Below are 230,686 nucleotides of genomic sequence, written 5' to 3' on the forward strand. Positions count from 1 at the left end.
CTTATCAGAAACAATCCCTCACTAGATGTCCCTTTCTTATTGCAGGTATAGCATATTACATCAGCTAGCATTGGCTTAATTGCTTCTCATGCAACAGCAGTGATTGTGGTGGTTGTCTTCTTTTTAAATTTGAAAGCTGACTGCTTTCTCTGCAGCTTTCACTGGTTCTTTCATTCCTTAGTCCTCTCACCAGCCTTAACAAGACCTCTCACAAACTGTTGAGCCTTCTTACAGTAGGCATCAAATGACATGTCCTTGTCAGCAACATAGATTTTCATTTGAACTTACAGTGAGTCATATAGCTTGTTGTGGACCTCTTTCTTTCACTGATCTGCAGGCATCTTTACTGAGTTTGCTAGTTGTAGAAACTCTGACTGAAACACATTGAAGTCTTTAAGATAAGGCATCTTAAACTTCTTCAGCTGCTCCTGTGCCTTTAGGCACTGATTCAGATCCTCAAAGATGTTCTCAAGACACTGAATAACCTTCTCAACATAGATCTCTCTTCCTGACTGAGCCTCCAGCCATAAATAGAGGTATTCAGCAGCCTTGTCATCAACTCACATCTTGATGTAGGCCACTCTGGTGTGTTCAGCTTCATCTAGGTCTGACTGATCAAACCAATCATCATTAATTCACAGCTTGCTTTTCATCTGATCATTCTATACTTGAAATGTAGACTTAACACCATTGTCAAGAATTGGTGAGTCTGAAAACTTCACTGAGCGCTTCTTTGTTGTGTCACTTATGTTTAATTTGAATGTGCCTTCTCTTGACTGCTCTGACTCTGAGTTGTTAAGATGCCTTGTCATCTTCAATACATTCTGTTTCAGTCCCCATTTCTCATCTAGCAACTCCTCTATCTGAGAGTCCTTCTGGTCATTCTGTTCCTCCAGATCCTGCAGCTGCATCTTATAGATATCTCTCTGATCTAGTGCCTTCAACACTAAACAGCAGGTGTTGTCTGAATTGTGTGTCACCCATCACTGTAGGTTTTCAGGGGTCACATCACCTCAAGGGTTCACCTTTATGATGTCTACTGTTTTCAATCTCTCACAATTGTCTGGCTGTTCTCCAGTCAAGAATAGTCTTCCAGATTGAGGAGAAGTTTCTTCCTCTCAGTATGGTCTAATCATAATTCCTGTGGTACTTCAGACACCTACTTCTAGTGCTGAGATTATTCAATTCAGGTTCTAGCTCTTTCAACTGCCTCTACTGCAGTTGTCTGTGCCTACAAATAGGTCTTCAAGAGTGCCTACACATTGCAGAGCTTTTCACATTTGCTGACTTCTTGATCATTTGTTGCCTACTCCTCACAGGACTTAAGAATTGATTGTTAATAGTTAATGAATGAATCTAGAAAGTTCTAAGAACCTTCTGATCACTCATTGAACTGTGAGTTGAGATGTTTAATGATGTAGATGAGAATTAATTCATCAACACACACATTTGTCTCTGCTGGTATTCTGTCACCTCCAGAGGTTGTAAAGTGTGTAGGTACTTTTCTAATGTTACAGCTAACTATTTCACTTTATAAGCAGGCTGAGAACTGTTGCAAGAGGTGAGTTATTTGAACCTAGAAAAGTACAAAGAAGAAAGCAGTCTTGTAGATGCAGTCATGACATAAATGTCAGGATGCCAAGACACACTAGTTTCAATCTAGTCTAACACCAGATAACCCAATATCTGTCAGTGTCAGTTAATCATGTTATAATAAGTATGTTCTTTCTTAAACATTCTGGTTCTGAGTTGTTAAGATGCTGTGTCATCTTCAACACATTCTGTTTCAGTCCTCACTTCTCATCTAGCAACTTCTCAATCTGAGAGTCCTTCTGAGTGATCTGATCTTTCAGGTTCTGTGTGCAGGCCTTATAGAAATTCTGATTATTTAGAGCTTTCAACACTAAAGTACAAGTGTTCTCTGAGTCATGTGTTACTTATTGCTGTAGGTTTTCAGGGGTTACATCACTTCAAGAGTTCACCTTTGTGATGTCTACTGTTTTCAATCTCTCACAATTGTCTGGCTGGCCTCCAGTCAGAGATAGTCTTTCAGTTTGAGGAGAGGTCTCTTCCTTTTGATGTAGTCTAATTATAATTTCTGCAGTGCTTCAGACACCTACTTCTAGTGCTGAGATTATTCAACTCAGGCTCTAGCTCTTTCAACTGCCTCTACTGCAGTTGTCTGTGTCTATAAATAGATCTTTGAGGGTGCCTGCACATTGCAGGGCTTTTTGTTTACTGACTTCTCACAGCTACCTGTCACTGTGACAGGGTACTTCTTAATTGTTCATTACCTACTCCTTGCAGGACTTAAGAATTGGTTGTTGATAGTTAATTGATGAATTTAGGAAGTTCTAAGAACCTTCTAATCACTCATTAAACTGTGAGTTGAGACGTTTAATGATGTAGATGAAAAAGTAATTCATTAACACATATGTTTGTCTCACTGATATTCTGTTACCTTCAGAGGTTGAAAAGAGTGTAGGTACTTTTCTAATGTTACAGCTAGCTATTTCACTTTATAAGCAGGCCTGAAACTGTTGCAAGAGGTGAGCTATTTGAACCTAGAAAAGTACAAGAAGGGAAGTCAGTACAAAGGCTGCAGTCACAACATAAATATCTAGATGCTCAGACACACTAGTTTCAATCTAGCTTAGCAGTCTAACATCTGTCAGAGCTCATGTTGTAACAATAAACAGCTGTAACAGATTAGAAAACAGCTAAATTAGTCTTTTTCAATTTAATAATCTATAAAATAAACAGTTTAACAATTCAGTCTCTTATAATTATAACTGTATAATTTATAAATGTCAGCATTATAAAACACTGCATTAAGCTAATAAAAGAACTGTATAAAATATAAAAACTCTTATTAACTTTATATTCAGTCTTTATTGCAGTAATAATAATAATCTACTGAATCTATTTAATAAATTACTCACTTTTATATACAGTTTGTTAAAGAGTGAAAATGCTGAGATAAGGCATTTTCAGAAGTATATTTAAGTGTATAATAATATATTAACATTTGCTTTTTGCTGATATATCACTAATGATTAATTTTAAAATTATAGCAGTATTAGATTATTTTAAAGTTAAGAAGAGCTTTATTATTTACAGAGTTTATATTTATAGTAAAATTTAAAAAAATTATAATAAACTAATTCAGTCAATTTTAAGTAAGGTAATTAAAGAATTAAGTGTTTTTATAAGTAAAGAGATAAGAATTAAAGGATTTTTTTTAAATAAGAAATTTAAGTGAGATCTGAAGTAAGAGAAGATGCAAATATTTAGTACTTTTTCAGCTCAGTTAATACTGATTATTAATAACTTTAAACTGAAAAAATAAATGCAGCTGCAGAACTATATCTATTATATACTATCACAAAGTGAAAAAGGGTTCAGCAGTGACACCTCTCATTAATCACTGAAAATGCTGTCCTGTGACCAGAATTAGCTGAGGAACATCACTTTTCAGCCTTCAGCCTCACACAGAAGAAACAGCCTTATTAGACAGTGAGAAAACAATTATATTAGAAGATGAGAAACAGCTTTATTAAAATGATTCACTGTGAGAGGGACCTTTTACTAGGGGCATGAGCTTGCATGACTAAGCAGAAAAGGGGGCAGCGGCAATATAATGGAAATCCTTATATAAAACCCTTATATACAAGTGTATAGATGTTTAGATATGCATTAGATACATAAATACTGTAGCTTAGCATTTAAATTAAATTTTTGATGAATTGTTTTCAATTAACACTAAGCTCAAAGTGGCTAGCTGTCTGAACAGAGTGTTCAATATTCAATGTTTGTTTAAATACATAAGAGAGGGTGAAAGCAGCAGCAACAGACTTAAGAGATCTATAGAAGTTAGTAAAGTGAGTGAAGACTAGAGACACTGCAAGCTAGGCTTTTACCCCAGCTCTATAACAGCTGAATGGAACCTCAGCTACAGAATTAGAGGAAAAAGCTGAACTGCTACATGCAGCTTTCTTTTCAACACCTTCAGAGGTCAACCTCAGCAACATTGAGAACTATAAGTACTCAGAACCTCTGCAGATGCCACTAATTACAGAACAGAAACTTAGCAAAGCTATATTATAAGCCTCAGGCAGTAAGGGCCCCTGAGCTGAAACAGCATACTGAACTGCATACTTCATTTCACCCTTTCTTACATCCTTCCACAAATTCTTCTGCTATACAACTAATGTCTAAAGAGTGAAATCCATCTGGAGGCCTTTAAACACTCTACTACAGTAGTTCTCTGGAAACTAAATAAGGGAGACTACAGACTGGTGAAGATGTACAGATCAGTGGCACTCTTGAACACTCTGAGAAAGGCTATAAAGTCAGTAATGATGAGGAAAATAAGCTGAATGGCAGAGACCTATTAACTGCTGCTGAGAACACTTCTAGAAGGACAAAAAGGGGTATTAACAGAGCATGCAGTACATACTCTTATAGAGGTTATTTAAAGGGTATAAAACTTAGACACATCAGTGACATTACTTCTTATGCTGAATGTCTCTGAAGTTTTTAATAATGTCCTCTCATTAGAGACTTCTGTCAGGATCATGCAGAGCAAGTCATGCAGATATGGTGACAAAAGGACATTAATTGTAAGGAGCCATATGGGCGAGCAAGCAGTCTACTATATAGGGGTGTGTACGAGCTGTGCTAGGCCCAACCAGGCGCTAGTGTGCGCCACTGAATAAACCCTGCCTGAACGCTGTCATGCTTCTAACAACTTCTACACAACCTGAAGAAGTAATGCATATCACTAGAGTTAGTTAGCTGAATAGAGAGCTTTCTCAAGGGCTGAACCTCAACACTAAGACTCCTGAAGTATAAGTTAGAGCCATTCAGCATATACACAGGCATCCCTCAGGGCTCACCTCTTTCATTAATCCTCTACCTCTTTTACAATGTGAACTTCTTGAACATGAGGAGCAGGAGTGACCTAGAGTAACGGTCCTGAGGGATTCGGAGCTACCAGGGCAAAAGAAGGAAAAGCGCAAGCCGGACCGACGGATGTAAAAGTAGTAAAGAGAAACAAAGGGATGCGGTTAACAAAAGAGAGAGGATACTGTATAAAGATATATAATACAGATTCTATTAATTAATAATAGGGTCAGAGAATAAACTAGACATTTTACAATGGAGAGTTTGATCCTGGCTCAGGATGAACGCTAGCGGCAGGCCTAATACATGCAAGTCGGACGGGATTCGGGAGCTTGCTTCCGATGAGAGTGGCGCACGGGTGCGTAACACGTATGTAACCTACCCTTATCAGGGGGATAGCCTCTCGAAAGAGAGATTAAGCCCGCATAATATCACGGGATAGCATTGTTTTGTGATCAAATATTTATAGGATAAGGATGGGCATGCGGAACATTAGCTAGTTGGTAAGGTAATGGCTTACCAAGGCTACGATGTTTAGGGGATCTGAGAGGATGACCCCCCACACTGGTACTGAGACACGGACCAGACTCCTACGGGAGGCAGCAGTAAGGAATATTGGTCAATGGGCGGAAGCCTGAACCAGCCATGCCGCGTGCAGGAAGACGGCCCTACGGGTTGTAAACTGCTTTTGTACCGGAATAAACCTTGATTCGTGAATCAAGCTGAATGTACGGTAAGAATAAGGATCGGCTAACTCCGTGCCAGCAGCCGCGGTAATACGGAGGATCCAAGCGTTATCCGGATTTATTGGGTTTAAAGGGTGCGTAGGCGGCCAGTTAAGTCAGGGGTGAAAGACGGTAGCTCAACTATCGCAGTGCCTTTGATACTGACTGGCTTGAATGTACTTGAGGTAGGCGGAATGTGACAAGTAGCGGTGAAATGCATAGATATGTCACAGAACACCAATTGCGAAGGCAGCTTACTAAAGTATGATTGACGCTGAGGCACGAAAGCGTGGGGATCAAACAGGATTAGATACCCTGGTAGTCCACGCCCTAAACGATGAATACTCGATGTTGGCGATATACAGTCAGCGTCAAAGCGAAAGCGTTAAGTATTCCACCTGGGGAGTACGCCCGCAAGGGTGAAACTCAAAGGAATTGACGGGGGCCCGCACAAGCGGAGGAGCATGTGGTTTAATTCGATGATACGCGAGGAACCTTACCCGGGCTTGAAAGTTAGTGAATTGAGCAGAGACGCTCAAGTCCTTCGGGACACGAAACTAGGTGCTGCATGGCTGTCGTCAGCTCGTGCCGTGAGGTGTTGGGTTAAGTCCCGCAACGAGCGCAACCCCTATGTTTAGTTGCCAGCACGTTAAGGTGGGGACTCTAAACAGACTGCCTATGCAAATAGAGAGGAAGGAGGGGACGACGTCAAGTCATCATGGCCCTTACGTCCGGGGCTACACACGTGCTACAATGGTCAGTACAGAGGGCCGCTACCTGGCAACAGGATGCCAATCTCAAAAAGCTGATCACAGTTCGGATCGGGGTCTGCAACTCGACCCCGTGAAGTTGGATTCGCTAGTAATCGCAGATCAGCAATGCTGCGGTGAATACGTTCCCGGGCCTTGTACACACCGCCCGTCAAGCCATGGAAGCTGGAAGTGCCTGAAGTGCGTCACCGCAAGGAGCGTCCTAGGGTAAAGTCGGTAACTGGGGCTAAGTCGTAACAAGGTAGCCGTACCGGAAGGTGTGGCTGGAATACCTCCTTTCTGGAGCAGTATCCAACAACTCTCAAACACATAACAGCAAAGCTGTTACCTGCATGATTATTTCTTATATTAAAAACAAAAAGAAAAACCCAAAAGATGAAGCCATCAATAGTGACTGACATCTGGGAGGCGAGATTGTAAGAGATTACGGTTTACGATTTACGAATGACGATTTAAGCGGAAACAGGAAAATCAAAAATCGCAGGTCTGAAATCCTAAAAATCAACAGTCCTGTAGCTCAGCCTGGTTAGAGCACTACACTGATAATGTAGGGGTCAGCAGTTCAAATCTGCTCGGGACTACTAAGGTAAGTTGGAAGTGAAGGTAAGCGTCAGCGATTGACGGATGACCGGATACGGAAGACGTAAACATCTTAAGGGGGATTAGCTCAGCTGGCTAGAGCACCTGCCTTGCACGCAGGGGGTCAACGGTTCGAATCCGTTATTCTCCACACACCCTCCGTTTCCTGAAAGGGATAGGATATAGAGCAAGATGACGTAATGTTATCGGGGTAACGTTCTTTGACATATTGGAAGAAGTAATAAAAAGAGAAGACAACAGTATAGAGGACTGTTGAGGCTTTGAAGGATTACGGTAAAGAGGGAAAGTGGGACAATCGTCGCAAGATGATTGGAGAACTGGACTGATGCGCATGTAAGCTGGAGAACGCAACAAGAATCAAAAAGCATACATATCGAGCAAAAGGCGATATAGTAGAAGAAAGTAAGAAAGGGTACACGGGGGATGCCTTGGCTCTCAGAGGCGATGAAGGACGTGATAAGCTGCGATAAGCTCCGGGGATTAGCAAATATAAATTAATCCGGAGATTTCCGAATGGGGAAACCTAACTATTTGAAGAATAGTTGCATAAATGCGCAAACCTGCTGAACTGAAACATCTAAGTAAGCAGAGGAAGAGAAAACAACAGTGATTTCCTGAGTAGTGGCGAGCGAAAGGGAAGAAGCCCAAACCCATTATGTTACGGCATAATGGGGGTTATAGGACCACAACATGAATATTAAAGAAAACCGGAACGGGGTGGGAAACCCGGCCATAGAGCATGAGAGCTGCGTACGGGTAATTGATAATAGGATAGTGGTATCCTGAGTACCGCGAGGTCGGAGACGCCTTGTGGGAATTTGCCGGCACCATCCGGTAAGGCTAAATACTCCTGAGAGACCGATAGTGAACCAGTACCGTGAGGGAAAGGTGAAAAGAACCCCGAACAGGGGAGTGAAATAGAACCTGAAACCGTGTACTTACAAGCGGTCGGAGCAGACAAGTTCTGTGACGGCGTGCCTTTTGCATAATGAGCCTACGAGTTACTCTTTCCTGGCAAGGTTAAGTGTTTAAGACACGGATCCGAAGCGAAAGCGAGTCTGAATAGGGCGTATAGTCAGGGGAGGTAGACGCGAAACCTTGTGATCTACCCATGGACAGGTTGAAGGTGCCGTAACAGGTACTGGAGGACCGAACCGATAAACGTTGAAAAGTTTCCGGATGATTTGTGGGTAGGGGTGAAAGGCTAATCAAACTGGGAAATAGCTCGTACTCCCCGAAATGTTTTTAGGAACAGCCTGGCGGTTGAGTTAATAAGAGGTAGAGCTACTAATTGGGTGCGGGGGAGTCAAATCCTACCAAATCCAGATAAACTCCGAATGCTTATTAATATACGCTGGAGTGAGGCTCTGGGTGCTAAGGTCCAGGGCCGAGAGGGAAAGAACCCAGACCATCAGCTAAGGTCCCCAAATTACCACTAAGTTGAACTAACGAGGTCCGATTGCACAGACAGCTAGGATGTTGGCTTGGAAGCAGCCATTCATTTAAAGAGTGCGTAACAGCTCACTAGTCGAGCGATCGGGCATGGATAATAAACGGGCATCAAGTGGTATACCGAAGCTATGGATTTGCAGCAATGCATCTGGTAGGGGAGCATTCTATCGACCGGTGAAGCAGGAATGTAAATGACTGTGGAGGAAATAGAAAAGCAAATGTAGGCATAAGTAACGATAAGGCGGGAGAGAAACCCGCCCACCGAAAGACTAAGGTTTCCTGATCAACGCTAATCGGATCAGGGTTAGTCGGGGCCTAAGGTGAAGCCGAAGGGCGTAGCCGATGGACAACTGGTTAATATTCCAGTACTTTTTATAACTGCGATGCGGTGACGGAGTAGTGACACTGACGCGAACTGACGGAATAGTTCGTTAAAGGCCGTAGGTATAGGGAAGGTAGTAAAGTACGCCATTCCTGCTGAAAGCTGATAGTACACAGAACCTTCGGGGGATGTGATAGTTCAGGTAATCAGACTTCCAAGAAAACCCGCTAAGCTTCAGGTTATAAAAACCCGTACCGTAAACCGACACAGGTAGTCGAGGAGAGAATCCTAAGGTGCTCGAGTGAATCATGGCTAAGGAACTCGGCAAAATGGCCCTGTAACTTCGGGAGAAGGGGCGCTTCAGCAATGAAGCCGCAGTGAAAAGGCCCAGGCGACTGTTTAACAAAAACACATGGCTATGCAAAATCGAAAGATGACGTATATGGCCTGACACCTGCCCGGTGCCGGAAGGTTAAGAGGGGATGTTAGGAGCAATTCGAAGCATTGAATCGAAGCCCCGGTAAACGGCGGCCGTAACTATAACGGTCCTAAGGTAGCGAAATTCCTTGTCGGGTAAGTTCCGACCTGCACGAATGGTGTAACGATCTGGGCGCTGTCTCAGCCATGAGCTCGGTGAAATTGTGGTATCGGTGAAGACGCCGGTTACCCGCAACGGGACGGAAAGACCCCATGCACCTTCACTACAACTTAACATTGAAATCGGCTACAGGATGTGTAGGATAGGTGGGAGACTGTGATCTGGCTTCGCTAGGAGTCAGTTAGTCAACGTTGAAATACCACCCTTTCTGTATCTGGTGTCTAACCCTGGCAACGGGGGACATTGTTTGGCGGGTAGTTTGACTGGGGTGGTCGCCTCCAAAAAGGTAACGGAGGCTTTCAAAGGTAAGCTCAGTACGCTTGGTAACCGTACGTGGAGTGCAATAGCATAAGCTTGCTTGACTGTGAGGCAGACAAGCCGAGCAGGGTCGAAAGACGGATATAGTGATCCGGTGGTTCTGCATGGAAGGGCCATCGCTCAAAGGATAAAAGGTACGCTGGGGATAACAGGCTGATCTCCCCCAAGAGCTCATATCGACGGGGAGGTTTGGCACCTCGATGTCGGCTCGTCACATCCTGGGGCTGGAGAAGGTCCCAAGGGTTGAGCTGTTCGCTCATTAAAGTGGCACGCGAGCTGGGTTCAGAACGTCGCGAGACAGTTCGGTCCCTATCTGTTGTGGGCGCAGGAAGTTTGAGTGGGGCTGACCTTAGTACGAGAGGACCGGGTTGGACTAACCTCTGGTGAATCTGTTATGGCGCCAGCTGTATTGCAGAGTAGCTACGTTGGGAATAGATAAGCGCTGAAAGCATCTAAGTGCGAAACTAGCCACAAGATGAGACTTCCATTGAGGGTCGTAGCAGACTACTACGTTGATAGGTTACAGGTATAAAGGTGGTGACATCATAGCCAAGTAATACTAATCGCCCGAAGCTTTCTCATAGCAGGTAATAATGGGTCATGTGCTCCGGCATATGACCCGACAAAAACTAATACTGTTGTTTTCTCAATTCATTGCTTCTTTCAATAATATGTCATTGTTTAGTTAATCAGAAACAAATCATCAGTCACTGTACTGAAGATAAGCTCTGATCAGCACAAACAAATAAAATACCGGTCAAAGCAGGTAAGTATACCGTTCATCACAGAATAATGAACAAGTAAACTATCAGCCGATGAACCAAAAGAAATTCAGGTGCCTATATCGGCGGTGTCCACCTCTTCCCATTCCGAACAGAGAAGTTAAGCCCGCCAGAGCCGATGGTACTGCAGTAAAATGTGGGAGAGTAGGTCGGTGCCAAATCTTATAGATAAGCCTTGTATCATAACGATACAAGGCTTTCTTGTTTGATATAGGTCTGTAAGGGGAAAGGAATACCCAGATAGTTTAGCTGAAGTATCTTACTTACGATTTTAACTCAGTAGATCCCTTCTTCTCTTTATGTTTTTCTTTTCGCATTTTCTCCCAGGCCACAAACTGCTGCTTTTGCTCATCGTTCAATACCGATAATACTTGCTTTTGGGTTGCTAACCTGATACTGCGTACTGCCAATTGGTTATCCTTTTTATCAGCAGATGGGTTACTTTTTAAACTATCCATCCGGTTGGCCTGATTGAAGAATATAGTATTAACCTGCGTTGCCTGGTCGGCAGTGAGGTTAAGCTTTTTCTGTAATACTTTGGTAAGGTGGCCGGCACGCTGGTCTGGTGATTTTTTAGTGATCTGGGCATGGGCCAGAACACTTAATCCTGTTATAAAGGATACTACTAAAATTAACTTTTTCATAATTGCTTCTTTAATATTTATGGGTATGACTTTAACATCCCCCTAAAGTTTAATTGGCAATAGTTTATGTCGGTTTAGTAAACACTATCGATAATAAAAAAATGTATTCATCCGGCAAAATAGCTTCTGCCCGTGATAGTTAAGGTAACAGATAGGAACCTTAAAGATATTAGCCTAAGGCTTGGTAAATTTCAGCCGTAAGCAGGCCGCTGCCACCACCATAATGCTGTACAATTTTAATAATAGGGTTGATGGATCTAAAGGCTCTGCAAAGTGTTTCTTCACTTTCGGGCTCAATACCTCCGCCTAAAAGCACCAGTTTAAAAGCTGTTGTGTTAAATGTTGCTAATGCTTCTTCATCACTAACGGTTCCGGTTGCATGCCATTCGGGGTTGTTATTTACAAGGCGTACTACGGTTTGCAGTATTTCTGGGTGCCTGCCAATAACTAATATTTCTATTTTGTCCATTTTGTAAGGTGTATTAGCAGAAAGGAAAAAGTTAAATAGCTTTAACCTTTTCCTTTCTGCTTTATATTAAAACTCCATCGGTACTTCCATCAATAAAAATTCGGCATCCGTTTCCGCTGTAATGGTAAACTTGTCCGTGTCCCAAATACCGTAGCCATCGCGGGTGCTCAGCAATTGGTCGTTCACCTTAATATCGCCGCTCAATACAAAAACATAAACGCCGTTGCCTTTTGCTTTTATAGTATAATCAGCATTTACATCTTTGTCAAACTTACCCAAATGAAACCAGGCATTCTGATGGATCCACACACCTGCATCATCAGCATTGGATGATAATACCTGTTGTAATTTGTTATGCCTGTCTTCAAGGTTTAAAGTTACCTGGTCATATCGCGGTTCAACGTTCTTTTTGTTTGGATAGATCCAGATCTGCAAAAACTTAACACGCTGCTCCCTGTCGTTATTATATTCACTATGATAAATCCCTGTACCGGCGCTCATGGCCTGTATATCGCCGTTTTTTATAACGGCAACATTGTTCATGCTGTCCTTATGTTCTAAATCGCCCTCAAGCGGGATGGATATGATCTCCATATTATCATGAGGGTGCTTACCAAAACCCATGCCGGCATCAACGGTATCATCATTTAACACCCTTAATGCGCCAAAATTCATCCGTTGCGGATTGTAATAGCTTGAGAAACTAAAAGAATGATAACTGTTAAGCCAACCATGGCTTGCATGCCCACGGGTTTCGGCTTTATGTAATACTGTTTGTGCCATGATGCTTTTTTATTTATACCTCAAAGGTACGCTGTGATTTACCGGGGAAACATGATGTACATTAAGAAAGTAAAGTATCACATAAATTATTTCACTATTTGATGTCTTTAAAATATTTCTAATTATTTTTTCCTGGTCATTTCGCTGCGCATACGGCTAAAAAACTCTGGGGTTACGCCAACGTACGATGCAATTTGTTTTTGGGGCAGGTGATCAATAAGGGTGGGGTAACGTTTACAGAATATGCTGTAACGCTCTTCGGCTGTAAGGCTCATATTATCAACTATGCGCTGCTGGTTTGCAACCAATGATTTTTCGGTAAGGATGCGGAAAAAGCGCTCAAATTTTGGGATCTCATGATATAGCTTTTCCTGGTTTACTTTTGACAGGATGATGGCTTCCGTATCTTCTAACGCTTCAATATTTAATATGCCCGGTTTTTGGGAGATGAGGCTGTACATATCCGCTATCCACCAATCGGGCGGGGCAAAGCTCAGCACATGTTCAATACCATTCTTATCAACGGTAAATCCGCGTAAACAACCCGAAGTTACAAAGACTGAATGTTTACAGATCTCGCCATCATTAAGCGTAAACTGCTTGCGTTTAATTGTTTTTGGCTGCAGATGAGCAAGGAAGATCTCTTTTTCATCTGCGGTTAGATTGATGTATTTAGATATGTTTGACAGGATAAGCTCAAATGCCATAAAGTAAAGATCACCATTAAGAATGATAAATTGAAGCTTACGGCTATGCAAAATAGCCAATGCAGTTTATAGTAATTATTGCTCCGATCAAGTCTTTAATGTTTTTTGCTCGTTTTGCAGCATAATCAGGGCCTTAGCTGCACGTACGTGGCGGGTATCTTGCTGCTTGGCCGAGCCTACCCAATCACAATAACCCTGTTTGTATGATTTTGATAAGCCTTCAAAAAAAGCCTTGGCCTTTTCATCTGTAGCCAATAATACCGCTAACTCGGCAGGGGTGCCTTCAATATGTTCGCCTTTTTTTAACATGATCCTTATGTTTAACCGGTTATAAAAAAAACCGGGGTTTTTAGCCTCCGGTTTTAACATAAATATAGGTGATAAGGTTTAGATTGAAAATTTTAAATAGAAAAAGCCTTTAAATAGGTTTGCCCCCAGGTACCCCAATCTTTCATGGCGCCATCAAGCGTTTTGCGTAATTCCTTTTTATTGGTAGCCTTACCCTTTTTAGGCGGGACTAATGCTTTGTTATCAACAGGCATTTCGGTTACTTTGGTAGCAAACCAGGTAATGTTTTCATGCGGCAGGGCCACGCCTAATATCATACCCGGCAGGCCGGTAAATGATTCAGGGCCGCCAGATATCGGAATCTTCTCGGTATAAAAAGCTACCACGTAAACAGAATCTAATATAATAGCGTTAGCACGCCGGCAAACATAACCGGCAATCTCGCGGGTTTCGTCGGTAATTTTCCAGCTTATTTTACGGGTGCTATCTTTTACCAAAAAGGTTTCTTCAAATACTTTTTTCTCTGCAATAAAGGTGTTGGTTTGCAAATCGGTAAAGGTGGTGTTGTTTTGGTTTACCATAGCGTTATCGCTCAGATAATTTCTTTCAATATTTTCAGGCTCTATGGGAACAAACTCCGTTTTGTTATCGCTAAAGCTTAAAGTGCTTTTCAGCTTTTTAAACTGCGGCTGGTTTTTTTTGTACGACTCATAAGCGGGCTGTAAAAAAGCTTCGTTATCTTTATTGATTTCCCTTTTTATCAGGGCAAACATGTTTACTGATTTTTCGTACTCAATAACGCCCGATGTGGTGAAATGTGCGTTTTGTGCAAATAGATCGCCGCCTAACAATATAAAGCCTGCGATAAGTGTTATAATGGTTTTCATAGGTTGATTATTTTTTTGGTGCGCCGCCGCCTACTTTGTTAAAATCCCATATAAGTGATAGCATAAAGTACCTTTTTATGGTAGTGTAATTGTTTTGCGAAATGTAGTTACCGCTCACACTCCGGCTAAAGCCTACATTTTGGTTCAGCAGGTCATTACCGGCAATTGATGCTTTTAAGTTATTTGCTTTCAAAAATGTTTTGCTGATGTTGGCATTCCACAGGGTGCGTTTAAAATCCTGGTTAAAGGTTTCTGTTTTTGCGGTGAACTGGTAGCTCACGTCAGACCCAATCTGGAATTTACCCGGTAAATAGATATTAAAGCTATCGTTTGAGGTAAAGCCCCTGCCGTTATTATTGATCTGGCTTTGTAACGATGAACCGCTAACCGTATAGTTTGGCCCGAACGAAGCAGAAAAATCATACTTGTTTTCCTTGTATTTTGATAACCTTAACTGCACCGCATAGTTGTTATATTTTGTTCTGTTAAGGTCATTGTTTGATAAACTGTAGCTGGTGCTTCCGCTTACATCACCGCTCAAACCTACATTAATGCCAAACTTGCTTACCTTTTTTTCAAAATATGCACTCAGGTAATAGTTAATGGGTTTTTTATTGAGGTTGATATAACGGTTGGTTGTTTTACCGGCCGAATCAATGGTTAAACTGCTTACTATCGGGTTTGAGGTAAAGGAATAGTTACCATAAAAGCTGATGAACTGATCGGTTAAAACTTTGTAGGAGTTATAGTTAATATTGAAACGGTTGGCAAATGATGGGCGCAGATCCTGGTTACCTAAAACGGTATTCAGCGGATCGGTGTTTACAATTACCGGCTGGATCTGATCAATGGTAGGTTGCGTGGTGTTACCATAATAACTTATCCGGAATGATTTACGCTGCGAAAACTGATATTGAAAGGTAGCCTGCGGGTTCCAGTTAATAAAGCTTCTTTTAAATGGCATATCAGTAAACTCGTTCATCTGGTCGTAGTGCACGTCAGATACTTTTGTGCCTAAATTGATGGTTGTTTTCTTTTTCTTGTAGTTAAATATGGCACCAACCTGGTTTGATAGTTCGTTCAATTTGTAGCTGTTGCTCAATGAATCTACCTGTATGTTATAGTTACCGGGGGTTGACTGATCAAATGAGCGCCTTACTGATGTACCATTGTTAATGCCTAAACCATAATTAAAAACAACGGTAAGGCTTTTTGCAAGCGGCTCGGTATAAGCAATATTTGTATTGAAGATATTGCTGTTGGTAATACTGGTTTTGTATTGATCAACCTTTTGTGTGCTGTCCTGTTTTCCTTTATCATCAAAAAAGTCGGCTTCTGATTTCAGGTAACCTTTGGCGGTTGTTTTGTTATTTGACTCGCTTACGGTTAATGAAATTGTACGGCCTTTTTTCTTGAATTTTTTGGTATAAAAGGCAGTCATATCAAAAAGCTGCCCGGTAGTATTATTAAGCACGTTACGATCGCTGGTGTTTTGTAAAATGCCATTGCCACGCGTGTTTGACGATGTATAGTTACTGCGTGTTTGCCCGTTTTTTAGCGTTCCGTCAACACTGATCTTTAAGTTTGAGGTAGTATCAAGCTTAATGGTATAGGTAGCATCCATTTTTTGACGGAACAGGTAGTTATGATATACCTGGTCGGTTGCGCCATTTATAGCACCTTCAGCCGTGTTGTTTTGCGTTAATGATGTATTGGTACCATCAACGGTTAATGAACCTATTTTATAGTTACCGTTTATTGATTCCTTATCGCCGTTCCATTTGGTATCATAATGTACACCGCCCGTACGCGCAATAGGGATACCCTGTCCGCTGTACTGCCCGTCGAACGAATCTAATTCATCCCTGCTACCGCTGAACGATATAAAAATGCCGCCATCATCGCCAAACTGCACATTACTGTCTGATCCGTATTTTTGGCTATCCTGCCAGCCCAACCCGGTTTTACCATCGTTACCAACGGTACCATATACCGAAAACTTTTGTTTGGCCTTAAATTTATTGAAAAGCACCTGCCCTTCGTAGTAACCATCGGTGCCTATGCCGGCATCAACCTTACCAAAGTAGCCGTTCTTTTTATCTTCTTTTAGTTTGATGTTGATGGTTTTGGTCTTTTGTCCGTCATCAACCCCGGTAAAGGTAGCCTGGTCACTTTTTTTATCATATAGCTGTACCTTATCAACCATGTCGGCTCTCAGGTTTTTGGTAACAAGGGTGGGGTCGTCCCAAAAAACTCTTCGCCATCAACCAATACTTTACTAATGGTTTGGCCCTGTGCTGTAATTTTACCATCCTTATCAACCTGTATGCCGGGCAGCTGCTTTAACAGATCCTCAACCTTTGCATTAGGTTGTATGCTGTAAGCCCTGGGATCAAACTCCGTGGTATCACCTTTTATTTTTATAGCGGCACGTGTGCCTTTAACTATAACATCGGCCAAAAGCTTGGCTTTCAGAAAAAGATTGATCTTGCCAAAATCGCGGGTTGTTTTTGTAGAGTCGAGGGTGAAATGCTCAACATAATCAGCATAACCGGGGTAAGTAACCAATAATATTAATTTCCCTTTTTTTAAACCTTCAATATTAAAAATACCACCCGGGCCTGTACGGATAAAGGTGCGCATTATTGAATCTTTGGCATTTAATACCAGTACTGATGCATTAACAAGTTTGGCATTGGAAGAGGTATCAACTATGGCGCCTTTGATAGAATAAGTACTTTGCGCCGACGAAGAAAAAGTACATAACACGAGGGAAAGTAAAAGTAAAATTACAAGTTTCATACATAAGGTTTGTTAAGCCTAATGTATAACTAAATTTTTAGTATTCAGATATAATTAACACTAATTAACATTTTTAATCAAAACATTATCATAATTATTAGCTGATGCAGGGCATATCAAGGTACAAGTAACTTCTTAAATTCGGTACTATCGCCGTTAAATACATCAAAATCAGTGACATGGTTAATGCCATCAATTTTTGCTTTATCAGAGTGCTGCCAGAATTTCCAGTTAGTTGCGCTGCTTATTTTTAATTCGGGCTGATAGTAGTGTGCTATCCATAAGGTGTAATTATCAAAATACCCGGCTAAATTGTCCTGGTAAAAAGTTAAACCCGAGTAGATCATCGGTTTAATTTTGGTACGGCTTTGTATGTAAGTTAAAAACTCCTGTAATTCAATACGCATTTTTGCGGGTGGTACGCCATCAAGTTCTTCTACATCAACCACCATCGGCAGGTCGCCTTTTTCGGTACGGGCATTCTGTAAAAAGAACCGGGCCTGCCACTTACCGCTTACCTTCGGCCTGAAATAATGATAGGCCCCGCAAATGATCCCGGCCTTTGGGGCCTCGCGCCAGTTGCGCTTAAAATAGGGGTCAACGGTCAGTATACCCTCGGTAGCTTTAATAAAGGCAAAGCTTACATGCACCTCATCCTCTTCCATTGCTTTTACGCGGTGCCAGTCTATCTTACCCTGGTAATATGATACATCAATACCATGAATGCTATATTTATCAGGGATGCGTATGTTAAAGCTTTTATAAGTGCGGTAATGCGGATCCTGCCCTATGTCCCTTATCCAGCGCCAGGTTGAAGTAATGCTTTTTAAAACATAGCCATAATATAAAGGCGAGAACAGGATTAACAGCAACCCCACTAAAGCTATTTTCCATTGAATGGAAAAGTTGCTTTTGGCTTTTCTTTTTACAAGCGGCTTTTTCCGCGGGGTAATACTTTTACTTACTGGGGTTCTTTTAACCGGGGCAGGTTTTTTAGCAGGACTGGGCACATCGGCAAAAATACAAAAACAGCTTGTCTGTTTTTAAAAGGATGTAATTTAACTTTTTTATAAACCCAACCCAGCCTAATTATGCCAGGTGCATTACCGCATATAATGCAGCGGTTGAAATAACTATCCATAACACTACTCCCTGCAGTAATGGCTTGAACCCAACAGAAGCCAATACTTTGCGGGATAAACCAGCACCTATCAGGAATAAGGTAAGGGTTAAACCTGCTTTGGCTATGCCTGTTAAATACGGACTTACAATTGAGATTGCAGGGATATAAGTATTAGCAATCATGGCCAGTATAAATAAACCGATAAAATAAGGGATGCTCACTTTTTTTGATTGATTTTTAAACAGGTAAGTAGCCATAAAAGTAACCGGGATTATCCATAAGGCACGGGCAAGTTTTACTGTTGTGGCAACCTCTAAAGCATGCGGGCCATATTTACTGGCTGCGCCAATTACCGAGCTGGTATCATGTATGGCAATGGCGCACCATAAACCAAATTGCGTTTGTGACATATTTAAATGATGACCTATTAGCGGGAAAATAAACAACGCAACTGAGTTAAGTACAAACACACAACCCAGGGCAACGGAGATCTGTTTTTCTTCGGCTTTAATAACCGGGGATATTGCGGCTATAGCGCTACCCCCGCAAATGGCTGTGCCTGATGAGATCAGGAAGGAGGTTTTCTTTTCGATATTTAACCACCGGCCCATAAAATAACCAAATATTAAAGTACCGCTGATGGATGCGATGGTAAATAGTATGCTTTCCTTACCGGCCTGCATGGCGCTGTGCACATTCATCCCGAAACCAAGGCCCACAACTGATACCTGTAATAAAAGGTGCGTAGCCTTATGATTTAAATGTAGATAAGGATGCCCCGTAAACTGCGCAATAACCAGACCTAATAGTAATGCAATAGCGGGGCTTGCAAAAGGGCTGATACAAAAGGCGATACAAATTATAAAAATGGCCTTGCGGCCATTGTCATTAATATTGATGAGTAAGCCGTTTGTATTTGTTATAGGTTGCGTTTGCATAACATTAAATTATTTTGTTATGCAAATGTGCAAGCTAAATTTAGTCTTTTTATATCATAAAAGGCAATCCTCCATAACCAAATGTTATGACTTGCTAATTATTTACCACTTGGTAGATTCTATAATATCGCCGCTATCAACCCGGCTTCTTTTAATGTTAACGGTAACATCGCCGCGATATAGTTTATAATCGTTAAAGTAGTTTGGGATACCTTCTGATGCCATTTCCTTGTACGCGCTGATCACGCTGTAATGCAGGTGCGGATAAATAGCTTCGCTACCCGAAAAGCCTACCGTTCCAATTTGCTGCCCTGCCTTTACCCAATCGCCGGGTTTAACGCTGATGCTGCCCATTCCCATATGTAGCAGCTCGCTACATTCACCATTACTGTGTTGTATAATAATGTAATTGCCCATTCCGTAAGGATCGGTATTGGGTGGCAATACAGGAGTTTTTACGGTTTTGCCAATAAATTCATTATCGGGGATATTGGTTTGTACTTTTATCACCTTTCCATCTGATGGTACATAAACGGGGCGGCCAAAACCAAACCAGTTTTGTTTTTTAAATGGTGTACCGCTGTAAAGGCTGCCTGCTGCGTCAACACACATCAGGTCGTAAGCGTATCGGCTGGCATTGGCGTTCAGGTCTTTTACCTTCACGTCAACCACATCTTTAGCCGACCGGCGGTTATGCGAGTAAAAATCATGCCCGTCCCAAACAATTATTTTGCCTTTAAGGGGTAGGTAATATTCATTGCGGGCAATATATACCTGTGGGGTTATTGCCTTTACAACTAACTCATCAAAATCAACCGGAAGCCTTTGCTTGTTATTGTCTTTTTGAGCTTGTGTATCGGCATAATTAAAAAAGAAACCATATTTTAAGGAAGCAATGGTCATGTCCGGCGGGAAAGTATGAAAAGGATTGAATATACTCACCTTTTCGCCGGGTTTAATAATGGTATAAACCAACAGGTCAATCCCCGGGGTTTTGCCATCGCTGTTCATGAATTTTCTTAATACTAACTTTCCCTTGTTATCAACAACAGATGCCTCTACCGAACTGAGTTCAATAGTATGCTTGCTCTTGTTTTCAATGGTAATATCAAAGTTTAAGTAATAACCATAAATATCTTTTTCAATCAATGGTTTTTCTGGCGAGATCTTAATGGATGCTAATTTTGAGGTATCGGCAGATGGAATGCTGTGCGCATTAGCGTTGCTATTTATAAATCCGTTTATTAAAAGCACCGAGCAGGTAAGTACAAGATTTTTCAACATAAATATTTTTATCAAATCAATAGATATTATTTTTCTTTAACAGTTATATAGCGATATAGCTTGTTGCGCTAAAGATGAGCCTCATACGCTAAAGAGCTTTAAGTTGTTACACCTGTAAATGGTAATTGATATTAAATACATATTATTATAACTGAGCGGAAATAGTATGCGTTTGAATTAACTATTGGTTATAAATAAAATTTTGAAAAGTGATAAATAAATCACACTTTTAACTAACCAATTATATCCGCTAAACATTGAAAAAGCTTATTGCTGTATTGATGCTATCAACTTACCTGCTTAATATAGTTGGCCAGCTTGCTGTATATGAGTATATGGTTTATAAATCTGACACGCTTTACAACCAGCAAACCAAGGTGGGCCGCTATAATATTAATGATTTAACAGAGATAAAAATACCTGCCGATATGCATGGCATAAGCGATTGGACGGCCTATGAAAATGTAAGTGGCCAGGTTAAATTTGCTTACGCAAGTTATAACTACGTAAAAATGAAGGTAACGCATGATGCTATTTACCTGATGTGCGTACCCAATTACGAAACCACCCATTTAACAGCGCAAAATATTATCCATGCCGAGCATATTAAGGATATTCCGGTATCAAAAAAGCAGCATGTACCTTATGGTAAAACCATATTGTTTGGTAAATCAGAATTTGCATTTGTGAATTTTGAATTTAATGCCCCATTTAAAAATGTAAAGACAACTGTTGCCAATCCTGTTCAGCAGTTAATCAGCCACAATGTTGGCATCCCCGAGCAGCCCCCGCGGCTTTTAGCTTAACCTCTATCTTTTTTACAGCTTAGTATTTAAAACTATTTGTTATCAGGCATAAAATGCATTGATCAATTATGTTTTATGGTATTGATGGTTTTTAACCTGTCGTTTTATTAGCTGTATCTCTTACCGTTAACCACAGTTTTTATTGGTTAACCGCTTACAAACTTTTTATAAAATTTAACCTCTTTTTAAATAATCAATATGCCACATATTAATTTACCAGCGGAATTTCCGGGGATCAGGAGCCTGTTTATGTTCAGGCCAGAAACTGCTGCCCCGCTTAATGCACTTGTACAAACATTATTACACAATCCGCATCCAACCCTTAGCGCCGGAGAGCGCGAACTGATAGCCACTTATGTATCAGGTTTAAACACCTGCAAGTATTGCTGCAGCATACACGGCGCTATAGCACAACACCAGTTAGGTAATAATGCATTGCTGGTTAAACATGTATTGGCAAACCCCGAAACGGCGCCCATCAGCAATAAGTTGAAGGCTTTATTAAAAATTGCCGCTAAGGTGCAAACGGGTGGTAAAAATGTTACGGATGCCGATATTCAACTGGCAAAAAACGAAGGTGCTACCGATATAGAGATCCACGATACTGTTTTAATAGCGGCAGCATTTTGCATGTATAACCGCTATGTTGATGGCCTTGCAACCTGGCAGCCCGATAATGATGAGCTGTATGATAAAATGGGTGAGCAGCGCGCACGCGAAGGTTATTTTACCGCACCTTTTAAAGTAGACAGAATCGAACAACAATTGCAAAACTCCTGATCCTAAAAAACATGGCACATATAAAATTACCAAATGAAGAATTACCGGGCATAATTGGTTTATTAAATTATCGCCCCGAAACAGCAAAACCATTGCTTGACCTTGCCGAAACCTTGCTAAGGGGCCCTTCGAGTTTAAGCAGCGGCGAAAGGGAGATCATTGCAGCATCCGTATCCTACTGGAACGAATGCCATTTTTGCCATACCTCGCATGCGGCAGCCGCTGCAGCCCATTTAAAAAGCGACATCAGTTTAATTGACGATATTAAAGCCGGCCTACCCAAAACTCCCGTATCAGACAAGTTAAGAGAGCTGCTGCATATTGCCCACCAGGTACAGCGCGGCGGCAAAAATGTTACCGACGAAGATATTGCAGCGGCAAAGGATCAAGGCGCAACCGACAATGAGATCCATGATACTGTACTTATAGCGGCATCCTTTTGCATGTTTAACCGCTATGTTGATGGCTTGGGCACATGGGCGCCCGGCCCTAATGAAGCATATACCGAAATGGGTGAGCGGATGGCTCATGTTGGCTACGGCAAGTTTTAAATAATCAATAACCCAAACCTTATCACAATTTTAAACCATCTACCTGGTAAATAAGCGCAAACAGGCGCTCAAACATAAAAAGTCATGATCAAAAGAATAATTTTTGCAGTAGTTATCTTGTTGCTGGCATTAACGGCAATAAGTTTTTACAGCAGGTCGTCATCATCTCATTTAAAAATGATCGGCATCCTTAGTGAACTCAATAACCGTAATAACAGCACATCAAACCCCTTTAGTCCCGAAGTGAAATATGCACACTGCGATTCGCTGCTTAAAACGGCCACCGGCTATCAGCGCACTTCATTAATGCTTTCTGAAGCTTCACTTGGCCTTAAGGTTGGGCAGGAGCAACGGTCGGTACAGATCTATGAAGACATGTTGAAAAACATGGATTTTATGGATATAAACAATATTATGCCCGATGTGGCCATGGCCTATATGCGTGTTGGGGAGCGTACAAACTGCATGCTTAACCATAATGGCTCGTCGTGCGTGTTCCCGATTAAGGACGAAGGCATCCATCGCATAAAAACCGGCTCGCAAAAGGCAATTGAAACTTATAAGGCTATTTTAACCAATAACCCTGCCGATCTGGAATCAAAATGGTTGCTCAATATAGCGTATATGACATTAGGCGAATATCCTAAGAATGTACCGCCGCAGTTTTTAATCCCCGGCCTTGATGCCGATACTGCCTATAAAGTAAAGCAATTTACAGATATGGCTGCCGACCTGGGCCTTAACATTAATGGCAGGGCGGGCGGTATCATTGTGGATGATTTTAATAATGATGGCTACCTGGATATTGTAACATCCGGCTGGGGCCTTGATGACCCGATGCATTATTTTCAGAACAATAAGGACGGCACTTTCAGTGATCTTACCGCCCAAAGCGGCTTAAAGGGCATTACGGGTGGTTTAAACATTCAACAAACTGATTATAACAACGATGGCAATACCGATATTTTTGTTTTGCGCGGCGCCTGGAACACGCAGGGTTATGGAAACCAACCCAGCTCCCTGCTGCGCAACAATGGCGACGGTACCTTTACAGATGTTACCATACCCAGCGGCTTGCTCTTTTTTCATCCTACGCAGGCTGCTGTATGGGCTGATTTTAATAACGATGGCTGGCTGGATGTATTTATTGGTGCTGAAAACTCAGGTGTGATGGATATGGGCGGAACGCATCCCTGTATGCTGTACATCAATAACCACGATGGTACGTTTACCAATGTGGCGCAAAATGCGCATTGCGCCATTGCATCTTACGTAAAAGGGGTAACATCGGCTGATTTTAATAACGACGGCTGGCCCGATATATTCATATCCACTATGGATGGCAAAAAGTATCTGTTAAAAAATAAATGCAAAAAGGGCAAAGGGGTTGATTTTGAAGATGTAACAGCCAGCTCGGGCATTGATAAAAATAAGGCAAGTACATTTACCACCTGGTTTTATGATTATAATAATGATGGCTGGCCTGATATCATGGTAGCCGATTACCATTTTAATAAAAGCCTTGGCTATTATTCTGCAGCCGAAGCCCTGGGTAAGCCCGTACCCGATGCCGGCAATATCTATCTGTACAAAAATAATCACGACGGTACCTTTACCGATGTTACCCGCCAAACCGGGCTTAACAAGGTGGTTTTTAGCATGGGTGCCAACTTTGGCGATATTGATAACGACGGTTATCCGGATATGTATTTTGGTACTGGTAATCCTGATTTTAAATCGCTTGTGCCAAATAAATTGTTTAAAAATATTGGGGGCGAAAAGTTTGTTGATGTAACCATATCGGCGCGGGTAGGTAACCTGCAAAAGGGGCATGGCGTTGCATTTGCCGATTTCAGGAATGATGGTAACCAGGATATTTTTATTGAAATGGGAGGTGCATTTAAAGGCGACTCCTACACCAGCTCATTATACGTAAACCCGGGCCAGGGAAACAACAACTGGATAGGCCTAAAGCTTGAAGGCGTAAAAGCAAACCGGGCAGCCATTGGCAGCCACATTAAATTAACCTTTACCGAGAATGGTATAAAACGCAGTGTATATAAAGATGTAAACTCGGGCGGTAGCTTTGGCTCATCGCCACTAAGGCAGGAGATGGGCATAGGCCAGGCAAAAGTAATTGATGATATTGAAATAACCTGGGCAGGCACCCAAACCGTGCAGCACTTTAAAAATATTAAACCCAACCAGTTTTTGCACATAACCGAGGGCAATAATACAACCGAAGTTATTAAATTAGCCAAGCTTAATTTTAAGTATAATGCAAAGGTGCCGTATTGCATGCCTATGGTAAGTAGTTTAAAATAAGGGGGCTATAAGCTGTAATTTATTTGCAGGGAAAAAGAATTTCCTGTTTTGGCAATCAAATATTATCTCTTTTTGTTATAAAAAATATAAACTATCTTTATTTAAAATAATATAATAACCAAACCAAATTATGAAAAGAATTTTGTTAATCTGCTGCTTGTTTATTGGGGTAACAACTGCAAGCCGTGCGCAGGCTCCGCATACAGGTACAACAGATCCGGCTGAAAAAGCTAAAGGCTTACAAAAGCAATTAAAGCTTACTAATAAGCAAACAGAAAAAATTACAATGATCTATAAAGAGTCTGCCGAAAAGTTTGATAAAATTAAGGCAGATGAGCATGGCAACACCAATAAAATGCTGAGCTCTGTAAGTACCTTACGTGCAGCTACTATTAAAAAAATTAAAACGGTATTAACCCCAACCCAGGTTGCCAAGTACGATAAACTGGTTAAAGAAACCAGTCAGTCGGGTAATAACGGCTGGAGCGATGGCTGGAGTTCAACCTCCGGAAGTTAAGCTATTGTTTATAAACTAAAAAAGCGGCCTTAATTTAAGGCCGCTTTTTTTATGCTTTTAATGTTTATAGGTTTATTATCAGCTTAGCTGCTTTGCCCCTTAGCTAATATGGATAATTTCAGGTAGCCCAGGTTCATTTTATCTTCCTGCATGCCTGGGGCCGGGAGCAGCTCAATCCGGTATTTTTGTTTTTGTATGGGAGATAAGATCTCCTCAATCTGGTACAGATCATCTACATCAATGCCGTATTTATCATCAATATGCGAGGTTGCCCTTTCAAAGTGATTATGCTGGTAAAATAAGGTTTGCTTGGCTTCTTTATAAGCTGCCAAGCGGGTATCTTTTACGGTAAGTACGGTATAATGCTGCTCCTCAAATTTGTTTTCCTGGTATCCGCCTAAGTTGATGAAGAACAATTTTTTCTGCCCGGCAATGGGTTCATCGGCTTCATCAGTTTTGAGTGATATTTTAAGTTGATAACCATCCACAACATTTACCTCTCGCCAGGCATCAATATGAATGTTATCGGCAGCTTCACGCCAAAAAGCCCTCATTTCGGGAATAAGATCTTTTAATGACGCTGCGATACCAAAAAAAATATCGTGCTGTTCCACATGCCTGCCCTTCGGCCTGCAGCCAATTAATATCATATAAAGTTTAAGCTCCTGCATTAAGGTTGATTTTTAATTATAACAAATATACTTTTAGCCCGGTTGTTTGCAACATTATATGCTGGTTCAACCTGGGGATTTGTCAACCCGGTATCAAATTCCATTAGCTGTTATACCACCGGGCATAGTAACACCGTAGTTACTGGTATAAATAAAAATTATTCCCATAATTGCACACATGAAAAAATTAATTGCCCGGTTTCTGTTTTTAATATTAGTTTCCTCTTCTGCAGCAGTATTGGCCAATGGTAGGCATGCAAGCAATATCAGTGTGTCAAAAAAATTAGATACCGCTACCTTTGCCACCGGTTGTTTTTGGTGTACCGAAGCAAAGTTTCAACAATTAAATGGGGTTAAAAAAGTGGTGTCGGGTTTTAGCGGGGGCCATGTGGCCAATCCATCCTACCGGTTGGTTTGTACCGGTACAACCGGGCACGCTGAAGCTTGTAATATTGTTTACGATCCATCAGTAATTACTTACGATGAGCTGTTGGAGGCATTTTTTGTGGCGCATGATCCTACCCAGCTAAACCGCCAGGGTAACGACGAAGGCACGCAATACCGCTCAGCTATTTTTTATCATAACGCAGCTCAAAAAGAAAAAGCGACCTACTACATTACCAAGCTGAACGAACAAAAGGTTTACAAATCAAAAATTGTAACCGAAGTATCGCCTTATAAAGCTTTTTACAAAGCCGAAGATTATCACCAGAATTTTTATAACCAGAACCCTAACCAGGCTTATTGTAAAAATGTGATACAACCGGAACTGGAGAAGTTTAAAAAGGTTTTTAAGGATAAGCTTAAAAAGTAATCCTTTTTAATTACAGTGCTTTATTCTGAATGGACATCAGGTTAAAAATCAATTTTATCTATCTAAAAATTCTATGAGATCAATATTTGTTTTATGTGGCTTGCTGCTGTTTATGGTAACCGGTTATTCACAAAATATAAAATCAGATAAAGGGCATCAAAATAACCCTTACTATTCTAATACCGATACCCGCCATTTAAATGTGACCAATGCCGAGTGGAAAAAGATTTTGCCGCCAGCCTTGTATGCCGTGGCGCGCGAGCAATCAACCGAACAGCCTTTTACGGGCAAGTATTGGGATAAGAATGCCAAGGGCACATATTACTGCGCCGTATGCGGTAATGTGCTTTTTAAATCGGATGCCAAGTTTTCAAGTACTTGTGGCTGGCCCAGCTTTTTTGAGCCGATAAGAAAAAACAGTGTGATCTACAGGTCCGATAATTCGCACAGCATGGAGCGTACCGAAGTGATCTGTGCCCGTTGCGACTCGCACCTGGGCCATATTTTTAATGACGGGCCGCCGCCAACCTACAAGAGGTTTTGCATGAACTCTGTTTCGTTAGATTTTAAACCCGACGGACTATCCAGGTAATTATTTGCCGGCTAAAGCATCATCAACCAATTTCATGAGCGTTACATAGCGCTCATGCCGCCCGGTTGTTTTGATGTATAAGGTCATCATAAAGCCAGCATATTGTTTATCATTACTCACCCAGGGAAAGCTGCCGAACAGCCCCGGGCTGCTTACCGTATTATTGCCTAAGGTCCACTCGCCGTATCCGTAACCAAAATCTCCGGCTTCTTCGGGGGCGTAAGCAATTTTAACATCTTTGGTTTGGCGGTTCACCTGCATAAGGGCTACACTATTTTCGCTGAGTATGCGGGTATTATTCAGCGTGCCTTTATTAAGTATCATCGCCAAAAATTTCAGATAATCATCGGGCGTGCTGAATGCGCCAGCTGCCGGTTGTGCTATTTTACCTTTACCAAAGTCGGTATTGGTCATGTGCAGTGGTTGGGTTATGCGTTCGGCAAATAGTGTTTCAAAACTTTTACCGCTTATTTTTTCCAATACCGATCCGGCAATTTGCATGCCCACGTTGCTGTAATGAAATGTTTTGCCCGGCTCGCCTTCCATTGGCATTGCGGCAATGTTTTCAATTACCTCATCCATCGTGTTAAACGCTTTCATTTCGCTCAGGTTCTCTTTCAATGGCGGCGCCTTGATCCCCGTTAAGTGCGACAGGCACTGACCAATGGTAATATTACCCTTACCATGCTGGGTAAGTACAGGCAGGTATTTGCCTACAGTATCGGTAAGTTTTAACTGGCCCTGGTCAACAAAGGTCATTACCAATGCTGCGCTGTACCATTTGCTGCAACTGGCAACCGGTTGGCGGGTAGCAGGAGTATAATCATCCAGATCGGCGTTTTTACCCTGCCTGCGGGCAATAAACTTATTTACCATTTTTTGCCGGGCACTCAATTGGTTTACGGCATGCGTATAAACCACCTGCCCGTTTTTATACACCATTAAAATAGTGCGGCCACCCATTTCGCTGGCGTTATCAGCCAGCCAGGTATCCACTTTTTTAAAATCATACTGGGCATTTGCTCTGCCGCAAATTAAAAGCAACAAGGCAATGGTGAATATTTTAGGCATGCTAATTATAGTTTATGGTTTAACCTTAACGTATTTTTCAATTATCACCCGGTCAATATTTTCCTTCTCCACTTTTTCAAGGCCTTTCTGAATCAGGGTATCATTTTTTATGCTCACAGTAAAATCAAATGCTTTGCCTTCCCAGTTTTTATCTACATAATAATCCAGGTGCTCGGTGTATTTATCGCCAACCAGAGTATAACTGCCTCCGCCGGCGTCAAACTTATTTGATGAGTCTTTTTGTGTATGCAGGTTATGTTTTAAAAAGGCAAAGTGGGTACCGTTAATAATCTTTATCATGCTTTGATCTTTGGTATAATCGGTAAACACGCTTACACCCTTGGTAATTGTAGTGCCCGATACCAATTGCCAGGTACCATTAAGGCTGATGCCCGCAGTATCATCTTTTTGTGGTTTGGTATTGCAGGATGCAAAAATTGCCGCTGTTAATAAGGCGGTTAAAATTATAGGTTTCATAAAAGGTTTTTAGTTGTACATCAATGATAACGAAAAATTTTTATTGTGCAGAATATGCCTTCATTATTATATAATGTCACTTTTACATATAATTAAGTAGCTTTGATTACTACAAATACCAATTATGATCCCATCCTCTCTCAAAAAAATGGCGTCAGCGCTTTTTGCTTTAACGGCAGGTTTCAGCAGTTATGCACAAACCGCAATTGCAGTTAAGCAGATAGATAATAGTAAGCATAACCGTTATTATACATCAAACAAAGCGCCCTTACAGGCACAGTATTTTATAAAACTACCGGTTACTGCCATAAAGCCCGGCGGATGGCTCAAAAAACAAATGGAGCTGCAGCGCGACGGCCTTACAGGTAACCTGGGCGAGATCAGTGTTTGGCTTTCAAAAACAGATAATGCCTGGCTCAACAAAAGCGGTAAGGGTAAATACGGCTGGGAAGAACTGCCATACTGGTTAAAGGGCTATGGTGATATTGCCTATATGCTTAAAGACCCCAAAATGCTAAAGGAAACCCGGTTTTGGATAGAAGCTGTATTGAAAAATCAGCGGGCCGATGGTGATTTTGGCCCGGCTAACATAACGGCCCCCGGCCGCAGGGATCTGTGGGGTAACATGCCGATGCTGTGGTGCCTGCAATCGTACTATGAATACTCCAACGATCCGCGTGTGCTTACCCTTATGGATAGATATTTTAAATACGAACTCAGTGTGCCCGACAGCCTGTTTTTAAAAGATTACTGGGAAAACAGCCGTGGTGGCGACAATATGATCAGTGTTTACTGGCTGTATAACCGCACCGGCGAAAAATGGCTGCTTGATTTAGCCACTAAAATAGACCGCAATACCGCCAACTGGAAACAGGACAATAATCTGCCCAACTGGCACAACGTGAATGTGGCCGAGTGTTTCCGTGAGCCTGCAACTTATTATATGCAAAGTAAAAATCCTGCTGATCTGCAGGCTACCTATAATGATTTTAGGCTGATCCGCAACATATACGGGCAGGTGCCGGGCGGAATGTTTGGTGCCGATGAAAATGCCCGTAAGGGGTATGACGACCCGCGGCAGGCGGTAGAAACCTGCGGCATGGTGGAGCAAATGACCAGCGACGAGTTTTTACTGCAATACACCGGCGATACCTTTTGGGCCGATAACTGCGAAGATGTGGCCTTTAATACTTTCCCTGCTGCATTTACTGCCGATTACCGGGCGCTACGCTACCTCACCGCACCCAACATGGTAGTAAGTGATAGCAAGAACCATGCGCCGGGCATCAGCAATGATGGGCCGTTTTTAAATATGAACCCTTTCAGCAGCCGCTGCTGCCAGCATAACCACTCGGCAGGCTGGGTTTATTATGCCGAAAACAGCTGGATGGCAACGCCAGATAATGGTTTGGCCGCCCAATTATATTCAGAAGGTACGGTAACGGCTAAAGCCGGGAATGGTAAAGTAGTAAGCATTACTACCACTACCCAATACCCGTTTAATGATGTGGTGAGCTTTAAAGTAAGTACCGCCGGCCCTAATGCTTTCCCTGTTTATTTACGCATACCCGTATGGTGCAGCAATGCCAGTGTAAAGGTTAACAGTAAGCCAATTATAGTTGATGCCGCAGCGGGCGGCTATGTTAAATTAAGCAACACCTGGAAAAACGGAGATAACATAACCCTTGAACTGCCTATGCAAGTAACTACCCGCCAGTGGGTAAAGAACAAGAACAGCGTGAGCATAAATTATGGCCCGCTAACCTTCTCTTTAAAAATTGATGAGCGATATATTAAAAAGCTAAACAGCAAGGATATTGCCGTAAGAGACGCCAAATGGCAGGCAACCGCCGACCCGGCCAAGTGGCCAACTTTCGAGATCTACCCGGCATCTGCCTGGAACTATGGGTTGCTGCTGAACCAACAGGATCCTGCCCAATCATTCACTGTAGAAAAACTGTCCTGGCCAAAAGATAACAACCCCTTTACCAATGCATCGGCACCCATAAGGCTGATAGCAAAAGGCAAACAAATCCCGGGTTGGACTATTGACCAATACGGCCTTTGCGGTTTATTACCCCAAAGCCCCGTAAAAACCCCTGAACCACAAACAACCCTTACACTGGTACCCATGGGTGGTGCACGCCTGCGCATCTCGGCATTCCCGGTAGCAGAATAAATAAGGGATACAGATCATAGTAAAAGCCCTTTGTCTGATTTATTGGATAGAGGGCTTTTTGGATTTGAGATAAATTTCGTCCACCATCGTAGCTTGATTTTTGCACTACCATTAATGCATTAACGGCAACGCATCATGATCATCAAAGTAAAAGATCCCGATTCAAGTCAAATTTTACAGCTTGACGTAAAACCGGTTGATAATATTCCCGAACCCGGCTGGTCGGTAACCCTTAAAGATAACGAATGTGTGCTTATCAATTTAAAAAATGGCACCTGGGAAGCGCACCCTGCTGATATAATCAGCGTCGAATTTACACAGGCCATAGGTTACCAGATCAACCCATCTACCGTCCCTGGTTCTGAGGCTAAAGCGGTTGCCGACCAGGCGCCGAAGGAACGCAGAACCCGCCTCTGATTTTTTTAGCCCTTAATACAAGGCAAAACGCATCATATACCATACAAAGCGGTTTTAACATAAATAGCTGATTATGTGTATTAAGTAATATATCAACAAATCACATGGAAAACATTTTGCAAAAAACCATCGAAGAGAGGGTTTCTTTTATTAAGCACTTTGATATAATTGTAAGTGACAATGCCCGGATAAAGGATAATTACCTGATATCTTTTGCTGATGTCAGCCTGCGTACCGAATTTTATATCACCGACAGGGATAATGTTAAAATTGACCTCATCGCCTTATTAACAAATACGGAGTTAGCAGCCTATATAAAATTAGTAAAGGCCTGGGAAATTAAAAGCTAATACTTTTCTGGGTCTGATAAACAAGATGTGGCTTTTATTAATTAAACCTATTATAAAAAACACAGTTAAATCTGTATGCTTAAATATATGCTAATAGGCCTTTTGGCTACCACTATTTATACCGCTTCGGCACAAAAGGAAGGTAAGACAGAGGAGATCCCGTTATGGCATGGTAACATGCCCGATGGCCCCGGTCCGCAGGGAATTGAGCAGGTTTCGGCAAAAGGCTCGGTAACTAATGTATCACAACCCCGGTTAATTATACACCTGCCGCAGCACCCAAACGGCACCGCTATTTTAGTAATAAGTGGTGGCGGTTATGCCCATATTGAGCAGGGTAACGAGAGCGGCCCGGCAGCAAACTGGTTACAGGCCGAAGGCGTAACTGCTTTTGAACTTATTTACCGTTTACCCGGCGAAGGCTGGGCAAAAAAGACGGTTCCTTTTCAGGATGCACAAAGGGCTATGCGGCTCATCAGGAGCATGGCTGCGAAATATAATTTAAACCCGGACAGGATAGGTATTTTGGGCTTTTCAGCAGGCGGACATTTAGCAGGGATAACCGAAACCATGCCCGGCTGGCAATTTTACCGGGGTACGGATGCTATAGATAATTTATCGGCTCGGCCAGATTTTGCCGCATTAATTTACCCCGTATTAACCATGATGCCGCCTTATAACCAAACCCATTCGCGCAAAGAAATTATAGGGAACAACCCAAGCGAAGCAAAAGAAAAGGAATATTCTGTCGAGTTGCATGTGAATAGTAATACTCCCAAAACCTTTTTGGCGCAGGCAACAGATGATCCTATCTCGTCAGTTAATAATAGCTTGCTGATGGATAGTGCTTTGCATAAAGCAGGCGTGGCTGATGAGCTGCATATTTTTCCATCAGGTGGTCATGGCTGGGGTATGGGTAAGCCGGGCAGCCCGGTTGCCGCATGGCCAGCCCTGTTCAGAAAATGGGCAAAGCAAAACGGTTTTTGGGAGTGATGATTTAAAATCAATGCCCGTTATTCATACTTCTAAATCCTTTCAAATTTCTCCTTAATCTGTATGCTATCCCAAAGGATAGTACTATCCTTAGGGATAGCCGCAGCTATTTTACAGGGCAAGCGGGTAGTTTTGCTGCATAAAATTTAATTCAAAAAATTATGAAAATATTACGTTTAGTGAGCAGCGCGCGTGGCGAAGCATCATTCAGCAAAAAATTAGGGAATGCCATTGTTGAAAAACTACAGGCAGCTAATGCAGGCAGTACCTTAAAGGTTAATGATTTAACCAGCACGCCGTTTCCGCATCTGGAAGAGGTTCATTTACAATCATTTTTTACCCCGGCCGAGGGCAGATCGCCGGAATTGATTGAAGCGGTAAAAAACTCGGACCGTGCAATTGCCGAATTAAAGGATGCCGATGTGATAGTTATTGATGTACCGATGTACAACTTCAGTATCCCATCAACCCTGAAAACCTGGATTGATCATATAGCACGTGCAGGCCAAACATTTTCGTACGGTGCCGGCGGCCCCGAAGGTTTGGTTAAAAACAAAAAAGTATACCTGGCAATTTCATCAGGTGCGGTATACTCTGAAGGGTTTATGAAACCTTATGATTTTACCGAGCCTTACTTACGCTCCTTATTAGGTTTTTTAGGGATGACAGATATTACCACCACCAGGGTTGAAGGGGTATCCATGCCCGATTTGAAGGATAACGCTTTAGCTACCGCTATTGAAGGGATTGTATTATAAGCCCTGCCTGATAATCAAGCTTTCTATTTATCATAAAGCCACCAACAAGGTGGCTTTATGAATTTAAAGGCTGTTTAAAAATACGCTATTATTTAAGGGGTTAACTCATCACATTCCTGTAAGTTTTAATGGGTGTATAAAACTTTCTAGCTGCTGAGGCGTTATTACTTGATGTTAACTAAATAATAATCAAAATTATAAGTTTATGAAGATCCCATTCCGACTTCTATCGCTGCTGATTGTGGCAGTGTTAGCCCAAAGCTGTGTTAGCTCAAAAAAATATAAAGAACTTGATGCCAACTACACGCAGTTACAAAACAGCACCCGCGATTTAAGCGTAAAATACCAAACCAGCGAGCAAAGCCTTGCAGTAGCCAATGGCCGTGTAAAAAGCCTGGAGGAACAGATAGCATCCGAAAGAGCAAATTCGCAATCGTTACAGGCGGCGCTTAACAAATGTTTAAATTCAAGCAACCAGGGTAATGTGAATATTTCTAAACTGGTTGATGAGATCAATAGCTCAAACAAATACATTCAGCAATTGGTAAATGCCAAAAGTAAAAGCGATTCGCTTAATATGGTGTTAACTAATAACCTAACCCGCTCATTAAGCCAGTCGGAAATGCAGGATGTTGATATAAAAGTATTAAAAGGCGTAGTTTATATTTCACTTGCCGATAATCTGCTTTACAAATCAGGAAGCTATGAAATTTCAGACAAGGCCGGCGAAACACTGAGCAAAATTGCCAAGATAATTAAAGACTACAGTACTTATGATGTGCTGATTGAAGGTAATACAGATAATGTGCCTATCTCGCAGAAAAACATCCGTAATAACTGGGATCTGAGTGCTTTAAGAGCAGCATCAGTAGTGATGTCATTACAAAATACTTACGGTGTTGAACCTAAACGTTTAACCGCCGGCGGCCGTGGTGAGTACAACCCTATTGCCGATAACAGTACCGATGCGGGTAAAGCTAAAAACAGGCGTACCCAAATTATTATTACGCCAAAACTTGATCAGTTTATGGATCTGATAGGTAAAGCACCAGATCAGCAACCTGTAAAATAAAAAGTTTTTCGAGTTGAAAAGCAAATGGAAAGCGGCCCTGTCATTAGTTTGACAGGGCCGCTTTTTTTACTCCAGGTAAATTTCTACAGTGTAAAAAGCAGGTTGATCGCAGCCGTATCTATAGCGCAATTAGTAGCCTGCCTAAATAGTTTAATGTTGTTTTAATATTAAATCAGGGTATCATTAATATTGTGAAATATTTTAACAGATAATTGAATTTGAGTAATGTTATGCATTTACGTCCTTATATACAATTGATTATCTATTTTTAAAGTGTGTAAATTTCTTATGCAGATTATTACTATATTGTTACCTTGCAGTAATAAAAATTTAATAAGCAATTTTTGAAAAACCATAAAGCCGATATAACGTCCCTGTGGTCAGGCATCTGTATAGATGATGACCTGAAGGCATTTGAGGTGCTTTTTCATTTACTGCACGTAAAGCTTATTAAGTTTTGTGTTTTTTATATTCACCAGAAAGAACCTGCCGAAGAGATCGTATCTGACGTGTTTGTAAAATGCTGGGAGAGCCGTAAAATCCTGCATCATATTGTAAACCCCGAAACTTACATGTTTGTTGCGGTAAAAAACCAATCGCTCAATTACCTTAAAAAATATTCAAACATTCACATTGTACAGATCGAAAACTCAAACGAGGTTGAGTTTATCAATATCTATGATCCTCAAAAGGAGCTGGAAAAAAAAGAGCTGAATTTTTTAATGGATAAGGCCATTGCTTCACTATCGCCACAGTCGTCTATTATTTTCCGTTTGATAAAAGAGGATGGCATGAAGTACAAAGAGGTGGCCGAAATTTTAAATATCTCGCCCCGTACGGTGCAAACGCAATTATTCAGGGCCATGAAAAAGCTGGCAGTAATACTTATTGCCCATCGTAACTCATCAAAACCCGCCGATAAAAAGGTAGCGGCCGGCCAGCATATTACCGATTTAGGTTTGCTGCTTATTCTTTTAAAAATATTTTTTTAAAGCTTGTAGGCAATTTCAGTAAAACAGCTGTCCTTATGTTATTACTGATCTTGTACCGCTGCAATGTTGAACCAGAGATTTATAGAGTTACTTACAAAGCAACTGTCTTCAGAGATAAATGGAGATGAGTTTGATGAGTTTCAGCAATTATTGGCTGAAAGCGAATCAAACAGGCAGCAGTATGAGCTTTTTAAAAATTACTGGGAACAAAAAGATCAGCCCTATGCAAATAGCGACCTGATGTTTAAAAAAATAAAGAGCAGGCTCACTATTGATCAGCAGGAAGAGAATATAGTTGAACTGCCTGAGCGTAAAAAGCGTTACCTATTTTGGCGCTATGCAGCGGCGGTAATAATTTTAGCCTTTGGCTGCCTGGCTTTGTACAAATGGCAGGTAAATGCTTATGATCGCGTTGCCGAAAATGTAAGCGGCCTTGATAGTACCAGCACTAAACCGCAGTCACGCTCTTATATTACACTTACCGATGGTACAAAAATCACCCTCAATTCAGAAAGTACTTTAAAATATCCGGCTACTTTTACCGGTAAAACCCGCGAGGTATACCTTGTGGGCGAAGCTTTTTTTGATGTACACAAAGATCATCAGCACCCGTTTATTATTCATACCAGTAAAATGAATATCAGGGTATTGGGCACCGCATTTAATGTAAAAGCCTACCCAATGGATATTACCACCGAAACCACATTGATAAGGGGCCGTATAGAAGTAACCATTAATGACAGGCCCGCCGACCGTATTATATTAAAACCCAAAGAAAAACTTATCCTCAAAAATAATGCTGCCTATCAAAGCAAATCTCCGCAGCATACTACAGAAAGTGTTGATACCAATATTGAACCTCAATATACCTTAACCACCCTTACTTATTTCAAAACCCAGGATACTTCGGTTATAGAAACAGCATGGCTTAAAAACAAGCTGTTATTCAGAAACGAAGATTTTGGGACCCTTGCCGAGCGTATGCAACGCTGGTATGGTGTAAACATCATTTTTAACAATGATGATGTTAAACATTATCGCTTTAACGGCATATTTGAAAAAGAAACCATAAGCCAGGCGCTGGATGCACTTCGTATAACAGAAAAATTCCACTATAAAATTGACAAACAAAATGTATTTATCTATTAACTAAAACAAGCCTATGATAAGAAATTAACTTAAAAAGAAACGGGAATTACCAGGAGGCAACTCCCGCCAAAAGATGACTATCGCAAATGTTTTAAAGCAGATTCCCTGGTACGGAGCTCTGCTAATTAATCACCTTTAATTCAGTAAATATATGAAAATTTTTAAACACCCATTTTTGGGTGTAAGAGAGAAGTATTGGTTATTAAAGTCCTTATTAGTAATGAAATTAACATTTATATTAATATTGTTCTTCAATCTCCAGGCAACCGCAACTGTATACTCCCAAACTAAAGTCACTCTAAATTTTAAGTCGGCTGATTTTAAAAGAGTATTGTCGGCAATTGAGCGGCAAAGCAGTTACCATTTTGTTTACAGCGAACGCATACCTAATGGCAAAAAAATAAGTATTAATGCCGATAACGAAGAGGTTACAGCAGTGCTTGATCAAATGCTGTCAAATTCGGGCTTAAAATACAGCGAGTTACAAAACCATTTAGTGGTTATTGTGCCTGTAAATGAAGATTTAAATGCCATAAGTGTAAAAGGTAAAGTTGTTGACGAAACCGGCCAGGTTTTGCCCGGAGCATCAGTAAAGGTAAAAGGATCAAATGCAGGTACAGTAACAGATGTTAACGGTGCTTTCAGCATTGATGTGCCCGATGGCGGTATCCTGGTGGTAAGCTATATCGGTTACAAAACACAGGAGGTAAAGGTAAGCGGTAATGCTCCGCTTGTTATTTCAATGGCACCTTCGGGCGTTTTGAACGAAGTGGTAGTAACCGCACTGGGTATTAAAAAAGAAGAAAAACGTTTAGGCTATTCTATTACACAAGTTAGCGGCGATGAGGTAGCAACAACCCGCGAACCTACATTTGTTAATGCACTTGCAGGTAAGGTGGCAGGTTTGGTAGTACAATCGCCTCCAAACGGGCCGGGTGGCTCATCGCGTGTAATATTGCGCGGTAACTCATCATTTTCGGGCTCAAACCAGCCTTTATATGTAGTTGACGGTATCCCGATCAACAGCACCACCCGCGAAAACACGGATGATGGCGGCAAAGTATACGGAGGATCAGACCCGGGCGATGGTTTATCATCAATAAACCCCGATGATATTGAATCAATCAGTGTGTTAAAAGGCGCATCAGCTGCCGCACTTTATGGTGGTGGCGCACAGGCTGGTGTTATTTTGATCACTACAAAAAAAGGTAAAAAAGGACAAGGCCTGGGTGTTACAGTTAACAGCAATACCGTATTTGAAAAAATGGTGCCTTATGATAACCTGCAATACCAATATGGCCGTGGTTTTTATGGCAGGGCTTACACGCCTGCTGATTATAGCAACCCTATATTTTACGGACAACTGGAAGATAACTCAGGTGATCCGCCGGGATGGTCATGGGGTGCAAAGATACAGGGACAGCCTTTTATTGATATAGATGGTAAAACTAAACCTTATGTAGCACAAACAGCTGCTCAAAATTTCGACAGGTTTTTTAAAACCGGCTTAACCTCAACCAACAGTGTGGCCTTAACAAAGGGTACTGATGATGGTTCGTACCGTATTTCCCTGTCAGATACAAGGGATAATTCACCTACTCCAAACGAGGGTTATGAGCGTTACAATGGCGTGTTTAGGTTAAACCAGGATTTTGGCAAAAGATTACATACCGACTTTAAGGTTGATCTATCCAGAACATTACGCTTAAATGCACCACTTTTACGTGGCGACGGACGTGGCTCTTTTGGCTTAAGCTACCCGCGTATTGCCAATACTACCGATATAAGGCTATTGGATGCAAAGGATGCCGATGGTAATTTCCTGTCAACCTATAATGCAAACCCTTATGTACAGATTGAAAAGGTAAAGAACGATCAAACGCAGGATAGGGTACTGTCATCAGGCAATATTACCTATGATATTACCAGCCACCTGCATGCAAATGTTATTGGTGGTATTGATTATTTAAACACCAATGCACTATTTGTAGTTTATCCTAATAACGTGATCAATACCGGTGGGGTATACAGAACAACCAACATCCAGCAGCAAAAAACCGACTTACGCGGAATGCTGAGCTACGATAATAAATTTAAAAAGTTTACCGTGAGCGCTTTTGCAGGCGCCGAGCTGCAGGATGCTACACAATACTCGCTTGATCTTTATTCTTATAACTTTATCGATCCTACGCTACTTAACTTTAATAACAGTAAAAACATAAACCCGCCAACAGAGGCACATACCCCACGCAGCAAAACCAATGCAGTATTTGCTTCGGCACAGTTTGGGTATGATAACTACTTGTTTTTAGAAGTAACCGGCCGTAATGACTGGTACTCTGCTTTGGCATCAACAGTTCCGGGTTTCAAAATCAACCTGTTTTATCCATCAGCTAACTTAAGCTATGTGTTTACAGATGCTTTGCATATTGATTCAAAAGTATTGTCGTTTGGTAAAATAAGGGCATCAATAGGGCAAACCGGTAGTAACCCTATCCCTAACTTAACCAACCTTACGTTTACCTTGCAGCCAACATTAAATGGCATAACCAATGCCGAGCTAACTGGTTCAACCGTGCCGCCGGCAAGTTTAAAGCCTGAGACAACTACAGAAACAGAGATTGGTACCGAGCTAAGGTTTTTTAACGACCGCATATCGCTAGATGTGGCTTACTACTACAAAAAATCTGATAACTTTTTGTTGCAATCAACCATTAGTAATGCATCTACCTTTAATTCGCTGTATTTTAATGCCGGCTCAATGTATAACAAAGGGCTCGAGCTGCTAATATCAGGCAGCCCTGTAAAAACCAAGGCCTTTACCTGGAATGTAAGCTTAAATGCGGCTAAAAATAAAAATATGGTAACCGCGCTGGCACCATCAATAGGTGCTAACGGGATTGATTTTTATTACAATATAAAAGCAAAAGTGGGCTACCCGCTTGGTTCAATCTTCGGCTCATCGTACCAAAGAGCGCCTGACGGGCAGATAGTTTACCAAACAGAGAACTCACAGTTAGGCGATAGCGGTACACCAAACTCGGTTATCATTGCCAAAAACTCAAACGAAACCTATTTAGGCAGTGCAAATCCTGATTGGTCTGGCGGTATAACCAACACGTTCACCTATAAAAACTTTTCTTTCAGCTTCCTGATAGACGGGCAATTTGGCGGACAGGTTTATGAAGCAGGTGCCACCTGGACTAATTACTTTGGTAACTCAAAAGCGTCGTTATTGGGGCGCGATGGTAATTATATTCCTAACGGGGTAGTTAATACAGGTACAGCAACCGCACCGGTGTATGTTAAAAATACCCTTCCTTACAGCCCTTATATCCAGTATAATGATAATGGAAATGCCGATAAGATCATTGATCAGTCAAACATCTTCAGTCGTACATTTATTAAGTTCCGCCAGATTTCTTTAGCTTATAGCTTACCGAAAAACCTGTTGGTTAAAACCCCTGTCAGAAGCGCAACCTTCTCACTAATTGCCCGTAACCTTTTCTTTATCAGGAAAGATCTGCCAACTTTTGATCCGGAAGCATCAGACAGTATTGGCCAGGGCTTTGGTTATGACAGCGGCGGCCTGCCAACCAGCAGAACCTATGGCTTTAATTTGAATGTTAGCTTTTAATCTTATCTGAAAGGGAAAAAATCATGAAAAAATTAGCATACAACATATTGGCCTTACTTTTTACGGCAACCACTATAACCAGCTGTACCAAAGATTTTGCCAAATACAACCTTAACCCGGATGCAGTAACATCAATAGACCCGGGCGCACTACTCTCTGATGCCCTGGTAAAAACATCCGACCAGGATATGGAGCCCCGTACCAATTATTGCCATGCATTTATGCAATACGGCTATACTTCGTTTTGGTCGGGTACCACTTATGTCGAGTCTGATGGTATTGGTTCACGGTACTGGAACAATTTTTACAGGCCGGTGCTCAACAACCTTGAGTACGTAATACCGGTATTAAAAACGCAGCCTAACCTGGCCAGCACCTATGCCGCAGCACGGATATGGCGTGTTTATGTATACCAAAAGCTTACCGATTTTTATGGTGATATTCCGTATAGCCAGGCAGGTAAAGCATTAACAGAGCATATTTATACGCCAGCTTATGATCCGCAACAGCAGATCTATACCGATCTGATCAAGGAGCTGCGCGAATCCATCACCCTGTTAGGTGCAAACAGTACCCAAACTGTAAAAGGTGATCAGTTTTATGCGGGCAATGCCTTGCAATGGAAAAAACTGGCGGCTTCGCTTTTGTTGCGTGTGGGTATGCGTTTAATAAAAGTAGACCCAACCCAAGCGGCTACCCTGGCTAAAGAAGCTGTTGCCGATGGCTTAATGACCAGCAATAGCGATATGCCGGTATTAAAACACAGCATAGCCCTACCAAACGGGTTTAACTTTTTGCTGAACGATGGGGTTGAACACTTCTTTCTGCATAAAACATTGGTTACTCACATGCAAAACAGCGGCGATCCGCGGTTACAATATTACGGGGCTATTTACGATAAGCAGATTTCGAGCGGCGGAACTATTACATCAAATACAACCAGCGACTATATAGGCTATAGCTTTACCGCTACAGACCCTGCACCCAATGTAAGGATCAGGTATGATGTTTTTGGTACCGAGGCTACCCCGTTTTTTGATTTCCCGTATGCCGAAGTGGAGTTTTTACAAGCTGAGGCCGTATTACGCGGCTACATTACCGGCGATGCAAACGCACTTTACCAGGCTGGTATTACTGCGCACATGCAATCCTTAAGCCTGTTGCCAACCAGCCCTACCATTACATCGGCACAAATATCGGCTTACCTGCTTCAAAACCCGCTTAGTGGTACCACCGAGCAGCAAATAGCACAGGTAAATACAGAGTTTTGGGTTGCCGGTTTCGCGTTTGATGGGGATGAGGTATGGGCCAACTGGCGCCGTACAGGTTACCCGGCACTGGTACCTAATCCAACCAGTATCTCTCAAACTATTCCGCGCAAAATGCCATATCCGCAAAGCGAGTTTACTTTAAATGGTGCAAATGTTAATGCTGCGGTTGCTAATTATGGCGGCCAAAACACATTTAACCCTAAAGCCCGCGTTTGGTGGGACAAATAATTTATTGAGGTTGATTTATTTAAGAGCCGTTCCGGATTTTCCGGAGCGGTTTTTTTTAACGGATTACGTTTTAAAAGGATAGGTTTGTAAGGTATGAAATCACTGTTAAAAGTTATTTTATGGATTTTATTATTAACTGTTGCCTGCAGTTTTGGGTACGCCCAGCAAAGCGGCATCCGTAATAATTATACAATCCAAAACGGCCTTACGCATTTAAAAATTGAGCGGAGCATAATTTATTCGCCGGTAAAAGGTTGGCTTTATAACCACCATGCGGCTATTGCTGTATTTAAAGGGAAGCTGATAGCTATATGGTCAAACGGCTTGATTGATGAGGATTCGCCAGGGCAGCGGGTGGTGTTCTCTGTTTCAAAAGATTTTAAACAATGGCCGGCACCACAAGTATTGGCCCAGCCATCAAAAGCTGTAAATGGTATCCAAAATATACTCACAGCAGCAGGCTTTTACCAGTTTAAAGATACCCTGGTTGCTTATTACGGCGAATATGAAAAAGACCGTACACATACCCATCTTTGGGCCAAAACTACTACTGATGGGCTGCATTGGAGCAAGCCAATAGATCTGCATCTCCCGCTCATTCCAAATCATGGACCCGAGGCTATTAAAAACGGAAGGCTCATTATCAGTGGTAATTTTAGTTTTCCTTATACCGATGACCGGTCGGGTTTAGCAGGCTGGAAAATGAGCAGCTTTTACCCCGATTCTTTATATACCCAGGATAATTCAGCAACTTTTTATAAACCGGCAGAAAAGCTTGGCCTGCCACCGCTTTGTGAAGGTTCATTCTTTCAAACAGATGATGCGGTGCTCCACATGCTTTTAAGGGTTACCGGCAAGGGCTGGAAAGGGAAGCTTTGGCTTACCGAAAGCAGGGATAATGGCAGCATATGGTCAAAACCAAACGAAACCAATTTTAGCGATAACGACAGTAAGTTTCACTTTGGCAGGCTGCCAGATAAACGGTATTATTATGTAGGCATACCTGACACACTGCATCATTATGACCGCAATCCATTGGTTTTAGCTATAGCTGCCGATGGTAAGTATTTTAACAAGCAATACATTATAGCTGATGAGCTTTATCAGCTTAAACAAAAAGGCTTATGGAAAGGCGGCCAGTACGGTTATCCGCATACAACTATCAGTAATGGATATATGTATGTGATCATCTCCCGGCAAAAGGAATCAATAGAGGTGATTCGTTTTAAACTTAATCAATTACCTTAAATCTACTTTAAAAAACAACTAAGAAGTATAGCTATGGTGAACTACAGAATTACAGCGCTCATTTTTTTGTTTACAGCGCTGCTAAATGTTAATGGTATCGCGCAGCGAAAAAATGTACGGTACCCCATCATCCCATACCCGGCCTCGCTTACTGCAATGGATGGCAATTTTATAATTACCCCGGCCACTGCTATAGTTTTGCCCGATAAAGGTTTGTTTAAAAATGAGGCAGATATACTTGGTCAGTATTTTGCAAACAGCCTGGGAAAACCACTTAAACAAGTTACTGGTGACCTAACGAAGCATAACATCAGTTTAATATACGATGCCACTATAGCAGCCCCCGAGGGTTATAGTATCCGCATTACGCCCGGTCAAATTATCCTTTCGGCTAAAACCAAACAGGGTATGTTTATGGCGGTGCAAAGCATAAGGCAATTATTGCCGCCAGCTGTTGAGCAGGCTGGTATTATTACGCTTAAAAGTTTGGCGCTGCCAGCCGTGCGTATTGATGATTGGCCCGCTTATGAGTGGCGAGGTATGCATCTGGATGTATCGCGGCACTTTTTTTCAATAGCTTATATAAAAAAGTTTATTAATGTAATGGCGCTTTACAAAATGAATAAGCTGCACCTGCATTTAACCGACGACCAGGGCTGGCGCATAGAAATAAAAAAATATCCGAAGCTAACCGAACAGGGTGCATGGCGCACTTTCAATAATCAGGATTCGGCCTGTATGAAACGTGCTGTTGATAACCCTGATTTTAATATAGACCCTGAACATATTATCCATAAGGATGGTAAAACCCTTTACGGTGGTTTTTACACGCAGGTGCAAATGAAGGCATTGGTATCTTATGCACTAAGCAGGCATATTGATATCATACCCGAAATTGATATGCCCGGACACATGATGGCTGCTATAAACGCCTATCCGTTTTTAACCTGCAATGGCGAAAACAAATGGGGCACGTTATTTACCAAACCTATTTGCCCCTGTAACGAAAGCACCTTTGAGTTTGCCGAAAACGTGTTTACAGAGATCATGGATATTTTCCCATCCCAATACATTCATATTGGCGGTGATGAGGTTGACCGCAGCGACTGGGCTAAATCTGACGCTTGCAAAGAGTTGATGAAGCGTGAGGGGATCAAAGACCTGCCTGCCTTGCAAAGCTATTTCATTAACCGGATGGAAAAGTTCTTTAACTCAAAGGGCCGTAAAATGATTGGCTGGGACGAGATTATTGAGGGTGGTGTAAGCCCTTCGGCTATTGTAATGTACTGGCGCACCTGGGTGCCCAAAGCCCCTGTTGAAGCTGCAAAAAATGGCAATAAAGTAATTATGACGCCGGGCAGCCCTTTATATTTTGATGCCGCTCCGGATAAAAATTCAATTGCTGCGGTTTACAATTTTGCAGTCGTCCCAAAAGGATTAACAGATATAGAAGCAAAGAATATTATTGGCGCACAGGCAAACATATGGACAGAAGGGATCCCGTCTGAAAAACGGGCCGATTATATGTATATGCCAAGGATGACTGCCCTTGCCGAAGTACTGTGGACCAATCACCCTGATTATAAATTTTACCTGCAACGCCTTAATGAGCAATACACCCGGCTTGATAAGCTGAATGTACATTACAGGCTGCCGGATTTGTCAGGTTTTTTAGAATCAAATGTATTTACTGATAAGGATACTTTGGCCATTGAAAAGCCATTACCGGGTTTAACTATCAGGTACACGCTGAATGGTACTTTACCACAAAGTAATTCGGCTGTTTTAAGTAAGCCACTGGTAATTGAGCAATCGCAGCAGATCAAAGTGGCCGCATTTAAATCTGACGGTAGTCATGGCGATATTTATGATGTTAAATATCAAAAGCAAAGTTATGCATTGCCAGAAACGGCAGCCCATATCAGTAATGGCTTGATTTGTAAAGCATATCAGCAGTTTTATAAACTGGCTTCGCTGATACCTGATACCAAGCCCGACGGTGTTTTTACAGTTTACAGCATTGTTGTACCCAAGGCAGCCGAAGCGCCAAGTTTCGGACTAAAATACAGGGGCTATCTTGAAATACCGCAGGATGGTGTTTACAGTTTTTACCTTACCTGCGATGATGGGGGGGCCTTGAAAATTGCAGGCCGCGAAGTGGTTAACAATGATGGCCTGCATTCGGCTATTGAAAAAAGCGGGCAGGTAGCATTAAAAAAAGGTTTACACAATATCGCCCTTGATTTTATTGAAGGCGGCGGTGGTTACACATTAAAATTAAAGTACAGTTTAAACGGATCAGAGCCGCAGGATATTCCATCGGCCTGGTTAAAAAATTAAGCGAATAAATGAAAAAATTAATATTGCTCGGCCTCTTATCGGCAAGCCTGCTAACAGCTTTTGCACAGGCGCCACCAAAACCTTATGGTGTGTTGCCGGCACCACGCCAGCTAAACTGGCAGGAAACGGATATGTATTGTATTATCCATTTCAGCGTGGCTACCTATACCGATAAAGAGTGGGGTTATGGCGATGAAGATCCGCAGATTTTTAACCCTAAGCATTTCAGCGCCATGCAAATAGTAGGTGCTGCCAAAAGCGGCGGCTTTAAAGGAATAGTGGTTGTAGCCAAGCACCATGATGGCTTTTGCCTTTGGCCCACAAAAACTACAGAACATAACATCAGCAAAAGCCCCTGGAAAAATGGTAAGGGTGATGTGCTGAAGGAGTATCAGCTGGCCTGCCAAAAGTTAGGAATGAAAATGGGTGTTTACTGCTCGCCCTGGGACAGGAATAATCCCTTATACGGAAAGCCGGAATACGTAACCGATATATACCGGAAACAACTAAAAGAATTATATGCTAATTATGGAAAGCTGTTTATGTCGTGGCATGATGGAGCAAACGGGGGCGACGGCTATTATGGCGGTGCCAGGGCAGTGCGCACAATTAACCGCTCAGATTATTATGGCTGGGATACCACCTGGGCTATAACCCGTAAAATGCAACCCGGTGCCAGTATTTTTGGTGACGTTGGTCCGGATGTTAGATGGGTGGGTAACGAGGAGGGCCATGCCGGCGAAACATATTGGGCTACCTATACACCCAAAGCCCCTGATAAAGGCAAAAAGCCAGCCAACGGCTATTCGCTTTATGAAGAGGCTACAGAAGGTACCCGTAATGGTGATTACTGGATCCCTGCAGAATGTGATGTGCCTTTACGAAATGGCTGGTTCTATCACCAGTCGCAGGATGGGCAAACAAAATCTGCGTACAATTTATTTGATCTTTATTATAAAAGTGTGGGTCGTGGTGCCTGCCTTGATCTTGGCCTATCACCTAATAAAGATGGAGTACTGAGCAATGAAGATGTAGCTGTATTAAAACAATTTGGCCAACTTATTAAACAAACCTTTGCCAATAACCTGGCTAAGGGTGCTGCTTTAAAAGCCAGCAATATACGCGGGGGCAATGCCGCTAAATACGGGCCTGCATTTTTGCTGGATAATAACCGATATTCGTACTGGGCTACCGATGATAGGATCACCAAACCGGAGCTGGTAATTGATCTTCATCAGCCAAAAACATTTAACGTTATCCGCCTGCGCGAAAACATTAAGTTAGGGCAGCGTATTGAAGGTGCTGCTTTTGATGCCTTGCTAAACGGTAACTGGCAGCAGATAGCAACGGTTACCAGTATTGGTGCAAACAGGCTGATCCGCCTGCCAAACAATATTACTGCAAGCAAAGTAAGGCTGCGCATTACGGCATCGCCGGTTTGTATTGCATTGAGCGATTTTGGTCTTTTTAAAGAGCCTGTACATTTATCGGCACCAATAATTAAGCGCGATTTAAATGGTTCGGTTAGTATTATAAGCGATGCACCTGTAAGCAGTATTCATTACACTACGAACGGGATGGAGCCAACCCTGAAATCACCATTATATAAAGCACCTTTTCAATTAACTAACGGCGGTATTGTTAAGGCACGAAGTTTTTATGCTGATAATACAACAGGAGTGCTGGGTACACAAAAATTTGACCTTTCAAAATCGGGTTGGAAAGTAATGGGCAAAATATCCCGAGGCGATAACAATGTATCATCCAGCATTGATGAGAATGCGGCTACTTTCTGGAGTACGCTTAGTAATGATTCGACTAAAAGTATTCAGTATCCGCAGGAGATCAGTATTGATATGGGAAGTGTACAAAACATAAAGGCATTTACTTATTTGCCACGGCAGGATAAAGAAAAAGCAGGCATAGCAGATAAATATGCTTTTTATACCAGTAATGATGGTGTAAAATGGGAGGAGGCAGCTACAGGCGAATTCTCGAACATTAAATCAAATCCTGTTGAGCAGGTTGTACAGCTGGTTAAGCCGGTTAGCCGCCGCTATTTTAAATTTGCTGTATTACATGTGGTTAGCGGTAACGGCATTGCTGTTGCAGAATTAGGCGTTAAAATAAATCAGAGCAATAAGCAGCATTAAGGCAGCTGCTTAAAAATTAATTATCCAATAATTATGAACGATAACAGAAGAGATTTCCTGAAAAAAATATCGCTGGCTGGCGCAGCCGCTATCACTTTGCCGGGCATATTGCCTGCTATGGCTGGGGATAGGCCATTGGATTCCCCAGTGTCAAAAACGTTTTTGTTTCAGGGGGATTCTATTACTGATGGCGGGCGTAGCAATAACATGGACTGGAACCATCTGTTCGGGCAGGATTATGCTTATCTGATTGCCAGCCGACTTAATTATGAATACCCGGACCGGGATTATAAATTTTTTAACAGGGGTATTAGTGGTAACACCGTAAATAACCTTGCCGAACGCTGGCAGCAGGATGCGCTGGATATTAAGCCCGACCTGTTAAGTATTTTGGTTGGTATTAATGATGTATTTGCCGTAGTGGTAAAAGGCGAAAAAATAACTGCCGATGATTTTGGCCATACCTACGATGCTTTACTGGCAAAAACTATTAGTGCTTTACCGGGCGTTGAATTAGTTATATGCGAGCCATTTATTTTACCGGTTGGCATGGTGAAAAAAAACCTTACCAACTGGACTACCGAGGTACAAAAGCGGCAGCCCATTGTAAAAGCAATAGCTGTGAAATATAATGCAGTTTATGTGCCTTTACAGGCCGCTTTTGATAAGGCAACCCTAAAAGCACCTGCCGAGCACTGGATATGGGATGGCGTACACCCTATGCCTGCCGGGCATGAACTGATTGCACGCGAATGGCTTAAAACAGTTAATAAACGCTATAAAATACTTTAAGCTATAAGCCGTTTGCCCTAACAGTTATCTCGGCAATATCCAAAACCTGTATCTCTTGTTCTTTATTGCCGTGTTTAATGCCATCGCTCAGCATTGTCATACAAAACGGACAGGCGGCTGCAACTACCTGTGCCTTTGATTCTGTAATATCGTTCATACGTTCAAGGTTAATGTCTTTTATACCTTTTTCAGGCTCTTTAAACATTTGTCCGCCACCGGCACCACAGCATAAACCGTTTGATTTGCATCGTTTTAATTCAACAAGTTCGGCATCCAAAATCTCTAAGGCTTTGCGCGGGGCTTCGTAAACGTTATTACCACGGCCCAGGTAACAAGGGTCGTGGTAGGTAATGCGTTTGCCTTTAAAGCTTTCTCCGCCTTCAGCCTTAAGCTTACCCTCGTCAATTAATTGCTGGATAAGCTGGGAGTGATGGATTACTTCGTAATTACCACCCAAACCGGGGTACTCGTTTTTAATGGTATTAAAGCAGTGCGGGCAGCCGGTTACTATCTTTTTAATTTGATAGGCATCCAGCACCTGTATATTGGCAATGGCTTGCATCTGGAACAAAAACTCGTTCCCCGCCCGTTTAGCCGGATCACCGGTACAGCTTTCCTCTGTGCCTAAAACAGCAAAGCTGATCCCAACATGGTTCAGGATCTTACAAATATCGCGGGTTATTTTCTGTGCACGTTCGTCAAAGCTACCTGCGCACCCTACCCAAAACAATATTTCGGGTTGTTTTCCATTTGCAGCCATTTCGGCCATAGTGGGTACCGCCTCACCCCGGCTCTCTCCGGAGGAAATGGGGCTATTAGTATTTTGTATATTATCGTCCATTATAACCTATTCATTTTATGGGAAATTTTTATAAGTCCTCTCCTTTGGGGGAGGATTTAGGTAGGGCTATTCCAGTTAAACCTGTCTGCATTACTATATTTCCAGGGTGCGCCGTTGTTCTCCATATTACCAAACATATTGTTTAGGCTTGCCGGGGCCTGTGATTCTTCCATTACAATATACCTTCGCATTTCGGTAATGATCTCCAGCGGGTTAATATTAACCGGGCAGGCATCGGTACAGGCATTGCAGCTGGTACAGGCCCATAACTCTTCGCGGGTGATATAATCATCAAGCAAGGTTTTATTATCTGTATGGTCCTTACCATGTTTATCTATGTTGTTGCCCACTTCGGTTATCCTGTCGCGCGTATCCATCATTATTTTACGGGGCGATAGTAGTTTGCCCGTAATATTTGCCGGGCAAACGCTGGTGCACCGGCCGCACTCGGTACAGGTATAGGCTTCCATCAGGTTTTTCCAGGTAAGGTCGGTTACATCCTTTGCGCCGAATCTTGCCACGTCGCCAGTACTATCGGGTACAAAGGATGGATCGAGCATAGCCTTTACCTCGTTGGTAACCGATGCCATATTGGTAAACTGCCCCTTAGGGTGCAGGTTTGAATAATAGGTGTTTGGAAAAGCCAGCAGGATATGAAAATGCTTTGAATAAGGCAGGTAATTTAAAAATGCCAGTATGCCTACAATGTGGAACCACCAGCAGCCACGTTCTATTAATTCGAGCGAATGCGTATTGTTTGGCAAAATGCCATTTAAAAGACCGCTTACCGGGAAACTGCCTGCCTTAAGGTAATGGCCGAAATTAAGCAGCTGTAATTTATGGTCTGCAGCGTTCATGGTTAAAAATGCGCTCATCAGCAAGATCTCGATGATGAGGATATAGTTCGCATCAGATTTTGGCCATTCGGTCATCTCCACGCCGCTAAAGCGCTTTAAGCGGGCAATATTGCGCCTTGCCAGGAAAACTACGCAGGCTGCTAATACCAAAAGGGCCAGGACCTCAAAGCTGCCGATCAGCAGGTCGTATAATCCGCCTAAGGGTTTTGAAAAGATGCGATGCGAGCCAAATACGCCATCGATCATGATCTCTAACACCTCTAAGTTGATGATCACAAAACCCACATAGATGAAAAAGTGCATTACAGCGGCCAGCGGCCTTTTTACCATTTTACTTTGCCCGAGGGCTACTTTTGCCATCGTTTTCCAGCGGAGTGCCGGGTTGTCTGACCGGTCGGTATCTTTTCCTAATAATATATTACGCCTTATTTTACCTGCGTTTTTTGTAAACAGGTAAACTGCCGCTGCCAGTATGATGATGAATAAAATTTGTGCAATCATTATCAATATGTTTTTTACCGGTTACTTGCCCCCTGCAGACCGGGTTAATTGTTCAATACCATCCCACATATCATTGGTTATCATCTCCAGGCCGTTAAACTGGCCTGCACCCTGCAGCCATTCGCCGCCATCAATGGTAATCACATCGCCATTAATATATCCCGAATAATCGGAGATAAGATAAGCGGCCAGGTTCGCAATTTCCTGGTGTTTGCCTACCCTTTTTAATGGTACCCTGTTTTTAAAATCAAACTTTTCGGCCATTTCTCCAGGTAGCAGGCGTTCCCATGCACCTTTGGTAGGGAATGGCCCCGGGGCAATAGCATTTGTGCGGATCTGGTGCCTGCCCCATTCGGCTGCTAATGAACGCGTCATGGCCAGCACACCACCCTTTGCACATGCCGAAGGTACTACATAAGCCGAACCTGTGAAGGCATAAGTGGTAATAATATTTAAAATATTGCCCGGCATATTCTCCCTGATCCAGTATTTACCAATTGCAAGCGAGCAATTTACCGAGCCCTTAAGCACAATATCAATAATGGTTGAAAACGCATTGGCCGAAAGCCTTTCGGTAGGTGATATAAAATTACCTGCCGCATTGTTTACTATGGCATTTACACTGCCAAAGGTTTCAATAGCTTTATTAAGCACGTTTTCAACTTCGGGATAATTGCGTACGTCGCAGGACAGGGCCAATACCTTGCCGCCTGTTTCGGCTTCCATTTCGGCAGCAGTTTTTTGCAGCACATCCAACTTGCGGCTGGTAATTATCAGGTTGGCACCTAACTTTAAAAAGTAAGTACCCATAGCTTTTCCAAGCCCTGTGCCACCGCCTGTTACAATAATGGTTTTACCCTTAAAAGCATCGGGCCTGAGCATTCCATTATCGGCATCGTTATTTATATCAGGTATTTGCATGGGTTTATCTGGTAACTGGTTTGGTCAATTTTTCAATCACTTTTTGCAGGGATAGGCGTGTTTCGGGCGCCCACCATTGCTGCAGCATTTTATCTAATAAGGCACTGTTATCTGCCTGCATTTTGGCCGACAGCTCTTTTCGCAAATTAACTTTGCTCTGGCTCCAGGTTGCGGCGTTCAGTTTCATGTAAGAGCGGATCTTTTTCTCTGCTGAAGCCAATACATCCCCTGCTTCGCAAACCTCGTCAATCAACCCATCTTTAAGGGCCTCATCAACAGTAAGCAATTTACCCTCTAACAGGTATTGATAAGCCTTGCGGCTGCCTAACCAAAACGAATACAAGCTAAATACACTGTCAGGCACTATAATCCCAACAGGAATTTCATTAAGCCCGATGATATACTGCCCGGCAGCCATAACCCGGTAATCGCTGCAAATGGGTATAATGCAGCCACCCGCCGGGCTGTGCCCGGTTATTGCGGTAACAAAGGGCTTTTTAAAGCTGGCCAATACTGTTTGCATTAACAGAAAATTAGTCCAAAAGTTCTTGCTTTCGGCTTCGTTATAGTTATAAACCTCTATGAGGTCTATCCCTGCCGAAAAAAATCCTTCCTTCCCGGTGATGATCAGCCCGCCGATAGTGTCATCGGCCTCTATATCTTTTACCGTACTTATCAGCTCGGCAAGCATCTCCATATTAATAGGGTTTGAGCGCCCCCTGTTTAAGGTAATAATAGCAAGCTTATCCTCAACGTTTATCTGGATGGTATTCATAGGTATTATTATTGGGATAGGAAGTGAAATTAATGGGTTAGCGCAGCGTTGCCAATATCGCTGGTATACATTTTTTCTATTTCGTTTTTATATTTTTCTAAAATAGTACGGCGTTTCATTTTACCGGTAGGGGTTAGTTCGCCTCCGTCAATGGTCCACTCATGCTCAAGCAGCCTGAACTTTTTAACCTGTTCAACATGGTTAAATTCAATGTTTAAGGTTTCTATAATGGATTGAAACAATGCAATTACTGCTGCATCGTTTACAATCTCCTTATTTGAATTAAAGCTGAGTTTATTTTGTGTGCACCATAGTTTAAGGTTAGGGTACGATGGTACGATCAGGGCCGATGTGAATTTTCTTTCGGCGCCAACAACCATCATCTGCTCAATAAAAGGATTTTCTTTCATCCGGTTTTCAATAGGGCCGGGAGCCACATATTTACCGCCCGATGTTTTAAAGATCTCTTTCTTCCGGTCTGTTATTTTCAGGAATCCATCTGTATCAAGCTCGCCAATGTCCCCGGTATGGAACCAGCCATCTTCCAACACTTCAGCTGTAAGCTCTGGGTTTTTATAATAGCCCACCATAACGCTTGGGCCTTTGGTTAATATCTCGCCATCGGCAGCAATTTTAACCTGTACATCTTTTATTAAATGGCCAACGGTGCCGAACTTTCTGTAATTAGGATCAAACTGGTTAACTGATATTACCGGGGATGTTTCTGTAAGGCCATAGCCTTCCAGCACAACCATTTTGGCTGCGGTAAAAATCCGGGCTAATCTAACCGGGCATGCCGAACTGCCTACCACAATGGCCTTAACATTACCGCCTATGGCATTGCGCCACTTGCTGTAAACAAGTTTATCGGCCAGGGCCAATTTTAAATTGAACCAAGGGCTGTTGCCGGTATTTTCAAACTGCTCGGCAACTTCAATCGACCATAAAAAGATCTTTCTTTTTACCCCGGTAAGTTTTTGCCCCTCTATCATTATTTTTTCAAACACCTTCTCCAATAAACGCGGAACGGCGGTGAAAATATAAGGCTTAACCTCTTTCATATTTAAGCCGATGGTATCCATGCTTTCGGCGTAATAAATGGAGAAACCATAAAAGAGATAGATGTACGTACACATTTTTTCAAAAATGTGGTTAAGCGGTAAAAAGCTTAAGGCGCGTTTATCGGCAATCGGGATCTGCTTCAATACCTCGCCCGACCCTATTACGTTGCTAACAATATTTTTGTGGGTAAGCATTACGCCCTTTGGCCTGCCGGTAGTGCCCGATGTGAAAATAATGGTAGTTACATCATCTTCGCTAATTTTAGCAATACTTGTTTTTATTTTATCACGATCAGCATCTGTAATGGGCTTAAATAACTGTTTCCAATTTTTGCAGCTCTCAATCTCATCAAACGAGAAAATAGATTTAAGCGAAGGCACGTGTACACTAACTGCATTGATCTTACCGCACAGATCGGCATCGCTTACAAAAATGCATTTAACCTCGGCCTCCACTAATATTTGCTCAATTTCTTTTAAGCTGGTATTGGGATAAAGTGGCACCAATATGGCCCCGGTTAGCTGAACTGCCAAATCAACTATCAGCCACTCGGGCCTGCCATTGCTGATCAGCCCCACTTTATCCCGGCCAATGGTTGTGCCATCACCCCCCGAGATCCCCATTTCAAGAAGTGCAGCAGCCAACTGGTAAATTTTTTCATGTACCTCAACTGTACTGAATGACTTCCATACGCCGTTCACTTTGGCATTCAGCAGATCAGCCCTTGGATTAAGGGCCTGATCGCTGATACAATCAAATAATCTTGTTGCATTTATCATGTGAACAATAGTTTATAGGTCTGTAAATGAAGATCGGTTTGGTTTAGAAGCAGTATTTATTTTGTTCAATCAGTTTTGCTGCAATGCGCCTGCGTGCTGCGGTAGTGTTGAAGTCTTCGGTTTTGGTATAACGTTTTAAGCCGGTCATCATCATTCTGCGTTCGTCCCCTTCGGCAAAAGAGTTTAAGGCTTCTTTACCTGCTTTAAAAATTTTATCGGCGGCATCCCTTATGTAAACCTGCATTATATCAATCTGATCTTTTACGGCTTCGTCGCCACGCTGCCCGGCTAATTTTTCAACCCTTAATTGTAGTGATTCGCTTACGTAGGTTTCAATCAGCATATCGGCCAGGTACATCAATACTTCCTGCTCTTTGGCCAGGTTAGCCATTAGCTTTTGCACGGCTGCACCGGCGACTAATAAAACGGCCTTTTTAAAGTTGGATATGTATTTTTTCTCTTTGGTGAAGAGATCTTCTTCGGCTGTATTGAAATCAGGAATGCTCATTAATTCGGCTGCCACGCTTTGAGCAGGGCCCATCAGGTCAAGCTCGCCCTTCATCGCACGTTTCAGGATCATATCCACCGTTAGTATACGGTTAATCTCGTTAGTGCCTTCAAATATGCGGTTAATACGGCTATCACGATAAGCACGGTCCATCGGTGCCTCGGCACTGTAACCCATTCCTCCATAAATCTGTACACCTTCATCAACAATATAATCCAACGCCTCTGATGCATGCACCTTTATAATGGCAGCTTCAATAGCAAACAGCTCGGTACCTTTAAGCTTTGCCTTTGATGCTTCCATGCCACCTTCAATCAGGTTGTGAATAGCATCCTCAATGTTTTGGCTGGCGCGGTACATGGCAGCTTCGGCAGCATAAGCACGGATCACCTGCTCGCCTAATTTATAACGGATGGCACCATATTTTGCAATAGGGCGGCCAAACTGCTCCCGCTCATTAGCGTAACGTACCGCATTGGTAATTACCGATTTTGAAGCACCTAATGCAGCGCCGCCTAATTTTATACGACCTAAATTCAGGATGTTAACGGCTATTTTAAAGCCATTGCCACGTTCCGAAAGCAGGTTTTCAACAGGAACCTTACAATCATTAAAGAACACCTGGCGGGTAGAGCTCCCTTTTATACCCATCTTGTGTTCTTCCGGGTTGAGTGACAGGCCTTCGTAACCTTTTTCAACAATAAAGGCACTCAGGTTTTCGTCGTTATCTATTTTGGCAAAAACGGTGAACACATCAGCAAAACCTGCATTGGTGATCCACATTTTTTGACCGTTGATGATATAATGCTTGCCATCCGCTGATAGCGTTGCACGGGTTTTGCCCGAGTTTGCATCTGAGCCTGCTCCCGGCTCGGTAAGGCAATAAGCACCTTTCCACTCACCGCTGCCCAGCTTGGGGATGTATTTGTTTTTTTGCTCATCATTACCATAATAAAGTATCGGCAGTGTGCCAATACCGGTATGTGCCATTACAGCCACAGAGAATGATGCACCCGGCCCGGTTTTTTCACTGATCAGCATGGCAGTGGTAAAATCCTTACCAAAACCACCATATTCCTCGGGGATTGATACGCTCAGGATCCCTAACTCACCCGCCTCATTAATTAAACTAACCATCAGGCCTTCTTCCGCGGCATCAATACGGTCTAAAACCGGAACCACCTTTTGTTCAACAAAGTCCTGGCAGGTTTGGGCTATCATCAGCTGTTCTTCGTCCCAGTTTTCAGGGATAAAAACATCTCCGGCTAAAGTTTCTTTTATGAGGAACTCGCCTCCCTTTAAATGCTTGTTTTCTATTGCGGTACTCATGATATATCGTTTTAATATGTTGATGTTTAATTTAATAGTTCGAATATGCCTGCTGCACCTTGCCCGGCACCTACGCACATGGTAACCATGCCGTATTTCTGTTTCCGCTGTTTAAGCTCGTCAAACAGCTGTACCGATAGTTTGGCACCGCTGCAACCCAGCGGATGGCCCAATGCAATGGCACCGCCATTTACATTGATCAGATCGGGGTTAAGGCCCAGGCCTTTTATTACCGCTAATGATTGTGATGCAAAGGCCTCATTCAATTCAAACAGTTCAATATCGTCCTGTTTCAGGCCTGCTCTTTTTAATACTTCGGGAATGGCGTAAAGCGGACCTATACCCATAATACGCGGCGGCACACCTACTACCGAATAGTTAACCAAACGGGCAATAGGCGTAAGGTTATTGGCTTTCATAAAGCGCTCGCTAACTACCATTACAAAAGCTGCACCATCGCTTGTTTGTGAGGAGTTGCCTGCAGTTACCAATCCGCGGGCATCAAACACAGGTTTTAGTTTTGCTAAAGCCTCCATTGAGGTATCTGCACGCGGACCTTCGTCTGTATCTACAATAAATTCTCTTGTTTTTCTTTTGCCGCTTTCGTCAACATAAGTTTCTTTCACGTTAACGGGTACAATCTGGTCCTTAAACCTGCCTGCTGCTATTGCGCTAATTGCTTTTTGGTGCGATTGATAGGCAAACTGGTCCTGCTCTTCGCGGCCAATTTTATATTCGCGGGCAACGGCTTCAGCTGTTAAGCCCATTCCCCAATAATAATCAGGATGAGTTAAAGCTACATCAGCATTGGGTACTATACGCCAGCCACCCATTGGCAGCAGGCTCATGCTTTCAACACCACCGGCAATAATGCAGTCGGCAATACCGCTGTGTATTTTGGCTGATGCAATGGCAATGGTTTCAAGTCCCGAAGCGCAATAACGGTTCACGGTCATTCCGGGTACTTTATCCGTATCCAGCGCCATTAGCGAGATCAGGCGGCCAACGTTCAGCCCCTGCTCGGCCTCGGGGGTGGCGTTGCCAACAATCACATCTTCAATCCGCTCTTTATCCACATTGGGTACGCTTACCATCAGGTGTTTGATCACATCGGCGGCAAGGGTATCGGGCCTTGTAAACCTAAAACCGCCCCGGTTTGCTTTTCCAACAGCACTGCGGCAGGCTGCAACTATATATGCGTTCATGTCTTTTCTTTCTTTAATTAGTTTCTTAATACTTTTCCGCCCTTTAAAATAGATTGGATGCGTTCAAGGGTTTTGCGTTCAGCACAAAGCGAAACAAATGCTTCGCGCTCCAGGTTCAGTAAATATTCTTCGCTTACCTGGGTAGGCTGCGACAGGTCGGCCCCGGCAAGCACATAGGCCAGCTTTTGGGAGATCTTAACATCGTGCTCGCTGATATAATTACCGCTGAACATGGTATTGGCACCAATATAACCCAGGCCAAGTGCCTGTTTACCCAGCACCCTGATGTCAGTACGCTGAACAGGTTGTACATAACCCTCTTCTGCCAATTGCAGGCATTGCTGTTTTGCTTCGGATAGTAACCTGTTGCGTGATAAAACAACCTGGTCGCGGCCTTTTTTAAGGTAGCCTAATTCAAACGCCTCATAGGCAGAGGTTGATACCTTAGCCTGGCCAATGGTCAAAAACCTGTCGCGGAAGTTATTCAGCTCTACATCGCCATCCTGCAATTCATCGCTTAAGCGGAGTGCAAACTCCTTGGTGCCGCCACCGCCGGGAATAAGCCCCACGCCAAACTCAACCAAACCCATATATAATTCTGCATGGGCAACCACTTTATCAGCATGCAGGCACAGTTCACAGCCGCCGCCCAACGCCATCTGGTGTGGTGCCGCAACAACAGGTATTGATGAGTAACGGATACGCATCATGGTATTTTGAAATGCCTTGATCACCATGTTCAGCTCGTCAAACTCCTGCTCAACGGCCATCATAAATATCATACCTACGTTAGCGCCGGCACTAAAATTAGCACCCTCGTTACTGATCACTAAACCTTTGTAGCTGGTTTCGGCAAGAGTGATGGCTTTATTAATACCTTCAATCACTTCGCCGCCAATGGTGTTCATTTTGGTGTGAAACTCCAGGTTGATAATACCATCGCCAATATCGGTAATGGTAGTGCCGCTGTTTTTCCATAAAGTATGGGTAGTACGGATATTATCCAGCAGGATAAAGTTTTCTGTACCCGGTATCAGCTTATAGCTTTTTGATGCAATATCATAAAACAGGCGTTTGCCATCTTCGATCTTGTAAAAGCTTGCAGCGCCTGCGGCTATCATATCGTAAACCCAGGCAGCGGGTTTATTACCTGCTGCTTCCATTTCTTTAACCGTATTGGCTACGCCTAAGGCGTCCCATTTTTCAAAGGGGCCCATTTCCCAGCCGAAGCCGGCATTCATGGCATCATCTATTTTATAAAACTCTTCGGTGATTTCGGGGATACGGTTACTGGCGTAAGCAAAAAGCTGGTAAAAGGTCGACCGGTAAAAATCTCCGGCTTTATCTTTCGCCGCAAACAGAATTTTAAGCCTGTCTTTCAAGCTGTCAACCGTTTTAGTAGTTTCTAAAGACGGGAACTTAACTTTTTGCGATGGTTTGTATTCCAGTGTTTTCAGGTCGAGGGCAAAAAACTGGTTAGTGCCTCCTGTTTTTTCCTTTTTATAAAAGCCCTGGTTGGTTTTGCTGCCCAGCCAGTTGTTTTTAACCATCCCGTTAACAAATTCAGGCAGCTGAAATAAATCGCGGGCCTCATCACCGGGTACGTTTGCATATAAGCCATTGGCAACATGTACCATGGTATCCAAACCCACCACATCGGTAGTACGGAAAGTGGCCGATTTTGGATGACCGATCACCGGGCCGGTAAGCTTGTCAACCTCTTCAACCGTCATGCCTGTTTTTTCAACATAGTGCAGTACACTCATAATGCTGAAAACGCCAATCCTGTTGCCTATAAACGCAGGGGTATCTTTTGCAAGCACCGTAGTTTTGCCTAAATACTTTTCGCCGTAGGCCATTAAAAAATCTACAACGGCAGGTAAAGTATCTTTTGTGGGAATGATCTCCAGTAGTTTTAAATACCTCGGCGGGTTAAAAAAGTGGGTGCCGCAAAAATGCTGCTTAAAATCATCGCTCCGGCCTTCAGTCATTAAATGGATGGGGATACCAGAAGTGTTCGAGGTAATAAGCGTACCCGGTTTCCTGTATTTTTCTACCGATTCAAATACTTTTTGTTTAATATCCAAACGCTCAACAACTACTTCGATCACCCAATCGCAATCGGCAATTTTTGACAGATCATCATCAAAGTTCCCGGTGGTAATGCGTTTGGCAAATGCTTTAAAATAAATAGGCGATGGGTTTGATTTTAGTGCAAAATCAAGCGCATCGTTCACAATTTTATTTCTTGCCTTTTTATCACCGGCAGGGGCATCTTTTGGTACAATATCAAGCAGCAGCACTTGCAGGCCGATGTTTGCAAAATGACAGGCAATGCGGCTGCCCATCACACCAGACCCAAGCACGGCAACCTTTCTTATAATTCGTTTAGCATCCATTAGTATGAGCTTATATTAAATTTTTAGATTTTATAAATTATTCAACCCTGCTCCAGGTTGTTGTTCGCCCAAAAAGCGAAATACCTACATAGCCCCGGATAGCAAGGGTTTTACCTTTATAGGTTATATGGCAATCATAAGTTTTTCCATTGTTAGGATCGTAAATAGTGCCGTCGGTATATTTCTCATCGCTATCTTTAACAAAACCTGCTAATACTAACAGGCCCAGGCGAGGTCTGCTGCGTAGTTTTGGGTCGGTATTTAATTCATCGACCTTAGGCTTACCGTTTTTTAAAGGTTCCTTTAGCCATACTACCTTGCCGTAAAATTTACCATCGGTATACCGGGTTATTTGTATTTTGGCACTCTTTATATCGTTATACCACAGGCCCTCTATTTTATCAGTTTGGGCGCGGGCAATGGAGCTTACAAATACCATTGCGAGCATTACGAATACTAACCTGATGAATTGTGATTTACTTACAGACATGGCTTTACAGTTTTGGTTATTGGTTAATTATTTTAAAAACAGTTGCGCGTTAAAAGCATTGCATGCATTTGAACACAACAATTTAAGGCTTTAAAAAAAATAAATAACCGTTTTACCGGTAAATAATTAGGTATTGGTTTACTATAACAAATATCCTATAAAACAAGGCAATATATAGGGCTGTAAGGCGGAAACATTTGTCAAAATTTCGGTATTAGCAGGTTAACTGGGCTATTTTGGCTGATAGCCCTGAATATTACCCCGCCAGCTTATTAACCAGGTCAATATATTGCTGCATAGCGTCGGCTGTTGAAACGCCTTTTAGCTTTAACCATGCATCATATTTTGCCTGTGCCACAAAATCAAACATAGCCGGTTTGGGCGAAGTTATATCGCCCTCGGTAGCCTGTTTGTATAAGCTATACAGGTTTAACAATACCTCATTATTAGGGCGAACGGGTAGTTCCTTACTATCTGTAACTGCCTTTTCAAATACTTCTTTCAGATCCATATCAATTGTTGATTTTAAAACTTATGCCTTATTGGCTTCTTCTACATAATCAGCGCTGCGGGGTGTGGTCAGGAACAAGCGGCTCAATTCTTCGGGTAATACGGTTAACCTGCGTTTGGTCATATCAATCCAGGCGCCATCTACGTTAATTATGGCTGCTTTAATACCATCACCACGAAACAGCTCATGCCTTATTGACCAGCGGGAACCATCCTTACGCGATTTTGTTAACTCGCAGCTCACTTTAATATGATCATTAATGCCCACCTCGCGCAGGTAAAACAATTCTTCCCTGAATAGTACCGGGCCTATATTTAATTCAAAAAGATCAGCAGGTTTTAAACCAAGGCTCTCTAACAAGGTGAGCCTGGCCTGTGCTGCAAAATCAGCATAGGCAGAATGCCGCATGTGCTGGTTAGCATCAATATGCGCCCACAATACCTGTCCCTCATAAAAAATATTCATGGTGCAATTATTTATGTAGCTTAAATTTCTTAACCGCTTCGGTAAGCATTGGCAAAACCTTCATGGCATCGCCCACAACGCCGTAGTTTGCGGCCTTAAAAAACGGTGCCTCGGGGTCGGTATTAATTACGACGATTGTTTTTGAGCCATTAACCCCGGCCAGGTGCTGTATGGCACCTGATATGCCCACGGCAATATAAAGATCGGGGCGGATAGAGCCGCCCGTTTGGCCCACATGCTCGTGGTGCGGGCGCCAGTGCGCATCGGCAACCGGGCGCGAACATGCGGTTGCAGCACCCAGCTCTTTGGCCAGGTCTTCAATCAGTCCCCAGTTTTCCGGGCCTTTCATACCCCTGCCACCCGATACTACAAGGGTAGCATCGGCCAGGGAAATCTCGCCGGTTACTTTATTTACGGATGTTACTTTTATCCCGAAATCTTTTTCGGTAAAACTTACTTCCTGCGTTTCAATAGTTGCCTTTCCATCGGTTTTAGTCAACGGGAAGGTATTAGGCATCAGCATAATTACTTTAATATCGCTCAGCAGGTTAACCCAGGCAAATGCCTTGCCCGAAAACACCGCTTTTTTAATAGCGAAACCTTTAGCGGTATCAGGATAAGATAGTGCGCCTGCAAGTAAACCTGCCTTTAACTGTACGGCAACCCTGGGCGCAACGGCCCGGCCATTAATATCATAAAGGGTTATAATAATTTTACTGCCTTCGGCCTTTGCAATATTTACCAGCGCGGTAGCGTAGGCCCTTGCATGTAGCTCATCCAAGCGTTTATCGGCAATATGGATCACCTTGTTTGCGCCATAGTTGCCCAAAGCTTCCATTTCGGCATCGGCTATAGTACCCAATACAACAGCGGTGGCGGTTGTTCCGGTGTTTTTAGCTATCTGGGCAGCATATTGAACTGCTTCAAAACTTTTCTTTTTTATATTTCCTTCGGTATGTTCTACCAATACTAATACTGACATTTTTTTATTGATTAGATGTAACGTTATCCCGCTTTGGCAGAATTATATAACCTTTGCCTCGCTGTGCAGCAAAGCAACTAATGCGTCCATATCATCGGCGCTTACTAATTTTACACCCGCTTTAGCCGGCGGTAATTCATAGGACAGGATTGCCGTTAAAGGTTCAGCCGCCGCTGGTGCAACCACTTTTAACAGCTTGGTACGCGCTGCCATAATACCACGCATGTTTGGGATGCGCGCTTCGGCAACACCTTTTTGGCAGGATATAACCAAAGGCAGGTTACTGCTATCGGTTTCTTCGCCGCCTTCAATCTCGCGATTCACTATGGCCGTGCTGCCCTCAATTTTAATGCTGGTTGCAAAGCCTATATAATCAACAGCCAATAATTCGGCAAGCATAACGCCTGTGGTACCGTTGTTATAGTCAATGGTTTCTTTACCGCAAAGCACCAGGTCGTAACCAACGGTTTGGGCGTAATCGGCTATATAAACGGCGGTTTGATAAGGGTCATTGCTATCGGCATCAATGCGGATGGCCTCATCTCCACCCAGGGCAAGTGCCTTGCGGATAATAGGCTCAGCATCGGCCCGGCCAACAGTTATCAGGTGAACTTCGGTAGCGGTCCCGCTTTCTTTTAATTCAATAGCGCGGATCAGGGCATACCATTCATCGTAAGGGTTAACGATATAAGTAGTACCCTGGCTATTGATAGTGGTATCGTTATCCTTTAAAATTATTTTAGTGGTGGTATCCGGCACCTGGCTAATGCACACTAATATTTTCATATAATTTGGTTCTATTTTACCCGGTTAGAAGCCCGGACGGTATTGGTTGTATAATCAATTGTAAAATTATACGGGATGCCTGCCCCCTAAAAGGGCAGCAATGCGGAGATATTAGTCAAAAAGTCGGAAAGGGGAAAAACGGGCCAAATTGCGAAACTTTTAACGCGGGATGGCCATCCGGTAATCGGAGGGTGACAGGCCTGTTTGCTTTTTAAAGTATTTACCGAAGGAGGACTGATCAGGAAAATGAATGGCGAGCGCTACGTTTGAGATGCTGATCTCCTGGTTGCGCAACAACACCTTAGCCTCTAATATTACGGCATCATCAATCCATTCGCCGGCTGTACGGCCGGTTACATCCTTTATAGTTTCAGTAAGGTGCTTGGGTGATACAAATAACAGGTCGGCATAATATTGTACGTTGCGGTGTTCTTTATAATGGTGAAAAACAAGTTCCTGGAAAAGTATGTTCAGTTCCTGCTTGCGGTTTAATTTACCTTTAATTATAACATGCTGCTTTTCGTAAATGGAGCCTACCTCATACAATAAGGTAATGAGCATACTGCGCGAGATCTCCATGCGGTAGGGGTGAGCCTGCCTGTCGAGCTTTTGCTGCAGCAGCGCATAAATTTCAAGCAGCATTTTAGCATCTTCATGGTCGGTATAAATGACCGGCAGGGAGGCGCTTTTAAAATAGCTGAATGATTCTAAAAAATGGCTGTTCACATTGTTTTCGGTTAAAAAGGCCTTTGAAAAAACAATGAATCGGCATAAAAAATCAGGACTGCTGTTATAGATCCGCAATACATGGAAGGGGGTAGCTAACAGCATGGCATCGGGCCGGGCCTCGTAAACCTGCAGGTTTACCTCAACCTGTGCGGTGCCGCGGGTGCAGATCCCTATTATATAGCCATCAGAGCGATAAGGGTATTCGCTTAAGGTGAGCAGTTGCTTTTCGTTGGTGATAAAAAAATCCGGACCGATCAGCTTGTCAGCATAAAGGTCAGCAAATTTTGATAAGCTAAGTTGTGCTATTTTCTTCATTTACAGCTTGAAAAGGCTTAAGTATACCATAACCGACTTTTTGACTAATATCTCCGCATTATAGCCCTTTTTTTCATTGTTTTACGCAGTAATTTTATTTTTTATAAACAAAAGGTACAATCCCAACTGTTACCTTGTTAATTATACCAATTATATTATGAGAAAATTATTACTCTTAGCGTTCGCGTTATTGCCTGTACTCGGATTTTCGCAAGGATTTCAGGTTAATCTTGAGGGCGAAAAACAAATCGGCATGGGGCATACCGGTACAGGTGTGCTATTGGATGGTGCATCCGTATTCTTTAATCCCGGCGCGGTTGTTATGCTGCCACAAAATTACATCCAGGCGGGTATAAGTCCGCTGGTATTTCAATCCGTATTTAATCCAAGCGGAAACAATGCACAATATCACACTGCCAACAAGGTTGCCACACCGTTTAGTTTTTATGCAGCGGTAGGGCCAAAATCATCATGGTGGAAATTGGGGCTGGCCGTTTATACGCCATTTGGCGGGTTAACCGACTGGGGAAACAGCTGGGCCGGAAAGTACTCGTTAGAGAGCCTTGACCTTAAAGCCTTTTATTTTCAGCCAACGCTGAGTGTAAAGCTGGCCAGTAATTTAAGTATAGGCGCAGGCTTTGTTTATAACCGCGGTACGGTTGATCTGAAACAGGCTATCCCTATTTCGGGTGCAAACGGGCAGGACGGGCAGGCCGACCTTAAAGGTGCAGGCAATGGTTACGGCTATAATGCCGGTATCTATTACAAGCCATCGCCAATGTTTAGTGCGGGTTTAACTTACCGCTCAAAGGTTAACACCACCATTAATAACGGTAATGCAATTTTTGATGTACCCTCATCGCTGCAAAGCAGTTTTCCGCAGCCAAATACTTTTAATGCATCCATCCCTTTGCCGGCAACTACCTCATTGGGTTTAGGGTTTTATCCAACAAACAAGCTAACACTTGCACTTGATGTTAACCTGGTTAACTGGAGCGTTTACAAGCAGCTTGCTTTTGATTATAAGTACAATACCCCTGCATTGCAGGATACCTACTCGCAGCGCGACTATAAAAATGCATTTACCCTGCGTGCCGGCGGCCAGTATAAAGCCACTAACAAGTTAGATGTGCGTGCAGGTGGTGGTTATGCCAGCACGGCAGTACGTGATGGCTATGTTACCCCCGAAGCACCAGATGCCAACAGGGTATATTTAACAGGAGGTTTGGGTTACCATGCCGACCGCCATTTGGATATTGACTTTAGCTTTGAGTACGAGCACCTGATGTCGCGCACGCAAACCAATATCCAAACGCAGCTATCAGGCACGTTTAAAACCAATGTATACATCCCGGGCATTTCTCTTGCTTATCACTGGTAAACCCTAAACACAAAAACAGATGAAGACTTTTAAACAACATAGTTACCGTTACCTATTTTTCCTGGGCCTTTTGGCTATTGCAGCCTGTAAGCCGGAAGTAAGCACATTCAAGGCATCCAAAGGCACCGCAAATTTTTCGCGCTATATTGCCGTTGGTAATTCATTAACCGCGGGATATGCCGATGGCGGTTTGTACCGCGACGGGCAGCTAAACTCCTACCCAAGCATTATTGCCAAACAAATGGAATCAGTAGGCGGGGGCACATTTACTCAGCCGCTTTTCACTACCGACCAGGCAAACGGCTCGGGCTATTTAAAGCTAAGCGGTTTTAATGCCGATGGCACGCCAATTACAACTACTGTTACCAATAACCTGGCTATCCGCGGTATTTTACCTGTACCAGGTTTTGGTAATGTTACCTTATATACCAAATACACCGGCGATATTAACAACTATGGTGTACCGGGTATTAAATTACTAAATATCACTTACGCCCCTTATGGTAACCTGAATGGTTATTTTGAACGCCTTTTGCCGGGTGATGCGCCAACAAACAGTACCGATTATTTGGATTTTGTTACTGCAAAGCCTTTTACATTTTTCTCTAACTGGCTGGGTAATAATGATGCGCTGGCCTACGCAACATCAGGCGGTGCAGGCGATGTACTTACTGATAAAAGTACCTTTGCAGCATTATACAATGTGCTGATCACCAGGCTTACCGCATCAGGCGCAAAAGGAGTAGTTGCAACCATACCCGATGTAACCGCTATACCTTATTTTAATACGGTAACAGTAAATGCAATTGTGGCGGCTGTGCAAAAGGCAAATCCAACAGTTAAGGGTATTTATATCAATGCACTGGTTTCAGGTACTACTTATGCCCCAAGGGTTGCCACCTCGGCAGATCTGATTGTGCTTACCTTCCCAACCAGCAAAATCGGGCAAATGGTGTCTACGCCTTATGGTAACCTGCCTTATGGTTTAACGCCTTACACACCTGTTGATAATCAATATGTGCTGGATCAAAACGAAGTTACCATGACTTTGGATTATATCAACTCTTACAATACCACCATCAAATCAATGGCCGCTGCAAAAGGTTTGGCTGTTTTTGATGCCTATACTTTTTTAGATAATGTAAAAACACAGGGCTTATTAATTAATGGGGTAAGCCTTAATTCAAATTATATAAGTGGCGGTATATTTTCGTTAGACGGCGTGCATTTAACCCCGCGTGGTTATGCCGTTGTAGCTAATGAGTTTATTAAAGCCATTAACAAGCAATACAATGCATCTATACCAACTACAGATGTAAGCGCTTACAGTGGGGTTAAATTTCCGTAATTGTATACTCAAGTCATACAACAGAAAAGCCACCTTTCAGGTGGCTTTTCTGTTGTATGATAATATTTATAATAACTGATTATTTAGAGTTTGCCTTAAGCATTACCCTGCCCTTTTTTGTTAACACACAGGCCGGCGATCTTTCATTTTCTTCGCCTTTTGCAATTTCAATCAGGTTATATGTTTTCAGGTCTTGCAAATCATCCTTGCTTATATTAATTGCCAGTCCTTTTTCGGCAATTACTTTTATGGCCGCAACCACATCGTCGTGTTTCATGATATTCTATTTATCGTTTGCAGGTAACAGGCTATTAACCTTTATTGGCAAATATCGGACTATTTATGGACGACTAAGTTAAAAATCAAATATTTCTATACTCATCAATATAAGGGTTTGATTTGATATGTCTTTATGTGCAGTTATTAAACTATCACCATGCACAACCACGAGTTTCAAACTCGCGGGAGCCAGTAGCCCCCTGATAGCCTGCTAATAGTCAAATTCATCTTTATGCTTTTCAATAAAATCGGGCCACCTTACAGGTTGTCTCCCGGTAATTTCAGGAAAGTTATCAAACGTGTCATCAGCCCCGGGAATTGTGCCTGCTGCATAGCGTTTCCAATGGTCGTAAACGCAGCCCATATAGGCCATTTCTGCACCTGCATTGATCATCGACTGTAAAAACATATCGGGCGATAGCGGCTCATAACGGAATGGTTTACCAATAATCCGGCTCATCATAGCGGCCATTTCATCAAAAGTAATGGCATCATAGCCTAATCTGTAGGTTTTTCCGCCATGTATTTCGGGATGTGCCAAAGCTAAGGCGGCTACCTGTGCCACATCATCCACATCAACCCAGCTAAGGCGCGCACCGGCTACATAAGCATGAATGATCCCGTTCTCAATTGCTTTTTTACCGCCGTAACTCAATACGTTTTGCATAAAAGTTTCGGGCCTTAAATGCGTGTACGAAAAACCCGACCATTCAATATATCTTTCGATTAACTGGTGCCATGCCCAATGTGCAACGGTGGTGTCATCACGTCCGCAAGCGCCTAAATGAACCACATGCTTTACCCCGGCTTTTTTGGCGCTGTCTAAAAGTGCCTTGCTTTGCCTTAGCATATCAACAGTATAACCTGTAACTATTAAAATACGGTCGATGCCTTTAAGTGCAGGCAGGTACGTGCTTTCATCATCAAAATCTAGCAAAACGGTTGCTATGCCTTTAGCTGTAAAGGGAGCTGCTTTATCGGGAGCCCGTACGGCAGCCACCAATTCTATATCTTTATTTGAAAGTAAAAAGTCGATGGTTTTGCCGCCTACCTGCCCGGTTGCACCGGTGATAAGTATTTTGGGATGTGTTGTATTTGCCATATAACAAAGGTACCCACGCTAAAAACAAAGGCTCTTGATCTAAATCAAAAAAGAGGCTTGATGCAAATCAATCAAATCATTTACGGAGCGCAATGTTTTTTCTGATACGGCTTAGTGTTTCGGGCGCAAGCCCCAGGTAGGATGCAATGAGATTTTGAGGCACCCGCTGAATTAGTTTTGGGTTGCTTTCGGCAAGTTTGGTATATTTTTCTTCGGCAGAATGGGTAACAGCGCTGATCAACCTTCGCTCTTTGGTCACCAGGCTGTTCTGAAAAAGAATGCGGAAGTAACGATCCATTTTGGGGACTTTGAGCGTCATCTCTTCAAAAGCTGCCGCATTGATCGTTAAAAATTCAGTATCCTCTATCGCATCTATATTGATAACTGCCTTTTCGCCCGAAAAAAAGCTGTACATGTCTGATGTCCACCAGCCTTCCCATGCAAACATATTCATGTGTTCTTCACCCTTTTCGTCTACGTTATAAGACCGGAGCAGCCCCTTTTCAACAAAGCATAAGTATTTGCAAACATTGCCTTCCTGCAACAGGTATTGTTTTTTACGAAGTTTTTTTGGGCTGAAGAAAGTTTTGATCATATCCTTTTCCTCATCGGTAAGCGAAACCTTTTCTGTTACGTGGGTAAACAGCACTTCAAACATTTTTTAATTATTTAGATGGAAAATGACCCGGCTCTCAAATATAAAAGCTTTTAATTATACTAATGTTTCAGCGGCTTAAAACTAAAAGACCTCCCGGTAAATTCCGAAAGATCTTTTAATGATGACAGGAGAGCTGTTTTTAACTTTCAAAGTAGTGGCCCTGATCCAGATCTTCCATTAAACCGGGATGCGTTGGCCGCCATCCCAGGCGTTCAAAGGTTAATTTAGCAGATGCCGGAATATCAGAACCAAAGAAACCGGCAAACCAGCCAAAATGAGCGGCTGCTTCTTCGGGCGAAATACTTACAGCACGAATATTTAAATGTTTGCCAATCATTTCTGCAATTTGGCGGGTAGGGATGCCTGCATCGCCAACGGCATGGTAAGTGCCTGCAACACCATTCTCTAAAATCAGCCTGTAAAGCAGAGCCGCATCCAGGCGGTGCACTGCTGGCCAGCGGTTAGCGCCATCGCCTATGTAGGCCGAAATTCCTTTTTGGCGGGCAATGCCAATAAGAATCGGGACAAAGCCGTGATCGCCTTTGTCATGTACCGAAGGCGGCAGGCGCATAATGGATACATTTACGCCTTTTGCTGCAATAGTGGCAGCAGCTTCTTCCGAGGCTACACGAGGGTGGTGGGTAGTTTTGGATGTTGCTACATTCCCTTCAACGGCTATTTCGCCGTTAGCATAGCTGCCTAAACCGGTACCTGAGGTAACTACCAGCGGGCGGTTTGAGCCTGCAAGAATATCCCCGATGGCCCCGATAACCTGTCTGTCAGTTTCACAATTTTGCTGAAACTTTGAAAAATCGTGGATAAAGGCAGTATGGATAACACCATCGCATTCGGCAGCACCGCTGCGCAGGCTATCCAAATCTTCCAGAGTGCCACGGTGTACTTCGGCACCTGCGGCTATCAGGGCATTTGCGCCCTCATCAGAGCGCGTTAGGCCGAGCACCTGGTGGCCTGCTCCAATTAATTCTTTTACAATGGCCGAGCCTATAAAGCCCGTAGCGCCGGTAACAAATACACGCATGTTTTAAATTTTTTAGTAAATGGATTGATCGGTTATTGACCTTGTTTAACAATACAAAGTTGGATAATACTTTAGCCCTAAACGAGGACATAGGTCACCATTTTACTTATTGTTTAACCTGTGCATGCCGGATACGGCTCAATGTTTCGCGCGATAGGCCAAGAAAAGAAGCCACCATGTGCAGGGGCACGCGTGCTAAAATGTCGGGGTAGGTTTTAATAAAATCGTCGTATTTTTCTTCGGCAGTTGAGCTGAGGGCGTTAAAAACCCGTTGCCGGGTTCGGTAAAGATTCCTGGAGATCAGCGCTTCGGAATAAGTTTTTAATGCCGGGATATTTTCAAACAAAGCGTTAAAATCTTTTTTGGTCCACATCAATACCTCGCTCTGCTCAAGCGCATCAATGTTATAACACGATGGGGTAAGGTTATCATAGCTCTCCGGGTCGGTGGTCCAGGAATTTTCGGGCGAAAACTGCATAATATGTTCGCTGCCATTATCGGTAGTGCGGTAGGTGCGTAAAAGCCCTTTAGAAACAAATATTTTATAACGGCAGATCTCGCCCTGCTGTAACAGGAAATCTTTACGGCGCAGGGTTTTCTCAACGGCTGTATCACGAAAAAGCTTGATGTTCACATCCGACAGCCCCGCTTGCGCTTTTATATACCTTTCAAATTCGGTAAACATATATCTCAAAAATAGGGAAAATATATCAGCGCCTGCAAATGTGGGTTGTTGATTTAGGGGTGATTTATAATTGAAATGGAGATCTTTTACGTTGTTGTTGCAAACTGAAGGCGTGTAAAAGCATGATTGTAAACAAAGGGGATGGTTGAACTTTTTTTGTTATTAACCTTTTGATACTGTTGGGCTGATATTCAGTAATTTATTTTTTATAGCTATGTCATATTGCTTTTTAGTTAGGTAAATGACCATATCTTCATGTAGAAGCATATAGAAATTACCCGGTAAATTATTTTCCTTACCTAAGCGTTTCATAAATACCGGAAAATTAACATCCAGCCATACGTTTGCTGTTTTGAACATAAATGAATGAAATTTACCGTTGGAGAAATATTGCAGTTTTACATTTCCATTTGCTTTTTTTTGGGTGATTTTTGTTGGATTAAATACGCCGCGCGAAATTTTGGCAAGATGATTTAAAAGATTAGCATAAGTATAGTTAGAAATTAATGCAGAATCTAAAGAATAAATTACTCTTGGAAAATTGACCAGCAATTGTCCGGTTGAAAACCGATCGCTCGCTTCAGTATCATCTATGGCTTTGCTTATTTCTGTATTTGAAAGATGTGCAAATAGACCAATATTTCTCCATTCAGCAATGGTGCTATCTATCTTTGCTGATGTTAGAGTCTTATTATACCGATCCAAGCTTACAGTCATATAATGAAAGGTGGGCTGATTCATGAATGCTTCGGCTTGTCTTTCTTTTAAAGCGATAAGGGCAAAGTGGCGTAAATAGTTTTCAGTGGCGCTTTCAGCACTAAACATTGTACTATGCAACTGGTATGTTGAGTGTTGATCGATTAAAATCTTATTAAAAATACGATAAAAGTCTTCAACATAAATATCCTTAGCGCTTATCTTTTTCCGTGTGCTTCTATAATTATTGAATGTGAGGCTGGTATGTGTATAAGTACGACCACTGCAAACTAAGCTTACCTTGAACCGTATTCCGGGTATGGAAAATGAAGTGTCCGGAATCGTAGTATAGCTAAAATTAGTAAAGGTTAAACCGGGTAGCATTGATGCTATATCACGATGTATCTGCTCCAGCCAAATATCAGGGTCGTCCGGATATTTGGCTAAATCAAATACCCTGTCCAATTGGCAATAGTCGTTCAACTGGAATGAAGACTCTATTTTGTTGTTCTTGGTATCGTTTTCCAACTGTAAAAATGAAGAATCATTAATGATCTCATTTTTATGAAGCTGTTCTGCAACCGGCAATAATTTATTTGGCGCCAGCCGCTCCAGTCGAGAGCTCATCTCGGCCATGCTAATTATTAATTGTAGTTCAGCTACGTAACGTCCAGTATCTATGCCTTTTTGAGTATAGGTGTAAACCCTGTCTGTTAGTAATCCAGCCTTCTTAATCTTCTCCAACAAAATACATAGTGATATATTAATGCTATCCTGACTTTTTTTATTAAGGTGACCAGGACCATAAGAAAGCATAACGCCAGTTCTATGTGGATCTAAATGGAATGTTTTTTTTAGCATGAGGTATTCAAGCCCTCCAAGGATCTTAACTTTATAAGAAGTATGCTCCTTATCTTTAATTTCCTTTTCCAGCACCGGCTTTTCATTGGGTGTTATGATTCGATATTTAACCAGACTATCAATAGCTGCAGATTGTGACTGCCCCAAAGCCCTGCAAAAAAAACTTGAAAAAAAGGTAAGGAGAATAAGGCCACGTTTCATAGTAACCATGAAGATAGACATTGCTTTGTACTTTATCAATTAGTAGGCGACTTAGAAATTGAATTTGAAAACTAATATCTATAAAACATGAGTTGAAAACTTGCAGGAGCTTGAATACATAAAATTCAATAGTCATTATTAAAAGCTACTTACAATATGTTTTTTTCTTAAAAAGATTTAAATTTTCATCTAAGTAAACAAATTGATTTTGTTGCCTGTTTAAAATACAAACAAAATCTATTCTATCTATGAAATTTATTAAGTCAAAAAATCAGGATGGTTCAGAAGTGAACCTGTATTATGAAGATCTTGGAACGGGAACTCCTGTTGTATTGGTGCATGGCTGGCCCCTTGACCATCAGATGTGGGATTACCAGACTGCTGCTTTAACCGATGCCGGCTATCGTGTAATTGCCTACGACAGGAGAGGTTTCGGAAAATCAGACAAGCCATTAACAGGTTATGATTACGATACACTTGCCGGCGATCTTAAGGCTCTGTTTGATCAGTTACAATTGGAAAATGCCGTATTGGTAGGCTTTTCAATGGCTAGCGGCGAAGTGGTTAAATATTTTAGCAACTACGGTGGTAAAGGCGTTTCAAAAGTGGTTTTGATCAGCTCGATTGCGCCTTACATGCTTCAAACTGAAGATAACCCGGATGGGGTACCACAGGAAGTGATTGATGATATAGGGGCAAATATCCAAAAGGAAAGAGCTGCTTTTTTAGGTGAATTTGGTAAACAATTTTATGGTGTTGGTTTATTGAGCAACCCGGTAAGTGAGCAGCAGTTAACCTGGGATTTGACCGTTGCGATGCAGGCTACATTAAAGTCTACCCTGGCCTGCGCTGTTTCATTTTCCAGCACTGATTTGCGTGGCGATATATCAGCTATTAACGTACCTGCTTTGGTTATTCATGGCGATAATGACCAAACCGTACCAATCAAAGCAACTGGCGAGCAGGCTGCACAAATGATTGCCGGTGCTGAGTACATTGTTTATGAAGGTGAGCCGCATGGTTTATTCCTTACCTCAAAAGACAGGTTGAATGAAGACCTGATCAACTTTATTGGTAAATAAAGAAGTTTAAGGATCTGTCACAAAAAATTGATAAGGCCAAATCAACAGCCTTCATAAATATTTGCTTAAAAAAAAACAGGCAGATGGTTATGCCATCTGCCTGTTTAAATTGGCTTTATATCAATTAGTTAATGTCGAAACGATCAAGGTTCATTACTTTGTTCCATGCGGCAACAAAGTCTTTCACAAATTTACCCTGACTGCTTGATGTGCCATAGATCTCGGCAATGGCCCTTAGCTCTGCATGCGAACCAAATACAAGGTCGGCACGGGTTGCTTTCCATTTTAATTCGCCGGTTTTGCGGTCACGGCCCTCAAATAGCTCTTTATTTTCACCAGATGATTTCCAGGCGGTGCCCATATCAAGCAGGTTAACAAAGAAATCGTTTGTAAGCTGCCCTACATGTTTGGTTAAAATACCATTTGCAGATCCATCGTAATTAGCATTCAATGCACGCAGGCCTCCAATTAATACGGTTAATTCTGGTGCGGTAAGCGTTAACAATTGTGCCTTATCAATCAAATATTCTTCTGTAGATACTTTACCTGTTGATTTGCGGTAATTGCGGAAACCATCAACCACGGGCTCTAAATATTTAAATGACTCCACATCGGTTTGATCCTGCGAAGCATCGGTACGGCCGGGCGTAAACGGAACAGTGATATTTTGGCCTGCATCATAAGCGGCTTTTTCTACTGCGGCGCAGCCGGCAAGTACAATCAGGTCGGCAATGGAAACTTTTTTACCATCGGCTTGAGCACCATTAAATTCCTGCTGAATGCCTTCAAGTGTAGATAGCACTTTATCTAATTGTGCTGGGTTATTAACTGCCCATTGCCTTTGCGGCGCTAAACGGATGCGCGCGCCATTGGCACCGCCACGTTTATCGCCACCACGGAAGGTAGAAGCAGAAGCCCATGCGGTTGATACTAATTGCGAAACTGTTAAACCAGAGCTTAGTATTTTTGCTTTCAACGCTGCGCTGTCGTTCTCGTCGATCAGCGGATGATCTACGGTAGGCACAGGGTCTTGCCAAATTAATACTTCGGCGGGTACGTCAGCACCTAAGTAGCGTTCGCGCGGGCCCATATCACGGTGGGTAAGTTTGTACCATGCGCGTGCAAAAGCATCTGCAAACTGATCAGGGTTTTCATGAAAACGCCTTGATACTTTTTCATATTCCGGATCAAACCTTAACGAAAGATCGGTAGTAAGCATGGTTGGCAAATGTTTCTTTGTACTGTCAAAGGCATCGGGTATAATGCTCTCTGCATTTTTGGCAACCCATTGGTGTGCGCCTGCAGGGCTTTTGGTCAGTTCCCACTCAAAACCAAAGAGGTGATCAAAATAATCGTTACTCCATTGGGTAGGGGTTGTGGTCCAGGTTACTTCCAGTCCGCTGGTTATGGCATCAGCGCCTTTGCCGCTTCCATAGCTGTTTATCCAGCCTAAGCCCTGTTCTTCCAAATCAACGGCTTCGGGTTCTTTACCAACATTATCTGAAGAGGCGGCACCATGTGTTTTACCAAAGGTATGCCCGCCTGCAATTAGTGCCACGGTTTCTTCATCGTTCATGGCCATGCGTTCAAAAGTATCCCTAATGTCTTTAGCTGCAGCAACCGGATCAGGGTTTCCGTCAGGCCCTTCAGGATTTACGTATATTAAACCCATCTGTACAGCGGCAAGCGGCTTTTCAAGGTTACGGGAGTGGATGTCGCCATCGGCATCATCATCTGTTACCAATACCCCATTACTCTCTGATACACCCGGCGAACCATGCGCATAACGCAGATCGCCACCCAGCCAGGTAGTTTCAGATCCCCAGTAAACGGCCTCGTCAGCTTCCCACACATCCTCGCGGCCCCCAGCAAAACCAAATGTTTTAAAGCCCATTGATTCAAGGGCGATATTACCGGTAAGAATGATCAGATCGGCCCATGAAATACTGTTGCCGTATTTTTGTTTGATAGGCCATAGCAAACGCCGTGCTTTATCTAAACTCACGTTATCTGGCCAGCTATTAAGCGGGGCAAAACGCTGTAAGCCCTGCCCGGCGCCGCCGCGGCCATCGGTAATGCGGTAAGTACCGGCACTGTGCCAGGCCATACGGATAAAAAGACCACCATAATGACCAAAATCAGCCGGCCACCAGTCTTGCGAATCGGTCATTAGCGCATGCAGATCACTCTTTACAGCCTCTAAATCAAGGCTCTTAAATGCTTCGGCATAATTAAAGTCTTTATCCATTGGGTTTGATAAAGAGGAGTACTGTCGTAATATATTTAACTTAAGCTGCTTAGGCCACCAATCGTTGTTTTTAGTGCCGCCTTGCCCGGCATTATTTTTCATACTGCCGTTATGAAACGGGCATTTGCTGATGTCGTTTGAATTGTTTTCCATTATGTTTATTATTTGAAGTAGGTCGTTGATTACTTTAACGCTTACAGATTTATAACATTGCTAAATATATTCAATTTTGTAATTTACCAGATAGCAAATTGTTAAAATTATTATGCTGTTAATGGTAATTATACATTTAGATTATAATTAAAGTATAGTTATATAGCTGGCAGGAATATAGTAACGAAGAGCGAAAACTTAGCGAAGTAAACCAAACATCTACAACAAAAAATATAATATAATTTGTTTCACAACAGGTGGGGCGCCTGAATTTCCCCGTTGTTAAACTCTACCACCATATCCGGAATTATTTACCCTCAGGTTTATCATTTACATAGTTCCATTTTCCTGTTTTAACATCAATTGTCCAAGCCTTAGGTTCGGGTAGCCAAAGCTTACCGTCGCCAATCTGCACAGGGATCCAGATGTAGCGCGAATCCGATAGTTGCGATGGTTTCCAGCGGTCGCCCATAAAAATCACCGTGGTGTCTTTTGATCCGGCAACCTTAATAAACATGGTTGATTGTGAACTGTACGTTTTTGTTTCTGGCGGTGCTATGTTCTCGAAGCTGCTCCAGGGGCCATATATAGAGGCCGACGTTGCCACCTTATTGGGGTTGGGCGACCAGCCAGATAATGCCGAGCCAACCACATAATACAAACCTTTGTAATGCACAATTGCCCCGCCCTCTAACGGGGCATGAATAAATGAAACCTCTTTATCCACGGTCAAATAATCGGCTGATAGCTTTGCAATGTAAAAACCATCTGTTGGCCGGCATTCAAAAATCAGGTAGGCGGTTCCATCATCATCAATAAACTGGCCTATATCCCGGCTCTCCTTATCCAGCGGCCTGAATGCTTTAAGGTATTTGAACGGGCCGGTAGCTTTATCGCTTATGGCAACGCCAACCCGCGCGTAATCATAAGCCCATTTTGATTTCGAAATGCCTTTTATGCCGCCATCAATATGCATATACATCACATATTTTTTGGTTGCGTTATTATAATATACCTTGGGCCGTTCCAGTACCCAGTTATTGGTTAATATGGAATCGGGCCTTTTCAGCTTAATAGCATAACCCCTGAATTTCCAGTTCATCAAATCGTTCGATGAATAGCAGCTCACGTAACGGTAGCCTGTATCAAGCCCCGGCCTGCGCTCCTCGCCGTACCAGTAATATACTTTACCTATTTTAACAATGCCTCCGCCGTGTGCCTGTATATGGTCGCCATTGTTATCCGGCCAAACTTCGCCTGGCTTTATGGCATTTTGCTTTTGTGCAAATGCAGTTGAAAGTATTGTTAAAAAGAATAAAGTAAGTAGTTGCCTTTTCATAGCTTTTTTTGTTGTTTTGATTGCCTTAACTTATTAAAAACCTTACCTTTTGACAGCTGGGCCGTTACTTTATGTGTTTTTAATAAACTGACGTTTGATAAACGCAATCAAATATATTAATTGTTAATTTTACACCAATAAATACTGAAAAATGTCTATCACTACCGAAAACGAAAGAATAGGAATGCAGCAGGCAAGTGATGCTGTTGCCATAACGCTTAAAAAAATGCGTGATTTTGCTAAGCCGGGCATTTCAACCAAAGAGCTTGACGATTACGGCGGCGAATTACTGGCACAAATGGGCGCAAACTCGGCACCCAAGCTAACCTATAATTTCCCGGGATATACCTGTATCAGTATCAATGAGGAAGCTGCGCATGGCATACCATCGGCAGATAAAATTTTAAAAGAGGGCGACCTGGTAAATATCGATGTATCGGCAGAATTAAATGGCTTTTGGGCCGATAATGGCGGTTCGTTTGTATTGGGCGAGGATATTCACGGGCATGGAAAACTGGTAGCAGCATCTAAAGAGATCTTAAGAAAAGCGATCAGTAATATTAAAGGTGGCGTTAAAATATCGGAGATTGGCAGGTTGATTGAAACGGAAGCCAAAAAAGCCGGCTACACGGTAATTAAAAACCTGACCGGGCATGGTGTTGGCCGCAGCCTGCACGAAGAACCGCACGAGATAGCCAACTATTACGATAAGTATAATACCGAACGTTTCAGAAAGAACTCGGTAGTAGCGATAGAAACTTTTATAGCTACCAAATCAACAATTGCAGATACCCAGGCCGATGGCTGGACCTTATTAGGAAATAAAGGTGGTTTTATTGCCCAGCACGAACATACTATTATGGTTACCAACGGCCAGCCGGAAATACTTACCGCGCAGAACGGGATTTGGGATTAGTGAGTATTGGTGAGTGATTAGGTTTACCAATGTTTTTTATTTGCCTAAAACCTGATTTTTTATAGTTTTAGTAACTAAAGGAATTAAATAAAATTAAACATTGTTTACAGCAGCTTTTTTCACAATGTGGTTAAGGCTTCCATCTACAGCACTAAGTGGCACTTGTCTATTTTAAACTTTATATATCGGGAGTGATCTTCCCGATGTTTCCCCGGTTGCCGATGGTTGCCCCGGTACTTGCTATCACCACCAGGATCACTGCGGCATATTCCTGCAAGGAAAGGTATTCGTTTAGGAATATCAGCCCACAGAGCGCCCCAACAGCGGGTTCCATGCTCATCAATATGCTGAACGTTTTGGTAGGCATATACTTTAGCGCATACATCTCTAACGAGAACGGAATGGCGCTGCAAAATAATGCCAGGCCTACGGCGGGTATGATCATGCCGCTTTTAAAGTTTAAATGAATTCCGTTTGTGAAAGCAAAGGGAAGGGCCACAATCAGGGCAAACAGCATCCCTATAGAAACCGCCTGCCCGCCATCTATAACAGCAGAAACCCTTCGGCCTAAAACAATATAACCGGCCCAAAAAGCACCGGCCAGCAACGCCATCCCCGCGCCAAATAGATCAATATTGGTATTGTTCCACGGCGTCATCAAAGCAATGCCAGCTGTGGCCAGCAATACCCACAAAAACTCGATGAGCCGTTTTGAACTGAATACTACGAGTAATAAGGGGCCTATAAATTCAAGCGTAACTGCGATGCCCAGCGGGATACGCGACAGCGCGAGGTAGTAGATTAAATTCATGCCGCCAAGACATAAGCCATAGGGAATCACAGCCTTCCATTGCACGCGGGTTAATGTTTTTAATCCCGGCCTGTTAACGGCCAGCAATATCAGGGCAGATAAACCTATCCTAACCGTAGCAGTAACAACCGCACCCAGCGCAGGGAAAAGTTCTTTAGCAATAGTAGCACCAATTTGAACGCTTAAGATGGAGCCTAAAACAGCTAATAAGGGGCGTAAGGGGATCTTATTTTTTTGCATCAGCGCATACCGGTAGTGGCGCTAAATGTATGAAGATTTTGAATAAGGTTTTAGTTGAAATATTAAGCATTCCCTAACCACCAGTTGCAAACCCGCGGGAGCAAAAAAAGAAGAGAACAAGGTATATTATAAAAAAAAGAAGGATGTATCAAAGGTAAAATCACAAAGGGTAAGCCGAATAATATTTGCAATCGACAATCTCCGTGTTTCTTTGCGCCTTTCTTAGAGCACTCTGTGGTTAATTTCACCACGGAGAGCACTAAGACACAGAGATCTCAAAGACAGTATTATTTGGCGACCTTTTGATTTTACCTTTGATATAGCCCGATCTGAATAAGCAGTTTTACAGAATAATTCCTGCACTAATCATGCAATTCTAATTTGCTTTTACCCAAACATCTTGCCCAAAGGCCAAAACCTGGGTTATGTTGCCGGCATTATCACTTGTAAATTGGAGCGTAAAGCCAGGCTGGTTTTTTGAAAAAAAGTCTAACTTATCTGTAGCTACAAAATCAATTTGATGATCATCCCATAATTGTTTTAAAACTAAGCCGCTATCGGTAGCGCTAATTTGTATAAATTGTCCTTTTTCGTTCTTAAACTCATACTTGCCCTCCAGTTTTTTAAGGTCCGGTGCAGATAATTTTATTTCCACCGGGGCATGATAGTTATCATTTCTTATCCAAACATCTTTACCAAAGGCTAAAACCTGGGTAATATTGCCGGCATTATCAGCGGTAAAGTCAAGGGTAAACTGCGGGTTCTCTTCTGCCAAAAAATTTAAGGCGCTTGTGGCTTTAAAAGCAACTTCCCTGTTGTCCCATAATTGTTTTAAAACTAAACCATTGCCAACAGCGCTAATTTGTAAAAACTGTCCTTTTCTGTCTTTAAACTCATAATAGCCCTCAAATTTTTTAAGATCCTGTATAGCTAATTTTATTCTTACAGGCGGTTGGTAGCTGTCAACTTTATTCCATTCATCCTTATTTAAGGTACTGAATTTTGTAGCAGTACCCTCGTCATTTTTGCTGAAATTAACGATCCTGAGATAGCCGACGTGAACAAGAAACGAAACATCCGATTGGGCCGACATTGTTGTTTCTTTGCCATCCCAAAGTTGTTTAGCAATCAATTTGTTTTGTTTTGCAATAATCTGTACGTAAACCGCCTTATTCGCTGCTTTTTGATAAATCCCCTCCAGGGCCTTAAGCTGCTGTGTATTAAGTGCAGGGTCCTTTAGGTCGCCATCGTTTGCTTTCAGCCAAACGTCATGGTTAAAAGCCAGTAATTGCGTCGCATTTCCATCTTTGTCTTTGGTAAACTTAAACGGTGCGCCGCCATCGGTGATAAAGTTAAGTTCACTTTTTTGTTTTAATGAAAATTTGTCCCCGTCCCATAATTGTTTAACCACTAAAACGTGGTTTACTTCGGATAATTGGAGATAGGCACTTTTATCTGGCATCCGGTATAAACCCTCAATAGCTTTTAAGGGATCGGCATTAGAAGTCGTGCTTTTTCCGCTCACGGTTTTTTGGAGCGCACTTACACTTAATGGGTTAATTAAGAAATAACTGGCTGTAACCAGTAACAATACAAATGCATACTTGTATACATTGGCGCTTGGCGATTTTTTTAAATTCATCATTTTAATACGAAGTTTGATTTTTGAAGAATTATAGAGGTTAATTAATGGGTAGCCTTGCAGTAGTTTAAGTGAACTATGCAGAATGCTGAGTTGGTAGTCCTTTTTATTAAAGCCGCTGTTTATTACTTCGCCATCTGCAATGTATTCGTGGTTAAGCCTGATGTAGCGTTTAAAATATATCATAAGCGGGTTAATCCATAATATAGCATGCACAAGTTCAGCAAAAAGTATATCTATGCTATGCCACTGCCGTATATGTACCTTTTCGTGCGAAATGATTTGCTGCGATTCGCGGTCATTATAAAGCTGTTTGTTGATAAACAGGTAGTTGAAAAATGAAAACGGGGCCGTGCCATCAAAAGTACAATAGTAAATACCGTGTTTAAATTCTTTGTCTGTCCTTTTGATCAGGATGCTGAGCCTCATCAATTTTATAATCAATCTGATCAATAAAACCAGGCTTACCAATAGGTAGGCACCCACCAAGATTTGCATTAACGAGGGCGGTGTAAAGCCTTGTTTATCGGCAATATAAGTAGTGTTAATGTGCGTGTTAACTGCCTGCGAATGGCCAATAGTTGTATATAGGTTATTTAAAGGATTAACCGTTATTAACTGGCGCTGAATGGTAGCTAAATGAGTAAAACTCAATTCGGGCAGAAAGGGTAAAAGCGGGGATAACAATAAACTGAAAAGCAGGTAGAACCTGTTTTGCCAAAATGATTTATCGTTTTTGAGCATCAATAAATAAAACAGGAACAGTATGGAAATAACCACATTGGTTTTTAGCAGGTATATTATTAATGGTTGCATTGCACTAAGTTTATTTGTTCTTATCTTCTATCATTTTGATGATCTCTTTCAGCTCATCCAAGGATACTTCGTCCTCTTCGGCAAAAAATGACACTACATTTTTCATGGAGTTACCAAATAGCCCCGCTAAAAGCGGCCTTACAAATTTGCGGGTGTATTCCATTTTTGATATGGCGGGAGCGTACCTGTAGGTACTGCCAAAATCTTCATACTTTAAAAAGCCCTTGTCTGCCAGGCGGCGCATCATGGTTGCCACGGTATTGATATGGGGTTTAGGGTCGGGCAGTTCATCGCGCACTTCCTTAACAAAGGCTTTCTTTAACCGCCAAATCGCTTGCATCAGGGATTCTTCCTTTTCGCTCAATCGTTTCATATACAATTATAAAACTATTATTGTAATTACACAACTACAATTGTAGTTTTTATGAAACTATTTTATTTCGTGTGAAATGGATTAGGATTTTGCCTGTTTGGTAGTGGTTATCAACAATATGACCTAAAATGTAAAAAGCCTCAAATCTTTCGATTTAAGGCTTTTATTTCACAGGACAAAATTCAAACTTTGATAATGATATTAAGCTGTTGTAAAATCAGGAAGTTCGATTTCGTCTTTTGCTGTATCCTTATTTTTACTGCTAAACAATTTACCAACCTTTTTAATAAATTGGCTTGCCAATATCCCGGCGACGGTGTTAACTACAGCAACGCCGAATTTAGATTTTGGATGCGCAAGCCATGGAACGCCCGGCGGCAGGCGTTGAACATTTTTAACAAAGGGGCGCATACGTTTTTCATAAGCTGTAAATGCGTCTTTATACTTATAATGGCGTGACAGTTCGCCAGCCAGCAGGTACGCGCCTACGATAGCCAACGTGGTGCCCATACCAGTTAGGGGAGTGGGGCAATAAGCTGCGTCGCCAATCATTCCTGTACGGCCATTGAACCATCTGGGTGCATGCACCTGGCTTATGCCATCAAAATATACATCATTATTTTTTTCAATTTCTTTGGCTAAACGATCTTCCTCCCATCCGGCGCCTGATAGTTTTTCTTTTAAGATCTTTTTCTGTTCGCTGTTTGATAGCTTCTGTATGCTTGTGTCATTTGAAAGGAAGCTGAATGATGCCCTAACGGTACCATGATTATCTGGCCTGATCAGCATTACCCTTGATCCGGTTGCCGTGTACCAGCGCGCCCATTGGGTGTCCGTTGCTTTTTTAGGAATGGTGTACCAGGCGTTATATAACCCAACAAATTTAATTTCCGGCTCATCGCCAAAAATCAAATACCTGGTGGTTGACCGTACACCGTCAGCAGCTATCAGTAAATCATATACCTCTTTGTCGCCATCGCTGAAGGTTACTTCAACGTTGTCATCATGCTGATCTATTGCTGTTATATATTTACCAAAAACATACTTTACATCGTCTTTAGTTTTGTTGTATAATATATTAACAAGGTCGCCCCGCAAAATTTCTGCTTCGCTTGTAAAGCTGCCGGCACCATCGCTCGGGAAGGCAGCCTTAACATTATTGTCTTTGTCTACAAACTGAAGGCCTATTTCCCCGGTATTCGCAGCCAGAATCTCTTCTTCTATACCCATCATCTTTGTAATAGCACGACCGGCACCCCTCACATCAAGGTTTTGTCCCCCTAATCTTAATGATTTTGAACGTTCTACAATAGTTACATCAAAACCGTATTTAGCCAGCCAAAATGCCAGCGTTGGGCCTGCAATGCTGGCGCCAGAAACTAATACCCTTTTATCACCCCGCATTATATATTGATGTTTATATATTTTATTAGTTAGGTTATCTATAAATGACTGATAATTATACCTTTTTCAAAACAATCTATTTTAGGAATATTAAAGAAACTTTTAATTCTTTAAGCCGCTTGCTTCAAATTTGTTCCGGTTGCTTCCACGCTCAAGATACGAAGTTCAATTCAGTTATGATCAGATAAAATAAGCAGACTTGAGCAGTATATTAAAGGACTAATAATGGATACTCATAAGACTGAGTACGAATCGGCGACTCTCTTACCCGCAGCCAGAAGTTTGTAAATGGGGCGCTATGCAAAAAGGCCACTCTTTTTGAGTGACCTTCTGCCAAAGTTTTGAGAATGTGCTAATTGTACAAGCTATTGATGATTTAAAATTGATAGATAGTAATTACAACGCCCTAACATAATCAAAAAGGACACTATTAATTATTGCTTTTCAGCTCATCAATATTCACCGTCGGTGCAAGCGCCTTGTGATCTTTCTCTACTATAATGGTTTTAACAAGTTTAAATGATTTGGCCAGCTTAATATTTTCGCTTGAAGCGCCGATTGTAACTTTGTATTCGCCTGCATCTGCAACCCATGCAGATTGGGCTGTATTAAAGGAAGCCAAAGCTTTTGCATCCAGTGTAAAGGTCAGCGTTTGCGACTCACCTGGTTTCAGCAATTTAGTTTTTGCAAATCCTTTCAATTCTTCGGATGGTTTATCCAATTTTCCTTTCGGTGCTGATAAGTATAGTTCAGCAACCTCTTTGCCGGCCTTGCTGCCAATATTGGTTATGGTAACCGAAACTGTTAATTTCTCACTGAAAGCAGGGCTGCTTAAAGTTAATTTTGAATATGAAAAATTAGTGTACGAAAGGCCGTAACCAAATTCGTAAGCTGGTTTTACTTTAAAGGTGTTATAATAACGATAGCCTACGTAAATTCCTTCCTGGTAAGTTACTTCGGCCGGTACTGATCTTCCAATCATGCTCATGGTTGCTTTCTCAGGAAATTCCTTACCCGGGAAGTTTTTAGCCGACGGCACATCGCTGTAGGCTGCCGGGAAAGTTGTTGCCAGTTTGCCCGAAGGGTTCACTTTTCCGCTCAGCACATCGGTAATGGCATTGCCACCTTCTTCGCCCGGTTCCCAGGCCAGCAATATTGCATCAACTTTATCACGGAAGGTGGTAACATCAATCACCCCGCCAATATTCAGCACCGCTATAACCGGTTTGTGTTTAGCGTGGAAAGCTTCGGTAACCTGGTTTATCATGTCTGTTTCCTGGGCCGTTAATTCGTAGTCGCCATCCATTTTACGGTCGTTTCCTTCACCTGCATTTCTGCCTATATACACAATTGCAACATCCGTAGCATCTGCCTTTTGCGCGGCACTTCCACCGTCAACTTTATATTCGGGGGCAAATGGTGTAGGGTTCATTATTTCCTGTAACATCGCTTTTTTTGGATGCTTTGCAGCATAATCTTTCAGGTAATCCCTGTAACTATTTTCAAGTAGCTTATCAACTTTATATCCGGCATGCGCAAGGCCTTCGGCAAGTGATATAGCGTAAGGTTTATTTACGTCGCCGCTGCCTGTGCCGCCAGTAATAAGATCGTAACCATGCGTGCCAAACAAGGCAACCGATACTTCGCTTTGCATAGGTAATGTATTGCCCGCGTTTTTTAATAGAACCATACTCTCTGCTGCTGCAGTTCTTGCTACTTCAGCATGTGCTTTAAGATCGGCTTTGTCAGGATAATCGTAGCCTTTGCCGGTAAGCGTTTTAAGCAGCACATTTAAAATACCTTCTACATTTTTATCAAGTACAGCTTCCGAAAGTTTTCCGCTTTTAACCGCTTCCGTTATTGCTTTGATTTGTGCAGGCGAACCAGGCATAAGCAGGTTGTTACCTGCCTGCAGTTGTGCCACGGCATCTTTGCCGCCAAACCAGTCTGTCATCACAAAACCTTTAAAACCCCAATCATCGCGCAGTATTTTTGTGATCAGATCGTTACTCTCGGAAGTATAAGTTCCGTTGATCAAATTGTACGAACTCATAATTGTCCAGGGCTGCGACCTTTTTACCGCAATCTCAAAGTTGCGCAGGTAAATCTCGCGCAAAGCACGTTCGCTTATTATTTCGTTTACCGAATTACGATTGGTTTCCTGGTTATTGGCTGCAAAGTGCTTTAAGGTAGCACCCACACCCTGTGATTGTATGCCATTGATAATTGCTGCTGCCGATGACCCTGATATTAATGGATCTTCGGAGTAATATTCAAAGTTGCGGCCACCAAGCGGGTTACGGTGTATGTTGGCACCCGGCCCCAATATAAAGTCAATACCATAAGCTTTAATCTCTTCACCGAATGCAACGCCTACTCTTCTGATTAAAGTAGTATCCCAGCTCGAAGCCAGCAATGTGCCCACCGGCCATGCGGTAGAATAAGCATTGTTTGCTGAGTCTTTAGCAGTCATGGCCCATCTGTGAATGCCCGAAGGGCCATCAGCCATACTTACCGACGGAATGCCAAACCTTGCGATAGGAATAGTATGACCCGAAACGGCGAAAATTTTATCAGGAGTTTTATCGTTCGATCCCATGTCGAGGCCGGGTAATGAAAAGCCCTTTCCAACAACTATTTTTACCTTGTCTTCAAGGGTCATGTGCTTTATAATGTCTTTGATAGGGTCCTTACCAAATTGAGGTAAGTTGCCCTGTGCAAAAACAGATTGCCCGATAAAAAGCAATGCCGCCGCTGCAAGCGGTACGAAAACTAATTTTTTCATTTCTTTTATGTAGGTTATTTACTTGGTTTCTTTTATACGCACACCTTTGGCCTCATATGCCCCAATCAGGCTGCCTTTAACATGGTCGTCATCGATGGGGTCTAACGTAAGCGTAACATCGTAGCTTTGAATGTTGAAAGCAGCCGTTATTGATTTGGCGTTCTCGTCAATCTGTGTAATTTTGGCTAATTCCTTACCTGTTGTATCCCTTACTGCGCCTGTCAATTTGCCATCTTTCCGTTCAAAAACAAAAATCATTTTTGAATCGCCATTAGGTGTACCCATAACGGTTACCGCCCATTTACCCGGGAAATAATTAGCTGTTGACTGTGCCCTGGCACCAACACTAATAAACAGGCCCAGCACTAACACTAAAATTAAGTTTAATTTTTTCATAAAATTGGTTTTAAAATTTGGTTTTTAATTGGAATATGGCAAAACCATTTTTAATGGTATCCATTACGTATATTCGACGGAATAAAAATAGCGTTGTTACACTTAACTTCCAAATTTCATTGTGTTTATTTTACGCAATGAAGTTTAAGTAGTTTTGCAGGCAGTAAAAAAGGTAATATTGAACACCAGGAAACGTTTTTAAAAGCAATGATTCAGGAAGAGGTACTTGATTTTTTTAAAAATTCGGATAGTTATTTACATAACGTATCGGTAGATAATGTGATTTTTGGTTATCACGAAAAAGAACTTAAAGTACTGCTTCAGCAGCCTTTTTCGTTAGATAAATGGACGGTAACCGGTGGCTATATCATGAAAACAGAATCGATTGAAGAAGCCGCTGTTAGGATAGCATTTGCCCGGACAGGGTTAAGAGACCTGTTTTTTGAGCAATTCCGTTCTTTCGGCACCCCCCAACGGTCGGTCGACAGCGGTTTTAGTGCCGCGCACTTAACAGCATTAAGCGGAATGGAGGTGCCTGCAAATTCGTGGATATTTGAATACTTTGTTTCTGTAGGTTTTTACACTTTGACAGAGTTTTCGAAGGTAGAAATAAGGAAAGGCGATTTAGAAGCTGCCTGCCAGTGGTGGCCGATAAACGACTTACCACCTATGATGTTTGATCATAAAGACATTATTGCTGCGGCTTTAAAAGCGCTGCGCTTACATATTGCACATTACCCTATTGGTTATGAGCTGCTTTCTGAAAAATTTACCCTGCCCGAAATTCACAGCCTTTATGAAACCATTTTAGGCAAATCGCTCGATGACAGAAACTTTACCAAACGGCTGCTGGCAACAGGGATAATCATCAAACTCAACGAAACAAAAAAAATTGGCGCCCATCGTTCGCCGTTCCTTTATAAGTTTGATAAAGAGAAATATGCCGAAGGTTTAAAAAGCGGCGTGGAGCTGGCTTTTTAATATCAAGCTAATTGATTATAGCTTTTATACTAATTTAATGACCGGTATTCATTCGGTGTATAACCTACCCTTTGCTTAAAAACCCTTGTAAAATGTTGCGGATACTTAAAGCCTAATTCATAAGCGATCTCGCTCACCGATTTATTCTTGTCAAATATTTTTTCTTTAGCTACATCCATCAATTTTAGTTGAATATATTCCTGGGCAGATTTTCCTGTTTCTTTCTTGATAAGGTCACCAAAGTAGTTGGTTGAAAGGTTTAAGTGTTCGGCACAATAGGTAACCGATGGCAACCCTAAATCCTGCGGTTTTTCTGTTTTAAAATATTCGGTCAGTAAATCCTCAAAACGTTGTAAAATACCTTTATGCGCTGTTTCTCGGGTAATGAATTGACGGTCGTAAAACCGGACACAATAGTTAAGAAACAATTCAATATTAGAAACGATCAGGGTTTTGCTGTGTTTATCAATAGCATGTTCCAGCTCAAACTTAATTTTTGCAATGCAGTCAAAAATGATCTTTCGTTCACTCTCAGATAAATGAAGGGCCTCGTGTATATCGTAAGAAAAGAAAGAATAGTCCTGGATATGCTTTGCAAGTGCTGTTCCTTTGATCAGGTCGGGATGAAATATTAGGGCTGTGCCATGAGGCTGAAAGTATTCGCCGTTATTCTCAATTCCTATCACCTGCCCGGGGCCAATAAAAACCAAAGTACCTTCTTCATAATCATAATAGTTACAACCGTATTTTATATTTCCGCATTTAATCTCCTTTAAAAAAACAGTATAAAATCCAAAATTCTGCCGTGCATTATGCCTCCTGCTTGATTTGGAAAGGTCAATCACACTTACCAGCGGGTGCAGCGTCTCATTGTTGTTAAATGCGTTATATTGCCCAACGGTGTCAAATTTTATTACGTCTTCCATCTTTTTATTCTTTAACTCATTCAAAGTTAACGCTTCATTTAATGTTTGCCTTATGCCGGATGGCCAATCAGTGATATTGGTAGGTAATACAGTGATTTGTATAACAATCAGCAAAATAATAGGTCGCACTTTTGTACTATGCCAAAGCAATCATCAATCAATACCTAATAAAGATATAAATGAAAAATGTAAATGTTGTAATCGGAGCCGGATCAATCGGTCAGGCTATAGTTAGGCGGGTTAGCGCCGGAAAGCATGTGTTGCTGGCTGATATACGGCAGGAAAATGCGGATGCTGCAGCAAAAACATTAAGCGACGCAGGTTTTACCGTAACTACAACTACCGTAGATGTAACCTCGCGCGCTTCGGTTCATACGCTTGTTGAACTGGCAATGACACTCGGAGATATTACCGGTGTAATACATGCGGCAGGCGTTTCTCCATCGCAGGCACCGCCGGAGGTTATATTGCATGTTGATCTTTATGGAACTGCATTGGTACTGGAAGAATTTGGCAATGTTATAGCAGCAGGTGGTTCAGCAGTTGTTATTGCTTCACAATCCGGGCACCGTTTGCCGGCACTTTCAGCAGCTCAAAATTCAGCATTAGCATTAACGCCTGTTGATGAGCTGCTTCAACTTCCTTTTCTTCGGCCCGGTCAGGTAACCGATCCGCTGAATGCTTATCAGATCTCCAAACGGGGCAATTCGCTGCGTGTAATGGCAGAAGCTGTTCGCTGGGGAAAACGTGGTGCACGGGTAAATACCATTAGTCCCGGTATCATTATTACCCCGTTGGCGAACGATGAGTTGAAAGGACCCCGTGGCGATGGCTACAGGCGAATGCTGGAAATATCGCCGGCAGGGCGGGCCGGAACGCCTGACGAGGTAGGCACTGTTGGTGCATTATTGATGGGGCCGGATGGCGCATTTATTACCGGCAGCGATTTTTTGATGGATGGCGGGGTAACAGCTGCTTACTGGTACGGCGAGCTTGCTCCAAATAAATAAAAGGTATACATACAGTGATATTGGTAGGTAAACCAGTGATCTGTATAACATCAGGATGGAGATCAAAACAGACCTTTGCATCTATACAATATCAATAAAATTATGAGCACTGAAGCTGAGATCCTGCAATTATCATTAGAAAAGTTTCGCTGGAAAACAGAGGGGGAAATTGACCGGATTGCTGACTTGTTTGATGATGACCTGGTATTTATTCATATTACCGGCCATCAAACCACAAAAACTGAATGGATCAGCCAACTACGGTCAAAGCATTTTGTTTATAACCGAATTAATCAGCGCGAAGCAAAGGTTAAGGCTTATGGCGATACAGCTGTACTTGTAGGAAAAGCCGACTTTAGGGTTAACGGCGGCAGCCTTTATAAACTCATTTATACAGAAGTATATACCAAAAAGAAAAACCAGTGGAAACTGGTGAATTTGCATACCACATCTACTTACTGATAAATATAACAAACATGGAAAAGAGAAAATTAGGAAACAGCGGATTGGAAGTATCTGCATTAGGCTTAGGCTGTATGGGATTAAGTTTTGGTTACGGCCCTGCTGCTAAAACAAAGGATGCCATTAAATTAATACATGCCGCTGTAGAAAAAGGCGTTACCTTTTTTGATACAGCCGAGGCTTATGGCCCGTTTAAAAATGAAGAGCTATTAGGTGAAGCGCTTGCTCCTTATCGTAATCAAATTGTTATTGCTACCAAATTTGGCTTTAAAGAGGGTGATTCATCAAAAGGTGTGGATAGTAATCCAAAACGCATCCGCCAGGTTGCCGAAGAATCTTTAACACGTTTAAAAACAGACCGGATTGATCTTTTCTACCAGCACCGGGTTGACCCGAACGTGCCGATGGAAGATGTGGCAGGTACGGTTAAAGAGCTGATACAGGAAGGTAAAGCAAAACATTTTGGCATGTCTGAAGCTGGCGTAACATCTATCCGTAAAGCGCATGCCGTTCAACCTGTTGCCGCTTTGCAAAGCGAATATTCTTTATGGTGGCGCGAGCCCGAGAACGAAATTTTGCCAACGCTGGAAGAATTAGGGATAGGCTTTGTACCATTTAGCCCCTTGGGTAAAGGCTTTTTAACCGGCGCTATTAATGCAGCTACCACTTTTGATAAAACAGACTTTAGGAACATCGTACCGCGTTTTTCAACAGATGCCAGAGTGGCTAACCAGGCAATGGTGAATCTGCTAACTAAAATAGCACTTGAAAAAGAGGCTACACCGGCGCAAATTGCATTAGCATGGTTGCTGGCGCAAAAGCCATGGATAGTACCTATCCCCGGAACAACCAAAATACACCGCCTCGAAGAAAATTTAGGTGGAGCTGAGATTGAGTTGACTACGGAAGATCTGAAACAAATTGAAGATGCAGCCTCACAAATTAAGATTGAAGGCGCGCGCTACCCCGAACATTTACAAAAAAGGGTAGGTAATTAATAGTAGAAAAATACGGAATGAAATACAGAAAATTGGGAACGGCGGACTTTAAGTATCCGCATTAGGAATGGGTTGTATGAACCTGAGCTTGCTATTGATCTGGAATTAACGACGGAAGATTTGAAAGAGATCGACAGCGAACTTGCTAAAATTAATGTGCAGGGCGACAGGTTAGATGCCGGCCTGCTAAGTATGTGAATAATCATTTAAAAACAATACCATGAATACTGAACAAAACGAAATTTTCCAAAGAGGGGATCAAGGCTCGGCAGATTACTTTAACGGTACTGCCTGGGTTAAAATATTAGTACCAAAAGACCAGACAGGCACTTATGGTGTAGGTAACGTAGTTTTTGAACCGGGCTGCCGCAATAACTGGCATACCCACGCTACCGGGCAGATCTTATTGATTACTGATGGTAAAGGCTGGTACCAGGAAAAAGGGCAAGCCGCAAGGCCATTAACCAAAGGTGATGTAGTTGTAATACCAGTTGATGTGGTCCATTGGCATGGTGCCGCCAAAGACAGCAGCTTTACCCACATCGTTATAACCAATAACTCGCCCGAAGGCCCGGTAAAATGGATGGAACGGGTTTCGGATGAGGAATATAATTCACTTGGATAAGCAATATTATCATAATAAAACTAACTGCAGCTGCCATCAGGCTTTTTTTATCTGCAAATTTCAGTTCTCAATTATGATAATTCCTTAACAGGACGATGACATGTTTTTTGACTATACAAAGCTGCCGGGCGACGATATTTTTACATTATAAAAGGTTATCAGTTAAAATGGAATTTCCCGGCAGCATGATGTTTTTTAAATTATTTGATTTTTTTTGACAGGTTAAGCATCCTGCATTAGATATTCTCTGTTAGTTCGATCACATTACCAAATAAGTCGGCGATAAAGCCACAGCGTTTGCCAATTGCCGCTACAGGAAAAGGTTCTCTTAAAACAGTTACGTTGTTTTCGCGCAGCGCAGCGATTGTTTCATCAAGATTTTCAACTTCAAAACATAGGTGCTGAAAACCCGAAATTATAGGTTGCGACGAATCTTGGCTTGATCCACTGATTCCGCCGTTCAGTATCTCCAGCCAAAAGTTATCATCGTTGGCAGGAGCCAGGAAAGCCATATTAAGTTCTCCTACTGACCATTTTTTGAGTAGCCTGAAACCCAGTTTTTCAATATACCAACTGATAGATCCATCAAAATCTGTAGTCCTTAACCCTATGTGGGCGGCCCGCATTTTACCGTAAACGCCCTCCGTATTTTTGACCGGAATCTCAATCATTTTATTTTCCATTGTAAGCTATTAATAAGTAATTCGATGTTTTGTTTAAACATTCAAAATTAGTATAAAGCGGAATACAAGCAGAAAGTGTTCTATGGTGTTTCCTTATGAATTGATAGGACTATTCGCTGATTTCATTGCGATAATCAAGCGGAGTGACCGAAGTGATCCTTTTAAAGAACCTATTGAAATATGAAGTATCCTTAAATCCCAGATTAAAAGCTATTTCTTTAACGGACATCGAAGTATTATATAGTAGTCTTTTTGCCTCCAGGATCTGCCGGTCATGAACATGCATCATAACGGTTTTCCCGCTTTGTTCTTTGATAAGGGCATTCAAATGACTTACAGAAATATTTAGCATTGTTGCATATGTTTTCACCTCGGAAATACTTTTGTAATGGTTTTCTATTTCAGCCTGAAATCTGCGGTAAAGTTCGTGCCGTTGTAAAGGGCCGGTATTTTTATGTTGTTTGTTGTAAATACGAGCAAGATAAATGAACAATATACGGATATAAGCATACAGCATTTCATCCTGTAAATCTTCCGTATGCTCATATTCGGTAACAATATGCTGCATAAGCTCTGAAATTGATTTTTTTTCATCTTTTTCAAGGATGATTTCATTGCCGAAATTCATATTTTGCATAAATGGGAGCAGCAGCAGATCAGCGTTTTGTTTGAGCTGGAAATAATCGCTGGTGATGCATATAGCTGTACCGGAAGTTCTTACATCATCTTTGGCGTGCACCTGTTCTGGTGTCGAAAAGAAAACGGCCTCAGATTTGAATTCGTAAGGTACCATATCAACCCAGTGACGGCCGCTGCCGGTTTTAATAAACATCAGCAGATAGTAGGCTTTCCGGTGAGGAGATAACCATATTTTTTTCTGCGGCAGCAATTCATCATTATGACGAACGGTAACAAGCCTCATTCTTTCGCCGGGCTCCCGGAAGATATTGTACACAGGTATTGCACGAGCAGGTGTATTAACCATGGCGTTTTAGCGGTGTATTTATGAACACAATAATAAAGATTAATAAAATGTTTGTCTGCTGTCTGAAGTGCCCCACTTCGGACGAATATGCATGTAGATTGCATCAACAGCCCAACAAAAAAGCCGCCTTACTTTCGTAAAGCGGCTTTGTAGCGGGGAGCAGGATCGAACTGCCGACCTTAGGGTTATGAATCCTACGCTCTAACCATCTGAGCTACCCCGCCGTTTGTTTTATTTAATACAGAAAGTGCCTCGCGCTTAAATATTTGGTTATGAAATTTAAACCGCACACCCCGTTTAAAAAGGTTTGCAAATATAGCAGAAATTCGTTTTCTTTAGAAAAAATGTTAACATTTACAGCTAACGCGTTTTCTAAAGTATAAACCCACATGTCCGAAAAGAAAAAATTTAACTTAGAGTATGAAATAAAATCATCTCCGCGCATACTGTATACCTTTCTAAATGAGTCTAATGGGTTATCACAATGGTTTGCCGACGAGGTAAATGTAAGGGACCAGGTTTATACATTTACATGGGATGGCGAGCAGCAAAAAGCAAAGCTGATGGCCATAAAAGAGAACAAATTAGTTCGTTTTAAGTGGGTTGATGATGAGCCGCAGTTCTTTTTTGAGATGGAAATCATCCAGGATGAGCTTACTAATGATGTTGCTTTGAGCATTACCGACTTTGCTACTGATGAAACTTTAAGTGAGCGTAAACTGATTTGGGACAACCAGATTAAGTACCTTATAAGTACGCTTGGCGCCTAAAAAAATTTAATTATACCTATTTTTGTATGTTTAAATCATAATGCACGTTATTAGGTATCAATAATTGCGCGTTATAGCCTTTTGCTGCTGTTTTGCAGGTTAAAGGTGCATGCAACCAGGTTATCCCAGATGAAGAAAATACATCTTTTACTACTTAAATCATTTATACGGCCTTTCCTTGTCACTTTCATGATAGTGATGTTTGTGCTGCTGATGCTGTTTTTATTTAAATACATCGATGATTTGATTGGTAAAGGCTTTGAGTGGTATGTTATACTTCAGTTAATGATGTATGCATCGGCCACCAACGTACAAATGGCACTTCCGCTCTCGGTACTGCTATCCTCCATCATGACTTATGGCAGCCTCGGCGAAAACTATGAATTAGTAGCCATAAAATCGGCTGGGATTTCCCTGCGCCGGGCGCTGTACCCCATGTTAGTGGTGGTAGCTTTATTAAGTGTTGGGGCCTTCCTGTTTTCGGATTATATGCTGCCCAAGGCCAACCTTAAATATTATTCACTGCTGTACGATGCCCGTCAGCAAAAATCTGCCAACTTTTTACCCGAGGGTGTTTTCAGTACCAGTTTTCCGGGATATGTGATCCGTGTAAAAAGAAAAGGTAAGGATGGGCAAACGCTTTACGGGATTATGATCTACGTAAAAAACCTGGCCGAAAATAATACCGACGTTTTACTTGCCCGTGAAGGAAAAATGTACCGTACACCCAACGGCGATTTCCTGATCCTTAAACTTAAGGATGGTGTAAAATATTCAGAAACACATGGCCGGTCAAACTTTAATAACCGCCAGATATTGACCCGCTATCGTTTTAAGGAAACTGAACAAAAGTTTGATATATCGGGCCTTAAAATGCACCGGACCGCCGAAAGTGAGTTTAAGTCGGCCTTTCAAATGATGGACTTGAAGCTGTTAAAAGACAACCAGGAGTTTACCCAGCGCCAGGTTGATAGCGGTATATCTGTAAATTTTAAACTGATTACGGCTTATATTAAATATTTTACAATCCCCAACAAACCCGATTCTGTTAAAAAGCATCCGGATAAAGATAGGGCTACGCTTGGCGGCTTAAAGCTAAACGACCAGATAAACGCCGTTGTTAATGCAACCAGCGAAGCCCGTTCCATACAGGATCTGATCAAAAACAGGGCTGAGCGAAACAGCGAGCTGAACAAAACTATCCGGAGGGCTGTACTTGAGTATCAGAAAAAGTTCACGCTCTCGGCAGCTTGTATTGCCTTGTTTTTAATAGGTGCGCCGCTTGGGGCTATTATACGCAAGGGGGGGCTGGGTTTGCCTGTGGTAGTATCGGTGATTTTTTTCCTGATCTACTACATCATTTCAACCATTGGCGAAAAATCAGTTAAGGATGGTGATCTGTCGCCGGTTATTGGTTCATGGGTGGCCATTTTAATTATAACGCCAATAGGGCTTTTTCTATCCTACAAAGCGGCTACCGACTCAGCATTATTTGATATGGATCTATACAAACGCTTTTTTAACAAGCTGTTTAAGCGCCGTTCAAATGTGCCAGCCGATACCCGTAAATAGCATGTAGAGGCAACCCTGTACCTGATAAACCCCGTACTAATTTACACAGTACCGACCTTAATGATCTTATTATCATTTAAATTTGCGTGAAAGTTCAAAAATAGGTGTGAACCGGCCTAAACTGCTTAATCATACCCAAACACCTGTATAATGTTAAATACAATAGAAGAAGCAATAGAAGCCATAAAAAGTGGCAAAACAATTATAGTAGTTGATGATGAGGACCGTGAAAACGAGGGTGATTTTTTAACCGCAGCCCGCAACGCTACACCCGAAACTATAAACTTTATGGTACGCCACGGCCGTGGCCTGGTTTGTGCCCCAATTACTTTGCAGCGCGCCCAGGAACTTGATCTTGCACCTATGGTTAGCCGCAATACCACCTCGCACGAAACTAATTTTACGGTTTCGATTGATTTGTTAGAGGGCTGTACTACTGGTATCTCGGCTTCTGACCGTTCAAAAACTACCTTAGCTTTGATCGATCCGGCTATTAAGCCGCATGATTTAGGCCGCCCGGGTCATATATTCCCGCTGATAGCAAAAGATGGTGGCGTACTGCGCAGAACAGGCCATACCGAAGCTGCTATTGATTTAGCCGTATTGGCCGGATTTGAGCCTGCAGGGGTAATCTGTGAGATAATGAAGGAAGATGGCGATATGGCCCGCTTACCCGATCTATTGCTGATTGCTAAGGAGTTTGACCTGAAGATAATTTCAATAAAAGACCTGATCGCTTACCGCCTGGCAACCGAGTCATTGGTGCATAAAGATATATCAGTAAAAATGCCTACTAAATGGGGCGATTTTGAGATGGTTGCCTATACACAGGCTGATACTGGCGAAAACCATGTTGCTTTGGTAAAAGGCAGCTGGGAACCTGATGAAGCTATATTGGTGCGTGTACACAGTTCATGCGTAACCGGCGATATTTTTGGCTCATGCCGTTGTGATTGCGGGCCGCAGTTGCACCGTGCTATGGAAATGATAAACAAAGAAGGCAAAGGCGTTATTGTTTACATGAACCAGGAAGGGCGGGGTATAGGCCTTATCAACAAACTTAAGGCTTACCATTTGCAGGAAAACGGTATGGATACTGTTGAGGCAAATATTGCATTAGGTTTTAAAGGCGATGAACGCGACTATGGCGTTGGTGCGCAAATATTGCGCAGCCTGGGCGTATCAAAAATGCGTTTAATGTCAAACAATCCTACCAAACGTGCAGGCTTAATTGGCTACGGACTTGAGGTGGTTGAAAACGTGCCGATTGAGATAGCATCAAACCCGCACAACGAAGTTTACCTACGCACCAAGAGAGATAAAATGGATCATGCAATTATGCGCGATCATTGATCTTCATCGTCGGGTTTAGGGGTTAGCGTACCTGTTGTTGGTGGTATTGGTGCCGGGATTATAGGTTTCTTTTTAGGACTCTGTTTCCTGAAGATGTTCTTGATGAACTCTGCAAAAGTATCAAAGTCCTGCTGGTAAACTAATCCCAATCCATTTACATACTGGTCGCTCAACTGGCCGCTCAATGTATTAAGGGTGGTACTGTTTAAAACCCTGTATGAGTAACGTGCGCTCAGGTTACCATCCTTACGGATCAGGTACTGCGCTTCAAAATCCTTGGTTAACTGGCTAAAGTTTGAATTAAACAAGCTGGTATTGTTTTGAAACAGATCACTTCCTCCGGATACGTTGGAGTTAAATAAGCTCCCGGTAAGCGTTAAACGGTTTTTAAACCTGTAGGATAAGCTTGCATCATTGAACGAGCGGATGTTAAGATCCACATTTTTAATGTTTGACTGCGAAATAAAGCTGTTTAATTTATTAAACGCAAACTCACTTACAGCCTCAGTAGCTGTACCCACCACCTGGTTAGTTAAATTATTATTGGCACCGTTTGAAAAATTGCGCCTTACAATTATACTCAGCGCCTGCTGGCTGCGGTTATTATTATCAGAAAGATAAGTGCTCAGGTCGTCTTTTATTGAGGGATCGAGCGGGAAGTTAAAGTCGAAATCAATAGTTGGCTGTAATAATGTTTTAGTGAGTATCAGTTCGGCCTGTACAAGCGCCAGTGATCTGCCTTTTGGTGAGGATGATCCCGCTGCCTGGTAAAGCGGAGATATGTCTGTACGCACCTCGTAAATAGCATTCAGATTAATGGTGGCATTTGATGGGTTGCCCGTCCAGTGGATGGTACCGCCCTGGTTAACGGTAAAGTTTTTACTGATAAAATTCTTTGCCGTAAATTCAAACTTACCTGATGTGATCAAAAAGTCGCCGAACATATCAAAATCGCCCAGGCTGTTAATATTAAGCTTTAATCCTTTTGCCTGCCCGTTGCCTTCAAGCACACCATAATCGGTAGTGATCTTAATGGTTGTTTTCTCATCAACGGTAAGGTCAAAGTTAAGGGTTACGCCGCCAAATGCCCTATCGTGCGGGGCCAGCTTGGTGGTGTCATTATGGCTAACAAACTTTATAAAATCATAATCGCCAACGGTTGATGAGGTATTAAGGGGTATGTTAAATATAGTACCGGCTTCTGTACTGGCCTTAATATCAATCTTCATGTTATCAACAGGGCCGTTAAAGCTAAACCGCCCTGTTCCGTAAGCCGTACCGTAATAAACGTGATTATCTTTAAACGTGGTATTCAAAGCCATCAGGTTTTTAGCTACAAGCACTGCTTCAATATCAGGGTTCGACAGATCAGTCAAATCAACCGTTCCGTTAACCACGCCGGTGCCCTTTTTAACATCGCGTAGCACCATGTTATTGATCTTGATTAAACTATTGGCAACCTCAAGCGTATCATTAGCAGTTAAGGCCGTTTTTAAATAATTAATAGTTACGCCTGTATTATTTAAAATTACGTTACCGTTTAACTGGGGTTTTGAGGTAGGGCCCGATAACTTTAAATTGGTAGATACTGTTCCCTTGATGTTTGATACCAGGTCTTTTATAAAAGGTTCAAAAATAATGGCCTCGGTATGGTCCATTTTTACATCAAAGTCAAGGTTGTCTTCTGTATCATGGCCCAGGTTATAAACCCCGGCAATATTCATGGTTTCCAGCCCCTGGTTATTGATATTAACCTTTACGTTAGCCTGTTTGCGGTCGTTGCCAAGGTTTGATTCTATTTTTACATTACCCACCAGCGTTTTATTCATCACCAAGGTATCAATGTTTAGTTTGGCATCAACGCCCGGCGATTTAATGATAGATGTAAACTTAACATCGCCATTAAGCGATCCCTTTAAACGGATCCCCGTTGATTTGGTAAGCTGATTTAAAGTAGCCATACTGAATTGCTGGAACGAGAGCTTCAGCTCATCCGCCGGATTGTCAGAAATAAAACCATCAATCTTTACCTTTTGCCTGCCGTTTGAAAGCTCAAAGCCCGATACCTGGGTTTTGCCATTCAAAAATTTGATCCTCACCTTATTCTGGATCTTCCAGTATTCATGCTCCAATATCACATCCGATGGCAGCAGTTGCAGCTTAGCCGTAGTATCGCGCCCAAAATTAACCAGCCCGTAAAGGTCTAACTGGTTCACGGCATCTTTATCTGATAGCTTGATGTTAAAGTTCAGGCTGTCCTTCTTTAAAAAATTGGTTACGGTAATGTTTTTGATAAACAGGCTATCGGTAATATTGATCTTACTTAATGATACGTTGAGCCCTAAAAAGTCATCGTTGGTGCTTTCGTCAATAATAAAATCATGAAAAACTGTTTTACCTAACTGTATGGTTTTAATGTAGGCGTTTAGCGTAGCTGTTTTTGTTTCCGAATTAAACTCTCCAATAAAAGTACCCTGATCCGGCATTTTAAGATCGGGCACAAAAATGGCAATCAGCGGGTCAATATTCTTTAGCGTAAGGTTGAACGAAAAATCCTGTGGCTTGGGCGTTACAATAGTTGTTTTTAATGAGGGGATGTACTTTTTAACTATAGTTTTAAAGTACGACGGCAGGGTTTCCAGGTCATAGCTGCCTTTAATATAACCATCTGCAAAATCTGATTTTAGGTTGATGGCTCTGGCGTTACCTGTTCCGTTGGCTGTTAAAAGTAAAGAGTCGGCGGTGTAGTTGTTTCTTGGGTCAACAATCCGCATTCTTCTCAGTTCCACTTTCCCGGTAATATTGTTCAGGCTGTTGCCGGCAAAGTTTGTTTTTATCTGCGTGGTAAAGGTAATGGTATCAGCAAGTAGGTTTAATGCATGCAGCTGGGCGTTGTCAATATTTGCATTAAAGGTATACGCCGGTAAGGCAGGGTTAAGGTCGGCGCTGCCGCTGCCACTCATTTTTATCTTTTTATCGTTAATAGTTAAATTAACATTGGCTATTTTTTTATTGAATGTACCATTCAAGGTAAGGTTGTGATAATTATAACCCTTAAAATCAAGCGCGCTAATTTTAGCATCAAGGGTTTCATTCAGGTTTTTAAGGGCATCACCGCTGCCTTTTATATTGGCTGATAGCGTGGCGCGGCCCAGGGTTTCTTCATCAAGCAACGCGCCAATATCAAATGCATAAGTATCCAGCTTTCCGCTGTATGATGGAATGCCTTTTTTGTTGATCTTTAAGTTAATGTCTGAATCAAACCGGCCCAATTTGGTTTTAAAAGTACCGTAAGCCACAAAATCATTTTGCAAGCCGGTAAATCGCCCGGCGAAGTTCACATTGCCAAATTTGCCTATAATATCAGGTACCGTAGCATTTTTGGTGCCTGTAAAATTGCTGTACAGGTAATCAAGGTCGGCTTTGTTGGTGGCTATCTGGTCAAATTTCAGCTCTAAAAAAGTATTGTCCCAATCCGGTAATCCGCGCAGGTTAAAGTCGCCTTTTATATAGGTAGCCTTGCCGCCTGTTATCGTCAGGTTTTTGGCTTTCAGGTTATTTACATAGCCTCTTATGCGCCCGTCAACACCTAAATCAAACTTAACATGCTCAAGCCCTGTAGTAAAAAAGGCAATATCTGATGATGCTATTTTTGAGCTCTTGAAATCGCCATCCATATAAACCCGGTCTTCAATATGGCTGCTTACATCGCTGAATGATTTAAACTTCATCCTGAAATAGTTTTTCAGATCTGAGTGATCGGTTACCACTAACAGGTTTTGTGCCAGTATCTGGTTGGTATCGATAGTAGCTAAAGCATGGAATTTTTTGAGATAGAAACCGCTTTTTTCGCGCAGGGTAAGGCTACGTACATCACCTTTAAAAAGGTGGTTAACAATATCCATATTATTGATAACGGCACTAAAACGCGTAACATCCAGGTCATCAAAATTTATTTCTTTTATTACAGTATCTATCAGCTTGTTCTTGTACCTGAAATGGAAGTTATTGATTGTTATTTTTTCAAATATGGTTTTCCAGGGTTTGGATGGCGTTTTGCTGGTATCCGGCGAACTGAAATAATCTGTAATAAATTTAAGGTTTGATGTGCTGTCCTTTTGTGTTTTAAGATAAACAGAGCCATTATCAAGCTTTATCTCCTTAAAATCAATCACCCTTTTTTTAATACTGCTGAAAATTGAGAAGCCATTTAGCTCAACCTCCAGCTTCGGGGTGCTTAGCAAAGTATCCTTTTGCTTATCCAATACATATAAACCCTCCAGCACTACTGATGAAAATGGTTTTATGTACAGGCTTTTAATATCAATTTTTGTTTGAAGTTTTTCTGACAGGTAACCCGCCGCCTTTTTTGCCGCCCAGGTTTGTACTGGTTTATACTGGAACACCAGTAATAGTATGCTAACTACCAATAGGATGACCAATACTATACTTAACGCTATTTTGAGTAGTTTTTTAATAACTTTGCAGCTTAAATTAGTTAGCGATTTATTGGGCTATTTAATAATTGATTGTTAAACACCGTTTGCAAGTTAAAGTTTAGCATCGGGTTATGTAAATCAAAAATTAATTCAGTTAGCAAATTCAATAAATCAATAAATTACAAATTCAAATAGTTGTGCCTGTAATATTAGCAATCGAATCTTCATGTGATGAAACCTCGGCCTCGGTATGTGTTGATGGTGAGATATTAAGCAACGTTATTGCCAATCAAACCATTCACGAAGCTTACGGAGGCGTTGTCCCTGAGCTTGCCTCAAGGGTTCATCAGCAAAATATTGTTCCTGCTGTGCAACAAGCACTATTAAACGCAAAAGTAAGCAAAAATGACATTGATGCGGTAGCTTTTACGCGCGGACCCGGACTTTTAGGCTCCCTGCTTGTTGGCGTATCGTTTGCAAAGGCCTTTGCACTTGCTAAAAATATCCCGCTTATTGATATAAACCACATGCAGGCGCATGTGCTTGCTCACTTTATCGGCGATCATAAACCATCGTTCCCGTTTTTATGCCTTACCGTATCGGGCGGGCATACGCAGATAGTTTTGATAAAAGATTATTTTGATATGGAAGTGATAGGCGAAACGCTGGATGATGCCGCTGGCGAGGCTATGGATAAAACCAGTAAAATATTGGGCTTGCCTTACCCGGGTGGGCCACTGATTGATAAATATGCACGTTTAGGTAACCCTGATGCTTATAAATTCCCGGAGCCGCAGATCCCGGGATTCAATTTCAGCTTTAGTGGTTTAAAAACCTCCATCCTTTATTTTATAAGGGATAATGTGGCCAAAGACCCTGATTTTGTGCAAAAGAACCTGAATGACATTTGTGCCTCGGTTGAAAAACGGATAGCCACCATACTGCTGAACAAGCTAAGCAAAGCAGCTCAAGAATATGGTATTAAAGATATTGCTTTAGCAGGAGGTGTATCGGCGAATACGGGTTTACGGGAAGGTTTACGGGTTTTGTGCGATAAAAACGGCTGGAACTGTTTTATACCCAAACTGGAATATTGCACAGATAATGCCGCCATGATTGCCATAGCCGGTTATCACAAATATTTAAAAGGCGAATTTGTGGGGCAGGAAGTAACGCCACTGGCCCGCATGCCATTGTAATAAACAGGCTCCCGGAAGGACAGTCGTTTAAATTCAGAGATTTTAACAGGCCTTCTTGGCTTTAACATAAAGATAATTATAAACCCATTAAGGGTTTAGGGGGTAAAAATGAACATTCCATCACTTATATTCTGGGCAGTATTTGTATTGCCGCTGGTTGTATTTTTAATTTGGCTAATGCGCCAGGACAAACGCAAAGGTGCAACAGGGCTGGTTGTATTAGCTATAATGGTTATTGGTGGTATTATATACATGTATGTAAAAACCAAAGGGCAGTAATTGCCTTAATGGCAGTGTGTTTATAGCGTAAATCCTGTAACATTGTCGATAAAAACCCGTTGATTAATAGCTTTTTGATAACTTGTGAGTTGTTAGTACAAACCACAATTAATTATCCCGTAAAGCATGATCAAAATTTACAAGCTATTATTTATCCTGCCTTTTATAGCGGTTGCTTTTTCGGCAAGCGCACAGCAAATAAAATTAAGTAAAGAGGTTACCCAAGCCTTAAACGTGGTTGATACCGCGCAGATAAAGGCCGATATTTCCTACCTGGCCGATGATAAACTTAAAGGCCGCGCCCCCGGAACTGAAGGCTATCAAATGGCTGTTGATTATGTGATCAGCCGTTTAAAATCCCTCAATGTAAAACCTGCCGGCGAAAATGGTACCTGGTTGCAGGAGGTAAGGTTCCGCAAGGCGTTTACAAAAACTGCCGAGCTTTCTTTAAAGGCATCGTCGGGCGATGATGTTAAACAAGCAGTTTCCGATTATTCTATTCAGCCTAATCCTGCACTTCCGCAGGTTAGCTTAAGCGCTCCGCTGGTATTTGCCGGTTATGGTGTTAGTGAGCCTACCCTTGGTTATGATGATTATGCCGGGCTTAATGTAAAAGGTAAAATTGTAATAGTAACCCGTGGTGCCCCCGAAAAATTCTCGTCATCGGTATCAGCGCATACCATGAACTCCACACAGATATTAAAAGTTGCAGCCGAACATGGTGCAGTAGGTGTTATAATGGCTACGGTAGATTCTGCCTCCCGTTTTAATGGCGGTAGTGGGCCGGGAAGAGGCGTTTACAGTGTTATGGGTAAAGATGGTGCTGTAGTTATTTCCCGGATCTATTATTCAGATCAGGTAAAGGTGTTCGGTGCTTTTGGATATAAATTAATCAGTTCACTTTTTCAACAGGCTGCAAAGTCGTTGCCTGCAGTCTTAGCATCGCTTAAAGCTGGAACACCAAACTCTTTCCAGATCCAGGCAAGCGCATATATTGCCTATACCTCAACCTACCAGGATATTGTGAGCTATAATGTTGTTGGTAAAATTGAAGGTTCGGACCCTAAATTAAAAAATGAATATATAGTGCATAGCGCCCACCTTGACCATTTAGGAATTGGCAGACCGGTTGAAGGTGATTCGATCTATAACGGCGCACATGATAATGCATCGGGTGTAGCCAGTGTTTTGGGGATAGCCCAGATTTATAACAACATCAAGCTAAAACCTAAGCGCTCTATTTTAACCGTACTGTTAACCGGCGAAGAATTGGGCGACCTCGGTTCTGGATATTTTGCTAAAAATCCACCCGTTCCGGTTAAAAGCATAGTGGCCGATGTTAACACCGATATGCCAACCATTATTGCACCGCTGTTGTCGGTTACCGCTTTAGGAGCCGAACATTCTTCGCTGGCTAAACAGGTAGATGAGGCCGCAGGTTATTTAGGACTAAGCGTTGAACCCGACCCTGAACCCAAGCAGGCACGCTTTACCCGCAGCGATCAGTATAGCTTTGTGTTACAGGGCATCCCGGCCCTGCATATTAAATATGGCAGCAAAACGGCCGATGGCAAAAATAACCTGAACGATTTTGTTGCTAAATGGCGTGCTAAGTATTACCACAAACCGCAGGATGATATTAACGGAATATTTGATTTTGCTGCCGGGAAAAAATATGCGCAGCTCAACTTTTTAATAGGATATTTTGTGGCGCAGGATACCGCAAGGCCAACCTGGAACGTTGGCGATATATTTGCAACTAACTAAAACAGGTACCAGCGCTTTCAATTAGTAATAAAAGATCAATGATTAGTGATATTGAAGTAGTAGGAACAGGTTCTTTATTAACTCATTTGCAATGCCCTGAGTGCGGCACCATTCATAATGCAGCAGCAATTAATACGGTTTGTGTTAATGATAGTTGCCGCTCCTCATTATTAGCGGTATATAATTTATCAGGGGGCTTAAAAAAGTCAATGTTGCAGGGCAAGCCTGCCTCCATGTGGCGGTATAAGAAGTTTTTGCCTGTTATTAATGAGAAGAATATTGTTACCCTGGGCGAAGGTTTTACACCTATCATCCCGGTTGAAAACCTGAAACAGTTTATTAGCGATAACGAAGTTTTTTGGAAGGATGAGGCCGGTAACCCCACCGGATCATTTAAAGCGCGAGGCATAAGTGCCGCCGTATCAAAAGCAAAGGAATTAGGAGTACAAGCAATAGCCACACCAACTGCCGGGAACGCCGGCGGGGCATTAGCCGCCTATGCCGCGCGTGCGGGTATGCAGGCCATTGTATATATGCCGAAACAAACCCCAAAGGTTTTTAAGGATGAATGCCGCCTTTATGGTGCGCAGTTGGTTGAGATTGATGGTAACATCAGTGATTGTGGTAAACTGGTTAATGAGCATGCCCTTATCAATAACTGGTTCCAGGTATCAACCTTAAAAGAACCTTACCGCCTTGAAGGTAAAAAAACAATGGGTTATGAAATTGCCGAGCAGTCTAACTGGACTTTACCCGATGTAATTATATACCCCACCGGTGGCGGAACAGGCTTGATAGGTATGTGGAAAGCCTTTGACGAATTACAGCAATTAGGCTGGATAGGGAGCAAGCGCCCCCGTATGGTAGCCGTACAATCAGAAAGCTGCAACGGTATTGTTAATGCCTTTAATGGTGGCCATGCAGTTTCTGAATTTGCAGATGGCGGCTTCACCATAGCCAATGGATTGCGTGTACCCAAACCTTACGCCGACAGGCTAATATTAAAGGTGCTGCGCGATAGCAATGGCACTGCATTAACCATCAGCGATGATGAAATGAGCAGCGCAATAAAAGAAATTGCCCGCCACGAAGGAATGCTGATAGCACCCGAAGGCGCCGCCCTTTGGCAGGCCTATAAAAAATTAAAAGCATCCAAATGGATAAACCCCGGCGAACAAGTTTTGATGATAAACACCGGCAGTGGCTATAAGTATTTGGAAAATATTGAGATTTAGGGGACTAAGTCTTTTGCATAACGCAGAATAACCCTCTCCTGCCACTTCACAGCCAAGAGCACCCCCTTCAATGAGGAGAACTAAAAAAACAAAAAAGGCTGATCTATATACCAGATCAGCCTTTTTTATTAGCCTATAAATAATTGCTTATTTGCTTCCTGAAGCCTGCATCGGGTTTACGCCTGATGACTGGCCACGTACTGCGGCTGCGTTTGCTTTTTGCTTAAATATGGCAAATTTTGATAGCTCCGGCATTTTACCCCAGTAGTTATTGCTTTCGTCAATATCGGCGGTTTCGCGCATCGGATCTAACTTGATGGAGCTAACTTCTTTGTCTTCTACATAAAATTTAGATACATGTTTCTCGTTAAGCCTCCAGATCTGTGCAGGGATACGGTCAATTGATTTGGTTCCGTCTGCAAAAGTAAACTCAACTATAATAGGCATTACCAAACCGCCTTTATTGCTAAAGTTAAGTTCGTAAAAGTATTTGCCTGCATATTTTGTTCTGTCATCATCAGTAAAGGCCTCGGCTGCTGCGCTGCGTTGTGGCGGCATGGCTGCTTTTGTCATTCCGCTGAATTTTGCAGTATCAACATTGGCTAAGCCCCTGTCGTATTTATAATAAAAATCATGTACAGCGGTATCACGGTCTACATAAAATTTAATTTTCTTGTCTTCGCGGTTCCTTATTTTCGAGATGTCATCAAACCCATTAACCGAAGGGGCATCTACTTTAGGTGTAAACGGTCTTCTGGCTGGCATTAATTTAGACATGTCAGCATTCAGGTCGGCCTTTGCAGCTTTAACCGAATCGAGCGAAATATCGCAAGGCTCTGTTCCATAAAACCATCCTCTCCAAAACCAATCAAGGCTCTCGCCGCTGGCATCTTCCATCGTTCTGAAAAAATCGGCAGGTGTAGGGTGTTTAAACTCCCAACGCCTGGCGTATTCTTTAAAGGCATAGTCAAATAGTTCACGGCCCATAATGGTTTCGCGCAAAATATTTAAGCCTGTTGCAGGTTTGGTATAAGCGTTAGGACCAAATCTTACAATGTTTTCAGAGTTGGTCATGATTGGCTCTAATTCATTTTTAGGTAGCTTCATGTAATCAACAATGGTGTAAGCTGCGCCTTTTTTGCTTGGATATTTGTTATCCCAAAGCTCCTCGGTAAGGTATTCAACAAATGAGTTTAAGCCTTCGTCCATCCAGGTCCACTGGCGCTCATCGCTGTTTACAATCATCGGGAAAAAGTTGTGACCAACCTCGTGTATAATTACACCTATCATCCCATTTTTGGTGCTTTCGCTGTAAGTACCGTCTTTTTCGGTACGGCCATAGTTAAAGCAGATCATCGGGTACTCCATACCGTTTGCTGCCTCAACACTCTGCGCAACCGGATAAGGGAAAGGGAATGTAAAGCTTGAATAGCTTTTTACAGTGTGTGCAACCAATTTGGTTGAGAATTTACGGTATAAAGCGTAAGCCTCTTTACCATAATAGCTCATACACATAACAGTTTTTCCTTCAACATTCTGGCCCATACCATCCCAGATGAATTTTCTGGATGATCCCCATGCAAAATCACGTACGTTATTTGCTTGAAAAACCCATGTTTTGGTAGCTGTGCTTGGAGCAGTTTCTCTTTTCTTGGCTTCGTCCAAAGTAACAATCTCAACAGGCTCGGCTGATGTTTTTGCTTTGTTATAACGGGCCAGCTGTGCAGGTGTTAATACGGCAGCATAGTTAATACATTCGCCGGTAGCACCAATCACGTGATCGGCAGGAACGGTCATCTGTACTTTAAAGTTACCAAAGGTTAAAGCAAATTCACCGCGACCGGTAAACTGGTGGTTTTGCCAGCCTTGGAAATCGCTGTAAACGCAAAGACGCGGGTACCACTGTGTCATGGTGAACAGGTAATTGCCATCGCCCGGGAAGTATTCATAACCACCGCGGCCGCCAAGGCTCATCCTGTCAGATATTTTGTAGTTCCATTTTACGGTAAAAGCCATACGCTGGCCGGGTTTTAAAGCGGCAGGCAGGTCAATACGCATCATGGTTTTATTTATTACGTAAGGCAGGCTTTTGCCCAACGCATCGGTAATGCTTTCTATTTTATCTCCATAGCCGTTATCGCCAGTAACTTTTTCGGCCCTGTCTAACGTGATCGTACCAGCACCGCGTGGCATGGTTGAGCTTTGCTGATAGTTTGCATTATCGTTATTGTTGTGCTGGTTCTCATCTAACTGCAGCCAGATATAATCCAAAGGATCGGGCGAGTTATTGAAGTAGGTAATGGTTTCGGTACCGGTAAGTTTCAGGTTCTTTTCGTCCAGGTTACATTTAATATCGTAATCTGCACGTTGCTGCCAGTACTTTGCACCGGGTGCACCGCTGGCGGTACGCTGCTCATTGGGCGTATTTAAAATAGTGCCCAGTTGCTCAAACTTATTGCCGTGGTTACTGCCCGGGTTATTCTGAATATCCTGTGCAGAAACAACACCCGCAATACTAAAAGTAAGAAGGAGTGAAGTAAAAACTTTTTTCATTGAGTTAATTATTATTTTTTATAAGATCAGTTTCAATTTTCAAGTCCGGATCTGTTGGGGTATTAAGAGTTCCTTATTTGCCCGTTGCCCGGTATTCAATAATTATCGCCAAACTAAATTAAGGCCTCTCCTTTTTAGGAGATTTAGGTATGGCTTAAAACGGCAGCCTTTCCAAAGCCATTTTTAGCGAGAGTGCAAATACACCCGATGAAAGGAAAAAAATCCAGTCGCGCCTTTTTACTTTAAATCCGTTTAAAAACAGCAGCCCCACAATTAATATAATGGCAACTACAAAAATCTGCCCGGCCTCTAAACCAATATTAAAACCGAACAAACCCCAGCCGATGGTTTGATCCTGTGCCAGCATAATTCGGATAGCATTTGCAAAACCCATCCCGTGGATCAATCCAAAACACAACGCAAGATAATAATTTATCCTTGCACTTTTTCCTTTGCTGTCAACCTGGAAAATATTATTCAATGCGGTAATAAAAATAGTGCAGGGGATCAAAAATTCAACCCATTTGCTCGAGAACCTGATCACATCATAAACACTTAGGGCCAGCGTTAACGAGTGGCCCAAAGTAAATGCAGTAACCAATATCAGTACTCTTTTAATATCCTGTAAGCTATACACACAAGCCAGTGCCAAAATAAATAGCTGATGATCCAGGGCATCGGCGCTGATAATGTGCTGCCAGCCCATTTTAAAATAAAAAGCAAAGTCTGACATTGCGAACTAACCGTTTTAAGCACTAAATTTAAGGCGTTTTTTCAACTATAAAAATCCGGGTACCTTATGTGGGCTTTAATTTCCAAACCGCTATTATATTGTTACATTATAGGCAATGCTTTGCTGCCTGCCAAACACGCTGTTAAGGCGTTTCATCCAATCCATGTAAGTACCACTAACATTGAATACAACAAGCAGGATAGCAAACTTGAGGTGATTTGTACAATTTTTACCGATGATTTTGAGGCAGCCTTAGTAAAGCAATATCACTCAAAAACCGATTTGAACAAAGCCGATATGCACGCCGCAATGGATGCATTGGTTAAAAAGTACGTTGCCGAGCATTTACAAATAAAAGCCGGAACAGTAGTAAGCCTTAATTACCTCGGTTTTGAAATAAACCGCGAGGCTACTGATATTTACCTGGAATCGGCCGATAAACTACCAGCGGTTAAAAAGGTTGATGTTGATGTGAGCCTGCTGCATAACCTGTTTGATGATCAGATAAATATTGTGCACATCACAGTTAACGGGGTTAGGAAAAGTGAAAAACTTGATTATCCGGATAAGCGCGTGAGTCAGGTGTTTTAAACAGTTTTGGGATTGCGAGCTTTGGTTAAACTGTGTTAAAAAATGATGGGAAACTATTTGGCTACCTTAATGTTAAGACTTATTGCTGTGCTTAACATAATGATAATATTGAATTAACTGCTTGGTAACGTAACTTCGCGGTAATCCATAAAAAAAATGAAAAACAATAACCTTAAATCACTGGTTAAATCGGCCAGGAAGGCAGCCACTGTAAAAATTGAAGAAAGCCTGATAGCAGCTCTTAAAGATGCAGCCATCAAACTTGGACAGGATTCTAAAAAATTCACAAAAGAAATAGAAAAAAGTTCAAAACGTTTTGCCAAAAAACTTTCAAAAGAACTGGAGTTTGATAAAGAAGCGATATTAAAAGCAGGTGCCCCTAACCCGGTTGAAAAACCAGCAGTGAGCACTAAAAGCAAAACTAAGGAAGCGGTAAAAGAAGAAGCTGCACCTGAAGTTAAAGCCGAAAAACCGGCAAAAGCAAAACCTGTTAAAAAAGCAACAGAAAAACCTGAAGCCAAAAGCTAAAGTTTAAATATGACCTTAACTGGTTGTTTTAATGATATTAGACAGGATCATCTTAAATAGTATTTAAGGTGATTTTGTTTTTTGGGAAAGCCAGTGCTTAGTTGGATTACTTTGCCGTGTTATTTTATTTTAGCCGATGTATGCAAGGTTGCCTGCCCGTCTTTAACGCCAACTTTAAAAAGATCCATAGCTATATGGCCCGCAAACATGGCTATTACTATAATTAATATCCTGCGTTTTAATTGGGATTTGTTTTGCATCCTGTTTGTTTATGAGGTGAATATAAATAAAAATTAATAACTGGCTTAAGCAGCTACCTCATTTATTTTTTTCACATACAGCTCATCAACCAAAATAATAATAATAGCTAATAGGGGCACTGCTAATATAATGCCCAAAGCACCTGATAGTGTACCCATAATTAACTGGCTGATCAAGGTAAGTGCGGGCGGCAGGTTGATCATCTTTTTCTGGATGAGCGGCGTTACTATGTTTGATACAATGGTTTGCGATACTATATAAAGTATGGCAACTATTATTGCGGTATTGGTACTTATGGTAAGCGCCAGCAAAACACCTGGTATCATGGCTATCAGCGAGCCAATGTTAGGGATAATTTTAAGCATACCTGCAATAAGGGCCAGGATCAGTGCAACAGGGATGCCGATGATGCTCAGGCCGGCTGCTAATAAAATTATGATAAGCACTATTGACAGTAGCATACCCTTTAACCAGCCTTTAAGCGAGTGGCTGATACGATCGAGCACATGATGGCCCAGGCGTTTTTTATGTTTTGGTAAAAGTAAAATAATACCGTCCTTATATAAATTAGGGCTTGCCGTTAAAAATATCCCCAAAAATAAAATAATATACATATCGCCCAGTACCCCAAAGCCGGTGCTGAAAAATGATTTGGCGGTAGTCATCATCTGGTCGCTGTTATCGCTCGAAACGCTGTCTAATATCGCCTGGCCTATGGATGTTTCTGATAGTTTTGCTTTGGCATTGCTGATGGTATGCGGCAGGCTGTTACTTAATGCTTTTACCTGGTGCTGTATCTCGTTGCCCATAAACCATAGCAGAGTGCCCAGTAACACAAATGACCCCGCAACAGAAATAGTCATGGCAAGCTTGCGGTTTAGCTTTGTTTTTCGCTGGATAATATCGCCCAGCCCATGGAAGTAGGTTGAAATTAATGTTCCGGCTAAAACCATCAGTACCACATTAAAGGCAACGCGGGCTATAAGTATGGTAACGACGAGTAGCGCAACTATGGCTACCGTTTGCCATACCTTTTCAATATAGGTCAGCTCTTTTTTTGTTGTAGTGGATATAGGTTTTTGATCAGGTGCCATTGTGTAAGAAAGTATCTTACTACCACTATTGTTTTAAAGATTAAATATTAATTGAAGATTATTTAATTATTACTTTTTTATGCCCGTTACATTTAAAAGTACAATGCTGCTATGTGCAATGCCTAAAGTTTTACCAGCCTTTACATTAAGGTAAAGTTTAAGGTAACCGTCAGTAATACCTTTCATGGTACTGGTGATTGATTCTTTAAATTCGGGGAACGTGAATTGGTTAGGTTTGCGGAAAATAAGGTTGCCCTTTTCATCAACATATACCGAAAACAGGTAGTTGAAGTTATCATAAGCCTTATGGATCACAATATTGTAAGTAGGCAAAAGATACTCATCGTATGATTTCCCCCCGTTAACATCATCAACAGGGATGGTTTCTTTAACAATGCTTAACAGCGGGCTTTTAGCAGTAAGCGATGCCGGTTCTGTGCCGGCAAAGGCACTGTCAAGTACCTTGTTGGCCAGGGCTGCTTTTGCTTTTATATACAGGGTATCCTTACGGCTTGGCTTCCAAATATTGCTGGTATCTTTATGCAAAACATTTTTGATGTAGTTGTTGGAGTAAAAAGACATAAACACATGTACTTTTTCGTCGTCAATAACTTTATCAGTAACGTGCAGCACCTGGAATTGCAGGCTGTCTTTAGTCAGGTACTTTAATTTGAGCCAGGCCCAGGCCACATTAAAAATAGAATCGTGGTCAAACACAACCGGGGCATTCAAAAACTTGCCCTTACGCGGGCTGTAAATATTTACCGAATCGCCCGATGGAAAGGAGATGCGCCATTCGGGTACTAACTGGTAACCTACGGGGCTAAATGAAAGGCCGTTGTCAAACTTGCGGCTCACTTCGGTGTATTTGATGCCCTGTATAGTTTTTATCAGGTTCTTTGTTCTTGTTTCCGCAGCTGCTGTTTTTGCTTTTTCATCCTGTATGGCACGTAACCCGCGGTTACACCTGCCGGCAAATAATAAAATGAATGCAAATACAACTATTAAGCTTCTGGATATATATTGGTATGCGGATTTGTTCATGTTAAAAATTTGCGGCAAATGCTTTTAAAGGCGCTAAAATAATAAAATACAGCTATGCTTGTTTAAAAACCGCGGTTATGGCATATTGTTTAATTGGGGCTTAGGCCTTTTAGGCATCGGGTGTTAAAGTGTTATTCTTTTTATAAGTGCCGATGTAATAAATAGCAAGCCCAACTAAGTAAGTAGCCAGGCAAATGAGCGCGGCATAAGGGTTCTCTTTAAAGGTGATAAATATATTAATGGTTACAAACCAGTAAGATATAATAAATATAACCGGCACCAGCGGAAACCATTTAATAGTGTAAATGCCCGTACCATCAAGTTCTTTTGTTTTTTTGCGGAGGATAAAAATGGCCAGGGCCGCCAATGATAAGCCTATCGTTTCAAAAAACATTACATATTTAAGCATATCGCCAAAGCGGGCCACAAAAAACAGGATGATGATAATTGCAGCTACAAAAAAGCTCATGCCAAATTCCTGTACCTGAGTTTTGGGGTTAACCTTTTTAAATATGGGTGGCAAAATACCATCTTCGGCCATGGCATAATAAACCCGGGGATTGGCTAACACATTTACGTTTACATAGGCCATTACCGATAAAAATATCATGATGGAGGTTATTTTGTACCCAGTAGCCCCAAACCAAACACCCACCATTTTTGCTGCTAACGATGGTGTTTGCTGCAAGCCGCCAATGCCCAAAACATGAAAATATGCATAGTTTATAAACAGGTAAAGCACCAGTATAACACTTATGCCTGCACCTATAGCTTTAGGGATATTGCGCTTGGCGTTAATTATATCGCCACCGAAATTGATTGTTTGCTGGTAACCGGTATAAGTAAAAAAAACAGCAACCAAACTTAAGCCAAATGCGGTAATTACGCTGCCTGTATGGGGTATTATGGTTACCGTTACCGGCACTGCATCGCTTTTAAATACGGTTGAGCAAATAAGCAATATCATGCCCACTTTAAATATAATGAGCACGGTTTGTGTGCGGGCGCTCATTTTTATTCCTAAAAAGTTAATAATGTATAATATTAAAACCGAAGTTATGGTGATGATTTTTGTCCCCAGATCGTTTTGTAAGCTGGCGGGTAATAAAAAAGGCCTGATATAATCAGACCCGATCAAAGCCACCGCTGCTACTGATGCCGCATTGCTGATAACCAATACCCAATTGATCATGAAGGCAAATGCCGGGTGGTAACAATAGGAAAATACTTTGTAAAAGCCACCGGTATTAGGGTAGCGCGCACCTATCTCGGCAAAAGTAAGTGCCCCGCAAAGGCTCACCAGTCCGCCGAAGATCCACGCAGCAAAAAATATCCATGCGCTTCCGGCTTTAATGGCAACCTCGCTGGGTGTTGCAAATATCCCCATGCCTATTACCAAGCTTATCACAATCATGGTTAGGTCAAAACGGTTCAATTTAGGTTTAATGCTCATTTATTAATCTAATTGTTTACTTTTTAAATTTATATTTTAATTTTGATAGCAATTAACCCCTGTTAATTGTAAATCAATACTATTGTTTGCGCCATGGTGGAACGTATTTTGAAGCAAAATAAGCAAATATTAGTTGTCATTTTGCTTATGCTTATTATTCAGCCAATAATAGCACAGGTAAAGCCTCCCATTGTTCAAAAACCAGTTCACGCACCCCAGAGCGTGCAGTTAGCTACATTTTTCCGTTTAGCGGCACAAGCTAATGTTAAGTTTAATTATCCAAAGGGTTTCAGGGAAATTAAAGCGGTAAATGACGAAGATTTTTCTTTTGATTATGCGCTTGATCTGCCCGGTAAGGATTTTGAGATCTGGTTCCAGGTAAAATCCGAAAAAGAGAACTGGACAAGCTATGAGCATTCTCAAAACACACCCAACTCACAATTGGCAAATCCTGATTCCTTGTACGCATCAACCGGGGCTGCGCAAGCCAGTGCCTTAACCGGCGATACCAAGTATTATGTACGCAATATACCGCCATCGGTATTAAAGCGTTATAATGCCGATGCTGGTAAATCTTTCCTGTTAACATTGCTTGATATGCCCGCAACCAAGCATTATAAATATGCGCTGCTTATCACACTGCAAAAAAATCATACCGGGCGTATATTAGCCGTATGTTTTACTAATGAAAAGGGCCCCGAGTTTTATAAAAATATCGACAGGGCAAGTAACTGCCTCAAGTTCAAAACTTCTCCTCAATAATGTTAATAAGTTAGGACATTTGAATGCGGAGTTCAGTGTCTAAATATTATTTTTGCCAGCATAGGGCAGCTATGGCTTTATATTGCGGGTTAAACTAAAAAGTTTAATACCAGGTTAAATACAAAAACAGATCACCCTTAATAAAAATACCAGATTAAATGGCAGAAGCTGTAAATTATAGTGATGATAGTATCCGTTCGCTGGATTGGAAAGAGCATATCCGCTTACGGCCAGGGATGTATATTGGTAAGCTGGGCGATGGTTCGGCTTATGACGATGGGGTATATGTTTTACTGAAAGAGATCATTGATAACTCTATTGATGAGTTTGTAATGGGCGCCGGCAGAACCATTGAAGTATCTATGAGCGATCATAAAGTTTCTGTGCGCGATTATGGCCGTGGTATCCCATTGGGTAAGGTTATTGATTGCGTATCCAAAATAAATACAGGCGGTAAATACGATAGCAAGGCCTTTCAAAAATCGGTAGGGTTAAATGGGGTGGGTACAAAGGCGGTAAATGCACTTTCAAACTCATTTATTGTACAATCATACCGAGATGGCCGTACCAAACTGGCCGAGTTTGAAAAGGGCGAGCTGATAAGGGACGAACCTGAAAAAGATACCACGCAGCGTAACGGTACCGCCATCAATTTTATTCCGGATGATACCATTTTCAGGCATTACCGTTTTATCCCGGAGTTTGTTGATAGTATGATCTGGAACTATGTGTTCCTAAACTCTGGCCTTACTTTAAACTTTAACGGACAAAAATATTTTTCGGAACGTGGCCTTTATGACCTGCTTACAAAAAATACCGATGCCGAAAATATCCGCTATCCCATTATCCACCTGAAGGGGGAGGATATTGAAATAGCCATGACGCACGGCCAGCAATATGGCGAAGAATATTATTCGTTTGTAAACGGACAAAATACTACGCAGGGTGGTACGCACCAGGCTGCATTCCGCGAGTCGGTTGTAAAAACCATCCGCGAGTTTTATAAAAAAGAATTTGATGCTTCTGATATCCGGTCGTCAATAGTTGCGGCTATCGCCATAAAAGTACAGGAGCCTGTATTTGAATCGCAAACCAAAACAAAGTTAGGCTCACAAAACATTGGTCCGGATGGGCCGTCCGTACGTGGCTTTATTAATGATTTTATAAAAAAGGAATTAGACAATTACCTGCATAAAAACCCTGCTGTTGCCGATGCTTTGTTAAAGCGGATCTTACAATCGGAGCGTGAACGTAAGGACATTGCGGGTATTAAAAAATTAGCTAACGAGCGTGCCAAAAAAGCATCGCTTCATAACCGTAAACTGCGCGACTGCAAGGTGCATTTTGACGAGAACCACGAACGCAAGCAGGAAACAACCTTGTTTATTACCGAGGGAGATTCGGCCAGCGGATCGATCACCAAATCGCGTGATGTGATGACACAGGCGGTGTTCAGCTTAAAGGGGAAACCGCTTAATTGCTTCGGGCTTACCAAAAAGGTGGTGTACGAGAACGAAGAGTTTAACCTGCTGCAGCACGCTTTAAATATTGAAGATGGGCTGGACGATCTGCGGTATAACAACATAGTGGTGGCTACTGATGCCGATGTGGATGGTATGCACATCAGGTTACTGCTCATGACGTTCTTCCTTCAGTTCTTTCCCGACCTGGTGAAGGCCGGGCATGTGTTTATCCTGCAAACGCCACTGTTCCGTGTCCGCAATAAAAAGGAAACTATTTATTGCTACAGCGACGAAGAACGCCGCAACGCCATAACCAAATTAGGTGTTAAGCCGGAAATAACCCGGTTTAAAGGTTTGGGCGAAATTTCGCCGGATGAATTTGGTTTGTTTATCGGTAAGGACATTCGCCTTGATCCGGTTATTTTAAAGGATGCCAATATCAAAGCCCTGCTTGAATATTTTATGGGCAAAAATACACCGGCCCGCCAAATGCATATTGTAAATAACCTGCGGGTTGAAAAAGATGATGAAACCGTTAACCCGGTTATAGCCGAAGATAAGGACACTATAGCCTTACCTGTGGCTGTATAATTAAACGATGATTCTTATAAGTACAGGATAAGGATCATCGTTTATCAAAAATTCCGTATATTGTATGCCCCTGTTTTTTAAAGGGAAATACAAATGACAGACCACGAATTAAAAATAAACTTTAAAGAGTACGACACTTTAAAAGAACTATCCGCAAAAGACCATTCACTTTGCCAGGAGGCTGTAAAAGCAATGGCAAATTCACATTCGCCTTATTCCAAATTCAGGGTGGGCGCAGCACTGCGTTTACAGAGTGGTAAAATAATACACGGCAGCAATCAGGAAAACGTTGCCTATCCATCAGGCCTTTGTGCCGAGCGGGTTGCGTTATTTTACTGGGGGGCTAATCATCCGGATGACCCGATTGAGGCCATAGCAGTAACCGCCCATACTGATGATTTTGAAATTCTGCAACCGGTAACCCCTTGCGGTTCCTGTTTGCAGGTATTGGCCGAATATGAAAAAAAACAAAACAAGCCGGTTGATATTTTATTGTTTTGTAACAACGGCCCTGTTTGGGTTATGAACAGTGTTGAATCATTTTTACCATTTTTGTTTTTTGAAAACAGGTTAATCTTATGAAAATCAAATTCGTCTTCGTCCTATTTTTAGCAATTGCTTTTGGTAAGCAGGTAAGCGCCCAGCAGGGTTTTCCGTTTGATAACGAAATTCGTGAGTTTAAGCATCAGGATAGCCTGCGCTTTCCGCCAAAAAACGGCATCTTGTTTATTGGCAGTTCATCTATCCGCAAATGGACTGATCTTGAACAGCGCTTTGCCGGTAAACCTATCATCAGGCGCGGGGTTGGCGGCTGCGAGCTTTGGCAGATAGTTGATTACTATACGCCTTATATTTTATTCCCGTATCAGCCACGTAAAATTTTTATTTATGCAGGCGAAAATGACATAGCAGGCGGTAAAAGCGGCAAATTTGTTTTTGCAGAATTTCAAAAGCTGTATGAAATGATCAACAAAAAACTTCCGGAGGCAACCGTTTATTTTATGTCGGTAAAGCAAAGCCCAAGCCGGGCAAAGTATTACGGTGAAGTGATTATAGCTAATAACCTGATAAAAAATTATCTTAATAATAAACCTAACACTGCATTTATTGATGTAAACACGGTGATATTAAAAGCAAACCCGGCAATACCAGATTCATCCCTTTTTGGTCCCGATTACCTGCACCTTAACAATAAAGGTTACGATAAGTGGCAGCAGGTGCTTGAGCCTTATGTAAAATAAAAGAGCCCCGCTTAGCGGGGCTCTCTGCATTCACAAACTATTTAAAAACTAACCCTTTTATTTAAAAGTACTGTACACGTTGGTGATTTTCCAGCCATCGCCGGTGTTGGCAACGGTTACATAATTGCTGCGTACAAAATCACTGTATTTCATATCAACCTTAACAATGGCCACATTGGCATTGCTTTCAATAATTGATGTGCTTGTGGTACAGGTTTGCTCAATGTTTTTGTTGCTTTCAAAATAATCAAGCATTTCTTTTTTACCGCAACTTAATACCGTTTTTCCGCGCAGCAGGCTAAACTCTGCAGTTTTGTCTAAAACACTTTTAAGTCCCTGTAGTTTACCACGGGTCATGGCATCAACATAAGTATTAATTGCATGGTTAGGGCTTAATTTATCATCGTCGTTTTTGTCTTTTGCCTTTGCGGCTCCGCATACTGCTAAAAGAACTAATCCCAGCATAATTGATTTTAAAGTTTTCATATTATTGTAATTAAGTAATAGATTAATTTATAGTAATAAGACACGGGCTTGTTTTAATTAGTTACAGTGTAAAGGCTTAAAATGAACGATTTAACAAACATTTAACACATTAAATAATTACTTAACAGTTTATCATAAATAGGGCTAATTTTGATTGTTATGATTGAGTTTAATGCCATTATATTGCAATTTGATGAACAAGGCGAAAAAACCGGGTGGAGCTATATTGATATTCCTGCCCATTTGGCCGCGCAATTAAAGCCAGGAAATAAAAAAACATTCAGGGTAAGGGGTATGCTGGATGGTTTAGCGGTAAGTGGTATGGCATTAATGCCTATGGGTAATGGCAATTTTATAATGGCGCTCAAAGCAGATGTGCGTAAAGGCATCCATAAAAATAAAGGGGCTATGGTGCAGGTAAAAATTGAGGAGGATACCGACTATAAAGTTGAGATACCCGATGACCTGCTTGAATGTTTTGAATTTGAACCGGAAGCACTTGTGTTTTTTAATGGCCTTACAAAATCACACCGCAGTTATTTTATTAAATGGATTGAAAGCGCTAAAACCAAAGAAACAAGGGCAAAGCGAATCATCAATACCGTAAACGCCATGCTCCGTAAGTGGGATTACGGGCAAATGATAAGGGCAATGAAGAAAGATTAATGTTTAAATTTCCGCTATAGCAATATGCACATTATATTATCTTTACAGTTGAATTAATATTAACCGAAAAGGCCGCTAAGAAATCACAAAGTTCACAGAGTTAAATGCAAGTTGAGAATGAGTTAGCAACGGAGGTTATAGGTGCTTCCATAATTGTTCGTAGAGCTCTTGGTCCGGGATTATTAGAATCTGCATATAAGGAATGCCTTTATTACGAATTGGTAAAGAAAGGATTTTATGTAGAAAAGGAAAAACCTTTACCTTTAGTTTACGAAGAAGTTAAATTGGATTGCGGTTACAGATTAGATTTATTAGTTGAAAATAAACTAATAATAGAAATAAAAGCAGTTGAAGTGTTAAATGATATTCATTTAGCTCAAGTTTTAACATATCTCAAGATCTCGGGTTGCAGACTTGGGTTATTAATAAATTTCAATGTATTAAAAGTAAAAGACGGTATTCGTCGAATAATTAAAACTTAGCGCACTCTGTGCCTTCTTTGCATCTCTGTGGTAAAATGTCAGATATATCAAATAACGAAGAAAAATTACATAATATTATTTCACTCGATGGGTTGTATGAGAACTGGTTCCTTGATTATGCCTCTTATGTAATCCTTGACCGTGCTGTTCCGCATATCAATGATGGTTTAAAGCCTGTACAGCGCCGTATCCTCCACTCGTTAAAGGAAATGGACGACGGGCGTTTTAACAAAGCCGCCAACGTAATTGGTAACACTATGAAGTATCACCCGCATGGTGACGCTTCTATTGGTGATGCTATGGTACAGATAGGACAAAAGAACCTGCTGATTGATTGCCAAGGAAACTGGGGCGATCCGGTTACAGGCGACTCGGCAGCTGCGCCGCGTTATATTGAGGCCCGCCTGTCAAAATTTGCACTCGAAGTAGTTTTTAATCCGGATACTACCGATTGGCAGGCCAGTTATGATGGCCGTAACCGCGAGCCGATCACGCTGCCGGTTAAGTTCCCGCTGTTGCTTGCACAGGGAGCAGAGGGCATTGCCGTTGGTTTGGCTACAAAAATATTACCGCACAATTTTATTGAACTGATAGATGCCTCTATCGAGGTGCTCAAAGGCAATACGCCTAACCTGCTGCCCGATTTTCCTACGGGGGGGATGGCTGATGCATCGGCTTATAATGATGGACAGCGCGGCGGCAAGGTGCGGATCCGTGCTAAGATTGTTGAGCGAGATAAAAAAACACTGGCCATTACCGAAATTCCGTTCAGTACCACAACTGGTGGCCTGATGGAAAGCATTGTGGCAGCCAATGAAAAAGGAAAGATCAAGATCAAAAAGATAGAGGATAATACCTCGAGCAGTGTAGAGATCGTAGTGCACCTGGCACCGGGTATCTCGCCTGATGTTACTATCGATGCACTGTATGCCTTTACCGATTGTGAGGTTTCTATATCACCCAATACCTGCGTGATACAGGATGATAAGCCGCGCTTTATGAGTGTTAATTTAATGCTTACCGAAAGCACGCATTACACCCGCCAGTTGCTTAAAATGGAACTGGAGATCAGGCTACAAGAACTGATGGAGAAGATCTTTTTCAGCTCCCTGCTTAAGATCTTTATCCAGGAAGGGATGTACAAGCATCCTGATTATGAAACTTCCACAAACTTTGAAATGGTGCTGGTGGTTTTAAACCGTTTGTTTGAACCGTTTTTGCCACAGCTTTACCGCACTATTTTAGCCGAAGATTACAGAAAGCTGATTGATAAACCAATGAGCAGCATTACCCGTTTTGATGTTAAAAAAACGGATGAGCAGATAAAAGGCCTGGAGGCCGAAATTAAAGAAGTAAAACAACACCTTAAGCACCTTACCGACTATACCATTGCCTGGTTCCAGAAACTAAAGGATAAATATGGCAAAGGACGCGAACGCAAAACCGAGCTGCGCACGTTTGACAGGGTAGAGGCTGCACAGGTGGCCTTAGCCAACGTTAAGCTGTATGTAAACCGTGTTGATGGTTTTATAGGCACGGGCTTAAAGAAAGACGAGTTTGTTTGCGATTGCTCGGACATTGACGAGATCATCGTTTTCCGTGCGGATGGGCGCTGTATCATTACCAAGGTGCAGGACAAGATATTTGTAGGTAAGGAGATTGAACATGTGGCCGTATTTAAAAAGAACGATGAGCGTACGGTTTATAACATGATCTACAAAGATGGGCAAAGCGGTGTGAGCTATGTTAAACGTTTTTCGGTTGTGGGCGTTACCCGCGATAAGGAATACGATTTAACCAAGGGCACAAAGGGCAGCCGGATGTTGTATTTTTCGGCCAATCCAAATGGCGAGGCCGAAATTGTTACCGTGCAGCTTAAGCCGCATAGCAAGCTTAAAAAACTTACTTTTGATGAGGATTTTGCGGCACTGGCTATTAAGGGCCGTAACTCAATGGGTAATATAATTACCAAGTACCCCGTTAAAAAGATATTGTTAAAAAGTAAGGGCAAATCAACCCTGGCTGGCCGCAAGATCTGGTATGATGATACGCTGAAAAGGCTTAATGCAGACGGCCGTGGTAAATACCTGGGTGAGTTTGATGGCGACGATAAGATCCTGACTGTTTTAAGCAGCGGGATCACTGAACTTACCAGCTTTGACCTGAACAATCATTTTGATGATAAAATGATTGTGATTGAAAAATATGATCCTGCAAAAATTTATTCAGTTGTGCATATCGATGGCAAATCAAAAAACTATATGGTTAAAAGGTTTGTGTTTGAAAATATTGCTACCGGCAAACAAACCAGCATCATCAGCGATGAAAACGGCTCAAAATTAGTGCTCATTTCGGGCGCATCGCAGCCAATTGTAAAGGTTGATCAGCTTAAAGGAAAAGAACAAACGCCTGAGTCTATTGAGGTAGACCTGTCAACTGCAATAGATGTGAAGGGAATGAAAGCAATGGGCAACCGTTTGTCGCAGCAAACCATCAAAGCCGTTGTACTGATAGCTGAAAACAATGCGGAGGAAGAAGAGGTAACGGAAGAAGCTGAAATTGATGAGCCAACGGAAACTGAATCCGACGACACAGAAAACATTACAGCTGAAACAGAAGATGAGCCGGAAGAAATTGAAGCTAAACAAATAACCGAAGAAAAACCCAAAATAAAGGAACCTGTCCCGGTAAAGGAAAAAGCCCCTGAGCCAGTAAACAAGCCCGTTGAAAAACCGGAAATTCCGCAGCCGAAACCAGCAGCACCTCCGGTTAAAAAAATAGATTTAGAGATCACCAACCCTGATGATATAGATATTGACGATAAGGGACAGTTAGGGTTGTTTTAGTAGCGTTAGTATCCGGTAAGGTTAATTACCCGCCGGATGCCTTAATACCGTTGAAACTATTTCCCTACCCGGTATTTGCTGAATTTTTGGTGCAGATAACCCCTGCGTTTACTTGCATCAGCTAAAGAGGTATCCTCCGTTAAATACGCGTCAAATACTTTGGGTACAGCAATCTGCTGCGAACTGTAAATGCCTGAGTGCCCGCTAAAAAAATAAGCGGTAAAACAAGCCACTGCAAAAAACAGGGCATATTCGCCGCCAAATAATTCTATCCCCATAAATGTACATGCTAATGGTGTGTTGGTAGCCCCGGCAAAAACAGCAATAAAGCCCAATGCCGCAAAAAGGCTTACAGGTGCGTTTAACAGGGTCGATAATGTATTGCCCAAAGTAGCGCCAATGTAAAACAACGGGGTCACCTCGCCGCCTTTAAAGCCTGTTCCTAAGGTTATGGTAGTGTATATGGTTTTCCAGAGCCAGCTCCAGGTTTCTGATCCGCCTGCATTAAAAGCTGATGGTATGGTAACCGCCCCCGGGTGCTCGGCATCTATGCCAAGGCTCAGGTAATCCGGCTTGCCAATCATCAGGGTAAGGCCGATAATAACCAATCCGCCAAAAACAGGAATCATCCATTTTGATTTAAAAAGTTTAAGGCAGGCACTTTTTATCTCATGCACCATCCCCGCAAAAAGAAAACTTGCCAGCCCGAATATGGCCGAAGCAAAGATCACTTTACCCAACAGCAAAATATCCAGGTGAAAAAAGTTGAATACAGCATCGGTGCTTACCGGCGCAGGGTCAATATGATAATGGGTGTGGGCTATATGCCATGCGGCTACCGTTAAATCGCCAATAATTGATGCTATTATAGCGGGCAATATGGCACTATATTTTATACTGCCTATAGCCAAAACTTCAACGGCAAAAATTGCCCCGGTAACGGGCGTGCCAAATACAGCACCAAAACCAGCTGCCACGCCTGCGGTAAGCAGCATGCCCATGTCTTGTCCGCTTAGTTTAAACCATTTGCCAAACATGGCTGCAATACTGCCGCCAATTTGTACGGCTGTACCCTCACGACCAGCCGATCCGCCAAATAAATGGGTGATAACGGTAGTGATCAGGATGATAGGTGCCATGCGTTTAGGGATGCCCCCGCCTTCGGTATGAATTTGCTCAATGATCAGGTTGTTCCCCTTTTCTGACGATTTACCCACCCATTGATATATAAAATGGATAAGCAAACCCGCTAAGGGCAGCAGGTATAATAACCAGGTATGGCTAAACCTGAAATGTATTGCAGCAGTTAGGAGCCAAAGAAAAAAGGCTACTACACTACCTATAACTATAGCAACCGGAACCGCTAAGATAGTCCACCGGATAAGGTATTTAATAATCCTGTAATGTTCTTTAAATGCAAAAGGGGTGTTGTTGTTCATCATGTTGTAAAATGGTTAATGGATGATGAGCTATAAGCGCAGGCAATTGTTAAAATGAGTGGTTCTCTTTTTAGCAACTGTTTAATAAATGAGTAATTTAATTTTTTCACCTACAAATAAATAGCCCAACAGATTTTATTACCTGTTGATATTTTTGTAGGCGCCATCAGCGAATGCGGTTTTTTGAAGGAAGACACCATTTCCTACTGCAAGGTAGCATTTATTTTTTATTTTCAAAAATCAAACGTTTGCGTAGTATTTGGCATTTAATGTTTTTGCGACATTTATTAAAAAACACTAATTTGTGAGCCTGCAACAATAAAATTGTCCCTTATGAAAAAAATATTCCTCCTCTTTTTCCTGTTAGCTGTACTTTCAAAAGCAGGTGTCGCTCAAAAAGCTACGCATACTTTTGCCTTTGGCGATTCAACCTTTATGCTTGATAACAAGCCACTGCAATTAATATCGGGCGAGATGCATTGCACCCGTATTCCGCGTGCTTACTGGCGCGACAGGATGAGGATGGCTAAAGCAATGGGCTTAAATACCATTGGCACCTATGTGTTTTGGAATGCGCAGGAGCCCGAAGAAGGGAAATTTGATTTTACCGGAAACAATGACATTGCCGAATTTGTACGCATAGCTAAAGAGGAAGGCCTTTGGGTTGTTTTGCGCCCCAGTCCTTATGCCTGTGCCGAATGGGAGTTTGGCGGCTACCCTTATTGGCTGCTTAAGGATAACGACCTTAAAGTGCGCAGTAAAGACCCTAAGTTTTTAAAATATTACCACGATTATATTATGCAGCTTGGTAAGCAACTGTCGCCATTATTGGTAACCAATGGCGGTAATATTTTAATGGTGCAGATTGAGAACGAATACGGATCATACAGTAATGATAAAGAGTACCTGGACATTAACCGTAAGATCTTCCGCGAAGGTGGTTTCAGTGGTTTGCTGTTTACCTGCGATGGGCCTTCGCAATTACCAGCGGGTTATTTGCCGGGCTATTTACCTGCGGTAAACGGATTAGATAACCCTAAAGAAGTAAAAGCGTTGATCAATAAATATCATGATGGCAAAGGCCCGTATTATATAGCCGAATGGTACCCAGGCTGGTTTGATAGCTGGGGAAGCCCGCACCAGGGCAGCAATGCTGATGAGGATGCTAAAAAGTTAGACGAAGTATTATCGGCTGGCATCTCCATCAACCTGTATATGTTTCATGGTGGTACCACCCGGGGCTTCATGAACGGCGCTAACATGAGCCGTAAAGAACCGTATTCGCCGCAAACATCAAGTTATGATTATGATGCCCCGCTTGATGAATCGGGGAATCCTACAGCAAAGTTCTATAAATTTCGCGAGGTGATCCAGAAACACCTGCCTGCCGGCGAAACATTGCCAGCGGTACCTGCAAAACATAAAACTATTGCCATCAGCAATATTAAACTTTCACAAAAAGCATCTTTGTTTAGCAACTTGGGCAAGCCGGTAATTGCAGCGCATCCTTTATGTTTTGAAGATTTAAACCAGGGTTATGGTTTTGTATTGTACCGAACCACGCTTAAAAAAGCAGTAAATGGTTTATTGAAAATAAAGCAGATGCGTGATTTTGCCACCATTTACCTGAACGGGAAACAAATAAACGTATTAGACAGAAGGTTACGCCAGGATTCGGCACAGATCAGCAGTACAGCACCCAATGCCGTATTGGATATTTTGGTGGAAAATAACGGCCGCATTAACTATGGCCCGTACCTGACCGATAACCGCCAGGGTATTACCGAAAAAGTTACCCTGAACGGCGAAGAACTAACCGGCTGGAAGATGTATAAATTCCCTTTTACAAACATAGCAGGGTTTAAATACGTTGCAAATAAAAACACTACCGATTTAAAGGCCGCTTTATACGCCGGTACATTTAACTTGTCAGCAGTTAGTGATACCTATTTAGATCTGCGCGGCTTTGGTAAAGGCTTTGTTTTTGTTAACGGTATCAATATAGGCAAGTACTGGAAAATTGGTCCGCAGCAAACTTTGTATATCCCGGCATCTTGGCTTAAAAAAGGCGTAAACAAAATTGTAGTGTTTGATGAACTGAAAGGCGGCCATACGCAGATCAGCGCTTTAGATCACCCTGTTTTAAATGAAGTAGTAAAAGATTGAATTAAGTAAAAACTCCGTGTTTCTTTGTGGTTAGTTTTACCACAAAGAGCACGGAGTTAAAACACAGAGCACACAAAAGCGAATATTATTTAGCTGCCCTTTTTTAAACTTTACCAAAATAGATCTCGGTTTCGTAATGGAAGCTCACTTTTCCATCAGTATTGTATTTATCAAAAATAGCTTTTAATAACGTGCGGAAATTTTTGCCGCTCTCGGAATTTTGCGCCGGAACGTATGAGGATGAAAATGCCCTGCCCATTAATCCATCCTCGTCAAATACCTGCGAGTTAGGGTATTTTGCAATTTGGTATTCGCCATTTTTAAAAAAGGCTTTAAAGTTTATCTCGGTAATGTTACGGTGATTTACTTTGTCGTAATCAACCATATCGTGCTTCAACAACTTTTCATAAGCCATTGAGAAAGCATCAGCCGTGGTTGATCTGTTATTCCATATCAGGGCAACATGCCCGTCATCGTGTAATATTCTTTTAAATTCAAAACGAGCCCTGTCGGCATTAAACCAATGGAAGGCCTGTGCACAGGTAACCAGGTCAATGCTTTTGGTAGGCAGGGTTGTGGCTTCGGCAATGGCATCAATGGCGGTGTATTTTTTATTGGCACCGAGCCATTGTTTTGCTTCCTGCTGCATGGCCTGGTTCGGCTCAACTGCAAAAACGGTATAGCCGTGGTTGAGTAACAGGTTTGAAAATATCCCGGTTCCGGCACCTATATCAGCAATGGCGGCATCATCACTAAGCTTGCCTGCCTTTTTAAGAAACTGAATTACTTCATCAGGATAGGTTGGCCGGTACTTTGCATAATTAGCTACCCGGTCGGTAAATCTTTTAGTTGGATCGGTAATCATACAAACAGTTTTAATTTGGGGGTATAATAATTAACCGGTTAATATCATTCACCTAATTTACCTTTAAAAAAAGGCAGTTCCAAAAAAAATGCCTGCTGATAAATATCGGCAGGCATTTTTCTTTATAGTTCTGAAATAACTTACAGAATAAGTATCAATACTAATATAATGATGATAATGGCACCTACTGAAAGATAAATTCCACCGCCACCCATAGCATTAGCTTCGTGTTTTAAGCTTTTAAGCTCTGTACGTAATTCTTTACGGTCAGCCTTAGTAAGCTGTGATTTATCCATTGCCTTGATCTCATTAACCCTTTCTTTAATTTCTTCAATGCGGGCTTGTTTCTGCTCAGTGGTCATGTTGGCAATGGCCTCTTTGTTTACTGTGTTTTTGTTATCAGTAACTGTAGCAGCATGGCTGCTGAAAGCTGCTAACGTAAGCATCATAGTAACAGCAAATAGATAGATTTTCTTTTTCATAGTTTTTAAATTTGTGATGATTTGTTTCTCAATAATAATAATAACCTATGTTTTGTTTTAATAATGTAAAAATTATTTATGGCTAAATACTGATGAAGTATGCGGCCTCAAAAACATGCCCTGGTTTTAAGCTTTGAATGTCTTCTTTTTGGCTGATGTCCACATGCTTGCCTTCGGTGTCTGCGCAACCTAACCAGGGCTCAATACAAACAAAATCGGCCCCGCTTTTAGCCCAGATGCCCAGGTAATTAAAATGCGGAAACTCAACCGAAAGGGAATGTTCGTGCTTATCACTTTTTATGCTTACCGCCCTTGATTTTATATTTTTAAATACCAGTGCATCCGAGTCGAACAAGTCATGCGTTAGGTATAGCCTGTTTTTAGGGGTAGGCACAGGGTGCGTTTCTCCACTAAAAAAACCATCTTTTGATAGCAGGTGTGTTACTAATTTCTCTTCAGTTTCAAATTCAAGGTAATAGTCCTCATAGTTTTCGCCGGGGCCAAAAGGAACATTAAATGCCGGATGGCCGCCAACAGAAAAAGAGATAGTTTTTTTATCGTGATTGATAAGCTTGTAAGTAAGCCTTATTGCGTTATCAATTAAGGTGTACAAAATCTGGAAATCAAATTTATAAGGGTATACCTGTAATGTTTTTTCGCTGTTAGGGAGCGAAAAGGAAGCATGTACCTCGTCATTCTCCAGTAAAACAAATTCCGATTGCCTTGCAAAACCATGCCGCGCCATGTGGTAGCTCTTACCATCAACCAATAAAGTATCATTAATTAAGCCGCCCACAACCGGGAACAGGTTAGGTGCATGCCAGGGCCATACGTTTGCATCGGCCTGCCAAAGTTGCTCGGTTTGGGTTGCTTTATTGTAGATGGAGGTAAGCTGTGCTCCTTTTGCGTTTATTTCAACTTTTAAAAAGTCGTTTTCTAATATGGCCATAGGCTTTAATATATAGGTTGTAAAACTTTCTAAATTATGAATTTGTTTTTAAAATCAGGATTAAGCATTTACTGGATGGCGCTAAAGGAAAAAAGCCTACCCTCTTTTCCGCGGGGATAAAGAAGGTAAGCTTTTTTGTTGTTTGCCTTTCAGGTTGTTATGTTAGGCAGTTGAAAACTGCCGGCATAGTTTACCACGGGTTACGCTGCGCTAAACCCGCGGCAGCAATACAGCAGTATTTTATGCTTCATCAATCATCATCGTCTTTCTTTTTCTTTTCTAATATTACAAAGGCACTGCGTTTGGGGGCAGGCATTACTGCGCTTTCGCCTTTAACATATTTCCATATTACCTCGTTAAGTATGAGGTCGGGTACTGCATCCTCTTTTGCCAGGTTAAATGATTGCGAGCGTTTGCTGCTTTCGTTCACAGCTATATTGCGCTGCTCCAGGTTAACCTGTGCCGCTTTTGCCACGTATGGCGAAAAATCGGGTTTGTTGGTAAAACATTCATATAAAGGAACGGCTGCGGCATCATACTGGCTCATTGGCGGTAAGTCTAATATCAGCTCAATAGTGCGCAGTACGCCCGATGTTGAATACATGTCATGGATCACTGCATTACGTTTAACGTAAGGCCCGGCTATCAGAACAGGCGAACGGTGTGCGTCCACATGGTCGGGGCCGTTTTGGGCATCATCCTCCAAAATAAATACTACCGACTCTTTCCACGCAGCACTTTTTGAAAGATGTTCAATAAACCGGCCTATTGCCAGGTCATTATCACCAACTGCCGCAATAGGCGAAATAGCTCCCTTATGCTGCCCGCTGGTATGATCGTTACAGATCCTAATGGTATTAAATTGCGGTACCGCGTTTACGGCTAATAAGGAGTCAAAATCATGCTCCCATATCTCCTCGCGTTTTAAATCTTTTATATTTAAATCAAACCCTGGCGATGCCGGGCATAAATGGCCCTGTAATGATTTAATGTTGGCTTTGCCATTCTCAGCAAATTCGCCATAAGTGCGGTAGCTTACACCCGCCCGTTTACAATAGTCCCATATGTAGCCATCTTTTGGGTCGCCGGCTTTGCGGGTTCCTTCCGAGTCATAATCGCCGCCGCGGCCGCCATAGCTGGTTGGCCATGTTTTTTCAATAAAGTCAGTAGCATACGCGGCTGTGCTCCAGTTATGCCCGTCGGCGCTCACTTCGGCATCTACATAAAAATTATCCAGCAGTGCAAATTCAGTAGCAATAGCATGGTGGTTTGGCGTAACCTTATGGCCAAATATGCAAAGCGAGCTATCTCCGTTACCTTGCGGTAGATCGCCCAAAACCTGGTCGTAAGTGCGGTTCTCCTTAATAATATAAAACACATGCTTAATAGGTGATTTCTCTCCTCTTTTACGCGGAATAGGGTTACCCTCTTCGCCAGCTGCCAGGGCAGTTACCTTATTGTTAAAAGGTGTGTTGGCATATACCTGTTTGGTATAAACCTTTAGTTGCTCGGGCTTTGGCGCATCAATAAATGAGAGCGTACCTTTAAATAAACCGCCAATATATTGCTCTTTGCTGTTTGTTGCCCCTTTCTGGTAGCCGCTGTTATCGGCTTTTTTTACTGGTTGCGGCCCACGTGGGTTAGCCATTGAAGTAAAGCCCTTGCCATTGGCAATCAATATTTTATTATCTAATGTTTTTACATTGGTAGGATACCAGCCAACAGGGATAAAACCCATACTTTGGCTGCTGCCGGGTTTGGTAACATCAAACACAGCCAGGCAATTGTTATCGGCATTGGCTATATAAAGTGTTTTTTCGTTAGGCGATAGTGCCAGTCCGTTGGTTGTCGACCCGGTTAGTTTGGTAGGGTACAGTGTGGTTGAAAAAACTTCAATTGTTTTGCGGGTAATGGTATTAATAACCGAAACCGAATTATCATTCGCGTTAGCCACAAATAAGTATGTGCCTTTTTTGTTCAGCAATAACTCGTTTGGGTGGCTGCCCGTTTTTATACTGCTTATAGCTCCTGTTGTGGTATTGTAACAGCTTACTTCTTCGCCGCCCCATATAGATATGTATAACGTTTTTTCATCCGGCGACAGAATACAGCTATATGCCTCGGCAGCTAACTTAACCTGTTTTATCACTTTGCGGTTAATTGGGTCAATAATATACAAGGCACTATCTTCCTTGGTAACCGTGTATAAACGCGTATTACTTTTGTTTACCGCAATACCGGTTGGGCAAATTTTATTTTTTGGCCAGGGGCTGCCTAATTTAATAGTATCGGCCTTGCCAATTTTATCATCCTGGATTTGAAAAGACACAATCCAGTTGTCGTTACCGCCCGATGCATAAAGCATTTTTTCATCATGGCTAAAAGCCAAACCATACCAGGCTTTACCTACAATTTTTTCGTCAATCTGCTTTTGGCTCTTGGGGTCAATCAGCTGTATGGATTGCGTGCTTTGCCCGTTGTTGGTAACCGCCAGCAACCTGCCCGAAGTGGAAAGCTGCATGTTTAAAGGCAGATCGCCAAGGGGTAATGCCGTGCCTGCCGGACTAAGCTTCCATCCGTTGGGCAGTAACACCTGCCCGGTATGTTCAATTTTTCCGGGTGTTTGAGCCCATAACTTTACGGTTAAGAATAGCAGGCCGATCAGCAATTTTGTTTTCATGGCTAAATAATAAAGTTCAAAAATACATATTGCCACTGATGGTTTTTAGGGCTTAACATAAACTTAATGTGGGCGTTGCCTGCGGTCCGGGCTGTTCACTCATACACCTGTAAGGCCTTAGGCACAAAGGCCGGTATCCGTTGCCATCCCTAACATAGTGCTTTGGGGTATTAGCTACAGTTGAAAACTGCCGGCATATTTAGTCACGGGTTACGCTGCGCTAAACCCGCGGCAGCATTAGCATCACTAATACATATTTGCATATTCATCCGTCAATCCGCACATTTGCATAGCTGCACCATTGCACGCTTTTTATTATGCTCCAGATCCAGGAAAACGTATCCCTTAAAAATTTTAACACATTTGGCGTTGAAGCCAGCGCCCGGTATTTTGTTGAAATAAACCATAAGGACGATCTGGTTGAACTTTTTATGGATCCGCAATGGATGCAAACCCCCATGCTGGTTTTGGGCGGCGGCAGCAATATGCTTTTGCTAAATGATTTTGCCGGCCTGGTAATCCGTATCAATATTCGTGGTATAGAGCACCGCATCAGCCATAACGAAGTGTTTGTTGAGGCGGGGGCAGGAGAGGTTTGGAACGATCTGGTTAACTTTTGCGTTATCCGTGGTTTTGCAGGTATGGAAAACCTGAGCCTTATTCCCGGCTCGGTTGGTGCATCACCCATTCAAAACATTGGGGCTTACGGCGTAGAGCTGAAAGATGTTTTTTATAGCTGCATTGCTTTTGAACTGGCAACAGGTGCATTTAAAACTTTTACAAAGGATGAATGCCAATTTGATTACCGGGAGAGTATTTTTAAAAGCGAATTAAAGGGACAGTACATTATTGTGTCGGTAAAATTCAGGCTATCATTAATACCCAGCTTTAATTTAAAATACGGCGCCATTGAGCAGGAATTAAATAACCGCGGCATTCATCAGCCCACCATTGCCGATGTATCAAAAGTTGTTGCCAGCATAAGGGTATCTAAACTGCCCGATCCGTCAACCATTGGTAATGCGGGGAGCTTCTTTAAAAATCCCGTGATCAGCATGAATGAGTTTCTGCCTTTACAAACAAAATTCCCGGAGATTGTAAACTACCCCGGTGCTAATAATATGGTAAAGTTAGCTGCCGGCTGGCTGATTGAACAATGCGGCTGGAAAGGAAAAGTGGTTGGAAATACCGGAACATGGAAGAACCAGGCATTGGTATTAGTGAACCACGGAGATGCCACCGGTGCTGAAGTGTATACATTTTCGTCGCAAATCATAGACAGTGTGTACACTAAATTTGGCGTTATGCTACAACGCGAGGTGAATATTATTAGTTAATTTTTTTTATTAGGAATAAAAAAACGATGCTCATTCTGCATTTTCCGGCGTTAATAAATTTCATCTGTTTTTCATTTTACGATCTTTTAAATAATCGTTTTATTGTGTTTAAATAGCTGTTTTTTAGCATCTTGCTAATTTTATGGTGTATTTATTACACTATTGTGATAATGCATGTTTCTTTAAAGTACATACCCTTATTTTAATGCTTTAAAGTTTTTTAATGGTATCATGTTTGCCTAACTGTTAACACAAAACATTAACAGAATGACAAAGATTGAGTTTAACACCCTAGTACTACGTCAGGCAACCTCGCTAAGGTCTTATGCCTTACACTTTACCCACGACGCAGATGATGCTAACGACCTTGTTCAGGACACAATGTTGAAAGCCATAACTTATTACAATAAGTTTAAAGAAGGAACAAATTTAAAAGGGTGGTTATACACTATCATGAAAAATACTTTCATAAATAACTACCGTCGCTTTATAAAGATGAACACTTTTGTTACCAAATCTGATGAGATAAGCTCACCTAACCTGGTATTTAGTTCAACAAAAAATCAAGGCGAAGCCAAATTTGTAATGGACGACCTTAAAAAGGCTTTAGATAGATTACCTGCTGATTATTATGTGCCATTTACTATGTATTTTGAAGGCCATAAATATCACGAAATTGCCGATCACCTTGAGATTCCTATCGGTACAGTGAAAACCCGTATACATGTTGCCCGTAAGCTGTTAAAGAAAAGCTTAAAGGCGTATGATAATGGTGTAGCAAAACCTGTTTACGCAGAAAACTAAACTATACTTTAATATATAATGAAATCTCTCTGCCAAAAGCAGCGGGATTTTTTTTTGCCTGCTAATTGGTAGCATAATTGTTAATTTGCTTTTATATTTAATTAAGCAAATCCAAAAAATATAAATGACTGAACTACCTGTGTACACCCGGTCGCAGCTTGCGTTGCGTAACGGGCAGGATAAACCCGAAGTGTGGGTAGCTTACAAAGGGTTGATATACGACGTTACATGCAGCCGTTTATGGCGTAATGGCAAACATTATGAGCACTGGGCAGGGCAGGATCTTACGGCCGAACTTGCCGATGCCCCGCATGATGATTGGGTGTTCCAGAATTTTGACCCGGTAGGTAAACTGACCACTGTTTGATCTCCCAATTAAAAGGATCGTAAACAGCGGTCAGTTTATATAGGTCTTCTTAAAAGAAGAAAAATGTTAGGCAAACGTTATATCTCAAATTTCGCCAGGTTCACAAACTCTTCTATACGGGCAGTTATTTCGGCCTGACTAAGATTCCTTATTTTTTCAGTGCCGAATTTCTCAACACAGAATGAAGCTAATGCTGATCCGAAGATGATGGCATTTTTCATGTTGTTAAAATTAACCGTGCCAACTTTAGCCATATAGCCAATAAAACCTCCGGCAAAGGTGTCGCCTGCGCCTGTTGGGTCAAATACATCAGCAAGCGGAAGGGCAGGGGCAGCAAATATGTGATCCTCGTTAAATAACAGAGCGCCATGCTCTCCTTTTTTAATGATCAGGTATTTAGGGCCCATTGTTAATATTTTGCGCGCAGCTTTAACCAATGAGTATTCGCCTGATAGTTGACGGGCCTCAGCATCATTAATAGTCAATACATCAACCATTTTAATGGTTTCCAGCAAATCGTCCAGTGCAATATCCATCCAAAAGTTCATGGTATCCATTACAATAAGCTTAGGGCGGTTTTTTAGGCGCTTGATGACTGTTTGCTGTACCTGTGGCGTAAGGTTGCCCAGCATCAGGTAATCACAGTCCTGGTACGATTCTGGGATGATAGGGTCAAAATCAGCCAAAACATTAAGTTCGGTAATTAAAGTATCGCGGCTGTTCATGTCATTATGATACTTGCCGGCCCAAAAAAATGATTTTTCGCCAGCTTTAACCTGTAAGCCTTCGGTGCTTATGTTGTGTTTATTAAGGTCTTCAATTTCGCTTTGCGGGAAGTCGTCACCCACAACGGCAACAATTTTTACCTTATCATAAAAGTAGGCAGCAGCCAAACTTGCGTAAGTTGCGGCCCCACCAACAATTTTATCTGTCTTTCCAAAGGGTGTTTCAATGGCGTCAAATGCCACAGTACCAATCACTAATAAACTCATGAAATTTTATTTGAATTTTATTTTAATTTTTTTTTGACAAATATTGTGAAATTAACCGGGAAATCATACTTTTGCACTCTCCTAAACGGGAAACGATTCCTGAGTAGCTCAGCTGGTTAGAGCATCTGACTGTTAATCAGAGGGTCCCTGGTTCGAGTCCAGGCTCAGGAGCCATAATGGGCAAGCACGAAAAATCGGTCGCTTGCCCTTCTTTTTTTCTCTCTACCCCATCTGTAATCTTTATTACAAGGATATATCCACTCCCAAAAAGCGACTTAATATTGTAATCTTCAAATACCAACTTTTAGGATATATCAAATCAGTTAATTCTCCTTTGTAGTAAGTTGCTGATTAGAAGACTAAGACAGTCAATAAAACTTCCCGTCAGCCTAATTTGGAAAAATAATTTAAAATAAATTTGCGCAACTTAAAAGTTGCATATATATTTGCAACCTTTAGGTTGCTTAATTAGCTATTCAAAATGAATAAAGATATATTCCAGGCTATTGCCGACCCTACGCGCAGGGCTATTTTAACTTTAATTGCTATACAGGCTTTAACGCCAAATGTAATGGCAGAAAAATTTGATATGAGCCGGCAGGCAGTATCGAAACACATTAAAGTATTACAAGAATGCGAATTGATTAAACCCAAGCAGAGCGGCAGGGAAATTTATTATCACTTTAATGCAAAAAAAATGCAGGAATTTGACAACTGGTTGGCCCAATTCAGGCAAAACTGGGAAACTCAATTTAACCAACTTGACCAATTATTAACAACAATTAAAGAACAGAAATAATGAACAACGATTTGCTATTTGATTTTAATGTTGACAAAGCAGCTAAGACGGTTTATATAACCAGGGAATTTAATGCCGCACATACTTTAGTATGGGATGCTTTTACCAAAGCCGAACTGCTGGACCAATGGGGGGCGCCTGCACCTATGCGTGCCAAAACCAAGTATATGAATTTTGAAGTTGGCGGGCGGCGATTTTACGCAATGATAAGCCCCGACGGACTGGAACGTTGGGCGGTGCAGGAATTTACATCGATTACCCCGAAAACCAATTTTAAGATGTACAACGCGTTTGCAGATGAAAACGAAAACCGCGAATTGCCGGGGTCTGACTGGGACTACACCTTCAGCGAGCAAAATGGTATAACCAAAGTGGACATTATCATTTATAATGAATCGTTTGAGCGATTGGAGAAATTATTGGAAGGCTTCAAAATAGGCTTCACAATGACCTTAAAAAATCTGGAAGAACTTTTGGCTACTTTATCATAGACAACCTAAAAGAAAATTTACAATCACTTTAAGAATTAAAAATTATGAGAACAATCAATCCCTGGATCAACTTCAATGGCAATGCCGAAGAAGCGTTTACTTTTTACAAATCAGTTTTTGGCGGAGAATTTACAAAGATCATCCGTTTCAAAGATCTATCAAGCGCCGAGTTTCCGATGGCAGCCGATGCTGAAGAGGCAAACAAAATAATGTACATTGCATTACCTATTGGTAAAAACAATGTTCTAATAGCCAATGACGTTCCGGCATTTTTGGGTCGGGTAAGCGAAAGCGAAAACAGATCTAAAATTGTAGTTAGCGCCGAAAGCCGTGAAGAAGCAGACAAAATATTTAGCGGATTGTCAGCAGGCGGGGATATTGAAGGACCGATCGGCGATAGCCCCTGGGGTACATACGCCGGAATGTTCAGGGATAAATATGGCATTGAATGGATTGTGGAATTTGATCCCAGCTATAACGGATAAATTTTAACCGGACACTCTGAAGAGCACAAGCCCCGCACGTCTGCCGGGCTTTTTTTTATGCTTTTTATTTTTTGGTTGCTTTATAGCTTTTTTGAAGATCCGCAAATGCTACCTTCTGCATATTACATACGGCTAACGGATAAGTATTATTACTTCTGTTTCTGTGCAAAAAGCCAGGGTAATAGATCCGGTGTTTTAATAACATTTTCCCAGATGTTGTGTGCTCCATCAACATATTCTGTATATATGGGGTATCCTCCGGCCTTTTTAATTGCTGCAATCATATCCCGCGTACCGCTGACTGGTACATTTTTGTCTTCGGCGCCATGAAACGCCCATATTGGCATATTAACAATTTTTGATGCAAGGTCAGGGTCGCCTGCTCCACTTACAGGTATGGCTGCAGCAAACATATCAGGATGCGTACAGATAAATTCCCATGTTCCATATCCCCCGCGTGACACTCCTGTTACGTAACGTCTTTTTATATCTATTCCAGGCTCATTTAGTTTATTAATGGTTTCATAAACCATTGTTTCCAGCGAAGCGTTCCCTGCAATACCTCCCCATCCTTCACCCTCGGGGCAAAAGGGTACCAAAATAAATGCGCGGTAGGTGTATCTGTTAAAATCAGTCGACAGGAATTCAGCCCCTCCGGCTTCGTAACCTCCATAAGGCAGGCACACAACTAAAGGGTACTTCTTTTTTTTATCGTAATTCATCGGTTTTATTAAAAGATAATGCAGGCTGTCTCCATCCTTGTCAACATAGGTTTTAGCTCCCCCTGCTAATCCAACCAACTGCTGTGCCTCTACAGCATTGAATTGCCGCCAATCAACATGTGCATCGCGCTCTGTAATTAATGATCCTCCTGTTTTTATTGTTAGTGCTATGGCCACTATTGCAACCAGGCCAAATACTACTGCTAAAAACTGTTGCCTGGTGGCCTTTACAGTTTCAGTTTTTAGCGCCCTCATCTCTCCCAATAAATTCATAATAAACAATACATTAACCAGGTTCCAGGCAAGCGGGCTCCATTGGGTAATTTTTCCTAATAAGGCAACAAATGCGGCATCTTTGGTGTAAACCCGGCCAATAAGTGCCAGCATCACAACCAGGCCTGTTAACAAGCCGCAGACGCCTGCCAGCTTTAGCCAGAACCTTGTTCGTGTGCCTGAAAATATAAGGCCCAAAGCATATACAATATTGGAAAGCAAGCTCAGCAGGATTGCAGGCAGATAATAGCTTTCCAGTTCTCCTGTCGTTAACATAATATAAACAAGAACTATAAAGACGAGATTTATTATTACGCTAATAATTCCTGTATAAAAGGCAAAGCGGTAGTTTTGATCATAATAATATTTCAACAAAATTATGGATGCTGTAAAGGCAATTATATTCCCCAATATAAACCAGGAGATGAACGACCCAAGCTTATAAATTTCGGCTCCCATTTGCAACCCGAATACAAAGCTCCATATACCCGATACGGTGGTTAAACCCAAAAAAACAATTAAAATAATGTAAAGGCTCCTATTCATCTCTATATTGGTTTGATGCTTATTTGTATGCCACAGTAAACGATATATTGCTGGCAATATTATCTGCCCTGATTTTGAGTTTAGCCGTTGATATATAGGCAATTTACAAATCTTAAATAAATTACGGTAATGGTTAAAAGTAGTGGATCACAGGGTATTCTTTTTTATATAACAGCTAATTGAAAAGCGTGGTTTAGGTCATTAAATCTACCTCCATATTTAGAATTTAACTAATTTAGTTGCACTATGACAGCTGAGGAAAAAATGCTAAAAAATCAAGCTTTAATTAAAAGTGCTTATGCTGCTTTTAATGCCCGGGATATTGACGCAATACTAATGGTAATGCACCCCGAAGTTAAATGGTCAAGGGCCTGGGAGGGTGACTATGCCATCGGGCATGATGATGTGAGAGCTTATTGGGAAAGGCAGTGGAAAGAGATTGACCCAAAAGTAACGCCGGTTGGTTTCCGTGAGCGAGAAGACGGAACATTAGAGGTTGAAGTTGACCAACTGGTAAAAGATTTTGATGGCAATATTTTATTTGATGGAAAAGTAAAGCATGTATATATAATTAGTGATGGTTTGTTGCAGCAAATGAATATCGACTTGAGCTAAATTGGGTAACCTGCTATTGTGTTTCTTTGTAATAGTTAACTTATGTTAAAGTTATAGATCTAATTGCTTCATTATTTAACTTGCGGTTGCACTTAAACTTATCAAAGGCTGATGACTAAACTTTTTTTGTTATTGATGCCCATGCTTTTATGCACGGTTGTTAACGGACAGGTAAAATTTAATGGGAATTTTGAAAAGATAGATAGTAAAGGCAACCCGGTAGGTTGGGACCTTACTTTTGATGGCCATAATACTTACGAAATTAAGGTTGATAGCCTGGTGAAAAGACAAGGTAAGTACTCCGTTTCTATTACCCCCGGCAATAGTAAAAACGGGTTTGGCGCAATTAATTTCCCTATAAACAAATCTTTTCACGGCAAGAACCTGATCCTGATTGCAAGTATAAAAACTGAAAATGTAACCGGAGGCTGGGCTGGTATCTGGCTGCGCGTTGATGACAAGGATAAAAAAACGCTTGGCTTTGATAATATGCAGAACAATGGCATTACCGGAACAAACGACTGGAAAGAATATATGATCCAGGTTCCTTATGATGAAACCGAAGGTGTAACTATCAATATGGGGGCTTTGCTGGCCGGTAAGGGAAAAATGTGGGTAGACAGCCTCCGTTTATATTTAGACGAAGTTCCGATTGAAAAGGTAAAGGTAGTTCAGCGGCATGTGTACGGTGCTGTAAAGGATTCAGCCTTCGCAAAAAGATCAGGGATTGATACCGTTTTATTGAAGGGAAAAAATACGGCTTATTTAACATTATTGGGGCAACTATGGGGGCTGTTAAAATACTATCATCCGGCGGTTGCAAGCGGCGAACATAATTGGGATGCTGAGCTTTTTAGGGTGATGCCGGCAGTGCTGAAAAGTAAATCTGATAAGCAGCTTTCAATCGTATTAGAGCATTGGGTTGATAGATTAGGAAAACCTTCGGCTTGCAAAAACTGTACAGATATTAATAAAATTAAAGATCTGTACAACAAGCCTGATTATGGCACCTTATATACCAACCACATATTTAGTAAAACGCTTGTTGCAAAATTGCGCTATATTATTGCCAATAGGAATACCGGGAGCAACTACTATGTAAATTTAGATACTACAGCCGCCAATAACCCGGAGTTTCATCATGAAGAGGGATATGTAAAAATGCTTTATCCCGATGCCGGATACCGGCTTTTAGCCCTTTACCGTTATTGGAGTATGATTAATTATTTCTGCCCAAACCGTAATTCGATAGCGGGCGGATGGAATAATATATTAAGCGAGTATATCCCCAAATTTATTGCTATCAGGAATAAAACCGACTATGCCAAAACAATGGTTGAACTGATAGCCCGTATTAACGATACGCACGCTTTTATACAAAACGATGTGTTTGAAGCCCATAAAGGTACTTATCGTTTGCCGTTTCAGGCCAGGTTTATTGAAAACAAGCTGGTTGTTACCGGTTACTATAAGGATACGCTAAATGTAAAAGATCAGTTTAAGATAGGCGATGTTATTACCGAAATTAACGGAAGTACAATTGCCGGGCTGTTAAAAAAATACCTGCCAATAGTACCTGCCTCAAATTATGAGGGTAAACTCAGAGATGTTACCGGTAATTTTTTGCTGCGGAGTCAAAACCCTGCTTTTATATTTAAACTGATCCGCAATGATCAGCAGGTGCAAGTAAAATGCAGGGCAATAGAAATGGCTAATGTTAATTTTTACGCGCTCGATTTTAATGCTGATCCTTCAAAGCCGGCTTATTATATGTTGAATGAAAAAATCGGGTGCTTTTTTCCGGGTACCTATAAAAGAGCTATGCTTGATGATATTGAAAAGAAGTTTTCATCAACCAAAGGCATCATCATTGATCTGCGTTGTTATCCTTCAGACGATGTGATCAATACATTAGGTAAGTACCTGAAAACTGATTCATCAGTATTTGCCAAGTTTACAGCGGGCTCGGTTGCGTATCCCGGCATGTTTTACACCACTACAGCAAGCTATGGCGGCAATAAAACAGGCGAACATTATAAGGGTAAAATTGTAATTTTAGTAAATGCGATAACCCAAAGTAATGCCGAATTTGTGACGATGGCACTGCAAACCATCCCCAATGTTAAGGTGATTGGCAGCACCAGCGCAGGGGCCGACGGCAATATTTCACAAATTAACCTGCCGGGAAATTTCACTACTTATATATCCGGCCTTGGCGTTTATTATCCCGACGGTACTTGCGCGCAACATACAGGTGTGAAAATTGATTATGTAGTTAAGCCTACCATACAAGGACTAAAAGCCGGTCGCGATGAAGTATTGGAAAAAGCTACCGATTTAATTGATCGGGATTAATTACAATATTGTAAATCAGGCGTAATTGTCCATTAAGTTTATTGTCCTGTAGCTGATGTGCGGAATACCTATTATCAATACCTACACCTTTATATCTTTAACTTCAGTAGCTTGTCTGCATTGCCATGTGCAAGTTGTGCTATTTGCTCGGCAGGGAGTTCAATGGCATTCAAAAATTCAATTCCCATTTCGTTTGTACTAAACGGATAATCAACCGAAAACATAATGTTATCAATACCAAAAGTATCCAGAGCAATTTTTAACGGTGGCTGGGTGAAAAAGCCACTGGTAGTAATATGAAGCTGATCCCTAAAAGTATCGGTAAGCGTGCGCTGGTTGGCGCCACCATTACCCGGTTTTAATGCTTTTTCTGATCGGGCCATCATCATGGGCAGCATTTCTCCCATGTGGCCGATGATGAGTTTCAGTTTAGGATATTGATCAAATATGCCTGAAAACAGCAGGCGCAGCACATGTAGTGCAGTTTCTGAATGCCATCCCCAGCCGTAACAGGCCAAAGCTTCGGCCATGCCCGAATAATTAGGCAGGCCACTATAATAAATATCGGCTACCCCCTTTGGCGGCAAGCCGGGGTGCAGATAAATGGGTACGTCAAGTTTCTCGGCCCGTTCAAATATGGGTGCAAATTCGGGTTGATCTAAAAACTTTTCTTGCGTTAGTCCCCTTATCATTGCACCGCAAAAGTTGTGTTGTTTAACTGCGCGTTCTAACTCGTCGGCAGCGGCAACTGGTGCTGTCATCGGCAGCAGCGCAAAACCTGTAAAGCGGTTCTCAAACCCTTTAATCCTTTCCGCAATCAGGTCGTTATATTGCATGGCAAAGTCAGGGCCATCCTGAGTATTTAACAAATTGGCGCCCGAACTATCTACCGACAGCACTTGCATCGAAATGCCATTATCATCCATTGATTGTAAACGTTCCCCGGTTATATCAGCCAGCTTTGGGGCCATCCTTTGCATAGCTACTGACTGGCCAAAGCCACCTAAAGCCTCTTTAGGTATTTTACTGGTCATTTCCGGAAAAGAAATATGTTCTTCAAGTGTTACTATTCGCATGGTAAATTGATGTTTAAATGTTTTGTACGGATATGATCGTACATAAAATATACAATACAAATAAACGTGCCAGATTTATAAAACGCAATGCATTATCAGTGGTAGTTATAGGATTATTCGCGGTTAATTAAAAAGCTACCGGTGCAGGTTGATTCTTATTGATTTTTATTGCAGTGCTGCCTACAGATGGAAAAAGTGCAATTCAGGATTATCCTAACCAGCAGCCAGCTCATTCCGGCCATGTTTAATGGTCATGTTAAAAAACAACTGCTTTATTAATTTTTAACTTATTAAGCATTAGCCTTTATCAGCGGTATAACTTTTTTACCAATTAATTCTATCGAACTCATTAGTTGCGAATGGGTAAGCCCGGCATTATCCATCTGGAAAGTAAACCGGTCAACGCCGCCCAGGGCCTGGCTGTGGCGTAATAGTTTTTCTGCCACCTGCTCCGGTCCGCCAACAACAAGTACGCCTCTTGGCGCAATTAATGAATCGAACTGGCTTTTGGTAACTGGTGGCCATCCGCGTTCCCTGCCTAATTTTGTCCAAAGCTCTGCATAACCCGGATAATAATCGGCTGTTGCCTGTTCATTGCTTGCCGCCACATAGCCGGGTGAATGCAAACCCACTTTTAATTGCTCCGGCTTAAATCCTGCTCTTTGTCCGGCTTCACGATAAAGATCAATCAGTGGGCGAAAACGGTGTGTTTCGCCGCCAATAACAGCTACCATTAGGGGCAATCCCAATGTGCCTGCTCTTACAAACGACTCAGGTGTGCCGCCAACGCCAAGCCATACGGGCAGTTTTTCCTGCAAGGGTCTTGGGTAAACAGGCAGATTATCCAACGGCGCCCTGAATTTACCCGACCAGCTTACAAACTCATGGTCGCGTATTTTAAGTAACAGATCAAGTTTTTCTTTAAACAAGGCGTCGTAATCGTTCAGGCTAAAGCCAAATAAAGGATACGCCTCTATAGACGAACCACGGCCAACTACTAACTCGGCCCTGCCTTTTGAGATCAGGTCAAGCGTGGCAAAGCTTTGGAATACACGGACAGGGTCGGCAGCACTCAGCACGGTGACCGCACTGGTTAAGCGGATGCGTTTGGTGCGGGCGGCTGCTGCAGCCAGGATCACTGCGGTAGCAGAATCTAAAAACTCTTTTTTATGGTGTTCGCCAATGCCAAAAACATCTAAACCAACCTCATCGGCAAATGCTATCCTGTCAAGCAATTGTTCCATTGCATCCACACTGCTCAATGCATTGCGGCCATACATGGCCGATGCAAAACTATCAACACCTATTTCCATGCTAAAAATCTTTCTAAATTATCCGTTCACAAAAGTAAGGTGATCTGTGCCTTATTTTGTTATAAATCCGTTTAATTTAACAGGGTAAAAAAGTTATTACAGCCATGCTTTAATTGGCGCAAAGCGATAATGCGCCATGTATTTTATTCAGCATAATTTATAGATTAGCTTAAGCTTGTTTTAAAATAATGAAACGGATTTCACAGCAACTCCCGGTTCTATTAAACCAGTGTTTACTTGAAGTAAATGGCCCTAAACAAATCAAAATAATAAAGAAAGGTTAAACTCCTACATCTGTAAACTCAATAATTGTCTTAATTAAATGCCTGTCTGAATGCTAAGGGTGAAAGATTGGTTTTTGCTTTAAATAACTTGCTGAAAGATTGCATATGCTCAAACCCTAATTCGTAAGCAATTTCACTTACCGATAAACCGGTGGTTGATAATTGCTCCTTGGCTTTTTCAATCAGCTTGTTATGGATATGCTGCTGGGTGCTTTGCCCTGTTATTGCTTTAAGTAATTCGCTCAAATAACCGGGCGATAAATTTAATTCGCCTGCAATATAGGCTACGGTAGGCAAACCATGTTTGGTTAAAGCCCCGCTGTTAAAATATTGGGTCACTATATCGTCTACCCGGTTAACTATCTGATGGCTGGAGATTTTACGGGTGATGAACTGGCGCTGATAGAAACGGTCGGCATAGGTCAGTATTACCTCCAGCTGGGCTATAATTACATTCTGGCTAAATTTGTCAATATTGGCGTGATATTCCTGCTCAATATATTGTACTATCCCGGTAATCAGGTTTTCTTCTTTTTCAGAAAGATATAAGGCTTCATTAACCGAATAACCAAAATACTCATATTGTTTGATAGACTTTGCCAACGGGGTGTTCCATAAAAAATCAGGATGGATCAATATCATCCACCCCGATGGTTTTTGTGTAGATTCCTTTTCAAACTCCAGTCCCCAAACCTGTCCCGGCGCCATACAAAACATTACACCTTCATCAAAATCACAAGTTTGCTGTCCGTATTTTATCCGGGCATTTAAATCTCTTTTCAGGGAGATGGTATAAAAATCAAAAATTAAACTAATGGGGCCCTCAATAACCGGGGGTTTAAAGGTTGCAATGTCAATCACCGTGATCAAAGGATGTTCGGGCTTTGGAAGCCCGACTAAACGGTGATATTCAGTGATCGTTTTTATCCGGTATGGTTGATTGCTTGACATATTACAATATATGGTTTACTGGTTATAAACTGCGGCAAATTCTTTAGCAAAATCTTTCATCTTTATTTTGCCCATTACCTTTGGTTTGTTTTTATAATAATCTTCATTTACCAGGCCATTATGCATACCGGCATTCATATCAACAACGCCCTGAGCCCTCGACTCCGGCATTTTAAACATTTTTAAACCACCCAGCATGTCTTTGTCAGACATTAATGCCCATTTTAACCAGGGTTTGCCAATGGCTGTGCCAATAATTTTTGCAATTTCATTGCAGGTTAGCTCTTCGCTGGCAATATACTGAAACATCCTTTCAACAAATGGTGTGGTAAGGAGTTGAGCAATACTCGCTGCAATATCAACCGGCGAAACCCAGGGCATTTTATCATCAGCACCATAGTTTGCGGCTATAACGCCTTTTTTACCGGTTATTAAACTCCATAAGCCATTAAACCTGACTGTTAAAAAGATGCCAAGAAATCCTTTTGCTTCAATAGAGGTTTTAAAATCATACATATTGGTATAAAAACCTACAGGCCGGGCATGCTTTATTATAACATCCGAAGGCAGTTCTTTAAACAAACGCTCGGCAAGGTGATGAAAAGCAAGTAAGCCATTGCCTTTATCTGTATGTGCACCTATGCTGCTTAAATGCACTACGTTTTTAACCCCCGATGCAAGGATGGCTGCACAATAGTTGCCAATCTGCCTGCGGGTAGTTGCCATGATGTCCAGATTAGGATCGAAATAGTCAAACGGTGGCAGCATACAATACACGGCATCGGCACCGGTAAAAGTGTTGGTCAAAAACGTTACGTCTTCAATTGAACCTATAGCGGCTGTTGCACCTAATAACTCAATGGCAGACTGTTTTTCGGACTTGCTGCTGATCACAGTAACTAAATGCCCTTTGTGTACTAACTCTTTGGTTAGCGGCTTACTGATGTTCCCTAACGAACCTGTAATTATAATTTTCATGTTGCTATCTTTTTGTTGATACAAAGGTGCTTAGCAATAACGACGGGGATTTAGCCGAATATAGGTTTATTGTAGCCGAAACAGGGTTTAGTTAAAAAGGAGGGAAATAACCTGTTTTTTATTGATAATTGAGCCTTACTATTAGCGCCTACATAACCTTATCAGGCAGTACAGCATAGCCGTACTGCCATCAAAAGCATTAATAAAAGTTAGGGGTATTAATTATCTTGTTAAAAAACTATAATTCATTAAGTTGTTGTTGTATCTGTTTTTCTGTATGCCCAGCCAAAAATGAGCGGGAACACCCACAGGCTAAACAGCATTGCGCATAGTATACCGCCAATTACTACCCTTGCCAGCGGCCTTGAACTTTCTGAACCGATACCATGTGAAATTGCCGCCGGGAAAAGGCCGATAGCTGCCATTAATGCCGTCATCATTACTGGCCTGATCCGGGAGTTTACGCCAAGCTTAATAGCGGTATAAAGGGTAAGCCTTTCGCCTTGAATAATATCCAGGTTTTGTTTAAATACCGTGATGAGCAATACACCATCCTGTATACATATCCCAAACAGCGCTATAAAACCTATACCTGCTGATATACTGAAGTTTGTACCTGTAATAAGTAATGCAGCTATACCGCCAACTATTGCAAACGGCACGTTGAGGAATACGAGCGAGGCATCCTTAAAATTACCGAACATGATAAACAGTAATAAAAAGATAAGCGCTAAGCTGATAGGTACAACCTGTGTAAGCCGTTTTTCGGCACGCTGCTGGTTTTCAAAATCGCCCTGCCAGGCCATGTGGTAGCCCTTTTTTACCTTTATTTTGGCATTTACTTTTTCCTGTGCCTCTTTAATGGTGCTGCCCATATCGCGACCACGAACCGAGAATTTAAGGGTTGCAAAACGTTCGTTCTCGTCCCTAAAAATTAAACAGGGGCCAGTTTTTTGACTGATAACAGCTATTTCTTTAACAGGGACACGTGAGCCATTTAGCGTGGGGACAAGCAGGTTGCCAATATCTTCGGGTGTTTTACGGAATGCTTCGGGGAAACGTACACGGATGTCAAATGTGCGTACGCCTTCGTATAATGTTGATGCTGCTGTACCGCCTATGGCCATAGCTATAACGGAGTTTGCATCGGCTGCCGATACACCGTACTGCGCCATTTTTTGCTGATCGAGGTTAATATCCAGCTCGGGCAGGCCTATGCTTTTTAATACGCCTAAATCTTCAATACCTCTAACCCCTTTTAGTACCTGGTAAACCTCGTCAGTTTTTTTTTCCATGTAGTTTAATGAGTCGCCGTAAACCTTTACAACAATGGAGCCCTTAACACCTGATACGGCTTCTTCCACGTTATCACTGATCGGCTGCGAAAAATTAAGATCGGCACCGGGCAGCACGCTGAGCTTTTTATTCATTTGTGTAATCAGCTCCTCTTTGGATATTTTAGGTTTCCAATCATCCTCAGGGTACATTACCACATCAAACTCATTATTATAAAAGCCAGCTACATCGGTACCATCATCGGGCCGGCCGGTTTGCGAGGCTACGTATTGCACCTGCGGAAAAGTCATTAATATACTGCGCACCTGTTTGGATGTTTCAACCGATTTTTCGAGGGATACGCTGTAAGGCAATTGTACCCTTAGCCAAATTGAACCTTCATTTAACTCGGGTAAAAATTCGCTTCCCAAAAGTTTGAATGCCAGTAAGCCTATTACCATTACAATAAGCGAAGTGGTAACTACAAGCTTTTTATATTTAAAGGCCTTAGTAAACCCAAACAGCATAAAGCCCGATAGCTTGTGCACAAAGGGGTTGTGTTTTTCGTGCACGTTTTTTGAAAGCAGCAGATTGATAAGTACCGGCACCAGCGTAAGTGTGGTAATAAGTGCCCCGAACAAGGCAAAGCCAAGCGTATATGCCAGCGGCGAAAATAATTTACCCTCGACCTTTTGAAAAGCAAAAATTGGGAGCAGGCCGGTTATGATAATAAGTTTCGCAAAAAATATAGCCTTACCAAGCTCGGCACCCTTATTTTTAATGAGGCCCATTTTAGCTAATTTGTTAAAGCGCTCCATGCCTACCTGTACCGCCTTATGATCGAGTATTACAAACATACCCTCAACCATAACCACAGCGCCATCAATTATGATCCCGAAATCAACTGCACCTAAGGATAGCAGGTTTGCCGACATGCCCATTAAGTGCAGGCATATAAATGCAAACAACAGCGCCATTGGTATAATAATGGAAACTATTAATGTGGTGCGCCAGTTAAACATAAACAACGATACCAGGAAGGTTACCAGCAGTATACCCTCAATAAGGTTATGCAATACCGTATGTGTGGCATACCCGATAAGGTTTGAACGATCGTAATATGGGACTATCTTGGTATCGGCAGGCAGTATATCATCATTTAGCTTTTTTATTTCGGCTTTAACCGCATTGAGCACTAACGATGGGTTTTCCCCTTTACGCATTACTATTATTGCCTCAACAGCATCTTCATCATCAATAACTGTTCGTTTTCCATCCTTATCAATAATAGCATCGCTGCGGCCAACCCAACCCAAACGCGGCAGGTTTGATATGCTTACGGTAGCCACATCATTTACCAGTATGGGCGCCCCGTTATTGTTACTTATTATAATGTTACGAATTTGGCTGATGTCTTTTAGTAAGCCAATCCCGCGGACGGCGAAGGCCTGGTTGTTTTGTACAATCATATCGCCGCCAACATTAATATTTGTTTTTTGGATGGCTGTAAATACATCAAGCGGCGTAATGTTTAACGAGGCCAGTTTTTTAGGGTCGACTGTGATTTCAAAAGTTTTTGTTTTGCCGCCAAAGCTGTTTACATCACCAACACCTGGTATAGCTTTTAAACGGCGGTCAATTACCCAATCCTGCAAGGTTTTAAGCTCGCGAACATCCCTTACCTTGCTGCGCAGCGTGTACCTGAATATCTCGCCGGTGGGGCCGGTGGGTGGTTGTACCGATGGCGTAATACCATTTGGCAGGGTGGCGTTGGTTAGTAAATTAAACACCTGTTGCCTTGCCTCGGGGTCCTTTACATCATCATCAAAAATAACTTTAACATAGCTCAGGCCAAATATGGTGGTTGAGCGCAGACTCACCTTTTTTTGCACCGGGTTTAATGCTATCTCAATAGGGATGGTAACCAGTTTTTCAACCTCTTCGGCACTTTGACCCGGCCATTGGGTTATTATATCAATTTCGGTATTGGTAACATCCGGGAAAGCCTCAATAGGCATCTGCATAAAGGTAAATACCCCGGAAATAACCAATAAAACAGCAGCACTAATAACCAGGTATTTGTTTTTAAGCGAAAACCCAATTATACTTCTAAGTATCTTTATCATTATCTATTTATATGGTGTTGATAATTAGCTGTTTAATGAACCGTAAATAAGCAATGCTTGTGAGCCTATCAGGTGCTCGCCCGTGGCTACTCCGCTTTTTATATAGGCTGTTTTTCCATTTATGCTGATAAGATCAACCGGAGTTATCTGTAGGTTCTTCTTGCCTTTTACAGTAATAACATAGTACTGGCTGTTATCATAAATAAGTGCGCTGCTGGCAATAGCTGTTGCCTGCTGGTGCGTGGTAGTATTTATGGCTACCGTGGTAAACATTTGCGGTTTTAAAACAAAACCGGGGTTATTTAAAACCACGCGCATTTTCATCACCTTGGTTGTAGGGTCAAGCACGTTCATTATTTTATCAACGCGGCCTTTAAAAACCTTATCGGGATATGATATGGTAGTAACATCGGCCTCATCGCCTTCATGTACCTTGTCAATATTTTGTTCGTATACGTTGGCTTGTACCCAAACATCTTTTAAATCAGATATGGTGAACAACCCGGCATTATTATCGGTACGGATGGATGTACCGTTAGTAACATTTTTTTGTACAATGAAACCATCAATAGGCGCTTTTATAAAGTATTCGCCATTTTTATTGTTACCGTTAATACTCAGTATTTTTTCGGCAGCTATTTTGGCAGCTACAGCCTGCTCGTAATTTGATTCGGCATTGGTAATATCAACCTGCGATGCCAGCCCACTTTTAAACAGGTCTTTTTGCTGGCTTAATTGTTTTGCCGTTAAGCGGACATTAGCTTCGGCATTAATAAGGGCGGCGTTATAGTTGGCAACTTCGGCACTTTTTACCACCCCTAATACCTGGCCCGCTTTTACATAGTCGCCGGGCATTACTTTTACATCTTCTAAATTCCCGCTCACTAAGGGGAAAACGTTAACCACCTTATCAGTATTAAAATCAACTATGCCGTTAAATTTTATAGCATCCTGTACGTTTGATGTTTTTACAGTATCAATTACTAATGTGCGCAGCAATGAATCGGGTATAACATACGGTAGCCTGGTATCATCGGCAGTGTTGTTTGAACTGCATGATACAATGCTGAATAACATGCAGCAACCTGTTAAAATACTTATGCCCGGGCTTATTAGTTTATTACTCATGGGTATATTGATATAAGAATATTTGTATGGTTTACTGATTAAAAAAGGAAGTACCGGTAACGTAGTTCAATTGCTCTAACGATGTGATGCGGTTAAGCTGCAGGGTATTTAATTGCAGGGTATTGGTTTTGTACGAATCATAAAAATCCAAAAACTCCAGTAAGTTGATGTTCCGTTTTTCGTAGTTCTTAAAAACTTCCTGTATCAGGTGGTTAAAATCATCTTTAAAATGCGGGTCAAAGCTGTTATACAATTTCTCGAGCCTTAAAGCCCCTTTGTAATTGGTTGCTACATCACTTTCAACCTGGTTTTGCTGGCTTTGAAGCTGTACTTTGCTTTGATCGATAGCAATACGGGCCTGTTTAATACCGCCCTGGTTGCGGTTAAAAAATGGCAGGCTAAATCCTACCCCGGCACTTATAAAATTGTTACCATAGGAGCCCAGTTTATCATAGTTGAGTGACAAAGAAATATCAGGTACTGCATTTGCTTTTTGCAGGGCAAGGTTGGCATTGTTATAGTCTACCGTTATTTTAGCAAGCTTTAAATCATAACGGTTTAAATAGGCCGAATCTAATAAACGCTGGTAAGGCGTGGCGCTTACCACTTCCTTTCCATCCAGGTCATAATTAGCTACAGTCTTAATAATAACATCCGTATTTGTTTTGGTAAGGAGCCTTAATTCGCTTTGTACGGTATCTATCCCAACCTGCAGGTTGTTGTATTCGGCTTGTAAGGAGTAAAGCTGTGATTGGATCCGTAATACTTCTTTTTCGGCAATATTGCCTTTGGTGTATTGCTCTTTAAAAGCAACCAGTATTTTTGAAAGCGAACTGATCTCTTCGTTATAAACCCTGGCAGATTCTTCCTGGAAGTAGATCGTATAAAAATCATTTCTAAGGGTAAACTTCAGCGTCCGCAGTAAATCAAAAAACTGAAATTTTGCCTGGTCAACACCTATTTTAGCTAATTGAATGCCCTTATTACGCTTGCCTGCCGTAGTAAATAGCTGCGAAATATTTACCGATTGTTCGCTGAAAGCATTAGGAACTCCCGATGCATGGATACCATTGGCAAACCCAAAATCAGGATTTGGGAACAGCCTTGCGGTTATGATCTGTGCACTGGCATTATCAATATTATAACGCTGGATGATGAGCTGAAGATTGTTTTTTATAAAAAGATCTTCGGCTTGTTTAACAGTTAGTTTTAAAGTATCGGCTGCTGCATTTGCAGCAAAACCGGTTAAACAAAAAACAGGTATCAGTATAAAAGTACGTGCAAATTTTTGGAACATAAGCTATGTTTACCAATAGTGCACTTAACAAAATTCAAACACTATTGATACTTACAAAAATAAATACACGCTATTAGGGGATACTTAATCTGTTATTAAGGGGAGATTAGTTGTTCATTAAAATTTTCTAATGTCAACTGTGATTTTTGATAGCCTATTATTGATAGGCAGGTAAAACAATAAGGAATTGGGTGCCCTTATTAATTACTGATTTAACTTCAATGGTTCCGTTATGGAGTTTTATGATGTTCTCGGTTAATGATAAACCAATACCATAGCCAACAAAACTCAGGGCATTGCTTGAGCGGAAGAATGGCTGGAATATTTTATTTAAATCCTTTTGTTCAATGCCGATACCATGATCGGTAATAAGGATATTGATACCACGATGATCGCAGAAGATCTCGCACTCAACCGATTGCTCCGAAAATTTCAGGGCATTTTTCATGATGTTGCTGATAGCGATAAAAAGTAATTGCCTGTTACCGGCCAGTGTATATTTTGCAGGGTTATAGGGCAGGTTATATTTTAATTCGATGCGGCTTTCGGCTCCTTTAATCATCAGCTCATCCTTTGTTTCCCACAAAAGCTCATCCATCCTTATCGTTTGGAAATCGTGATTCTCCACATTGGTTTGAATCAGCTCCATCAAGCTGTTAATAATATAATTAAGCCTCTCAGTTTCCTTAATAATATTAGCAAGCGTTAACTGGTACTCGGCAACTGATCGTTGTTGCATTAGGGTGATTTCAGCTTCGCCAAGTATGGTGGTAATGGGGGTGCGCAATTCGTGGGATGCGTGGGCAATAAATGATTTTTGTCCTTCAAACGATTGTTCCAGGTGCTCAAGCAATTGGTTGATGGTGAACGATAGACTGTCAATCTCGTCGGTTCTTCTTTGCCCCATAGGCAGTCGCAAATCTAAACTTGACGCCCTTATGCGGTTTAAATTAGACGTTATTTTAACAATAGGAAGTAAAGCAATGCGCGAAAATGCCCTGCCCATAAAAAAGGTAATGATTAACGAGGCTAGGAAAAAGAAAAACATGATGAGGCCTAAATCATGCATATCATGGAAGCCATTATGATCTACTGCCGATACCATGATGATAAAATTGCCCGAGTTATCAGCATAATAAATACCAAATACCTGGCTTTTTCCTTGCGAAAACTGGACCTGCTTTTGCGCAACCACGGTTTTTAAAATGGCCGTATCCCAGTGTACCAAATCTTCCTTAATAAACTGCGGTTTGTATTGCTGGTTATAGATCCTTATAGTTTCGTCAGACAGTGACTGCGGAAATTTTTTGAGTACGCTTTTAAAGTTTTCTTTTGATAGATTATCTTCTGCCAGGTAAAACTGGGCAACTGTTATAGCCCGGTCATTAAGCTTACCAAAAAAAGTTTTAACACGGTTATGCTCAACAAATAAGTATATACCTGTTAGTACCAGCAGTAATAACACGGCAAACAAAAAAGTAAACTGAAGCGATAAACGGTCTTTAACTTTCAATGTGCTGCTTTATTAATCCCTGATGATATAACCCATACCTATAACGGTATGTATTAACTGTTTTGGGTAGCCTTTATCAACCTTGCTGCGTAAATAATTAATATATACATCAATTAAATTAGTGCCCCGGTTAAAGTTTATACCCCAAACAGATTCGGCAATGTAAACCCTTGATAGCACCCGGTTTTTATTGTACATCAATACCTCAAGCAGGGTAAACTCCTTGACGGTTAATAATATGATATTGCCATTGCGGGTAACGGTTTTGCGGAAACAATCCATTTGTAAATCGCCTACCTGGTAAACCGTACCTGGTAGTACCATTGAGCGGCGACGATCAAGCGCCTTGATGCGGGCCAAAAGCTCTTCAAAGTGAAACGGTTTAGTTAAATAATCGTCGGCGCCGTTTTCAAGACCCTGTACCTTATCGCTCACTGTGCCTAAGGCGCTCAGCATTAAAATAGGGAGCTCTTTTTTAAACTTGCGTATCTGCTTACAAACTTCAAAACCGTTAATATGTGGTAAAACAACATCTAATATAACTAATTCAAAATCCTGTTCTAAGGCAAGCTTGCAACCCATACTGCCATCGTAAACGGGGGTAACATGATGAAATTGTTCTTCCAGTCCTTTTTTTATAAAGGCAGCAACCTTTGGTTCATCTTCGATCAGTAAAATATTCATTTGGCTGCGTAAAAAATTTCACAAAGATAAACAGGCCCAAACGCATTGTATTGGATATTAGAACATTCTAATACAGATTAAAAAAATCTAATGTCAAAAAAAGACTTTAGTTTTTGTATAAGCGCTAATTTTTATTGCTGATTATAATATCGCAGAATGCTGATTTTGGAACGTTATTTATTGATAAACTGCCATTTATATCACTTTTTAAAGCTTTAACAATTTTGCCGTTAACCGTTAACGAATAAGTAGTATTTGGCGTTAATTGGTGCAAAGTATAAGTAACCTCTTTTGCTGCTTTTTGCTGCCATTCCATTTTATTAGCGGCCCAGTTTTTTATAGCGATAATTAGCTCACTTGCGGCTGTTGCCTGCAAAGATACCGACGTGCTGTTTCCATTAAAATAGAATAGCTGGTTGTTAGTTGTATAAAAGCCAAAGCTTTTGCTATCCGTTAATCTAAACATTTTATCAGCTACCGAATAACTGTTATTATTAAGGGATATGGTCAGCTTTTTATTCCTGAATTTGTATTTTAATTCGGTGCCCGTAAGCTCAGGCGTAATATGTGGGTTAAGGTACAAGCGGTTATACATTGGGTTTATGCCATAAATTGCCTGGTAAAGCCCAACAATAGCAAGGCTGTTGCCCGATAATATATCATCGCCAAGGCCATCTTGCTTTACCCTGCCGTAGCGCTGAAATGCAAGCCCGTCTTTACTGTATTGGTCTAATACATTTTTTACATATTTAACAGCAAGCGCCGGGTTATATTCGGCATAAGCTTTTACTGCTATTGATCCCCATGATAAAAACAGGTCGCCGTTCTCATAAGATGGAAAAGGGTATTGAGATCTTTTAGCTTCGCCGGGTGCGTAAGGATACATGGCTAATGGCCAGAAAAACAAATTTTCCTTCTGCATTTGCGCCTCAATATTATCCAGTATGATTTTTTTACGCGCATCATTATCACAAATACCATAGGCAATTGCCATAAAGTTTACCGGGGTAACCATGTTGCGTCCATGTACGGTTTTGTCTTTATCAATCCAGTAATCATAGCAACCTTTTTCCTCGTCCCAAAAACCACCGTCTTTAGTTGGTTTATTAAAGCTTGCTTTTAGTTTGGCTGCAAAGGCCGCATAATAATTTGCTTTGCTGTTATTATTTAGCTGCTGCTCAATTGCTGCCCATTTTACAAGGGCGTGGTATAGCTTAGCGTTTACAAAAGCGTTTTCGTACGATGCCCATACAATGTCAATCCAGTCGCTGCTATGTTTTTCACTTTCATTGTTGGTCATCATTTCAACAAGCCCGTTTCCGTTACTATCTCTTTTAAGAATCCAATCAAGCACCTTCTCGCACGATAGCTGGTGTGTTTTTACCCAGGTTTTATCACCATTCATATCATACAGCTCAGCAATATTGGTCACCAGGTCAGGGTTTGAATCCATCAATATGCCCCATTGGGCTTCATAAAAACCATCTTTATTAAATTGTCCGGGTGCAGCATCTTCATTGGTATAGGCCCAACGTGGATAAACCCTGCCGTCGGCTTTTATGGCATGGTCGCGGTAATAATCAAGGCAGCTTTGGTCGCCTTTTAAATAATCAGGATCATTTATGGCCAGGCCAAGCTGGGCAATATACTGTTCGTGCAAGCAGATGGGGCCATAAGGCGTATGCCAGCTGTTGCCGCCAAAATGCAGTGAATCAATAACACCAATGCGTGCAATGGTATTTAATACCGCGCTTACCTTAGTGCCGTCAATGCCTTTAAATTTTCCACGGCCATATTGTTCATTAAAGTCAAAATAACTTAGGGTAATGCTTTGCTTGCTGCTTGCAGCAGGTAAAGCAAATGGTGCCCAAACATCAGTTGCACCCCTTATAAACCTGCGCCTGTTGGTGCCGCTGTCGGCTTTTGGCAATAGTTCCTTACCTGATACGCTGATGGTATAGGCCAGCTTATCATCATTGGTGCGGGTATATTTCATGGCAACATTTTTACCCGGGGCGCTTACGGTTATATTTAGCCCGTTACCGGTTTTGCTGTTCCAGAAATTTGACGACCGGGTATGCACGCCATAAGTACACAGTTTTTCGTTAAAAAGATAAAACCAGGCAAGGCCACCATATCCCTGATATGCACCTTCCCAGGTATTGATACTATCAAAATTAAATACCGGCATAGCCGCTTCATCGGCCTTTATGGGTTTGGTCGAACTTCTTTCAATGGTCCATTTTATTGATTTATTGCTGATGGCAAACACCCAGTTTTCTTTAATAGTAAGGTTGTTATCGCCATAATCAATACCGCTTATCCTGATTATGTTCCCTGTCTTTATTAAAACAGGAGATTGTTTTAAATGCAGGGAAGAGTAAGTTTTACCATCCACACTTACCGATGTAAAAATGCCATCGGCACTGCCAATAACTTTTTGTCCGTTAATTATAAGCGAAGTAATGCTTGCTTTTTCGCCATAGTTAAGCACCAGGGTTATCTTCGGGTTGCTGATCATAATTTCTTTAGAAACAGCTATAGCCGGTACAAATAGAATTACTAAGTAAACTAAACAGGTATAAATTTTTTTGGCCAACATAAGATGCTTTATGAATTAGTAATTGCAGACAAGCCGAAGCTAATGGCTATTAATTCCTCAAAAAAACACAAAAATCATTTATAACTATCAATCTATTTTAAAGCGCGTTATAAATGTTACCGTTTAGATTAGCAAGACGGGACGGTACAGGATGCCTAAACTTAACAGTTACTTATATTTGTCTGCGGCATATCAGCCCGCTTTTATACGCCATTTATAAAACTTAATGAAAAGTAAAATCAGCCTGAAGCTTTTAGTGTGTATTATAGGTAGCATTATCAGTCTTACAACACTTAGTTCATTCTATATTTTAAAAAAGGATCGTGCGGCTTCAAAAAATAGTACTGCTCATCCGCGGATAGTAAACATTGTAAACTTTATCCGTTTGCTGGAGCCAAGAGATTCGAGCATTACCGAGGATGTGCTTTATCAAACCGTAGTAAAACAGGTTGCCATAATGAAAAAGTACAAATTGGGCGGTACTTTTTTATTACAGTATGATGCCCTGATTGATCCCCGTTATCAGAAGCTGTTGAAAACCCTGCCTCGCGATTCGTTTGAAATTGGCGCATGGTGGGAGATCCCCCAACCGCTTGTTGAAAAGGCCGGACTGAAATGGCGTGGTAAATACCCCTGGGACTGGCGCGCAAACATTGGCTTCTCAACAGGTTACACACCTGCCGAACGTGAAAAACTGGCCGATGTTTACATGATAGATTTTAAAAAGATCTTTGGCTATTACCCAAAATCGGTTGCATCATGGTTTATTGATGCGCATACGCTCAATTATCTGTATCAAAAATATAAAATAGTGGCCTCGGCTAACTGCAAAGATCAATATGGTACCGATGGTTATACCCTTTGGGGCGGATACTGGAACCAGGCCTATTATCCGAGTAAAATAAATTCCTACATGCCGGCGCAACATGCAGCCAATCAAATCCCTGTGCCAATTTTCAGGATGTTGGGGAGCGATCCTGTGCGGCAATATGACAACGGTTTGGGAACAAGCAGGCAGGGCGTAGTTACACTTGAGCCTGTTTATAAATTTGGTGGCGGCGATTCTACCTGGGTAAGCTGGTTTTTTAAAGAGTTTGTTAAGGGCGAGCCGATGGAATTTGCCTATACACAGGCAGGGCAGGAAAATTCATTTACCTGGGATGCTATGGCAAAGGGTTTTGAGCTGCAAATGCCTTTAATTGCTTCCCTGCGGGATGCGCATAAAATCAAAGTAGAAACTTTAGCAGCATCCGGCGAATGGTTTAAGGCGCATTATAAAGTAACCCCGGCAACATCCGTCACCATCAATAATGATATACCCGGCAGCGATAGAAAAACCATGTGGTTTAACAGCCGTTTTTACCGCACAAATTTACTGTGGGAAAAAGGGACGTTAAGATTCAGGGATATTCATCTGTTTAATGAAAAGTTCCCGTCGGTTTATGAAACAAAAAAAGCGACCAGTAACGAGTGTTCGTTTTTTACGCTTCCGGTTGTGGATGGCTATATATGGAGCAATGCCCGGCAAATGGCAGGGCTTAGGTTTAAGGCCAATATAAATGGGAGCGAGGTTGATTTAGAGGGTGGCAACCCGGTGATTACAAGCCCCGTACCCGGTAAGCTGCAAATTGTATGGCCATTAAAATCAGGCTATGGAACATTGGTTGTTGATATGGATGAGCGCGAAATTAAAATGAAGGTAACAGGTGCAAAACAGGTTGACTGGTTTTTAGATCTGGCGGTGGCCGATAAAGCGAAACTTCCTTTTACCAAAATAAATCGCAAACAGGTAATTTGTAGTTTTGAGGGGATGAACTATTTCCTGAAAGCATCAACAGGCTATTTTGAAAAACAAGGTGCTGGCAGTGTTTTCAAAATCTATCCTGAAAAGGGTACGCTTACTTTAAACTTAGCAGATACTAATAGCCTGAAATAGAATCTCATCATTACAAAGATTTTGTGATTGGTACATTAATTTAACCACATAAGCCGCTAAGGAATCGCAAAGTTCACAGAGGACTTATACAGGTGTATTTGATAAAAGAGGTTTATGTTTCTTTGTGAATTTTCTCCATGCACTTTGCGGTTAAATCAACTACAGAGGCACGGAGAAAAGCACAGCTCTTCAGGTTTAAAAAACATTAACGACCAATTGCAGTGCCCCGGTTTTATGCTCGGGACTAAACATAGCCGTTGCTGCAATAGGCATGTGGTAGTTGAAAAGTACCAGATCCTTATTTAGTGTTAAGCCCGTATTTACAATATTGGGTTTGGAGCCATAAAAGTTTTGATCGCGGCCAAATGCAAAACCACCGCCTGTAAAAACGTGGAGGTTTGACGTGCCCTGTTTCCACAAACGATAATCAAGTACTACGTAGTTTGAGTAGGCATTTGCCAGGTCGCCATTGCTTTTTACATAAGTATCGCGCCCCTGCACAATAGTGCTCCAGTTAATACTTAACGGAAACGAATTGCCAAACTGGTAGCCGGCTGTTACATCAATAAAGTGCGATGTGCTGGCCGGGTTATAGTTAAACAGGTTGGCGTTTGGATAGTCGGTGAAATTGTTAATATCCCAAACCGAAAAATTAAAACCCTTTTTGGTATAACTTACATAGTAATCAAACTCCTTGTACTCACCGTTAAAGCCTTCGCCTCCCCATACGCCAATGGCAAGGCTTCCATCGCGGGTGGAATAATGCATATCCACATCGGCAATCGGGCTGTTTGATACCCTGAACCCGCGCCATATATAAAGGTTGCGCAACTGCAGGTTTATATCAAACGGCTTATATTTTTTGATGGAGGTAGTATCTTTTTTTCGTGCGGTAGTATCCTGGGCATGGCCATAAAGACAAAGGCATAGCCCAAGTATAGCCATAAGGCTACCTTTATAAATGGTTTTCATATAAAGATGGGGTTAAATAATAATTGGTTTATTTATCCATGTAACTGGTTGTATAAAAGTGCTGCTATTACCGAGCCTATTATGGGCCCGGCCACCGGGATCCAGGAGTAAGCCCAGTCACTGCCGCCTTTGCCCTTAATAGGCAATAGGGCATGTACTATACGCGGGCCCAGATCACGTACCGGATTAATGGCATAGCCTGTTGTACCACCTAACGAAAGTCCAATTACCCAAACCAAAAATGCCACGGGCAAAGCGCCGACAGAACCAAGCCCTATTGGTGTTTTTGAGGGCGTTATTTCGGCTCCGCTGATGTAAAATATCACAAATATGAGCACAAAGGCACCAATAATTTCACTTGCAATATTTGATTTATAGTTACGTAAAGCCGGGCCTGTACAAAAAACTGCTAATATAGAGGCTGGCTCATTAACACGGTTAAAATGATCGTAATACATTAACCAAACCAAAAATGCGCCTAAAAATGCGCCTAAAAACTGAGCAATTATATAAGGTATAACCTGTGCCCATGCAAATTTACCGGCAATGGCAAGGCCAATGGTAACTGCGGGGTTTAAATGCGCGCCGCTGTATGGCCCCGCAACAATAACGGCTACAAAAACAGCCAGACCCCATGCGGTGGTAATAACCATCCAGCCGCTGTTGTTTCCTTTGGTATCTTTTAAAAGTACGTTGGCAACCACGCCATCGCCTAAGAGTATCATCAGCATTGTGCCAATTAGCTCAGCTATAAATGGAGACATCTTTTTTGAGTTTTAAGGTTGATAACTAAACCAGTTCATCTTCGGTAACTTCTTCAACAGAGCATTGCGCAGTATGGATAGCTTTTTTCCACCCGTGGATTCCTTTTTTAATAATTGCAGAATCGCCATTGGCTGTAAACTCTTTCTCTGATTTCCAAAGCTGTTGTATCTCTTCAACGTTTTTCCAGTAACCAACTGCTAAGCCTGCCAGGTATGCTGCACCTAATGCTGTTGTTTCGACTATGGTAGGCCTTATTACTTTACAGTTCAGCAAATCAGACTGAAACTGCATCAGCAGATCATTTGCTGTTGCGCCGCCATCAACCCTTAACTCTTTTATCTCCATGCCCGAATCTGCCTCCATCGCTTTCAATACATCCATAGTTTGGTAGGCAATTGATTCAATAGCCGCACGGGCAATGTGCCCGGCATTGGTACCACGGCTAAGGCCAACAATAGTTCCCCTAACATCGGGTTTCCAGTAAGGTGCCCCAAGTCCGGCAAAGGCAGGCACAAAAAATACCCCTTGCGTATCGGGTACGCTTAAGGCCAGTTTTTCAACATCTGCAGATTTTTGAATAATCCCCAGGCCATCGCGCAGCCATTGTACCACTGCGCCGCCAATAAATATACTGCCCTCAAAGGCATATTGAATTTGGCCGTTAATTTTCCAGGCTACGGTTGTAAGCAGGTTGTTTTTTGATTCAATAAACTCGTTGCCAATGTTCATCAGCATAAAGCAGCCTGTTCCATACGTGTTTTTAACCATTGCTTTTTCAATACACATCTGGCCAAACAGTGCGGCATGCTGATCGCCGGCTATACCGGCTATAGGTATTTTTGAAGCAAATATGGTGGTCGCGGTTTCACCATAGATCTCGCTTGATTGTTTTACCTCGGGCAGCATGCTTTTGGGGATATCTAAAAGGGCCAGTAACTCATCATCCCATTGCTGGGTGCGGATGTTGAAAAGCATGGTACGGCTGGCGTTGGTAATATCGGTAACGTGTACATGCCCCCGGGTAAACTTCCATACCAGCCAGCTATCTACAGTACCAAAAGCAAGTTCGCCGGCATTTGCTTTTTCACGTGCGCCTGCTACGTTATCTAATATCCATTTTATTTTAGTGCCTGAAAAGTAGGAGTCTATCACCAACCCGGTTTTTGAGCGGATCATATCTGTTTTTCCTTCTTTTTTTAGCTGATCGCAAAACTCAGCGGTACGCCTGTCCTGCCAAACTATGGCATTGTAAACAGGTTCGCCGGTATTGCGGTTCCACACTATGGTTGTTTCGCGCTGATTGGTAATGCCTATAGCTTTTATATTGGTTCCGTTAATGCCCATCTTAACGGTAGCCTCTGCTGCTACACCTGCCTGCGTTGACCAGATCTCATTGGGATCGTGCTCTACCCATCCCGACTGTGGAAAGATCTGTTTAAATTCTTTTTGTGCAACAGATCTGATCTTCCCATCATGATCAAAAATAATGGCCCTTGAACTGGTAGTTCCCTGGTCTAATGCTAAAATGTACTCTTCCATAACAATATAGTTTATCTTCGGTATATATGTAAAAAACTGGTTTATTGGTTTATGCTTTTGGCAGGTATGGCTCAAGCAAATAGCTCTGCGCCAGTTTGGTAAATGCTGCTACCTGCTCTTTTTCCCATAAGGTGTCTTTATTAAGCTCGGCCGCTAATAGTTTTGCTACAGCAGGGGCCATATCAATAGCTGCGCGGGCATCTAAAAACAAAGCCCTTACACGGCGTGCCAGCACATCTTCAATATTGCGGGCCATTTCGTTTCGTACGGCCCAAATAACTTCGGCTTTAATGTAGGGCAGGCGTGTGTGCAGCTTTTCTTTCCATTCGGCATTTTCATTGCTTAGAGCCAGTAAGGCGGCCTGGTCGCTCCCGTAAACGTATAAATGATCGTTGCGGTCAACATCGGTTTTGCTGCCGTGTATAGTCAATGTTTTGGTTTTGTTGGCTTTGGGTACTAAGCCCCCCACGGTAATGGCCTTATCAATGGTGTCTTCGCCCATGCGGCGGTAGGTGGTCCATTTACCTCCGATTATAGTGATCAACCCCGAGTCTGAAACGATCAGTTTATGGCTGCGCGATATTTCTTTTGTTTTTGATGAACCGCTTTCGGGGGCGGCTAAGGGGCGCAAGCCTGCAAATACACTCAATACATCTTTAGCGGTAGGCGCTTTTGTTAAATATTTAGTGGCTGTGCGCATAATAAAATCAATCTCCTCCTGTAAAGCCACAGGTTCAAGGCTATGCTCATTTATTGGGGTATCGGTAGTGCCTACTACCAGCTTATCATGCCATGGCACCGCAAAAAGCACACGCCCGTCATCTGTTTTAGGAATCATCAGCGCATCCTCGCCAGGCATAAACGAACGGCTGAGTACAAGGTGTACACCCTGGCTTGGCCTTACCATCGGCTTCCTTTCGGGCTTATCCATATTTAAAATATCATCAACAAATACGCCAGTAGCATTGATTACTGTTTTGCCTTTCAGCGTATAGGTTATGCCTGTTTCAATATCGGTGGCTATAACCCCGGTTATTTTAGCTGCTGTGTTTTTGTTTAGGTTAACCACCTTAAAGTAGTTAAGTATGGTAGCGCCTTGTTCCAAACCTGTTTGTACAAGGTTTATGGCAAGCCTTGCATCATCAAACTGGCCATCGTGATAAACAACACCACCATATAAGCCTTTTTGCTGGATAGTGCTTAATTTACTGATCACTTGTTTTTTTGAAATATGCTTAGCCCTGCCGAAACCTAATTTGCCAGCCAGCAGATCGTAAATTGATAAACCAATAGTATAATAAGCACCGCCCCACCATTCGTAATTGGGAATAATGAACGATTCGTTTTTTACCAGGTGTGCTGCATTTTTTAGCAGCAGGCCCCTTTCATACAGCGCCTCCCTTACCAGTGCAATATCTCCCTGGGCAAGGTAGCGCACGCCGCCATGTACCAGCTTGGTACTGCGGCTTGATGTGCCCTTGGCAAAATCGGCTTGTTCCAATAAAAGAGTTTGATAACCGCGCGATGCAGCATCAACCGCTGCACCCAATCCGGTAGCGCCGCCACCTATTATAATTACATCCCATATTTTTTCGGGGTTGTTAATGGCTGCTGCAATTTTATTTCTTTCGGTGCTGATCATGATTCTATCCAATTTAATAATAAAGCTATTTGCTTCGTTTAATAATTCAAAATTACAAATCGAAACATATCGAAACAATTATTTAACATTTAGAAAGCAATTTTTATAAAAAATGCAGTTTTTTAGCCTTTCTGTTAACCTGAAGTAGGTTTGGACACGCTTAAATTGATGGATAAAGAAATAAAACGAAAGCTTTATTGCGCTGCTGATAAGGCTTTTTTAACAGATGTGTGCAATTTTGTTACGCTTATTGTTACTTTTGGGTAAACACGGGGCATGAAAAGTATAACCGAAAGGCATCAGTACATTTTAAAGAAGCTTAATGATGCGGGTTATGTAAACGTGCAGGACCTGAGTATTGAAATGAAGGTTTCGCATGTAACTATCCGTAAAGATCTGCGTTTGCTGGAGGATAAGAACCTGCTTTTCCGTACCCACGGCGGCGGCTCAAAAAATAACCCCTACACCAGCGACAGGCCCGTTGAGGAAAAAGAGCAGCTTTACGCCAATGAAAAACAACTGATTGCCAAAGCCGCAGCAAAAATGATAGGGCATAATGATTCTATTATTATAGCATCGGGTACAACCATGCTGGCACTTGCCCGGTCAATTAATCCGGAAACACATTTAACCGTTATAACTTCTGCTTTAAACGTTGCATTGGCTTTATCCCATCATCCGCAGGTGGATGTATTGCAGCTTGGGGGCCAGTTAAGGCCCAACTCATCATCCGTTATGGGCCCTTATGCCGATCAGATATTGGATGATGTTGCCTGTAGTATCCTTTTTTTAGGGGTTGATGGGATAGATATAGAAATGGGCCTAACCACTACCAGCTTAATGGAAGCCCACCTGAATCAGCGGATGATAGAGGCTGCCCAGATCACCATTGTATTGGCTGACAGTTCAAAGATGGGCAGGCGGGGATTGGGCAGGATATGCCCGCTTGACCAGGTGCAGCATATTATTACCGATGATGGTGTTAATCCATCAACCATAAGGCTGTTAGAAGACAAGGGTATTAAAGTTACCGTTGTGCCAACCGGCAAAAAATAAGAGCCCCCGTCTGTTTTATCAGCCTTGTGTTTTGTGACTGTTGCGGGTGCCAAGTATTTAATAATATAGCTATATTACCAACAGAAACCATTACATGGATCACTGGATAAAAAACTACAAGGGAATTATTTGGCTGTTAACCGGTATTATTATTGGCAGCATTGCCGGGATACTATTTGGTAAGCAGGCCGAAATACTTAAACCTATTGGTGATATATTTTTAAACCTGCTGTTTGTTGCGGTCATTCCATTGGTGTTTTTTGCCATCTCATCGGCCATTGCCAACCTGCATGGCGAGCAAAAGCTAAGCCGCATAATGACTATTATGACCGGCGTCTTTTTATTCACCGTAATTATTGCTGCCCTGGTAACCATTGCAGCAGTATGGCTTTTCCCGCTGCATCAGCAGTCAGTAGTTTTAGCAGGTGCAGCTAACCAGCAAACGGGTAAAAATCTATCCGGCGACGAAATCACCCAATTATTTACCACCAGCGAATTTTATAAGTTGCTATCCAGGCAAAACATGCTGGCCATGATCATTTTTGCCCTTTTAACCGGGTTTGGTACTTTACGGGCAGGCGAAAAGGGAATGGCTTTCAGCCATTTTTTAAACGCAGGTAACGAAGTGTTTAAAAATGTGTTTGTCATCATCATGAAACTTGGCCCAGTAGGCTTAGGGGCATACTTTGCTTACCAGGTTTCTGTGTTTGGGCCATCGCTGTTTGGTACTTACGCGCATACATTGGGGATAGGATATGGGGTAAGCATTTTTTACTATGCTGTATTTTATAGTATTTATGCCTTTATAGCCGGCGGCGTTAGGGGGGTAAAAAAATACTGGAAAAACAACATCATCCCATCGGTAACGGCTGTGGGTACCTGCAGCAGTATAGCTACTATACCTGCCAATCTTGAGGCTGCAAAAAAAATGGGTGTTTCGGCAACTATAGCCGGTATAACCATCCCGCTTGGTGGCACGCTGCATAAGGATGGGTCGAGCGTTTCGTCTATTTTAAAAATGGCGGTGGTGTTTGCCATGTTTGGGAAGAGTTTTAACAGCCCCGAAGTTATTTTGCTGGCCTTAGGGATGACGGTATTGGTAAGTATAGTTGAGGGCGGCATACCCAACGGTGGCTATGTTGGCGAATTACTTTTTATATCCGCTTATGGTTTCCCTCCGGAGGCCCTGCCGCCGGCCATAATTATAGGTACCCTGATTGATCCCGTTGCAACACTGCTGAACGCCACAGGCGATACCGTTGCGGCCATGTTGATTAACCGCTTTGTTGATAAAGAACAATGGGCTATCCAAAATAATTAAGCAGATTAATTATGGGCCTGATACTCAAATTGCTAATGCTGTGCGATGAATGCTTTTAAAGTATTTAAGATGAGCCGGGCTTTTACCAATACTTATTTAGTTAAAAAGATTTCTAAATTTAGCTTTTTATAGACCAACACATCAACAGCCAGGGGACGTATGACTAAGCTAATTAAATTATCAGTTTTAATTAACCTGTGCTTATGCTTTGATTTTACTACCCGGGCGCAGTCAACCACCGATAGTTTACTGAACGAGCTGAATATCGCCCTTGCCAATAAGGATGTTTACGTAAAAAAGAAGCTGGATCAGATCCGCTTATTAGACCATCAGTTAGCATCCGTTAAATCGCCCCAGGAAAAATATACTGTATATGAGTCGCTTTATGAGCAGTATAAATCATTCAGTTATGATTCATCCTACTATTATGCTAAAAAACTCCAGCTAACCTCCCTTACTCTGAAAAACCCGGTGCTGATTGCATCGGCTAAAATGAAACTGGCCTTTACACTGCTTTCGTCGGGTTTGTTTAAGGAAACGCTGGAGGTGTTGAACAGTACAGATCTGAGCCCGCTATCGGCACAGGATAAAGTAGATTATTATTTTTTAAAAGCAAGAAGCTATTTTGACCTGTCGGACTATAACCGCAGCCCTGATTACAATGCAATATATGACCCGAAAGGGATAGCTTGTATTGATTCGGCCCTTGTGTTATCAAAACCGGGAACATTCAGCTACTTAGAATTAAAAGGCCTTAAAGACCTGCGGAATGCAAATAATGTAGACGGGCTGAAAACGTATGTAGCATTGTTAAACTTCCACGATTTAACCCCGCATCAGTTTGCAGTTAACGCCTGCTGCCTGAGTTATATTTACGAGGTAAAGGGTATGCAGGAACAATCGGTCAATTTACTGATCAGGGCTGCAATATCAGACATCCAATCGGCCACCAAAGAAACCGTTGCCAGTTATAAGCTGGCAGATATCCTTTATAAAAAGGGCGATATTAAAAATGCTTATGTATTTATAAAGCAAGCTATGGACGAGGCTACCTTTTATGGTGCCCTGCACAGGCAGGTAAAGATCAGCAGTATTTTACCCATTATTGAAGCCCAGTGGATAAACCAAATAGAACATCAAAAAAAGTTGCTGTACACCTATTCGTTTATCATTACGCTGTTAGTTGTATTTGTGGTGGTGTTTGCAGTGATCATTTTCAGGCAGTTGAAAAAGCTGCGCATAGCCGATAACCTGATCAGGGAAGCTAATGTATCCCTGAAGGAAAGTAACAGTGCGCTTGAAGAGCTGAACCGCAATTTAAGCACCGCCAATAAGATCAAGAACGAATACATTGGCTATTATTTTAACATCAACTCCATCTACATTGAAAAATTGGAGAGCTTTCAAAAATCGATAGATAAAAAATTAAGCAGTAAACGTTATGAGGATGCGCAGGCAGCAGTCAAAAACCTGAACCTTGAAAACGAAAGGCTGCAACTTTTCCATACGTTTGATAAGATCTTCCTTGGCTTGTTTCCTGATTTCATCCACAAATTTGATTCCCTGTTTAATAAAGGCGAAGAGATCATTATACCCGATGGGCAATTGATGAGTACCGAGCATCGCATATTTGCACTGATCAGGATGGGCATTCATGATAACGACCGGATTGCTAAATTACTGGGCTATTCTGTAAATACAATTTACTCCTACAAAAACCGTATAAAAAACAGATCCTTTATCGCTAACGATGAGTTTGAAGATAAGATAATGGAGATAGAAGCGGTTTAAAAATCATATTCTTCGTAATTTTAAATCTATATTGGTCGCAGCTTTTTTTGTTATAAGTTATTTATAATCAAGTCATTATAAATATAAACTGCCGATATTTTCTATATTGGGCATAGCGGGTATTGTCTTTACATTTTCGTCTGCTTTCCTTTGATTCGGATTTGGCATCTATACCAGGTCACGTAAACCAATTTTTAAACCTAACGAATTAATGAAAAAGATTTACTTTTTAAGGTACAGTTTTCTGTTGCTTTTTATTTGTATCTCCAGCCTGGCAATTGCTCAAACTGGTACAATAACAGGCCGGATAATTGACGACACCAATGAGCCGCTTCCGTCGGCGACCATTGTTCTAAAAGGCACCTCGCTAAGTGCCGCAGCAGATGTAAACGGTTATTTTAAAATAAGCAATGCGCCTAATGGAGCGCAGGTGCTTGTAGTAACATTTTTGGGTTTTCAAACGGTGGAACAACCCGTTACCATTAATGGAGCCGTTACTGTTAACGTGCAACTAAAGCCATCATCAGTATTGCTTAACCAGGTAGCCGTAATTGGTTACGGCTCGGTACGTAAAAGCGATGCTACAGGTGCTGTTGATGTGGTTACCGCCAAGGATTTTAACAGGGGCGCGGTAAACTCCATTCAGGATGCCGTATCAGGAAAGCTGCCTGGTGTTGTGATAACTTCAAACAGCGGTGCGCCGGGTAACACGTCAACTATTCGTATCAGGGGTACAACTTCCATCAATGCAAGCAGCGATCCGCTTATTGTTATTGATGGTGTGCCTATCAGTAACGTTACAGCCGGTGGTACTGCCAATATTTTAACCACCATTAACCCTAATGATGTTGAAAATATTACGGTATTGAAAGATGCTTCGGCTACTGCTATTTACGGTTCAAGGGGATCGAGCGGTGTGATTTTGATCACCACCAAACGTGGTACAAAAAGCCTGAGCATAAATTATAATGCCCTGGGTTCATTATCAGTAATACCTAAAGAAGTACCGGTTTACACAGGCGATGAGTTTCGCGCGCTGGTTAACCAGGTTTATGGCGGGCAAACTGCCGTTACCTCGTTACTTGGCAAAGCCAATACTAACTGGCAGGATCAGATCTATAAAAAAGCTTTTGGCGAAGATCATAACCTGAGCGTTGCCGGTACAGCTAAAAATATGCCTTACCGGGTATCATTAGGGTATAATAACTCTGACGGGATACTGAAAACCTATAACTACTCGCGTACTACGCTTGCGGTAGGCCTTGATCCAAGCTTGCTTAATCATACTTTAAATATCCATATCAACTTAAAGGGTTTATATAACACCAATAACTTTGCCGATCAAACAGCTATTGCAAATGCCGTAAACTATGATCCTACCCAGCCTGTTTATAATGGGAACACACGCTGGAGAGGTTATACAACCTGGACAACCAATGGCAATACCAACATTAACGGCGCACCGGTTACTTTGGCAACTGCCAACCCGCTTGCCCGTTTAAATGAAACCGATAATACTTCAACATCAAGAAGAAGCATCGGTAACATACAATTTGACTATAAAATACCGGGGATTGACGGGCTGCATGCCAACGCCAACCTTGGTTATGATTACGCCATTGCTTTTGGGCACAACAACGTGCGCGACAGTACACAATGGGTGTATTTGCCGGTTGCATCAGGCGGTCAAAAGGCATCATACAATACGGTTAACCGCAACCAGTTAGCTGAGTTTTATCTGAATTATAAAAGAAATCTTAAATCAATAAACAGTGTGGTTGATGTAACCGGCGGTTACTCTTTCTCTCATTTTTATACAGAAGGTAATGCTTTCTCTTCGGATTATGCCCAAACTACCTTTAACCCGGCTTCGCCATATAGAACTGAGTATTATTTAGCTTCGTTTTTTGGCAGGGTAAACTATACTTATAACAATAAATATATACTTACTGCTACAGTAAGGGATGATGGTACTTCAAAATTCTCTCCTAAAAACAGGTGGGGTGTTTTCCCGGCAGGTGCACTGGCATGGAGAATTAAAGAAGAAGACTTTTTGAAAGGCAGCACTGTGCTTTCAGATTTAAAGATCCGTGTGGGTTATGGTAAAACCGGTCAGCAGGATTTAAACAACAATAACAATTACCCTTATCAGGCACGTTTTACGCAAGGTGATAACTCATCAAGATACGAATTGGGGAATACCTACTACAATACACTTCGCCCGGAAGGTTATGTGGCCGACATTAAATGGGAATCAACAGCAACTACCAATGCCGGTATTGATTTCGGTTTCCTGAATAACAGGTTAACCGGTAGTGTTGATGCTTATTATAAAAACACAACCAATATTTTAAACATAGTTAACAACGCAGCTTTAACCAACTTTTCATCAACATCGCTTAAAAACATAGGTAGCATGGTGAACAGGGGTTTTGAGTTTGCACTTAGCGCTATTGCAATTGATCAAAAAGACCTGCACTGGCAAATTGGATATAACTTAACTTTCAATAAAAACAAGGTAACCAGCCTTATTGGTGCCGACAATCCTGATTATATTTTACAAAATCAATACGCAGGTATAGCCGGGGCAACATCAGGAGTTATACAGGCTGATAAAGTTGGCTACCCAATCAATTCATTCTACGTATTTCAACAGATATATGATAAGAACGGTAAACCGATTGAAGATGGTTTTGTAGACAGAAATCACGATGGCCAAATAAACAGCAGCGACTTATACCTGTACAAAAAGCCGGATGCTACGGTATTGATGGGTATCAACTCAGACATTGCTTACAAACGCTTTGATTTTAGCTTTTCGGGCAGGTTAAGTTTAGGCAATTATGATTATAACAATGCTGCTTCGGGCAGTACTTACCGTGGATTGTATTCTTCGCTTGGTTATTTAAGCAACCAAACCACAGCAGCCAGCGATACAAAGTTTACTACTGCATTAATGACAAATCAATCTGACTACTATATCCAGAATGCATCATTCTTCAGGATGGATAATATGAACGTTGGTTACACTTTTCCTGCTTTTGTAAATAACAAACTAAAGCTGCGTGTTAATGCGGGTGTACAAAATGTATTCGTGATCACATCATACAAAGGTTTAGATCCTGAAATAAGCGGCGGGTTAGATAATAACTTCTTCCCGAGGGCACGCATTTATCAACTGGGTTTAAATGCAAGTTTTTAAGATAAAAATATTATGAAAACATATAAAATATTTTCAATTGTAGTGGTCATGATAGTCATGTTTACCACTTCATGTACTAAGGATCTGAACACAAAGCCCATTGACCCTTTGGTTACTACCTCGGCCGATGTGTTTGATAATCCTGCGGCTTACAAGCAGTTTTTAGCCAAGCTATACGCTTCATTAGCGGTTACCGGCCAAAAGGGTGGAGCAGGGGCTCCTGAAATACAGGCACCGGATGAGGGCACCACCGCATTTATCCGCGAGTATTGGGCAGCAGAAGAAGTAACTACCGACGAGTGTATCAACGCTTGGGGCGATGGTGGGCTGGTTGAATATCACGGTGGCGTATGGTCAGACAATAACGCATACGTGCAGTTAATGTATGAACGTTTTTTCATCAACATAGCTTACACTAACGAATACATAAGGGATGTAAATGCAAAACTGCCTTCACTTACCGGGCAGCTAAAAACCGATGCCACCCTTTACGTAGCCGAAGCCCGCTTTTTAAGAGCTTACTTTTATTATTGTGCTATGGATATGTTTGGTAATGTACCTTTTGCAACAGAAACTGATTTGCCGGGAACATTTACACCAAAACAAATTGCCCGGGCCGATCTTTTTAAATACATTGAATCAGAACTGATGGCTATTCAGCCGATACTGCCTGAGAAAAATGAATATGCACGTGCCAGTAAATATGCCGACTATGCTTTATTAAGCAGGATGTATTTAAATGCCAAGGTATACACAGGTACAGACAGAAGCACCGATTGTATCACTTACAGCAATAAGATCATCAATGCGGGTATTTACTCATTACATAACAAATACGCTGAACTGTTTTTGGCCGATAACAACCTGCGCACCGACGAAATAATTATGCCGGTTGCCGAGGATGGCGTTAACACACAGGATTATGGTGATGTAACCTTTATTATCCATGCTGCGGTAGGTGGGTCAGAGGATGCAACCAACCAGTTTGGTATTGCAACAGGTGGCTGGGCAGGTAACCGTTTAACCACCACTTTTGTTAATAAAATGTTTGCTGATCCGTCAGGAAATACCGATTCGCGAGCCATATTTTATACCAACGGGCAAACGCTAAACATAAGTAGCCCAACCATTTTTACGCAAGGTTATTTATGTGCCAAGTTTAAAAATGTGACTTCGGGAGGTGCGCCGGGTTCAAACAACAATTTTGTTGACACTGATTTTCCTCTGTTCCGCTATGCCGAAGTTTACCTGAACTATGCTGAAGCTGTTTTACGCGGCGGATCTGGCGGTGATACCGGTACTGCACTTAAATACATCAATGCATTGAGAGAAAGAGCTTATGGCAGTACCGCAGGTGATATAACTGCCGGGCAGCTTGATCTTAATTTTATGATCAATGAGCGTGGGCGCGAACTGTATTGGGAAATGTTCAGAAGAACTGATCTGATCAGGTTTGGCTTATTTACAGGGGGGAGTTATCTATGGGATTTTAAAGGAAATGTACAGGCCGGTACTGCTACCGATGCACATTTAAACCTGTTCCCTATCCCGGCATCAGACAGGTTGCTTAACAAAAACTTAGTACAAAACCCAGGCTATTAATTAAATTCAACATGAAAAAAATATTATTAATATTAATGGGATTAACATTGGTAGTGCTATCTGCTTGTAAAAAAGATCATTTAGCCACAGTTACTTCCAGCATTGCGGCACCGGTAATATCAAACCCTGCCGATGGCTCCACTATAAATGTAACCGTTGCAGATTCTGCCCAGGTATTGAAAATTACCTGGGCAAAGCCGGATTATGGTGTTGATGCCGTTGTGAGTTATTTTGTTCAGGCTGGTGTAACAGGCAATAACTTTGCAAGTGCTTATGCCCTGGCTAACTTAACGTCGGCAAATTCAATGTCTATTAGTTATAACAGCTTAAACAGCAGGTTAATAAGCGGGTTAAATCTTCCGCCAAATGCAACCTCATCTATCCAGATCCGTGTAGGAACCGCTATTTACGGTAAGGATACCGTATACTCAAAACCGGTTAAAATAGCATTCACCACGCTTGCCCTTAACCAGTTATGGTTACCGGGGTCGTACGAGGGATATAACCCGGCGGGTGCGCCAACCATACCAAATGTTACCACAACGACTTACGAAGGGTACGCCTTTTTCAGCGCTCCGGGTAACTTTAAGTTTACTTCGGCACCTGATTATAACCATACCAACTATGGCGATGCAGGCAACGGCAAGTTAACCATTGATGGTAATGCAGGCGGTATAGGCTATGCTAACGCAGGGGTTTATAAGTTAAACGCAGATATTACCAATCTTACTTATTCGGCAGTATATATCCAGTCGTTTGGTATAATTGGTACAGCTACCCCACAAGGGTGGAATGCATCAACTGCTATGACCTATAACCAGGCAAACGGTACATGGTCAATCAAATTAAACCTTGTTGCGGGAGCATTAAAATTCAGGGCTAATGATGCCTGGGATATTAATTATGGCCCGGCAGATACCAATGCCTTAACCGGTACGCTTATTCAAACCAATGATGCAATAACTATCCCGGCAGATGGTAATTATACGGTTACTATTGATATGAGCCAATCTGTACAAAAGAAATATCTTTACACAGTAACAAAAAACTAATACTTTATAAAAAAAGCAGGGCAGCCTGAACGCTGCCCTGCTTTTTACAGATAATGATCTACATGACAAAAAAATATCCTGTTCTTTTTCTGCTTCTTTTACTGTTTGGGGTACAAACAAGTTTTGGCCAGCACAGCCAGGTAACCAATATGGGTAATGTTGTTTCTGTTAAAACAGATCAGCAAAAAATTACCCTGAAAACGGAGAATGCTTATGCTGACATTACCGTTTATACACCATCGGTTATCCGTGTCAGGATTGATAATAAACCATTTCAGCCCGATTTTTCTTATGCGGTAGTTGGTAAGGTAATGCCTTCAAAGGTCAGTATCAGCCAAAATGATAATACCATTGATGTATTGACCGATTCATTGCGGATGGTTATCCACAAAAAACCATTTTCAGTTGCCTTTTACACCACCGGGGGTAAACTGATAAACGAAGATGAAACCGGTTTAACAACATCATGGGTAAACCAGGCGGTTACTACCTATAAAAAAATGCAGGATGGCGAACACTTTGTTGGCTTAGGCGAAAAAACAGGCAACCTTGACAGAAAAGGACAGGGCTATACCAACTGGAACTCGGATGTATATGCTTATAACACCGCGATGGATCCTTTATATTCAACCATCCCGTTTTATATTGGTATCCATCATGATGTTAACTACGGCATCTTTTTAGATAATACCTATCAATCAGATTTTAATTTTGGTGCCAGCAATAACCGCTTTTCATCATTTGGTGCACGTGGCGGCGAGATGAATTATTATTTTATTTATCACAAGCGCCTGGCCGATATTATTACCTCATACACCTATTTAACGGGCCGTATGCCATTGCCGCCAATGTGGGCGCTGGGTTACCAGCAAAACAGGTATAGCTATTATCCCGAAACTGAGGTAATGCGTATTGCACATACCATGCGCGAAAATCATATCCCTGCCGATGGTATTACCCTTGATATTCATTACATGGACCGTTACCAGCTGTTTACCTGGAACAAAAGCCGTTTCCCTGACCCGGCCGGTATGAATGCCGAGCTGCGGAAGTTGGGTTTCAGAACAACGGTGATTGTTGACCCCGGTATTAAAGTTGAAAAAGGTGCACCGGCTTACGAAAGTGGATTAAAAGAAGGCATATATATTAAATACCCCGACGGGCAGCCTTATACCGGCGAAGTATGGCCGGGCTGGTGTAATTTCCCTGATTTTACCAGCGTTAAGGGCCGCGAGTGGTGGCACAAGCAAGTTGATTTTTTCGCCAAATCGGGCGTTAGCGGGATTTGGAATGATATGAACGAGTTTTCCACCTGGGGGCAAAAGGCACCTGATAATATATTGTTTGATTATGATGGCAGGCAAACCACGCATCTTGAGGCGCATAATGTATTCGGAATGCAAATGGTGCGCGCAAGCTACGAGGGTGCGAAAGAGAAATTTGGCGAACGTCCTTTTATATTATCACGATCTGGCTATGCAGGTTTGCAAAGATATTCGGCCATCTGGACAGGTGATAACCGTGCCGAAGATGACCACATGCTGTTAGGCGTACGTTTATTAAACAGCCTTGGCTTAAGCGGTGTATCATTTACCGCTATGGATATTGGTGGTTTTGTAGGTAGCCCAAGCATACCTTTATATACCCGCTGGATGCAGATAGGGGCGTTTATCCCATATTTCAGGAATCATAGCGCCAGCGACACCAAATCGGCCGAGCCGTGGACGTTTGGTAAAGATGCATTGGATGTTACCCGCAGTTATATCAACCTGCGTTACCAGTTGCTGCCTTATTTATATTCTACTTTTTATGAGTCGTCGGCCAATGGGATCCCGGTAATGCGGTCTTTGGCCATCAATTATACGTTTGACCCCAAAGTATTAACCGCGGCGTTCCAGAACCAGTACCAGTTTGGCAGCGCCTTTATGGTAACACCATTTGAAAGCACCCGCGATTTTGGAAAGATCTACCTGCCCGAAGGAACCTGGTACGATCTGTACACCGGCGCACAGGAGCAAGGTAAACAGGAAAAAATAATTCCCTTAACCATTAATAAACTGCCTATTTATGTAAAAGGCGGCAGCATCATCCCAATGCAATCATTAATACAAACCACAGCCGAGCAGCCAACAGATACACTGGCTATTCATGTTTATAATGGCAACAGCGCTAATACGTTTGTTTATTATGAGGATGATGGCAAAACCTTTAATTATCAAAAAGGTGATTTTTATAAAAGGTTAATTATGTTTGATCCTGTAAAGCATACGCTTACATTTGATAAGGCCGAAGGCAGTTATAAATCACACTTTAAATACATCAAACTAATCATGCACGGCTTTGAACAGTCGGCATCATTACAGGCGGGTAACGATAAGTTTCAGCTACAGGACGGGCAGTTTGCTTTTCTTGGTACAGCCGCCGCCGATAGTCCTTACCCTACAGAAAACTGTGTGGTTAAGTACACTACCATAAGCAACAATACAGAACGCATTCAATTAAATTATTAAATAAAAAGAAGAAAAGGTGGATATGATTAGCAGGAAAAATTTTAAAATGAACAGTTTATTATTACTTATCACGCTTGCAGCATCGTTAATGGGCTGCAGCAAAAAAGCGGTAACACCCGTAACGCCGCCACCGGTGGTGGTTACGCCCCCAAATACTTATCAGGATCCGGCCCAATACGGTACACCTTTTACCGGCGTACCGGCTACCAAGGATATGGTAATGTACGAGGTAAATATGCAAACCTACACGCCTGCAACCTTTAGCGGTGTAACAGCAAGGCTTGATTCTATTAAAGCATTAGGGGTTAATGTAATTTGGCTAATGCCAACCTACCCGATAGGTGTGCTTAAAGCAATAGGTTCGCCTTATGCAGTTAAGGATTATACAGGTGTTAATGCCAATTTTGGTACTATCGATGATCTGCGGAACTTAGTTGCGCAGGCCCACAGCCGTAACATGGCCGTTATTTTTGATTGGGTTGCCGATCATACCTCGTGGGATAACGCCTGGATCACCAATAAATCATGGTATCAGCAGGATGCATCAGGAAATATAATTATCCCTCCCGGCACTACTTATACCGATGTTGCTGCATTGAACTTTAACAATACAGATATGCGTACCGCTATGATCCGTGCCATGAAATACTGGGTTTATACGGCCAATATTGATGGTTACCGTTGCGACTTTGCCGATAATGTGCCATCAAACTTTTGGACACAGGCATTAGATACATTGAACACCATAAAAACGCATAAGCTGATCTATTTGGCCGAGGGTACCACCAGTGCCGAAATATCTTCAGGCTTTCAGTTGGATTATGGGTTTAGTTATTACAGTACGCTGAAAGGAATTTTTGCAGGCACACAAAGCCCAAGTACTATTTTTACTACCAATAGTAATGAAATTGCTTCCATCCCATCTACAGGCACTAAGTTAAGATACACCACCAATCACGATGATGCATCGTCTGATGGCAGCACACTTAAAGTTTATAATAGCAAGCAAGGTGCATTAGCTGCATTTGTTTTAGCAGCCTATATGGATGGCGTGCCTTTAATATATGATAGCCAGGAAGTTGGTTACCCGGGCAGCATCAGCATATTTACCAATGTGCCAGTTGATTATACTGCCAACCCTGACCTGGTAGCTGGTTATAAACAGATCATCGCGTTCCGCGCGGCACATGAGGCTATTAAAACAGGTACCTTAACGGCCTATAACAATGCTGATGTGATTGCTTTCGAGAAAAAATCAGGTACTGATGATGTGCTTATCCTGGTAAATGCCCGCAACAGTGTGGTCAACTTCAGCATCCCGGCAGGTTTGCAAAATTCAACCTGGACAAATGGCTTTACCAATGCAAGTGTAAGTTTAAATACGCAATATACTTTTCAACCCTATACATACCTGGTGTTGAAAAAATAAACAGCTCTTTATACAATTGGTTTAATAAAGAAAAACCCGGCCGCAAGGCAAATGGGGGGAAGCGGACAACTGAGAATGTCCGCTTTTTTTATGCCTGTTAATTATCCCTGGTAAATAAATAGTTTTGCCCGTTTTGTGCAAGGTTAAATGTTTTTTTAGCAGGATCAAACAGCATAACTATATTGGCCGCCCTGAAAATGAATTTGTTGGTATCAGTAGCTTCCAGTTCAAGCGGCCCCTGCCCGGTGGCTTGTGCAATTAAAGTAGTATTGTTTTTGGTTACCGCAATTTTTAAAGGGATCTGGCTGCTTGAATAGTTGCCGAGGTATTTATCCAGATCTTCTGTTTTTAGCTGGATGTTTTTAAATTCAGGAATATTATACGGCATGTTAAAGTAAATAGTCAGCGCACCTATCAATACATCATTTGTTGAAAACGTGCGTCCGTTTGATAAATACGATATCGCTATCTTATCCTCCGGAAAATAAATTAACAATGAGGAGAACGCATCAATACCACCGTTATGTCCAAATCCTTTTTTAGCATAAAATGGTATTGCAAATATGGCTTTACCATAACCATCCTTTATGGTTTTCATGCTGTCAAGGCTGCTTTTGCTTATCAGCTTGCCGGCAAAAAGGGCTTCAATAAAATGATCAAGATCTGCCGGTGTCGAAACGATGGCTCCTGCGCCGCCGGGTATGCTCATATCAGTTTCTGGCTCAGCCTTCCATAATTCTTTAAAAGTAAAAGAGCGCGCCTCGTTTTTGGCAATGTTTGCCGGCCCACCATAATAGGTATCTCTTAAGCCAATTTTTGAAGTGATGCGTTTTTTTAATTCTTCGGCATAAGGCTTCCCTGTTATTTTTTCAACAATATAGCCCAGCAAAACAAAATTGGTATTGCTGTATTCAGCTTTGGTGCCAGGCTCAAAATCCGAATGTTGTTTTTCAATAATGGCAAGCATTTCGGCCTCGGTTTTAGGCTGGCCCTTATAGGTGTTGTACTTAAAATCGCTTGTAAAGTTATGTAGCCCACTGCGGTGGTGCAGCATTTGCCCAATAGTAATTTTTGCAGCATTAGGCACCTGCGGATAATAAGTTGATAGCGGCGTGGTAAAATTAAGCTTACCTTCCTCAATCAACTCAAATATCATGGTGCCGGTAAACATTTTGGTAATTGAGCCTATGCGGTATTTGGTTTTTATGGTTGATGGTGTTTTTACATCTCCATTAATACCACTATAGCCAATTGCTTTTTGATATACCAGTACCCCATTGCTTGATATAGCAATGCTACCCATACTTTTATTGTTGGTGCTTAGGGCATAAAAAAAGCTGTCTAATTTGGCTTTGTTTAATTGCTGGGCGTTTGCTGCATAGCTAAGGCTTATAGCAAGCAATAAAGCAATGGCTGTTCTTTTTATCATGGTGGTTTTAAGTTGGTGATATAAAGATAAGCTTATCAGGCTAATTATCAGCAGCGATCAAGCCAGCACAAAATTACGACCAAAATCCCTGCGCCTTTATCTGACCCGATGCATAGCCCTGCTGCCGCAGCATTTTACGCAGCTGTATAACCATGGTATCATTACCGGTTACATAAAAAACAGTATTGTCTAAGGTGTATTGCTGCTCAATAACCCATTGTATCAGGCTGTGGTGCCCATAAATATCATTACGCGCAATGGCCTGCAATGGCGAACGGAAGTATTCGCGGAATAAGCCCCGGTGCTGTTCATCAGCCATTAATATAGCGCCCGAAAAACGGGTTGCGGGTAATACCATTTGCTGTAAGGCCAGTAAGTGCCCAAGGCTGCTCTCATCGCCAAGGGCAATAATGGCGGGTGTACCAACGGGTGCCTGGTGCGTGGGTTTAATTTTAAGGTAGTTAATAGCATCGCCTTTTTTAAGCTGCTGTGCCCATTCGCTACCGGGGCCTTTGTGTGCGGCATCAATAAATAAACTACAGGTACGTGTTTCAGCATCCCAGCACGATGGGGTGTAATCGCGGTAGGTAAAGTCGTTAACTTTAATTTTTATGTAAGGTACATCCGTCCATTGCGCTATATCGGCAAAAGGCAGGTGCAGGTCTATTTCAATCATGGTGCAAGGCTCCCATTTGCGCACCTCCAATACGCTGCCGCTAAGCAGCAGCTGGTTTTCAAACAGGCGGGAGGCTTTCTTTTTTATTTTATCAATAGTGGATGTTTCCATGTGATATGTTTTGATACTACAAAGAAACGGGCCTAAACAAGCTTTTGAAATGGCTGCTTTGGGGTAATGATTGGACTATTTACGGTAATTGCCCCGGAATATTAAAGGTGTTGTGCCTGTAGACTTTTTAAATAAACGCGAAAAATAAGCATGATCTGTGTAACCTAAATCGTGCGCAATTTCCTTTACATTCAGCAGGCTGTAATACAACAGCCGCTTAGCTTCCAGCATAACTTCATGTAATATCCAGTAGCTTACTGAAAAGCCTGTTACTTTTTTAAGCGCCTCGTTCAGATAAGATTCTGATACATTTAATTTTTCGGCGTATGCCGATGGGCTTTTCAGCGTGCGTACATTCTCTACCAATAGTTTTTTAAACTCCTGCGAAAGCTGTGCAGGGCGGGATGCCTGCTGATTTGATTTATAAACCTGGCTATAACAGCCTGCCACCATCCCTAAAAATGATTGCAGCAGGGAATGAACAATCTGGATAAAAAAGGGACTCAACTCGTCCTCAGTATATTTTTCCCGGAGCAGGTTAAGTGTGGTTTGGCACTGTGCTAATTGTGTAGCCGATAGATAATAGGGTTGCTGCAATAAAAGATGGTTCTCAAATATGTTTCGGTAAGCGGGTGCTACCAGCATGGTATCTACCGCTAAAAACCAACCTCCCGAGCCTTCGTTACGGATACGGTGGTGTACCTGGCCCGGCAGTATATAATAAAGCACATTGCTGTTAAATATCACCTCCCTGAAATCGATCATCAGCGAGGCTGTTCCTTCTTCCATTAAAAAAAACAGGTAATGGTCATCGCGGTGTGCGCCAAGTGTTTCAATATCCTTTGGGGTTTCGCCCTGCACGAATTGTTTTATTTCAAGACCCAACTTTTGCCTGTCTCTTAACTGGTGAACCGGAATATCCTTCATATTTACAGGCTAAATTAAAAGATGAGGGATTTAACGATCATCTGTTTTTAAATTTTCACGGTAAAGCAAAACAAAAAAATCAATTTTATCCACACATAAATGTTAAATTAAGGTTCAGCTATTATGCAGCAAATTTTATTTTTTGGCGATAGCCTTACCGCCGGTTACGGACTAAGGAACACCGCGGCAGAATCTTTCCCGGCACTAATCGGTCAAAAAATAACTGATGAAAAACTAAATTATAGTATTATTAACGCAGGCTTAAGTGGCGATACTTCAGCCGGGGGCTTAAGGCGGATAGATTATTGGCTAAGCCAGCCCATCAGCATATTTGTGCTGGAGTTGGGTATTAATGATATTATCCGCGGTATTGCGCCGCAAACAACGCTTAACAATTTGCAGGCAATAATTGATAAGGTAAAGGCAAAGTATCCGGGAGTAAAATTTGCCCTGATGGGGATGCAGATACCTGCCTTTATAAATGCCACTGCAGCCAAACAGTTTGGTGATATTTATACCACGCTGGCAAATAATAACCAAATGGCGCTGGTCCCATTCTTTTTAGATGGGGTAGCCGGAAAGCCTCATCTTAATCTTCCCGACAAACTGCACCCATCTGCCGAAGGCTATAAAATAATAGCGGCTAATGTATGGCCTGTTATCCAAAAGTTAATAAGCAATAACTAATTAATTAGCTGTTAATAAAATTCAATATTCCCACAGGGTGTTTTTCACCCAAAAAAAGGGTGTTTTAACGGTTTGCTTTTTTAAATTTTATTATTATTATTGTGTAATGCTTTATCTGGGGCATACAATTTTGGCAGTTTGCTAATTAATTATAGATTAAAACAACCGGTTAACCGATTGGTTGTGCGATAAGTTTAAGAGTCAGGGCGTTCATGTTTTATTTACTCTCAAATAAGTTTGAGGGTTAATTATTTGGTATGCGTATATCTGAAAATTATTTATTGCAGACTGATCTACAAGCAGGTTACTGGGAGTGGGACATGAAAGGAGAAATACCTTTCAATGATCCCGGCCTTGTTGAAAGATTAGGGTATGACGAGCAGGATTTAAATGGAGGCAATGGCTTGCACAGTAAAATACCTGCCGATGGACTTGAATTGCTGCGCAGCCAGATAAAACGCCATATTGAAAGCCATGCAGAAATACCATTTGCACAGGAGATATGGCTGCTTGACGATAACAGCGATCCGCAATGTTATTTGTTTACCGGAAAAATACTGCAGTGGGGTTTAAACAACGAGCCTCTGTTAATGATGGGTAATTACGTAAACATTACCCGGCAACGTGAATTATTAGGTGAGCTTACCCGCATAAAAGGCTTTTTAAATAAAACCAATCAGGCCGCAATGATTGGATCCTGGGAAATTGATATGGATACCCAAAAAGTGAACTGGACAGCGATTACCAGGAGTATTTTTGGCGTTCCACCTGATTTTGAACCCGAGCGAGGCAACTTTATCCATTTTTTTAAAGAAGAAGATCAGCCTAAGTTACAGGAAGCATTTCATTTAGCGTATACAGAGGGTAAGCCTTATGACCTGGAACTAAAGGTGGTTAATGCCCTCGGCGAAGAGCTTTGGACCCGCACCATTGGGCAGCCGGAGTTTGAGAACGGGCAGTGCAAGCGGGTTTACGGTATATTTCAGGATATTAGCAAGCAGAAGCGTACGGAAGAAAAGCTGCGCATGAAACAGGCCCAGTTAGAAGCTTTTATTGGTGCTGCGCCAGCTGCACTTGCCATGCTCGACAGATCATTTAATTATATAGCCGCCAGCAAGATCTGGATGCGATCATACAATATTGATGTAGCAACCATTATAGGTAAAAATCATCTTGAAGTTTTTCATGAAATATCCGAAGAGTGGAAAGACTATATGAGGCGTTGCCTCAACGGCGAATCATTTAAAATGGAGGAAGACCCTTTTACCAGGCGCGATGGTAAAATAGAATGGCTGCGCTGGGAGATAAAACCCTGGTACGAGGCACCGGGGCAGGTTGGCGGGATAATTTTATTTACTGACCTTATTACCGAAAAGATAATGGCCCGCAAGGAGCTGATAAAGGCAAAAGAAGATGCAGAGATTGCCCTGCTTGCCAAATCAAGATTTTTATCGGTAATGAGCCACGAGATTCGCACGCCGATGAATGCGGTAATTGGCTTTTGTAATCTGCTGATGGAAAACCCGCGCGAGGATCAGCAGGAATATCTGCGGCTGTTAAAGTTTTCGGCAGATAACCTGATGGTCATTATCAATGATATTTTAAACCTCAGCAAAATTGAGGAGGGGATGGTTAATTTAGAATCTGTTGATTTTAATCTGAAGGAACTGCTTGAAAATATTTATACCATCAACAAGCAGGTGGTTAATGATAAAAAAATAGGCCTAACACTCAACTATGCACCATCATTACCACTATTTATAAAAGGCGATGTTGTGAGGCTTGGGCAGATTATTACCAATTTGGTTAATAATGCCATTAAGTTTACTTCGGCAGGTGGGGTTACCATAAGTATAGATGAGGCCGGGCAGGATGCGGATAACGTTAGTATTAAGTTTGAAATAAAAGATACAGGAATAGGTATCCCTGCAGATAAGCAGGATTATGTTTTTGAAATATTTACCCAGGCAAGCTCAGAAACCACCCGCAAATTTGGCGGTATAGGCTTAGGGCTGGCCATTTGCCGCAAGCTGGTTAATTTAATGGGTGGAAAGATCAATATTGAAAGCCGGGAGTGGGAAGGATCGGCGTTTTCTTTTATTTTAAAATTTAAAAAAGGTAACATCAAACAAGTGGATACATCAGGGAAACTGGATTACAAAACTTCAACGGCACTAAACGGAGTAAGGCTTTTATTGGCCGAAGATAACCCTGTAAACGTATTAGTTGTTAAGCGTTATTTACAGCAATGGGGAGTAGAATGCGATGTAGCAGAAAATGGCGAAATGGCCCTGCAAATGTTTCCATCAAAAAAATATGATATGGTGTTGATGGATCTGCAGATGCCGGTAATGGATGGTTATGAGGCATCGAAAAAAATAAGGCTTATGCCCGGTAATGAGCAGGCCATGATCCCTATTGTTGCCATAACAGCATCATTGGTGGGTGATATTTGGGAATCAATAGTTGAAAGCGGCATGAATGATTACCTGTGCAAGCCCTTTAAACCCAGCGAACTACACGATATTATAAAAAAATATACAATAGACAGCGTGTTGGGGTAATTGCCCGGGGTTAAACTATTTGCTGATTATCCTGAAAGTTAAATTAACCCGCTCTTTTAATTGTTTGGTTGATTTTGCTACCCGGTGCTCCCAGTTATGCTGCAAATCGCCTTTCATTAACAGCAGCGAGCCGTTTTCCAGCTCAACCGAATATTTACTTTGATGGTCCGCCTTTTTCCGAACATCAAAGCGGCGGGTTTGGCCAAAGCTAACCGATGCTATGATAGGCTTTATTCCTAATTCGTATTCATCATCACTATGCCAGGCAACCGAGTCGTTACCATCGCGATAATAGTTTAATAGTACACTGTTAAACCGGGTAGCTGCAACTTTTTCAACAGTTTCTTTAATTTCTAATAATTCATCTGTCCACGGTATAGGGTCAAATTTAGTTCCCGAAAATGTGTAATCGCTCCCCTTATCGCCATACCATGCTGTTAGCCTTGGCGTTGCCACCTGTTTACCATACATGCTGATTATTTGCTGCTGCCAGGGTACAGTGGTTATAAATGTTTTCATCAGCGCAATACTTTGCTTTGCGTCAAATACAGCAGCGTAATAGGTAAGCAGGTCGGCAGGTAATGCTGGCGGTATAGTGTTGCCAAAAAGGTTTAACTGGTCCATTAATGTTTTTTATTGATTACAGTTATATGCTAAACTTGTTTTTCATTGAGCCTGTTTGGTAAAAATACTTTCAATATTCTAATTTGGTTAAAGGATTAGGCCGCTTATTTTTTTGTTAAGGAGAATAATTTAAAGCAAGCAATATTTTTTATTCTTTTTAGAAATCAGACAACCGTAAGTAAAATTTTATCGTAAGTACATTATGGATAAACCATACCTTAGGTGTAAAAAATGCGGTGCAATATTTCACTTCCCCATTAAATCGGGCTGGTTTTTTGGCGGCGTATTATCCTTTTTGCCAATAAAAATATACTTCTGCGCTAAGTGCAACAAATCACGCTATTTATGGCTCACTGATGATGAAGCCGAAAAATATGACCGCGTTTAACTCCGCATGCTATCTTTTACAAATAATTCCAATTGCCTTGCTGCAATTATTATTAAAAAATTCCGGATAGTATAATATCCGTTTTTTGAAATTGAGGCTATTGATTATTAAATGCTGCCTTAATTTTAAAATGATGCTTAAACGCATCAAAAGTAAAACTTGAAATTTATTAAGTATACCGAATAGGTTGATAATGAGATTTATTGATCAGTAGTTTATTGGTATTAAAGCGTATCATTTAATTAGCAAGCAGTTAAAAATCAATTATTTAATAAGCTGCAGGTGTTTAAAATCTGATTATCTTTAATAGATTTGGCTATTATAAACCAGCCATAAGCACCAATAATATATTTATTAAATTAATTATGAAAATAAGATCAATTTCTACGCGCCTTATTTTTGCTGCAATTATTCTTTTTGCCGTTAAAAATGCGGATGCTCAAAAGGCTGCCCCATACTCGGCAGCAAATAAAACGGTAAAAGTATATGTTACCGCCAAAAACACCGAGAATAAGCTAACACAAACAGAAACACTTAAGTTTACTGACCATCCGCAGCCTGTTGAAACCGAACTATCGGTTTTTGTTGATCCTTCAAAAACCTTTCAAACCATGTTAGGTATAGGTGCCGCCCTTACCGATGCATCTGCCGAAACTTTTTATAAGCTGCCAAAGGATAAGCAAAAGGAATTTATGACCGCCTATTTTGATAAGGATAAAGGCATTGGTTATACACTGGCCCGTACCCATATCCAGAGCTGCGATTTTTCGAGCGCCAGCTATAGTTACGTTAAGGATGGCGATATGGCCCTTAAAACTTTTGATGTTAGCCACGATAAAAAATACCGCATCCCATTTATAAAAGAAGCAATGGCAACAGCAGGCGGCAAACTAACGTTGTTTGTTACCCCCTGGAGCCCGCCGGGATGGATGAAAACCAATGGCGATGTATTGCATGGTGGTAAACTTAAACATGAGTACGATCAAAGCTGGGCAAACTTTTATGTTAAGTTTATAAAAACCTACGAGAAATTAGGCATGCCTATCTGGGGCTTATCGGTACAGAATGAACCAATGGCCACCCAATCATGGGAATCATGCCTGTATACTGCTGAGGATGAACGCGATTTTATCAAAAACTTTTTAGGTCCCACATTATACAAATCAGGCCTGTCGGGCAAAAAGCTATTTGTTTGGGATCATAACCGCGATTTAATTTATCAGCGTGCCAGCACCATTTTAGAAGATCCGGAAGCTGCCAAATATGTTTGGGGTGTAGGTTTCCACTGGTACGAAACCTGGACTGGTGCCGGAATGGATTTTGAAAGCACCAGGCGCGTTGCCGAAGCTTTCCCGGGTAAGCACCTGATATTTACCGAAGGCTGTGTAGAGAAATTTGATTTCGACAAACTGCATGACTGGGCTTTGGGAGAAAGATATGGTCTTTCAATGATCAATGATTTTAATGCAGGCACCGTTGGCTGGACCGACTGGAACATCCTGCTTGATGAAAAAGGCGGTCCAAACCACGTAGGCAACTTTTGCTTTGCACCCGTACATGCCGATTTAAGGAACGGTACACTGATTTATACCAACTCATACTATTACCTTGGGCATTTCTCAAAATTTATACAGCCCGGTGCTAAACGTATAGCCTGTGTAGCCAGTCGTGATAAGTTATTAACTACCGCATATATCAACCCAAATGGCCAACTTGCCGTTGTAGTAATGAATAAAACCGACGATAATATTGATTATAGTTTATGGATAAAAGGTAAAGCTGCCAAAACAACCAGCCTGGCCCACTCAATAGCTACTTTGGTAGTTGAGTAATAACTATTGATGATACTTAGGCCCTGTAAAGTATACTTGCTTTACAGGGCTTTTTTGTTTTTTATGGTAAATGATCCGGTTGGCCTGTCATGCTGAGGCTCTCGAAGCATACGGGCAAAGGCCTCTGTGCTTATCCTTTTCGTCAGGAAGGGAAGTGTTGTATAGGTTGTCATGGTTCGAGTACCAAGATGACAGCAATCTTAAAAACAAGAAATCATTTTCAAACGAAACATGTAGTATCTTAAATATAAAATATACAATGCCTCAAACTAATTCCCGAATGATTTAAAGTGATAGATATAAGTTAACAGGAAGTAGCGTTTTAATAGCTGGTTCTGAATATCATTAACCGTGTTCTCTGATGCGTAATGGTAGGAGCTTACACTTTGATTTAGCAGATCGTAACAGCTAAGCCTGAGTTCGCCTTTGTCTTTACTTTGTATGCGCCGGGTTATTGAAAGGCTTAATATGTTCGAGTTTTTTTGGAAACCCGGCGCCACCAGTGGGTTGTACTTATACGCATAATCAATATCCCAAACAAACTTTTGCGGTAAAAACAGGTCAACGCCAAGCTCTGCTTTTTGGCTGGTATAGCTGGTGCTTTTATAGTCAACCTGCTGATATTTGGTAATAGCCGTATTAATGCTGTACCCGGGTCTTAGCTCAAATATATCATTCCAGTTGGCTGTAAAATATTCTGATAGCGTTAAAGCCTTGGTATTCTGATAGCCGCTTTGCTGGTTCACCTCAAAAAAATTATGCCCCATTATCGCATTAACATAGCTTTGGGTTGAGATCTGCCATTTATTTTGCTTTTTAAATGTTTTACCAATATTGCCGTTCACGCTGGCGGTAAAGCGCCCGTTACGGTTTATCGGGGTAGTAACCTCGGCACCTTCGGCAGTAACCATTCGCTCCCTCACTACGGTATTACTTTCAATCGTAACAACCGACGAGAAATTCATATATAACTGGTTTTGAAATATGTAGTTATTGTAATTTATCCCGAAATTTTGCAGTCTGGTGGGTTTAAGGTTAGGATTGCCAATAAAACTAAACAGCGGGCTGTAAACTATGGTAATGGGTTGCAGATCATTAATACCGGGTTGCCTAACATCGGCGCTATAGCTAAGGTTTACTTTTGATAGGTGCAGCTCGGCAGTAGGTAGCAGGTAAACAAAGTGCTGATTTAAATCATTAGTATAGCTGTTAAAGTGGTTACTGATCTGTTGCAGTTGTGTGGCTAAACCTAATTTAAAAGAAATTTTATCTGTAAAATCATACTTTAATTCGGGCTGAATGGTTTGCTGCCATTGGTCGCGGATCAGGTTGCTGCTTTGATCCTGCAAATAAATGGTGTATAAACCTGTTTTGGGGTCTTGGTCGTAAGTAAGCAGGTCGCCGGCATTACGGTCGTGCAGGCCGGTAACCGTAAAATTTGCTGATAGCTTTTTGGTGATGGGCAGGTGATAACCCACACTCAAATTTACGCTGGTTTGCCTGTTGGTGTTTTTTGATGACCGCCTTAACGTATCAGACTGTAGCGCTGCTACGTAGGATAGCAGATCGTTAGCACTAATATCATGGCTGTTTTCCGGGTGAACGGATAATACGTTGGTGATATTCAGCGATGCGCCATCCTTAGTTAACCTGCGGTAATAATTTAAATTATGTTGGTACTGGAAGCTGTTGCTATTGCCATGGTCGGCATTTACAGCTGTATTTAACAGTGGTACAAAGGTATTTGAGCTGATGCTGCTGCCTGTGTTTTGATTGCTGTTATAGCTATAACTAAGATCGGGGTTAAATTTAAGCGTAGTAACCGAGTCAATTTTCCACTCTGTTTGTATATGCATGCCCTGGTTATTTGAGCTTTGGTGCTGTATACTGGTTGAGAAGGTATTAAAAGTAGTATCACTTATAAATTGCTGCCTTTTTGAGGTCGAATTGTTATTGGTAACATTGTCATTAAACTCATAGTTGATGTTTAGTTTTATTTTTTTGCCCAGGTTTTTGTTAAAATTAAGTGAGCCGATGGTCATAGTACTGATCCCGCTGCCCCCGCCAAAACCAGACATGCGGACACCGGAGTTTACAAAATCCGTTCCGCTTAAATTATTGCTGTTTATGTTGCCACTTATCTGCAGATCATCCTGAAACTTGCTGAAGAATCCCCTTGCATCGTACCTGTCCTGCGTGCCTGCGCCTGCACCAACGTTGCTTAAAATGCTCTTTTTAAAGGCCTTTTTAAACTTCAGGTTAATGATCTTTTTAACCTCGTAGTCGGGCACCAAATGGTCGGGGTCATTTTCACGGTCATCATAAACCTGCACTTTTGCTATCATATCAGCATCCAGGTTTTTGGTAGCTATTTTGGGGTCATTAATAAAAAAGTCTTTCCCATCAACCTTTATCTTTGATATATCTTTTCCGTTAACGGTGATATGCCCATCAAGGTCAATCTGTACGCCGGGCAGTTTTTTTAACAGATCCTCAACCACGGCATTGGGCCGGGTTTTAAAAGCTTCGGCATCAAACTCAATCGTATCTTTTTTTATGATGACGGGCACGCGCTCGCCTTTTACAATCACTTCCTTCAGCAGCTTTGCCGAAAGATACAGGTTGCCCAGGTCAATAACCGGGTTCTTTTTAAAGTTAAGGGTAATGCGTAAATTTTGATAGGCAACATGCGAGATCAGTAACCGTGAGGGTTCCTCGTGCAGGTTTCGTAAGGTAAATGCCCCGTTCTTATCTGTAATGGTATAAGAAACCAATGCAGAATCCCTTAGTTTTAAAACGGATATGGTGGCAAAGGGGATAGGTTTTTTATCTAATGAATCTAAAAGAACAGCTTTTACAACGCCATGATTTTGCGCTTTAGCGGTAATGAAAAAAGCCGTAAGCAGTATTAACAGGTATATACGTCGCATTCAAAAAGGTTAGGTGCTTTTGAAACGACAATGTAGCAATATTATTTTCTTGAACTAAACATTTCGTTATTGCAATAGAAAAATTACATAGGAGCTTTACCCGACCTGTTTAGTACTTGTTTTTACAAAAACCACATCTGCATAGTGTGGTTATATTTTTAATTGTTTCCTTTGGGGAAATAAATATTAACCTGCAATTTAGTTAAGAATATTTTATGCTGAAACTATTCCCATTATTAGCACTCCTGATTTTTTCTGTAAATGTTAAGGCGCAAAAGCCGGATAGCGTGGTTATAAAAAAATCAACTGTAAAAACGTTAACCGACGAGCAGTATACTGCCCTTTTTAATGGCGAGGATACCTATGGCATGGCTAAAGCAGCAGAATTAAACCATTACCCGCTGCCTCAAAAGGCCCTTAAATACAAAAAGGAACTGGATCTTAGCCCTATCCAGGTGGCTAAATTAACGGCTTTGGAAAAGGAATTTGAGCGTAAAAAATTAGAAATGGGCCAAACCATAATCCATAATGAACGGACGCTTGATAGTATTTTTAAGTATAATAGAGTTGATAACGGTTCGCTTATATTTTATACAAACCGCTACGGTTTATACCAGGGCGAACTTAGAAACACCATTTTACAAGCCTGTTTTGCTACTAAATACCTGTTAACACCGCAGCAGGTAAAGAAGATATGGGCATTAGAAAAGGTAATTAACAAAATACCATTTCATTTATTTAATTTAGCGGCCCCTAATTGCGTGTAAAAGCCATTGTTGCGTTTAACATAAATTGGGTTTGAAATTTGATCTATATAAAAGTTCATCTTCACTAACTAAATAGAATTATTTAATGAAAATTACTTTTGATTTTGAAAAGCCGCTTGCCGAGCTGCAATTGCAGATAGACAAGGTGAAGCAGGTTGAAGACAAAAACAAGCTGGATATGTCTGCAACAGTTGCCGAACTGGAGAGCAAGCTGGAAGCAGCCAAACGCGAGATTTATTCCAACCTTACCGGCTGGCAGAAAGTTCAGATCTCCCGCCATCCCGAAAGACCATATTCTTTACAATACCTTGAGCTGATGTGCGATGATTTTATCGAACTGCACGGCGACAGGACAGTTGGTGATGATAAAGCAATAATAGGCGGTTTTGGAACCATAGGCGGCCAAACGGCTATGTTTATTGGCCATCAAAAGGGTCGTAATACCAAGGAGCGTCAATACCGTAATTTTGGTATGCCAAACCCCGAGGGCTACCGCAAAGCCTTAAGGCTGATGAAGCTTGCCGAAAAATTTAACAAACCGGTTATCACGCTGATTGATACCCCAGGAGCATTCCCAGGCCTTGAAGCCGAAGAACGCGGCCAGGGAGAGGCCATTGCCCGTAACCTGTTAGAGATGTCGATACTTAAGGTTCCGGTTATTTGTATTGTGATAGGTGAGGGTGCATCAGGCGGTGCTTTGGGTATTGCCATCGGCGATAAAGTGAGCATGCTTGAAAATTCATGGTATTCGGTTATTTCGCCCGAAAACTGTTCAACTATTCTTTTTAAAACATGGGAGCATAAGGAGCGCGCAGCAGAAATGCTTAAACTAACCTCAACTGATATGTTTAAGAATAAGCTGATAGATGGTGTTATAAAAGAACCACTGGGCGGTGCACATCAGGATCCGGTTGCTATGGCTGCAACGCTTAAAAAGTATCTTTTAAAAGAGCTTAAAGTATTAAAAGAACGCAATATTGATGAGCTGGTTACAGATCGCATCAATAAATTTTGCTCAATGGGTGTTGTGATTGAAGACTAATCACCTATAAATGAGGGCTTATTTTTATTAAAAGTGGGTTAATTCAACTTTTTTAAAAATAGGTTTTGAGAACAAAAAAATCGTCTTATATTTGCATTCCTTTTTGGAATGGATAACAAACCATAGGAGATTGCCTGATAGTATAATGGTAGTACGACGGTTTTTGGTACCGTTTGTCTAGGTTCGAATCCTGGTCGGGCAACAAAATTTTGATTTCGGATTTCAAATGTTCGATTTTGGGTTTATTCCAAAATAAGCTACTGAAATCCGAAATTGTTTTTTTTAAGCTTGCTGGATACTAATAGTGGTTTGTAAATGCGGAAAAAATCCGAAATAACAAGCCCGACTTCCGAAATCAAAAAATGCCATTACAATTTAACCCGGTTAAGTTATTTGCAGGTTCAGGTACTACGGTACTGGCAGCAAATATCGCTGCATCATACGGCCGTGCTTTAGGCGATGTAGCTATTTCGCGTTTCAGCGATGGCGAGTTTCAACCTCACTTTAATGAGTCCGTACGTGGTTGCGATGTTTTTTTGATCCAAAGCACCAATCCGCCAACAGATAACCTGATGGAACTGTTAATGATGACCGATGCCGCACGCCGTGCATCAGCCCATTATGTTACCGCAGTTATCCCGTATTTTGGATTGGCCCGCCAGGACAGGAAAGATAAACCCCGCGTAGCTATCGGTGCTAAAATGGTTGCCAATATTTTGGTAGCTGCAGGTATTAACCGAATCATGACGATGGATTTGCACGCAGCGCAGATACAGGGCTTTTTTGATATCCCGGTTGATCACCTTGATGCATCCATCATATTTGTACCTTATATAAAAAGCCTTAAGCTGGGCAACCTTACCGTTGCATCGCCGGATATGGGCGGCTCATACAGGGCACGCACTTTTGCAAAGTTTTTTAATGCCGAAGTAGTGATTTGCGATAAGCGCCGTAAACGTGCCAATGAAATTGAGGCTATGACACTGATAGGTGATGTAACCGACCAGGATATTGTGCTGATAGATGATATTTGCGATACCGCAGGCACACTGGCAAAAGCAGCAGGCTTAATTATGGAGCGTGGTGCCCGCAGCGTACGTGCTGTTTGTACACATGCACTATTATCAGGCAAGGCGTATGAAACTATCGAAAATTCAGTTTTAACTGAACTGATAGTTACAGATACCATACCGCTTAAACACCAAAGCAGTAAGATAAGGGTGTTAAGCACTGCCGAGCTGTTTGCAAAAGCAATAATGAACGTAAACGAACATGGCTCAATTAGCCAGTTGTTTAAGGTTGATTAAAAAACCTTAAAACAGGTTTAGTAAAATAGAATAAAGATCTCCTTATTTTTTCTTCTCCACTTTGGAGGATGCTTAATGAGGCTAATAATTAAATAAATATATTAAAAATGAAATCAATTGCTATTAGCGGTTCTCCAAGAGAGAACGTAGGGAAAAGAGACGCTAAAGAACTGCGTTACCAAAGCCTGGTACCAGCAGTACTTTACGGTGGGCCAACCCAAACCCACTTTTCAGTGTCCGCAAGTGATTTGAAAGCTGTAGTTTATACTCCGGTTGTTCATTTCATCAACTTAGATATCGCTGGTGTTAAATCACAGGCTATCATTAAAGATCTTCAGTTTCACCCATTAACTGAGCAGATCATTCACGTTGACTTTTTATTGTTAGACGAGAAAAAACCTATCACTATCGAGATCCCGGTTAAATTAACAGGAACTTCTCCAGGTGTTAAAACAGGTGGTAAACTTGTACAAAAATTAAGAAAGTTACGTATCAAAGCTTTACCTAAAGATCATTTAGATGCTATTGAAGTATCTATCGCTACTTTAGAAGTTGGTAAATCAGTTAAGGTATCTGACCTTAATTTTGATAAATTAACTATCACCAATGCTAAAGAAGATACAATTGTTTCTGTAACTACCTCACGTGCATTACGTCAGGCTGAGCAAGAAGCTGCTTCTGGCAAAAAATAATTAAGGTGCTGCCGTTCATTCGGTAATACCAATTATAAAAACAGCGATGAGTTTAGGCTTATCGCTGTTTTTTGTTTACTTTGAAAAATATAATAAGCCCACCGTTAGCCATACTAATGAGATTATTGAATAACAAGGGCTAAAATACTGCGGTTAAAAAAAATGAAATATCTGATAGTTGGTTTAGGAAACATTGGGCCCGAGTATGCCGATACCAGGCATAATATTGGTTTTATGATATTGGATGAATTGGCCAAACAGGAAAACGCCAAGTTCTACAATATGCGCCTGGCCTACTATACCGAAGTTACCCATAAAGCCCGTACACTGTATCTCATAAAGCCAACTACCTATATGAACCTTAGCGGTAAGGCCCTCAACCATTGGATGAAGGAGCTGAAGATCCCTATTGAAAATGTGCTGGTAATAGTTGATGATATTGCGCTGCCCTTCGGTACACTGCGTTTAAAGCCTAAGGGCAGCGCAGCCGGCCACAATGGTTTAAAACATATTGAAGCCACTTTAGGCGATAATAACTATGCCCGTTTACGTTTTGGCGTTGGCGATAACTACCCCAAGGGACGTCAGGTTGATTATGTGCTGGATGGCTTTGATAAAGATGAACTGCCCGAACTCCCCGCCCTTATTGACCGCGCTATTGAGATGGTGAAAAGTTTTGCTGCCATTGGCACCGAACTAACCATGACGCGATTTAATAAGTAAAATACGTGTTACAAAACTAACTATTTAGTTAATTTCAGTTAAATCCTGCCTTTTCTGTGCAACAGGTTTATACCTTCGCGCGTCAATTACCAAAAACTTTATGAGACTACTTTTACTGATAGCTTTTTGCTGTTATTTTCCTGCCGCATTATTGGCCCAAACCACCCCGCAAACGCTAACAGTTAAAGGAATCGCCATTGATTCTGCAACAAATAAACCTTTAGGTTATGCTACCGCAGCCCTTCAGGATGCTAAAACCCAACAATCGGTAAGATCTGGCCTTACCAAAGATGATGGTACCTTTGAGCTGAAAGGTTCATTAGGTAAAACTTACCAGCTAACCATTGCATCAGTGGGTTATAAAAATAAAACTGTAAAAATAACCGGAACAGGCACTGAAATAGATTTGGGCCGCATTATTGTTTCATCATCAAATCATTCGTTAAAAGAAGTTTCCATAACTGCTGTAAGGCCGGTTATGAAACAGGAAGTTGACCGCATTAGCTATGATGTTCAGGCTGACCCGGAGAGCAAGGCATTAACAGCACTGGATATGATGCGTAAAGTTCCATTATTAGCTGTTGATGCTGATGATAACATTAAGCTGAAAGGCAGCGGTAACTATAAGATCCTGATCAACGGAAAAGAGTCTGCACTGGTGGCTAAAAACCCATCGGATGTTTTAAGGGCTATGCCTGCAACCAATATCGAAAAGATTGAGGTGATCACTACGCCACCGGCAAAATATGATGCCGAAGGTTTAGCGGGCATCATCAATATTATCACTAAAAAGAATGCCGACCAGGGTTATAATGCCAATATCAATGGCCGGTATAACAGCATCTGGGGCCCGGGTATCAATGTAAGCTTAAATGTAAAGCAGGGTAAATTCGGCTTGTCTACCTTTATCGGTGGCAATAAGCGAAACACCCACGATTCTAATTTTGAAAACGCGCAAACGTTTAATAACGGAAACTCCATCCTGCAAAATGGCACCGATTTTAACAGAGGTAGTAACTTTTACACCTTTACAGAGCTTAGCTACGAGATTGACAGTTTGAATTTGCTTACAGGTGGTTTCGGTACCTATAAGGGCCATAACGGGCAGGATAATGATCAGTTCTCAAGGTCATTAAACAGTGATGGTTCCATATCGCAGCAATATCGCCAGGCAGCTACGGGTTATAACAACTTTGTAGGGTACGATGCATCGGTTAATTACCAAATGGGCTTTAAAAACAAAAAAGAACGTTTGCTAACCTTGTCCTACAAGTACAACTATTCGCCAAACTCACAGTTAAATGATAATGTGTATTCAGACAGGGTATTTGCTTACCAATCGTCTCTTCCCGATTTTAACCAGTACAACAGCTCGGGCGATAAGGAACACACCATTCAGTTAGATTATACCGAGCCATTTAAAAATATAACCGTTGAGGCCGGGGGTAAAGCCATCATCAGGAATGATTTTAGTAATTTTCAACGCTCAGACCGCGATTCGGCAACTAATGAGTACAATTTAAATCCATTATACACCGATAACTTCAACTATCACCAGGATGTTTACAGCCTGTACAACTCCTACCAGTTAAAGTTTGATAAATGGACAGCCAAAGCAGGTTTACGCCTGGAGCATACCACCATCAATGCCGATTTTACTTCGGCCAATACAAAGGTTCACCAGGATTATAACAACCTTATCCCATCGGTATCCATCCAGCGTACGTTTAAAACCAGCAGCTTTAATTTCGGTTTTACCCAGCGCATTCAGCGCCCGGGCATTACGCAGTTAAACCCTTTTATTGATGATTCTGAACCTAAGTACATTACCACGGGTAACCCTAATTTAAGGCCGGAGCTAAATAACTCTTTTGAGTTTACTTACAGTAATTTTGCAAAAAGCTCATTTAATACAGGGCTTAGCTATGCGTTTTCAAACAACTCTATCCAAAATGTAACCAACCTTGTTGTTAACAGCGCGCAGGATACCTTAACCAAAACAACCTATCAAAATTTAGGGAGCAACCGCACTTTAGGGCTTAACTTTAACACCAATTTTTCAATAACCAAACAAATGACGCTGAGCCTTAACGGGCAGGTATCGCACATTTGGTTAAGGGGAACTTATAACGGCGAGTTCTATAAAAACCAGGGTTACTTAGGTAATGCATTTGGTAGCCTGGGCTATAAGTTTAATAATGGCTACCGCCTGGGCCTTGATGCCGGCTTTTTTAGCGGCGATGTTACCCTGCAAGGTAAATCAAGCAATTTTATATTTAACTCATACGTGCTTACTAAAGAGCTGCTGAGCAAAAAAGCAACCCTATCATTAGTATTAAACAATCCTTACAGCAAATATCACAGCAGTACATCAACTACAAGTACGCCGCAGTTTTACAGGTCATCCATAAATGATAATCCTTACCGCAGTTTTGCTGTTAGATTCAGTTACAGGTTTGGTAAGCTGAACAGCGAGATCAAGAAAAATAAACGCGGCATTAGTAACGATGATACCAAAGGCGGCACCAACAACTCAGGGGGAAATTAATAACTTTACCGCATGAAAGTATACGGAATACCTAATTGCAATACAGTAAAAAAAGCAACCGACTGGCTTAAGGCTAATAATGTGGCTTATGAATTTCAGGATTTTAAAAGGCTTGGTGTAAGCGAAACGAAATTAGAAGAGTGGGATGCTAAAGCCGGGTACGAAAAATTTTGGAACAAGCAGGGCCTTACCTGGAAACAGCTGGACCCTGAAGTTAAAGAAAGTATAAAAACCAAAGCTGATACGCTGAAGCTGCTGCAACAAAAAACCAGCATGATCAAGCGCCCGGTTATTGAGGATGGCGATTTCCTCTTCTTCGGGTTTGATGAAAATGTTTATAAAGAAAATTTAATTAAATAAGCTTTTATCCGACTGATTAATTTGATGAAGGCCATTTTGGCATCTGTTAAATTAATCAGCCTTTATATTTGTTTAATAACCTACGCGTAACAATCGTTTTACCTAAAAAGGCAATTGCTTAATTTATAGTATACTTGCCCTAAATTACTCTAACTGACTTCAAAATGAAATTAAACCTGATAGCCGGTATCACACTGGCTTTTATGGCGGCAACTAATTTTAGCCAGGCGCAACAAACGCCACCGGCTACCGCGCCAGCCACCAATTATGATTATCATGAAACTTTCGGCCCATTATTTTACAATAAGAATGGTAACGAATTTCGTGCAGCCGATGGGCAGCCAGGTTCAAAATACTGGCAAAACCGTGCCGATTACCAGTTGGCCGCAACCTTAAACGATCAAACCAACCAGATCACCGGATCAGAAGTATTAACCTATACCAATAACAGCCCGCAAAAGCTTGATTATTTATGGATGAACCTTGAGCAAAATCTTTTTAAGTTAGATTCAAGGGGAACTGCTATTGTGCCATTGGCAGGTAGCCGTAACTGGGGCCGCGGTCAGGATTTTGACGCTGGTTACAAGATCAAATCAATAAAAGTGATTGGAGAAAAAGGTGGAGAAACTGAAGTTAAGTTCCTGATATCAGATACCCGCATGCAGGTCTTTTTACCAAAAGAAATTAGCCCTGCCGGCGGAAAAGTTAAACTGAAAATTGAATATTCATTTATAGCACCCAATTATGGTTCAGACCGTATGGGAATCCAGGAAACCAAGAATGGAAAAATTTTCCAGATTGCCCAGTGGTACCCGCGCATGTGCGTTTATGACGATATATACGGATGGAACACCATTCCTTACACCGGCCCTGGAGAGTTTTACCTGGAGTATGGTGATTTTGACCTGAGCATCACTGCCCCGGCTAACCATATTGTATTAGCATCGGGCGAGTTATTGAACCCGCAGGATGTGTACACCCCTGAGCAGTTAAAACGCTGGGCCGAAGCTGAAAAGAGCGAGAAAACAGTAGTTATCCGTTCGGCAAGCGAGGTTACTGACCCTGCATCGCGCCCTGCTGGTAAAAAAGAATTAACCTGGCACTTTAAAATCAAAAATGCGCGTGATGCTTCATGGGGATCATCAGCTGCATTTATTATTGATGCTGCCAAAATGGATTTGCCAAGCGGTAAAAAATCAATCGCCATATCAGCCTACCCGGTTGAGAGTGATGGTAACAATGCATGGGGCCGTTCAACCGAATATGTAAAAAAATCTATCGAGTATAACTCGTCCAAATGGTTTGAGTTTCCTTATCCTGCTGCTACTGCTGTTGCAGGTATTGTGGGTGGTATGGAGTACCCGGGTATTGTTTTCTGCGGATACAAAGCAACCCGGGGTAACTTATGGGGCGTTAATGACCATGAATTTGGCCATACCTGGTTCCCGATGATTGTTGGTTCAAACGAGCGTTTGTACGGTTGGATGGACGAAGGTTTTAATACTTTTATCAATACACTTTCAACCGCTGATTTTAATAATGGCGAGTACAAAAGCAAAAGGCAACCGGATATGCACCGTGTAGCACCTTTCTTTACGGGCCAGGGTTTGGAGCCGGTAATGAGCCAGCCAGCTAACCTTAGAGAAAGAAATACAGGTACTTTATTGTACTCAAAACCAAGTGCAGGCCTTGTTTTATTGCGCGAGCAGATCTTAGGCCCTGAGCGGTTTGATTTTGCCTTTAAAACCTATATTGAAAAATGGGCATTTAAACATCCTACACCTGATGACTTTTTTCGCACGATTGAAAACGCAGCAGGCGAAAACCTGCAATGGTTTTGGAGAGGCTGGTTCTTGAACAACTGGCGTTTGGATGTTGCCGTACGCGAGGTTAAATACGTGAATGATGATCCGTCAAAAGGTGCATTGATCACTATTGATAATTTAGAGAAAATGGCTATGCCTGTTATACTCGAAATTAAAACCGTTAGCGGTAAAACTGCCCGCGTTAATCTACCGGTTGAAATATGGGAGCGTAACAGCACCTGGACATTTAAATACCCTTCAACCGAGGCTATTGAGTCGGTAACTTATGATCCTGATAAAGTATTGCCTGATTTTAATCCGGATAATAACGTTTGGAAAAAATAAGCTGCAGATCAGTCTGTTATTTAAACAAACAAGCCCGGTATTGCCGGGCTTGTTTGTTTAAAGGCATATTCTTATTCAGGAGTTTGTAAAAAAGTTGTAATACAAAACCATTACTGCTTTAATTAGGTTAACTTGACAGTATAATTCATCTACCATGAAAAATAAGTATTTTTTAATTGCCCTGTTCATATTTATAACGGGTTCAGCAAGCGCACAACAGTTATTAAAAGGTACTGTGTTTGAAAGTGGCAGCAGTGCCAAACTATCCAACGTTTTTATCAGGGATAGCAATACCAAACAACTTACCCTTACCGATAAAGACGGTAATTTTTCCATTAAAACAGAAACCGGCCATTTGCTGATCTTTGATTCGCCGGGCTATGGTTCTGATACGCTCTATGTAGTTGACCTGACCCCTAAGAAGATCATCTTAACGTTAAAAACCATTGCCCTGCGTGAGGTTAACATCAATTCAAAAAGGCCAACTTTTGATCCGCATACTGAGTACCCGGATGTTTATCAAAAGAGCAAGGTTTATGTGCTGTCGCCAACTACTTGGTTCAGTAAAGAGGGTAAGGATGCCCGCCGACTTAAACGCTATTTTAAACGAGAGCAGGAAGAGCGCCATGTTGATGAAGTATTTACTCGTGCCTATGTAGGCAGCATCATTCCGTTAAAGGGCCAGCAGTTAGAAGATTTTATGTCACTTTACCGTCCAACGTATGCCTTTATCAAAAACAATAATGGCGAATCGTTAGCGGTTTATATAAATGATAGTTACAAAAAATACAAAACCCTGCCACCAGATAAACGTGGGTTGCAGACACTACCCGGGCAGTAACTTTATATTCAAAATTGAATAAGTAAAATAATTATATTTGTGTTGCCACAGTTATTATGGATAATTCACTGAAGTATAAAATAGTTGAAAAGATCATTCAAAGTAATGATGATGATTTACTTAACGAGATCAAATCCCTGGTTGGGTTATCTGAAAATGACTTTTGGAATGATATTCCATCCGAAATGAAAGAGGCTATTGATAGTGCAAAGGCTGAACTTGACAGGGGTGAGGGCATGCCTCACGAGCAGGTAATGGCCGATATAAAAAGCCATTTTCTATCCCGGTAAATGGTGTCAAATACGGTTATATGGTCGCCAAAAGCAAGACTGACCTATTATGAAATCCTTGAATATCTTGCTGAAAAATGGTCAATAAAAGAAATAGAAACTTTTATTGATCGTACAGAAGAAGTAATAAATCACATCTGTACAAACCCATTACTATATCCCTATTCGGAAAAAAGCGACATTCATAAATGTGTTTTAGTAAAACAAATCAGCTTGTTTTACCGGGTACGTGCATCAAATGTAGAGCTTCTTGTGTTTTGGGATAATCGTCAAAATCCAATAAAGCTTCGGTTTTAGCCGATTACATCACATCACCCCAGGTGCTTTTATCTTTCAGCATTATTTCGCGAAGTAGCCTGATCTGTGGCATGCCATGGTTGAGCACTTCATCATGAAACTTTTTGAGCGAAAATTTTGCGCCCTCCTGTTTCTGGTAATCGGCTCTGAGCTTCAAAATTTCCAGTTTACCAATCGTATAAAATAAATAACCGGGATCAAATGTACCACGCAGCGCTTCCTGGCGCGATGGTTTATCACCCTGGTACCAGTTAGCCATAAAAAATTTGGTGGCATCATCTATCTGCATGCCGTGGCAGTGGGTTTGGATAGAAACACACAAGCGGCATAAACGCAGCAGCGCATCGCCCGATTGTGCCAGGCGGTATTTGGCAGCTTTTACAGTATCGCCATTATGGCCATAACCTTCATCGGCCATCATTTTTTCGCAGTAGTGCGCCCAGCCTTCAACAAAAGCGTAGCTATTAAATATCTTTTCGACCCGTGTTGCCGATGAAGCATTCAGGTGTAAAAATTGCGTGTAATGCCCTGGATAAACCTCGTGGATGGTAATGTTATCCGTAGTATAATAATCAAATTGGGCCAGCCAGTCTTCTTTTTGTTTAGCGGTCCATTTTGGGTCAACAGGGGTAATGTAATAATAAGCCTCGGTTGCTTTGGTTTCAAAAGGGCCGGGGGTATCCATTGATGCCGTGCTGGTTGCACGGGCATATTGTGGTGTTTCGGTAATATTAACCCTGATGGATGAGGGCATAGTCACAATGTTTTTATCGATCAAAAACTGGCGGATAGCCTCCAGATTTTTCTTAGCCTCCGGGATCAGATTTTCGGCGGTAGGGTGTTCCTTTTGCAGGTCATGGTAAACATCAATCGGTTTTTTATTTGGGTTGATAGTTTTTGCTGCTGCATTAAATGCATCCTGTTCAATTTTCAGGTCTTTTAGCCCTATTTCCAATATTTTATCAGGCGATAAGGTAAGGCCTTCGCTGTAAAGCAGCATCTTTTTATAACTCTCAACGCCAATAGCATAGTTGTTTGTAGCTTTTGGCAGTTTTTCTTTTTCAAGCCAGGTGGCAAAGCCTTTTATGACATTAATAGCGGTTTGGTTTACGGTATTAAAGGCCATCATTAACGAATCATTTTTAACACCTTTTAAGGCTACCTTAAGGTCGCCGTCTAAAAAATCGGCTGAACCGTTGGCAACTTCAATAGCTGTTTCAATATAAGGTTTAGCCAATGAGTCTTTTAAATTAATCTTCGCGGCAGCAAAAATCATTGGTGCAGCTTTTTCAATCGCGATGATCGATTTTATCCGGTCTTCAATAGGTGCAAAATTCCTTTTGATATAAATGCTTACGTCAACGGCCCCGGCATAGGTCATGGGGTTTTTATCGTAAGTGCCCATATCTTCAAAATTAAAGATCTCGTTTTTTATGGCCGATCTTAAAATTCGGAAATCATAAAACATTTTTGGGCTTAGCGAGGCCGTATCTGTTGCACTAAGTTTTTGGTCAAAATCCTTTAAGCGTCCAAGCTCCTTGCCCAATGATTCCTTGCTGAGATCGGTTACCTTGCCATCATATTGATGATAGCCCAATGCAACGCCATTGCCCGGGCGCCATGTCAGGAAACCATTGATATAATCATCACTTAGTTTTTGAAATGCAGCGTCGCCGGATACAGCATCAACAGCAGGAGAGGTTTTTTGATTGCAGCTGAATAAAACTGCAATGGGAACAAGCAACAGGAATTTCTTCATGTATTACAGGAGTTTATAGATTCGAAGTTAATAATTATTATGGATAGGGCAAAAGGGGGGGCATGGTCATGGGTTGATTTATTTCATTGGTTAGTGTAAAGGGTACTTCTGTTAAATTAATGATTAATTAATAATTAGTTAATGTGCTTCGGGCTAATTTTGAGGCTTTTAAATAGTACCCCTTTGTATGTCAGTCAATAAGCTTAATATCTGTTTTAAAAAATCTATTTATACAAGTGTTTTTTTATTGATGGTACTAAGCTTTATTTGTCCGCTGCATACTTTCGGGCAGCGTGGTAAACCATCGCCGGTTATCAATATGGTTTATTCATCTGATGCGCATTACGGTATTAGCCGTAAAACTTTCAAGGGCGATACCAACGTTGCCGCATACCGCGTAAATGCCGCCATGATTGCGCAGATAAATACCCTCCCTTATTTAACATGGCCTGCCGATAACGGTGTTAAAGCCGGGAAAAGAATTGGCTGGGTTGATTATGTAGTACAAACCGGCGATATATGTAACCGTATGGAAATTCCTATTCAAAGTGCAGCCGCATCATGGGCACAGTTTGATAAAGATTATATACATGGTATTAGTTTGAAAGGCAGTAATGGCAAACCTGCCAGGCTGCTGTTAGCGCCGGGTAATCATGATATATCAAACGCAATAGGCTATGCAAAGCCAATGGTGCCGCTTACCGATCCAACGGCAATGGTTAAAATTTATAACCTGATGCTAAAACCTGAGCACCCCTTAACTAACCAGGGTTATAATTATGCTACAGAGAAGGTAAATTATTCGCTTAATGTAAAAGGCATCCACCTGATGTTTATTACCCTTTGGCCTGATTCGGCCGAACGGATCTGGATGCAAAGGGATTTGGAAACGGTAAATGAAAAAACACCGGTCATTATTTTTACGCACGACCAGCCAACCTGCGAGGCCAAACACTTTACAAACCCGCTGCCCCCTCATAACATGACGGTACAAAACAAGTTTCAGAACCTGACAGCCGAAAATTATAAAGAAGGCCTTACTGCCGATAAAGGTGAGGATGCAACTGCGATAGAGCAACGCGGCTGGGTTAAATTTTTAAAAGCCCATCCAAATATAAAAGCTTACTTTCATGGTAACAGTAACTATAACCAGTTTTATACTTATACAGGGCCTGATAATGATGTAAAGCTTAATACCTTCAGGGTAGATTCGCCAATGAAGGGTGACGTATCATCAAAGGATGAAAGCAAATTATCTTTTCAGCTTATTTCGCTCGATACCAAACACCAAACCCTTACCGTACGCGAATGTTTGTGGAATGCTGAGCCATCAGTGAAAACTCCAAAAGTAATATTCGGCCAAAGTAAAACTGTATCGCTTAAAGTTGAGGAACTGCCTGGCGCCGCTTTTGTGAGCCAGCACAGTTTCAATAAAAAGCAACAGCATGCTCTACTGTAAAGTAATTTACATTCCCGGTTAATCCTTTTATGTAAAAAACTATCCAATAATTAAACACCCGTAGTTTGGATGTTGAAATTAAATTTTACAGCCATGAAAAAGAAATTTGTTGGATTTGCATTAATAATAGCCGCTTTTGTATCAATAACTTCCGGATGCTACGTTGAAGGTGGCGGTTATCACCATTATCACCACGACCACTATTACAGGGGTTATTAATAAGATATTTTTAGATAGGTGATTGCGTGAAGAGGGAGAGTCCCGGTTTTAACCGGGGCTCTTTTTTTGTTAATAATATTAACCCGTAATTAATGATGTTTAAAATTCCATCATTCGGGAAATAAAAACGCATATTTTTAGTGTGAAAAGCAAGTTTTTTTAATCTTTTAGCTAAACATTCAGGGATTATTGCCCGTAAAAGGGAATGAGGCCGAATCATGAAAAAACTAATACTAACGTTTACTGTATCATTATTTATGCTGATCATCCTTACAAGTTCATGCAGGCTTGATGGGGATGCGCCACTGCCGGCAGGCTTTAAATCGGCAAGTTATATGGTGGGCAGCACGGCTGTTACTGTTACCTCATCATACGATGGCATTTTTGTAAATAATAGTATAACCGCTAACAGTGTAATATTGATAGGTAAGGATGGTTCGCAAATTACCTTCCAGTTTGATGGTACTACAGCGGGCTTTTACCCATTAACTGCATATCCGGATGCTGTGTATAAAAGCCCCTCATCAAAATTATATAATTCGGTAAGCGGCTCATTAAATATTACCAGTTACAAGGTTGATGGTGCTACCAACACTTTTTCGGCCACGTTTAGTTTTGTTGCGGCATCTGTAACCAACCCGCTTGATACTATCGTTATAAACAATGGAGTAATAACCAATTGCTCAAACAGCTTGTAATAAGCTGCTGCCTTCTTCACTTTATTTTATAGCTTATAATTGATGTGCTGAAACTTTGAGGTACGTTGTGCTTTTATTTCAGCGCAAAACCTTTAGCTGCAAACCCCAAACCTGATTGTATTTGCACATTCAACCGCAACATTTTAGCCATCAAACGTTTCTGTAAATTATGGCTCAAAAACTTTTTCACTCAACTACTTGAAAATCAAAAAATAAGTCCCTACCTTTGCAGTCCTTAAAATAAGGATAAAACTGTAAATACAAAAAAGGAAAAATGCCTACTATTCAACAATTAGTTAGAAAAGGTAGAGTAGCTCTGGTTGACAAGAGTAAGTCGCCAGCGTTGGACAGCTGTCCACAGCGAAGAGGAGTATGTACCCGTGTATATACCACTACCCCTAAAAAACCAAACTCAGCAATGCGTAAAGTGGCCCGTGTGCGCTTAACCAACGGAAAAGAAGTGAATGCTTACATCCCAGGTGAAGGACACAACCTACAGGAACACTCTATTGTTTTAATCCGTGGCGGACGTGTTAAGGATTTACCAGGTGTACGTTACCACATCATCCGTGGTGCGTTAGATACATCAGGTGTTGCAGGCCGTAACCAACGTCGTTCAAAATATGGAACAAAACGCCCTAAACCAGGTCAGGCAGCAGCCCCGGCAGGAAAAGGTGCACCAGCTAAGAAAAAGAAATAATTAAGGAGGATAGTAAACAATGAGAAAGTCAAAACCAAAAAAGAGAATTCTCCTTCCTGATCCAAAATTCAATGATATTTTGGTAACCAGGTTTGTAAATAATATGATGTACGATGGTAAAAAATCTACAGCATATGCTATATTTTATAATGCCGTTGAAATTGTTGAGAAAAAAACTAACGAAAGCGGTTTAGATACATGGAAAAAAGCATTGAACAATGTAATGCCAGCTGTTGAAGTAAAGAGCCGTCGTGTTGGTGGTGCTAACTTCCAGGTGCCTACAGAGGTTCGTCCGGAGCGTAAAGTAGCTTTAGGTATGAAATGGCTGATCAGCTATGCTCGTCGTCGTGGTGAAAAAACCATGATGGAGAAATTAGCAGGCGAAATCATCTCTGCTGCTAAAGGTGAAGGTGCTGCTGTGAAGAAGAAAGAAGATACGCACAAAATGGCTGAAGCCAACAAAGCGTTCTCACACTTTAGGTTCTAAATTAAAAGGATTACACCGATTTAATATTGTGTTATAACCGGTCTTGCTATAATTGCATTACCGGTTTAATCATTAAATAATCAAGAAATCAAATAAAACAGATGTCAAGAGATCTTAGATATACAAGAAACATAGGTATTGCCGCTCACATTGATGCAGGTAAAACTACCACTACCGAGCGTATTTTGTACTACTCGGGCTTTAGCCACAAAATTGGCGAAGTACACGAAGGTGCAGCTACAATGGACTGGATGGCACAGGAGCAGGAACGTGGTATTACCATTACCTCTGCTGCTACTACTATTGATTGGAAATACCGTGGCCACCAATACCACATTAACATTATTGATACACCAGGACACGTGGATTTTACTGTTGAAGTAAACCGCTCGTTACGTGTATTAGATGGTTTAGTATTCCTTTTTAGTGCTGTTGATGGTGTTGAGCCGCAATCAGAAACTAACTGGAGACTTGCCAACAACTATAACGTTGCCCGTATAGGTTTCGTAAATAAAATGGACCGTAGCGGTGCCGACTTTTTAAATGTTGTAAAACAGGTAAAAAGCATGTTAGGCAGCAACGCAGTACCATTGCAATTACCAATAGGCAGCGAAGAAAACTTTAAAGGTGTTGTTGATTTAATTAACTGGAAAGGTATTGTTTGGAATGAGCACGATAAAGGGATGACCTTTACCGAAGTGCCTATCCCTGAGGATATGATTGAAGAAGCTACCGAGTGGAGAGAAAAACTTCTTGAATCTGTAGCTGATTATGATGAGAGTCTGATGGAGAAATTCTTCGACGCTCCTGAAACAATTACTGAACGCGAAGTGCTTGACGCTTTACGTAAAGCCGTTTTAGATGCTAAGATCGTTCCTATGGTTTGTGGATCATCATTCAAAAACAAGGGTGTACAAACCATGCTTGATTATGTGATGGAATTATTGCCTTCACCTATGGATGTTGAAGGTATTGTTGGTACTGATCCAAACACAGGAGCAGAAATTATACGCCAGCCATCAGAAAAAGAGCCATTTGCAGCTTTAGCATTTAAAATTGCAACTGACCCTTTTGTAGGCCGCTTATGCTTTATCCGTGTTTACTCGGGTAACTTAGAAGCAGGTTCGTATGTGCATAACATGCGTTCTGACAATAAAGAGCGTATCTCACGTATATTCCAGATGCATGCTAACAAGCAAAACCCTATACCTAACGTAGGTGCAGGTGATATTGCTGCGGTAGTAGGCTTTAAGGATATTAAAACAGGTGATACACTTTGTGATGAGAAACACCCGATCATCCTTGAATCAATGAATTTCCCTGAGCCGGTTATCGGTTTAGCTATTGAGCCTAAAACACAGGCCGACGTAGATAAATTGGGTATGGCTTTAGGTAAACTTTCTGAAGAGGATCCTACCTTCCACGTAAGATCAGACGAAGAAACCGGCCAAACTGTAATTTCAGGTATGGGCGAGCTTCACCTTGATATTATCATGGACCGTTTGAAACGTGAGTTCAAGGTTGAAGTTAACCAGGGAGCTCCGCAGGTTGCTTATAAAGAATCAATTACCGGTACTGTACAACACCGCGAAACCTACAAGAAACAGACTGGTGGTCGTGGTAAGTTTGCTGATATTCAGGTTATCCTTTCGCCTAACGACGAAGGTAAAGAAGGCTTACAATTTGTTAACGAGATCAGCGGTGGTTCAATCCCCCGTGAGTTTATCCCATCTGTTGAAAAAGGCTTTGCAGCTTCAATGGCAAATGGTGTATTAGCAGGTTATCCTTTAACAAGCTTAAAAGTACGTTTAATTGATGGTTCATTCCACGCAGTCGATTCAGATGCGTTATCTTTTGAGATAGCTGCAAAATCTGCATACCGCGAGGCATTGCCAAAATGTAAACCAGTATTGCTTGAGCCAATCATGAAGATCGAGATCTTAACCCCTGAAGAAAACATGGGTGATGTTATCGGTGATATGAACCGTCGTCGTGGCCAGCTGTTAGGTATGGACTCACGTGCAGGTGCACAGGTAATTAAAGCTACTGTACCACTTTCTGAAATGTTTGGTTATGTAACCCAGTTACGTACTATCACTTCGGGCCGTGCTACTTCAACCATGGAGTTTGATCACTATGCTGAAGCGCCACGTGCAGTACAGGAAGAAGTAGTTGCTAAAGCAAGAGGTAAAAGAGCTGCTGCTAACGCATAAATAACTTAGGCTGATCGGGTTAAAAATTTAACCTGATCAGCTTATTAAAATAATAAACAACCAATTGCCCTAATAAATAGCTCTTAGGGTAGTTAAAAAACAAACAAAATGAGCCAAAGAATCAGGATCAAATTAAAATCTTACGATTACAATCTGGTTGATAAATCAGCTGAAAAGATCGTTAAAACAGTAAAGCCTACAGGCGCTGTAGTAAGCGGACCACTTCCCTTACCAACTGAAAAGAAAATTTTCACAGTTTTGCGTTCACCGCACGTAAACAAAAAAGCTCGTGAGCAATTCCAATTATGCTCTTACAAGCGTTTGTTAGACATCTACAGTTCAAATTCAAAAACTGTTGATGCTTTAATGAAACTTGAATTGCCAAGTGGAGTTGAAGTTGAGATCAAAGTGTGATAGTACCGGAAGATCTAAACAATATTAAAAAGCCATCCAATAATCCGGATGGCTTTTTTTGTGAGCAAAACTATTTGCCAGCTTTAGCAGCATAGGCGGTATTTCTTGTATCTTAACACATTGATCATACATTTCGGCTATAAAAACACTTGAAGTATTTAACGCAGCTTAAGGAAAAACTATTTGCACCAATAAGCACTGTGCCTGCAATTGTACAGGGGACTTATTATCCATCCTTAAACGGGCTAAGGGGCATTGCCATCCTGATGGTAATAGGTTATCACTTTGGGGTAAACTACTTTTTACGCAGCACCCCATTGCTTGTTAATGGTGACATAGGCGTCAATGTCTTTTTTGTTATCAGCGGTTTTCTGATCACCACTTTATTACTAAAAGAACAGGTGAAATACGGGAGCATCGATTTAAATCAATTTTACCTGAAACGGGTACTTCGCATTGTCCCGGTTGCATACCTTTTTTTATTGGTGTTAATAGTCCTAAACCAGGTTTATAAATTTCACGTTGTGGAATCAAGCTTCGTGTCCTCGTTACTGTTTTATAAAAACCTGCCTTACCAGCAGGAGCCATTTATGGGCCATTTCTGGACTTTAGCCGCCGAGATGCAATTTTATCTGATATTCCCTTTGTTGTTGGTCTTAAATATTAACCGGTATTTGATGCTGGTGCTTTCAATTGTAATTATTGTTCCTGTTATATCTGTTTTGGGGTATTACCATGTTGGTTTTATGGATTCAGATCCGGTTATCCGCATGGTCACAAAGATCACTAAGTATACCTTTTGGAATGGGCCATTCATCATTCTGATTGGTTCATTGGCCGCAGTTTTTTTATTTAAGGGGATAATCAGGATAGAAAAAGTGAAGGATAATTACTTTTTAAGTTTCCTCATCCTGCTTGTTGCTGTTATTATTAGCACCCGGTCTTTTCTGTTTTATAGTAAGTACGTGTCTGAATATTTGTCGGCTATACTTGTTGCATGGGTTATACTGCTCAATTTAAAAAGCAGGAACTTTTTGTCGGCAATATTATCTAACCCTGTTTTGGTTAAGGTGGGGGTTATATCGTATAGTTTATATATTTGGCAGCAGCTGTTTTGGGCAATAAAGCATGGCAACCCTGGCTTAAGCCTTTTCATTCTTATTCTTATGGGGCATTTTTTATTTTAAAGCTAATTTTGCTTTTTACAGTTGCCTTTACCTCATACTATATTTTTGAAAGGCAGTTTTTAAAGATCAGGGATAAGGTAAAAGATCAACGCAAACGTACCTGAGGTTTTCGCTACGATTTACTAAAATCAAAGACTTAATAATGATTGCATATTAAAACAGGTAGCTGCTAACCTATGATCTGCCCATCAACTCATCCAGCTTATTGCGTTCGGTCTGTAATTCGCGGGCAAGTTTCTTTTCCTTTTCGTTTGCTTTGGCTTTGTAAGTTTTAAACTCTTCTTCCAGTTCATTGTAAAGATTAATACGGTATTTAGCTTCGCGGCTGTGGCTTCCCGAGCGGGCTAACACAATGGCAGCAGTAGCACCGAATATAATTACAAGGCCACACATAATCAGGTTATAAACAGATTTTTGGATCGGGATACCTAACAGACTCACCGCATTTACCCTTGAATTTGCTGCTGCCAGGTTTTGGTCTTTAGTTGTGGCGGCTGCGTTTAAGCTATCAATGGTTTTATTTTGGGCTGCTAATTTGCCAACGGCATCTTTCAGCTTATGCCTGCTATCTCTTAAAGTATCATTTATATTGCGCCATAGGTCAGCAATAGGTGCCTGCTGGTAATGGTAAACCTTGGTCAGTAAAAACTGGTACTGGCCGTTAAGGCTTTTATCAACGGGTGCCTGAGGCACTACTGGTGCAGGTACTTGCTTTACAGGGGCAGCAGTTGGTACAACAGGTACAGCGGTTTTTGCAGCTGCGTATTTTACCGGCGGATATTTATAGGCTTTATATTTAGCAGCAGCAGGCTTTACGGTATTAACCTTTTTTACACTGTCTTGCGCATAGCTAATTGATGTTATACTGCAAAAAATAAATAGGGCTATAAGGGTTATCCGAAGCATAGAAAATATATTAACTAATGCTAAATTAGTATTTTGATGTGATAAATGAGAATTTTTGAGCATAGTTTAGTTTTTGTATGGCCGTCACAAAGCGCAATCACACCTGGCAAAAGCAGATAAACGCATTAACTAAGCCTTAATCAGTAAACGCTAATCTGCATACTAAATAATATATTAGCGGCATGAATATTGGCATTATTGGCTTGGGTGATATGGGGCGTTTATACGCCAAAGCTTTTGCAGATGCAGGTTACACCGTTTGCGGCTGCGACCTGCCCCAAAACAGGGAACGCCTGGAGGCCGACCTGGCACCTTACCACATAAAAATAATGGATAGCGGGATGGATGTATCCCGTACCTGCGATTTGATCATCTACTCGGTTGAGGCAGATAGCATGGCTAAGGTGGTGGCCGAATGCGGCTCATCAACCAAGTTTGGTGCCATTGTTGCAGGGCAAACCTCTGTTAAAACTCCCGAGATAGAAGTATTTGAAAAATACCTGCCTGCCGATGCACAGATCATTACTTTTCATGGCATGCATGGCCCGGGCTTTAACCCTAAGGGGCAAAAACTGATCTTGGTGCGCCACCGTGCTAATGATGAAGCTTATCAGCGTATGCTCGATCTTTTTACGGCGATAGGATCAGACATTGTTGAAATGGCTAACTACCACGATCATGATAAAATAGTAGCCGATACACAGGCTGTTACCCACGTTGGTTTTGAAAGTATGGGCACTGCCTGGAAAGAAGCCGGTTTTTTTCCCTGGGAAAATGCATCGTACATAGGGGGTATTGATAATGTAAAGATACTTACCACACTGCGTATTTTTAGTTATAAGGCCCACGTTTATGCCGGCTTAGCCATACTAAACCCGTATGCAAGGCACCAGGTAAAGCGGTATGCTATATCAGAATCAGAATTATTTAAGCTGATGATAAAAGAGGAGGCTGCCAATTTCAGGGCAAGGATCTATCGGGCGCGTGATTTTGTATTTCATGAAAGCCGTAAGCCAATTATGCTGAATGATACGGTAATGAAGGAGTTCTCGCTCTCAAAAAATGCTGAAAAACGGATGCCTAATTCGCACCTGAGCCTTTTGAGCATGGTTGATGCCTGGTACCATTTGGGGGTAAATCCTTATGATAACCTGATCTGCCAGACCCCGCCCTTCCGCCTGCGGCTCGGTATTGCCGAATACCTGTTTAAAAATGAAGAATTGTTAGAAGAATCAATAGAAACCGCCCTTTATGATAAAACCATCCGCGGCGATGATTTGGAATTTCATTCGGCCGTAAGGGAATGGTCGTCAATTATTGGGTATGGTGATATGGAAGGTTACAAAAAACACTTTAACGAAGTGCAATCCTTTTTTCAGGGGAGGTTAGAAGAAGGCAACAAACAAAGCGCTGAGCTGATAAGAAGACTGATGATGGAATAATTACTAATTTAGAATTAACAGAATTTCAAGGTTTTTAAAATTCTGTTAATTCTAAAATTCAGCTATTTAGTTTGCTGAGAACAAAGTCCAGGGGTAGGCTTTCATATCTCTTAAATATTTACCCTGGGTTTTAAAATATTCGGGGTGTTTTTTAAAGAAAGGGGCCGCCAAAAAGTCGGCACCACCCGGGTGACCCATGTGTGCCCAAAGCTGCATGTTTTTAGCTAAAGCCGCGCTTGATACCTTGCCCTGTACAGCTCCCATCGGGAAGAAGGGGCCTTCGCTCCATTCCTTGCAGCCTAAGGGATCTTCTTCCACATGGCCGTCAATTACACAACGGTTGTAAGCGTTTTTACCATTCAGTGCATCATAAGTATCACCTTCAATAACTTTACCGTTGGCCTCGTCAAGCTTGCCTTTATAATCTACCGCAACTAATTTTTCCATCCGCAGCCTGCGCGCATTTGGCGAACTTGTTTTGTTGTTTACATCAAATGTGGTTTCCTCTTTTATCAGCTTAGGGTCGCTCGGAAAGTTTGATCCTATTATAGCTGTATCCTTTGATCGCCATACTTTATAATCTTTCAGCCCTAACTCCAATTTAGCCACTTCGTTGGTTTTGGTATCACCAATCAGCCAATCGTTAGCATAACCGCCATTGTTATCGGTGGTCATAATTTTTACTACATCATCAATGCTGTTAGCATATTGGGCCGCTTTGCGGGCACGCACAAACTCGGGTGTGCGGGTGGTATCAAAGCCCTTAAAGCCGGTAATGGTGGTTTCGGTGATCAGTATACCGCTTTTGCTTACCACAAAATCATCACCGCTATGTATAAAGCCGGGGGCGCAGTCCATCAATATGTGGTTCCCTTTTTCGGGCCTGATGTCGGCAATCACATTCCAGCGCTCACCTTCAATATAATCGGTCCAGTTATTATGGCCAATAACTATTTTATGATCTTTAGTAAAGCTGCCGGTAGCAATAAATGCGCTGCAATTACCGGGGGCCTTATTATCGCCACTGCCCGGTTTTGCTTTATTATCAAGCGCGGCAACGTAGTATTGCGATAGTTCGATATTGGCATTCAGCGCGGTAATATCCAGGGTGTCGTATTTTAAGCCGCGGGCCTGCAAGCCCTCTGCAATTCCTTTTATTTCATCCTGGTATTCCTTATTAATCTTTTTCCATAAAAATCTTTGCGAGGCGGCACGGTAAAAGGCCCAGTCTTTACCACTGGCCGATGGCAGGTAGTACTGCATCACTTTTATTAAGGTGTCAATCTCTTTTGCAACCAGGTAACCATGCTGATAACCAATATCAGCTGGTGAACCTGCTAAATGCACGTAGATCCAGCCGTTCTTATCCTCGCGGGTGGCCTTGCCAAGGCGGTCGGTTTTTTCGGGTTTGGATTTACAGCCAAAAAACAGGGCGGCGGTACAGGCACATAATAAAAGGGTAGTTTTTATTTTCATGTCGATTTAAATATTAATAAGTAAACTTCTTTTTTACCGGTGATTTTAAATTTTTGTGTGTTATTATAATTGTAAAAAGGTTGGGCAATTTCTACCTGGTCGGATTCAAAGGATTTGCCAAGAATGGCTGCGGCCTCGTCAATAGTATACAAATTGCCTTTTATATTAAATATAAAACCATAGTCTGATTTTCTTAACTCTTTAATGGCGACACTCTTTTTATCAACCCAAAAGTTTATCGGAATAGTGAATTTTACCCTTACAGGCCGGCCGTTCTGTATCCCCGGAATCCAGGGTATTGAAGCTTCTAAAACCTTTACGGCTTCTGCCTCGCAACCCGCACCGATACAGTTTGTAGGGGTAGCATCTTTAATAAACCCATGTTCGTCAACTACGAAAGAAACCCGTAGCATTCCGTTGATCCCGATCAATCTGGCAATCTCTGGGTATTGCATTTTTTTACTGATATATCTTTTAAAGCTTTCCTCGCCTCCTGGGAACTCAGGAATTTTCTCAACAGAGGTAAAAGCGGTATGGTTGTTTTGCCTTTTAATAGTATCGGTATCCTGCGCATGTGCCAGGCAAGTAGTAATTAAAGCGATAAACAGGGGATATAAACGTTTCATTAAATTATTATTTGATCAGCCTGCGCCCGGCAATACTCAGCCCAGCTTTAATGATTGCTGAATATAGGAAAAATTAGTGATAAAATTAAACGCTGGCTTGAACCCTCAACTGAAGGCCTTCATGTTTTGTATAAGCTGGGCTAATAACCATTATTGCCATCATCTAATTTGCCCCATTCGCAGCGCAGTTGGTTAATGTTATCGGTCAGCTTATTAATTGCCGGGCGGTATTTGATGTTGTCCTGGTCGTGGGCCTCTTTATAAAGCAGGTTAAACATCATACATTCCTGCAATAATATTTTGGAGTGGAATTTGGCTATCTGCGTTTGCTTATCAGGTAGGGGAACCTGCGTAAGTTTTTGGGCAATATCTTTAAGGGTTTTTAATCGGGGCAGGGCACGGTGTTCCAGAATAGAGATCCTGTCAGCATGGCTTAATGCTGAATTTTGCTGGCCATAAAAATTATCGTTCAGGCTGTCTAACTCCACCCGCTCTTTAACTAACAGGCGATTTAATTCTTTAAAATTGTAAGTATGCGCATACCGCAGGCACAAACCCATAAAAAGAACCGTAATTGCCAGCGTACTTACGCTGATAAGGCTTTGTTTATTATACTTAATACCCAGGTAAGCAATCCAGCCCATTATGTAACCTGCTATAAGACCTCCAAAGTGAGCAGCATCATCAATATGTTTGCCAAAAGGTATAATATTAAAGCCAACAAAAATTGCCGTGCTGATCAGGAGGGCCCGGCGGGCATTGCGCTCATAAAAGTTGGTGCTAAGCAGTGCCAGCAAAATTCCAAATAAGCCGAATATTGGACCCGAGGCTCCGCCCGATATCATATGGGTGTTCCATATAACCGAAGTAAGGCTGGCGCATACACCAGCAAAAAGATAAAGAAACAGGTAGTTCCACTTGCCTAATTTACATTCAAGCATTGAGCCTATATATATAAGCACAATCATGTTGCCTGTTAAATGTAAAAGAGAGAAATGCAGAAAAGTATTGGTAAGCAAACGCCATACCTGCCCATTTAGCACCTGCGTACGGTCACTGAAGCCAAGGGAAAGATATACACCCTCTATACTTTGTGAAGCATCACCATTATGCTTTGCTAACACAATGGCCATCATAATCCAAAGCAGCAGCATGGTTACCATAAACACGGCAATGTTTACAAATACCAGTAAGGGGGTTATGAGATAGTTTTTTGTAGGGATAAAAGGCGAAAAAAAGGTATGCAGTGTTTCCTTGGCACCCATTGGCGGGTTTGCCAAAGTTAAAAACTGGTTTTCGGGTATTGAATCTATCAGTTGCTGTGTTGTTTGCTCCAGGTTTAGCTGTAAATGATATTCAACGTAAGGTATTTCATTATAAAGCAAGTCAAGGTTCTTTTGGTTTTTACCGTAATCATAAAAAAAGAACTGGTAGCCTATACATTCACTTTTAATGATCACCTCGTTATTCACAATCCTTACAGAAACTTCTTCGGCGTAGGATGCCCATGATATATTGGTGTAGGCAATAATACCTTCGCGGTCAAAGTAACCGGTGTGCCAGCCAAGGTTTGCAAAAGCGTGGTATAATAAGGTAAGGTAGTGGTCGGCATTATAATCGCCCAGGGGTATAACTGCAGTTTTATAAGGAGAAATGCCCCAGGCCATATAATTAAAATTTCAGGTATTGATTTGTGATAAAGCCCGGTAATTAAATAACCGGATTAGTAAAAGTAAATATACAGCGCAGTTTTTAATACGCAACTAAGTGCCGGAGTATATTGTAGTTCCCTGTTTTTAGACAGCTTTTTAATTTTTTTAAGCATGATGTTTTAAAAATTATGGGTTAAGGCGGGTATTATTATTGACGGATTATTTGGTGCTAACTGGTTAAAATGCATGTGAGTCAATAATTTTATGAATAATGAAGATAATGAACCCTTCACTAAACCAACTATTTGACACTCAAAATAATTTATAAAAAAATAACTTGCTAAGTATTTGACAATTAATCTAAAATTCCTATCTTTGCCGTCCCTTAACGGGGAATAATATGTCTTGAACGAAGCCCTACTGCTTCGATGGGCACAAAAAAATAAAGAAAATGTCAGGAATAATTGGTAAAAAGGTAGGAATGACCAGCATTTTCGATGAAGCAGGAAAAAACATTCCCTGCACAGTAATCGAAGCTGGCCCTTGTGTTGTAACGCAGATCAGGTCTGTTGATACAGATGGTTATGCAGCTATTCAGCTTGCATACGGTGAGAAAAAAGAAAAACACACTTCAGGTCCTCTAAAAGGTCACTTCCAAAAAGCTGGTGTTACGCCAAAACGTAAGCTGGTTGAATTTAAAAGTTTCGAAGACGAAAAATCATTAGGTGACACTGTTACCGTTGAGATTTTCACTGCCGGAGACTTTGTTGATGTAGTTGGAACCTCAAAAGGTAAAGGCTTTCAAGGTGTTGTAAAACGTCACGGATTTGGTGGTGTGGGTATGCAAACTCACGGTCAGCATAACCGCTTACGTGCACCGGGTTCGTTAGGAGCCTCATCATGGCCTTCACGTGTATTTAAAGGTATGCGTATGGCGGGCCAAATGGGTAATGAGCGTGTAAAAGTTCAAAACTTACAGGTTGTGAAGGTGTTTGCAGAGCAGAATCTGTTGGTTGTTAAAGGTTCCATCCCAGGAGCTAAGGGTTCATTCGTAATAGTGGATAAATAAGATGGAAGTTAACGTAGTAAATGTATCAGGTAAAGAAACAGGTGCCAAGGTGCAACTTTCTGATTCCGTATTCGGTATTGAACCAAACGATCACGCGATTTATCTTGATGTTAAGCAATATTTAGCTAACCAGCGTCAAGGTACACACAAATCAAAACAGCGTAACGAAATTGCAGGTTCAACCCGCAAATTATATAAACAAAAAGGTACCGGTGGTGCCCGCGCAGGTAGTGTTAAATCACCATTGTTTAATGGTGGTGGCCGTGTATTCGGTCCTCAGCCCCGCGACTATAGTTTCAAGTTAAACAAGAAACTTAAATCACTGGCACGTAAATCAGCTTTATCATACAAAGCAAAAGACAGCAACATTGTTGTAGTAGAAGATTTTGTTTTTGACTCAGTTAAAACCAAAAGCTACATACAGCTTACCGCAGATCTTAATGTTAGTGACGTAAAAACACTTTTAGTATTAGGCGCTGCAAATAACAATGTTTATTTATCAAGCAGAAACCTGAAGCAAACTAAGGTTATCCTTGCTGAGCAGTTAAACACATACGATGTGTTAAACGCAGGCAAGCTAATTTTAACCACAGGCGCTCTTAAAACTTTGGAGGAAGCATTAGCTAAGTAATTATGGAAATTTTAAAACAACCCTTACTTACTGAAAAAATAACTCAATTAACCGAGAAGCTTAATCGTTATGCTTTCAAGGTTGATCCAAGAGCTAATAAAATTCAGATCAAAGGAGCAATTGAGGCTATGTATGGTGTTAACGTTAAGGCTGTAAACACTATGAAATACGTTGGTAAACTAAAAACTCGCAATACTAAGGCAGGCGCCGTTAGCGGCCGTGCTGCAACTTACAAAAAAGCGATTGTTACTTTAGGCAGCGGAGAGGTAATAGATTTTTATAGCGGTATATAAATAAAGAGATGGCAGTTAAAAGATTTAAACCGGTTACTCCGGGTACCCGCTTCAGAGTTGGTGCCGATTATTCGGATGTTACTACAAATGTTCCTGAAAAAACATTGGTTGTGGCTCACAAAAAATCAGGCGGACGTAACAACAGCGGTAAAATGACTATGCGCTACATGGGTGGTGGTCATAAACAATCATACAGGTTAATTGACTTCAAACGTAATAAGTTTGATATCCCTGCAAAAGTTGCAACAATTGAATATGATCCAAATCGTTCAGCACGTATAGCATTGCTACACTTTGTTGATGGCGAGAAAAGATACATGATAGCTCCAACCGGCTTAAAAGTTGGGATGACCGTTGTATCTGGCGAGAGTGCAGCTCCTGAAGTTGGTAATACTTTACCACTAAAGAGCATCCCACTTGGTTCAATCATTCACAATATTGAATTAAACCCGGGCCAGGGTGGTACCATTGCACGTAGTGCAGGTACTTATGCCCAGCTATCGGCTCGTGATGGTAAATATGCCATCATCAAGTTGCCATCAGGCGAAACCCGTATGATACTGGCAACATGCCTTGCAACTATTGGTTCAGTTTCAAATGCTGAAAAAGCCAATGAGGTTTTAGGTAAAGCTGGTAGAAAACGCTGGTTGGGCCGCAGGCCAAGAGTTCGTGGTGTTGCCATGAACCCGGTAGATCACCCTATGGGTGGTGGTGAGGGAAGAGCCTCAGGTGGTCATCCACGTTCACGTAAAGGTTTATTAGCTAAAGGCTACAAAACTCGTGACAAAAAGAAAACATCGGATCGTTATATCATTGAAAGAAGGAAAAAATAATGGCTCGTTCAATTAAAAAAGGACCTTACATCGATCATAACTTAGACAAGAAAGTTATGGTGCTGAATGATTCAAATAAAAAATCAGTTGTAAAAACATGGTCAAGGCGTTCCATGATCTCTCCTGATTTCGTTGGTCATACATTCGCAGTACACAACGGTAATAAATTTATCCCTGTGTACGTAACAGAAAACATGGTTGGACACAAGCTGGGAGAGTTTGCACCAACCCGTACATTCCGTGGTCACGCAGAAAAGAAAAAATAACAGGCAATGGAAGCAACAACAAAAATTAAAAAGTCTGTATTGATCAGACAACGCAAAGAGCAGGAAAAAGCTCAGCAAGGCGGCGCTTCTGTTGCCAAACTGCAAAACTGCCCTACATCACCACGTAAAATGCGTTTGGTGGTTGACCTGATCCGCGGTGTAAACGTTGAGAAAGCGTTATATACACTAAAGTTCTTAAATAAGGAAGCAGCAATACGTGTAGAGAAGCTTTTGTTATCAGCTATTAAAAACTGGGAAGCAAAAAACGAAGACAAACGTGTTGAAGATAGCAACCTTTATGTTAAAGAGGTTTCAGTAGGCGGTGGTCGTCAGTTAAAAAGGTTACGCCCTGCTCCGCAAGGAAGAGGATACCGTATCCGCAAACGTTCAAACCACGTACACCTGATCGTAGATAGTAAAAACGACAACAATTAATTTGAAATGGGACAGAAAGCACATCCAATAGGTAACAGATTAGGAATCATCAGAGGTTGGGATTCTAATTGGTTCGGTGGCAATCATTATGCCGACAAATTAGTTGAAGACGAAAAAATCCGTAAATATCTATCAGCACGTATCTCAAAAGGTGGTGTATCAAAGGTAGTTATTGAACGTACACTAAAACGCATCACTGTAACTATACACACTGCCCGTCCGGGTATTGTTATAGGAAAAGGCGGCGCCGAGGTTGATAAGATAAAAGAAGAGTTAAAGAAACTAACTAAAAAGGAAGTTCAGATCAATATATTTGAGATCAAACGCCCTGAGCTTGATGCACAATTAGTTGCTGAAGGTATAGCAAAACAACTTGAAGCTCGTATCTCATTCCGTCGTGCAATGAAAACCACAATTGCTTCAACCATGAGAATGGGTGCTGAAGGAATTAAGGTTATGACATCAGGCCGTTTAGGCGGTGCTGAGATGGCACGTTCTGAACAATATAAAGAAGGAAGAATTCCGCTACATACTTTCCGTGCAGACATTGACTATGCATTAGCTGAAGCATTAACTACCTATGGTAAAATAGGTGTTAAGGTTTGGATTTGCAAAGGCGAGGTTTACGGCAAACGCGATCTATCACCAAACATTGGCGGTACAAGCAGCAGCAGCGGTAAAGGCGGACGCCCTGAAGGCGGCGCGGCAGGCTTCGGCGGTCGTGGCGGCAATGAAAGAGGCGGCGAACGTGGTGGCGAACGCAGAGGCGACAGAAAACCTGCCGGTGGTGCAAATGACCGCAGAGGTGGCGCAGCTGGAAACAGCCGCCCAGGTGGCCCAGGAAGCCGTCCAGGTGGACCGGGTGCCGGTGGTAGCCGTCCAGGCGGAAATCGTCCAGGTGGACCAGGAAAGAGATAATAATTAAAGTAGAAAAATATATCGTTAAGATATAAAAGCTTAAGAAAATGCTACAGCCAAAAAGAACGAAGTTCAGAAAGATGCAAAAAGGCAAAATGAAGGGAAACGCCAGTCGTGGCGCTGAACTTTCATTCGGATCTTTCGGTATAAAATCACTCGAGCCGGCCTGGATCACCAGCCGCCAGATCGAAGCTGCACGTATAGCTGTAACACGTTTTATGAAACGTGAAGGCCAGGTGTGGATCAGGATATTTCCTGACAAGCCCGTAACCAAAAAACCAGCAGAGGTACGTATGGGTAAAGGTAAAGGTGCTCCAGAATACTGGGTAGCGGTAGTACGCCCCGGAAGGATCATTTTTGAAGCAGAAGGTGTACCTTTGGAAACTGCAAAAGAGGCATTACGCCTTGCAGCACAAAAGTTACCTGTGCAAACACGGTTTATAGTACGTAGAGATTACGTAGAAGCATAAATAAAAAAGTTAGCAGTTTGAGTTCGCAGTATCCGGTTGAAAGATATTTGAGCTTGAAACTAAAAACTCAAAAAAACTAATAAAATAAAATGAAGAACTCAGAAATTTTGGAGTTGTCAACTGAAGAATTGGTTGCCAGGATCAGCGAAGAGAGAACAACGCTCACTAAACTGAAATTTGCACATGCGGTTTCTGCTATTGAAAACCCTACCCGTATCACAAAGGTACGAAAGGACATCGCTCGTTTAAATACTGAAATAACAAAGCGCAAAGCGGCGTCAGCTTCTGAATAATTTTTAAGCGTCGAGAAAAATGGAAAGAAATTTAAGAAAAACACGTACCGGTTTGGTAGTAAGCAACAAGATGGAGAAATCCATAGTTGTGTCTGTAGAAAGGAAAGTGAAACACCCTATCTATGGTAAATTCGTTAAGAAAACCACCAAATTTATGGCTCATGACGAAGCTAATACCTGTGGTATAGGCGATACCGTATTGATTATGGAAACCCGCCCGCTGAGCAAAAACAAAAACTGGAGATTAGTTCAAATTTTAGAAAGGGCTAAATAAGATGGTACAACAGGAATCAAGATTAAACGTAGCTGACAACAGCGGTGCTAAAGAAGTTTTAGTGATCCGTGTGTTGGGTGGTACCGGTAAACGGTATGCATCAATCGGCGATAAGATAGTAGTTACCGTAAAAAGCGCATTACCATCAGGTAACGTGAAAAAAGGTACCGTTTCAAAAGCCGTTGTGGTTAGAACTAAAAAAGAGATCCGTAGAAAAGATGGTTCTTATATCCGTTTTGATGACAATGCCGCAGTTTTGTTAAACAACCAGGATGAGCCAAGAGGAACACGTATTTTTGGCCCGGTAGCAAGAGAGTTACGTGAGAAACAATTTATGAAAATTGTATCATTAGCACCCGAGGTATTGTAATCATGGAAAAGAAACAACATATACAACCTACCAAACTAAAGATCAAAAAAGGTGATCTGGTAAAGGTTATAGCCGGCGATTCAAAAGGATCAGAAGGTAAAATATTAGAGGTAATATTAGAAAAAGGCAGAGCCATTGTTGAAGGCGCTAATATGGTATCAAAACATACCAAACCTAACGCAGCAAAACCTAACGGCGGAATTGTTAAGCAGGAAGCTGCTATAGCTGTTTCAAACCTGATGCTGATTGATCCTAAATCTGGCAAACCAACACGTGTTGGCCGTAAAAGGAACGAAGCCGGCAAATTAGTTAGAGTTGCAAAAATATCTGGAGAGGAAATTAAGTAATGGAATACGTACCAAGATTAAAAACAAAGTATAAGGACGAGATTCGTACTGCACTGAAAGACAAATTTCAGTACAAAAGCGTAATGCAGGTTCCTAAGCTTGAAAAAATCGCTATCAACCAGGGTGTTGGTGGTGCTACTACTGATAAAAAACTTATCGAAAGTACAATTACTGAATTGACAACCATTACAGGTCAGCAAGCAGTTTCTTCAAAATCTAAGAAAGATATCTCAAACTTTAAATTACGTAAAAACATGCCTATCGGCGTACGTGTTACCTTACGTGACAATACAATGTATGAGTTTTTAGATCGTTTGATCGCTGTGGCTTTACCACGTATCCGTGATTTCAAGGGTATTAATGATAAAGGTTTTGACGGTCGCGGTAACTATACTTTAGGAGTTTCTGAGCAAATTATATTTCCTGAGATAAATATTGACAAGATCAATAAAATCCAGGGTATGGATATTACCTTTGTAACCTCCGCAACAAACGATGTTGAAGCATTGGAGTTGTTGAAACAATTTGGATTACCATTTAAAAATCAAAATAACAATGGCTAAAGAAGGTGTAAAGGCACGTGAAGTTAAACGTGCTAAATTAGTAGCTAAATACGCTGAAAAAAGAGCGGCCCTTAAAGCCGAAGGTGATTATGCAGCATTAGATGCATTGCCAAAAGGATCATCTCCTGTAAAATTGCACAACCGTTGCAAATTAACAGGTCGTCCTCGTGGTTATATGCGCCAATTTGGTATCTCACGTGTAACTTTCCGTGATATGGCCTTAGCTGGTAAAATACCAGGAGTAAAGAAAGCAAGCTGGTAATTTAAGCTTGGAAAGCTTTAGGCCTAACCGCTTATTGCTTTACGCATAAAAGAAGAATTTAAACGATAGAAGGTCGCTCCGGATGTTACGGAGAGGGAAACCGCTATCATAACACAATAAAATGAATACAGATCCAATCGCAGATTATCTTACAAGAGTAAGGAATGCTATTAAAGCCAACCACCGGGTTGTTGAAATTCCTGCATCAAATCTGAAAAAGGAAATCACTAAGGTGCTTTTCGACAAAGGTTACATTGCCAACTTCAAGTTTGAAGACAATACCGTACAAGGCACTATCAAAGTGGCTTTAAAGTATCACCCGATAACTAAAATTTCTGCAATCCGCAGCATTTCGCGCATCAGTAAACCAGGTTTGAGAAAATACGCAGGCATGGACAATATGCCAAGAGTATTAAATGGTTTAGGTATCGCCATCCTGTCAACTTCAAAAGGTGTAATGACCGATAAAGAAGCCCGTCAGTTAAACGTTGGTGGCGAAGTTTTATGCTACGTATATTAATAGGAGGAAATTAAGCAATGTCAAGAGTAGGAAAATCACCTATAGCACTACCTCAGGGAGTTACAATTACAGTATCAGCAGATAATGTTGTTAGTGTAAAAGGCCCAAAAGGTGAGTTGCATCAGGCTGTTGACAGTGATATCACTGTTGAACAGGAAGAAGGAAATTTAGTTGTAAAACGCCCTTCAGATCAAAAACGCCACAAAGCATTACATGGTTTATACCGTGCATTGATAAACAATATGGTTACAGGCGTAACCGAAGGTTATAAAGTACAACAGGAATTAGTAGGTGTGGGTTACCGCGCAACTAATACCGGTAATACATTAGATCTTGTATTGGGATACTCTCACCACTATGTGTTTGAGTTACCAACAGAAATTAAAGTTACAACCACTGCTGAAAAGGGTAAGAACCCAACAATTATTCTGGAGTCAATTGATAAACAACTTATTGGTCAGGTAGCTGCGAAAATACGCTCACTACGTACACCAGAGCCTTACAAGGGTAAAGGTATCAAGTTTGTTGGCGAGATATTGAGAAGAAAAGCAGGTAAATCAGCATCTAAAAAATAATCGTCATGGGAGCTAAATTATCAAGAAGAGACAGAATTAAGAAGGGGATCAGAAAGCGCCTTTCAGGTTCAACTGAACGTCCACGTTTGTCAGTATACAGAAGTAACAAAGGTATTTACGCGCAGATCATTGACGATGTTACCGGCAAGACACTTGTGTCTGCTTCATCATTGTCAAAAGATTTCAACGCAGAAAAAGGCCCTAAAATTGATCAGTCAGTTGCCGTAGGTAGACTGGTTGCTGAAAAAGCTATTGCTGCAGGTATAATAGACGTGGTTTTCGACAGGAACGGTTATTTGTATCATGGTCGTGTTAAATCACTGGCTGATGGTGCACGTGAAGGTGGTTTAAACTTTTAATCGAAAAGAGAAATGTCAACAATCAACATAAAAAGAGTAAAAACAAGCGAGATCGAATTAAAAGACCGCTTGGTAAGCATACAGCGTGTAGCCAAAGTAACCAAAGGTGGCCGTACATTCAGTTTCTCTGCCATTGTAGTGGTAGGTGATGAAAACGGTGTTGTAGGTTACGGTTTGGGTAAAGCTAAAGAGGTTACAGAAGCAATTGCAAAAGGTATTGATGATGCTAAAAAGAACTTAGTTAAAGTTCCGATCATTAACAACACTATACCTCACGAACAAATTGGTAAATTTTCAGGCGGTTTTGTATTTTTGAAACCAGCTGCTAATGGTACCGGTGTTATTGCTGGTGGTGCAATGCGTGCTGTATTAGAGTCGGCAGGTATTCACAATGTATTGGCTAAATCAAAAGGTTCATCTAACCCGCACAACGTGGTTAAGGCAACTGTATCAGCATTATCACAATTACGTGATGCTTATACTGTAGCTCAACAACGCGGCGTTAGTTTAGGTAAAGTATTTAACGGATAATCAGTCATGGCAAAAATCAAAATAACTCAGATTAAAAGCGTGATCGATAGAAGTGAGCGCCAAAAAAGAACAGTTGAAGCCCTGGGCTTAAAAAAGATCAACCACAGCGTGGAAGTTGAAGCTACTGCGGCTATCATCGGTATGGTTAAGAAAGTAAATCACCTGGTAGCGGTAGAAAATATTTAATATCATGAATTTAAGTAATCTTAAACCTGCAGAAGGTTCTACTAAAAATAGAAAAAGAATTGGCCGTGGTACAGGTTCTGGCCGTGGCGGAACATCAACCCGTGGCCATAAAGGTGCAGGCTCACGTTCAGGTACCAGCGCTAAAGTTGGTTTTGAAGGTGGTCAGATGCCTTTACAACGCCGTGTGCCTAAGGTAGGATTTAAAAATCCTAACCGTGTTGAATACACTGGCGTTAATTTAGATGTACTTCAGGAATTAGTTTCAAAATACTCGCTTGCAGTAGTTGATTTTGATATCCTTAAAGAACATGGTTTGGCTTCACGTAACGACCTGGTTAAGATCCTTGGCCGTGGCGAGTTAACTGCCAAATTAGAAGTTAAAGCACATGCATTTACTGCTACCGCTCAAAAAGCTATTGAAGCAGCGGGTGGTACCATAGTTAAGCTATAATTTTTCGATGAAGAAATTTTTCACCACAATATCCAATATTTGGAAAATCGATGATCTAAGAGTGCGTATTACTAACACACTCTTATTTCTTTTAATATATCGTGTAGGCTCATTCGTTGTACTTCCGGGTGTAAACGCGGCTTCGCTGAACAATCAGCAAGCTAAGGAAGGGCTTACTGGCTTACTGAATATGTTTGCAGGAGGATCGTTTGCACGTGCCTCTATTTTTGCATTGGGTGTAATGCCATATATTTCGGCTTCTATCGTGGTGCAATTATTAGGTATTGCTGTTCCTTACTTCGCTAAACTTCAAAAAGAAGGCGAAAGCGGCCGTAACAAGCTAAATCAATGGACGCGCTACCTAACCATCATCATTACTTTTTTACAGGCATTTGCTTATTTACATTCGCAGATCACTGTTGATCAGATGAACCTACCTAACCCATATTTTACAGTTTTAAATATGTGTGTGTTAACGGCAGGTACCATGTTTATTATGTGGTTGGGCGAAAAAATAACTGATAAAGGTATTGGTAACGGTATATCACTGATCATTATGGTTGGTATAATAGCCGCATTGCCAGGTGCACTTATCACAGAGTTCCAGTCGCGTAATGCAGGTGCAGGTGGTTTGGTTACCTTTATAGTTGAAATTGTAGCCCTTATCCTTGTGGTAATGTTTACTATATTAATTGTACAGGGTACCCGCAAAATTGCAGTACAGTATGCAAAGCGTATAGTTGGTAACAAACAGTATGGCGGCGTTCGTCAGTATATTCCTTTAAAGGTTAATGCTGCCGGTGTAATGCCTATCATATTTGCGCAGGCATTGATGTTTATACCTGCAACTGTTGCTCAGTTTTTTCCTAATGCAGCTTCAAACGGTATATTGATGGCTTTGTCTGATTATACTTCATTATGGCATAACTTATTGTTCGCAATATTAATTATCCTTTTCACTTACTTCTATACCGCTATCACAGTTAATCCTAACCAGATGGCTGAGGATATGAAAAAGAACGGTGGCTTTGTACCGGGTGTTAAACCAGGTAAAACCACTGCCGACTTTATTGACGGTGTAATTTCAAGGATTACTTTACCAGGATCCATTTTCCTGGCCATAATAGCTATTATACCTGCGCTGGCAAGTTTAGTACACGTAAGCAGTGCATTTGCACGTTTCTTTGGTGGTACTTCACTGATCATCCTTGTAGGAGTTGTTTTGGATACATTGCAGCAAATTGAAAGCCACTTGTTGATGCGTCATTATGATGGCTTGATGAAAACAGGAAGAATTAAAGGGCGTACGGCTATTCCATCAGCGGATGGAGCAAGTCAGCCTGTTATCTGATCATACAAACATGTCAAAGATTCATTATAAGTCTGTCGAAGAGATAGAACTGATAAGAGAAAGTTCTTTACTTGTTTCCAAAACACTTGGGGAGATTGCCAAGGTGATAGGCCCCGGTGTTAAAACCATAGATCTTGATAAACTTGCAGAAACATTTATCCGTGACAACGGCGGTGTTCCTGCATTTTTAAACTATCATGGGTTCCCTTTTTCGCTTTGTATATCACTTAACGATCAGGTGGTGCATGGTTTCCCCGGAAAGCATGTGTTAGTTGAAGGTGACCTGGTATCTGTTGATTGTGGGGTTATACTGAATAAGTACTTTGGCGATTCGGCCTATACCTTTGCCATTGGCGAGGTTAGTGAAACCGCTAAAAAACTGATGCGGGTTACCCAGGAGTGCCTTGAATTAGGTGTTCAGAAAGCAATTGTAGGTAACCGTGTTGGTGATATAGGTTATGCCGTTCAGGAACATGCCGAAAAGCATGGCTATGGTGTAGTGAAAGAACTGGTTGGCCACGGTGTAGGTTTAGAACTGCACGAAAAGCCAGAGGTACCAAACTATGGTAAGCGCGGATCAGGTATAAAATTAGAGGAAGGGATGGTTATTGCTATTGAACCAATGATAAACGCTGGTAAGGCCCGTGTTAAGTTTTGGGACGATGGATGGACCGTATCAACGGTTGATGGCAAGCCATCTGCTCACTATGAGCATACGGTAGCTGTGAGCAAGGGGAAACCCGACATTCTTTCTACATTTACATATGTAGATAATGTTTTAAAAGAAAAAAATAATAATTAAAATATTTTTATTAATTTTGCAACCCGGTTTTAGGGCGGATAATTAAGTAATAATCAGTAAAATATGGCTAAACAATCTTCGATTGAACAAGACGGAACAATTCGGGAAGCATTATCTAATGCAATGTTCAGGGTTGAACTGGAAAATGGTCACGAGATTATTGCGCACATTTCTGGGAAAATGCGTATGCACTACATCAAAATTTTACCTGGAGACAGGGTTAAACTGGAGATGAGTCCGTATGATTTAACAAAAGGTAGAATAACCTATAGATATAAATAAGAAAGAGATGAAAGTTAGAGCATCCATTAAAAAACGCAGTGTTGATTGTAAGATCATCCGCCGCAACGGGAAACTTTATGTTATTAACAAGAAGAATCCTAAGTACAAACAACGCCAGGGCTAAAAATAATTTTGGATGATGGGGTCTTTTAGCAGTGATGTTAATATAACGGCCAGGTAGTCCAGACAATCAATAAATAAAAAATATGGCAAGGATATCAGGTATTGATTTACCAAAAAATAAAAGAGGAGAGATCGGACTTACTTACATTTTCGGGATCGGCCGCTCAACAGCTCAAAAGATTTTGACTGAAGCAGGTATTGATTTCAATACGAAAGTACAGGACTGGAATGATGATCAATTAGCTACTATCCGTGGTATAATTAACGATCAGATCAAGGTTGAAGGTTCTCTGCGTTCAGAAGTTCAGCTTAATATTAAGCGTTTAATGGATATAGGTTGCTACCGTGGTACACGTCACCGTAAGGGTTTACCTTTACGTGGTCAGCGTACTAAAAACAACTCACGTACCCGTAAAGGAAAACGTAAAACAGTTGCTAACAAAAAGAAAGCTACTAAATAGTAAGTGATGAACAATTGGTGTGCATGTATAATGCATATTGATTGTTTGGAATAAAGAATTATAACTAACAGTTATACGGGTCCGGATTATTCATTAATCCAATAATCCGGTAACTCAATAATTAAAAAAATGGCTAAGAGCAAAAAAGTAACCAAAAAGCGTATTGTAATTGTTGAGCCTGTAGGCGAGGCACATATCAATGCTACTTTTAACAACATCATCATCACCCTTACCAATAAAACCGGCCAGGCTATTTCATGGTCATCAGCTGGTAAAATGGGCTTTAAAGGTTCAAAAAAGAATACTCCTTACGCCGCTGGACAAGCTGCCGGCGATTGCGGTAAAGTAGCCTACGATTTAGGCTTACGCAAAGTTGAAGTATTTGTTAAAGGCCCGGGCGCTGGTCGTGAATCAGCTATCCGTACTTTGCAAACTGCAGGTATTGAAGTAACCACAATAAAAGATATTACACCGCTTCCGCACAACGGTTGCCGTCCCTCAAAGAGGAGAAGAGTTTAATTAACAAATTTTTTTAAAGCTAAGATTCGATAGCAAAAGGCTATTTGATACTTTAAGAACCACAAAACAATGGCAAGATATACAGGACCAAAATCCAAAATTGCGCGCCGTTTCCGTGAGCCCATTTTCGGCCCGGATAAAGCGTTAGAAAGAAAAAATTATCCACCCGGAATGCACGGCGCTTCTAAAAGAAGAGGAAAGCAATCTGAGTACTCAACCCAGTTAATGGAGAAACAAAAGGTTAAATACACTTACGGTGTATTAGAGCGTCAGTTCGAAAACCTGTTTCACCGTGCCTCTGCTAAAGAAGGTATTACTGGCGAAAACTTACTTAAATTTTTAGAGGCCCGTTTGGACAATGCAGTATACCGTTTAGGTATTTCTCCAACCCGTTCAGGTGCCCGCCAATTAGTTGGTCACAAACATATCACCGTTAATGGTGAAGTTGTAAACATTGCTTCTTATACATTAAGAGCTGGTGATGTTATTGCAGTTCGCGAAAAATCTAAATCGCTTGAGGCAATTGCAAACTCAGTAGCTGGTAGAAGAATTAACAAATACAGCTGGCTTGAGTGGGATGCTGCTAATTTAACAGGCAAATTCCTTAATTATCCAAACCGCGATGAGATCCCTGAGAATATCAAGGAAAACCTTATCGTCGAGTTATACTCAAAATAATAACGATACTTATCCGCATCATGATTGGCACATTCTGTCAATCATTTTGTGGTTTAAATCAATTGAATTCGTAAACAATAAATAAAGGATATAAATGGCAATTTTAGCATTTCAAAAACCAGATAAGGTTATCATGCAGAAATCAACTGATTTTGATGGCACGTTTGAGTTTCGTCCGTTAGAACCAGGCTTCGGTGTAACCATTGGTAATGCTCTGCGTCGTATCTTACTTTCATCACTTGAAGGTTATGCGATCACTTCCGTTCGTTTTTCAGGAGTGATGCATGAGTTTTCAACCATCAAAGGTGTTGTTGAAGATGTAACTGAAATTATATTGAACCTGAAACAAGTAAGGTTTAAAAAATCAGGTGAATCTGGCGACAGCGAGAAAATATTTGTGATCATTAATGGACAGGATGCTTTCAAAGCAGGCGATATCAGCAAGTTTTCAAACAACTTCTCTGTATTGAACCCTGATTTGGTTATTTGCAACATGGACTCATCTGTAACGCTTGAAATTGAGCTTACAGTTAGTAAAGGCCGTGGTTATGTAGCCAGCGAAGAAAATAAAAATCCTGACGCTAATGTAGGTGTAATAGCTATCGACTCTATTTATACACCTATCAAAAACGTAAAATATACCATCGAGAACTATCGTGTGGAACAAAAAACAGACTATGAAAAATTAGTTCTGGATATTACCACTGATGGCTCAATTCATCCTGAAGATGCATTAAAAGAAGCTGCTAAGATCCTTATCCAGCACTTTATGTTGTTCAGCGATGAGAATATGATGCTTGAAGCACAGGCTAAAGAAGAAACTAAAGAAGTTGACGAGGAAATTTTACACATGCGTAAGATCCTTAAAACTGAATTAGTTGATCTTGATCTATCTGTACGTGCCCTAAACTGCCTTAAAGCTGCTGATATCCGTAGCCTGGCTGATTTAGTGTCATACGATGTTGCTGATATGCTTAAGTTCAGAAACTTTGGTAAAAAATCATTAACTGAAATTCAGGACCTGGTTAAATCAAAAGGTTTATCTTTTGGTATGAATTTGTCTAAGTTTAAATTAGACGAAGAATAATAAATAAGCGAGCGCATAATTCCGCGGGCTTGAGCTGATCGCCCAACGGTATGCACGTGCAAAAATTAAAAAACAATGAGACACGGAAAAAAATTAAACCACTTAGGCCGTACTAACAGTCACCGTAAGGCGATGATGAGTAACATGGCTACTTCGCTTATCTTACACAAGCGTATTACTACTACATTAGCAAAAGCAAAGGCTTTACGCGGTTATGTAGAACCTATTCTTACAAAATCAAAGAACGATACTACGCACTCACGCCGTACAGTATTTAGTTACTTACAGGATAAAGATGCTACAAACATCTTATTCCGCGAGATTGCTGAGAAAAT

202 protein-coding genes, 5 tRNA genes, 3 rRNA genes and 1 riboswitch (1 of these 211 cut by a window edge) are annotated in these 230,686 nt (G+C 41.6%); of the genes, 125 read left to right on the forward strand and 85 right to left on the reverse strand.

Annotated features, from left to right (window positions below):
* Positions 1–5,157: 5,157 nt before the first annotated feature.
* The 5 genes from ACQY4U_RS12310 to rrf all read left to right on the forward strand — a co-directional run bounded on the left by ACQY4U_RS12310 (position 5,158) and on the right by rrf (position 10,633).
* Positions 5,158–6,679, forward strand: a 16S ribosomal RNA gene (locus tag ACQY4U_RS12310).
* 227 nt (positions 6,680–6,906) lie between these two features.
* Positions 6,907–6,981, forward strand: a tRNA-Ile gene (locus ACQY4U_RS12315).
* Between the two features lie 75 nt (positions 6,982–7,056).
* Positions 7,057–7,130 (forward strand) — tRNA-Ala (locus tag ACQY4U_RS12320).
* A 266-nt stretch (positions 7,131–7,396) separates the two neighbouring features.
* Positions 7,397–10,272 (forward strand): 23S ribosomal RNA (locus tag ACQY4U_RS12325).
* Positions 10,273–10,521: 249 nt separating this feature from the next.
* Positions 10,522–10,633: ribosomal RNA gene (gene rrf / locus ACQY4U_RS12330) — 5S ribosomal RNA — on the forward strand.
* The 16S, 23S and 5S rRNA genes sit together here with 2 tRNA genes alongside, the layout of an rRNA operon.
* A gap of 102 nt (positions 10,634–10,735) precedes the next feature.
* Here rrf and ACQY4U_RS12335 read toward each other — a convergent pair.
* The 11 genes from ACQY4U_RS12335 to ACQY4U_RS12385 all read right to left on the reverse strand — a co-directional run bounded on the left by ACQY4U_RS12335 (position 10,736) and on the right by ACQY4U_RS12385 (position 20,397).
* Positions 10,736–11,116: a hypothetical protein gene (locus ACQY4U_RS12335; protein ID WP_428329746.1), complete on the reverse strand. Its 381-nt coding sequence runs from the start codon at positions 11,114–11,116 to the stop codon at positions 10,736–10,738.
* A 169-nt stretch (positions 11,117–11,285) separates the two neighbouring features.
* Entirely contained in the window at positions 11,286–11,585 is a 300-nt protein-coding gene (locus ACQY4U_RS12340) for a hypothetical protein (RefSeq protein WP_428329747.1), read from the reverse strand.
* Between the two features lie 66 nt (positions 11,586–11,651).
* On the reverse strand, positions 11,652–12,368 hold the full coding sequence (locus tag ACQY4U_RS12345) for a pirin family protein (RefSeq protein ID WP_428329748.1): 717 nt from the start codon (positions 12,366–12,368) through the stop codon (positions 11,652–11,654).
* 122 nt (positions 12,369–12,490) lie between these two features.
* Positions 12,491–13,075, reverse strand: a complete 585-nt coding sequence (locus tag ACQY4U_RS12350; RefSeq protein ID WP_428329749.1) for a Crp/Fnr family transcriptional regulator — start codon at positions 13,073–13,075, stop codon at positions 12,491–12,493.
* 87 nt (positions 13,076–13,162) lie between these two features.
* Positions 13,163–13,444, reverse strand: a complete 282-nt coding sequence (locus tag ACQY4U_RS12355; protein ID WP_428329750.1) for a YdeI/OmpD-associated family protein — start codon at positions 13,442–13,444, stop codon at positions 13,163–13,165.
* 32 nt (positions 13,445–13,476) lie between these two features.
* Positions 13,477–14,250: a GLPGLI family protein gene (locus ACQY4U_RS12360; RefSeq protein ID WP_428329751.1), complete on the reverse strand. Its 774-nt coding sequence runs from the start codon at positions 14,248–14,250 to the stop codon at positions 13,477–13,479.
* 7 nt (positions 14,251–14,257) lie between these two features.
* Positions 14,258–16,456: an outer membrane beta-barrel protein gene (locus tag ACQY4U_RS12365; RefSeq protein ID WP_428329752.1), complete on the reverse strand. Its 2,199-nt coding sequence runs from the start codon at positions 16,454–16,456 to the stop codon at positions 14,258–14,260.
* 8 nt (positions 16,457–16,464) lie between these two features.
* Positions 16,465–17,052: a carboxypeptidase-like regulatory domain-containing protein gene (locus ACQY4U_RS12370; RefSeq protein WP_428329753.1), complete on the reverse strand. Its 588-nt coding sequence runs from the start codon at positions 17,050–17,052 to the stop codon at positions 16,465–16,467.
* Between the two features lie 116 nt (positions 17,053–17,168).
* Positions 17,169–18,062: a glycoside hydrolase family 25 protein gene (locus ACQY4U_RS12375; protein ID WP_428329754.1), complete on the reverse strand. Its 894-nt coding sequence runs from the start codon at positions 18,060–18,062 to the stop codon at positions 17,169–17,171.
* Positions 18,063–18,141: 79 nt separating this feature from the next.
* Positions 18,142–19,113, reverse strand: coding sequence for a YeiH family protein (locus ACQY4U_RS12380; protein ID WP_428329755.1), 972 nt, complete (start codon positions 19,111–19,113; stop codon positions 18,142–18,144).
* A 102-nt stretch (positions 19,114–19,215) separates the two neighbouring features.
* Positions 19,216–20,397: a M23 family metallopeptidase gene (locus tag ACQY4U_RS12385; RefSeq protein WP_428329756.1), complete on the reverse strand. Its 1,182-nt coding sequence runs from the start codon at positions 20,395–20,397 to the stop codon at positions 19,216–19,218.
* Between the two features lie 257 nt (positions 20,398–20,654).
* On the opposite strand from ACQY4U_RS12385, the gene ACQY4U_RS12390 reads away from it, so the two are divergent.
* From ACQY4U_RS12390 to ACQY4U_RS12410, 5 genes are all read left to right on the forward strand, one after another.
* A complete protein-coding gene (locus ACQY4U_RS12390; RefSeq protein WP_428329757.1) occupies positions 20,655–21,203 on the forward strand; it encodes a hypothetical protein in 549 nt (182 codons plus the stop codon).
* Between the two features lie 198 nt (positions 21,204–21,401).
* Positions 21,402–21,983, forward strand: coding sequence for a carboxymuconolactone decarboxylase family protein (locus ACQY4U_RS12395; RefSeq protein WP_428329758.1), 582 nt, complete (start codon positions 21,402–21,404; stop codon positions 21,981–21,983).
* An 11-nt stretch (positions 21,984–21,994) separates the two neighbouring features.
* Positions 21,995–22,534: a carboxymuconolactone decarboxylase family protein gene (locus tag ACQY4U_RS12400; protein ID WP_428329759.1), complete on the forward strand. Its 540-nt coding sequence runs from the start codon at positions 21,995–21,997 to the stop codon at positions 22,532–22,534.
* A gap of 84 nt (positions 22,535–22,618) precedes the next feature.
* Positions 22,619–24,859, forward strand: coding sequence for a CRTAC1 family protein (locus ACQY4U_RS12405; protein WP_428329760.1), 2,241 nt, complete (start codon positions 22,619–22,621; stop codon positions 24,857–24,859).
* Positions 24,860–24,989: 130 nt separating this feature from the next.
* On the forward strand, positions 24,990–25,376 hold the full coding sequence (locus tag ACQY4U_RS12410; RefSeq protein WP_428329761.1) for a hypothetical protein: 387 nt from the start codon (positions 24,990–24,992) through the stop codon (positions 25,374–25,376).
* Positions 25,377–25,459: 83 nt separating this feature from the next.
* Here ACQY4U_RS12410 and ACQY4U_RS12415 read toward each other — a convergent pair whose 3' ends face one another.
* Positions 25,460–26,047 carry a DUF1543 domain-containing protein gene (locus tag ACQY4U_RS12415; RefSeq protein WP_428329762.1) on the reverse strand — a complete coding sequence of 196 codons (588 nt, stop codon included), beginning with the start codon at positions 26,045–26,047 and terminating at the stop codon, positions 25,460–25,462.
* A gap of 178 nt (positions 26,048–26,225) precedes the next feature.
* Between ACQY4U_RS12415 and msrA the strand changes: the two genes are divergently transcribed.
* Both msrA and msrB read left to right on the forward strand, forming a co-directional pair.
* On the forward strand, positions 26,226–26,861 hold the full coding sequence (gene msrA / locus ACQY4U_RS12420) for a peptide-methionine (S)-S-oxide reductase MsrA (RefSeq protein WP_428329763.1): 636 nt from the start codon (positions 26,226–26,228) through the stop codon (positions 26,859–26,861).
* A 73-nt stretch (positions 26,862–26,934) separates the two neighbouring features.
* A complete protein-coding gene (gene msrB, locus ACQY4U_RS12425) occupies positions 26,935–27,453 on the forward strand; it encodes a peptide-methionine (R)-S-oxide reductase MsrB (protein WP_428329764.1) in 519 nt (172 codons plus the stop codon).
* On the opposite strand, the gene ACQY4U_RS12430 is transcribed toward msrB, so the two are convergent.
* Both ACQY4U_RS12430 and ACQY4U_RS12435 read right to left on the reverse strand, forming a co-directional pair.
* Positions 27,454–28,524: a serine hydrolase domain-containing protein gene (locus ACQY4U_RS12430; RefSeq protein ID WP_428329765.1), complete on the reverse strand. Its 1,071-nt coding sequence runs from the start codon at positions 28,522–28,524 to the stop codon at positions 27,454–27,456. It lies immediately after the preceding gene.
* Between the two features lie 12 nt (positions 28,525–28,536).
* The gene (locus ACQY4U_RS12435) at positions 28,537–29,001 is read right to left on the reverse strand and encodes a hypothetical protein (protein WP_428329766.1); all 465 of its coding nucleotides are present in this window, start codon (positions 28,999–29,001) and stop codon (positions 28,537–28,539) included.
* A gap of 124 nt (positions 29,002–29,125) precedes the next feature.
* Between ACQY4U_RS12435 and ACQY4U_RS12440 the strand changes: the two genes are divergently transcribed.
* The 14 genes from ACQY4U_RS12440 to ACQY4U_RS12505 all read left to right on the forward strand — a co-directional run bounded on the left by ACQY4U_RS12440 (position 29,126) and on the right by ACQY4U_RS12505 (position 48,580).
* The gene (locus tag ACQY4U_RS12440) at positions 29,126–31,180 is read left to right on the forward strand and encodes a beta-L-arabinofuranosidase domain-containing protein (protein ID WP_428329767.1); all 2,055 of its coding nucleotides are present in this window, start codon (positions 29,126–29,128) and stop codon (positions 31,178–31,180) included.
* A gap of 135 nt (positions 31,181–31,315) precedes the next feature.
* A complete protein-coding gene (locus ACQY4U_RS12445; protein WP_428329768.1) occupies positions 31,316–31,597 on the forward strand; it encodes a hypothetical protein in 282 nt (93 codons plus the stop codon).
* A 104-nt stretch (positions 31,598–31,701) separates the two neighbouring features.
* Positions 31,702–31,947: a hypothetical protein gene (locus ACQY4U_RS12450; RefSeq protein ID WP_428329769.1), complete on the forward strand. Its 246-nt coding sequence runs from the start codon at positions 31,702–31,704 to the stop codon at positions 31,945–31,947.
* A 75-nt stretch (positions 31,948–32,022) separates the two neighbouring features.
* Complete coding sequence (locus ACQY4U_RS12455; protein WP_428329770.1) at positions 32,023–32,940, forward strand: alpha/beta hydrolase; 918 nt, start codon at positions 32,023–32,025, stop codon at positions 32,938–32,940.
* Between the two features lie 161 nt (positions 32,941–33,101).
* On the forward strand, positions 33,102–33,698 hold the full coding sequence (locus ACQY4U_RS12460) for an FMN-dependent NADH-azoreductase (protein WP_428329771.1): 597 nt from the start codon (positions 33,102–33,104) through the stop codon (positions 33,696–33,698).
* Positions 33,699–33,903: 205 nt separating this feature from the next.
* On the forward strand, positions 33,904–34,770 hold the full coding sequence (locus tag ACQY4U_RS12465; RefSeq protein WP_428329772.1) for an OmpA/MotB family protein: 867 nt from the start codon (positions 33,904–33,906) through the stop codon (positions 34,768–34,770).
* Positions 34,771–35,114: 344 nt separating this feature from the next.
* On the forward strand, positions 35,115–35,762 hold the full coding sequence (locus ACQY4U_RS12470) for an RNA polymerase sigma-70 factor (protein ID WP_428329773.1): 648 nt from the start codon (positions 35,115–35,117) through the stop codon (positions 35,760–35,762).
* A 63-nt stretch (positions 35,763–35,825) separates the two neighbouring features.
* On the forward strand, positions 35,826–36,911 hold the full coding sequence (locus ACQY4U_RS12475) for a FecR family protein (RefSeq protein WP_428329774.1): 1,086 nt from the start codon (positions 35,826–35,828) through the stop codon (positions 36,909–36,911).
* Positions 36,912–37,062: 151 nt separating this feature from the next.
* The gene (locus ACQY4U_RS12480; protein ID WP_428329775.1) at positions 37,063–40,548 is read left to right on the forward strand and encodes a SusC/RagA family TonB-linked outer membrane protein; all 3,486 of its coding nucleotides are present in this window, start codon (positions 37,063–37,065) and stop codon (positions 40,546–40,548) included.
* A 23-nt stretch (positions 40,549–40,571) separates the two neighbouring features.
* Positions 40,572–42,047 (forward strand): SusD/RagB family nutrient-binding outer membrane lipoprotein, encoded by a 1,476-nt coding sequence (locus ACQY4U_RS12485; RefSeq protein WP_428329776.1) that lies wholly within the window; start codon positions 40,572–40,574, stop codon positions 42,045–42,047.
* A gap of 93 nt (positions 42,048–42,140) precedes the next feature.
* On the forward strand, positions 42,141–43,295 hold the full coding sequence (locus ACQY4U_RS12490) for an exo-alpha-sialidase (protein WP_428329777.1): 1,155 nt from the start codon (positions 42,141–42,143) through the stop codon (positions 43,293–43,295).
* 33 nt (positions 43,296–43,328) lie between these two features.
* The gene (locus tag ACQY4U_RS12495) at positions 43,329–45,635 is read left to right on the forward strand and encodes a family 20 glycosylhydrolase (RefSeq protein WP_428329778.1); all 2,307 of its coding nucleotides are present in this window, start codon (positions 43,329–43,331) and stop codon (positions 45,633–45,635) included.
* 8 nt (positions 45,636–45,643) lie between these two features.
* Positions 45,644–47,788, forward strand: coding sequence for an alpha-L-fucosidase (locus ACQY4U_RS12500; RefSeq protein WP_428329779.1), 2,145 nt, complete (start codon positions 45,644–45,646; stop codon positions 47,786–47,788).
* A gap of 33 nt (positions 47,789–47,821) precedes the next feature.
* Positions 47,822–48,580 carry a GDSL-type esterase/lipase family protein gene (locus tag ACQY4U_RS12505; protein ID WP_428329780.1) on the forward strand — a complete coding sequence of 253 codons (759 nt, stop codon included), beginning with the start codon at positions 47,822–47,824 and terminating at the stop codon, positions 48,578–48,580.
* A 1-nt stretch (position 48,581) separates the two neighbouring features.
* Here the strand turns inward: ACQY4U_RS12505 and ACQY4U_RS12510 are convergent, their stop codons facing one another.
* From ACQY4U_RS12510 to ACQY4U_RS12575, 14 genes are all read right to left on the reverse strand, one after another.
* Positions 48,582–49,349: a (Fe-S)-binding protein gene (locus ACQY4U_RS12510; protein WP_428331747.1), complete on the reverse strand. Its 768-nt coding sequence runs from the start codon at positions 49,347–49,349 to the stop codon at positions 48,582–48,584.
* 128 nt (positions 49,350–49,477) lie between these two features.
* The gene (locus tag ACQY4U_RS12515; protein ID WP_428329781.1) at positions 49,478–50,779 is read right to left on the reverse strand and encodes a 4Fe-4S dicluster domain-containing protein; all 1,302 of its coding nucleotides are present in this window, start codon (positions 50,777–50,779) and stop codon (positions 49,478–49,480) included.
* Positions 50,780–50,800: 21 nt separating this feature from the next.
* Complete coding sequence (locus ACQY4U_RS12520; RefSeq protein ID WP_428329782.1) at positions 50,801–51,700, reverse strand: SDR family oxidoreductase; 900 nt, start codon at positions 51,698–51,700, stop codon at positions 50,801–50,803.
* Between the two features lie 4 nt (positions 51,701–51,704).
* On the reverse strand, positions 51,705–52,475 hold the full coding sequence (locus tag ACQY4U_RS12525) for an enoyl-CoA hydratase/isomerase family protein (protein ID WP_428329783.1): 771 nt from the start codon (positions 52,473–52,475) through the stop codon (positions 51,705–51,707).
* A 29-nt stretch (positions 52,476–52,504) separates the two neighbouring features.
* Positions 52,505–54,316, reverse strand: coding sequence for an AMP-dependent synthetase/ligase (locus tag ACQY4U_RS12530; protein WP_428329784.1), 1,812 nt, complete (start codon positions 54,314–54,316; stop codon positions 52,505–52,507).
* Between the two features lie 43 nt (positions 54,317–54,359).
* A complete protein-coding gene (locus ACQY4U_RS12535) occupies positions 54,360–56,153 on the reverse strand; it encodes an acyl-CoA dehydrogenase family protein (RefSeq protein WP_428329785.1) in 1,794 nt (597 codons plus the stop codon).
* Positions 56,154–56,179: 26 nt separating this feature from the next.
* The gene (locus ACQY4U_RS12540) at positions 56,180–57,358 is read right to left on the reverse strand and encodes an acetyl-CoA C-acyltransferase (RefSeq protein WP_428329786.1); all 1,179 of its coding nucleotides are present in this window, start codon (positions 57,356–57,358) and stop codon (positions 56,180–56,182) included.
* A gap of 17 nt (positions 57,359–57,375) precedes the next feature.
* Positions 57,376–59,757, reverse strand: a complete 2,382-nt coding sequence (locus ACQY4U_RS12545; protein WP_428329787.1) for a 3-hydroxyacyl-CoA dehydrogenase/enoyl-CoA hydratase family protein — start codon at positions 59,755–59,757, stop codon at positions 57,376–57,378.
* A gap of 37 nt (positions 59,758–59,794) precedes the next feature.
* A complete protein-coding gene (locus ACQY4U_RS12550; RefSeq protein WP_428329788.1) occupies positions 59,795–60,247 on the reverse strand; it encodes a DUF2147 domain-containing protein in 453 nt (150 codons plus the stop codon).
* A 256-nt stretch (positions 60,248–60,503) separates the two neighbouring features.
* Positions 60,504–60,758, reverse strand: coding sequence for an acyl-CoA-binding protein (locus ACQY4U_RS12555; protein WP_428329789.1), 255 nt, complete (start codon positions 60,756–60,758; stop codon positions 60,504–60,506).
* A 21-nt stretch (positions 60,759–60,779) separates the two neighbouring features.
* Positions 60,780–61,223, reverse strand: coding sequence for an acyl-CoA thioesterase (locus tag ACQY4U_RS12560; protein WP_428329790.1), 444 nt, complete (start codon positions 61,221–61,223; stop codon positions 60,780–60,782).
* A 7-nt stretch (positions 61,224–61,230) separates the two neighbouring features.
* Positions 61,231–62,205, reverse strand: coding sequence for an electron transfer flavoprotein subunit alpha/FixB family protein (locus tag ACQY4U_RS12565; protein WP_428329791.1), 975 nt, complete (start codon positions 62,203–62,205; stop codon positions 61,231–61,233).
* Between the two features lie 42 nt (positions 62,206–62,247).
* Positions 62,248–62,991 (reverse strand): electron transfer flavoprotein subunit beta/FixA family protein, encoded by a 744-nt coding sequence (locus ACQY4U_RS12570; protein ID WP_428329792.1) that lies wholly within the window; start codon positions 62,989–62,991, stop codon positions 62,248–62,250.
* Positions 62,992–63,150: 159 nt separating this feature from the next.
* A complete protein-coding gene (locus ACQY4U_RS12575; protein WP_428329793.1) occupies positions 63,151–64,035 on the reverse strand; it encodes a helix-turn-helix domain-containing protein in 885 nt (294 codons plus the stop codon).
* Positions 64,036–64,192: 157 nt separating this feature from the next.
* Between ACQY4U_RS12575 and ACQY4U_RS12580 the strand changes: the two genes are divergently transcribed.
* Together ACQY4U_RS12580 and ACQY4U_RS12585 are read left to right on the forward strand one after the other, a co-directional pair.
* A complete protein-coding gene (locus tag ACQY4U_RS12580; protein ID WP_428329794.1) occupies positions 64,193–65,416 on the forward strand; it encodes an OmpP1/FadL family transporter in 1,224 nt (407 codons plus the stop codon).
* 19 nt (positions 65,417–65,435) lie between these two features.
* Complete coding sequence (locus ACQY4U_RS12585; RefSeq protein WP_428329795.1) at positions 65,436–66,764, forward strand: SGNH/GDSL hydrolase family protein; 1,329 nt, start codon at positions 65,436–65,438, stop codon at positions 66,762–66,764.
* 79 nt (positions 66,765–66,843) lie between these two features.
* On the opposite strand, the gene ACQY4U_RS12590 is transcribed toward ACQY4U_RS12585, so the two are convergent.
* The 6 genes from ACQY4U_RS12590 to ACQY4U_RS12615 all read right to left on the reverse strand — a co-directional run bounded on the left by ACQY4U_RS12590 (position 66,844) and on the right by ACQY4U_RS12615 (position 72,285).
* Positions 66,844–67,041 (reverse strand): hypothetical protein, encoded by a 198-nt coding sequence (locus tag ACQY4U_RS12590; RefSeq protein WP_428329796.1) that lies wholly within the window; start codon positions 67,039–67,041, stop codon positions 66,844–66,846.
* 213 nt (positions 67,042–67,254) lie between these two features.
* Positions 67,255–68,145 (reverse strand): SDR family oxidoreductase, encoded by an 891-nt coding sequence (locus tag ACQY4U_RS12595; protein ID WP_428329797.1) that lies wholly within the window; start codon positions 68,143–68,145, stop codon positions 67,255–67,257.
* Positions 68,146–68,221: 76 nt separating this feature from the next.
* Positions 68,222–68,803, reverse strand: a complete 582-nt coding sequence (locus ACQY4U_RS12600; RefSeq protein WP_428329798.1) for a Crp/Fnr family transcriptional regulator — start codon at positions 68,801–68,803, stop codon at positions 68,222–68,224.
* A gap of 139 nt (positions 68,804–68,942) precedes the next feature.
* Positions 68,943–69,842: an SDR family oxidoreductase gene (locus tag ACQY4U_RS12605; RefSeq protein ID WP_428329799.1), complete on the reverse strand. Its 900-nt coding sequence runs from the start codon at positions 69,840–69,842 to the stop codon at positions 68,943–68,945.
* Between the two features lie 106 nt (positions 69,843–69,948).
* A complete protein-coding gene (locus tag ACQY4U_RS12610; protein WP_428329800.1) occupies positions 69,949–70,527 on the reverse strand; it encodes a Crp/Fnr family transcriptional regulator in 579 nt (192 codons plus the stop codon).
* A 162-nt stretch (positions 70,528–70,689) separates the two neighbouring features.
* Positions 70,690–72,285 carry a hypothetical protein gene (locus tag ACQY4U_RS12615; protein WP_428329801.1) on the reverse strand — a complete coding sequence of 532 codons (1,596 nt, stop codon included), beginning with the start codon at positions 72,283–72,285 and terminating at the stop codon, positions 70,690–70,692.
* Positions 72,286–72,533: 248 nt separating this feature from the next.
* On the opposite strand from ACQY4U_RS12615, the gene ACQY4U_RS12620 reads away from it, so the two are divergent.
* Positions 72,534–73,367, forward strand: coding sequence for an alpha/beta fold hydrolase (locus ACQY4U_RS12620; RefSeq protein ID WP_428329802.1), 834 nt, complete (start codon positions 72,534–72,536; stop codon positions 73,365–73,367).
* A gap of 124 nt (positions 73,368–73,491) precedes the next feature.
* Here the strand turns inward: ACQY4U_RS12620 and katG are convergent, their stop codons facing one another.
* Together katG and ACQY4U_RS12630 are read right to left on the reverse strand one after the other, a co-directional pair.
* Entirely contained in the window at positions 73,492–75,768 is a 2,277-nt protein-coding gene (katG, locus tag ACQY4U_RS12625; RefSeq protein WP_428329803.1) for a catalase/peroxidase HPI, read from the reverse strand.
* Between the two features lie 307 nt (positions 75,769–76,075).
* Positions 76,076–77,107, reverse strand: coding sequence for a family 43 glycosylhydrolase (locus ACQY4U_RS12630; RefSeq protein ID WP_428329804.1), 1,032 nt, complete (start codon positions 77,105–77,107; stop codon positions 76,076–76,078).
* Positions 77,108–77,258: 151 nt separating this feature from the next.
* Between ACQY4U_RS12630 and map (ACQY4U_RS12635) the strand changes: the two genes are divergently transcribed.
* Positions 77,259–78,023 carry a type I methionyl aminopeptidase gene (gene map, locus ACQY4U_RS12635; RefSeq protein WP_428329805.1) on the forward strand — a complete coding sequence of 255 codons (765 nt, stop codon included), beginning with the start codon at positions 77,259–77,261 and terminating at the stop codon, positions 78,021–78,023.
* A gap of 178 nt (positions 78,024–78,201) precedes the next feature.
* On the opposite strand, the gene ACQY4U_RS12640 is transcribed toward map (ACQY4U_RS12635), so the two are convergent.
* From ACQY4U_RS12640 to ACQY4U_RS12665, 6 genes are all read right to left on the reverse strand, one after another.
* The gene (locus ACQY4U_RS12640; RefSeq protein WP_428329806.1) at positions 78,202–79,074 is read right to left on the reverse strand and encodes an EamA family transporter; all 873 of its coding nucleotides are present in this window, start codon (positions 79,072–79,074) and stop codon (positions 78,202–78,204) included.
* 376 nt (positions 79,075–79,450) lie between these two features.
* Positions 79,451–81,532, reverse strand: a complete 2,082-nt coding sequence (locus ACQY4U_RS12645; RefSeq protein WP_428329807.1) for a M56 family metallopeptidase — start codon at positions 81,530–81,532, stop codon at positions 79,451–79,453.
* Positions 81,533–81,542: 10 nt separating this feature from the next.
* Entirely contained in the window at positions 81,543–81,905 is a 363-nt protein-coding gene (locus tag ACQY4U_RS12650; RefSeq protein ID WP_428329808.1) for a BlaI/MecI/CopY family transcriptional regulator, read from the reverse strand.
* 201 nt (positions 81,906–82,106) lie between these two features.
* On the reverse strand, positions 82,107–83,309 hold the full coding sequence (locus ACQY4U_RS12655; protein WP_428329809.1) for an FAD-dependent monooxygenase: 1,203 nt from the start codon (positions 83,307–83,309) through the stop codon (positions 82,107–82,109).
* A gap of 430 nt (positions 83,310–83,739) precedes the next feature.
* Positions 83,740–86,094 carry a glycoside hydrolase family 3 C-terminal domain-containing protein gene (locus ACQY4U_RS12660; protein WP_428329810.1) on the reverse strand — a complete coding sequence of 785 codons (2,355 nt, stop codon included), beginning with the start codon at positions 86,092–86,094 and terminating at the stop codon, positions 83,740–83,742.
* A gap of 18 nt (positions 86,095–86,112) precedes the next feature.
* Positions 86,113–86,490 carry a hypothetical protein gene (locus tag ACQY4U_RS12665; protein ID WP_428329811.1) on the reverse strand — a complete coding sequence of 126 codons (378 nt, stop codon included), beginning with the start codon at positions 86,488–86,490 and terminating at the stop codon, positions 86,113–86,115.
* A gap of 207 nt (positions 86,491–86,697) precedes the next feature.
* Here ACQY4U_RS12665 and ACQY4U_RS12670 point away from each other — a divergent pair, with 207 nt between their 5' ends.
* Positions 86,698–87,471, forward strand: a complete 774-nt coding sequence (locus ACQY4U_RS12670) for an NUDIX hydrolase (RefSeq protein ID WP_428329812.1) — start codon at positions 86,698–86,700, stop codon at positions 87,469–87,471.
* Between the two features lie 29 nt (positions 87,472–87,500).
* Here ACQY4U_RS12670 and ACQY4U_RS12675 read toward each other — a convergent pair whose 3' ends face one another.
* A complete protein-coding gene (locus ACQY4U_RS12675) occupies positions 87,501–88,397 on the reverse strand; it encodes a helix-turn-helix domain-containing protein (protein ID WP_428329813.1) in 897 nt (298 codons plus the stop codon).
* Positions 88,398–88,576: 179 nt separating this feature from the next.
* Between ACQY4U_RS12675 and ACQY4U_RS12680 the strand changes: the two genes are divergently transcribed.
* The 5 genes from ACQY4U_RS12680 (at position 88,577) to ACQY4U_RS12700 (ending at position 91,492) form a co-directional block, all read left to right on the forward strand.
* Positions 88,577–89,407 carry an SDR family oxidoreductase gene (locus ACQY4U_RS12680; protein WP_428329814.1) on the forward strand — a complete coding sequence of 277 codons (831 nt, stop codon included), beginning with the start codon at positions 88,577–88,579 and terminating at the stop codon, positions 89,405–89,407.
* Positions 89,408–89,509: 102 nt separating this feature from the next.
* Positions 89,510–89,869, forward strand: a complete 360-nt coding sequence (locus ACQY4U_RS12685) for a nuclear transport factor 2 family protein (RefSeq protein WP_428329815.1) — start codon at positions 89,510–89,512, stop codon at positions 89,867–89,869.
* Between the two features lie 14 nt (positions 89,870–89,883).
* The gene (locus ACQY4U_RS12690) at positions 89,884–90,867 is read left to right on the forward strand and encodes an aldo/keto reductase (protein ID WP_428329816.1); all 984 of its coding nucleotides are present in this window, start codon (positions 89,884–89,886) and stop codon (positions 90,865–90,867) included.
* A gap of 72 nt (positions 90,868–90,939) precedes the next feature.
* Positions 90,940–91,065, forward strand: coding sequence for a hypothetical protein (locus ACQY4U_RS12695; protein ID WP_428329817.1), 126 nt, complete (start codon positions 90,940–90,942; stop codon positions 91,063–91,065).
* A gap of 22 nt (positions 91,066–91,087) precedes the next feature.
* Positions 91,088–91,492: a cupin domain-containing protein gene (locus ACQY4U_RS12700; protein ID WP_428329818.1), complete on the forward strand. Its 405-nt coding sequence runs from the start codon at positions 91,088–91,090 to the stop codon at positions 91,490–91,492.
* 236 nt (positions 91,493–91,728) lie between these two features.
* On the opposite strand, the gene ACQY4U_RS12705 is transcribed toward ACQY4U_RS12700, so the two are convergent.
* The 3 genes from ACQY4U_RS12705 to ACQY4U_RS12715 form a co-directional block, all read right to left on the reverse strand.
* A complete protein-coding gene (locus ACQY4U_RS12705) occupies positions 91,729–92,175 on the reverse strand; it encodes a VOC family protein (RefSeq protein WP_428329819.1) in 447 nt (148 codons plus the stop codon).
* A gap of 109 nt (positions 92,176–92,284) precedes the next feature.
* Positions 92,285–93,160 carry a helix-turn-helix domain-containing protein gene (locus tag ACQY4U_RS12710; protein WP_428329820.1) on the reverse strand — a complete coding sequence of 292 codons (876 nt, stop codon included), beginning with the start codon at positions 93,158–93,160 and terminating at the stop codon, positions 92,285–92,287.
* A gap of 150 nt (positions 93,161–93,310) precedes the next feature.
* A tRNA-Met gene (locus ACQY4U_RS12715) sits at positions 93,311–93,384 on the reverse strand.
* A 165-nt stretch (positions 93,385–93,549) separates the two neighbouring features.
* Here ACQY4U_RS12715 and ACQY4U_RS12720 point away from each other — a divergent pair.
* The 3 genes from ACQY4U_RS12720 (at position 93,550) to ACQY4U_RS12730 (ending at position 96,855) form a co-directional block, all read left to right on the forward strand.
* A complete protein-coding gene (locus tag ACQY4U_RS12720) occupies positions 93,550–93,930 on the forward strand; it encodes an START-like domain-containing protein (RefSeq protein ID WP_428329821.1) in 381 nt (126 codons plus the stop codon).
* 129 nt (positions 93,931–94,059) lie between these two features.
* On the forward strand, positions 94,060–95,502 hold the full coding sequence (locus ACQY4U_RS12725) for an LptF/LptG family permease (RefSeq protein ID WP_428329822.1): 1,443 nt from the start codon (positions 94,060–94,062) through the stop codon (positions 95,500–95,502).
* Positions 95,503–95,652: 150 nt separating this feature from the next.
* On the forward strand, positions 95,653–96,855 hold the full coding sequence (locus ACQY4U_RS12730; protein WP_428329823.1) for a bifunctional 3,4-dihydroxy-2-butanone-4-phosphate synthase/GTP cyclohydrolase II: 1,203 nt from the start codon (positions 95,653–95,655) through the stop codon (positions 96,853–96,855).
* On the opposite strand, the gene ACQY4U_RS12735 is transcribed toward ACQY4U_RS12730, so the two are convergent.
* Complete coding sequence (locus ACQY4U_RS12735) at positions 96,849–101,297, reverse strand: translocation/assembly module TamB domain-containing protein (RefSeq protein WP_428329824.1); 4,449 nt, start codon at positions 101,295–101,297, stop codon at positions 96,849–96,851. The two genes, ACQY4U_RS12730 and ACQY4U_RS12735, sit on opposite strands and share 7 nt — an antisense overlap.
* A 194-nt stretch (positions 101,298–101,491) precedes the next feature.
* Here ACQY4U_RS12735 and tsaD point away from each other — a divergent pair, with 194 nt between their 5' ends.
* From tsaD to ACQY4U_RS12755, 4 genes are all read left to right on the forward strand, one after another.
* Positions 101,492–102,493 carry a tRNA (adenosine(37)-N6)-threonylcarbamoyltransferase complex transferase subunit TsaD gene (gene tsaD / locus ACQY4U_RS12740; protein ID WP_428329825.1) on the forward strand — a complete coding sequence of 334 codons (1,002 nt, stop codon included), beginning with the start codon at positions 101,492–101,494 and terminating at the stop codon, positions 102,491–102,493.
* Positions 102,494–102,601: 108 nt separating this feature from the next.
* Positions 102,602–102,772: a hypothetical protein gene (locus ACQY4U_RS12745; protein WP_428329826.1), complete on the forward strand. Its 171-nt coding sequence runs from the start codon at positions 102,602–102,604 to the stop codon at positions 102,770–102,772.
* A gap of 126 nt (positions 102,773–102,898) precedes the next feature.
* Complete coding sequence (locus tag ACQY4U_RS12750) at positions 102,899–104,539, forward strand: M28 family peptidase (RefSeq protein WP_428329827.1); 1,641 nt, start codon at positions 102,899–102,901, stop codon at positions 104,537–104,539.
* A 38-nt stretch (positions 104,540–104,577) separates the two neighbouring features.
* Complete coding sequence (locus ACQY4U_RS12755; protein WP_428329828.1) at positions 104,578–105,774, forward strand: threonine synthase; 1,197 nt, start codon at positions 104,578–104,580, stop codon at positions 105,772–105,774.
* A 147-nt stretch (positions 105,775–105,921) separates the two neighbouring features.
* Here ACQY4U_RS12755 and ACQY4U_RS12760 read toward each other — a convergent pair whose 3' ends face one another.
* Both ACQY4U_RS12760 and ACQY4U_RS12765 read right to left on the reverse strand, forming a co-directional pair.
* Complete coding sequence (locus ACQY4U_RS12760; protein WP_428329829.1) at positions 105,922–108,327, reverse strand: M1 family metallopeptidase; 2,406 nt, start codon at positions 108,325–108,327, stop codon at positions 105,922–105,924.
* 154 nt (positions 108,328–108,481) lie between these two features.
* On the reverse strand, positions 108,482–109,060 hold the full coding sequence (locus tag ACQY4U_RS12765) for a HupE/UreJ family protein (protein WP_428329830.1): 579 nt from the start codon (positions 109,058–109,060) through the stop codon (positions 108,482–108,484).
* A gap of 66 nt (positions 109,061–109,126) precedes the next feature.
* On the opposite strand from ACQY4U_RS12765, the gene ACQY4U_RS12770 reads away from it, so the two are divergent.
* Both ACQY4U_RS12770 and ACQY4U_RS12775 read left to right on the forward strand, forming a co-directional pair.
* Positions 109,127–109,651, forward strand: a complete 525-nt coding sequence (locus tag ACQY4U_RS12770) for a DUF6702 family protein (protein WP_428329831.1) — start codon at positions 109,127–109,129, stop codon at positions 109,649–109,651.
* Positions 109,652–109,807: 156 nt separating this feature from the next.
* Positions 109,808–110,179 (forward strand): hypothetical protein, encoded by a 372-nt coding sequence (locus ACQY4U_RS12775; protein WP_428329832.1) that lies wholly within the window; start codon positions 109,808–109,810, stop codon positions 110,177–110,179.
* A 119-nt stretch (positions 110,180–110,298) separates the two neighbouring features.
* Here the strand turns inward: ACQY4U_RS12775 and ACQY4U_RS12780 are convergent, their stop codons facing one another.
* The 4 genes from ACQY4U_RS12780 to ACQY4U_RS12795 all read right to left on the reverse strand — a co-directional run bounded on the left by ACQY4U_RS12780 (position 110,299) and on the right by ACQY4U_RS12795 (position 114,031).
* Positions 110,299–110,439 (reverse strand): hypothetical protein, encoded by a 141-nt coding sequence (locus ACQY4U_RS12780; protein ID WP_428329833.1) that lies wholly within the window; start codon positions 110,437–110,439, stop codon positions 110,299–110,301.
* 45 nt (positions 110,440–110,484) lie between these two features.
* The gene (locus ACQY4U_RS12785) at positions 110,485–111,534 is read right to left on the reverse strand and encodes an AI-2E family transporter (protein WP_428329834.1); all 1,050 of its coding nucleotides are present in this window, start codon (positions 111,532–111,534) and stop codon (positions 110,485–110,487) included.
* 69 nt (positions 111,535–111,603) lie between these two features.
* The gene (locus ACQY4U_RS12790) at positions 111,604–112,578 is read right to left on the reverse strand and encodes a hypothetical protein (protein WP_428329835.1); all 975 of its coding nucleotides are present in this window, start codon (positions 112,576–112,578) and stop codon (positions 111,604–111,606) included.
* Between the two features lie 109 nt (positions 112,579–112,687).
* Positions 112,688–114,031, reverse strand: coding sequence for an APC family permease (locus ACQY4U_RS12795; protein ID WP_428329836.1), 1,344 nt, complete (start codon positions 114,029–114,031; stop codon positions 112,688–112,690).
* Between the two features lie 147 nt (positions 114,032–114,178).
* On the opposite strand from ACQY4U_RS12795, the gene ACQY4U_RS12800 reads away from it, so the two are divergent.
* The 4 genes from ACQY4U_RS12800 (at position 114,179) to ACQY4U_RS12815 (ending at position 118,088) form a co-directional block, all read left to right on the forward strand.
* Positions 114,179–114,793, forward strand: a complete 615-nt coding sequence (locus ACQY4U_RS12800) for a hypothetical protein (protein ID WP_428329837.1) — start codon at positions 114,179–114,181, stop codon at positions 114,791–114,793.
* Between the two features lie 158 nt (positions 114,794–114,951).
* Entirely contained in the window at positions 114,952–116,847 is a 1,896-nt protein-coding gene (locus ACQY4U_RS12805) for a DNA topoisomerase IV subunit B (protein ID WP_428329838.1), read from the forward strand.
* A 93-nt stretch (positions 116,848–116,940) separates the two neighbouring features.
* On the forward strand, positions 116,941–117,429 hold the full coding sequence (locus ACQY4U_RS12810; protein ID WP_428329839.1) for a cytidine deaminase: 489 nt from the start codon (positions 116,941–116,943) through the stop codon (positions 117,427–117,429).
* A complete protein-coding gene (locus ACQY4U_RS12815) occupies positions 117,426–118,088 on the forward strand; it encodes a GDSL-type esterase/lipase family protein (protein WP_428329840.1) in 663 nt (220 codons plus the stop codon). Before ACQY4U_RS12810 ends, ACQY4U_RS12815 begins: the two co-directional genes overlap by 4 nt.
* A gap of 57 nt (positions 118,089–118,145) precedes the next feature.
* Here ACQY4U_RS12815 and ACQY4U_RS12820 read toward each other — a convergent pair whose 3' ends face one another.
* Positions 118,146–118,574, reverse strand: coding sequence for a nuclear transport factor 2 family protein (locus ACQY4U_RS12820; RefSeq protein WP_428329841.1), 429 nt, complete (start codon positions 118,572–118,574; stop codon positions 118,146–118,148).
* 159 nt (positions 118,575–118,733) lie between these two features.
* On the opposite strand from ACQY4U_RS12820, the gene ACQY4U_RS12825 reads away from it, so the two are divergent.
* From ACQY4U_RS12825 to ACQY4U_RS12835, 3 genes are all read left to right on the forward strand, one after another.
* Positions 118,734–119,240: a YdeI/OmpD-associated family protein gene (locus tag ACQY4U_RS12825; protein WP_428329842.1), complete on the forward strand. Its 507-nt coding sequence runs from the start codon at positions 118,734–118,736 to the stop codon at positions 119,238–119,240.
* A gap of 104 nt (positions 119,241–119,344) precedes the next feature.
* The gene (locus ACQY4U_RS12830) at positions 119,345–119,722 is read left to right on the forward strand and encodes a GxxExxY protein (protein ID WP_428329843.1); all 378 of its coding nucleotides are present in this window, start codon (positions 119,345–119,347) and stop codon (positions 119,720–119,722) included.
* A 35-nt stretch (positions 119,723–119,757) separates the two neighbouring features.
* Complete coding sequence (locus ACQY4U_RS12835) at positions 119,758–122,568, forward strand: DNA gyrase/topoisomerase IV subunit A (protein WP_428329844.1); 2,811 nt, start codon at positions 119,758–119,760, stop codon at positions 122,566–122,568.
* Between the two features lie 56 nt (positions 122,569–122,624).
* Here ACQY4U_RS12835 and ACQY4U_RS12840 read toward each other — a convergent pair whose 3' ends face one another.
* A complete protein-coding gene (locus ACQY4U_RS12840; protein WP_428331748.1) occupies positions 122,625–124,007 on the reverse strand; it encodes a voltage-gated chloride channel family protein in 1,383 nt (460 codons plus the stop codon).
* 150 nt (positions 124,008–124,157) lie between these two features.
* A riboswitch (Fluoride riboswitch) is annotated at positions 124,158–124,220 on the reverse strand.
* Between the two features lie 120 nt (positions 124,221–124,340).
* Between ACQY4U_RS12840 and ACQY4U_RS12845 the strand changes: the two genes are divergently transcribed.
* On the forward strand, positions 124,341–126,173 hold the full coding sequence (locus ACQY4U_RS12845; RefSeq protein WP_428329845.1) for a beta-galactosidase: 1,833 nt from the start codon (positions 124,341–124,343) through the stop codon (positions 126,171–126,173).
* Positions 126,174–126,276: 103 nt separating this feature from the next.
* Here ACQY4U_RS12845 and ACQY4U_RS12850 read toward each other — a convergent pair whose 3' ends face one another.
* From ACQY4U_RS12850 to ACQY4U_RS12865, 4 genes are all read right to left on the reverse strand, one after another.
* Positions 126,277–127,038, reverse strand: coding sequence for a class I SAM-dependent methyltransferase (locus ACQY4U_RS12850; RefSeq protein WP_428329846.1), 762 nt, complete (start codon positions 127,036–127,038; stop codon positions 126,277–126,279).
* A gap of 140 nt (positions 127,039–127,178) precedes the next feature.
* Complete coding sequence (locus ACQY4U_RS12855) at positions 127,179–127,520, reverse strand: hypothetical protein (protein WP_428329847.1); 342 nt, start codon at positions 127,518–127,520, stop codon at positions 127,179–127,181.
* An 82-nt stretch (positions 127,521–127,602) separates the two neighbouring features.
* Positions 127,603–128,469: an aldose 1-epimerase family protein gene (locus tag ACQY4U_RS12860; RefSeq protein WP_428329848.1), complete on the reverse strand. Its 867-nt coding sequence runs from the start codon at positions 128,467–128,469 to the stop codon at positions 127,603–127,605.
* 250 nt (positions 128,470–128,719) lie between these two features.
* Entirely contained in the window at positions 128,720–131,149 is a 2,430-nt protein-coding gene (locus ACQY4U_RS12865) for a bifunctional YncE family protein/alkaline phosphatase family protein (protein ID WP_428329849.1), read from the reverse strand.
* Positions 131,150–131,466: 317 nt separating this feature from the next.
* Between ACQY4U_RS12865 and murB the strand changes: the two genes are divergently transcribed.
* The 3 genes from murB to ACQY4U_RS12880 all read left to right on the forward strand — a co-directional run bounded on the left by murB (position 131,467) and on the right by ACQY4U_RS12880 (position 133,657).
* Complete coding sequence (gene murB / locus ACQY4U_RS12870) at positions 131,467–132,486, forward strand: UDP-N-acetylmuramate dehydrogenase (protein ID WP_428329850.1); 1,020 nt, start codon at positions 131,467–131,469, stop codon at positions 132,484–132,486.
* A 267-nt stretch (positions 132,487–132,753) separates the two neighbouring features.
* The gene (locus ACQY4U_RS12875) at positions 132,754–133,290 is read left to right on the forward strand and encodes an RNA polymerase sigma factor (RefSeq protein WP_295794593.1); all 537 of its coding nucleotides are present in this window, start codon (positions 132,754–132,756) and stop codon (positions 133,288–133,290) included.
* A 124-nt stretch (positions 133,291–133,414) separates the two neighbouring features.
* Positions 133,415–133,657, forward strand: coding sequence for a cytochrome b5 domain-containing protein (locus ACQY4U_RS12880; RefSeq protein WP_428329851.1), 243 nt, complete (start codon positions 133,415–133,417; stop codon positions 133,655–133,657).
* A 77-nt stretch (positions 133,658–133,734) separates the two neighbouring features.
* On the opposite strand, the gene ACQY4U_RS12885 is transcribed toward ACQY4U_RS12880, so the two are convergent.
* Positions 133,735–134,649 (reverse strand): PfkB family carbohydrate kinase, encoded by a 915-nt coding sequence (locus ACQY4U_RS12885; RefSeq protein WP_428329852.1) that lies wholly within the window; start codon positions 134,647–134,649, stop codon positions 133,735–133,737.
* A gap of 97 nt (positions 134,650–134,746) precedes the next feature.
* Here ACQY4U_RS12885 and ACQY4U_RS12890 point away from each other — a divergent pair.
* From ACQY4U_RS12890 to ACQY4U_RS12905, 4 genes are all read left to right on the forward strand, one after another.
* Positions 134,747–134,823, forward strand: a tRNA-Asn gene (locus tag ACQY4U_RS12890).
* 307 nt (positions 134,824–135,130) lie between these two features.
* Positions 135,131–135,448, forward strand: coding sequence for an ArsR/SmtB family transcription factor (locus tag ACQY4U_RS12895; protein ID WP_428329853.1), 318 nt, complete (start codon positions 135,131–135,133; stop codon positions 135,446–135,448).
* Positions 135,448–135,939 carry an SRPBCC family protein gene (locus tag ACQY4U_RS12900; RefSeq protein WP_428329854.1) on the forward strand — a complete coding sequence of 164 codons (492 nt, stop codon included), beginning with the start codon at positions 135,448–135,450 and terminating at the stop codon, positions 135,937–135,939. Before ACQY4U_RS12895 ends, ACQY4U_RS12900 begins: the two co-directional genes overlap by 1 nt.
* A gap of 44 nt (positions 135,940–135,983) precedes the next feature.
* Positions 135,984–136,424 (forward strand): VOC family protein, encoded by a 441-nt coding sequence (locus tag ACQY4U_RS12905; RefSeq protein ID WP_428329855.1) that lies wholly within the window; start codon positions 135,984–135,986, stop codon positions 136,422–136,424.
* A 149-nt stretch (positions 136,425–136,573) separates the two neighbouring features.
* Here the strand turns inward: ACQY4U_RS12905 and ACQY4U_RS12910 are convergent, their stop codons facing one another.
* Complete coding sequence (locus ACQY4U_RS12910) at positions 136,574–137,965, reverse strand: hypothetical protein (protein WP_428329856.1); 1,392 nt, start codon at positions 137,963–137,965, stop codon at positions 136,574–136,576.
* A gap of 246 nt (positions 137,966–138,211) precedes the next feature.
* Here ACQY4U_RS12910 and ACQY4U_RS12915 point away from each other — a divergent pair, with 246 nt between their 5' ends.
* Both ACQY4U_RS12915 and ACQY4U_RS12920 read left to right on the forward strand, forming a co-directional pair.
* Positions 138,212–138,580 (forward strand): nuclear transport factor 2 family protein, encoded by a 369-nt coding sequence (locus tag ACQY4U_RS12915; RefSeq protein ID WP_428329857.1) that lies wholly within the window; start codon positions 138,212–138,214, stop codon positions 138,578–138,580.
* 111 nt (positions 138,581–138,691) lie between these two features.
* Entirely contained in the window at positions 138,692–140,935 is a 2,244-nt protein-coding gene (locus ACQY4U_RS12920) for a S41 family peptidase (RefSeq protein ID WP_428329858.1), read from the forward strand.
* Between the two features lie 89 nt (positions 140,936–141,024).
* Here ACQY4U_RS12920 and ACQY4U_RS12925 read toward each other — a convergent pair whose 3' ends face one another.
* The 10 genes from ACQY4U_RS12925 to ACQY4U_RS12970 form a co-directional block, all read right to left on the reverse strand.
* Positions 141,025–142,011 (reverse strand): amidohydrolase family protein, encoded by a 987-nt coding sequence (locus tag ACQY4U_RS12925; protein WP_428329859.1) that lies wholly within the window; start codon positions 142,009–142,011, stop codon positions 141,025–141,027.
* Between the two features lie 290 nt (positions 142,012–142,301).
* Positions 142,302–143,324 carry an LLM class flavin-dependent oxidoreductase gene (locus ACQY4U_RS12930; protein ID WP_428329860.1) on the reverse strand — a complete coding sequence of 341 codons (1,023 nt, stop codon included), beginning with the start codon at positions 143,322–143,324 and terminating at the stop codon, positions 142,302–142,304.
* Between the two features lie 314 nt (positions 143,325–143,638).
* Positions 143,639–144,559 (reverse strand): helix-turn-helix domain-containing protein, encoded by a 921-nt coding sequence (locus ACQY4U_RS12935; protein WP_428329861.1) that lies wholly within the window; start codon positions 144,557–144,559, stop codon positions 143,639–143,641.
* A gap of 15 nt (positions 144,560–144,574) precedes the next feature.
* Positions 144,575–145,537, reverse strand: coding sequence for an NAD(P)H-binding protein (locus ACQY4U_RS12940; RefSeq protein WP_428329862.1), 963 nt, complete (start codon positions 145,535–145,537; stop codon positions 144,575–144,577).
* A gap of 248 nt (positions 145,538–145,785) precedes the next feature.
* Positions 145,786–148,938 carry an efflux RND transporter permease subunit gene (locus tag ACQY4U_RS12945; RefSeq protein ID WP_428329863.1) on the reverse strand — a complete coding sequence of 1,051 codons (3,153 nt, stop codon included), beginning with the start codon at positions 148,936–148,938 and terminating at the stop codon, positions 145,786–145,788.
* Between the two features lie 24 nt (positions 148,939–148,962).
* The gene (locus tag ACQY4U_RS12950; RefSeq protein WP_428329864.1) at positions 148,963–150,066 is read right to left on the reverse strand and encodes an efflux RND transporter periplasmic adaptor subunit; all 1,104 of its coding nucleotides are present in this window, start codon (positions 150,064–150,066) and stop codon (positions 148,963–148,965) included.
* Positions 150,067–150,097: 31 nt separating this feature from the next.
* Positions 150,098–151,363: a TolC family protein gene (locus ACQY4U_RS12955; RefSeq protein WP_428329865.1), complete on the reverse strand. Its 1,266-nt coding sequence runs from the start codon at positions 151,361–151,363 to the stop codon at positions 150,098–150,100.
* A gap of 157 nt (positions 151,364–151,520) precedes the next feature.
* The gene (locus ACQY4U_RS12960) at positions 151,521–152,876 is read right to left on the reverse strand and encodes an ATP-binding protein (RefSeq protein ID WP_428329866.1); all 1,356 of its coding nucleotides are present in this window, start codon (positions 152,874–152,876) and stop codon (positions 151,521–151,523) included.
* 12 nt (positions 152,877–152,888) lie between these two features.
* A complete protein-coding gene (locus tag ACQY4U_RS12965) occupies positions 152,889–153,560 on the reverse strand; it encodes a response regulator transcription factor (protein ID WP_428329867.1) in 672 nt (223 codons plus the stop codon).
* Between the two features lie 124 nt (positions 153,561–153,684).
* Positions 153,685–156,162, reverse strand: coding sequence for a hypothetical protein (locus tag ACQY4U_RS12970; RefSeq protein WP_428329868.1), 2,478 nt, complete (start codon positions 156,160–156,162; stop codon positions 153,685–153,687).
* Between the two features lie 226 nt (positions 156,163–156,388).
* Between ACQY4U_RS12970 and ACQY4U_RS12975 the strand changes: the two genes are divergently transcribed.
* Positions 156,389–158,098 (forward strand): hypothetical protein, encoded by a 1,710-nt coding sequence (locus ACQY4U_RS12975; protein WP_428329869.1) that lies wholly within the window; start codon positions 156,389–156,391, stop codon positions 158,096–158,098.
* A gap of 195 nt (positions 158,099–158,293) precedes the next feature.
* Here the strand turns inward: ACQY4U_RS12975 and ACQY4U_RS12980 are convergent, their stop codons facing one another.
* Genes ACQY4U_RS12980 through ACQY4U_RS12995 form a run of 4 tightly spaced genes read right to left on the reverse strand, consistent with a single transcriptional unit; the run spans position 158,294 to position 163,016 of the window.
* Positions 158,294–159,070, reverse strand: a complete 777-nt coding sequence (locus ACQY4U_RS12980) for a hypothetical protein (RefSeq protein ID WP_428329870.1) — start codon at positions 159,068–159,070, stop codon at positions 158,294–158,296.
* Between the two features lie 32 nt (positions 159,071–159,102).
* A complete protein-coding gene (locus ACQY4U_RS12985; RefSeq protein ID WP_428329871.1) occupies positions 159,103–159,834 on the reverse strand; it encodes an MIP/aquaporin family protein in 732 nt (243 codons plus the stop codon).
* Positions 159,835–159,859: 25 nt separating this feature from the next.
* On the reverse strand, positions 159,860–161,374 hold the full coding sequence (glpK, locus tag ACQY4U_RS12990; RefSeq protein ID WP_428329872.1) for a glycerol kinase GlpK: 1,515 nt from the start codon (positions 161,372–161,374) through the stop codon (positions 159,860–159,862).
* A 49-nt stretch (positions 161,375–161,423) separates the two neighbouring features.
* Entirely contained in the window at positions 161,424–163,016 is a 1,593-nt protein-coding gene (locus ACQY4U_RS12995; RefSeq protein ID WP_428329873.1) for a glycerol-3-phosphate dehydrogenase/oxidase, read from the reverse strand.
* Between the two features lie 276 nt (positions 163,017–163,292).
* Here ACQY4U_RS12995 and ACQY4U_RS13000 point away from each other — a divergent pair, with 276 nt between their 5' ends.
* The 8 genes from ACQY4U_RS13000 (at position 163,293) to ACQY4U_RS13035 (ending at position 176,979) form a co-directional block, all read left to right on the forward strand.
* Positions 163,293–164,072 (forward strand): DeoR/GlpR family DNA-binding transcription regulator, encoded by a 780-nt coding sequence (locus tag ACQY4U_RS13000; protein WP_428329874.1) that lies wholly within the window; start codon positions 163,293–163,295, stop codon positions 164,070–164,072.
* A gap of 94 nt (positions 164,073–164,166) precedes the next feature.
* Positions 164,167–165,393, forward strand: coding sequence for a dicarboxylate/amino acid:cation symporter (locus tag ACQY4U_RS13005; protein WP_428329875.1), 1,227 nt, complete (start codon positions 164,167–164,169; stop codon positions 165,391–165,393).
* Between the two features lie 159 nt (positions 165,394–165,552).
* Complete coding sequence (locus ACQY4U_RS13010) at positions 165,553–167,184, forward strand: DUF6377 domain-containing protein (protein ID WP_428329876.1); 1,632 nt, start codon at positions 165,553–165,555, stop codon at positions 167,182–167,184.
* Positions 167,185–167,395: 211 nt separating this feature from the next.
* Positions 167,396–170,386 (forward strand): SusC/RagA family TonB-linked outer membrane protein, encoded by a 2,991-nt coding sequence (locus ACQY4U_RS13015; protein ID WP_428329877.1) that lies wholly within the window; start codon positions 167,396–167,398, stop codon positions 170,384–170,386.
* A gap of 12 nt (positions 170,387–170,398) precedes the next feature.
* On the forward strand, positions 170,399–171,988 hold the full coding sequence (locus tag ACQY4U_RS13020; RefSeq protein WP_428329878.1) for a RagB/SusD family nutrient uptake outer membrane protein: 1,590 nt from the start codon (positions 170,399–170,401) through the stop codon (positions 171,986–171,988).
* 11 nt (positions 171,989–171,999) lie between these two features.
* On the forward strand, positions 172,000–173,040 hold the full coding sequence (locus ACQY4U_RS13025) for a SusE domain-containing protein (protein WP_428329879.1): 1,041 nt from the start codon (positions 172,000–172,002) through the stop codon (positions 173,038–173,040).
* A gap of 62 nt (positions 173,041–173,102) precedes the next feature.
* Positions 173,103–175,550, forward strand: coding sequence for a glycoside hydrolase family 31 protein (locus tag ACQY4U_RS13030; RefSeq protein WP_428329880.1), 2,448 nt, complete (start codon positions 173,103–173,105; stop codon positions 175,548–175,550).
* 46 nt (positions 175,551–175,596) lie between these two features.
* Positions 175,597–176,979 (forward strand): alpha-amylase family glycosyl hydrolase, encoded by a 1,383-nt coding sequence (locus tag ACQY4U_RS13035; protein ID WP_428329881.1) that lies wholly within the window; start codon positions 175,597–175,599, stop codon positions 176,977–176,979.
* 97 nt (positions 176,980–177,076) lie between these two features.
* Here ACQY4U_RS13035 and ACQY4U_RS13040 read toward each other — a convergent pair whose 3' ends face one another.
* The 3 genes from ACQY4U_RS13040 to ACQY4U_RS13050 form a co-directional block, all read right to left on the reverse strand.
* On the reverse strand, positions 177,077–178,408 hold the full coding sequence (locus ACQY4U_RS13040; RefSeq protein WP_428329882.1) for a serine hydrolase domain-containing protein: 1,332 nt from the start codon (positions 178,406–178,408) through the stop codon (positions 177,077–177,079).
* Between the two features lie 73 nt (positions 178,409–178,481).
* Positions 178,482–179,195, reverse strand: coding sequence for an SIP domain-containing protein (locus tag ACQY4U_RS13045; RefSeq protein WP_428329883.1), 714 nt, complete (start codon positions 179,193–179,195; stop codon positions 178,482–178,484).
* Between the two features lie 75 nt (positions 179,196–179,270).
* Positions 179,271–180,122, reverse strand: coding sequence for a helix-turn-helix domain-containing protein (locus tag ACQY4U_RS13050; protein WP_428329884.1), 852 nt, complete (start codon positions 180,120–180,122; stop codon positions 179,271–179,273).
* A 123-nt stretch (positions 180,123–180,245) separates the two neighbouring features.
* Here ACQY4U_RS13050 and ACQY4U_RS13055 point away from each other — a divergent pair, with 123 nt between their 5' ends.
* On the forward strand, positions 180,246–180,809 hold the full coding sequence (locus ACQY4U_RS13055; protein WP_428329885.1) for an arylesterase: 564 nt from the start codon (positions 180,246–180,248) through the stop codon (positions 180,807–180,809).
* Between the two features lie 257 nt (positions 180,810–181,066).
* Positions 181,067–183,373 carry an ATP-binding protein gene (locus ACQY4U_RS13060; protein WP_428329886.1) on the forward strand — a complete coding sequence of 769 codons (2,307 nt, stop codon included), beginning with the start codon at positions 181,067–181,069 and terminating at the stop codon, positions 183,371–183,373.
* A 15-nt stretch (positions 183,374–183,388) separates the two neighbouring features.
* Here the strand turns inward: ACQY4U_RS13060 and ACQY4U_RS13065 are convergent, their stop codons facing one another.
* The gene (locus ACQY4U_RS13065) at positions 183,389–183,997 is read right to left on the reverse strand and encodes an alpha-ketoglutarate-dependent dioxygenase AlkB family protein (RefSeq protein WP_428329887.1); all 609 of its coding nucleotides are present in this window, start codon (positions 183,995–183,997) and stop codon (positions 183,389–183,391) included.
* Positions 183,998–184,199: 202 nt separating this feature from the next.
* On the opposite strand from ACQY4U_RS13065, the gene ACQY4U_RS13070 reads away from it, so the two are divergent.
* Together ACQY4U_RS13070 and ACQY4U_RS13075 are read left to right on the forward strand one after the other, a co-directional pair.
* Positions 184,200–184,385, forward strand: a complete 186-nt coding sequence (locus tag ACQY4U_RS13070; RefSeq protein WP_428329888.1) for a hypothetical protein — start codon at positions 184,200–184,202, stop codon at positions 184,383–184,385.
* A 365-nt stretch (positions 184,386–184,750) separates the two neighbouring features.
* The gene (locus tag ACQY4U_RS13075) at positions 184,751–186,217 is read left to right on the forward strand and encodes a glycoside hydrolase family 30 protein (RefSeq protein ID WP_428329889.1); all 1,467 of its coding nucleotides are present in this window, start codon (positions 184,751–184,753) and stop codon (positions 186,215–186,217) included.
* A gap of 269 nt (positions 186,218–186,486) precedes the next feature.
* Here ACQY4U_RS13075 and ACQY4U_RS13080 read toward each other — a convergent pair whose 3' ends face one another.
* The gene (locus ACQY4U_RS13080; RefSeq protein ID WP_428329890.1) at positions 186,487–189,147 is read right to left on the reverse strand and encodes an outer membrane beta-barrel protein; all 2,661 of its coding nucleotides are present in this window, start codon (positions 189,145–189,147) and stop codon (positions 186,487–186,489) included.
* A 215-nt stretch (positions 189,148–189,362) separates the two neighbouring features.
* Between ACQY4U_RS13080 and ACQY4U_RS13085 the strand changes: the two genes are divergently transcribed.
* From ACQY4U_RS13085 to ACQY4U_RS13140, 12 genes are all read left to right on the forward strand, one after another.
* On the forward strand, positions 189,363–189,914 hold the full coding sequence (locus tag ACQY4U_RS13085) for a hypothetical protein (protein ID WP_428329891.1): 552 nt from the start codon (positions 189,363–189,365) through the stop codon (positions 189,912–189,914).
* 85 nt (positions 189,915–189,999) lie between these two features.
* Positions 190,000–190,956, forward strand: coding sequence for an acetyl-CoA carboxylase carboxyltransferase subunit alpha (locus ACQY4U_RS13090; protein ID WP_428329892.1), 957 nt, complete (start codon positions 190,000–190,002; stop codon positions 190,954–190,956).
* 131 nt (positions 190,957–191,087) lie between these two features.
* Positions 191,088–191,158: transfer RNA gene (locus ACQY4U_RS13095), tRNA-Gln, on the forward strand.
* A gap of 160 nt (positions 191,159–191,318) precedes the next feature.
* Positions 191,319–192,263 (forward strand): ribose-phosphate pyrophosphokinase, encoded by a 945-nt coding sequence (locus ACQY4U_RS13100; protein ID WP_428329893.1) that lies wholly within the window; start codon positions 191,319–191,321, stop codon positions 192,261–192,263.
* 107 nt (positions 192,264–192,370) lie between these two features.
* Positions 192,371–192,955: a 50S ribosomal protein L25/general stress protein Ctc gene (locus tag ACQY4U_RS13105; RefSeq protein ID WP_428329894.1), complete on the forward strand. Its 585-nt coding sequence runs from the start codon at positions 192,371–192,373 to the stop codon at positions 192,953–192,955.
* 162 nt (positions 192,956–193,117) lie between these two features.
* Positions 193,118–193,678, forward strand: a complete 561-nt coding sequence (gene pth, locus ACQY4U_RS13110) for an aminoacyl-tRNA hydrolase (protein ID WP_428329895.1) — start codon at positions 193,118–193,120, stop codon at positions 193,676–193,678.
* A gap of 100 nt (positions 193,679–193,778) precedes the next feature.
* Entirely contained in the window at positions 193,779–196,226 is a 2,448-nt protein-coding gene (locus ACQY4U_RS13115; RefSeq protein ID WP_428329896.1) for a TonB-dependent receptor domain-containing protein, read from the forward strand.
* 12 nt (positions 196,227–196,238) lie between these two features.
* A complete protein-coding gene (locus ACQY4U_RS13120; RefSeq protein WP_428329897.1) occupies positions 196,239–196,586 on the forward strand; it encodes a Spx/MgsR family RNA polymerase-binding regulatory protein in 348 nt (115 codons plus the stop codon).
* Between the two features lie 164 nt (positions 196,587–196,750).
* Entirely contained in the window at positions 196,751–198,736 is a 1,986-nt protein-coding gene (locus ACQY4U_RS13125; RefSeq protein WP_428329898.1) for a M1 family metallopeptidase, read from the forward strand.
* Between the two features lie 154 nt (positions 198,737–198,890).
* The gene (locus ACQY4U_RS13130) at positions 198,891–199,577 is read left to right on the forward strand and encodes a hypothetical protein (RefSeq protein WP_428329899.1); all 687 of its coding nucleotides are present in this window, start codon (positions 198,891–198,893) and stop codon (positions 199,575–199,577) included.
* A 56-nt stretch (positions 199,578–199,633) separates the two neighbouring features.
* Positions 199,634–199,867, forward strand: a complete 234-nt coding sequence (locus ACQY4U_RS13135) for a hypothetical protein (RefSeq protein WP_428329900.1) — start codon at positions 199,634–199,636, stop codon at positions 199,865–199,867.
* Positions 199,868–200,164, forward strand: a complete 297-nt coding sequence (locus ACQY4U_RS13140) for a type II toxin-antitoxin system RelE/ParE family toxin (RefSeq protein ID WP_428329901.1) — start codon at positions 199,868–199,870, stop codon at positions 200,162–200,164.
* Between the two features lie 4 nt (positions 200,165–200,168).
* Here ACQY4U_RS13140 and ACQY4U_RS13145 read toward each other — a convergent pair whose 3' ends face one another.
* Positions 200,169–201,923 (reverse strand): DUF885 domain-containing protein, encoded by a 1,755-nt coding sequence (locus ACQY4U_RS13145; RefSeq protein WP_428329902.1) that lies wholly within the window; start codon positions 201,921–201,923, stop codon positions 200,169–200,171.
* 187 nt (positions 201,924–202,110) lie between these two features.
* On the opposite strand from ACQY4U_RS13145, the gene ACQY4U_RS13150 reads away from it, so the two are divergent.
* From ACQY4U_RS13150 to ACQY4U_RS13185, 8 genes are all read left to right on the forward strand, one after another.
* Positions 202,111–203,382, forward strand: a complete 1,272-nt coding sequence (locus ACQY4U_RS13150) for a metallophosphoesterase family protein (protein WP_428329903.1) — start codon at positions 202,111–202,113, stop codon at positions 203,380–203,382.
* 93 nt (positions 203,383–203,475) lie between these two features.
* Entirely contained in the window at positions 203,476–203,601 is a 126-nt protein-coding gene (locus tag ACQY4U_RS13155) for a hypothetical protein (RefSeq protein ID WP_428329904.1), read from the forward strand.
* A 218-nt stretch (positions 203,602–203,819) separates the two neighbouring features.
* Entirely contained in the window at positions 203,820–204,299 is a 480-nt protein-coding gene (locus ACQY4U_RS13160; protein WP_428329905.1) for a hypothetical protein, read from the forward strand.
* Positions 204,300–204,573: 274 nt separating this feature from the next.
* On the forward strand, positions 204,574–204,999 hold the full coding sequence (rpsL, locus tag ACQY4U_RS13165) for a 30S ribosomal protein S12 (protein WP_160908287.1): 426 nt from the start codon (positions 204,574–204,576) through the stop codon (positions 204,997–204,999).
* Between the two features lie 19 nt (positions 205,000–205,018).
* The gene (rpsG, locus tag ACQY4U_RS13170; protein ID WP_428329906.1) at positions 205,019–205,486 is read left to right on the forward strand and encodes a 30S ribosomal protein S7; all 468 of its coding nucleotides are present in this window, start codon (positions 205,019–205,021) and stop codon (positions 205,484–205,486) included.
* A gap of 101 nt (positions 205,487–205,587) precedes the next feature.
* Positions 205,588–207,699 (forward strand): elongation factor G, encoded by a 2,112-nt coding sequence (fusA, locus tag ACQY4U_RS13175; protein WP_428329907.1) that lies wholly within the window; start codon positions 205,588–205,590, stop codon positions 207,697–207,699.
* Between the two features lie 108 nt (positions 207,700–207,807).
* A complete protein-coding gene (rpsJ, locus tag ACQY4U_RS13180) occupies positions 207,808–208,113 on the forward strand; it encodes a 30S ribosomal protein S10 (RefSeq protein ID WP_022830652.1) in 306 nt (101 codons plus the stop codon).
* A gap of 149 nt (positions 208,114–208,262) precedes the next feature.
* Positions 208,263–209,300 carry an acyltransferase family protein gene (locus ACQY4U_RS13185; RefSeq protein ID WP_428329908.1) on the forward strand — a complete coding sequence of 346 codons (1,038 nt, stop codon included), beginning with the start codon at positions 208,263–208,265 and terminating at the stop codon, positions 209,298–209,300.
* A gap of 174 nt (positions 209,301–209,474) precedes the next feature.
* Here ACQY4U_RS13185 and ACQY4U_RS13190 read toward each other — a convergent pair whose 3' ends face one another.
* The gene (locus ACQY4U_RS13190; RefSeq protein ID WP_428329909.1) at positions 209,475–210,206 is read right to left on the reverse strand and encodes a hypothetical protein; all 732 of its coding nucleotides are present in this window, start codon (positions 210,204–210,206) and stop codon (positions 209,475–209,477) included.
* Between the two features lie 182 nt (positions 210,207–210,388).
* Between ACQY4U_RS13190 and ACQY4U_RS13195 the strand changes: the two genes are divergently transcribed.
* The gene (locus ACQY4U_RS13195) at positions 210,389–211,648 is read left to right on the forward strand and encodes an NAD(P)-binding domain-containing protein (RefSeq protein WP_428329910.1); all 1,260 of its coding nucleotides are present in this window, start codon (positions 210,389–210,391) and stop codon (positions 211,646–211,648) included.
* Positions 211,649–211,714: 66 nt separating this feature from the next.
* Here the strand turns inward: ACQY4U_RS13195 and ACQY4U_RS13200 are convergent, their stop codons facing one another.
* The 3 genes from ACQY4U_RS13200 to ACQY4U_RS13210 all read right to left on the reverse strand — a co-directional run bounded on the left by ACQY4U_RS13200 (position 211,715) and on the right by ACQY4U_RS13210 (position 215,417).
* On the reverse strand, positions 211,715–213,124 hold the full coding sequence (locus ACQY4U_RS13200) for a C45 family autoproteolytic acyltransferase/hydolase (RefSeq protein WP_428329911.1): 1,410 nt from the start codon (positions 213,122–213,124) through the stop codon (positions 211,715–211,717).
* Positions 213,121–213,750: an energy transducer TonB gene (locus ACQY4U_RS13205; protein WP_428329912.1), complete on the reverse strand. Its 630-nt coding sequence runs from the start codon at positions 213,748–213,750 to the stop codon at positions 213,121–213,123. The genes ACQY4U_RS13200 and ACQY4U_RS13205 overlap by 4 nt, the downstream gene beginning before the upstream one ends.
* 140 nt (positions 213,751–213,890) lie before the next feature.
* On the reverse strand, positions 213,891–215,417 hold the full coding sequence (locus ACQY4U_RS13210) for a rhomboid family intramembrane serine protease (RefSeq protein ID WP_428329913.1): 1,527 nt from the start codon (positions 215,415–215,417) through the stop codon (positions 213,891–213,893).
* A gap of 436 nt (positions 215,418–215,853) precedes the next feature.
* Here ACQY4U_RS13210 and rplC point away from each other — a divergent pair, with 436 nt between their 5' ends.
* From rplC to rplQ, 29 genes are all read left to right on the forward strand, one after another.
* On the forward strand, positions 215,854–216,471 hold the full coding sequence (gene rplC, locus ACQY4U_RS13215) for a 50S ribosomal protein L3 (RefSeq protein ID WP_428329914.1): 618 nt from the start codon (positions 215,854–215,856) through the stop codon (positions 216,469–216,471).
* A gap of 1 nt (position 216,472) precedes the next feature.
* Positions 216,473–217,102 (forward strand): 50S ribosomal protein L4, encoded by a 630-nt coding sequence (rplD, locus tag ACQY4U_RS13220; RefSeq protein ID WP_428329915.1) that lies wholly within the window; start codon positions 216,473–216,475, stop codon positions 217,100–217,102.
* A gap of 2 nt (positions 217,103–217,104) precedes the next feature.
* Entirely contained in the window at positions 217,105–217,395 is a 291-nt protein-coding gene (gene rplW, locus ACQY4U_RS13225; protein ID WP_428329916.1) for a 50S ribosomal protein L23, read from the forward strand.
* An 8-nt stretch (positions 217,396–217,403) separates the two neighbouring features.
* On the forward strand, positions 217,404–218,228 hold the full coding sequence (gene rplB, locus ACQY4U_RS13230) for a 50S ribosomal protein L2 (protein WP_428329917.1): 825 nt from the start codon (positions 217,404–217,406) through the stop codon (positions 218,226–218,228).
* A complete protein-coding gene (gene rpsS / locus ACQY4U_RS13235; protein ID WP_094572255.1) occupies positions 218,228–218,494 on the forward strand; it encodes a 30S ribosomal protein S19 in 267 nt (88 codons plus the stop codon). Before rplB ends, rpsS begins: the two co-directional genes overlap by 1 nt.
* A gap of 6 nt (positions 218,495–218,500) precedes the next feature.
* Positions 218,501–218,929, forward strand: coding sequence for a 50S ribosomal protein L22 (gene rplV / locus ACQY4U_RS13240; protein WP_428329918.1), 429 nt, complete (start codon positions 218,501–218,503; stop codon positions 218,927–218,929).
* A gap of 6 nt (positions 218,930–218,935) precedes the next feature.
* A complete protein-coding gene (gene rpsC / locus ACQY4U_RS13245; protein WP_428329919.1) occupies positions 218,936–219,847 on the forward strand; it encodes a 30S ribosomal protein S3 in 912 nt (303 codons plus the stop codon).
* 47 nt (positions 219,848–219,894) lie between these two features.
* Positions 219,895–220,317: a 50S ribosomal protein L16 gene (gene rplP, locus ACQY4U_RS13250; RefSeq protein ID WP_091376362.1), complete on the forward strand. Its 423-nt coding sequence runs from the start codon at positions 219,895–219,897 to the stop codon at positions 220,315–220,317.
* Between the two features lie 89 nt (positions 220,318–220,406).
* The gene (gene rpmC / locus ACQY4U_RS13255; protein ID WP_428329920.1) at positions 220,407–220,610 is read left to right on the forward strand and encodes a 50S ribosomal protein L29; all 204 of its coding nucleotides are present in this window, start codon (positions 220,407–220,409) and stop codon (positions 220,608–220,610) included.
* Between the two features lie 19 nt (positions 220,611–220,629).
* Complete coding sequence (gene rpsQ / locus ACQY4U_RS13260) at positions 220,630–220,884, forward strand: 30S ribosomal protein S17 (RefSeq protein ID WP_428329921.1); 255 nt, start codon at positions 220,630–220,632, stop codon at positions 220,882–220,884.
* 1 nt (position 220,885) lies between these two features.
* A complete protein-coding gene (rplN, locus tag ACQY4U_RS13265; RefSeq protein WP_073405786.1) occupies positions 220,886–221,254 on the forward strand; it encodes a 50S ribosomal protein L14 in 369 nt (122 codons plus the stop codon).
* A 2-nt stretch (positions 221,255–221,256) separates the two neighbouring features.
* Positions 221,257–221,601 (forward strand): 50S ribosomal protein L24, encoded by a 345-nt coding sequence (rplX, locus tag ACQY4U_RS13270; RefSeq protein WP_428329922.1) that lies wholly within the window; start codon positions 221,257–221,259, stop codon positions 221,599–221,601.
* Complete coding sequence (rplE, locus tag ACQY4U_RS13275) at positions 221,601–222,164, forward strand: 50S ribosomal protein L5 (RefSeq protein ID WP_144913850.1); 564 nt, start codon at positions 221,601–221,603, stop codon at positions 222,162–222,164. Before rplX ends, rplE begins: the two co-directional genes overlap by 1 nt.
* Complete coding sequence (gene rpsN, locus ACQY4U_RS13280) at positions 222,157–222,426, forward strand: 30S ribosomal protein S14 (RefSeq protein ID WP_428329923.1); 270 nt, start codon at positions 222,157–222,159, stop codon at positions 222,424–222,426. The genes rplE and rpsN overlap by 8 nt, the downstream gene beginning before the upstream one ends.
* Before the next feature lie 121 nt (positions 222,427–222,547).
* Positions 222,548–222,946: a 30S ribosomal protein S8 gene (gene rpsH, locus ACQY4U_RS13285; RefSeq protein WP_428329924.1), complete on the forward strand. Its 399-nt coding sequence runs from the start codon at positions 222,548–222,550 to the stop codon at positions 222,944–222,946.
* A 17-nt stretch (positions 222,947–222,963) separates the two neighbouring features.
* Complete coding sequence (rplF, locus tag ACQY4U_RS13290; RefSeq protein WP_428329925.1) at positions 222,964–223,521, forward strand: 50S ribosomal protein L6; 558 nt, start codon at positions 222,964–222,966, stop codon at positions 223,519–223,521.
* 5 nt (positions 223,522–223,526) lie between these two features.
* The gene (gene rplR, locus ACQY4U_RS13295; RefSeq protein WP_428329926.1) at positions 223,527–223,880 is read left to right on the forward strand and encodes a 50S ribosomal protein L18; all 354 of its coding nucleotides are present in this window, start codon (positions 223,527–223,529) and stop codon (positions 223,878–223,880) included.
* Positions 223,881–223,892: 12 nt separating this feature from the next.
* Positions 223,893–224,411 (forward strand): 30S ribosomal protein S5, encoded by a 519-nt coding sequence (gene rpsE / locus ACQY4U_RS13300; protein ID WP_428329927.1) that lies wholly within the window; start codon positions 223,893–223,895, stop codon positions 224,409–224,411.
* Between the two features lie 6 nt (positions 224,412–224,417).
* The gene (gene rpmD, locus ACQY4U_RS13305; protein WP_428329928.1) at positions 224,418–224,597 is read left to right on the forward strand and encodes a 50S ribosomal protein L30; all 180 of its coding nucleotides are present in this window, start codon (positions 224,418–224,420) and stop codon (positions 224,595–224,597) included.
* A gap of 4 nt (positions 224,598–224,601) precedes the next feature.
* Positions 224,602–225,048: a 50S ribosomal protein L15 gene (gene rplO, locus ACQY4U_RS13310; protein WP_428329929.1), complete on the forward strand. Its 447-nt coding sequence runs from the start codon at positions 224,602–224,604 to the stop codon at positions 225,046–225,048.
* A 7-nt stretch (positions 225,049–225,055) separates the two neighbouring features.
* On the forward strand, positions 225,056–226,399 hold the full coding sequence (gene secY, locus ACQY4U_RS13315) for a preprotein translocase subunit SecY (RefSeq protein ID WP_428329930.1): 1,344 nt from the start codon (positions 225,056–225,058) through the stop codon (positions 226,397–226,399).
* A gap of 10 nt (positions 226,400–226,409) precedes the next feature.
* Positions 226,410–227,201 carry a type I methionyl aminopeptidase gene (gene map, locus ACQY4U_RS13320; RefSeq protein ID WP_428329931.1) on the forward strand — a complete coding sequence of 264 codons (792 nt, stop codon included), beginning with the start codon at positions 226,410–226,412 and terminating at the stop codon, positions 227,199–227,201.
* A gap of 63 nt (positions 227,202–227,264) precedes the next feature.
* Complete coding sequence (gene infA / locus ACQY4U_RS13325) at positions 227,265–227,483, forward strand: translation initiation factor IF-1 (RefSeq protein ID WP_022833270.1); 219 nt, start codon at positions 227,265–227,267, stop codon at positions 227,481–227,483.
* A 7-nt stretch (positions 227,484–227,490) separates the two neighbouring features.
* Complete coding sequence (rpmJ, locus tag ACQY4U_RS13330) at positions 227,491–227,607, forward strand: 50S ribosomal protein L36 (protein ID WP_073405774.1); 117 nt, start codon at positions 227,491–227,493, stop codon at positions 227,605–227,607.
* An 82-nt stretch (positions 227,608–227,689) separates the two neighbouring features.
* Positions 227,690–228,067 (forward strand): 30S ribosomal protein S13, encoded by a 378-nt coding sequence (gene rpsM / locus ACQY4U_RS13335; protein ID WP_428329932.1) that lies wholly within the window; start codon positions 227,690–227,692, stop codon positions 228,065–228,067.
* 129 nt (positions 228,068–228,196) lie between these two features.
* Complete coding sequence (rpsK, locus tag ACQY4U_RS13340; RefSeq protein WP_259097382.1) at positions 228,197–228,586, forward strand: 30S ribosomal protein S11; 390 nt, start codon at positions 228,197–228,199, stop codon at positions 228,584–228,586.
* A 69-nt stretch (positions 228,587–228,655) separates the two neighbouring features.
* Positions 228,656–229,264, forward strand: a complete 609-nt coding sequence (rpsD, locus tag ACQY4U_RS13345) for a 30S ribosomal protein S4 (RefSeq protein ID WP_428329933.1) — start codon at positions 228,656–228,658, stop codon at positions 229,262–229,264.
* A 94-nt stretch (positions 229,265–229,358) separates the two neighbouring features.
* A complete protein-coding gene (locus ACQY4U_RS13350) occupies positions 229,359–230,351 on the forward strand; it encodes a DNA-directed RNA polymerase subunit alpha (RefSeq protein ID WP_428329934.1) in 993 nt (330 codons plus the stop codon).
* 75 nt (positions 230,352–230,426) lie between these two features.
* Positions 230,427–230,686, forward strand: the start of a protein-coding gene (gene rplQ, locus ACQY4U_RS13355) for a 50S ribosomal protein L17 (protein WP_428329935.1). 295 nt of this gene lie beyond the right edge of the window; the window shows 260 of its 555 coding nt (coding positions 1–260); the start codon lies at positions 230,427–230,429; the stop codon falls past the right edge of the window.

Source organism: Mucilaginibacter sp. (assembly GCF_965277465.1).
Taxonomy (GTDB): Bacteria; Bacteroidota; Bacteroidia; order Sphingobacteriales; family Sphingobacteriaceae; genus Mucilaginibacter.

Bases quoted from the DNA above. Each gene is read 5' to 3' on its own strand.
- ACQY4U_RS12360 (WP_428329751.1), bottom strand. From the start codon at position 14,250: ATGAAAACCATTATAACACTTATCGCAGGCTTTATATTGTTAGGCGGC.
- ACQY4U_RS12760 (WP_428329829.1), bottom strand. From the start codon at position 108,327: ATGAAAAAAGTTTTTACTTCACTCCTTCTTACTTTTAGTATTGCGGGT.
- ACQY4U_RS13200 (WP_428329911.1), bottom strand. From the start codon at position 213,124: ATGAAAATAAAAACTACCCTTTTATTATGTGCCTGTACCGCCGCCCTG.
- rplC (WP_428329914.1), top strand. From the start codon at position 215,854: ATGTCAGGAATAATTGGTAAAAAGGTAGGAATGACCAGCATTTTCGAT.
- ACQY4U_RS12845 (WP_428329845.1), top strand. From the start codon at position 124,341: ATGAAAAAAATATTCCTCCTCTTTTTCCTGTTAGCTGTACTTTCAAAA.
- ACQY4U_RS12975 (WP_428329869.1), top strand. From the start codon at position 156,389: ATGAAAAGTAAAATCAGCCTGAAGCTTTTAGTGTGTATTATAGGTAGC.
- ACQY4U_RS13140 (WP_428329901.1), top strand. From the start codon at position 199,868: ATGGTGTCAAATACGGTTATATGGTCGCCAAAAGCAAGACTGACCTAT.
- rplE (WP_144913850.1), top strand. From the start codon at position 221,601: ATGGAATACGTACCAAGATTAAAAACAAAGTATAAGGACGAGATTCGT.
- ACQY4U_RS12565 (WP_428329791.1), bottom strand. From the start codon at position 62,205: ATGTCAGTATTAGTATTGGTAGAACATACCGAAGGAAATATAAAAAAG.
- ACQY4U_RS13205 (WP_428329912.1), bottom strand. From the start codon at position 213,750: ATGAAACGTTTATATCCCCTGTTTATCGCTTTAATTACTACTTGCCTG.
- ACQY4U_RS12575 (WP_428329793.1), bottom strand. From the start codon at position 64,035: ATGAAGAAAATAGCACAACTTAGCTTATCAAAATTTGCTGACCTTTAT.
- rplX (WP_428329922.1), top strand. From the start codon at position 221,257: ATGGAAAAGAAACAACATATACAACCTACCAAACTAAAGATCAAAAAA.
- ACQY4U_RS12965 (WP_428329867.1), bottom strand. From the start codon at position 153,560: ATGAATATTTTACTGATCGAAGATGAACCAAAGGTTGCTGCCTTTATA.
- ACQY4U_RS13035 (WP_428329881.1), top strand. From the start codon at position 175,597: ATGAACAGTTTATTATTACTTATCACGCTTGCAGCATCGTTAATGGGC.
- ACQY4U_RS12520 (WP_428329782.1), bottom strand. From the start codon at position 51,700: ATGCAAATACCTGATATAAATAACGATGCCGATAATGGAATGCTCAGG.
- ACQY4U_RS12780 (WP_428329833.1), bottom strand. From the start codon at position 110,439: ATGCAAAACAAATCCCAATTAAAACGCAGGATATTAATTATAGTAATA.
- ACQY4U_RS12340 (WP_428329747.1), bottom strand. From the start codon at position 11,585: ATGGACAAAATAGAAATATTAGTTATTGGCAGGCACCCAGAAATACTG.
- rplF (WP_428329925.1), top strand. From the start codon at position 222,964: ATGTCAAGAGTAGGAAAATCACCTATAGCACTACCTCAGGGAGTTACA.
- ACQY4U_RS12840 (WP_428331748.1), bottom strand. From the start codon at position 124,007: ATGAACAACAACACCCCTTTTGCATTTAAAGAACATTACAGGATTATT.
- rpsS (WP_094572255.1), top strand. From the start codon at position 218,228: ATGGCTCGTTCAATTAAAAAAGGACCTTACATCGATCATAACTTAGAC.
- ACQY4U_RS12940 (WP_428329862.1), bottom strand. From the start codon at position 145,537: ATGAAAATTATAATTACAGGTTCGTTAGGGAACATCAGTAAGCCGCTA.
- ACQY4U_RS12725 (WP_428329822.1), top strand. From the start codon at position 94,060: ATGAAGAAAATACATCTTTTACTACTTAAATCATTTATACGGCCTTTC.
- ACQY4U_RS13100 (WP_428329893.1), top strand. From the start codon at position 191,319: ATGCCATTACAATTTAACCCGGTTAAGTTATTTGCAGGTTCAGGTACT.
- ACQY4U_RS12365 (WP_428329752.1), bottom strand. From the start codon at position 16,456: ATGGTTGATAAGGTACAGCTATATGATAAAAAAAGTGACCAGGCTACC.
- rplP (WP_091376362.1), top strand. From the start codon at position 219,895: ATGCTACAGCCAAAAAGAACGAAGTTCAGAAAGATGCAAAAAGGCAAA.
- ACQY4U_RS12705 (WP_428329819.1), bottom strand. From the start codon at position 92,175: ATGGAAAATAAAATGATTGAGATTCCGGTCAAAAATACGGAGGGCGTT.
- ACQY4U_RS12660 (WP_428329810.1), bottom strand. From the start codon at position 86,094: ATGAAAAAATTAGTTTTCGTACCGCTTGCAGCGGCGGCATTGCTTTTT.
- ACQY4U_RS12885 (WP_428329852.1), bottom strand. From the start codon at position 134,649: ATGAGTTTATTAGTGATTGGTACTGTGGCATTTGACGCCATTGAAACA.
- katG (WP_428329803.1), bottom strand. From the start codon at position 75,768: ATGGAAAACAATTCAAACGACATCAGCAAATGCCCGTTTCATAACGGC.
- ACQY4U_RS12385 (WP_428329756.1), bottom strand. From the start codon at position 20,397: ATGTTGAAAAATCTTGTACTTACCTGCTCGGTGCTTTTAATAAACGGA.
- ACQY4U_RS12810 (WP_428329839.1), top strand. From the start codon at position 116,941: ATGACAGACCACGAATTAAAAATAAACTTTAAAGAGTACGACACTTTA.
- ACQY4U_RS12540 (WP_428329786.1), bottom strand. From the start codon at position 57,358: ATGAACGCATATATAGTTGCAGCCTGCCGCAGTGCTGTTGGAAAAGCA.
- ACQY4U_RS12530 (WP_428329784.1), bottom strand. From the start codon at position 54,316: ATGATAAATGCAACAAGATTATTTGATTGTATCAGCGATCAGGCCCTT.
- ACQY4U_RS12610 (WP_428329800.1), bottom strand. From the start codon at position 70,527: ATGTTTACCGAATTTGAAAGGTATATAAAAGCGCAAGCGGGGCTGTCG.
- ACQY4U_RS12895 (WP_428329853.1), top strand. From the start codon at position 135,131: ATGAATAAAGATATATTCCAGGCTATTGCCGACCCTACGCGCAGGGCT.
- map (WP_428329931.1), top strand. From the start codon at position 226,410: ATGTCAAAGATTCATTATAAGTCTGTCGAAGAGATAGAACTGATAAGA.
- ACQY4U_RS12480 (WP_428329775.1), top strand. From the start codon at position 37,063: ATGAAAATTTTTAAACACCCATTTTTGGGTGTAAGAGAGAAGTATTGG.
- ACQY4U_RS12980 (WP_428329870.1), bottom strand. From the start codon at position 159,070: ATGAAAACCATTTATAAAGGTAGCCTTATGGCTATACTTGGGCTATGC.
- rpsK (WP_259097382.1), top strand. From the start codon at position 228,197: ATGGCTAAGAGCAAAAAAGTAACCAAAAAGCGTATTGTAATTGTTGAG.
- rpsH (WP_428329924.1), top strand. From the start codon at position 222,548: ATGAATACAGATCCAATCGCAGATTATCTTACAAGAGTAAGGAATGCT.
- ACQY4U_RS12645 (WP_428329807.1), bottom strand. From the start codon at position 81,532: ATGCAACCATTAATAATATACCTGCTAAAAACCAATGTGGTTATTTCC.
- ACQY4U_RS12755 (WP_428329828.1), top strand. From the start codon at position 104,578: ATGATTAGTGATATTGAAGTAGTAGGAACAGGTTCTTTATTAACTCAT.
- ACQY4U_RS13065 (WP_428329887.1), bottom strand. From the start codon at position 183,997: ATGGACCAGTTAAACCTTTTTGGCAACACTATACCGCCAGCATTACCT.
- ACQY4U_RS12435 (WP_428329766.1), bottom strand. From the start codon at position 29,001: ATGAAACCTATAATTTTAACCGCCTTATTAACAGCGGCAATTTTTGCA.
- ACQY4U_RS12745 (WP_428329826.1), top strand. From the start codon at position 102,602: ATGAACATTCCATCACTTATATTCTGGGCAGTATTTGTATTGCCGCTG.
- infA (WP_022833270.1), top strand. From the start codon at position 227,265: ATGGCTAAACAATCTTCGATTGAACAAGACGGAACAATTCGGGAAGCA.
- ACQY4U_RS12790 (WP_428329835.1), bottom strand. From the start codon at position 112,578: ATGAACAAATCCGCATACCAATATATATCCAGAAGCTTAATAGTTGTA.
- rpsM (WP_428329932.1), top strand. From the start codon at position 227,690: ATGGCAAGGATATCAGGTATTGATTTACCAAAAAATAAAAGAGGAGAG.
- ACQY4U_RS12370 (WP_428329753.1), bottom strand. From the start codon at position 17,052: ATGAAACTTGTAATTTTACTTTTACTTTCCCTCGTGTTATGTACTTTT.
- rpsJ (WP_022830652.1), top strand. From the start codon at position 207,808: ATGAGCCAAAGAATCAGGATCAAATTAAAATCTTACGATTACAATCTG.
- ACQY4U_RS12900 (WP_428329854.1), top strand. From the start codon at position 135,448: ATGAACAACGATTTGCTATTTGATTTTAATGTTGACAAAGCAGCTAAG.
- ACQY4U_RS12495 (WP_428329778.1), top strand. From the start codon at position 43,329: ATGGTGAACTACAGAATTACAGCGCTCATTTTTTTGTTTACAGCGCTG.
- ACQY4U_RS13020 (WP_428329878.1), top strand. From the start codon at position 170,399: ATGAAAACATATAAAATATTTTCAATTGTAGTGGTCATGATAGTCATG.
- ACQY4U_RS12395 (WP_428329758.1), top strand. From the start codon at position 21,402: ATGCCACATATTAATTTACCAGCGGAATTTCCGGGGATCAGGAGCCTG.
- ACQY4U_RS12600 (WP_428329798.1), bottom strand. From the start codon at position 68,803: ATGTTTGAAGTGCTGTTTACCCACGTAACAGAAAAGGTTTCGCTTACC.
- ACQY4U_RS12615 (WP_428329801.1), bottom strand. From the start codon at position 72,285: ATGAAACGTGGCCTTATTCTCCTTACCTTTTTTTCAAGTTTTTTTTGC.
- ACQY4U_RS12830 (WP_428329843.1), top strand. From the start codon at position 119,345: ATGCAAGTTGAGAATGAGTTAGCAACGGAGGTTATAGGTGCTTCCATA.
- rpmJ (WP_073405774.1), top strand. From the start codon at position 227,491: ATGAAAGTTAGAGCATCCATTAAAAAACGCAGTGTTGATTGTAAGATC.
- ACQY4U_RS12460 (WP_428329771.1), top strand. From the start codon at position 33,102: ATGAAAATATTACGTTTAGTGAGCAGCGCGCGTGGCGAAGCATCATTC.
- rplV (WP_428329918.1), top strand. From the start codon at position 218,501: ATGGAAGCAACAACAAAAATTAAAAAGTCTGTATTGATCAGACAACGC.
- ACQY4U_RS12650 (WP_428329808.1), bottom strand. From the start codon at position 81,905: ATGAAACGATTGAGCGAAAAGGAAGAATCCCTGATGCAAGCGATTTGG.
- ACQY4U_RS13150 (WP_428329903.1), top strand. From the start codon at position 202,111: ATGTCAGTCAATAAGCTTAATATCTGTTTTAAAAAATCTATTTATACA.
- rplO (WP_428329929.1), top strand. From the start codon at position 224,602: ATGAATTTAAGTAATCTTAAACCTGCAGAAGGTTCTACTAAAAATAGA.
- ACQY4U_RS12880 (WP_428329851.1), top strand. From the start codon at position 133,415: ATGACTGAACTACCTGTGTACACCCGGTCGCAGCTTGCGTTGCGTAAC.
- ACQY4U_RS13145 (WP_428329902.1), bottom strand. From the start codon at position 201,923: ATGAAGAAATTCCTGTTGCTTGTTCCCATTGCAGTTTTATTCAGCTGC.
- rplW (WP_428329916.1), top strand. From the start codon at position 217,105: ATGGAAATTTTAAAACAACCCTTACTTACTGAAAAAATAACTCAATTA.
- ACQY4U_RS12475 (WP_428329774.1), top strand. From the start codon at position 35,826: ATGTTGAACCAGAGATTTATAGAGTTACTTACAAAGCAACTGTCTTCA.
- ACQY4U_RS13015 (WP_428329877.1), top strand. From the start codon at position 167,396: ATGAAAAAGATTTACTTTTTAAGGTACAGTTTTCTGTTGCTTTTTATT.
- ACQY4U_RS13160 (WP_428329905.1), top strand. From the start codon at position 203,820: ATGAAAAAACTAATACTAACGTTTACTGTATCATTATTTATGCTGATC.
- ACQY4U_RS13080 (WP_428329890.1), bottom strand. From the start codon at position 189,147: ATGCGACGTATATACCTGTTAATACTGCTTACGGCTTTTTTCATTACC.
- ACQY4U_RS13125 (WP_428329898.1), top strand. From the start codon at position 196,751: ATGAAATTAAACCTGATAGCCGGTATCACACTGGCTTTTATGGCGGCA.
- rpsQ (WP_428329921.1), top strand. From the start codon at position 220,630: ATGGAAAGAAATTTAAGAAAAACACGTACCGGTTTGGTAGTAAGCAAC.
- ACQY4U_RS12400 (WP_428329759.1), top strand. From the start codon at position 21,995: ATGGCACATATAAAATTACCAAATGAAGAATTACCGGGCATAATTGGT.
- ACQY4U_RS12465 (WP_428329772.1), top strand. From the start codon at position 33,904: ATGAAGATCCCATTCCGACTTCTATCGCTGCTGATTGTGGCAGTGTTA.
- ACQY4U_RS12510 (WP_428331747.1), bottom strand. From the start codon at position 49,349: ATGGCCGAAATGGCTGCAAATGGAAAACAACCCGAAATATTGTTTTGG.
- ACQY4U_RS12710 (WP_428329820.1), bottom strand. From the start codon at position 93,160: ATGGTTAATACACCTGCTCGTGCAATACCTGTGTACAATATCTTCCGG.
- ACQY4U_RS13120 (WP_428329897.1), top strand. From the start codon at position 196,239: ATGAAAGTATACGGAATACCTAATTGCAATACAGTAAAAAAAGCAACC.
- ACQY4U_RS12835 (WP_428329844.1), top strand. From the start codon at position 119,758: ATGTCAGATATATCAAATAACGAAGAAAAATTACATAATATTATTTCA.
- ACQY4U_RS13130 (WP_428329899.1), top strand. From the start codon at position 198,891: ATGAAAAATAAGTATTTTTTAATTGCCCTGTTCATATTTATAACGGGT.
- ACQY4U_RS12655 (WP_428329809.1), bottom strand. From the start codon at position 83,309: ATGCGGGGTGATAAAAGGGTATTAGTTTCTGGCGCCAGCATTGCAGGC.
- ACQY4U_RS12675 (WP_428329813.1), bottom strand. From the start codon at position 88,397: ATGGAAGACGTAATAAAATTTGACACCGTTGGGCAATATAACGCATTT.
- ACQY4U_RS12405 (WP_428329760.1), top strand. From the start codon at position 22,619: ATGATCAAAAGAATAATTTTTGCAGTAGTTATCTTGTTGCTGGCATTA.
- ACQY4U_RS12720 (WP_428329821.1), top strand. From the start codon at position 93,550: ATGTCCGAAAAGAAAAAATTTAACTTAGAGTATGAAATAAAATCATCT.
- ACQY4U_RS12910 (WP_428329856.1), bottom strand. From the start codon at position 137,965: ATGAATAGGAGCCTTTACATTATTTTAATTGTTTTTTTGGGTTTAACC.
- ACQY4U_RS12640 (WP_428329806.1), bottom strand. From the start codon at position 79,074: ATGCAAAAAAATAAGATCCCCTTACGCCCCTTATTAGCTGTTTTAGGC.
- ACQY4U_RS12850 (WP_428329846.1), bottom strand. From the start codon at position 127,038: ATGATTACCGATCCAACTAAAAGATTTACCGACCGGGTAGCTAATTAT.
- ACQY4U_RS13085 (WP_428329891.1), top strand. From the start codon at position 189,363: ATGCTGAAACTATTCCCATTATTAGCACTCCTGATTTTTTCTGTAAAT.
- ACQY4U_RS12805 (WP_428329838.1), top strand. From the start codon at position 114,952: ATGGCAGAAGCTGTAAATTATAGTGATGATAGTATCCGTTCGCTGGAT.
- ACQY4U_RS12525 (WP_428329783.1), bottom strand. From the start codon at position 52,475: ATGAATACCATCCAGATAAACGTTGAGGATAAGCTTGCTATTATTACC.
- ACQY4U_RS12665 (WP_428329811.1), bottom strand. From the start codon at position 86,490: ATGAAAAAATTAAACTTAATTTTAGTGTTAGTGCTGGGCCTGTTTATT.
- ACQY4U_RS12685 (WP_428329815.1), top strand. From the start codon at position 89,510: ATGAGCACTGAAGCTGAGATCCTGCAATTATCATTAGAAAAGTTTCGC.
- ACQY4U_RS12355 (WP_428329750.1), bottom strand. From the start codon at position 13,444: ATGTTAAAACCGGAGGCTAAAAACCCCGGTTTTTTTTATAACCGGTTA.
- ACQY4U_RS12380 (WP_428329755.1), bottom strand. From the start codon at position 19,113: ATGCAAACGCAACCTATAACAAATACAAACGGCTTACTCATCAATATT.
- ACQY4U_RS12590 (WP_428329796.1), bottom strand. From the start codon at position 67,041: ATGAAACACGACGATGTGGTTGCGGCCATAAAAGTAATTGCCGAAAAA.
- rplR (WP_428329926.1), top strand. From the start codon at position 223,527: ATGGGAGCTAAATTATCAAGAAGAGACAGAATTAAGAAGGGGATCAGA.
- ACQY4U_RS12690 (WP_428329816.1), top strand. From the start codon at position 89,884: ATGGAAAAGAGAAAATTAGGAAACAGCGGATTGGAAGTATCTGCATTA.
- rplD (WP_428329915.1), top strand. From the start codon at position 216,473: ATGGAAGTTAACGTAGTAAATGTATCAGGTAAAGAAACAGGTGCCAAG.
- ACQY4U_RS12920 (WP_428329858.1), top strand. From the start codon at position 138,692: ATGACTAAACTTTTTTTGTTATTGATGCCCATGCTTTTATGCACGGTT.
- ACQY4U_RS12670 (WP_428329812.1), top strand. From the start codon at position 86,698: ATGATTCAGGAAGAGGTACTTGATTTTTTTAAAAATTCGGATAGTTAT.
- secY (WP_428329930.1), top strand. From the start codon at position 225,056: ATGAAGAAATTTTTCACCACAATATCCAATATTTGGAAAATCGATGAT.
- ACQY4U_RS12955 (WP_428329865.1), bottom strand. From the start codon at position 151,363: ATGTTCCAAAAATTTGCACGTACTTTTATACTGATACCTGTTTTTTGT.
- ACQY4U_RS13115 (WP_428329896.1), top strand. From the start codon at position 193,779: ATGAGACTACTTTTACTGATAGCTTTTTGCTGTTATTTTCCTGCCGCA.
- ACQY4U_RS13190 (WP_428329909.1), bottom strand. From the start codon at position 210,206: ATGCTTCGGATAACCCTTATAGCCCTATTTATTTTTTGCAGTATAACA.
- ACQY4U_RS12680 (WP_428329814.1), top strand. From the start codon at position 88,577: ATGAAAAATGTAAATGTTGTAATCGGAGCCGGATCAATCGGTCAGGCT.
- pth (WP_428329895.1), top strand. From the start codon at position 193,118: ATGAAATATCTGATAGTTGGTTTAGGAAACATTGGGCCCGAGTATGCC.
- ACQY4U_RS12350 (WP_428329749.1), bottom strand. From the start codon at position 13,075: ATGGCATTTGAGCTTATCCTGTCAAACATATCTAAATACATCAATCTA.
- ACQY4U_RS12585 (WP_428329795.1), top strand. From the start codon at position 65,436: ATGAAGACTTTTAAACAACATAGTTACCGTTACCTATTTTTCCTGGGC.
- ACQY4U_RS13075 (WP_428329889.1), top strand. From the start codon at position 184,751: ATGAAAATAAGATCAATTTCTACGCGCCTTATTTTTGCTGCAATTATT.
- ACQY4U_RS12905 (WP_428329855.1), top strand. From the start codon at position 135,984: ATGAGAACAATCAATCCCTGGATCAACTTCAATGGCAATGCCGAAGAA.
- ACQY4U_RS12450 (WP_428329769.1), top strand. From the start codon at position 31,702: ATGGAAAACATTTTGCAAAAAACCATCGAAGAGAGGGTTTCTTTTATT.
- ACQY4U_RS12500 (WP_428329779.1), top strand. From the start codon at position 45,644: ATGAAAAAATTAATATTGCTCGGCCTCTTATCGGCAAGCCTGCTAACA.
- ACQY4U_RS12345 (WP_428329748.1), bottom strand. From the start codon at position 12,368: ATGGCACAAACAGTATTACATAAAGCCGAAACCCGTGGGCATGCAAGC.
- glpK (WP_428329872.1), bottom strand. From the start codon at position 161,374: ATGGAAGAGTACATTTTAGCATTAGACCAGGGAACTACCAGTTCAAGG.
- rpsC (WP_428329919.1), top strand. From the start codon at position 218,936: ATGGGACAGAAAGCACATCCAATAGGTAACAGATTAGGAATCATCAGA.
- ACQY4U_RS13050 (WP_428329884.1), bottom strand. From the start codon at position 180,122: ATGAAGGATATTCCGGTTCACCAGTTAAGAGACAGGCAAAAGTTGGGT.
- ACQY4U_RS13105 (WP_428329894.1), top strand. From the start codon at position 192,371: ATGAAATCAATTGCTATTAGCGGTTCTCCAAGAGAGAACGTAGGGAAA.
- ACQY4U_RS13045 (WP_428329883.1), bottom strand. From the start codon at position 179,195: ATGGAAACATCCACTATTGATAAAATAAAAAAGAAAGCCTCCCGCCTG.
- ACQY4U_RS12925 (WP_428329859.1), bottom strand. From the start codon at position 142,011: ATGCGAATAGTAACACTTGAAGAACATATTTCTTTTCCGGAAATGACC.
- ACQY4U_RS13350 (WP_428329934.1), top strand. From the start codon at position 229,359: ATGGCAATTTTAGCATTTCAAAAACCAGATAAGGTTATCATGCAGAAA.
- ACQY4U_RS12700 (WP_428329818.1), top strand. From the start codon at position 91,088: ATGAATACTGAACAAAACGAAATTTTCCAAAGAGGGGATCAAGGCTCG.
- ACQY4U_RS12535 (WP_428329785.1), bottom strand. From the start codon at position 56,153: ATGAGTACCGCAATAGAAAACAAGCATTTAAAGGGAGGCGAGTTCCTC.
- ACQY4U_RS12875 (WP_295794593.1), top strand. From the start codon at position 132,754: ATGACAAAGATTGAGTTTAACACCCTAGTACTACGTCAGGCAACCTCG.
- rpmD (WP_428329928.1), top strand. From the start codon at position 224,418: ATGGCAAAAATCAAAATAACTCAGATTAAAAGCGTGATCGATAGAAGT.
- ACQY4U_RS13195 (WP_428329910.1), top strand. From the start codon at position 210,389: ATGAATATTGGCATTATTGGCTTGGGTGATATGGGGCGTTTATACGCC.
- ACQY4U_RS12820 (WP_428329841.1), bottom strand. From the start codon at position 118,574: ATGAAAACTTTAAAATCAATTATGCTGGGATTAGTTCTTTTAGCAGTA.
- ACQY4U_RS12545 (WP_428329787.1), bottom strand. From the start codon at position 59,757: ATGGATGCTAAACGAATTATAAGAAAGGTTGCCGTGCTTGGGTCTGGT.
- ACQY4U_RS13040 (WP_428329882.1), bottom strand. From the start codon at position 178,408: ATGATAAAAAGAACAGCCATTGCTTTATTGCTTGCTATAAGCCTTAGC.
- ACQY4U_RS12930 (WP_428329860.1), bottom strand. From the start codon at position 143,324: ATGGAAATAGGTGTTGATAGTTTTGCATCGGCCATGTATGGCCGCAAT.
- ACQY4U_RS12865 (WP_428329849.1), bottom strand. From the start codon at position 131,149: ATGAAAACAAAATTGCTGATCGGCCTGCTATTCTTAACCGTAAAGTTA.
- ACQY4U_RS13030 (WP_428329880.1), top strand. From the start codon at position 173,103: ATGACAAAAAAATATCCTGTTCTTTTTCTGCTTCTTTTACTGTTTGGG.
- ACQY4U_RS13010 (WP_428329876.1), top strand. From the start codon at position 165,553: ATGACTAAGCTAATTAAATTATCAGTTTTAATTAACCTGTGCTTATGC.
- ACQY4U_RS12335 (WP_428329746.1), bottom strand. From the start codon at position 11,116: ATGAAAAAGTTAATTTTAGTAGTATCCTTTATAACAGGATTAAGTGTT.
- ACQY4U_RS12770 (WP_428329831.1), top strand. From the start codon at position 109,127: ATGTGGGCTTTAATTTCCAAACCGCTATTATATTGTTACATTATAGGC.
- ACQY4U_RS13060 (WP_428329886.1), top strand. From the start codon at position 181,067: ATGCGTATATCTGAAAATTATTTATTGCAGACTGATCTACAAGCAGGT.
- rpmC (WP_428329920.1), top strand. From the start codon at position 220,407: ATGAAGAACTCAGAAATTTTGGAGTTGTCAACTGAAGAATTGGTTGCC.
- rpsD (WP_428329933.1), top strand. From the start codon at position 228,656: ATGGCAAGATATACAGGACCAAAATCCAAAATTGCGCGCCGTTTCCGT.
- ACQY4U_RS12555 (WP_428329789.1), bottom strand. From the start codon at position 60,758: ATGGATCTGAAAGAAGTATTTGAAAAGGCAGTTACAGATAGTAAGGAA.
- ACQY4U_RS12785 (WP_428329834.1), bottom strand. From the start codon at position 111,534: ATGGCACCTGATCAAAAACCTATATCCACTACAACAAAAAAAGAGCTG.
- murB (WP_428329850.1), top strand. From the start codon at position 131,467: ATGCTCCAGATCCAGGAAAACGTATCCCTTAAAAATTTTAACACATTT.
- ACQY4U_RS12950 (WP_428329864.1), bottom strand. From the start codon at position 150,066: ATGAGTAATAAACTAATAAGCCCGGGCATAAGTATTTTAACAGGTTGC.
- ACQY4U_RS13055 (WP_428329885.1), top strand. From the start codon at position 180,246: ATGCAGCAAATTTTATTTTTTGGCGATAGCCTTACCGCCGGTTACGGA.
- ACQY4U_RS12730 (WP_428329823.1), top strand. From the start codon at position 95,653: ATGTTAAATACAATAGAAGAAGCAATAGAAGCCATAAAAAGTGGCAAA.
- ACQY4U_RS13135 (WP_428329900.1), top strand. From the start codon at position 199,634: ATGGATAATTCACTGAAGTATAAAATAGTTGAAAAGATCATTCAAAGT.
- ACQY4U_RS12580 (WP_428329794.1), top strand. From the start codon at position 64,193: ATGAGAAAATTATTACTCTTAGCGTTCGCGTTATTGCCTGTACTCGGA.
- ACQY4U_RS12935 (WP_428329861.1), bottom strand. From the start codon at position 144,559: ATGTCAAGCAATCAACCATACCGGATAAAAACGATCACTGAATATCAC.
- ACQY4U_RS12505 (WP_428329780.1), top strand. From the start codon at position 47,822: ATGAACGATAACAGAAGAGATTTCCTGAAAAAAATATCGCTGGCTGGC.
- ACQY4U_RS12455 (WP_428329770.1), top strand. From the start codon at position 32,023: ATGCTTAAATATATGCTAATAGGCCTTTTGGCTACCACTATTTATACC.
- ACQY4U_RS12620 (WP_428329802.1), top strand. From the start codon at position 72,534: ATGAAATTTATTAAGTCAAAAAATCAGGATGGTTCAGAAGTGAACCTG.
- ACQY4U_RS12855 (WP_428329847.1), bottom strand. From the start codon at position 127,520: ATGAAAAAGAAAATCTATCTATTTGCTGTTACTATGATGCTTACGTTA.
- ACQY4U_RS12995 (WP_428329873.1), bottom strand. From the start codon at position 163,016: ATGATCAGCACCGAAAGAAATAAAATTGCAGCAGCCATTAACAACCCC.
- ACQY4U_RS12605 (WP_428329799.1), bottom strand. From the start codon at position 69,842: ATGCGTGTATTTGTTACCGGCGCTACGGGCTTTATAGGCTCGGCCATT.
- ACQY4U_RS13090 (WP_428329892.1), top strand. From the start codon at position 190,000: ATGAAAATTACTTTTGATTTTGAAAAGCCGCTTGCCGAGCTGCAATTG.
- msrA (WP_428329763.1), top strand. From the start codon at position 26,226: ATGAAAAAATTAATTGCCCGGTTTCTGTTTTTAATATTAGTTTCCTCT.
- ACQY4U_RS12815 (WP_428329840.1), top strand. From the start codon at position 117,426: ATGAAAATCAAATTCGTCTTCGTCCTATTTTTAGCAATTGCTTTTGGT.
- ACQY4U_RS12825 (WP_428329842.1), top strand. From the start codon at position 118,734: ATGATTGAGTTTAATGCCATTATATTGCAATTTGATGAACAAGGCGAA.
- ACQY4U_RS12775 (WP_428329832.1), top strand. From the start codon at position 109,808: ATGAAAAACAATAACCTTAAATCACTGGTTAAATCGGCCAGGAAGGCA.
- ACQY4U_RS12595 (WP_428329797.1), bottom strand. From the start codon at position 68,145: ATGGCAAATACAACACATCCCAAAATACTTATCACCGGTGCAACCGGG.
- ACQY4U_RS12985 (WP_428329871.1), bottom strand. From the start codon at position 159,834: ATGTCTCCATTTATAGCTGAGCTAATTGGCACAATGCTGATGATACTC.
- ACQY4U_RS12795 (WP_428329836.1), bottom strand. From the start codon at position 114,031: ATGAGCATTAAACCTAAATTGAACCGTTTTGACCTAACCATGATTGTG.
- ACQY4U_RS12800 (WP_428329837.1), top strand. From the start codon at position 114,179: ATGCTTATTATTCAGCCAATAATAGCACAGGTAAAGCCTCCCATTGTT.
- ACQY4U_RS13210 (WP_428329913.1), bottom strand. From the start codon at position 215,417: ATGGCCTGGGGCATTTCTCCTTATAAAACTGCAGTTATACCCCTGGGC.
- msrB (WP_428329764.1), top strand. From the start codon at position 26,935: ATGAGATCAATATTTGTTTTATGTGGCTTGCTGCTGTTTATGGTAACC.
- ACQY4U_RS13070 (WP_428329888.1), top strand. From the start codon at position 184,200: ATGGATAAACCATACCTTAGGTGTAAAAAATGCGGTGCAATATTTCAC.
- ACQY4U_RS12750 (WP_428329827.1), top strand. From the start codon at position 102,899: ATGATCAAAATTTACAAGCTATTATTTATCCTGCCTTTTATAGCGGTT.
- ACQY4U_RS13000 (WP_428329874.1), top strand. From the start codon at position 163,293: ATGAAAAGTATAACCGAAAGGCATCAGTACATTTTAAAGAAGCTTAAT.
- ACQY4U_RS12415 (WP_428329762.1), bottom strand. From the start codon at position 26,047: ATGCAGGAGCTTAAACTTTATATGATATTAATTGGCTGCAGGCCGAAG.
- ACQY4U_RS12430 (WP_428329765.1), bottom strand. From the start codon at position 28,524: ATGCCTAAAATATTCACCATTGCCTTGTTGCTTTTAATTTGCGGCAGA.
- ACQY4U_RS13155 (WP_428329904.1), top strand. From the start codon at position 203,476: ATGAAAAAGAAATTTGTTGGATTTGCATTAATAATAGCCGCTTTTGTA.
- ACQY4U_RS13005 (WP_428329875.1), top strand. From the start codon at position 164,167: ATGGATCACTGGATAAAAAACTACAAGGGAATTATTTGGCTGTTAACC.
- ACQY4U_RS12915 (WP_428329857.1), top strand. From the start codon at position 138,212: ATGACAGCTGAGGAAAAAATGCTAAAAAATCAAGCTTTAATTAAAAGT.
- ACQY4U_RS12570 (WP_428329792.1), bottom strand. From the start codon at position 62,991: ATGAAAATATTAGTGTGCATTAGCCAGGTGCCGGATACCACCACTAAA.
- ACQY4U_RS12945 (WP_428329863.1), bottom strand. From the start codon at position 148,938: ATGATAAAGATACTTAGAAGTATAATTGGGTTTTCGCTTAAAAACAAA.
- ACQY4U_RS12550 (WP_428329788.1), bottom strand. From the start codon at position 60,247: ATGTCTGTAAGTAAATCACAATTCATCAGGTTAGTATTCGTAATGCTC.
- ACQY4U_RS12560 (WP_428329790.1), bottom strand. From the start codon at position 61,223: ATGAATATTTTTTATGAGGGACAGGTATTGTGGGCGCATATTGATGCT.
- ACQY4U_RS12440 (WP_428329767.1), top strand. From the start codon at position 29,126: ATGATCCCATCCTCTCTCAAAAAAATGGCGTCAGCGCTTTTTGCTTTA.
- ACQY4U_RS12630 (WP_428329804.1), bottom strand. From the start codon at position 77,107: ATGAAAAGGCAACTACTTACTTTATTCTTTTTAACAATACTTTCAACT.
- ACQY4U_RS13025 (WP_428329879.1), top strand. From the start codon at position 172,000: ATGAAAAAAATATTATTAATATTAATGGGATTAACATTGGTAGTGCTA.
- rpsE (WP_428329927.1), top strand. From the start codon at position 223,893: ATGTCAACAATCAACATAAAAAGAGTAAAAACAAGCGAGATCGAATTA.
- rplB (WP_428329917.1), top strand. From the start codon at position 217,404: ATGGCAGTTAAAAGATTTAAACCGGTTACTCCGGGTACCCGCTTCAGA.
- ACQY4U_RS12860 (WP_428329848.1), bottom strand. From the start codon at position 128,469: ATGGCCATATTAGAAAACGACTTTTTAAAAGTTGAAATAAACGCAAAA.
- map (WP_428329805.1), top strand. From the start codon at position 77,259: ATGTCTATCACTACCGAAAACGAAAGAATAGGAATGCAGCAGGCAAGT.
- rpsN (WP_428329923.1), top strand. From the start codon at position 222,157: ATGGCTAAAGAAGGTGTAAAGGCACGTGAAGTTAAACGTGCTAAATTA.
- ACQY4U_RS12765 (WP_428329830.1), bottom strand. From the start codon at position 109,060: ATGTCAGACTTTGCTTTTTATTTTAAAATGGGCTGGCAGCACATTATC.
- rplN (WP_073405786.1), top strand. From the start codon at position 220,886: ATGGTACAACAGGAATCAAGATTAAACGTAGCTGACAACAGCGGTGCT.
- ACQY4U_RS12970 (WP_428329868.1), bottom strand. From the start codon at position 156,162: ATGTTGGCCAAAAAAATTTATACCTGTTTAGTTTACTTAGTAATTCTA.
- ACQY4U_RS12515 (WP_428329781.1), bottom strand. From the start codon at position 50,779: ATGATTGCACAAATTTTATTCATCATCATACTGGCAGCGGCAGTTTAC.
- rpsL (WP_160908287.1), top strand. From the start codon at position 204,574: ATGCCTACTATTCAACAATTAGTTAGAAAAGGTAGAGTAGCTCTGGTT.
- ACQY4U_RS12445 (WP_428329768.1), top strand. From the start codon at position 31,316: ATGATCATCAAAGTAAAAGATCCCGATTCAAGTCAAATTTTACAGCTT.
- ACQY4U_RS12485 (WP_428329776.1), top strand. From the start codon at position 40,572: ATGAAAAAATTAGCATACAACATATTGGCCTTACTTTTTACGGCAACC.
- ACQY4U_RS12410 (WP_428329761.1), top strand. From the start codon at position 24,990: ATGAAAAGAATTTTGTTAATCTGCTGCTTGTTTATTGGGGTAACAACT.
- rpsG (WP_428329906.1), top strand. From the start codon at position 205,019: ATGAGAAAGTCAAAACCAAAAAAGAGAATTCTCCTTCCTGATCCAAAA.
- ACQY4U_RS12490 (WP_428329777.1), top strand. From the start codon at position 42,141: ATGAAATCACTGTTAAAAGTTATTTTATGGATTTTATTATTAACTGTT.
- fusA (WP_428329907.1), top strand. From the start codon at position 205,588: ATGTCAAGAGATCTTAGATATACAAGAAACATAGGTATTGCCGCTCAC.